Here is a 197,464-nt window from a genome sequence, read left to right on the forward strand (position 1 = left end):
GCTATTTGGGGAGCGCGCGCGCCATGGCGCTCAGCACCCCGACACTGGCCTGGTTTTGCGCCGCCACGTGGCCGGTTATTACTCCGCCGTTGACATCCGTCCGTTAGAAATCAATAGTTGTTTCGTGACGACGTTATTCTGGCTACCTTTTCAACACTTAACGATCCGCTTGGGCAGGGCGATTCGTGATTTACGGGGACAGGGAACCCCGTGATTGCATCCTCCCAAGCTATAAAACGGGAGGAAATCTATGGATCGTCGTTCTTTTCTGAGAAAGTCCGCTATCGGCGGCTCTGCCGCTGCGGCTTCAACGCTCGCGGCGCCGCTCTATGCACAGGGCAATCGCACGCTGACGATGGTGACCTCGGTCCCCGACGGCTTCGCGATCTTCGATGACGCGGCCAATTACGCGGCAAATGCCATCACCGAGATGACCGACGGTCAGATCACCATCAACAAGCAGCCCGCCGGCTCGCTCGTTGGTGCGTTCGAAGTGTTCGACGCCGTATCTTCCGGCCAGGCTGACCTTTACCACTCGGCCGAGTATTACTTCCTGAACCAGCACCCGGGCTTTGCCTATTTCACCGCCGTGCCTTTTGGCATGACGGGCGTCGAGATGCTGGCCTGGTACTATCACCAGGGCGGTGCGGAGCTGCACCAAAACCTCGCGAGCCTCTTCAATCTGCGTCCGTTCCTTGCGGGGAATACCGGGATGCAGCCGGGCGGCTGGTTCAATTCCGAGATCTCGTCGGCAGATGACCTGCAGGGTCTGCGCTTCCGGATGCCGGGCCAGGGCGGCCAGGTGCTTGGCCGGCTCGGCGCATCGGTGCAGAACATTCCCGGCGGCGAGATCTACCAGGCCCTTTCCTCGGGCCAGATCGACGGCGCGGAATGGATCGGGCCGTTCGCGGACGAGCGTCTTGGCTTCCAGGAAGTCACCAGCCTCTACTACACCGCCGGCTTCCACGAGCCGGGCTCGGCGCTGTCCCTGTCGATGAACCTCGACGTCTGGGAAAGCCTCACGCCGGCGCAGCAGCGCATCGTCGAGATCGCCTGCGAAGCGACCCACGCCAACAACCTGGGGATGTCCTGGGCAGAGAACGGCGCGGCGCTCAAGCGTCTTCAGTCCGAAGGCGTCCAGGTGCGTGAATTCCCCGACGATGTCTGGCAGGCCTTCGGCACGGCTGCGGCGGAAGTCCGGCAAGAGAGCATGAGCGACGACCTCTTCGCGGAAATTTCCAACAGCTACTTCGAGGCGATGGAATCGACTTCCGCCTGGTGGGAGATCGGCGATGGCGAGTATATCCGCCAGCGCAACCGCGTGAACGCGGGCTGATCGACACTCCACGACAGATCCGCCCGGTCCCTGCCGGGCGGATTATCTTCGCGATACGAAAGACGAGGCGGCGCGCGTGGCCCGGCAACCCGGCCGTGATGTCTGCCCGGAGGGAAGCCACTTGATCGAGTTCGTTCTTTGGTTTGTGACGAACATAGTGCTCGCGCCATATAACCTGCTTCTGGCGATCGCCAATCCAGCCGCCTGGCTGAACTGGTCGAACCCCGAGGCGGTGATGCGCTTCATCTATTACGGGGCGTCGGTCGAGCTGTTCTTCGTCGTGTTCACGGCCTTCGTGGTCGTCACTCTGATGGGCATGTTCTGGCGGCGCAGCATCCTGTGGGCCGGCGTGCGTATCCTCGAAGGGATCGCGAACGCTGTCGGCCGCACTGCAGCCTGGGCCGGCCTTCTGATGGTTCTCGTCCAGGTGATGATTGTTTTCCTGCAGCGTATCTTCCGCGTGGCGGAGATCCAGCTCGGCCCGCTCGGCACGACGCTCGCGATGGACTTGAGCTGGTGGGCCGAGGGCCTGAAATTCTACAATGCGCTGGTCGTGACGCTTTGCGTGTCCTGGACCTTTGTTCAAGGCGGGCATGTGCGCGTCGATCTTTTCTATTCGAAGGTCAAGTTCCGAACCAAGCGCGTCATCGATATGTTCGGCGCGATCTTCTTCATGATGCCGGCGATCGGCCTGACCTATCTCTACGCCTGGTTCTTCATGTGGCGGCACCTGATGACGCCCGCAGTGACCTCAACGAGCGATCTTGACCGGATGCTCATGCAATCGCGGATCTTCCGATGGAACGTGGAGACGATCGGCTTCAGCCCGAATGGGTTCAACGCGTATTTCCTCTTCAAGGTGCTGATCGTGGTGTTCTGCGTGATGGTGCTGATGCAGGCGGTCGCGGTGTTCTGGCGGGCGTATTGCGAATTCGTGGAAGGGCCCGAGAGCGAGGACAAGTATCTCGATCGGGACGTCACCGGCAGCGCGGCGCAGGACATCGAACACGCGGCGCATTCGGGATATTCCTGAGCGGCCGCTTAAAGGGAACAAAGACGCCCGCTGCAGGGCGCAGCTGAGGGACGGACAGACATGCTTTTCGGGTTGGATGGGGTCGAGATCGGCCTGATCATCGTATTCCTGACGCTCTTCGCGGGAATCATGACCGGCTTCCCGGTGGCCTTCGCCATCGGCGGCGCGGGCGTTATTTCCTTTGCCATCATCGCAGCGCTCGACGGGGCGGGTCTTCTGATCCACCAGGCGATCGATGTCGGATCGGCGGAATATTCCGCGCTTCTGGCCGAGGGCGTGGCGCGGGACGCGATATCGACCTTCACTTTCCCGGAATTGCCCCGAATAGAAGAGCCGCTCTTCCCGGGCGGCTGGGAGCAGGCGCTTGAGCGCAACATCTCCTTCATCGTCAACCGCATGAACGAGCGCGTCATCGCGGGTCAGTCGATCGAGACGCTGCTTGCGGTCCTCATGTTCGTCATGATGGGCATTACGCTTGAGCGTTCGCGTATCGCCGAGGATCTGCTGACCACGATGGCGAAGGTCTTCGGCCCGTTGCCGGGCGGCCTTGCCGTGTCCATCGTCATCGTCGGTGCCTTCCTGGCGGCCTCCACCGGTATCGTCGGGGCGACGGTCGTGACCATGGGTCTTCTGGCCCTCCCGACCATGCTGCGGAACAATTACTCGCCCGAACTGGCAACGGGTGTCATCGCGGCAAGCGGCACGCTCGGTCAGATCATCCCGCCGTCGATCGTCATCGTTCTTCTCGGCACGCTTGTCGGAGACCTCTACGCGACGGGACAGGAAACGCGGGCGCAACTCGCCGGATGTACGGACGCTCTGACATATCTCGGTGAGCCGGCCGTTCTGTCGGTCGGCACGCTTTTCCAGGCGGCGCTGCTGCCCGGCCTTTTCCTCGCTTTCCTCTACGCGGGATATGCCTTCTGCTTTGCGCTGTTCCGTCCGAACTCGGCGCCGCCGGTGATCTCGACCGATGCGAGCGGCGGAGAATACGTGACGCCGAATGAAGCGCTGACCTGGTATCTTCTTGCTCCGGTCGGTCTGATGGTCGCTGTCGTCATCGGCTTCTCCACCGGCATCATCGGCAGCCAGTCGATCACGGTGTCGGATTATGCGGACACCGGAGGCAGCAGCGCGGCGCTCCGGACGAACGTCTCGCCGCAATGTCAGGAGGCGATGATCGAACTGCACGGCCAGGCCGCCTGGGACCGGGCGGTGGAGACGCGGGCGGCCGAAGGGGGGAGCGCGACCAACGAAGTCGTAGAGCTCACCGAAGAGGAACGTGCCGCGGCGCTCGAGGCTGCACGCACCAACGCACCGCCGATCGGCACCGGCATCGCGGTCATGTTCACGATTCTCGCTCTCACGCTCATCGTCGCGCGCGGCGTCGCACCGAGCGCATCACCGGTTCCGCTGATCGTCGGTGCCGCGGGCGTTGTGCTCGCCTTTCTGCTCGACATCCTCTTCGTCTTCCCCGGCACGGGGCCCGCGGCCACGTTCCTCATCATGACGATCCCGATGGCGCTGACACTCTTCGGAACCACCTACGCGATGAAGCGGCTCTCGCAGAATGATCTTCTGCGCGTGGTCTTCCCGCCGCTCGTTCTGATCGTGGCCGTGCTGGGCTCGATTCTGGGAGGGATCACCAACCCGACGCCGGCTGCGGCGCTCGGCGCGGCCGGGGCGATCATGCTCGCGGCCTATCGCAAGCTGAAGGAAGAGGGCAATCCGCTCGCCAAGATCGTCATCTGGGCGTCCTTCGCGATCGTCATCATGATCTTGTTCGGCGTGAATTTCGATCTCAGGATCACGCGTGAGAACGTGCCCACCGCGGATTGGGTCGCCTATATCATCGCGCAAATCGCCTACCATTTCGCGTTTTTCGGGCTGCTCTACAGCTGCTGGGTGCTGTTCCGGATGACGATCCTGGGGCCGGTCGTGCGAGAGACGGCGAAGGTGACCTCGATGGTCTTCACCATCCTGATCGGCTCACAGCTTCTGAACCTCGTGCTGATCTCCTTCGGGGGCGAGCATTACATCCAGCAATTCCTGCGCTCGTTCGAGAACGAGCTTGCGGTCTTCCTGCTGGTGATGCTGATCCTCTTCATCCTGGGCTTCGTGCTCGACTTCCTCGAGATCATCTACATCGTCGTTCCCATCGTGGGTCCGGTGATCTATGGCGGAACGCTCGATCCCAAATGGGTGACGATCATGATCGCGGTGAACCTGCAGACCTCGTTCCTGACGCCGCCTTTCGGCTTCGCGTTGTTCTACCTGCGCGGGGTTGCTCCGAAGGAAGTGACAACAGGCCACATCTATCGCGGCGTGTTGCCCTTCGTCGGAATCCAGGTTCTGGGGCTCGGGCTTCTGTGGCTCTTCCCGGGGATCGTGACCATCGTTCCGGATCTCATTCCGAACTGAGGCAGGCCGTCGAAACAAAGAAAAACGCCGCGAGGAAATCCTCGCGGCGTTTTGCATTGGTGGAGGCGAGACGCTTGGCGAACGTAATCAGCGCACGGTATCGGGGAGCGAGATATTCGCGACTTGCTCTGCGATGGGGTTGGTCCCGCCGGGATTCAGATCGTCCGAGAAATCCTCGTCGCCGTGAAGCCGGGTCCACTCGCCACCACGGAAGACCTCTAGACCGGTGAAGTTGCGCTTGTAGCCCATCTTGGCGCTGCCGGGCACCCAATAGCCGAGATAGACGTAGGGCAGCCCCGCATCCCGCGCGATCTCGATGTGATCGAGGATCATGTAACCGCCCAAGGATTGCCGCGGCAGGTCGGGTTCGTAGAAGGAATAGACCATCGACAGCCCGTCATCGAGCACGTCCGTCAGGCAGACGGCGGTCAGGTGATCGCTCTCGCGGTCGACATATTCGATCACTCGGCTGCGGATCGGTGTCTCCTCGATCATCGCGGCGAACTCGAAGATGTCCATATCGGCCATTCCGCCATCGGCGTGACGATGGTCGAGATAGCGCCGGAAGAGACCGTATTGCTCCTCGGTGGCCCAGGGGCTCGTCGCGCGGCGCACGAGGTGCGCGTTTCGCTTCGCGGTGCGCTTCTGGCTCTTGGACGGGGCGAAGCGCGCGACGTCGATCCGCGCCGACAAACAGGCCGCGCAGTCGGAGCAGGACGGACGGTAGAGCACGTTCTGCGAACGCCGGAACCCCTGTTTCGACAGCGAGTCGTTCAGTTTTTCGGCCTGCGGTCCCTGAAGCGCTGTGAACAGCTTCCGCTCTATCCGTCCCTCGAGATAGGGGCACGGCTGCGGGGCTGTCACGTAGAACTGGGGGGCAAGCGGAAGGGTGTGGCGCATGGTGGGCGTCGGTCCGGGATACTCGTCAGATGAACCCGAACGGTAGCAATGAAACTTGGGCGCGCCAAGATGTGACGCGCACCTATCTTTCAGGCCCGCCGGTTCAGCATGACGGTGCCGAGAACGAGGTCCGAAAGACCCTGGCGGCGCTCGGTCGTGAGCATCAGAACGATGGAGCCGACCTGCACGATCGCGGTCGAGATGGACAGCGCGTAACCAAGCGTATGGAGGAAGGCGAGCCCGGTATCTAGGCGCTGCCCGTAGGCGTCGCGCAGCTCGATCGCCATGGCGCGCATGCCCCAGGTGGCCGAACCGTTCGCGAGCGTGATCCAGCGGTAGACGAAGCTGATCGCAAGCCAGACGACCGGCAGGAAGAACAGCGCGATGCCGAGCGTGAAGACCACCACGGGCACGACCAGAATGCCGACGAGGATCGTGTCGATCACCCAGGCCAGGAAGCGCTTGGAGGTCACGCTGTCGTAGAATTCCGGCTGCGCGACGGGATCGGGAAGATGGTCAGTAACAGCGTGCATGTGCGTCTCTCGTTATCCTTGTGACGGTCATGGCTCCGGGACCCATATGGGCCCCGGATCCGGGTTTGTCAGGAGGCGTCCGCATCGCGCTCGTCCTTTGCGCGGCTTTCGCGCTCGGACATGAACTCGTCGAACTCGGCCTTGTCGCGGGCTTCGCGCAGGCGATGCAGGAAGCTCTCGAACTCGGCCTGCTCTTCCTCGAGCCGGCGCAGCGTCTCGGTCTTGTAGGCGTCGAAGGCGGTGTTGCCCGACCCTTTCATCGCTGAGAAGGCGTGACGGGTGGAATGACTGCGGCGGGACGTGCAGGAAAACATGCGTTTGCTCCAGATCATGTAGGCAAGAAGGGCGAGGCCCACGGGCCAGAAGAACACGAAGCCGAGGATCATCGCGACGATCCAGGCGGCCTTGCCTTTCCGGTCGAGCCACGCTTCGGCGCGGCTGAGCCATCCCGCAGTCGCGGGAAGCGTGGACATCTGTGCGGTACTTGTCATTTCGGTCTCCTTCGAATGCGGATCAGATCGCGGTTTCGTTATGTAAATGTGCTTCACATCACATGAGATCGGTATCTGCCATGTCGCTTTCAAGGGTCGATGTGAAATGTTTTTACATTTTTGGTGGAAAGATTGATTTCCTTGCAGTTTCTCGGTGGACATGGCCAAGTCCAGACATGGATTTCGCCTCCCGTATCACCCGCTCACCCCGACCTTTCGATGCCGAACAGGGCGAGGAGGCACGCGCCGCTGTTCCCTGGGCGTCGCCTGACGTCGCGGAGGTTGTCTCGGGCGCAGGCGGCTCTGCACCGTATCTCAAGACGCTGATCGAAAAAGAGAGCGATTGGCTCGAAGGCGCGGTCGACGATGCCGAAGGCGCGATCGCGGCGCTCTTTGCGTCGCTGAAGTCGGGGGCCACAGGGGATCGCGCGGCAGATTTGCGGCGAGCCAAGCGCCGGGTCGCGCTTTTGACGGCCCTGGCCGATCTCGGCGGTGTCTGGGACCTCGAGACGGTGACAGGCATGCTTACCGACTTCGCGGACCTGTCGGTGCAACTTGCGCTCGAGGCTGCGGTGGGTGCCGAGATCTCGCGCGGCAAGCTGCCCGGCGCGACGGAGGATGACATACCGCAGGCCGGCGGCATGGTGGCGCTCGCGATGGGCAAGATGGGCGCGGGCGAGCTCAATTATTCCTCCGATATCGACCTCATCTGCCTGTTCGACGAGACGCGGTTCGATCCCGACGATTTTCACGACGCGCGATCGAGCTTCGTGCGCGCAACGCGCAAGGTCTGTCAGATGCTCTCGGATCACACGGCTGAGGGGTATGTCTTCCGTACCGACCTGCGCCTGCGCCCCGATCCGGCAGTCACGCCCGTCTGCATGGCGATGGAGGCGGCGGAGCGCTATTACGAAAGCCTTGGACGCACTTGGGAACGCGCGGCCTATATCAAGGCGCGCGCGGCCGCAGGCGATGTCGATGCGGGCGAGCGGTTCCTGACGGCACTGACGCCGTTCGTCTGGCGGCGCCATCTCGACTTCGCCGCGATCCGCGACGCCCATGACATGCGCCTGAAGATCCGCAAGCATAAGGGGCACGGGCAGCGCATCGTGCTCGAAGGGCACGATATGAAACTCGGTCGTGGCGGCATCCGCGAGATCGAGTTCTTCACGCAGACCCAGCAGATCATAGCGGGCGGCCGCGATACGGATTTGCGCGAACGTGGCACGGTGACTGGACTGACGCAGCTCGCAAAGAAAGGCTGGATCCCGGGCGATACGGCCGAGACCCTGTCGCGCCATTACCGGGCGCATCGGGAAGTCGAGCATCGCGTGCAGATGATGAACGACGCGCAGACGCACCTGTTGCCGAACAACGAGGAAGGGTTCGAGCGGCTCGCGGCGCTCATGGGTCGCGATATCAAGGACTTGAAGGGGGATGTTCGAGCGCGACTTGAAGAGACGCACGCGACGACAGAGGGCTTCTTCACGCCGGACAATGGCAGCGCCGCGCCCGAAGCCGATGCGGATTTCGGTGCCGAGATTATCGGGCGCTGGCCAGCCTATCCCGCCTTGCGTTCATCGCGCGCGGTCGAGATCTTCGAGCGGCTGAAGCCAGAGATCCTCGCGCGCCTGCAAAAGGCAGCGCGTCCTGAGGAAGCGCTGGTCGCCTTCGACGGCTTTCTCGAAGGGTTGCCGGCAGGCGTCCAGCTCTTCTCGCTGTTCGAGGCGAATCCGCAGCTTATCGATCTTCTGATTGATATTGTCGCGACATCACCGGATCTTGCACGGTATCTTTCACGCAATGCCAGCGTCTTCGACGCGGTGATCGGTGGCGATTTCTTCGAGGAATGGCCGGGTCTCGAGGCATTGACCGCGTCGCTCTCGGCGACGCTCGAGCGGGAAGGCGATTACGAAAGCCGACTCGATGCGGCGCGGCGCTGGGGCAAGGAATGGCACTTCCGGGCGGGCGTGCATCTGTTGCGCGGGCTGACGACACCCGACGAGGCCGCGCGGCAATATTCCGACGTGGCGGAAGCTTCGCTCGCCGCGCTCTGGCCGGTCGTCTGCGAATATTTCTCTCGTCGTCACGGTACGCCTCCGGGCCGCGGGGCCGTCGTCCTCGGTATGGGTTCGCTTGGTGCGCGGCGTCTCCATGCGCGCTCGGATCTCGATGTTATCGTGATATATGACGCGGCGGGCATCGAGGCTTCTGACGGGAAAAAGTCCCTGTCTTCAAGAGCCTATTATGCGCGGCTCACGCAGGCGCTGGTTGCCGCGATCACCGCGCCGATGGCAGAGGGCCGTCTTTACGAGATGGATATGCGCCTGCGCCCCTCGGGCAATCAGGGGCCGGTCGCCACCGCGCTCCAGGCGTTCAAAGACTACCAGGAAAACGAAGCCTGGCTTTGGGAGCATCTCGCGCTTACGCGGGCGCGCCCGGTCGCGGGGCAAGCCGAGCTTGCGCGGGAGGTGGACGAATTTCGCGACACTCTCCTTGCGGCGCGACGGGGGCGTCGGGAGGTGCTCGGCGAGGTTGCGAGCATGCGGGCCCGGATCGCGTCGGCCAAGGGGCCGGGTGGAGGCTGGGATCCCAAGATCGGACGCGGCCGGATGCAGGAGATCGAGCTTCTCTCGCAAGCCTGCGCGCTCCTTGCGCCAGCGACGCCGCGCGCTCTGCCCGAGGCTCTGGACAGCGGCGTCGAAATCGGTCTTCTCGAGCCTCGAGATGCGGAGACGCTGAAATCTGCCTATGCGCTTCTCTGGTCAGTGCAGGTCTGCGTGCGCCTGATCTCAGATGGCGCGTTCGATCCAGCGGACGCCGGCGCCGGTGCGGACGCATTTTTGCTGCGCCTAACGGAGGCAGGCGATATCGCGGGGCTCGAAGCGGACATGGAGGCACGGGCCGAGGCGGCGGGCCGTGTCATCGACCAAGTGCTGGAGAAAGGCACGGAATGAAAGAGACACACCAGATGGACCCCAAGGGTCTCATTCGTGAGGCCTACCGGATCGACGGGATCACGGCCGAGGATTGTCGCACGATCTTTCTCGACTGGGCATTGACGCTGCCGGTCGAGGTCGACAACGGGCACGCGATCGAGACCATGCTCGAACTCCACGGCATCGAGGGGCATCCGATGACGAAAGTTCTTCGCGAGGGGCTGAATACGCTGCAACAGCCGCGCCGCCGGGGCGGTGCAAGCGGGCGCGGACGCTCCTCTCATTGAGGGCTCAGCGGGGTAGTCCGGCCGCTTCCTTTGCAAGGCGCGTGATGCCCTCCCAATCGCCGGATTGCATCATCTCTTTCGGGGCGACCCAAGAGCCGCCGACACAAAGCGTATTGGACAAACCGAGGTAGTCGGGCGCGTTCGCAAGCGATACCCCGCCCGTCGGGCAGAAACGAACCTGCGGCAGCGGCGCCCCGATGGCTTTCAGCGCCTTGGCGCCGCCATTGGCCTCGGCCGGGAAGAACTTCTGTACAGTGTAGCCGCGTTCAAGAAGCCGCATGACTTCGGTCGACGTGGCCGCGCCGGGCAGGAGCGGCAGGTCGTGCGCCTCGCAGGCATCGAGAATCGCATCGGTCGCGCCGGGCGAGACGCCGAAGCGCGCGCCAGCTTGAACCGCAGCCTCGACATCGCGTGGCGATAGGAGCGTGCCCGCGCCCACGACGCCGCCCTCGACCTCTGCCATCTCGGTGATCGCCTCCAGCGCCACCGGCGTGCGGAGCGTCACTTCCAGAACCGGCAGCCCGCCCGCGACCAGCGCCTCGGCAAGAGGGCGGGCATGCGCGACATCGTCGATGACAAGAACGGGAATGACCGGGGCGAGCCGGCAGAGCGCTTCGGATTTCTGGCTGGCTTCGGTTGCGGTAATCATCGGTCGGGCCTCGGGCGTCTTGAGTTGATCGGATTGGCGGTGAAGGGCAGGGCGGTCAGACGACCACCGCCGCCCCGTTCGAGGCAAGGCCGACATTCTGGCGGAACGCTTCGAAGAGCTCGCGCCCGACCCCGTGGCCGTTGTCGGTGAGGTCTGGCGTGGCTGCCTCACGGCTGTCGAAATCCTCGGCAAGGCAAGTGATCTCGCCCTTGACGGCATCGACGCGGATCATGTCGCCGTCACGCACGCGGGCGAGCGGGCCGCCCTTGGCCGCCTCTGGCGAGAGGTGGATACAGGACGGCACCTTGCCGGATGCGCCGGACATACGTCCATCGGTCACGAGCGCCACCTTCAGCCCCCGATCCTGAAGAACGGCGAGGGTTGGGGTCAGCGAATGCAGCTCGGGCATCCCGTTCGCGGTCGGGCCCTGGAAACGCACGACAACGACGGTGTCCTCGGTGAACTCGCCGGCCTTGAAGGCCGTTTTCACCGCTTCCTGATCCTGGAAGACGCGCGCCTTCGCCTCGATGACATGGCGCGAAGCTTCGACCGCCGAGGTCTTCATCATGCCGCGCCCGAGATTGCCGTCGAGTTGCTGCAGCCCGCCTGTCGGCTGGAACGGATCGGAAGCGGGACGCAGGATCTTGTCGTTCTGCGTCTGGCCCGCCCCGGGCGCGTAGACGACGCGTTCGCCTTCGAGCTTGGGCTCCTGGGTGTAAAGCGACAGCCCGTCGCCCGCGACGGTGCGGACGTCGTCATGCAACAGCCCTGCGGAGAGAAGCTCGCCGATCATGTAGGACAGGCCGCCCGCGGCGTGGAAATGGTTCACGTCGGCAAGCCCGTTCGGATAAACCTTCGCCATCAGCGGAACGGCGTTGGAGATCTCGTCGAAATCCTCAAGCTCGAGCTCGATCCCTGCGGCGCGCGCCATCGCGGGCAAGTGCAGGACGAGGTTCGTTGATCCGCCCGTCGCCATCAGCCCGACGATCCCGTTCACGAAAGCCTTCGCATCGAGGATGTCGCAGACAGGGCGGTAATCGTTGCCGAGGGCGGAGATCCCGGCGGCGCGTTCCGTTCCCGCGCGGGTGAGCGCGTCGCGGAGCGGTGTGTTCGGGTTGACGAAGGATGCGCCCGGCAGGTGCAGGCCCATGAACTCCATCAACATCTGGTTGGAATTGGCGGTGCCGTAGAAGGTGCAGGTGCCCGGCCCGTGATAAGAGGCCATCTCGGCTTCCATCAGCTTGTCCCGGCCCACTTCTCCGGCGGCGAATTGCTGGCGGACCTTGGCCTTCTCGTCATTGGGCAGGCCGCTTGTCATCGGCCCCGCGGGCAGGAAGATGCCGGGGATGTAGCCGAAGGTCGCCGCGGCGATCACGAGGCCCGGCACGATCTTGTCGCAGACCCCGAGATAGAGCGCGGAGTCGAACGTGTTGTGCGAGAGCGCAACGCCCGCCGCGAGCGCGATCACGTCACGCGAGAAAAGCGACAGCTCCATCCCGACCTGGCCTTGGGTGACGCCGTCGCACATCGCCGGAACGCCGCCTGCGACCTGCGCGGTGGCGCCGGCATCGCGCGCCGCGGCGCGGATGAGATCAGGGAAGCGCTCGAACGGCTGATGCGCCGAGAGCATGTCGTTATATGCAGTGACAATTCCGATATTCGGGCTGCGCTCACCAGCGAGGGCGGCCTTGTCGTCGCCCATCGCGGCGTAGGCATGGGCCTGGTTGCCACAGGACAGGTGCGCCCGGCGGGGGCCTTCATCCGCCGCGCGCCGCATCCGGTCGAGATAGGTGCTCCGGCGCGCTTCGGAGCGCTCCTCGATCCGTTCGGTGACTTTGGCGATGGTGGAATTGAGGGTCATCGAGGCGATCTCCCGTCTGGCATTACGGCTCTCATCTAGCTTGGTTAGCGCTAACGGTAAAGCGGAAACCCGTAACTCAAGAAGGGTATGCGCGTTCTCGAGCGGGCCGGACGGTCCCATATCGCGACGCCGCCCTTGCGCGAAAATGACCCCGGACACGCCCCAATCGCGCCTCAAAGGACGGTCATCAGAGGAGAGTGCAAGAAAAAGCGCTCTGCGTGAATGGAGTGTCAGAATGATTACGACGAAACATGTCCTCGGCCTTGTTGCCCTTCTTGGTCTGTCGGCCTGCGCCAGTGTCGATACCGCATCCCGGAACGATACCGGCATCACCAGCGCACCGGCCGCGATTGCCGCGCCCGCAGGTGCTACCGAAGCGGCCCCGCGCCTCGCGCAGATTGCGCTGACCGGCTACGAGGTCGAGGTTCCGGGCTATCTGAAAGTGTCCGAAGCCAACGCGTATATCCCGCGTGCCGACATCGTCTGGCGCGGCGATGCGCCGGGTGACCGCTACCGCCAGGTCGAAGCGATCTTCGAGGCCGGGCTCGCCCAGGCCGCGCCGACCCTCCAAGGCGGCGTTCCGGCCCATGCCAAGATCACCGTGCGGCGCTTCCACGGCCTGACGGAAAAGGCGCGCTACACGACTGGCGGCGTTCATAACATCATCTTCGACCTTGCGCTCTACGACCCCGCGACGGGTGCGCTGCTTCGGCCGGTGGAGACGGTGCATGCGGACATGCGAGCGCTCGGCGGCAACCGCGCCATCGAGGCCGATGCGGCAGGACAGACGCAGAAAGTGCGCGTGACCGAACACCTGCGCCGGACCCTCCTTGAAGAGTTGACCCAGCCAGGCGGTCACGAGAATGCGCGGCTCGGCGTGATCCAGGCGCTGAATTACGCGCGCTGATCTTCCCCCGGCTCTAGCGAGTGGATAAGAGGGCGCCATGACAGCGCCCTCTTTTTCGTATCCCGTCCTCCGCATGAAGCCCAAGGCCAATGCCCGTGCCATCCGGCGTGGCTTTCCTTGGGTCTTTTCCAACGAGCTCGTGCTCGACCGCCGCGCCAAGGCGTTGGCGCCGGGCAGTATCGCGATCCTCGAAGATGCCGAGCATACCCCGCTCGCGCTTGTGGGCGTGAACCCTGCCTCCAAGATCGCAGCGCGCGTTCTTGATCGCGACACCAACGCCACGATCGACCGCGACTGGCTCGAGGCGCGGCTCGCCAAAGCGCTGTCCCTGCGCCAACGGCTTTATGACGCGCCGTTCTATCGTCTCGTTCACGCCGAGGCAGACGGTCTGCCGGGGCTGATCCTCGACCGTTTCGGCGATACCGTTGTCGTGCAGCCCAACGCCTTCTGGGCCGATACCTTGATCGAAGAGATCGCCGATGCGCTGATGGCCGTCACGGGCGTCGCCAACGTTCTGAAGAACGCAGGTGGGCGGGGACGGCACCTCGAAGGGCTCGATGATCTGGACGTGACGCTTCGCGGTGAGGCCCCGGATGCGCCAATGACAGTCGAGATGAACGGCGCGCGATACATGGCGGATCTGACTGGCGGGCAGAAGACGGGCCTTTTCTTCGACCAGCGGCCCAACCAGGCCTTCGCGCAGCGCCTGGCACAAGGCGCGCGCGTTCTCGACGTCTTTTCCCATGTCGGCGGCTTTGCACTGGCTGCGTTGGCGGGCGGGGCACGCTCGGCGCTCGCCGTCGACGGCTCGGCCCCGGCGCTCGCGCTCGCGCGGAACGGCGCCGAGGCGATGGGCGCAGCGGAGCGGTTCGACACCCGCGAAGGGGATGCGTTCGAGACGCTGCAGGCCCTCGGACAGGAGGCCGGGCGCTTCGACCTCGTGATCTGCGATCCGCCCGCATTCGCGCCCGCCAAGCCGGCGCTTGATGCGGGGTTGCGCGCCTATGAGCGCGTGGCGCGTCTCTCGGCGCCGCTCGTCGAGGAGGGCGGCTACCTCGTCCTCTGCTCCTGCTCGCACGCGGCGGACCTGTCATCGTTCCAAGGGGCGTGCCTGCGAGGCATCGGCCGGGCCGGCCGCCGGGCGCAGCTCATCCACACGGGCGGTGCCGGGCCCGACCATCCGCTCCTGCCGCAACTGGCCGAGAGCGGATATCTCAAGGCATTGTTCTTCCGGCTGTGAAGGTTCTGATCGACACCTGTGTGCTTTACCCGACGGTCCTGCGGGCTGTCACGCTGGGTGTGGCGCGCACGGGGGCGTTCACGCCGCTATGGTCGGCTCGAATCCTCGAGGAATGGGCGCGCGCGGCCCGCAAGCTTGGCCCGGGCGGCGAAGCGCAGGCGCGCGCCGAGATTGCGGAGCTGCGCCAAGACTGGCCCTGCGCCGAAGTGGCCTGGCCGTCTTCGCTCGAGGCGCGGCTCTGGCTGCCCGACCCGAACGACGTGCACGTGCTGGCGGCGGCGATCGCGGGCTCGGCGGATGTCATCCTGACGCACAATGCTCAGGATTTTCCGCGTGGTCCGCTCGCCGACGAGGGGCTGTCCCGCGCGGATCCGGATGGGTTTCTCCTCGGCATCTTCAAGGCCGATCCCGAAGGTGTCGCAGCCGCGGCGGATGCGGTTCTCACCGAGGCACGCCGCCTCTCGGACGCGGATTGGCAGATCCGCCCGCTTCTCAAGAAGGCCGGTCTGCCGCGTCTTGGCAAAGCCCTTGCGTCTCAAGGCGACGATGCCGCGTCTTGAACCCGGCACGGGCGGCTGCTAGCTGCCTGCGGAACCCGACGCTTTCCATCGGCTTTCATGGTAAGGAGGCCCGCGCGGTGCCCCAGAACGCGCCCCGGCTCGAGATCAGGAATCTGACCCGTACTTTCGAGGGAAAGACGGTGGTCGACGACGTGTCGCTGTCGATCCTGCCCGGCCATGTGACCTGTCTTCTCGGCCCATCGGGCTGCGGCAAGTCGACGACCCTCAGGATGATCGCGGGCGTCGACATGCAAAGCACGGGCGAGATCTATGTCGATGGCAAGCTTGTCTGCGACACGATCTTCCGCGTGCCGCCGGAGCGGCGCTCCATCGGTCTGATGTTCCAGGATTTCGCACTTTTCCCGCATCTGTCCGTGGCGCAGAACGTGGCCTTCGGTCTAAAAGGCGACAAGTCCGAGAACCGCGAGCGGGTCGAACAGCTACTCGACCGCGTGGGTCTTCTGCATTACATCGATGCTTTCCCGCACGAATTGTCGGGCGGTGAACAGCAGCGCGTGGCGCTCGCCCGAGCCCTTGCGCCGCGTCCGCGCGTGATGCTGATGGACGAGCCGTTCTCGGGTCTCGACAACCGGCTCCGCGACGGCATCCGGGACGAAACGCTCAGCCTTCTAAAGGAAGAGGGGACCAGCGTTCTTCTTGTCACCCATGAGCCAGAAGAAGCGATGCGCATGGCTGACGAGATCGCGCTCATGCGCGACGGGCGGATCGTGCAGCGGGGCGCGCCCTACAACATCTACAACGCGCCCGCGGACAAAGCGGCGGTGGCCTTCTTTTCGGACATCAACGTGCTGAGCGGCACGGTGCAGGGCGCGCTGACCGAGACCCCCTTCGGCCAGTTCCTCGCGCCGGGCGTGCCCGATGGCGGGCGCGTCGACATCGTCTTCCGCCCGCAGCACGTCTCCATCGATTTCGACCGCCAGGGACGCGGGCCGAACCCAACCTCGCTTCAGGGCACACCCGCACGCGGTGTCGTCGAGAGAGCGCGCTTCATGGGGTCCGAAAGCCTCGTCGAGTTTCGCATGGATCATGACATGCAGGTTCTGCGCGCGACGGTGCCCAACGTTTTCCTGCCGAAGGTCGGCACGCCGATGTGGCTGTCGATCCGGCGCGATCGGTGTTTCGTCTTTCCCTCGGACGAGTAGGTGACGTTGCGGCATCCAGCCGAGGCCCCCGAAACTTAAAGATCTCACTTCCGTGAATCTTTTCCGGAACGCTCGGTGCCTCTTATTAACGAGTCGTGACAAGTTTTCTTTTTTGGTTGGTTTGTATGTGCCGGGCGTTCCACGCATCAGCTTCGGTGTTCAGAGCTCGTATCCCGGTAATCGGAGAGCCGCTTGCCCGGCTCGTCAACGAACAATCCCGGCAACGGCTGCAGTGAGAGAACGCGGTCGATGCGAAACGTGTCGAAGGCGTTTGAGGTCTCGTCCCACACGATAGCTGTCCAGATCCGGCCCCAGTAATCGAGTTGCAGCGGCCTCACATCGCGGGTTTTCGGGTCGCCCCTGAGCGTCACGCGCAGTTTCTGGCGGGCGCGCACCGCCTTGCGGAAGGCTGGCATGTGCCGGAACCCTGCCGCGGCTTCCGCGAAAGGGTAGGTGGCAAAGCCAAAGCGCTTTGCGGCGTCGCTCGTGTCTTCCGGCAAAGCCGCGTCGAGCTTTTGCGATAATGTCAGGGCCGCTTCCGACAGGCTGTCGAGTTCAGCCGCGCCGACCGTGGCAAGACCCAGATGCAGCGCCTCCATTTCCTCGTCTGAGAGGTTGAGCGGCGGCAAGGTCGTCATGGGCCGCGCCGCGTAGCCGCGTCCGCGCGCGCCTTCGATCGGCACGCCCGAAGCGGACAGGGTGTCCATATCCCGGTAAATCGTGCGGAGCGAGACGCCAAGCGCGCGGGCCATATCCTCGGCGCGGTGCACCCGTCCGTCCTTCAGCCTCAGCATCAACTCGTAGAGGCGGTCGGCACGATTCATTCTCGCGATTCTCCGGGATAACGCGGCACTTTTTGCCATGAAGCTGACAACTGACAGGATAGTGACAAAATATTCGACATTTCCACCCTCGAAGTGTCAGGAAATCCGGCCTTTGGTGCTTTCACCGCTTCGGCTGAACCGTTATTTCACGTTGTGAATTTCGCGAGGTGCGCTCAGGGAAAGGCGGCCTTCGGATTTTGGGAGAACGGACATGCTCAACAATATCGGCCTTCCGGGCCTTCTTCTCATCGCCGTCGTCGTGCTGGTCCTTTTCGGACGCGGCAAGATCTCCAGCCTGATGGGCGAGGTCGGCAAAGGCATCACCGCCTTCAAGAAAGGCGTCAAGGACGGCTCCGAAGAGCTCGAAGACGACAAATCCGCCGAGGGCGCGCGCGACGTGACGCCCGAGGAAGAAAAAGACAAGGTCTGAGGCAAGCTTAGATGTTCGACCTCGGCTGGACCGAGCTGCTGGTCATCGGGATCGTCGCGCTTATCGTCGTCGGCCCGAAAGACCTGCCGGTGCTCTTTCGCAATATCGGCCGCTTCGTGGGCAAGGCGAAGGGCATGGCGCGCGAGTTTTCCCGCGCCATGAACGATGCCGCCGACGAGTCGGGCATGCGCGATGTGCAGAAAACCTTCAAATCGGCTGCGAACCCGATGAGTTCGGCGATGGACGGGGTCAAGGACGCCGCGCGCGACCTGTCCTCTTTCAGCGATCCGAACACGCCCGAGAAAAAGCCCGTCCGCGACGCCGAGAAAGACGCCGCGCGCAAGAAGATCGAGGCTGCCTCGGCACGCAAGGCCGCCGAACGCAAGCAGCGTGAGGCCGAGGAGGCCATGAAGAAGGCCAACGAGCTCGAAGAGCGCCTCGGCGGCGATGAGGAGAGCAAGACGTGAGCGCCCCTGACGAGATCGAGGACAGCTCCGCCCCGCTGATCGAGCATCTGGCGGAATTGCGGAACCGGCTGATCCATTCGGTCGTGGCCTTCCTCATCGGCATGATCATCTGCTTCACGGTGGCGACGCCGATCTTCAACTTCCTGACCGAGCCGCTTTGTCAGGTGCTGTCCGAACGTGGGCAGAATTGCGACCTGATCTTCATCTCGCCGCAGGAAGGTTTCTTCGTGGCGATCAAGGTCTCGCTCCTGGGCGGGTTTATCCTCGCCTTTCCGTATATCGCCAACCAGATGTGGCGCTTCGTGGCGCCGGGCCTCTACAAGTCCGAGAAAGGCGCGTTCCTGCCGTTCCTCGTGGCCTCGCCCTTCATGTTCTTCCTTGGCGCGTCGTTTGCCTTCTACGTGGTCACGCCGCTCGCCTATGACTTCTTCCTCGGCTTCCAGCAATTCGGCTCTGGCGGAGAGGCGGTCGTGGGTGAAGAGGTTCGCCAGGGTCTCTCGGTCGTCTTCCAGGGGTCCGCGCAGGAATACCTGAACCTCACGATCAAATTCATCGTGGCCTTCGGTCTCTGTTTCCAGCTTCCGGTTCTCCTGACGCTCATGGGCAAGGCCGGGCTCGTCTCGGCCAAGGGGCTCGGCGAGGTCCGCAAATACGCGGTCGTCGCCATTCTCGTGCTCGCCGCGCTCGTCACCCCGCCCGATGTCATCACGCAGGTGATCCTCTTCGTGGTGGTCTACGGCCTTTACGAAGTGTCGATCCTCCTCGTCGCCCGAGTGGAGCGCAAGCGTATCGCCGAGCTGAAAGAGCAGGGGCTCTGGTTCGAGGATGACGAAGAAGACGAAGACTTCGACGCGGCCAATGACGAGGATACGCGCCGATGAGCGCTGAGGAGTTGGCGCGGATTGCCGGGGCGCTTGAACGGATGGCCCCGGCGCCGCTCGCCGCACCGGATTTCTCAGCCGCCGACGCCTTCGTCTGGCATGTGAGCCCGGACCGGCTTCATCCCGTGACGGCAGTCAATCGCGTCGATCTCTCGCTGCTGCTCGGCATCGACCGGACCCGCGACACCCTTCTGCAGAATACCCGCCAGTTCGCGCGGGGCCTGCCTGCGAACAACGCGCTGCTTTGGGGCGCGCGGGGTATGGGCAAGTCATCGGTCGTGAAAGCCGTCCATGCGACGATCCTCGAGGAAGGTCTCGATCTCAAGATCGTGGAACTCCAGCGCGAGGATCTGCCTTCGGTCTCGCGGCTCCTGAACCACCTGCGCGGCGCGCCGCACCGGTTCCTGCTTTTCTGCGATGATCTGTCCTTCGGACATGACGACGAACACTACAAATCACTCAAGGCGGTGCTCGACGGGGGAATCGAAGGCCGGCCCGAGAACGTCTTGTTCTACGCCACCTCGAACCGCCGGCACCTGATGCCGCGCGACATGATCGAGAACGAGCGCTCGACCGCGATAAACCCCTCTGAAGCGGTAGAAGAAAAGGTCTCGCTCTCGGATCGGTTCGGGCTTTGGCTGGGCTTCCATCCCTGCAGCCAGGATGAATATCTCGACATGATCCGCGGCTATTGCCGCGCCTATGGCGTCGATATCGGGGAAGACCGGCTCTACGCCGAAGCGATCGAATGGCAGGCGACCCGAGGCGCGCGGTCGGGCCGCGTCGCCTGGCAGTTCTTCACCGATCTTGCAGGCCGCGAGGGCGTCCGCGTCGTCTGATCGCTGACGCCTGCCTCAGTTCAGGTAGAGGTTCGGGTCGACCGCGTCGAAGCCGTCGCGCACTTCGAAATGCATCCGTGCCGGATCGCCCGCGCGCACCTTCGCGATGCTCTGACCCCGGCTCACCGCGTCGCCCTTGGACACCGAGATCCCGTCGATATGCGTGTAGACGGTGAGGATATTGTCAGGGTGTTTGATGACGAGGATCGGAATGCCATCCGTGTTCGTCGTGATCGCGGCGACCGTCCCGCTGGCGGCGGCCTTGACCGAGGTTCCCGCAGGGGCCGCGATGTCGATCCCGTCATTGGTGCCGGGCGCGTATTCGCGGATCACCGAGCCGCTGACCGGCATCATGAAGGCGCCGCCCGAGCTTTGCGGCTCGCTCACCTGACCCACATCCGGGGTCGGAGCAGCTGCCGCGATCTCCTCCTCCTCGTCTTCCTCGGTCTGCTCCGTCGGTGCCGGAGGCAAAGGCTGCGCGGCGGACGGGGGCGTTGGCGTTGGTGAGCCTTGCCCGGGCTCGGCGACAGGCTCTTCAGCGACGCTGGTGGTTGTCTGCGCTTGCGAGGCGGCGGTGCTGGTCGGGATCAGCAGGTACTGGCCTTCGCGCACGGTATAGTTCTGATCGAGCCCGTTCCATTCGGCCAGCGCGCGGGGCGTCACGTTGTAGAGCCTCGCTATCGTGTAGGCGGTCTCGCCGCGCTCGACCTGGTGGCGCACGGGCTCTGCGCCGCCCGGGGCCGGGGCAAGCGTGCCGCTCGTGATCGGTGTGGGCGCCGCGGAGTTGATGGCGTTGTTCGCCAGAGACGCGATGTCGGTGCCGCCATTGGTGCCGGAGGGTTCCGAGACGCGGTTCGGCAGCGCGACGACTTCGCCTGCGCGGAGCGGGTCGTTCTCCTCGATACCATTATAACGGGCGAGCGACGCAGGCGTGACACCGACGCGCTGGGCCAGCGTGGCGAGCGTATCGCCGCGACGTGCCACGGCAACCTGGTAGGTCGGGTAGGAGATCACCCCCCGGCTGTCGGGGGCGGGCCGATCCGCCGTGGCGTTTACGGCGGCGTTCGTCGTATTCGCGTCGCCCGGCCGCATGTCGATGTCGAGCGGCCCCTCGCAGGCCGCCAGCACGAACGCCGTGAGCACGAGCCCGCCGGTGCGGATACTCGTCTGGAAGTGGCGGGTGCGATCTGCCATCTCGATGTCCCTCAATTTGCGCCGCTCCTTGTCCCCGGAGCGTCCGTTCCCTGTCTGGCGCGTCTGCGCCCTCAACTGTCCCGTCCGAGCCCCTCGACCAGCGGCACGAAGCGCACCGGGCGAAGCTCGTCATAATCAAATCCGGTCTCGCTGCGCGTCACCCGTATGAGGCGTTGCACCGCGTCCGACTGCCCGACCGGCAGGACCATGATACCGCCGATCTTGAGCTGCGCCAAGAGTGGCCCCGGCGGGTCTTCGGCGGCGGCGGTCACGATTATGCGGTCGAACGGGGCCTGATCGGGCAGACCGTGACTGCCATCGGCGGTAAAGGCGGTGATATTCACGAGCCCCATGCCGTCGAAGACCTCGCGCGCTTCGCGGACGAGGCGCATATGCCGGTCGACTGTATAGACCCGCCGCGCGAGCTGGCTCAGCACCGCGGCCTGGTAGCCCGACCCGGTCCCGACCTCGAGAACCTTGTCGCGCGAGCTGACATTGAGCGCCTGTGTCATCAGGCCAACGACCGAGGGCTGCGAGATGGTCTGACCGCAGGCGATTGGCAGCGGCATGTCCTCATAGGCGCGGTCGGTGAAATAGTGGCGAATGAAGGCGGCGCGATCGACGGTTTCCATCGCTTGCAGAACGCGGTTGTCAGTCACTCCGCGCGAGCGAAGCGCAAAGAGAAACTGCATCTTGCGTTCCGCCTCGGGCGTCATGAAAGCGCGTCTCCAAGATCGCTCAGCGCATCATGGGCCGTCAAATCCGCGCGCATCGGCGTGACCGAGATATAGCCATCGAGGTTCACCGCGGCATCGGCCTCGGGCAGGGTGCGCGCGCGCTGGTCGCCGCCCTTGATCCAGAGGAACCGGCGTCCCGCAGGCGAGAGCTGCGGCTCGACCGAGAAACCTGTGCCGGGCCGTTTGCCCTGGATCGCGGGCTTCATGCCCCTGACCGCGCTGGCTGGCACGGGCGGGAAGTTGACGTTGTAGAATAGCCGGTAGCCCGCCTCGGGCGTGTCCATAAGCGGCAGGAGCCGCCGGATCGTGTCGGCCCCGTGCGCCCGCGCGGCTTCGAACATATCAGGCGCGTTCCAGTTCTCGGGGCCAAGGAACTGCGACAGCGCTATTGCGGGCAGGTCTTGCAGCGCCGCTTCCATCGCTGCGCCGATCGTGCCGGAATAAAGGACGTTCTCGGCGGAATTGTTGCCGCGATTGACACCCGACAGAACGAGGTCGGGGGGCGTGTCCCGCATCAAGTCATGAATGGCGGCCAGCACGCAATCGGCGGGGCTGCCTTCGGCGGCATAGGTGCGCTCTGCTAGCTCGGAGACCATGAAGGGCCGCGAATAGGAGATCGTATGCCCGACGCCCGATTGCTCGAACGCGGGCGCCACAGTCCAGACCTCGCCGCCGGGACCGGCAATATCTTCGGCGATTTCGCGCATGGCTTTGAGCCCGGGGGCATTGATGCCGTCGTCATTGGTGATGAGGATACGCATGAAACCGCCTATTCGCCTGCTCTCGACGTGCATACGGAAAGGGGCCCAAAGGGGCAAGGTGCGCCAGCCCGCGAGTGCGGACTCAGCGACCTAGAGGATCTCGGGAAGGAGCGTTGCGGCCGCGTCTTGCGGGCTCGGCAGGCTGTCCGTGTCCTCACCCGGAAAGAACCGGCCGCGCGTGGCGCTGCGAAAGGGCTCGGGCGTCAGGATGCGGATATCGGGACCGGTGGTCGCGGTCTCCGCCGCCCAAGAGCGCACAAGCGCCATCTGTCCGGCTTTCGTCGAACCATAGAGACCGAAGAATTTCTGCCCGCCGCGCGGATCATCGAAGAAGACCGCGCGTCCCTCGGGACCGATCAACGCCGAGATGAACGGAATGAGATGCCCCATCGCGGTCATGTTGGTTTCGACCGACTTCGACCAATCCTTTTCGGTGACATGGTCCGCCGGCGTCAGCGGCCCCGCATGAACCGCGGTATGGATCCAAAGCGCGGCACCGCCCCACCGATCATGGATCGAGCGACAGAGATGTGCCATCGCATCGCGCTGTGTAATGTCCATCGGCGCGAGCGTCGCCTCGCCGCCGCGGGCCTTGATGCGGTCGTCGAGGTCTTCCAGCCCGCCCACGGTGCGCGCCACGGCGATCACGTGATATGTGTCCGAAAGCGCCTCGGCGAGGGCGAATCCGAGGCCGCGGGAGGCACCAGTGATGAGCGCTGCAGGTTTGGTCATGGCGAGGGCATGTGGATCAGCCCGAAGGCGGTGTCAACTCCCACGCCGGGTCTCGGGCATCTGTATCCAGGTCGTGCGCCCGGTATGGTCCGCGAGCGCCAGCCCGCGGTCGTCGATCGCCGCGACGACCTGCCGTCCGACCTGCGTGCCCGGCTCGACCTTGGCGGTCTCGCCCGACGGCAGACGCAGAAGCGCGGAGGGGTTTTCCTCGGTGCCCATCACGCCGAGAAGCGACAGGCGGCGAAGGTCGATTTCGGCACGGATCGTCGCCGTATCGGCGACGTTTTTCGGGGTTTGGGACTCGGCCATTTCTGCCTCACTGCGTTAACGTGCGCGGCGAGATATGGGGCCTGCCGCAGTGCAGCAAGGGGGCGCTCACCCCTTCGGCAAAAGGGCGCGCAGAGGCCGGCAAGGATTGGCTCAGGCCTGTCCCGTCAGGTGCGGGCGCAGGTCTTCACCAAGGCCCGCATAAAGATCGAGAAGCGCGTCGAAGGACAGACCGCCCGATGCGGCCTCGGCGAGCACGCTGCCGGGGTCTGGGGCAAACCGCGGGCGGGTATCGGGCGCGCCGAGGATCAAATTGCCGGTGAAGAGACCGGGGACCGGGGCGGGCAGAATGTTGGCGAGCGTCGCCGGAATGGACCTCTCGGCGCTTTCTCCCGCCTCGATCCGGTCGAGCGCCTCGTAGAAATCCTCGGGCGCGACCTCAGCCCAGGGCGCAAGGTGGACGGCGTCTTCAGCGCCGCGCACCGGGAAGGCGAGATGCGCGCGCAGGAAACGGCGCGCGCCAAGACGGCACAGCTCGGAAGAAAGTTTGTCCTCGCCTTCCGCGACAACATCCCCCGCCTCCGGCTCCGCGAAAGGCCAGTCGTCCGGCGCACCGAAACCGATATCGATCAGCCCGCCAAAACTCCGCCCGCAGCAGGGGCAGACATAGTCGGGATCATTCAGCCGCCGCCAGCGTGCGTCGAGGTCGAGGAGGTTCACTCCGCCGCCGTCTTGAGCTGGAAGCCCTTCTCGATCTGGTCGGAGGGCGCCACGGGGTATTCGCCGGAGAAACACGCATCGCAATATTGCGGCGCGGCGTCGTCGCGGCCCTTGGCTTCACCCACGGCGCGATAAAGCCCGTCGAGCGAGATGAAGCGCAGCGAGTCGATCCCGAGGTGATCGCGCATTTCGTCCTCCGACATGCTGGCGGCGAGCAGTTTCTCCCGCTGCGGCGTGTCGACGCCGTAGAAGCAGGGCCAGGCCGTGGGCGGGCTAGCGATGCGGAAATGCACCTCAGCCGCGCCGGCATCGAGGATCATCTCCTTGATCTTGCGGCTCGTGGTGCCGCGCACGACCGAGTCGTCGACGAGGATCACGCGCTTGCCCTCGATGAGGGCGCGGTTGACGTTGAGCTTGAGACGCACGCCCATGTTGCGGATCTGCTCGGTCGGCTCGATGAAGGTGCGGCCCATATACTGGTTCCGCACGATGCCCATGCCGTAGGGGATGCCCGATTCCGCAGCATAGCCGATGGCGGCAGGCGTGCCGCTGTCGGGCACCGGGCAGACGAGATCCGCCTCGACCGGCGCCTCTCGCGCCAGCTCCACGCCGATCTGGTGGCGGGTCTCGTAGACGGAGCGCCCGCCGATCAGCGAGTCGGGGCGAGAGAAATAGACATGCTCGAAGATGCAGAAGCGCGGACGCTGCGGGCGAAACGGACGATGGCTTTCGACACCTTTATCTTCGGTGATGACGACCATCTCGCCAGGTTCGATCTCGCGCACGAAGTCGGCGCCGATGATATCGAGCGCGCAGGTCTCGGAGGCAAGGCACCACGCATCGCCCACGCGTCCGAGGACAAGCGGGCGCACGCCCAGAGGATCGCGCACGCCGATGAGCTTGGTGCGCGTCATCGCTATGACCGAGAAGGCCCCTTCAACCCGGCGGAGCGCGTCTTCCATCCGGGCGGGGATGTCGCGCTGAAGCGAGCGGGCCATGAGGTGGATGATGCACTCGCTGTCCGAGGAGGACTGGAAGATCGAGCCGCGTTCGATGAGTTCGCGGCGCAGCGCGTCGGCATTGGTGATATTGCCGTTATGCGCGATGGCGACACCGCCCACCGAGAACTCGCCGAAGAAGGGCTGCACGTCGCGGATCTGCGTCGGACCCTTCGAGCCGGACGTCGAATACCGCACATGCCCGATCGCGAGGCTGCCCGGCAGGGTCTGCATCAGCGATTGCGATGTGAAATTGTCGCGCACATAGCCGAAGCGCCGCGCCGAGTTGAAACCCTGGCTCGCCTCGTAGGAGACGATGCCGCCGGCTTCCTGCCCGCGATGCTGAAGCGCGTGAAGGCCGAGGGCCACGAAATTCGCCGCGTCGCTTCCGCCGACAAGTCCGAAGATACCGCATTCCTCGCGGAGCTTGTCGTCGTCGAAGGGATGGGCGAGGGGCATTTGGGGGTCGGACAAAGGGCCGCTCCGAATCCATGTCTGCTTGCAGCCCGTACTTAGTCGCTCAAGCGCGCGCTGTCACGGAACTATCACAGAAGAATTGCCCGCTGCGACACGACGCGCCGCGATGCGCTGCCCTGAGGTCAATCAGGCGTCGTTTGCACCGGGAAGATCGCACACGCCGACCAGCTCTTCGTATTGGCGGGTCACCCAGCCGAGCGCCTCGTCGGGGTTCTGCTCTTCGATCCGGTCGGTGAAGCGCGAGAAGACCGCCGAGGCGCGGCTGTCATTGACCATCGCGATATCCTGCGAGGTGATGACGGTCTCGTAGACGAAGAAGCCGACCGCCACGAGCAGGATGCCGCGTGCCACACCGAAGAGAAAGCCGAGACCCTGGTCGAGCCCGCCAAGCGCCGAGCGCTGCACGATGCTCGAGAAGAGCGGCGTGAAGAACGACACGATGATGAGTGCGAGAGCGAAGACGGCGGCGAAGGCCGCGATGATCGACAATTCGCAGCTATCGGCAAGGAAGTCACCGATCACGGGCAATTCCTTGACCAGCGGCTGAGCTTGCGGTGCGAAGATGAATGCGAGAAACGCGGCCGCGACCCATCCGGCAATTGCCATCGCCTCGCGAACGAGCCCGCGGGAATAGGCGAGCAGCGCGGACAAGACGATGACGACCGCCACCACGGCGTCGATGATGGTGAAGCCTTCCATAAGCCTGCTCTTCCTCACTCTCGGGCGCTAGCCTGCGCCGAATATCTCGCCCACGAAGGCCGCCAGATCGCCCATGCGCGACAGCCGCAATCCCGATGCATCGACCGCCTTGCCGCCTTCAGGCGCGATCGCGGCGGAGAAACCAAGTTTCTGCGCCTCTTTCAACCTGTTTTCGGTCTGAGACACGGGGCGCAACGCTCCTGATAGGCTGATTTCGCCGAAAACGACAGTTTCCGGAGGCAGCGCCGCGTCCTCCCGAGCGGAAAGTAGCGCAGCCGCCACAGCCAGGTCCGCAGCGGGCTCGGAGATTTTCATGCCGCCCGCGACGTTGAGATAGACGTCGAGCCCGGTGAAGGGGATACCGCAGCGCGCCTCGAGAACCGCGAGGATCATCGCCAGCCGGCCGCCGTCCCACCCGACCGTGGTGCGGCGCGGCTGGGCCAGCGAGGTCGGCGCGACGAGCGCCTGGAATTCGCAGAGAACGGGCCGCGTGCCCTCGATCCCGGCGAAGACCACCGAGCCCGGCGCGGGTTCTCCGCGCTCGGACAGGAAAAGGGCCGAAGGGTTCGTGACCTCGGAAAGCCCGCCGCCGGTCATCTCGAAGACGCCGATCTCGTCGGCCGGGCCGAAGCGGTTCTTGACCGCCCGCAGAATGCGGAACTGGTGCCCGCGCTCGCCCTCGAAATAGACCACCGTATCGACCATGTGCTCGACGACGCGCGGGCCGGCGATCTGGCCTTCCTTGGTGACGTGACCGACCATGATGACGGCGGTATTGCGCCGCTTGGCGAAACTCGTCAGCTCATGCGCCGCGGCGCGCACCTGCGCGACGGAGCCCGGCGCGCTTTCCACGTGGTCGGCCCACATGGTCTGCACCGAGTCGATGATCGCAAGGTCGGGCCGTTCCGCCTCGAGCGTCGTGAGGATGTCGCGCAGGTTGGTCTCGGCGCCGAGCATCACCGGCGCCTTGCCGAGACCGAGGCGCTGGGCCCGCATCCGGATCTGCGCCGAAGCTTCCTCGCCGGAGATATACACGACCTTGAGGCCCGCTCCGGCGAAGGAGGCCGCCGCCTGCAGAAGCAGCGTTGATTTGCCGATACCCGGATCGCCGCCGACGAGAATGGCCGAGGCCGGCACCAAACCGCCGCCGAGAACGCGGTCGAGTTCGGCGAGGCCCGACGCGGTGCGGGGAGGTGGCGCTTCCTCTGCCGCAAGGCCCGTCAGCGGAACCTGTCGCCCTCGCGAGGCGCCCAGTGTCTTCGCGGCGGGGCCGGACGACAGCGGCGCTTCTTCATGGATGGAGTTCCACTCGCCGCATGCCTCGCACCGGCCCGACCACTTGGTCGTGACGTTGCCGCATTTGGAGCAGACGAAATTCGCTTTGGACGCTTTGGCCATGGCGCGCTTGTGGCCGATCGGCCCGGGGCAGGCAAGCGCCCCCGGCGCTACTGCGCGGCCTTGCGCGAAATCAGCTCGATGATCTCGGGTCCGGGCGCGGTGTCGTCGTCATATTCCTCGCCCGTATCCTCGGCATAGAGCCAGTCGCGCTCGCCGGTCGCGATGGGGTCCGCAGCGCTCTCGGTTTCGCTGACCTGCGCCACTTCGGGTGCAAACGCTTCGGGCAAGATATCCATGAGATCTTCGCGAAGGCGCGTCAGCTGGCTCTTTGCGACCGACTCGTCGAGTTCCACCGCGTCGACCCATTGGCGCAGCTCCGTCGCCGTCGCCTTTGCGCCGCTCAGGCGCTGATTGAAATCTTCCAGCTCATTCTGGCGCTGGATCAGGAAGTCGCGCGCCCGCGCCACGGCATCGTCGGAATAGACGGAGGCAAGGTCGCGGCTGATATGGCTCATCTGGGCGGCGACCTCGATCACCGGCGCTTCGAGTTCGGCGAGGTCGGGATGATCCCGCAGATAGGCGATGCGTTCGCGGACGGAGTCGAATTCCGACTTCAGGTTGAAATTACCGCCGCGATCGGCTGCATGCGCGATCCTGTAGGCGCGGGTCACATCCTCCATCGTCATGTTGAAGCGGCGATGCGACGTCTCGAGCGCCATGACCCGGGCATTGCCGGGAAGATAGGCCAGCAAGCCGACGATGAGCGTGGTGACGGCGATCTGAACGATCATTCCCGCTTCGGGATAGGCCCGATCCCCGAATGTCAGACCGAGATCCAGCCACGCCGTATGGCCGAGTGCCGCTGACATCGTCCATGCTATGGCAGCAAGTCCGAGAAGAATGAGAAGTGCGGCAGTTATGAACTGGAACGTGACGCGGACGATCCATGCGAGCGACGCGGCGGTTTTCATCAAAGAGCCCCCAGACCCGGAAGAGAATCATGTTTTTTACCGCTCGACATCGGCGATATTACGCCGACAACGCGCAAAAGCATTAAAAAGGTTCAAAAATTTTTTGCGTGCGGCGCGAAGTGTGACAATCGCGCTTGCCCAGCGCAGATTGTTCGCGCCTCGACGCTATCCGAGCGTTGCCGCCCAGAGACCGAGAAACCCCGCGAGAAGCGCGATATGCGCGACGTCGATCCAGCGCCGCGCACGCGATGGCAGGATGGCAGAGACGAAGAACAGCGCGGACAAGGCCAGCGGCACCCTCAGACCTTGTCCCGCGGCAAGAAGGCGCGCGAGGGGCGGGTAATATTCGTTTGTTTGCAATCCCAACGCCGGGGCGAAAGTTACAAGGATGAAGAGTGCGCACAGGGCCGCGACGAGACCTGCGACCAGCCGGCTTCGCCCCTTGGCAAGCACCAGCCGTAGCAGCGCCAGGCCGAATAGCACTTCGAGATAGATAAATCGCTTGGCAAAGATCAGCGCCATCAGCAGCGGATCGGGCTGAAACGCGCTTTCCATCTCAGCCTCCGGTATAGCGCCGGGCATAACGGGCGCCGAGCGCGGTCAGGATCTCGTAGCCGATCGTGCCGGCCGCATCGGCCAGCGTGTCGATGCTCTGGTGGCGGCCGAGAAGCTCGACGTGATCCGGCACGGGCTCTATGCCGGTGACATCGACGCCGATCAGGTCCATCGAGATACGTCCGAGCACCTTGCAACGCGTCTCGCCCGCATAGACGTAGGCTTTGGGCCCCATGCCGCGCAGGACGCCATCCGCATAGCCCGCCGCGATGGTCGCAACCCGGGTCGGACGGCGCGCGATCCAGGTGTTCCCATACCCCACGCTCTCTCCGGGCGCGACCTCGCGGACCTGGATTACCGGGATGTCGAGATAGGCGACGGGCTGGGCGTCAATGAAGGGCAGGCCGCCGTAGAGGCCGATGCCGGGGCGCGAAAGATCGAAGTGATAGTCGGGGCCCATCAGAATCCCGCCCGTCGCCGACAAGGACAGCGGCACGTCGAGCCCGTGCGTCAGCTCCGCGAAGGTTCGCAGTTGGAAATCGTTCATCCCGTGCTGCGGCTCGTCGGAACAGGCGAGGTGGCTCATCACCAGGACAGGGTTCTGTGCCAGCGCGATATCCCGCAACGCGCCCCATTCGGCGGGCTCCATGCCGAGCCGGTTCATGCCCGAATCCAGCTGCACGCCGAAGGGATGACCCGGCAACGCCTCGACATGTCGGAGCATCTGGTCGATCGAATTGATCATCGGGACGAGATCGGCGCTGGCGATCAGCTCCGCATCGCCGGGCATATGCCCGGAAAACACGCTGATCGTCGGACCGGGGCCGAGGATGCGGCGCAGAGCCGCGCCTTCCTCGGCGATGGCGACGAAGAAGTGCCGCGCGCCTTCCTCTGCCAAGGCCGGGGCCACGCGATCGGCCCCGAGACCATAGGCATTCGCCTTCACGACCGCCGCGGTCTCGCCGCCATTCTGCCGGGCGAGGTTGCGCCAGTTACCGCGGATCGCGTCGAGATCGATGGTCAAGGTCGGTTGCATGGCGCACGTCTTGTCATGGCGGCGCGCGACGTCAAGCGGAGAATGCGTCGAGACGGTGCCCGACGCCAGCCTCCTCAGAACGTGCCGCTTTCCTGCTGCCAGGGTTTGACGAGGTTGCCGAAGCGCGTGAAGCGGCCCTCGAAGCTGAGCTCGACGGTGCCGATGGGGCCATGACGCTGCTTGCCGATGATGACCTCGGCCTTGCCATGCAGGCGCTCCATCTCCTCCTGCCAGGCGGCCATCTTGTCGAGATCATGGTCGCCGGGCTTCTCACGCTCTTTGTAGTATTCCTCCCGGAAGACGAACATCACAACGTCGGCGTCCTGCTCGATCGAGCCCGATTCCCGCAGGTCCGACAGCTGCGGACGTTTGTCGTCGCGGCTCTCCACCGTCCGGCTGAGCTGCGAGAGCGCGACGACGGGGATGTCGAGCTCCTTGGCGATGGCCTTGAGGCCCATCGAGATCTCCGCGATCTCCTGCACGCGGTTGTCGCCGCGCCCCGAGCCGCGCACGAGCTGAAGGTAGTCGACCATCAGCACGTCGAGCCCGTGGGTGCGCTTGAGGCGCCGCGCGCGTGCGGCGAGCTGCGCGATGGGCAGGGCCGGGGTGTCATCGATATAGAGCGGGCAGGCCTCGAGGCTTTTGGCGGCCTCGACGAAACGGCGGAATTCCTCCTCGGTCATGTCACCCCGGCGGATCTGTTCCGATGGAACCTCCGCCGCCTCGGAGAGGATCCGGGCAGCCAGCTGCTCGGCCGACATCTCTAGCGAGTAGAAGCCCACGACGCCGCCTTCGATCGCGCCCTCGGTCCCGTCGGGCCTGATGCCGCGCTTGTAGGCCTTGGCGATATTGAAGGCGACGTTCGTCGCAAGCGAGGTCTTGCCCATCGAGGGGCGGCCCGCGAGGATCAGTAGGTCGGACTTGTGAAGCCCGCCAAGCTTCTTGTCGAGATCGACGAGGCCCGTGGAAACACCCGCGAGCCCGCCCTCGCGCTGATAGGCGGCGTTGGCCACGTTCACCGCATCGGTCACCGCGCGCAGGAAGGAGACGAAGCCCTGTTCGGCCTGGCCTTGCTCGGCCATCCGGTAGAGCGCCTGTTCCGCCTCTACGATCTGCTCGCGCGGCTCCGAGGCGACATCGACCTTGGCGGCCTTGTCGGAAATCTCGCGCCCAAGCCCGATCAGATCGCGGCGCACCGCGAGATCGTAGATCATCTGGGCGTAGTCCTTGACCGCGAAGGACGAGATCGCGGCGCCTGCCAGGCGGACGAGGTATTCGGGTCCGCCCAGCTCTTTCAGGCCTTCGTCATCGGCCATGAAGGCCTTGAGCGTCACCGGTGAGGCAAGGTTGTTCTTGGCGATCCGCGCGGCGGCCACCTCGAAGATGCGCGCATGCACGGGATCGTAGAAATGTTTGGCCGAGATGATTGCCGCAACCCGGTCATAGACATCGTTGTTGGTCAGGATCGCGCCCAGGAGCTGCTGTTCGGCCTCGATGGAATGGGGCATCGTATCGGGCGATTGCACCTCGGCGCCGGTCGCGTTGAAGCTCGTGATCTCGTTCATGCCTGCCCTCGATTCTGCCTCTGCTGCCCCGAGATGCCTTCATTAGGATATCGCTGTGGGGCCGGGCAAATTGTATCTTTCTGGGGATAAGTCAGGCAGCGTTCGAAGCCGCCCGGCGCGCCTGTCATTGGGCTGATGTTGCGGCGCGTGGGGCGCGTCTGTCAACATCTGGGAGGCATCCCGCGTGGCTGCTGCGGGAGCGAGGGGCCAGCCCCTCGCGCTCCCCGCGGGTATTTGGGCCAATCCAAAGAGGGGGCGTGCGCTCAGCCAGGCGAGCGGCGCGCCTCCTGCCAGGCGCGGGGATCTCGGAGGAAGGTCTCGACCTCTGTCAGGGTCTCGGCGTCGAAGGCGGTGCGGCGGCGGGCCTCGGCCAGAACGTCCCACCAAGTGCAGAGGTGGTGCAGTTCCACGCCATGATCGCCAAGCGTTGTCCGCGTCTCGGGAAAGATGTCGTAGTAGAAGATCACCGCCGTATGGGCGCAGCTCGCACCGGTCTCGCGGATCGCATCCACGAAGGAAAGTTTCGAGCCGCCATCGGTGGTCAGGTCTTCCACCAGGAGCACCCGCTGGCCTTCGCGCATCGCGCCCTCGATACGGGCATTGCGGCCGTAGCCTTTGGGCTTTTTACGCACGTAGCTCATCGGCAGCGCCATCCGCTCTGCCACGAGCGCTGCGAAGGGAATCCCCGCCGTTTCGCCGCCCGCGATATTGTCGAAGGCCTCGAGCCCGGCATTCCGCATCACCGTGACCGTCAGGAAATCCATCAGCGTTGCGCGGATGCGCGGAAATGAAATCAGCTTGCGGCAATCGATATAGGAGGGCGAGGGCAGGCCGGAGGCGAGGATATAGGGCTCGCGCGTATTGAAGTTCACCGCCTCGATATCGAGCAGCATCTGCGCGGTCAGACGCGCGATCTCTTCGGTAGGAGGATAGCTGGAGGGGATCATGGGCAAACCTTCTTGTCTCAGTCCGTCACGCGCCAGTGCAGCGGGAAGCCGGGATCGAACACCGTCACCGGCCCGTCGCCGGTCTCGATCCGCTCAGGGTAGTCGACCGGTGCGCCGCGGCTCAGGGTGATGGTCTCGTCATTGGGCGACAGGCCGTAAAAGGCCGGCCCGTTCAGCGATGCAAACGCTTCGAGCGTGCCCAGTGCCTCGTCCTGTTCGAACACCTCTGCAAGGATCGACAGGGTGTTGGTCGCCGTGAAGCACCCCGCGCAACCGCAGGCGGTCTCTTTCGCCGCGTCGACATGCGGAGCGCTGTCGGTGCCGAGAAAGAAGCTATCCTCGCCGCTCGTCGCCGCCGCACGCAGCGCCAGCCGGTGAATCTCTCGCTTGGCGACCGGCAGGCAGTAGTAATGCGGCCGGATGCCGCCCGCGAGGATGTGGTTGCGGTTGATCACGAGGTGATGGGTGGTGATCGTCGCCCCGATATCGGGCCCGCCCGCGCGCACGTATTCAACGCCGTCGCGGGTGGTGATGTGCTCCATCACGACGCGCAGACCCGGCGTCCTCTCGCGCAGAGGCTCAAGCACGCGATCGATGAACACCTTCTCCCGATCGAAGATATCGACCTCGGCATCGGTGACCTCGCCGTGCACGCAGAGCGGCAGGCCGATCTCGGCCATGCGCTCGAGGACAGGGCGGATCCGGTCGAAATCGCGCACGCCCGAGGCGGAATTGGTCGTCGCGCCGGCCGGGTAGAGCTTGACCGCGCGGATGAGGCCGCCTGCGTGAGCGCGCGCGACATCCTCGGGATCGGTCTTTTCCGTCAGGTAGAGCGTCATCAACGGCTCGAAGGCCGCGCCTTCCGGCAGCGCCTCCAGGATACGGCCCCGATAGGCGGCGGCGTCATCTCCGGTCACCACGGGCGGCACCAGGTTCGGCATGATGATCGCGCGGGCGAAATGGCGCGCGGTCTCTGGAAGGACGGCCTTCAGCATCGCGCCGTCGCGCAGATGCAGGTGCCAGTCGTCGGGGCGGCGGATCGTGAGCGTCGTCATGGCGCGAGCCGTTAGCAGCTTGCCGCGCGCCGCGCCAGCGCGATTGAGCATGCACGCGGTTTGAGGCAGGAATATCCTGCGACGGGACAGGAGACAGGGGACATGCTGATCACGTTTCTGGCGGGACTGGGCGCAGGGGTGCTCGTCGAGCACCTGCAACCAAGGGTGACGGAGCTTTTATGGCGGCGTCTTTCCGAGGCTGACATGCCCGGTCCGGACGACCGCCGCCTCATCACCTTCGGCGCGGCGCTGATCGGGGCGGCGCTGCTGCTCTGGCTATTGGGAACGGATGCAAAAGCCGCGCCTCTGGTTGCGGGAGCCTTGGTCGGTCATTTCCAAGGTCAGATCCGGGCGCTTCTGACCGCGCGGCGGCGCTAGCGCGCAGTCTCCGCCTCGTCGCCGTCCATAGCTTCGGCGTCGGTATCATCGCTCATGCCGTCCTCTATCTTTCGCAGCGCGCGCAGGCGGCGCCGGAAGCGGGGCGCGGTTTTGCGGTCGGTCACGAACGTGCAGAGGATGCGAACAAGCTCGAGCCTCTCTTCATGTTCGAGCCGTGCGAGCAGCTTCCGCAGATAAGGTCCGTATTCGCGCCGCGCGCGCATCGCCTTTGCGAAAGACTGCGTGGTCAGGCGTCCCTCTGCGGCCTCGGTCACGATCTGGGTCAGGATACCCATCTCGAGAAGGGCGGCCTGCAGCGCGGTGCCGAGAAAGGGCACGCGAAAGCGGGTCACGTTGCGGCGATGGAAGAGGGCGGCATGCATCGCATCGAGCGGCTCGCGCGAATCGTAGATGATGTAGCCTTGCTCGGCGCCGTCGATCATGTCGGGCGCATATCCGTATCGGTCGGTGAACTGCATCCGCCGCTGTTCCGTGAAACGATCGTCCCATTCGGTGATGCGGGGATCGAGCGTGGCCTGGGGCTGAAGCGCGACCACGATCGCGCCCGGTGCGGACACGGAATAGGCGGCGGCGGCATAACCGCAGGGACCCGCGCCGTAGAAGACGACGCGTTCGAAATCGTCGAAGAAGCCGTCATCGGTAAGTTGGTCGAAGAAGCCGAACACTTCGCCGTCGCGGAACCAGGTGTCGTTGCGCGATACAAGGGACAGAAGCGACCAGCCGTTCGCCTCGGCGATCTCGAGGCCGAGGGGGCGGGCGTCGTCGGAGAGCGCGCCGATGCCGGGAAAGCTCTCGAAGCTGACGAGCAACGTGTCGCCGTCTTCGTGAAAGAGTGCATGATGCTTGGAGCCGAGCGGTTCGAAGAAGCCCACGCTCTCGCCGATGGTCTCGAGATTACGCCGCCATTCGGCGTAGTCGAGCCCGGTCAGCTCGATGTTCCAGCTGCTGTCCTGTGCCATGCGCCACTCGTCCTCAGGGATGCGTCGGTTCTGAGCGACGCTTTCCTGCGGAACATCGCCCTGCATCGTGACGAAAATGCGCCTCAACGGCGGAAATTCCAAGGGGTCAGGTGATCCCGCGTCGCCGAGCCTCGAGGCCGAACCCTTTCAGCGTCGCCGCGCTTTGCGCGCTGACGGGCCGGGAGGGAGGCGTCATCAAGAGGCGGCCCATGAGCGCGCGATAGGGCTCGTCGAGCATCAGCGCGCGGAAACGGTCCTGCCGCCAGGCGACAGCGCTCGCGTGCAGATCGGCGAGGCGTGGATCGCTGAGCAGCCGGTCGCGAACGGGCCGTGCGCGTTCGCTCAGCCGGGCGACGGAGCGGTCCTCATCCGTGTTGAAGTTCCGCTCGACCCAGTAATCGAGCCCTAGCATGTCGCTCGAATGGACCGCGCGGCCACGCGCCGCTTTCAGAACGTATTCTTCCATCGAGCCGAGCGGATAGTGGTTGAGCTGCACAAGGTCGTGGTTGGGCTGGCCAAAATTCGAAAAGATCCGCCGGGTGCGGAATTGCGCGTCGAGCGCGCGGCCCGACCCGTCGAACCAGCGTGCGCTCTCTACGCGGTCGGGATCGGGATCGCGCGGGCGGTGCACACCCGGTTTCCGGTAGATGCCGTCATTGCGGTAGAGCGTCTTGAACATCGCCGCGCGCCAAGGCCAATGGATGACCTCCGGCGCGGCGCGGATGAACCGCTCGGGCACAGGGCGATCCTCGTAATTGACCTCGCCCGCGTTCCCGAAAAGCCGCCAAGTGAGCGTGATCGCCTGCGCGTCGGGCAGCGCCGCGATGAGATCGGGCAGGGTGCCGCTTCCGACATGCACATTGACGAATTCGTCGATATCGAGCGGCAGGATCCAGTCCGCGTCCTGCGTCTCGGCGCGCTGGGCGGCGTCTTTCAGCGCGGTGAACTGGATGCCACCCTTGTCGTATGGGCCTGGATTGGGGATGTGGGTCAGCCCGCCAAGCTCGGAGAGCCGGTCGAGCATGGTATCGGTGCCGTCCTGGCAATCGTTGGAATAGGCCAGAACGTGTGTCACGCCTGCCGCGCGGATATGGGCGAGCCAGTCGATCAGGTAGGCCGCTTCATTCCGGACGCAGAGGATCGCAAGGATATTCAAAGCCCTAGACGCTCCGCTTGGGGATGTCGCGCGCGTCGATCATCAGCTTTCGAGGTCCAGCGCAAGCGCATAGGCGACGCGCTCAAGCTCGGTCAGGCGCAAGGTGAGCGCCTTCTGGTACAGCTCTTCGAATTCTGGGATGCCGTGCAGCTCCGTGGCCTTTGCGCGGTGCCAGTCCAGGCCGGCCTCGTGCAAGGCGCGCAACTGAGGGTCGGCAAGGAGGGCGTCGTATTCGGCGCGCAATCGCGGCACGTTGCGCTTGATCGTAATGTCGCGCGCGCCCGACCAATCCATGCGGATCCAGTAATTCAGGCCGATGGAGCGGTCGACATGCAGCGCCCGCCCGCGCTGGCGCTTGATGAGGAAACTCTCCGCCGAACGCAGCGCGTAATGATTGAGCTGCAAGAGGTCGTAGCCGATGGATTTCTTCGACGACCGCCAGCCGTTCTTGATCGCCTCGCTCGTCATGTCCTGGCCCGAACCATTGACCCAGCGAACCTGGGTTTCCGCCCCCTCGACGAGCTTGTTGGGCCGGTGGCAGGACAGCTTCTTGTACGCGCCGATATTGCGGAACATCGTCTTGTAGCCCCAGACCGTATGGGGCTTCGGGCAGTAGCGCGGCGCGCATTCGTCGAATTGCTCGATCACGAAGCGATCCTCGAGCCGGGTGACGCCGGAATGACCGAAAAGCCGCCAGGTCATCGCGATATTGGTGGCATCGGGCACCCGCTCGAAAAACGCATCGAGCGTGCCGTTGCCGCAGCGCACGTTGATGAACTCGTCCACGTCGATATGGATGATCCAATCGGATTGCGTGACGACCGGCTCTGTCATCGCCTTGTTGAGCGCGTGCTGTTGGGGCGAATTGCCCTTCCAATTGTCATTGTTGCGGTGCTGGACGATGCCCAGCTCATCGAGCCGCGCGAGGATCTCCCCGGTGCCGTCCTCGCAGCCATTGGTGTAGATCAGGAAATTGTCGACCCCGATGGCGCGGTGATAAGCGACCCATTCGAGGATGTAGGGCGCCTCGTTCTTCATGCAGCCGACAATGACACGGCCGGACGACCCTTCGGGCAAACTGCGCCGCGGCGCGGGCTCGAACGCGGCGGCGAGCTCTTCCTCGTTGACCGCACCGAGCCGATTGTGCGGCGCGAAGGGCGATCCCTTGAGCTGTGCGAACTTCTGCTTTGCGAGGGGTGGCAGGATCTCCGCGGCCTTGCGGCTGAGACCGGCCTCGCTCGGCGAGGGGGCAGCTGGCGGCGCAGTGGGCAGACCCGCATTGAGCGCAGCGATCTCCGGTGCCTTCGCCTCGCGCTCTTCTTTCGCGGCTTTCTCGATGCGCCAGCGCGCGGCCATCAGGTATTGTGTCGCGCGGAAGCCGTATCCCGGATCGGCTTCCTGCCATGCCTCTGTAGGGCGTGGCGGGTCCAGCGCTGGGCCCCTGATGAGCGGATGCGCCTCCGCAAGTCGCGCCATGTCATCGGCAAAGCGGGCGCTCACAGCATCGAGGCTGCCCGGATCGAACGGCGCGCCGGCAACCTTCAACTCCATGACGAGCTTGCGCCAGAGCGGCCGCGCCAGGATCGTGTCGGGCTTTTGCAGAAGGCGCAGGACGACGTCGTTGAACCGCCGCGCGCGGGTGAGCCAGGCTTCGGGGGGCGGTTCTGGCATGGAGGCCGGCTCGGCTTTGCCGAATGTCGGCTCCATCCCGAAAGCGTCGCGCAAGCCGTCCGGCGCATCATCTTCCCAGAGCGCCGGGTCGAGCCCCCAGAGACGTGTCGCCCCGGCGCCGAAAACCGCATCCCATTCGGAGACGAGGCGCGCCAGATCAAGCCAGAAGGGCGCGCCCTGAACGTCGGCAAAGACGCCCGCTTCTGGCTGCGGCGAGGGACGCGCGGAAAGAGCGGCATCCCACCAACTGTCGCTGCCAAGAAGCGCCAGATCGTCCGACAAGGGCCGCGCACGTCCCTCGATCACCTGCGCCGCGTAGGCGCGGGACAGCATCCGGGCGGGTGCATCCACCTGCGCGAGAATATTCATGTCGGAAGACAAAGGCGCCAGCATCGCCTGCAGCCGTGCGATCTCGGAAGGCCGCGCCAGCGTGGAGCCGAGCTGATGGCAGGAAAGGATCAGAAGCTCCGGCTGCACACGCGTCACTTCGGCGGCAAGCGCCGCGAACACCTCCTCGCGCAACGCTGCCTGCTTCTCTGGCAAGGTAAAGCCGCGGTTGAACCGCAGCGTGTCGACCTGTTCGGGATCGCTCACCGCCATGAAGAGCCGCGTATGGTTTCGAGCCCCCGGCGAGCGGGCATAGAGCACGCCTTTCCCGGCCAACTGCTCGCGCTTCTGATCGAGGATGCGCTGCACCCGGTCTGCGCTCTGCGCTTCGGGGCCGATATGAACGACGATCCTCATTCGGTCTCTTCTTTCGCGCGCTCATTCGCGCGGCCCCACCAGGGCAGATCGCGGCCGATGAATGCGCCGATCCGCTCGGGTGCGTCGGGATCGTCGATCCGGTACTCGAGAAAATCGTCGCGACCAGCGAACGCGGCGCGCAGATACGCGTAATGCCCCGCGACCCAGCGCGTCAGCTGATCCGGGCTCTCGCCATAGCCTGCGGGCAGGCCTGGCACATCGTGTTTCGGCAGCCGTCCGGTGCCAAGATTGCGCCAGGCGAGAATACTCTCGACGATATCGGACGGCTCGCGCCAGGAGAGCAGGAAGCGTGTGCCGGAATGGTGCTCTGCGATTGCAGCGAGAAGGCCGTAATCGAATTGCGGCCAGTAATTCGCGCCGCCGCCGATTGCGCTGATCTCGGAGAAGGCGTCGAACTCGTTCATGGCCGACAATGGGTCGCCAGTCGCGAAATATCCTTCATAAAGACATTTGCCCACCAGCTCGTCTTTCAGCGCGTCGTTCTCGCTCTGACCGTCCCGGATCTTCCAATCGGCGACGTTCAGCCCCGCGCGGCGCAGCGCCTTGCCGAGTGTCGTCGTGCCCGATTTCGGCAAACCCAGATTGACCACGCGCAGACGGCTCATGATGCCAGCCCCAGCTCGGTCATGAGTTCCCTCTCGCCGGGTGGGAGCGGGGGCAGGGCACGCAGCGTCTCTGCGAGGACGCGGTACTCGGCGCGTTCCAGCAGCTCATCGCGCCTCGCGACATGCGCTGCGACCGAGGCGTCATGCAGACGCGCGATCTCCGGGTCGGATTTCAGATCTTCGAGCGCAGCTTCGAGCTCCGGCAGATAGCGCTGGATCGACAGATCCTCCCAGGCGGGATCGTTCCGTTCCTGCCAATAGGCGGTATCGAAGGCGCGATGTTCGCGGTTCACGTCGCCCCGGTCGTTCTTCACCAGGTAGCTGTCGAGGGATCGAAGGGCGTAGTGGTTGAGCGTTGCGAATTCGCGGGCTCCAGCGGCCGGAAATCGCCGGATTCGCCGCGGGTTCTCGGCGACGAGGAACTTGTGCGGCACCCGCCGCCCCGAGCCATCGGTCCAGAGCGGGCGTTTCTCTTTTGGCAGGCCCTTGCGGAAGAACGGCCGGTGCGCGCCGTAATATTGCAGCGGGAAATCGCGGCGGGTCAGCGTCTTCACCTCGATCGCGGTCTCCGCGCACCAGAGATCCGGATTGTGGCTGCGCGTGAACTGACCGATCACGGGGCGGTCCTCGAATGCCCCGATCCCGTCATTGGCGAAAAACTGGAACGTGACCGAGATCGCCTGCGGATTGCCCGACGCGGCGATCAGGGCGGGGATCGTGTGATCGCCCACGTGGACGTTCAGGAACTCATCGACATCGGCGATCCAGACCCAATCGGCGGCCTTGACGACATCCCGGTGCGCGCAATCTTTGAGCGCCTCCATCTGGTAATTGCGCCCCTCGGCCGGGTTCGGCAAATGCGTCACGCCGCCCTTCGCCGCCAGCGCATCCAGAAGCGCGTCCGTCCCGTCCGTGCAATCGTTCGAGTAGAACAGGAAATCGGTGACACCGATCAGACGATTGAACGCGATCCATTCCAGAAGGAACGGCCCTTCATTCTTCACGCAGGTGATCGCGGTTATCCGCATCCCCACGCCTTTCCGCAGATAAACATCCGCCTGTCGCCCTCGTGACCTCTTCCGGCCCTCTTGCCTGAGGCCCGTTTATTTTGCGCAAACTCTTGCATGACGGTCCCTCTGCGTCAATTCCGGGACGGCGGGCCTTGCGACCTATGCGCTATTGATCTTTCCGCCCAAGGTCTGCCCTCTGGCCTGCAACACCGCATCAAGGGAGGCGACATGCGAGAAGCCAATTCCATCGACGAGGTGCAGAGCCTGCTGGCAGATACCGGCTATGTCTGCGGCCGGTCACTCGCCACGGTCGTGTTCCTGGCGCTGAAGCTCGGTCGGCCGCTCTTTCTCGAGGGCGAAGCGGGCGTCGGTAAGACCGAGATCGCCAAGGCCCTGTCGGCGGCGCTGGGCCGGCGGCTCATCCGGCTGCAATGCTACGAGGGTCTCGATGCCTCGTCGGCGGTCTACGAGTGGAACTTCCCCGCGCAGATGATCGCGATCCGCACCGCGGAGGCCGAGGGGAAAGCCGACCGCGACGCGCTGCAGCGCGAGCTTTTCGGGCCGGACTTCCTGATCGAGCGTCCGCTGCTGGAGGCGATGCGGCCCGATGAGAACGGCGCGCCGATCCTTCTGATCGACGAGCTCGACCGCACCGACGAGCCGTTCGAGGCGTTCCTGCTCGAGGCGCTCTCGGATTTTCAGGTGACCATTCCCGAGCTCGGCACCATTGCCGCGCCCGAGCCGCCCATCGTGATCCTGACGTCGAACCGGACGCGCGAAGTGCATGACGCGCTCAAGCGGCGGTGCCTATACCACTGGGTCGATTACCCCAATTTCGAGCGCGAGATCGAGATTCTGTCGGCCCGTGCGCCCGAAGCCTCCGAAACATTGAGCCGCGAAGTTGTTGCCTTCGTCCAGCGTCTCCGGACCGAGGATATTTTCAAGAAGCCCGGCGTTGCCGAGACGATCGACTGGGCCAAGTGCCTTCTGGCGCTCGACGTGGTGGACCTCTCGCCCGAGGTGATCGCCGACACTCTGGGCGCGATCCTGAAATACCAGGACGACATCCAGCGGATCGAGGGCTCCGAGGCTAAGCGCCTTCTCGACGAGGCGCGGGCGCAGCTGGCCTGATGCCTGAATACGCCCCGATAGAGATCCCCGAGAACCCCAAGCTCGCGCAGAACGTGGTGCATTTCGCGCGGGCGCTCAGGAAAGCCGGGTTGCCGGTGGGGCCGGGCCGGGTGATTGACGCGATCCGGGCGGTGGAGGCGGCAGGCTTTACCGAGCGAAGCGACTTCTACTGGACGCTGCATGCCTGTTTCGTCTCGCGGCCCGAGCATCGCGCGGTCTTCCACCAGATTTTCCGGCTGTATTGGCGTGATCCGCGATACCTCGAGCACATGATGTCGATGATGCTGCCGGCCGTGCGCGGCGTGCAGGAAGAAAAGGCCGCGCAGGCCGCCGAAAAGCGCGCCGCCGAAGCGCTCCTTGACGGAACCGCGCCCGATCTGCCCGACCAGCCGGAGCCCGAAGAGGAAGAGCTGCCCATAGAGATCGATGCCTCGCAGACCATGAGCGAGGAGGAGCGCCTGCGAAGCCTCGACTTCGAACAGATGTCCACCGCCGAGATCGCCGAAGCCAAGCGCATGCTTGCCCGCTTGCGCCTTCCGGTAAAGCCGATCCTGTCGCGCCGCCGGATGGCCGCGCGGAGCGGACGGCAGCCCGACTGGGCCAGGACCATGCGCAATGCGATGCGGCAGGGCGGCGAAATTCGCGGTTTTGCCCGAACCAAAGCCCGGCCGCGCTGGCCGAACCTGGTCGTCCTTTGCGATATTTCGGGCTCGATGAGCCAGTACAGCCGGATGGTCCTGCATTTCCTCCACGCCGTCGCGAACGAAAAAGGCGATGGCTGGGCGAAGGTTCATGCTTTCACCTTCGGCACGCGCCTGACAAACATCACGCGGCATCTTGCGACCCGTGATGTCGATCAGGCGCTCAAGGCTGCGGGCGCGGAGGCGCAGGATTGGGAAGGCGGCACCCGGATCGGGCAATGCCTGCACTGCTTCAATCGCGACTGGTCTCGGCGGGTCATGGGGCAGGGGGCGGTGGTGCTTCTGATCACAGACGGGCTCGACCGTGATCCCGAAGAAGGGCTCGCCCGCGAGATGGAGCGGTTGCACCTTTCGGCGCGGCGTCTCATTTGGCTGAATCCGCTTCTGCGTTGGGACGGGTTCGCGCCCAAGGCCAAGGGCATCCGCGCGATGCTGCCGCATGTAGACAGCTTTCGCGCGGGCCATTCGATCCAGACGCTCGAACAGCTGGCCCTCGCGATTTCGCAGCCCGACGATCCGGGAGAGAAGACGCGCCTCATGCAAGTGATCCAGGGCTGATCGGACCTGATCTGCACTAGCGGGTTTCCGCCGAACCATGCACGACACGCAACCCGGATGCAGTGCCGGGCGTTCTCATTCCAATCGTCCGTCCACCCAAGACGGACTAGGGAAAGGAGACACTTACGTGACACATCGTTTTCTGAAGACCACCACGGCGCTGGTGCTGAGTGCGAGCCTCGCCATGCCGGCAGCGGTGACGGCGCAGAGCCTCGATCTTGGCATCGACGGGCTGCCGCCGGAACAGGCGATCGCGGAGCTGGAAGCAGCGCTCGATACGCCCGAGGTTCAGGCGGAGCCGGCCGTCGTTGCCCAGATCGAGCAGGAACTGCAGCGTCTCCGCGCCGAGGTCGAGTCCAATGCCGAAGCCGAAGCCGAAGCCGAAGCGGGGGCGGACGCGAATGCCGAGGCAGAAGCTGAGGCTGCGCCGGAAGACAGCGCAGTCGATGCGTCTGAACCTGCAGAGCCTGCCCAGCCTGCGGAGCCCGAAACGGCTTCCGAGCCCGCGGCAGCCGGAGAGCCCGCGGATGCGGCAGACGCGGCGCCCACCGAAGAGATGGAGCCAACGGACGACGCCGAGCCTACCGATCAGGCCGCGGAAAGTGGGCCTGTGGAAGAGCCCGCCGATGCGGAACCGATGGATGAAGCCCCCGATGCAGAGCCCGTAGAGGAGACCGCCGATACGGAGCCTGCGGACGAGCCCGCCGACGCAGAGCCGATGGACAGCGCTGCAGATGCCGCATCGACGGATGAGCCTACTGACGCACAGCCGACAGACAATTCGGCGGATGCCGAGCCGACGGATGATGGGGCTGCCGCCGAGCCGACGGAAGATGCGGCTGACGCGGAACCTATGGATACAGAGACGATGGACAACGCGGCAGACGCGGAGCCCACGGACGAAGCAACGGAGACCGAGCCCACGGACAGCGCCGTGTCAGAGCCGACGGACGGAGCGTCGGACGACGAACCGGCTCAGACCACGGATGCCGAGCCGACCGACGAGGCAGAAGAGGCCGAATCTGCGGAAGTGACGGCCGATACCGACGGTGAGGCCGCCGATCCGCAGGCCAGCGCCGACGCTGTCTCCGAGGACGATGCCGAAGCCGCGGCTGCAGCGGCCGCATCGGGCGACACCGAAGGCGCCGAAGTCGTCGAAGAGACCGTGACGGACGAGACGGCGCGTTCCTCGAATGAGGAATTCGACACTTCGATCCAGCAAGGCGCGGAAAACGCTGCGCGCTCCGAGGATGATGACGACGACGAGGACGAGCGCAACGACGATGCTCTGCGCGGTGCCGCTGCGGGCCTTCTCGGTCTCGGCGCGCTTGCAGTGGGCGATCTTCTGCGCCCGAACGAGCAGGTCGTCTCCAACACCGGAGACCGCGTGGTCGTCGAGCGGGATGGTCAGTATCGTGTCCTGCGTAACGACGACGCGCTGCTGCGCCAGCCGGGCAATGACGTGACCACGTATCGCTTCGACGACGGCTCGACGCGAACGGTTGTGACACGTGGCGACGGCTCCACGATCGAGACGATCCGCTCGCGCGATGGCCGCGTTCTGCGTCGCGTGCGAACGACGCCCAATGGTGACAGCGTGGTGCTCTTCGATGACACGCGTGAGGTCCAGCAGGTCAACCTGCAGGAGCTGCCGCAAACAACGGATCGCCGCGTCACGAACTTCCGTGATGTCGATCAGGATCAGCTGGCCAGCGCGCTTGCCGCGGTCGAGGCCCAGAACGTCGACCGGAGCTTCTCGCTCAACCAGATCCGCAACATCGATCCCGTCCGAAAGCTTGTGCCCGAGGTCAATGTCGACACGATCAACTTCGCGACCGGCTCTGCCGTGATCCAGGAAGCGGAGGCGCAGGAACTCTCGGCGCTGGGCAACGCGATCAGCCAGCTTATCGCGGAAAACCCGGGCGAGGTGTTCCTCATCGAAGGACATACGGATGCCGTCGGCTCCGCAAGCTACAACCTCGCGCTGTCCGACCGCCGTGCGGAATCGGTGGCGCTCGCGCTGACCGAGTATTTCGACGTGCCGCCGGAGAACCTGGTCATCCAGGGCTATGGTGAGAGCGATCTTCTGGTTCAAACCGAAGAAAGCGAGATCCAGAACCGCCGCGCTGCAGTGCGCCGGATCACACCGTTGCTGAGCGCGAGCCGGTAATTCGGTTCAGAAGCGGTCTTGAGATGCCCCGCCGTCGCGCGGGGCATTTCTTTTTTGGGCAGGGGCTTTGCCCCTCTTGGCGGCAGGGCCGCCAATTCACCCCCGGTATTTTCGCCAACCCAAAGAGGTGGGGTCGGCGCCTTGTCCAGCCGCCCCGCTCGGGAGATCGAAAAATGCGGAGCGGGCCTTTCCAACCGGGGCGTTGCATGCAATAGGGAAGCGCCAAACGAGGCTCCCACCGGAAAGGTCCGCTCATGGAGATTCGCGAGGCTCTCACCTTCGACGACGTCCTTCTGCTGCCCGGCGCAAGCGAGGTTCTGCCTTCGACCGCAGATACCCGCACCTGGGTCACGCGGTCTATCGCGCTGAACATTCCGCTTCTGAGTTCGGCCATGGATACCGTGACCGAAAGCGCGATGGCGATCACCATGGCTCAGGCCGGCGGGATCGGCGTCGTGCACAAGAATCTCAGCGTGGAAGAGCAATCCCGCGAAGTGCGGCGGGTGAAGCGCTTCGAATCCGGCATCGTTTACAACCCGGTGACGCTGCGCCCGCACCAGACGCTCGGCGACGCCAAGGCGCTGCGCGACCGCTACGGTTTCACCGGTTTCCCGGTCGTCGACGACGCACACCGCGTCGTCGGCATCGTCACCAACCGCGACATGCGTTTCGCCGAGCGTGACGACACGCCGGTTCACGCGATGATGACCTCCGAGCGGCTCGCCATCCTGCGCGAGCCTGCCGACCGGCAGGAAGCGATCGACCTGATGAAGGCGCGCCGGATCGAGAAGCTTCTGGTGACCGACGCCTCGGGCAAGCTGACCGGGCTGCTGACTCTGAAGGATACCGAGCAATCGGTGGTGAACCCGACAGCCTGCAAGGACTCGCTGGGCCGGCTACGGGTCGCGGCGGCCACATCCGTCGGCGATAGCGGGTTCGAGCGCACCGAAGCGCTGGTCGATGCCGAGGTCGATATCGTCGTGATCGATACCGCCCATGGTCACAGCAAGGGCGTGATCGACGCGGTGCGGCGCGCGAAGATGTTGTCGAACGAGGTCCAGGTCATCGCGGGGAACGTCGCGACGGGCGAGGCGACGCGCGCGCTCATAGATGCGGGCGCGGACGCGGTGAAAGTCGGTATCGGGCCAGGCTCGATCTGTACGACGCGTATGGTTGCGGGTGTGGGTGTGCCGCAGCTGACCGCGGTCATGGAATGCGCCGAAGCGGCGGGCGATGTGCCGGTCATCGCCGATGGCGGCATCAAGTTCTCGGGCGATTTCGCCAAGGCCATCGCGGCGGGTGCCTCTTGTGCGATGGTCGGCTCGATGCTGGCGGGCACCGACGAGAGCCCCGGCGAAGTCATTCTCTACCAGGGCCGCAGCTTCAAGGCCTATCGCGGCATGGGCTCGATGGGCGCGATGGCGCGGGGTTCGGCGGATCGGTATTTCCAGAAGGATGCCGCGACCGACAAGCTCGTGCCGGAAGGGATCGAAGGGCAGGTGCCCTATAAGGGCGGCGCCGGCACGGTCCTGCACCAGCTCGTGGGCGGCCTCCGCGCGGCGATGGGCTATACCGGCAACGCGACGGTCGCTGACATGCGAAAGGGCTGCAGGTTCGTGCGGATCACCAATGCCGGTCTGCGCGAGAGTCACGTCCACGACGTGGCGATTACCCGCGAAAGTCCGAATTACCGGATCGGCTGAGCAGGGCGCGCGTGACTCCGGGAGCCCGAGTTCAGGCCGCGATCGAGGTGATCGACAAGGTGCGCGCCGGAATGGCGACGGAGCAGGCGCTGACCCGCTGGGCGCGCGGCGCGCGCTATGCCGGGTCGAAAGACCGGGCCGCCGTGCGCGATCACGTTTTCGACGCGCTGCGGATGTGGCGCTCCGCGGCAGAGCGCGGCGGCGGCGAGTCCGGCCGACACCGAATGCTCGGTGTGCTGTTGCTTCAGGGCAAGGACCCGGCAGAGCTGTTCACTGGCGAGGGGCACGCGCCCGCGTGTCTGGCTGAGGATGAGGGGGGCTCTGCCGAGCTTTCGGAGGAGGCGGTTCGGGATGTACCGGACTGGATCTGGGGTGCCTTTTTGGACGATCACGGTCCGGCAAAAGCAGCGGAGATCGCCCAGACCTTGAGGTGCCGCGCGCCAATAACCCTGCGGATCAACGGCTTGATGGGTGATCCTAACGTAGCGCGTGAAGTTCTTGCTGAAGACGGTATTGAGACCCGCGCAAATCCGCGGGCGGATCTGGCGCTGACGGTCACCGAGGGCGCGCGGCGTGTCGCGCAGTCACGCGCCTATCGCGATGGACTTGTCGAATTGCAGGACGCCGCCAGCCAAGCGGCGATCGAGGCGTTGCCGCTAAGTGTGGGCATGCGCGTTCTGGATTACTGCGCCGGAGGCGGCGGCAAGAGCCTGGCTTTGGCGGCGAGACTTGGCGGCGGACCTGTCTGGGCACACGATTCTGACAAAAAGCGGATGCGTGATTTGCCGGGCCGTGCAGAGCGGGCTGCGGCGGACATCCGGATCGTCGCGCGGCCAAAGGGGCCGTTCGATCTCATCCTTTGCGACGTGCCCTGTTCGGGCAGCGGCACTTGGCGGCGCGCACCGGAAGCAAAATGGCGTTTCGACAAGGAAGACTTGGCCGATTTGAGGAATGTGCAGCGTGAGATTTTGTCGGACGTTGCACCGATGCTGAGCGGCGAAGGTATCCTGGTATATGCGACATGCTCGGTCATGAGTGCCGAGAACGACCAGATCGTTTCCTGGTTTCTGTCCGAAAATCAGGACTTTGGCTTGCTGTCCTCACAGCAGGTTCTGCCGGATGAGGACGGCGATGGCTTCTATTACGCTATCCTGCGCCGCGCCGCGTAAACTGCGAAGATCCACCGGCCTGTTTAGTATTTGTTAACGCATTTCTGCGAGTCTGATCGGGACGTTACTCGTTTTGGAAGGGTCTCATGGTCGGCAGCGGGCGGGCCCTCTCGCATCGGGACACCTGGTTGCTCCTTGCGGCGGCGTCTCTGATCGTCGCGGGCTCGGCGCTTGCGCTGACGACTGCTGCGATGCCCGCGCCTTTCTGGCTATGGGCACCCGCGATCCCCGCGCTTCTCCTGTGGATCTACCGGCATCGAGGTGCATTGTCGCCCGAGGCCCGCCTTGTCGCGTTCATAGCCGAGGATCCGGTTGCCTGCCTGCTGACCGATAAGCGCGGGCGGATCGTGTTGGCCAACCGGGTGGCCCGAGAAACGATGGCGGCCATTCCCGAAATTCCGCTGCGCGACGTCATCGCCGTGGCGGCTGGCCCTTTCGACGTCGATACCATGATCGCCGCGGCGGATGCCAAAGGCCGCGATGTCGCGCGGCTCGATGCCCAGGATATGAGCTACATCGTGTCCGCGCGTGTCATCGGACCTCGCCTTCTTTGGCGGTTCGATCCGCTTCCCATGTCGAATACAAGCGTGCCAATCCTGTCTGTCGGCCGGCGCGGCGCGATCCTGTCGATGAACCGTGCAGCGCGGGACCTGATCGGACAGCGGCCTCGCAATACCGGTCAGCTCGTGGCGGATCCGCCGATCGACGTGGACCGGATCTATCGCATCAAGACGCGGGACGGGCCGCGCGATATGCAGGTCTCGATTCTCAACGAGGCGCCGGGCCGCCGCGAGATCGCGCTCCTCGAGATCGAGGAGGCGTCAAGCATCTCCGCGGATCGCTCGGAGAACGTGCCCGTTGCGATGCTGAAACTGCGGCAGGACGGCACGATCATCTCCGCGACCGAAGCCGCGCGCGCGCTGCTCGGACATGACGACGTCGACGACACGCCGCTCGCCCGCTACATGGAGGGGCTTGGCCGTGCCATCCCGGATTGGCTGGCGGAAGCCGCGAAAAACGCCGGCGTGCCCAAGGCAGAGTTTCTGAGGCTGACGCGCGAGGATCGTGAAGCCTTCGTGCAAGTCACGCTCAGCCGCGTCGTGGAAGATCGTCGCACCATACTGATCGCCGTCATGCACGATGCGACGGAGTTCAAGTCGCTCGAGGCGCAGTTCAACCAAAGCCAGAAAATGCAGGCCATCGGGGAACTCGCCGGTGGTATCGCACATGATTTCAACAATGTTCTCACCGCGATTTCAGGGCATTGCGAGTTGATGCTGATGCGTCATGATCCGGGCGATCCGGATTACGCGGACCTCGTGCAAATCGACGAGAACACCAATCGCGCGGCGGGCCTTGTAGGGCAGCTTCTGGCGTTCTCGCGCAAGCAGACCCTACGCCCGACGATGCTGGATCTGCGTGAGCTTCTGGCCGATCTCGCGCATCTGCTCAACCGGCTGGTTGGCGAGAACCTGCAGCTCATCCTTTTACACGATCCTCTTCTGCCGCCCGTCCGGGGCGACCGGCGCAAGCTCGAACAGGTCATCATGAACCTCGTCGTCAATGCGCGTGACGCAATGGAAGCTGGCGGCGATATCGTCGTCTCAACCGAGGAGCTTTACCTGGAGGCACCGCTGCGACGCGATGGCGCAACAGTGCCCGAGGGTCGCTACGCCGTGATCCGGGTCAGCGATCGCGGCTGCGGTATCGCGGAGGACAAGCTCGGCAAGATCTTCGAGCCGTTCTATACGACCAAAAGCCTCGGGAAAGGCACGGGTCTTGGCCTCTCGACCGCCTACGGCATCGTCAAGCAGACGGGCGGGTTCATCTTCGCAGATTCGGAAGAGGGGATCGGGACGACCTTCACGCTCTACTTGCCTGCCTTCGAGGGCGAGCACGCCGAGATTGTCGAGCCGGATCCGCTGCAAACATCCAAATTCGCGCAGCCGACGGGCGGCGTCATACTTCTTGTCGAGGATGAAGCGCCGGTCAGGGCCTTCGCCAGCCGCGCGCTGACGCTTAGCGGCTATACAGTGATCGAGGCGGAACATGCGGCCGCCGCGCTCGAATTGCTTCAGGATCCCTCGTTTATGGTCGATCTCGTCGTCTCGGACGTTCTCATGCCGGGTCTCGATGGTCCGACCTGGATCGAGAAGGCGCGCGAGACACGGCCTACACTCCCGGTCGTCTTCGTGTCGGGCTATGCCGAGGATGCGCTGCACCGCGCGTCGGGTGCGCTCGAGAATTCTGCCTTCCTGCAAAAGCCGTTTTCGCTGAAAGCGCTTGCTGAGTCCGTGGCCGTGATGCTTGCCGACCGACGTGCGGATTAGCGATGGCTGCAGCCAAGCGCGCTTAACACCGGGTCAGCCGATGTGCAGCACGTCAACCTCGGAACCCGCGTTGCGCGCAGGATCATGTGGCGGTCGAATGACCAGGGCATCGGCCTGGCTCAGCACCGAAAGAAGGCTGGAATCCTGCCGCTCAAGGACGCGTACCCCATCCGCGCTGATTTTCGCGCGCATGTAATGCTCGCGCGGGCCGTTGGCTTCAATCGCCTCTGAGATCGGCAGCGTGATCCGGGGCGCGGGCGCGGCAGGCAGTCCCTGCATGGCGCGAAGAACCGGCGCGACGAAGACATGGCCACACACCATCGCGGAGACCGGATTACCCGGAAGCCCGATCATCATCGCCGCGCCAAGCCGCCCAGCCATCAGTGGTTTTCCCGGGCGCATAGCGACCTTGTAGAATGCGCGCTCGAGACCGGCTTCGCCCGACACCGCCGCAACGAGGTCATGATCGCCGACCGAAGCGCCGCCAACGGTGATCACAAGGTCCGCATCACCCACAAGGTCCAGCACGGCGCCAAGCGCCGCGCGCGTATCCCGAGCGATGGGCAGGAGCCGAACCTCTGCACCTTCTGCCTCGAACAGCGCAGCCAAGCCGTAAGTGTTCGACGCGATGATCTGGTCGGTGCCAGGCATCTCTCCGGGGCTAACAAGCTCGTCGCCTGTCGCGATGATGGCCACGCGGGGTTTCCGGGCGACCACCGGAGCGGCGACGTTCATCGAGGCCAGAAGCGCGATATCGCTCGGGGAGAGCCGGCGCGGTGCGGTGAGCCGCGCGCCAGCCAGGAAATCCGTGCCGGACGGCCGGATATGAGATCCGGGCGGGGAGGTCTCGGTGATGCGGATCTCGTCGCCGTCGCGCTCGACGTCCTCCTGGATCACGACGCGATCCGCGCCATCAGGCACGGGCGCGCCGGTAAAGATCCGCACCGCTTCGCCGGCGAAAAGCGCGCGCGCGAAACGATGGCCGGCCGCTGCCTCTCCGACAACACGCAATACCGTGCCGCTCTCGCCCTCGGCTGTTGCGTATCCATCCATTGCCGACGCGGGAAAGGGCGGCTGATCCCGCGTCGCCACGACATCCTGCGCCAGCACGCGGCCCGCCGCCTCCCGCAAGGATACGGTCTCTGCGGCCGAGCGCGGGGTCAGCTCGAACAGCGCTTCAAGCGCCGCCGCGACGGAGATCACGGTGCCTCGTAGCGGCCCGATTTGCCGCCATCCTTGAGGGCGACATGCACGCCGCCGATCTCCATGCCTTTGTCGACCGCCTTGACCATGTCGTAGATCGTCAGCGCGGCGGTCGACACGGCGGTCAGCGCCTCCATTTCCACGCCGGTCTGGCCAGTGGTCTTGACCGTAGCCTCGATCCTGAGGCCGGGCAGATCCGCGTCCGGCGAGATCTCGACCGACACCTTGGTGATCGGCAAGGGATGGCAGAGCGGGATCAGCTCGGGCGTCTTCTTCGCGCCCATGATCCCGGCAAGCCGTGCAACCCCGATCACGTCGCCCTTCTTGGCGCGCCCTTCGGTGATCATCTCAAAGGTTTCGGGGGCCATGCGGACCCAGCCGCGCGCTACCGCGATGCGCGCCGTCGTCGCCTTGTCCGAGACATCGACCATATGCGCGTCGCCCTTGGCGTCAAAATGCGTGAGCCCGCCTGACATCGCTCAGGCCACCGGATCCGCAAGAAGGCGCGCGGTGGCTGCCTCCACATTGTCTTCGCGCATCAGGCTCTCGCCCACGAGGAAGGAGCGCACGCCCGCCTCTGCCATTTCGGCGAGGTGAGCGGGCGTGGACAGCCCCGATTCCGAGACGACCAGCGCATCCTCAGGCATCGCCTTGGCGAGCCGGCGCGTCGTCTCGAGCGATGTCTCGAACGTGTGCAGATCGCGGTTGTTCACGCCGATGAGCCGTGACTTGAGGCGCAGCGCGCGGTCCAGCTCGTCCTCGTTATGCACTTCGATCAGGACGTCCATGCCCCAATCCAGCGCGACGGCCTCGAGCTCGGCGGCCTGGCCATCCTCAAGCGAGGCCATGATCAGAAGAATGCAATCGGCGTGCAGCGAGCGCGCTTCGACCACCTGGTACGGATCGTAGATGAAGTCCTTGCGCAGAGCGGGCAGGCGGGTCGCGTTCCGCGCCTGGCTGAGATAGGGCTTTGCGCCTTTGAAGCTCGGCATGTCGGTCAGGACCGAGAGGCACGTCGCGCCGCCGCGTTCATAGGCTTCGGCCAGCGCGGCTGGATCGAAATCGTCGCGGATGAGACCCTTGGACGGCGAGGCCTTCTTCACCTCCGCAATGAGCCCGTAGCCAGCGCCCTGCGCGGTCCTGAGGCTTTCTGCGAAGGGGCGCAGCTCGGAGGCGTTCTTCGCCGCTTCCTCGACGAGGTCGAGCGGCATGGTCGCCTTGTCGGCGGCGATCTCCTGAAGCTTGTAGGCCTTGATCTTGTCCAGAATGGTCTCTGTCATGTCCTCGTCCAGTTGATTTCGGGTTCGCCTCGTGACGTAAGCCAAGCGTTGATCCGCGAAAAGGGCCGCGAGCCGAAAAAGCCCCGACGCGCCGAAAGTGGCGAGGGATGCGGCGCGGTCAGGATAAGGTGGTCCGAGCCGCGAATGAAGGGCTGGAATGCCTGTGCTTGCGCGCCCCAGAGCACGAAGGCGCGGGGCCGATCCGAGAGCCGCGTGAGGATCTCTTCAGTCAGCCGCTGCCAGCCGAGCCTCCGGTGCCCGCCCGCGTCGCCTGCAGGGACCGACAGCGCGGTGTTGAGAAGGAGGACGCCTTCTTCAGCCCACCCTGAAAGGTCTCCCTCGTCTCGCCGCACACCAAGGTCGCCCTCCAACTCTTTGAAAATGTTGCGAAGTGAGCGGGGCAGGGGGCGCGTGCCAGCCGTCACCGAAAATGCCAGCCCGTTGGCGTGGCCCGGGGTCGGATAGGGATCTTGCCCGAGGATCACGGCGCGGATGCTCTCTGGCGGGCTCTCCTCCAGCGCTGCGAAGCGCAACTCAGCCGGTGGCAGGATCAGCCGATCCTCCGCCTCGAGTTGTGCCGCGATCCGGGGCCAGTCCTTTGCAAAGAAATCCAGATGCGCCCAGTCGCGCGGGATGGCAGGCGCGCTCACGCTTGGCTCAGCCGCGCCAGCGCCTCAACCCGCGCCTTCGCTGCGCCGCTATCGAGCGCTTCAGCCGCCATCGCCGCGCCTTCGCGAAGGTCGCCCGCGCGCTCCGCGACGAGAAGCGCGGCTGCGGAGTTCAGAAGAACCGCATCTCGATACGCGCCGGGCGCACCGTCGAGAAGCGCGCGGAAGGCCTTGCCGTTCTCTTCCGGCGTACCGCCCAGAATGGCCTCGAACGGATGCTCGGACAGGCCCGCATCTTCGGGATGGATGTCGAACTCGGTGATCGCGCCGTCTTTCAGCTCGGCGACATAGCTCTCGCCGGCGATGGAAAGCTCGTCCGTCCCGTCGCCGCCGTGGACAAGCCAGGCCGCTTCAGAGCCAAGGCCCATCAGCGTCTCCGCCATCGGCCGGATCATCGCGCGCGAGAATGCACCTGTGAGTTGCCGTTTCACCCCCGCCGGGTTGGTGAGCGGGCCGAGGATATTGAAGATGGTGCGGGTGCCGAGCTCCATCCGCGTCGGACCGACATGGGCCATCGCCGGGTGGTGCATCGGCGCCATCATGAAGCAGATGCCGGCGTCCTTCAGGATCGCGCCGACGCGGTCGGCCTCGACCATCACGTTGACGCCCATCTGCGTCAGGGCATCGGCGGACCCGGATCTGGACGAGAGGTTCCGGTTGCCGTGCTTTGCCACGGTCACCCCCGCGCCAGCGACAACGAAGGCCGTCGCGGTGGAGATGTTGAGCGTGCCTTTGCCATCGCCACCAGTGCCGACGATGTCCATCGCGCCTTCGGGCGCGGTCACCTTGTGGCACTTGGCGCGCATGACGCGGGCGGCGGCGGTGTATTCGGCGACGCTCTCTCCTCGCGTACGCAAGGCCATGAGGAACCCGCCGATCTGCGACGGTGTCGCCTCGCCCTCGAAGAGAAGCGTGAAGGCGCGGTCGGCTTCTTCGGGCGTCAGCGGACGCTCGGCGGCGGCGCCGATCAGCGCTTTCATCCCGTCGCTCATGCGGGCACCGGAAGAAGATCGGTGAAATTCTTCAGCAGCTTGTGACCATGCTGGGAGGCGATGCTTTCGGGGTGGAACTGCACCCCGTGGATCGGCAGCGTCTTGTGCGAGAGCCCCATGATCGTTCCATCCTCGAGCGATGCCGTCACCTCGAGGCAGTCGGGCAGTCCGTCGCGCGAGACGACGAGGCTGTGATAGCGCGTCGCCTCGAAGGGCGACGGCAGGCCAGCAAAGACCCCGCCCCCTTCATGCGTGATCCGTCCCATCTTGCCGTGCACGATCTCCGAATGCCGCTGCACGGTTCCGCCGAAGGCCTGGCCGATGGTCTGATGACCAAGACACACGCCCATGAGCGGCGTTCCGGTTTCTGCGGCGGCGTGGGTCAGCGCAAGACAGATCCCGGCCTGATCCGGATCGCAGGGGCCGGGCGACAGAAGGATGCCCGCGGGGTTCATCGCCATCGCCTCCTGCACGTTGAGTGCATCGTTGCGGCGCACGACGACCTCGCTGCCCAGTTCCCCGAGATAATGCACGAGGTTGTAGGTGAAGCTGTCGTAATTATCGATCAGGAGGAGCATTTTCTGGCCTGTTTCCGGCGGTTTCACTGTGCCAAGGGGCTGGTCCGGGCGGGTCTCTATCGCGTATAGATGGGCCGAGTGGCCCGAGGAGGTCAAGGGCGCGCGGCCAGCTGCCGTATGCCGTTCCTCGTAGAAGGCCACAGCGATCAGACGGCCCGAGCGGGCCTGGAACGAAGGGGCAGGCAATGGCACGCGGATTTCTGGCAGGCGCAGCGACGGGCCTGATCGTTTCGGTCGGGGCGGCTGCGGGGATTTCTCTCAATATGGGATATCCAGAGCTTCCGGCGGGGCTGATGCCCGAGCCTCAGGTCGATGATGCTGGGAGCGGCGATGTCGCTGCGCCCGAGGCGGGCACATCGGAGACCGCGGCCCCCGGCGAAGACGCCGCGCCGGAACTAACGGGCGACACTGCTGGCCTCGCCGCGCCGACCGAGGGCGATACGGTTCCCGAGAGCCTCGAGACCGAAAGCGGCTCGGCGCCGGAAGTTGCAGAAGCGGAAGCCGGTCTTGACGCACCTGCGCCCGATGCCGCGCCCGAGGGCTTCGAGGCGTCGGAGGATCAGCCAGTCGATGCCGCGCCCGACACCTCCAGCCCCGAAGCGCCGGGGGTCGAAAGCGAGCCGTCGATTTCAACCGATCCTGCCCAGCCGCCCGCGCCCGACGTGACCGAGGAGACGCCCGGTCTCGATCAGCCCGCAGCCGCAGACGCAGACGAGGCCGACACGGCGGAAACGGAGGAGGCTCCGGCGGAAGATGCCGCACCCGCGCCCGAGGCCGAAGACGACATCGCCGCGCCGACCCCGCCAGAGCCCGACAGCGAACGGCCCAGCATCGGCACGCCCGCAACCTCGCTCACCGATCGCGAGGACGGGGCACGCAGCACGCGCCTGCCCTCCATCGGTGCCGACGAGGAGAGCGACACGAGCGAAGCTGCAAGCGAAGCGCCGCCCGTGCGCCGGTTCGCCGCCGACGCTCAAGTGGAAGAGGGCACGCCGCGCCTTGCCATCGTGCTCATCGACGACGGTTCCGGACCTCTTGGACCCGCAGCGCTCGAAGCGTTCCCCTTCGCCGTCACCTTCGCGGTTGACCCGACCGCCGAGGATGCCGCCGAGCGGATGCGCGGCTATCGCGAGCGCGGGTTCGAGGTCATGGCCTTGGCCGATGTGCCGGATGGCGCTGCCGCAAGCGACGTTGAAGTGACGCTCGAAGCCTCTCTCCGAGCGGTGCCCGAAGCGGTCGGTATTCTCGAAGCGCCGGGCGGCGGGCTGCAGGGATCTCGTGATGTGACCGAACAGGTGGCCGACTACCTCGCCGCGTCAGGTCACGGGCTCGTCATGCAAGGGCAGGGGCTCAACACCGCCGCCTCGCTCGCGCGGCGTGAAGGCGTGCCCTCCGGCTCGGTCTTCCGGGATTTCGACGGCGACGGTCAGGACCCGGCCATGCAACGGCGGCTCCTCGATCGCGCGGCGATGCGGGCGAGCCAGGACGGCGCGGTGATCGCGCTCGGACGGCTCAGGGCCGATACGGTCTCCGCGCTGCTGCTCTGGGGTCTGCAGGACCGCGCGAACGAACTGGCGCTCGTGCCGGTCTCCGCGGTGATCTCGGTCGAGGAGTAAGGCTCAGGCGCGGGCCCAGCTCTTGAGCGTCGCGCCCAGATCGCCATATCCCGTGGCGCGCCGCTCGAAGGCAAGGCCAAGCCGGTCCGCGCAGGCCCGCGCCGTTTCGGTCAAGTCGGGATCGTCCGTCTGCGCGAGATAGACAAGTTTCTCGTAATGGCCGAAATACATCTCGAGCAGCTCCGGATGCCGGTCGAGGCCGAGCGGCTTCCAGACGAAGGCATCGAATTGCCGTCCAAGAAAATCGGTGAGGTAGAAGGCGGTGATCTCGTCCCGCGCCGCGAATTCCGCGTTGCCCTCGAAGAAACTGTAGCAATGCGGGCCGGGCACCATCTCGACGCCCATCTCGGCGCAAGCGGTCTCAAGCTGCCCGCCGGTGCCGCAATCGCCGTAGACCACGAAGATGCGCGCATAGTCGGACTCCGCTTTCGCGACGGCTTCGCGGACGGCTGGAGTTATCTTTTCGGGGTGATTGTGAAGGATCGCCGGAAGGCAGCGCAGATCCATGTGGTCCCAGCCGTTCCGGGCCTTGAGATCGAGTATTTCCCGCGCAAGCGCCCCGCAGGCGATAAGAAGGATACGGCCTCCCGAGGCCGTGTCGAACCCTTCATCGCGCAGTTGCGTGTCGTCAGGTGTGGCTGTCGTCAAAGGGCACATGGCCCAGCCCCCAACGCAGGGCCAAGACGAGGACGATCAGGACCGGCATCACGGCGAGCAGTCCGAAGGCGCTCATCGCCCAAACGGTCAGCGCCGCGGCGGCAATGACCAGCAGGATGGTGAGTGCGAAGGATGTCACAGGCATGATTGCTCCTTTCCCTGCCATCAATATGGGCCGCATATGCGGAAAGGAAAAGCCCCCACCTTGATGGCAGGGGCCTTATGCGACTGAAGGTCACTTTAAGGTCAGCCAACCGCGCGCTGGTTGTGGCGGCGCTGGATGAACTCCTTCGCCATGTCCACCGCGACGGCCGCATCGCGGCAATATCCGTCGGCGCCGATGGCCTGCCCGAATTCCTCGTTGAGCGGCGCGCCGCCGACGAGAACGATGTAGTCGTCGCGGATGCCCTGTTCCTTCATCGTGTCGATCACGACCTTCATGTAAGGCATCGTGGTGGTCAGCAGTGCCGACATGCCGAGGATGTCCGGCTGTTCCCGCTCGAGCGCCTCGAGATATTCCTCGACGGGGTTGTTGATGCCGAGATCGACCACTTCAAAGCCCGCGCCTTCCATCATCATGGAAACGAGGTTCTTGCCGATATCGTGGATGTCGCCCTTCACGGTGCCGATGACCATCTTGCCCATCTTGGGCGCGCCGGTTTCGGCGAGGAGCGGCTTCAGGATCGCCATCCCGGCCTTCATCGCGTTCGCCGCGAGCAGCACTTCGGGCACGAAGAGGATGCCGTCCCGGAAGTCCCGGCCGACAATGGTCATGCCTGCGACAAGCGCCTCGGTGAGAATTCGGTAGGGCTCCCAGCCGCGCTCCAGCAGGATGTTGACGCCCTCCTCGATCTCTTCCTTGAGCCCGTCGTAAAGGTCGTCGTGCATCTGCGGCACAAGCTCTTCGTCGGGCAGTTCGGAGAGGATCAGATCGTCTTCTTCATCAGACATGGAGGTATCCTTTGCCTTCGGGCGCCGCGAACGCGGCACCGCATTGATGGCGAGCTATGTGGCTTTTCGCCACGTAACAATCGCCAGATTGCGACATGGTTCGATCCACGACCGACGCGGCTTTCATGCCTGTGTCGCTCGAATCCGTGTCGAGGTTGAAAGTGTTCCCGTTCCGTTCTAATTTTTCGTTATGGGACGTTTCGAAACCGATATCGAGGCCGATGCGCGACGAGGCCGCGGAGCCGCCAGCCGGGATACCGGCCGGTTCGAGCGGCTGTCGCGCGCAGATTCGCATGATGGCTGGGACATCGCCGAGGAGGTGCGCCAGATCCGCACCGAGGTTTCGGAAGAAAGCCCTCGCAGCCTCGTCAACTACGTCCGCTCGCCCGACATTCCGTTCGACCGGAGCATCAATCCCTACCGCGGCTGCGAGCATGGCTGCATCTACTGTTTTGCGCGCCCAAGCCACGCTTATCTCGGGCTGTCGCCCGGTCTCGACTTCGAAACCCGGCTCGTCGCCCGACCGGGTGCGCCAGAGGTTCTCGACCGAGAGTTGCGCGCCAAGTCCTACGAGGTCGCGCCCATCGCCATCGGCACGAATACCGATCCCTATCAGCCGATCGAGAAAGAGCGCGGGATCATGCGCGCCTGCCTCGAGGTGCTGCGCGCCCACCGCCATCCGGTCGCCATCGTCACCAAGGGCACGCTGATCGAGCGAGACATCGACATCCTGTCGGACATGGCGTCGGAAGGTCTGGCGCGGGTCGGCATCTCGGTGACGACGCTCGACCGCGATCTCGCGCGCCGGATGGAGCCGCGCGTGCCGGCTCCAGCGCGTCGCCTGCACGCGATCCGCCGACTGACGCAGGCGGGCATTCCCGTGCGCCTCATGGTTTCTCCGGTCGTGCCCGCGCTGACCGATCCCGAGATCGAACGCATTCTCGAAGCAGGGGCGGAGGCCGGTGCGGATGCGGCGAGCTGGATCATGCTGCGCCTGCCGCACGAAGTGGCGCCGCTCTGGCAGGACTGGCTCGAGGTGCATTACCCGGACAGCGCCGCCCGCGTGATGGCGCGCCTGCGCGAGATGCATGGCGGAAAGGTCTATTCGTCCACATGGCACAAGCGCATGCGCGGCGAGGGGCATTACGCCGAAATCATCGCGCGCCGCTTCAAGCTCGCGGCACGTCGCCACGGGCTCGACCGGCCGACCCAGCCGCTGCGGACCGATCTTTTCGCTCCGCCGCCGCGCGCGGGGGATCAATTGTCGTTGTTCTAGCTTCATCAGCCCCGGCGGCGGCGACGTCCGGTGCTCCGGCGCGGCTCGCCGTCTCCCTCTCCAGTGCCGTCGCTATCCGAGGAAAAGCCGCCGATCTTCTCGGCAATCTCTTCAAGGCTCGGGCGCTCGCCGCGTGGACGCGTCTCCAGCGCCTCGCGCATGTGGCGCAGATGGTCGGGCATGGTGCCGCAGCACCCGCCGATGATCGTGGCGCCCGCATCGCGTGCCATGACCGCGTAATCGGCCATCAACTCGGGTGTGCCGTCGTAGTGGATATGGCCGTCGACGAAACGCGGGATTCCTGCATTGCCCTTGGCGATGACCGGCCGCTCGGGTCCTGCGGCGGAGAAGCCGAGCACGGTCCGCAAAAGATCCGATGCGCCGACACCGCAATTGGCGCCGAAGGCGAGGGGCGGGTTTGGCAGACCCTCGACGAGCGTGACCATGTCCTGCGAGGTCAGTCCCATCATCGTGCGCCCCGCCGTGTCGAAGCTCATCGTGCCGCACCAGGGCATGCCTGCGAGCGCGAAGGCCTCGGCGGCGGCCTTGAACTCCTCGGGCGCGCTGATCGTTTCCACCCAGAGCACGTCGGCGCCGCCCTCCTTCAGACCTTCGGCCTGTTCGTGGAACATCTCGACCGCGCTTTCGTGCGAAAGACTGCCGACCGGCTGCATGATCTCGCCCGTCGGTCCGACCGAGCCCGCGACGACGACCGGACGCCCGGCCTTGTCCGCGACCTCTCGGGCCAGCTCCGCCGCGATGCGCGAGAATTCCCGCGCGCGATCCTGTGCGTCGTGCAGCTTCAGACGTGATGCGTTCGCGCCGAAGGAGTTGGTGAGAAACAGGTCCGATCCCGCATCGACCGCGCCCTGGTAAAGCGCGCGGATCTTCTCCGGCTCGTCGATGTTCCAGAATTCCGGCGCATCCCCGGAAGAGAGCCCCATGTTGAACAGGTTCGTGCCGGTCGCCCCGTCGGCGAGAAGCCAGTCGCGGTCCTGCAGAAGGGCGGAGAGTGCGTCGGACATGAATGCGGATCCTTTGGTCGCGCGAAATCTATGGCGCGCTGATGCCCGATCCGCCGAGGTGACGCAAATTCATAATGTTCAAGACGATTATGAGGCCGGGCCTGGGCGGCCTGGCCCCTATTAACCGTGACCCGGTTCAGTTCTCTTCGACGAGTTGCGCTTTGGCCTGAGCCAGACATTCGGCCATCTTCGCGCGAATCTCGTCGGGGTTCGATTTGTCGCCAAGATCGCCCGCGACCTTCCGAACGACATCCTCGTGACCTGCTTCCTCGAAATCTGCCTTCACGACTTCGCGGGCATAGGCGTCCGCTTCGTCGCCCGACAGGCCCAGCTTTTCCGCCGCCCAGAGGCCGAGCAGCTTGTTGCGTCGTGCCTCGGCGCGAAACTTCATCTCCTCGTCATGGGCGAACTTGTTTTCAAACGCGTTCTCGCGATCGTTGAACGTGGTCATTTCGTGTCCCTTCGCAGTGCCAGATCTCGCGCAGACGGTAGGCAAGCGCGCCCGCCGCCGCAAGCGCCGGCTGCGCTGCTGCTTGCGGGATTACGGCCCTTGGACTAAAGGTCGCGCATCACGCGCGGGGCGCTTGCCCGGCGCGATTCCTGTTTTTGGGAAAGGGGCCAGATGGCACGCCGCAAGAAGATCTACGAGGGCAAGGCGAAGGTTCTGTACGAAGGGCCGCGTCCGGGCACGATCGTGCAGTATTTCAAGGACGACGCCACCGCCTTCAACGCCGAGAAGAAGGACGTGATCGATGGCAAGGGCGTTCTGAACAACCGGCTGTCGGAATTCTTCATGACCGGCCTCAACCAGATCGGCGTGCCCACCCACTTCATCGAGCGGATCAACATGCGCGAGCAACTCGTGCGCTCCTGCGAGATCATCCCGCTCGAGGTGGTGGTGCGGAACGTCGCGGCCGGCTCCATGTCGAAGCGGCTCGGCATCGAGGAAGGCACCCAGCTTTCGCGCCCGATCGTAGAATATTACTACAAGGACGACGCGCTCGGTGATCCGCTCGTCACCGAAGAGCATATCGCGGCGTTCGGCTGGGCCAGCCAGCAGGACATGGACGACATCCTGAGCCTCGCGCTCCGCGTCAACGACTTCATGTCGGGTGTCATGCTCGCCGTCGGCATCAAGCTTGTCGACTTCAAGATCGAGATCGGCCGCGTATTCGAGGGCGACTTCCAGCGTCTCGTCGTCGCCGACGAGATCTCGCCCGACAGCTGCCGGCTTTGGGACATGGAAACGGGTCAGAAGCTCGACAAGGACGTGTTCCGCCGCGATCTCGGCAACTTGGCCGACGCCTATACCGAAGTGGCGCGCCGGCTTGGCGTGATGCCGAAGAACCAGGGCGTGACCAAGCCGACGCTCATCAACTAGCGAAGGGCCTGGTCGGCCTTTCAGAACGCACGACGCAACGCCGCGCAGGGCGCGGCCGAAGGAGACAGGCGATGAAGGCACGGGTGCACGTGATGTTGAAAGAGGGCGTTCTCGACCCTCAGGGCGAGGCGGTGCGCCACGCGCTTGACTCGCTCGGATTCGACGGGGTCGAGGGCGTGCGCCAGGGCAAGGTCATCGAGCTCGATCTCGCGGACGGCACCTCCGAGGCGCGGATCGGCGAGATGTGCGAGAAGCTCCTCGCAAACACCGTGATCGAAAGCTACCGGATCGAGGTGCTGTGATGCGCGCCGCGGTCCTCGTCTTTCCCGGCTCCAACTGTGATCGCGATCTCGCCACGGCCTTTCGCGCGGCGGGGTTCGAGACCGACATGGTCTGGCACAAGGACACGAGCCTGCCGGACGGCGTGGACATTGTCGGCGTGCCGGGCGGGTTCTCTTACGGGGACTACCTCCGCTGCGGAGCCATCGCCGCCAATTCCCCGATCTGCCGGGCGCTCGCGGCCCATGCCGAGCGGGGCGGTTTCGTCTTCGGCCCCTGCAACGGCTTCCAGATCCTGACCGAGACCGGCCTTCTGCCGGGGGCGCTTCTGCGGAATGCCGGGCTGAAATACATCTGCCGGACCGTGCCGTTGATCGTGGCAGAGCAGGACAGCGTCTTTACCCGTGGTTATGCGCCCGGCGAGGAGATCCGCATCCCGATCGCACATCACGACGGCAATTACTTTGCCGATACCGATACGCTCGACCGCCTAGAGGGCGAGGGGCTGGTGGCGTTCCGCTATGCCGAGAACCCCAACGGCTCGCAACGTGACATCGCGGGCATTCTCTCGCCCAATCGCCGGGTGCTCGGCATGATGCCGCATCCCGAACGCGCGGCCGATGCCGGGCACGGCGGCACCGACGGTCAGCGTCTTTTCGCGCATCTGACAGAGGCTCTGGCCGCTGCCTGACTTGTGGCGCGCTGGTGCGAGCCGTAAGTTGGACCAATGACGGAGACGTCCCAGGATACCGAAGGCCGGGCAGGCCCGCTGTCGTGGCGCGTGCGCGTCGCGCTTCTGGGGCTGTTCGCCGCGGCGGTGGCGACGATCTGGGTGACGAATTCGCTCCTGACCGACCGGTTCACCGAAACCACCCGCAACCGCGCCGAGCTGCGCCTCGCGCTCTACAGCGGCAACCTTCTCAGCGAGCTTCGGCGCAACTCGATCGTGCCTCAGCTCCTGGCTCGTGACCCCGCGCTTATCAATGCGCTCAATACAGGCGATTTCAGCCAGTCGACGCAGCGCCTTATCTCCTTCGTCGAGGAGATCGGCGCGGCCTCGCTGATGCTGCTCGACAGTCAGGGGCGCACGGTCGCGGCCACGGATCGCAACAGGCTTGGCGAGACCCATCGCAACGCCGCCTATTTCGTCGAGGCGCAGCGCTCGTCATCGACCGTCTTCAACGCGATCCGCAACGAGGTCTCAAGCTACACCTTCACCTATTCCCGCCGGATCGAGAGCCAGGGTGCGGTGATCGGGGTAATTGTCGTCGAGGCTGATCTGGCGAAGTTCGAGCGGTCCTGGGCAGGGATTTCGGACGCGGTGCTGGTGACGGACAGCGAAGGCAATATCATCCTGGCCACGGAACCGAAGTGGAGGGGCCTCAGCATCAGCGAGGCGCTGGCACGCCAGCCTGCCGACAGCGCCATCGAACGCGCGATCCAGGCCACGACCGATTGGACCGCCCTTCCGGCGGACGCATACGTGGGCGGGCAGGCGGTGATGCGGATCGACGGGCGCATCCCGTTTCGCGGCTGGTCCATCACCTCCTTCACCACCTACCAGAGCGTGCGCGAACGGGTGAACGCGGTCCTCGCGCTCGAGATCATGGGTTTCGCGATTCTTGCCGCGCTCGCCTTCTACGCGCTCTCACGCAAGACCGCGCTCAGGATGGCGCTCTTCCAGCGCGAGAGCCGCGAGCTGCGGCAGCTCAACGTGCGTCTCCAGCGCGAGATCGCCGAGCGGGAGCGTGTGCAGGAGAACCTCGCCGTGGCCGAGCAGACGCTCGCCCAGAGCTCCAAGCTCGCCGCGCTTGGCGAGATGTCGGCCGCCGTGAGCCATGAGCTCAACCAGCCGCTCGCGGCGATGCGGACCTATCTTGCCGGTGCGCGGCTTCTGCTGCGCCGCAACCGGCCGGACGAGGCGCTGACGGCCTTCCACCGGATTGACGACCTGATCGAGCGGATGGGTGCGATCACGCGCCAGCTCAAATCCTATGCGCGCAAAGGGCAGGCGGAATTCTCGCCTGTCGACATGGGGGAGGCGGTCAATTCCGCCCTCTCCATGATGGAGCCGCAGCTCAAGGCGCGGCAGGTCCGCATCAGCCGCATCCTGCCCGAAGGCGAGGTCCGCGTTATGGGCGACCGGATGCGGATCGAGCAGGTCCTCATCAATCTCATCCGCAACGCTCTCGATGCGACCAAGACCGTTCGCAACCCGGAGATCGAGATCCTCCTGGCGCGTGGCGAGACGGCGACCCTCACCGTGCGCGACAACGGTCACGGGATCGAGGATCTCGATGCCCTGTTCGAACCATTCTACACGACCAAACAGCCAGGCGACGGCACCGGGCTCGGACTTGCGATCTCCTCGGGGATCGTCAGCGACCTCGGTGGACGCCTGACAGCACGGAACGCCGAGGGCGGCGGGGCCGTTTTCGAAATGCAACTGCCGATCATGGCGGAAGATACTCAAGCCGCGGAATAGAACAACAATGGCACAGGCTATGAAAATCGCGATCGTCGACGACGAAAAGGACATGCGGCAGTCGATCAGCCAATGGCTGGCACTGTCGGGCTACGATACCGAAAGCTTCGGCAGTGCCGAAGACGCGCTGAAGACGCTCGGCGCGAATTATCCCGGTATCGTCATCACGGACATCAAGATGCCGGGGATGGACGGAATCCAGCTTCTCAAAAAGCTCATGGGCCTCGACAGTGCGTTGCCGGTCATCATGATCACCGGCCACGGCGATGTTCCGATGGCGGTCGAGGCGATGCGGATCGGTGCGTTCGACTTTCTCGAAAAGCCGTTCAATCCCGACCGCATGTCCGAGCTTGCCAAGAAGGCGACCGCGGCGCGGCGGCTGACGCTCGACAACCGGCAACTCCGCAAGGAGCTGTCCGATGGCGGGCAGATCATGCAGAAGCTCATCGGCCAGTCGCCTGCGATGGAGCGGCTGCGTGAAGACATCCTCGATCTCGGCCAGGCCGATGGGCACGTGCTGATCGAAGGCGGGACGGGCACCGGCAAGACGCTGGTCGCCCATGCGTTGCACGCCGTGGGGAGCCGGGCGGGCAAGCGTTTCGTTCTTCTGCCTTGCGCGGCGATGGACGAGGCGGCGCTGATGAAGCGGCTCTTCGGGCCGATGGATCCCGATGACAGCCGCCTTCCGGCCATCGAAGAAGCGCGGGGCGGCACGCTTGTTCTCGAGGATATCGAAAGCCTGACGGACGGCGCGCAGGCGCGGCTTCTGTCGGTCATCAATGATCAGGGCAATCCGCCGGAGACTCGGATCGTGGCGATCTGCAACCTTCAGGACGAGGGCAAGACCTGCGAGACGGCGCTGCGCTCGGATCTCTTTTATCGATTGGCGGCGCTGCGGATCACCGTGCCGCCGCTCCGCCAGCGGGGCGAGGACATCCTTACGCTTTTCACGCGGCTGTCCGAGCAATATGCGGATGAGTATGGCTGCGATGCCCCCCAGGTCTCCGCCCAGGAAGCCGCGCAGCTCTTGCAGGCGCCGTGGCCGGGAAACGTGCGTCAGCTCATCAACCTCGCCGAGCGCGCGGTCCTGCAATCGCGGCGCGGGACGGGCACCATCGCCTCGCTCCTGATGAACGATCACGAGGACATGCAGCCGGTCATGACCACCGAGGGCAAGCCGCTGAAGGAATACGTGGAAGCCTTCGAGCGGATGCTCATCGATAACACGATGCGGCGTCACAAAGGGTCGATCTCGAGCGTTATGGACGAGCTCTGTCTGCCGCGCCGGACGCTGAACGAGAAGATGGCGAAGTACGGCCTTCAGCGGTCGGATTATCTGGACTGAGGCATCGACGCCTCGCTCGAGCGCCTGCCCTCCCAACCGGGCAGGCGCTCCTTTCGTCACTCACTCAGGCAGCCACCTCCGGTGCCGCGCGCATCAGCATCCCGTAAAGATCCCTCGGATCATCCGGATCCGCCAGAAGATCGAGCGGCGTGAAAAAGCGCGTCCCCTCGATCGCGTTCCGCACGAAGCGCAGCGCCGAGAAATCCTCGATCGCGAAGCCGACGCTGTCAAAGAGCGTGACCTGCGCCTCTGACGTTCGCCCTTCGGCATTGCCAGCCATGACCTGCCAAAGCTCCGTCACCGGATGATCGGGATCGAGCTGCTGGATTTCGCCTTCGATCCGGGTCTGCTCAGGATATTCCACGAAGATCGACGCGCGTTGCAGGATACCCGGCGCAAGCTCCGTCTTGCCGGGGCAATCGCCGCCGATCGCGTTCACATGCACGCCGCTGCCCACCATGTTGTCCGACAGGATCGTGGCATATTGCTTGTCCGCGGTGCAGGTCGTCAGGATGTCCGCGCCTTCGATGGCCGCTTCCGCACTCTCGCACGGCACAACGCGCAGACCGCTGCCCGCGAGGTTCCGCGCGCATTTCGCCGTCGCGGCGGGGTCGATATCGTAAAGCCTAACTTCCTCGAGCCCGACCATCGCCTTCATCGCAAGGCTCTGGAACTCGGCCTGAGCGCCGTTACCGATCATCGCCATCACCCTTGCATCCTTTGGTGCGAGGTACTTGGCAGCCACGCCCGACATCGCCGCCGTGCGGAGCGCGGTGAGGAGCGTCATCTCGGTCAGAAGCTTCGGATACCCGGTATAGACATCCGCCAGAAGACCGAAGGCCGTCACGGTTTGCAGCCCTTCGCTGGTGTTCTTGGGATGCCCGTTCACGTATTTGAACCCATACATCTCGCCATCCGAGGTCGGCATCAGCTCGATCACGCCCACATCGCTGTGGTAGGCGACACGCGGGGTCTTGTCGAAGCTTTCCCAGCGCAGGAAATCCTCTTCGATATGCGCGGCGAGCCCGCGCAGCGTGGCCTCGATGCCCAGGTGATGGACGAGCCCCATCATGTGATCGACGGAGACGAATGGCACGAGGGCCTTGTCGGAGGGTTGGGTCATGAGGGGCCTCACAGCATGCGTTGAGTGGGACGGTCGAAGACGCGGCGGCCGAGCGCGGAGGCGGCAAGATCGACCATGAGCTGCGCGGTGCGCCCGCGCTCATCGAGCATCGGGTTAAGCTCGACCAGGTCGAGCGACGTCATCAGGCCGCTGTCATGGATCATCTCCATCGCCAGATGCCCCTCGCGCACGGTCGCGCCGCCGGGCACGGTCGTACCCACGGCCGGGGCGACCGCCGGATCGAGAAAATCGACGTCGAGCGAGACATGTAGCGCCCCGCCGGCTTCCGCGACGCGGTTCAGGAAAGCCGCAAGCGGCTTGCGGATGCCGTCTTCATCGATGTCGCGCATATCGGCCCGGGCCACTCCGGCCGCGTCGATGGCGTCACGCTCCGGCCCGTCGACGGAGCGCAGCCCGATGATGCAGACATTCTCGGGCGCGACCGGAGCCGCCACTTCGGGAAAGCCCTCGAACCCATCGCGCCCCGTCGCATAGGCGAGGGGGGTGCCATGCAGGTTGCCGCTTTCGGTTGTCTTGAGCGTATGAAAATCTGCATGGGCGTCGAGCCAGAGCACGAATTGCGGCCGTCCCTCGCGCGCCGCATGTGCGGCGACGCCCGGCACCGTCCCGAGCGAGAGCGCATGGTCGCCGCCCATGAAGATCGGCAGTCCGCGCGTCATGGCCGCCTCGGCTTCGCGGATCAGCGCCTGCGTCCAGCCGACCGTTTCGGGCAGGGAATAGAGATGCGGATGCGCAGGCAGGTCCACAGCCTCGGGCGTGAGGTTGCCGAGATCGACAACGTCGTGACCAAGATCCCGCAGCGCGCCGGGCAGCCGCGCGGAGCGGTAGGCGTCCGGTCCCATCAGGCAGCCCGCGCCGCGTTTGCCGGAATCGACCGGTGCACCCACAAGAAGGATCGTCTTCGCGCTCATGAAAGCCTCGCCTTGTTGGAACTCCTCTTGAAGTATGCGGCGATTTGCGAAGGATGAAAGCGATCAAAGTGAACGATCTGAGAGATAAGTCTCCGAAACGGATCTGAAAGCCGCCGAAATGGATGCGACCGACCGCGATATTCTCGCCGCCTTGCGCCGCGATGCGCGTATTTCCTTTTCAGACCTTGCCGCCGCGCTCGGGCTCTCGCGCACGACCGTGCGCGCGCGCGTCGAGCGGATGCGTGAAGACGGCCGTATCCTCGGCTTTACCGTGGTCTTGAAAGAGGACGCCGCGCGCGATCCCGTGCGCGCGCTCATGATGATCGGGATCGAGGGGCGTGGGACCGACCGTGTGCTCCGTCAGCTCGGCGGCCTGCCCGAAGTGCGCGGGCTGCATTCCACCAATGGCCGGTGGGACGTGATTGCCGAGCTTGGCACGCCGGATCTCGAGACGCTCGACGCCGTGCTCAACAATATCCGCGCGATGGACGGTGTTGCGACCTCGGAGACGTCGCTGCTCCTGTCGACCAAGCGCGGCTCGGGTGCTCAGCTGCGGCGGTAGGCGGCGATCCAGAGACCGGCGAGAACCAGCGAGGCAATCATGTTCCAGCTCGCCATCGAGAGCGTCAGGAATTCCCACGCGATCTCGTCGCAGCGCGTCACCGGCGCGTTCATGATCTGATCCATGAGCGCATCGGTCGAAAGACCGTCGATGGAGCTCGAGGTGCAGGTCGTCGGGCCTTCCCACCACCCGCGCTCGACGCCGGTATGGTAAAGACCGAGCCCCGCCGTGGTCAGCGCCGCGATCGCACCCACCAGCGCCACGGCACGACTCTTGATGCCGATGGCGATGAGCCCGAGCACGATGGCCGCCACATGCGGGTAGCGCTGCCAATAGCAGAGTTTGCAGGGCGGCAGACCGCCCAGATACTGAAACCCGAGCGCCGCGATCAGAAGCGCGGCAGAACCTCCGGCGGCGAGGGCGATGAGCATGTTCCGTGTCATACGAACCGCAGAACCATGAAGCCGCCGATGAGCGCAACGCAGAAAAGCGTGAAGACGAGACCAAGCCGCCGCTCGATGAAATCGCGGATCGGATCGCCGAAGGCGTAGAGCAGCCCCGCCACGATGAAGAACCGCGCCGCCCGGGCAATGATCGCGGAAAGGATGAAGGGCACGATCGGCATCGCGGTCCATCCCGACATGATCGTGATGACCTTGAACGGGAAGGGCGTCAGACCCGCGAACAGCACCGCCCAGACGCCGTATTCGTTGAACTTGGCGTTGAACGCCGCCATCGAGTCGCCCTTGCCGAGCGCTTCGAGCACCGGCGCGCCGATACTGTCGTAGAAGAACGCGCCGATCACATAGCCCAGCCCCGCACCCGCGACCGAAGACACCGTGGCGATGAGCGCGATCAACCAGGCCCGGCGCGGCGCGGCGAGAATCATGGGGATCATCATTACGTCCGGCGGGATCGGAAAGACCGAGCTTTCGATGAAGGCGACAAAGGCCAGCAGCCACAGCGCGTGGGGATGCTCGGCCAGCGCCAATGTCTTGTCATAGGTCTTTCGGAGCATTCGGGGTCCCTCGGCTTCGCCGCCTCTGAGCATGGGCAAGCGCCGGGGTCAAGAACAGGCAAGATCGCATCTGGACGCGCGCGATGCCGGAAGGTAGAGCAGGACCGGGCCCAAGTGGCGGAATGGTAGACGCAGGGGATTCAAAATCCCCCGGTCGAAAGATCGTGTCGGTTCGAGTCCGACCTTGGGCACCAATCATTTCGTCGAGCTTTATCGCTGCAGCAAACGTAGGTCGCTCCGGTGACGGGCGCGTCATGGTCAATCGCGGCGATGCCCAGTTTCGGCCGAGGATATCAGCGTGACCAGCCGCACGGAGCTCAAATTGACCTTGGTCCTGCGCCCCGGTACGTCCATTCAGCGGGCGTTCATCCGAAATTGGCAGCCTCGCCACAAGCACAGTGCAAGGAGCCCGATTTGGACGGATTGGCGACAGGACAATGCCTGTGCGGCGCGGTGACCTTCCGCGTAACGGGCGAATTCGAGAGCTTCTTCCTCTGTCACTGCTCGCGCTGCCGAAAGGATAGCGGCTCGGCCCATGCGGCAAATCTGTTTTCATCCACGGCGCAGCTCGCGTGGCTGTCGGGAGAAGACGCGATCAGCGAGTTCAGGCTGCCGGGGTCCCGGCACGTGAAGTGTTTCTGCTCCAATTGCGGATCGGCGCTGCCGGTCCCTCCCGCGGATGATGGACTGCTCCTCGTTCCTGCGGGCTCGTTGGACAGCCCGATCCCGATACGGCCGGACGCGCATATTTTTGTCTCTGACCGCGCGGATTGGGACGACGACCTTGCCTCGCTTGCGAAGTTTGAAGGTCTTCCCGGTGCGGATGCCCGTTCCGGCGAGTGACCGGGCGAGCTGAGGCCGCTGCCCCGTCTACGGAAGAGTTTCGCCTTCGGTTATGACCGCGAAGCCTCGTCAATCACCGGGATTTCGAAGCGAAACGTCGTCGTTCCGTTCCCGCTCATCACCGACAGGCTGCCATTATGCGCCCGCGCGATCGAGGATGCGATATGGAGGCCGAGACCGAGCCCCGTGCTTCCGAGCTCGGAGCCGCGACGGAAAGGTTGGAACAGGACGTCCTGAACGCTTGGCGGGATCGCGTCGCCCTCGTTGACGACATCGATGGCGAGTCCCGATTGCCGATACTCGGCAGCGATCTTCACAGGTGCATCGGTCCGGCCATAGCTGATCGCGTTCGATACGAGATTGGAGATGGCTTGCGCGACGCGGGCCGGATCGCAGCTGACCGGGCGCGACAGGTCGAGATCGACGATGATCTCTTTCTCCGGGGCCGCAGCGCGCACTTCGGCGACGACATGCTCCACGGCATCTTGCAGCGCCGCGTCGGGTGTCGCCACGACGGTGATACCGCCCCCGAGACGAGACTTTGCATGGAGCATCAGGTTGTCGATCATCTCGTTCATCCGGTAGAGCGAGGCGCGCATCAGAACGAGGTAGTCGCGGCCGCGCTCTGTCAGTGGCTCCTTTGCCACCTGCCGAAGTCCGGACAGCAGGGCCGCAATGGGGTTACGCAGATCGTGACCGAGGATCGCCACGAACTCTTCCTGTGCCTGCTGCATGCGGCGTTCGTGTTCGACCAGCATCTCTTGCGCCTCGAGCCGTTCCTCGGTCTCGAGACTCCGCCCGATCAGGTCTGCGAACATCTGGAGCATCGCGACCGAACGGGGATTGTCGACGTCCTTCGGGTCGGTATCGATCGCACAGAGCGTCCCGAAAAAGCTGCCGTCGCTGCGGAAGATCGGAGCCGATGCGTAGCTGACGATGCCGAAGGCCGCGGCGATCGGATGCCCTTTGTAGACTGCATCGGTCGTGGCGTTGCCGAAGACGACCATCTCGGAGGTGTCGCGGACCGTCTGGCAGAAGGTCGATTCGATGGGGATTTCGTCTCCGGCTGCGATACCGAACTTGACCTCGTCGACGGTCCGGCAGGCCACCCACCTGTCGGCGGTCACGCGTGCAACCCCGGCGAACCGCATATTCGTGGCCAGCATCACCGTATCGAGGATCGTTCCGATCATATTGCTGCTTGCAAGCAACTCGATATCGGCTTGGAAGTCGTGCGCCCCCGCGAGAAATGTCGCGTGGTCCTGCATCTTGGTCGTCGAGGTCTGCGCGCTCATCAACTACGCCTACAAAAACTCAAAAAAGACAGCCGTGCGTCGGGCGGAAAGACACGAACGCGTTATACACGAAAACGCGCGTGGAACAGAGAGCCTTTAATGTCTGATCACGCGTCGAATGGAAAGGTGCCAATCTGCGTAAGGGATGAAGCCTGGCTCGTGGCTAGGCGGCGTTTCGGCGCGGTTCTGCTGCCATTCCTCCAAAGTGTCGGGGCGCTTGGACCTGGCTCAAATGATGGCTCGCCGCACCTTGGCGGAGACCCATTCGCTGACGACGACCGTGCCGAGGATCAACAAGAGGATCACCGTGACCTGCGGCCAGGCGAGGACGTTGAGCGAGGCTTGCAGCTTCAGCCCGATACCGCCCGCTCCGACGAGACCGAGGATCGTGCTTTCGCGGATGTTGATGTCCCATCGGAAGACGGAGATCCCCCAGAAGGCCGGCATGATCTGCGGCACGATCCCGTAGCTCAGCACCTGCGTGGCACTGGCGCCGGTGGCTTCGACGGCTTCGATCTGTCGCGCATCGGTCTCTTCGATCGCCTCGTAGAGCAGCTTGCCCACGAAACCGATGGAGCGGAGCGCGATGGCGACGATCCCCGCCAGGATCCCAGGTCCGATGATCGCGACGAGCAAGAGCGCCCAGATCAGCGAGTTGATGGAGCGCGAGGCCACGATGATGAAAAGCGCGATGGGCCGTAGGATCCGGGCCGAGGGCGTCGTGTTGCGAGCCGCAAGGAAGGCCACCGGCACGGCCATGATGACGCCGGCAATGGTGCCGAGCGTCGCGATGTTGAGCGTGTCCCAAAGCGGAACCAGCAATTCTGGCAGGTAGGACAGACGCGGCGGCATCATGCGGCTGCCGATATCGGCGGCCTGCCGCGGCGCGTCCCAGACGAACGCCCAGATCGTGTTCGCGGTCATGAGCTGCCAGCACCAGACGAAAAGCGCGACAAGCGCGGCCCAGCCAGCCCAGAGAAACAGTCGTGCCTTCGGCGTGCGATGGGCCCATGTTTGACTGTAATGCGTGATCTCGGTCATTGCAGGAACTTCCGCAGGTAGCTGGAGCCGTATTCGGCCACCATCACGATGCCGATGATGATCAGGAGGATCGCGCCGGCGCTATCATATTCATAGCGGTCGATGGCGGTGTTGAGCGTCGCGCCGATCCCGCCTGCGCCGACGATCCCGATCACCGCGCTCTCGCGGAAGTTGATGTCGAGCCTGTAGAGCGAAAGGCCGATGAGGCGCGGCATGACCTGAGGCTGCACCGCGTAATTGACGAGCTGCCACCAGGACGCACCGGTCGCTCGGACGGCCTCTGCCTGTGCCTCGTCGATCTCCTCTATGTCGTCGGCCAGGAGTTTGGCGAGGAAGCCGATGGTGGCGAAGCTGAGGGTCAGGAAGCCCGCGAATGGCCCGAAACCGAACATCGCCACGAGGAAGATCGCGATGATGATCTCTTGCAACGCGCGGCTGACCGCGATGATCGACCGGCAGATATAGTAAATCCAGGCGGGCGCGAGGTTGCTCGCCGCGCCGATGCCGATGGGCACCGAGATCAGCACGCCGACCACCGTCGAGGTCAGCGTCATGGTCAGGCTCTCGATGAGGCCGCGATAGATATCGCCCCAACGGCTCGTGAAATCAGGCTGCAGGAAGCCCATGACAAAGCGCTGCCCGCGTTCGAGCCCGATGGACACCCGTTCCCAATCGACCTCGATCGAGCCCACGGCGAGGACGAGGTAGACGAGGATGCCGATCTGCAGCGCAAGGCGCCAGCGCCGGTTCGTGACGATCTGGGGCGGTCGTCGCCAGGTGGTGGGGTAGCTCTGATCGCTCATTTGGCCAGCGCCGCCATCCGGTCGCGAGCATCAGCCTCGGCGGCCGATTGTTCCTCGTCGCCCTTGCGCATCGCGTTCCAGTCTTCCTCGCCGTAGATCGTCGTCAGAACTGTCTCGGAGAGCTCCGAGGGCGGTCCGTCGAAGACCACTCGGCCCGCGCGCAGGCCGACGATGCGCTCCATGAATTGCTGCGCGAGCGGCACATCGTGGATATTGACGATGGCGGGCAGGTTCCGCTCGGCGCAGATCTCGGTCAGCAGGCGCATGATCTGGCGCGAGGTCTTCGGATCGAGGCTCGCCGTCGGTTCGTCGACCAAGAGAAGCTCGGGCTCCTGCGCGAGTGCGCGGGCGATGCCGACCCTTTGCCGCTGACCGCCCGAAAGTGCGTCGGCGCGTTTGTCCGCCTGATGCATGAGACCCACGCGGTCGAGCAGGCGAAACGCCTCCTGCACGTCGCGCGGCGGATAGCGGCGCAGGAAGCTGCGCCAGAACGAGACATAGCCGAGCCGTCCCGACAGCACGTTCTCCATCACCGTCAGCCGCTCGACGAGCGCGTATTCCTGGAAGATCATGCCGATGCGGCGGCGCTGGCGGCGCAGCTCGGCCTTGCCGAGGCGAGCAAGGTCTACATCGCCCAAAAGGACTTTGCCGCCCGTGGGTTCCACCAGCCGGTTGATGCAGCGGATGAGCGTCGATTTGCCGGCGCCGGACGGGCCGATGAGGCCCACGATCTGACCTTTGGGGATTTCCAGCGTGACATCGCTCAGCGCGGCGTCGCCGGTCTTGTAGGTCTTGGACAGACCTTCGAGCTTCAGCATGAATTGACCTCGGTCGTGAAACGAATGCGGGCGGCGCGTGGCCACCCGCATCCATTGTTTGTAGTCGGGATCAGTTGCACTCGTACGAGACGCCGTTGGCCTCGTCGATCTGGCGGATCACGGCCCAGTCTTCCTGGAACGAGATCTCGATGAACTGGTCCTCACCGTTGCGGCCGAATTCCTCGGCGAGCGCGGTGCCTTCCCAATCGTAGCTGAAGAAGGCCTCGCGGATCGACTCCTGCAGCTCGGGCGTCAGGTTGTAGACCGTGCCGTAGCCCGTCGTCGGGAAGGTCTGCGACTGGTAGACCACCTCGAGCTGGTCCTCGGTCACCACTTCGCGATCAAGCATGCGGCCCTTGACCGAGTTGGCGATCGACGCGGCGATGTAGTCCTGGTTCGCGACACCGAGGATCGAGCTGTCATGCGCGCCCGAGAAGGTCGCCTCGAAATCCTCTCCCGCGACCATGTCGAACTCGGACATCAGGATCGCCGAAGGCGCCTTGAAGCCGGAGTTGGAGGTCTCGGAGGTGAAGGCGATGGTCTGACCGCGCAGATCCTCGACTTCCGAGATGCCGGAGCCCGGATAGGTGATGATTTCCATCTCGTAGCCGAAGGAGCCATCCTCGGCCGCCATCATCGCGAAGGGTCTGAAGCCCGCGCAAGCCACGGCCAGCGGGTTCGAGCCGGTGTTGAAACCCGCGACGTGAAGACGACCCGCGCGCATTGCCTCGATCTGTGCGGCGTTAGATTGCACCGGGAAGAACTGAACCTCCTTGCCGGTCACTTCGGACATGTGATCGAGAAAGCCCTGCCAGACCTCGGCATAGACGGCCGGGTCCTCGACGGGGGTGTAAGCGAAGATCAGCGTATCGGGATCGATCAGCTCGGATTCGTCGGTCGGGATATCCGCGATCAGGTCGCCGTCATTGTCGACATAGCGATCGCTGAGCGTGAATTCCGCGGAAGCCTGCGTGCCAGCGACGGCAGCCGCGGCTGCGGTGAGTGTGATGAGCGTCTTCATGTCATTCCCTGTTTTCTTGGCAGATGCGAGGCGGGTATGCGTCCCCTGATTCATCATCATGACGCTTTTGTAACGGTTTGACGACAACTGAAGTGCGTCCCGGCGGACGATGATGGGGCACGAGCCCGCGCGCTCGGCCTGCATCGAAAAATCCAGTGCTTTTCCGAAAGCTGGGTTTCAGCGGAACTCGATCACGATCGAAAACTGGCGCTGCGCGCCCGGTGGCGGCGGCGGGAAGGGCGCGGCGCGGCGGATGATCTGAGCCGCGGCATTGTCGAGCGAGCCGGACCCCGAGCTTGCCGCGATGCCAAGCCCGGCAAGGCCGCCCGAAGCCGCCACGGTAAAGCTGACGCGCGTGCTTCCGCGCCGGTTCATCCGGGGCCGGCCGACGCGATTGATGCGCGCCATCACCTGGCCAGGATAGTTGCTCGCCGAGGCATTCCCCGATTGCTGCGCCGTGCCTTGGCGCGTGCCCTGCTGCCGGGCCTCTGCCTCGTTTTGACCGGCCGCGGCACCCTGACGGCTGTTCTGCGCGGCATTGCCTTGCGGGGGCTGGCGGTCCGGCGCTGGCTGCCGTTCCGCGCGTTGCGGTTCAGGCTCAGGCTCTGGCGGCTTGTGTTCCTCTTCGAATTCGGCGCTGCGCGGGGCAGGGCGGCGGGAGCGGATCGGGGCGGCGCTGTCAGGCTCGCCTGCCTGAAGCGTTTCGGTGACCTGCTCCGGCGCCTCGGGCGGGGCTGCGGCGTCCGGCGCGACGGGCGATACCGCTTCGGCATCGGGTTCGGCAGCGTCGAGCGGTTCGGGGTCCGCGCGTTCTGCGCGGTCCCGTGGCAGAGCTACGGAGCCGTCCGGACGTTCGGGCAGCATCGCGGCCAATGCTTCCGGCGCGTCCGGGGGCGGTGCCGGTTCAGCGTGCTGGGGTTGTGTGGCTTCGGGCTGCTCGGCGGGGTCCGCCTCGACTTGCTCCGCCCGCTCAGGAGCGCTCGCGCCTGGGGTCGCGGGCGGTTGTGCGGGCGCGGCGCTGTCCTCTGCCTCCTCGGCTTCCATGACGCCCTGAGACATATCGGCGAAGCTGCCGGTGCGGGCCGTCTGCGACCCTTGGGCGCTCTCGATCTCGGCTCGCTCGTCGGTATGAAGCGCCAAGGCGAGACCGGCATGGATTGCGCCCGCCGCAATCAGCGCGGCCAGTTTCGCGGTCTTCGAGGAGAGAACCTTGCTCGTCATTCGAGCCCCCGTTCAGTCACGACCAGCACCCGCGCCGCGCCGGCGGAGCGCAATTCGCCCGCGATACGCACCAGTGCCGAGGCGTCGAGGTTGCGGTCCGGCACGATCCGGATCGTCGGGCCATCCTCTCCGGGGCGCGTCTCTGCCTCCGACAGCTCGAGATACGCGCCCGCCGAAACCACGTCGCGCCCGCGATAGCTCAGTCGTCCGTCGGCATGGACCACCAGCGCGTCGGGTGGCGCGCGCCCTTCGAGATCCTGCGTTTCGACCAGCGTCACGTCGCCGTCGAGCGGCGCCGCGAGTGTTCCGGCCACCATGAAAAAGACGAGCATCAGGAACACGATGTTGATGAGCGCGATGGTCGGCTCGCGGGCCGCGCGCTTGGGCCTCGTTCTCATGACCCCTCCATCACCGTCGGTGTGATGTTCGCCACGCCGCGGATCGCCACCAGCAGGTCGGTCAGACGCTGGGCTGTCACATCGTCGCGCAACGCCACGAGCAGAACGCGGGCCGTCTCCTCCGTCTCGGCGGTGAGTGCGTCGCTCAAGGTCTGGAGGGCGAGCACCTCGCCATTGAGACGGATATCCTCGGCTCCGAGTTGCAGAAAGAGCGGCGGGCTGTCGCTCGGCGCATCGGCGGCCTGCGCCGCTGCGGTCAGCTCGACCTCGGAGAATTTCGAGAAGGTCGAGGTCAGCATGAAAAACAGCAGCAAAAGGAAGATGACATCGATGAGCGACGTCATCGACAGCCGCCGCCTTGCCTTTGTCTTACGCATGAGACGGGGCGAGCTCCGGCTCGGATGCGGACCGTCCAGATCCCCGCGGCGCAAGAACGGTGTAGAGCGCACGGCTCGCGGTCACGCGCTCGTCGTCCATGCGCGCCTCGAACCAGCTTAGCGCCAACGCTGTCGGCATGGCGACGACGAGCCCGACGGCGGTGGTCAGAAGCGCCACCCAGATCCCGCCCGCGAGGATAGAGGGATCGACCTGTGCGCCGGCGTCCTGGAGTGCCTGGAATGCTTCGATCATGCCGAGCACGGTCCCGAAAAGGCCAAGAAGCGGGGCCAGCTGCGCGACGGAATCAAGGAACCGGAAGCCGCGCTCGAGGCGGGCGAAGCGGGTCTCGGCCTCGGCTTCCAGACGCTGGGCGGCGCCGGGCCCTGCGGAGAGCGCCATGTCGACGACTGGCGCAAGGTAGCTCGTCGACCGGTCCAGGGCGGCCCGCGCGCCTGCGCGGTCGCCGCGATCCCAAGAAGCGATGGCCTCCGACAATGCCTTGTGCCGTCCAACCCCCGCGCTGTTGAACTGCCAGAGCTTGTAGAGAACGACCGCCAGGGTCACCACGGACACCGCGATCAGGAGGAGCACGACCGGACCGCCAAGATCGGCGATGCGGCGGATGGCTTCGGCGATATTGGTCATCCGATCACCTCGATCCCTGCGCGGGTCTCGAGACGCAGATCGCTCTCGCAAGCGGCGGGCCCCAGGGCTTCGGCCTCACAGGTCTCCGCGCCGTTGAAAAGCACCCGGCCGAGACCGTCGCAGGCGGTGCCCGAAATCACGAACTGCCGCACGCGCGGTCGTCCTGCGGGCAGCGTTCCGAAATCGAAAAGCGTGAGCCGGTCGACCTGACCTTCGGCATCGAAGAGCACGGTCTCGTAGACCGCCTGCGCGATATCGCTGCCATGTCCGTTGAGAACGACGAAGGACATCCTGCAACTCTCGCCGTCCGTCTCCGCTGCGTTGAGCTCGATCGACACGCGAGGTCCGAGCTCTTCTTGCGCGACAGCTGGCAGGGCAAGGAGAGAAGCGCAAAGCGCTGATACAAGTGACGTGGGTTTGCTCATGTCCGGTCCCCATGGATTCGTGGCGAGGGTTACAGACATGCGTGGCTATCGAGCGTTGGCTGGCGCATGCGGATTGCTGCGGACTCCGATCATGTTTCCGCGTCGAGTGCAATAGTTGATAAAAACTATCGGAAAGAGGGCGCAGGTCGATATGCGCCCGGTGTTTGCCGTTGAGTCCGGGCAGGATCTCTGAAAGAGGTAAGGCTGACTTAAATTATCAGGAATTCTTCTTTCGATGAGTTTCCGCCCCGCTGTGACATCGTTCCTGTCCGGGATCCGTCCCGCCGCGCCGCTTGTCTATGCTGCGTGGGATGCGGGCGTTGCAGATCTGTGGCGGGTGGAGATCGGTCGTGACGGGCAGGGCTCTTACACGGCGCGCGATCCGCGCTTCGTCGTCGTTCTTGACAGGGGCGACAGCCCGTTGCGCCTGTCAGGGGCGGGGCTCGACGCCGCGATGCCAGTGCGCGTGGCCTATGTTCCAGCGGGGGTTGCCGTGCAGTCCCGCTTCGCACGGCCGGGCGCGCTCACCCATCTCGACCTGCATTTCAGCCGCGCGTGTCTCGAGCGCCGCCTCGGCGATGCCGGGCTCGATGCCGACGTGCTGACCTCGCGCGCACTCGCACTTCCAGAGGCCCCGGAGGTCGAGGCAATTGCCGGGCTGATCGCGGAAGAAGTAAAGGGCGGCGACGCCTCGACACTGGTCTGTGATGCGCTGGCGACTGCGCTCGCCGGAAAGGTGTTCGCCGAGGCCGCGCCCCTGCTCGGCTCCGCAAGGCGGGGAGGGCTGACAGCCCGGCAACTCGCGGTCGTCGATCGGCTCATGCAGGACAACATGCACCGCCGGTTGATGGTCGCCGAGATGGCCGACGCGATCGGCCTGTCTGAAAGCCGGTTCGCTCATGCCTATCGCGAAAGCCGGGGCCAGACCCCTCATCGGGCCTTGCAGAAACTGCGCGTGCATCATGCGGAACAACTGCTCGAGGATCCCGCGCGCAGCATTGCCGATATCGCGATCGAGACCGGGTTCTCAGACCAGGCGCACCTGACGCGCGCCTTCTCCGCGATGACGGGCCGCACGCCCGGTGCGTGGCGCAGAGCGCGTCTGATCGGAAATTGACAGCAGGATTCCACAATTTCCGACAGTTTTAGTCAAGACGCTGGTGATCTGCCTCGCTAGGTGGCGGGTTCAATCCGCCACGGCCCGCTCCGAGACGGCCGACACCAATGTTCAAGGGGACAGCCATGAGACCTCGCACCGACTCCGTGCGCCGTGCGCTTATTACGACGACCATTCTGACCGGGTGTGTCGTGCAACCGGCCTTCGCACAGCAGGGAGAGGTCGATCTCGGGCAGATCACCTTCGAGGTGCAAGGTGCGGAGCCGGTGGGCAACGACGCCAACCCGAACACGCTCTCGGGTGTGAAGACCGCGACCGAGATCACCGCGGTGCCGCAATCGGTCAGCGTGGTCGGTCGCGAGGCCTTCGGGCGCGAGAACCCCAGCAAGGTCGACCAGGTCCTCCGCGACGTGTCCGGGGTCCAGTCTCAGCTCTACGGCTATGACAGCGACACCAACTGGTTCTACCTGCGCGGGTTCAACTCCTCGGATACCGGCGCGTTCATGGATGGGCTGTCGCTCTTTTCCTACGGCTTCGGCACATTCTACATCGATCCGTTTCTCCTCGACCGCGTGGAGGTGCTGAAGGGGCCGTCCTCGATGCTGTATGGCGCATCGAGCCCCGGCGGCGTGGTCAACTACGTCTCGAAACTGCCGGACGGCGACGAGGGCCGGTCCCTGACATTCGGCGCCGACAGCGAAGGCCGTGCCTGGCTGCAGGGCGAAGTCGCGGGCCTTGCGGGGCCCGACCTGTCCTATCGCTTCGGCGGAAAGCTGCAGCGGCAGGACGGGCACGGCATGTTCGAACCGGGCCTTGAGGGTGTCATCTATGGTGGCGGCACGAAGGCCTTCGCCGATGGCAGCAAGCTCACATTGCACCTGAGCTATACCGACATGGACGAGGACCATGTCGGCGGTCAGTTCCTTCCCTATTTCGGAACCGAGAAGAAGGGCCCGTTCGGCCATTTCGACGAGTATTACAACGGCGGCGATCCGGATGAGGACGCATATGACCGCGAGCAGCTGATCGCCACGGGCATCTATCGCCGTGACGTGGCCGGCTGGCAGATGACCGACACGTTCCGTCTCGGCTATGCCGATCTCGAGGAGCTCTACGTCTATCCAAACGGCTTCACGAGCGGCCAGGTGCCGAGTGCGACGGCCGACGTGAACCGCTTCGTCTTCGCCCACGACAGCTACGCGACCATCGCCCAGAACGATCTGCGCTTCACACGGCAGATCGAGACGGGCGGCGCGACACACGATCTGCTCGTCGGTCTCGACATGCGCCGCTACCGGCTCGACGAAGAGCAGGCGTTCGCATTAGGCACGCCGCTCGATCCGGACGATCCGAGCTACGATGCCGATCAGCCCGAGGTCGGTGCGCCCTATATCGATGGCGTGCGGGTGCAGGATCAGGTCGGCCTTTACGCGCAGGATCAGATCCGGTGGGGCAGCGGCTGGATCGGTACGGTCAATGCGCGTTACGATAAGGTCTGGTCTTCCTTCGAGGACGAACTCGGCCCCGATCTCGACCGCGAAGACGAGGCGTTCACCTGGCGGCTGGCTTTGGCGCGGGAGTTCGGCACCGTCACGCCCTATGCCACGGTCGGTACGTATTTCAATCCGCAGGCTCTGAGCGCGGACTCGCGGGATGCGGAGCCCGAAGAGGGGCGCCAGATCGAGGTCGGCGTGAAGTGGCAGCCGAACCCCTCGTCGCTGGTGACGTTCTCGGCCTTCGACATCACCCGCGAGAACGTCTCGCAGTCCCTCGTCAACGGTGGCACCTTCGACAGCCGCACGCTTGGCGAGGTGCGCTCCCGCGGGATAGAGCTGGAAGCCGATTGGCAGGCCACCGAAGCGGTGCGGCTCAGCGCGGCCTACACCAATCTCGATGTCGAGATCGTGGATTTCGAAGCGGACCCTTCGATCGAGGGCAAGACCCCGCAATCGGTGATCGAGGAATTCGGCTCCGTGCAACTGGCCTACACGCCCTTGTCCTTCCCCGACCTGGAGCTGCGCGCCGGCGCGCGTTATCGCGGCGACAGCTGGGCGGACAACGCGAACACGCTCGACGTGGACGGCGCATGGCTTTTCGATGCGGGTGCGACCTGGGATTTCGCGGAGGATTGGACCGCGGATCTGAACGTCACCAATATCGGCGATGAGCGGTACACGGCGAGCTGCCAGACCTCGTTCGGCACGTCGTCGTGCTGGCAGGGCGAAGGCCGGGTCGTCAGCCTCGGCGTCACCAGGTCGTTCTGAGGTCCACCGAAGAAGGGAACAGCCGAAGGAAGGGGCGCGCCGGGTCGGTGCGCCCTTTTCAATATGCGGGCTGGGTCACGTTCCGCATTGTCTGGGCCTTTCTCAGCGGACAATTCGTGCAAAGATCGCCTGCAACGGCGAGATAGCGGCAGCACCCGCCCCGGCGCGGGATCGCTCCGTCCTCGAGCTGCAGCTGGCGGTTGGAAAACGGCGCACCGTAGCTCTTGAGCACATCCTCAGCCCGCAAACGTTCGCCCTGAAGGATCCAGCCGAACGCCAGCCCGTCGCCCGCGATACGCCAGAGCGCCCGCGGCGCGATCGGTCCGGCGAAGGCCAGCGCATTGACCGAGGGCGCAAAGAGGCGGGCAGCGGCAAAGCTCGCCGCCGGCGCGCTCGAACGGGGCCGGTTCGCAGGGGCCTCGCAGATCGGCGCGAAGGTCAGGCCATCCCTGGCGTCCGTTCCCGTGGTCAGGTGGAACGTCTCCGCGGGCACGTCGCCCAGTGACAGCCCTTGCGCGTCCCATCGCGTCAGCACCGGCGCAACGGCATGCGCCAGAACGTTCATGATCCACGCGGCGTGATCGCGCCCGGTCATCTCGGGTAGCGCCTGCGCGTTGAGAGCGATCAGATCGTCGACCACGTGGCCGGTCGTCGCGAGGGTGAAGGCGATCGTCATTCGGTCCGCACCGGTCCTTCGCCGGCCATCGCCGCTTCCAAAGCCGGCACCAGCATGTCCAGCGCATAGGGCAGGCTCAGGAGAGAGGCATGGGAGAGCGCTCCGCTCAGAAGCGGCCCGGCGAAGACTTCCCTGCCACCCCGCGTCGCGTTGAGAAATTCGCGAGTGACAAGAGCCTTGACCGGCGAGAAGTCACCGTCGGTCGAAATCCAGAGGATCACATCCGCGTCGATCACCGAGAGGGCCTCCTCGCTCAGCGTTACGGCGAAAGGATTGCCCGCGCCTGCCGCTTGGTCGATGGCTTTGGGCGTCTCGAAGCCGAGCTCTGCGAGAAGACGCGGGCGAATGTCGGCCGAGGTGTAGGCGCCCGGCGTGCCCGTCAGCGCATAGGCGACGCTCGCGGACTTGCCGTCCCAGCCGGGATGCGCCGCGGCGATCTCCGACACGTATTGCTCGATCTCCGCGATCTGCGCTTCGGCCCTGTCCGTCTTCCCGACCACTCGGCCCGCGATGCGGGCGCGCTCATCCCATGGCAGATCGTAGTCGCCGACGCCTTCCGGCACCGCGACGACCGGGGCGATACGCGAGAGCTGTTCGTAATCGGCCTCGGTGATCCCGGACCAAAGCGCGAGGATCACGTCGGGATTGGAGGCGGCGACCGCTTCATAGTCGATCTCGCCGCGCAGGACGGTCGGCTCGGAGGTCAGTTCGGGCGCGGCCCAGGGCCAGAGCGGCCCCTCGAACGCGCCATACCAGTAGCGCAGGGCGACAGGCTGGATGCCGAGTGCAAGAAGATCATCGGCCCCGGAGAAATCGAGGCTCGCGACGCGGTCGGGCTCTGTCTCTATGACGGCCTGACCGAACTTGTGCTCGATCGTGAGTGGGAAGTCCTGCGCGACGGCCGGGAGCGCGGCGAGCATCGGGATGGCAATAAGGGCAGGGCGGATCATGAACTCTCCTTGCGGTGTTTTCGGAGCATGAGGAGCGCGAAGCAAGGCGCGCCGACCAGCGCCGTCACAAGCCCCGCGGGAACCTGGATCGCCCCGAACGCGGCGCGTCCCGCGAGGTCGGCGGCGAGGGTCAGGCAGGCCCCGACGGCCCAGGACAAAGCGAGATGAAGTCCGGGGCCGGTCGGCGCGAGTCTCCGGGCAGCGTGCGGAGCGAGCAACCCGACGAAGGTGATTGGCCCGACAACCGACACCGACGCTGCGGCCAGCCCGACCGAGCCGAAGAGAAGGAGCACGCGTGCCCGGCTCACGATGTGGCCGAGGCTCGCGGCAAGATCGTCGCCAAGCCGGAGCGCCGAAAGCGGGCGCGCGGCGAGAAGCATGATGGCAAGGGCGGCGACCGAGACCCAACCCATTTGGCGCACCTCGTCCCAACCGGCCGACCGAACGGATCCCGCGAGCCAGCCGAGCGCCTCGTGGGCTCCGGAGATGCGGCCATAGGTCAGGATGGCCGTCGTCAGCGCGGTCAGGAATGCCGCGATGCCGATTCCGATGAGCAGAAAGCGCGTCGATGCACCGCTCCGCGCACCGGTCATGGCAAGAATGAAGACCGCGACGATGAGGCCGCCACCGAACGCCGCCGGCGCGCTCCAGGCATCGGGCGCGTTCGGCAGCAGAACCGCGAGCGCTACCACGGCAAGGCCGGCCCCCTGGCTGACGCCGATAAGCGCAGGATCGGCGAGCGGGTTCAGCGTCGTTCCCTGAAGCAGCGCACCGGAGAGCGCGAGAAGGCCTCCCGCCATCAGCGCGGTCAGCGCCCGTGGCAGCCGGAATTCAATGGCGACGAGGTCCGCGCGTTCGGAGGCCGATCCGAGCAGCGCGGCCAATGCGTCATTGAAACCGACCCCGGCACTCCCGAGTGACAGGCTTGCGAGAAGCAGCGCGCAGATCACCAAAGTCGAGGCGGCAAGCAGGGCCGCGCCGCGCAGGGGCATTTCGAGCGCGATACGGTGCCCGAAAGCGGAGGTGCGGATCGTTGTCATCCGCGCACCTTCAGAAGCGCCACGAAGACCGGCGCGCCGACAAGGGCGGTAAGAATGCCGGTCGAGATCTCCGCCGGCGCGATTAGCGTGCGGCCGACCGTGTCGGCGGCGAGCAGGTATATGGCCCCGAGCGCGATGCTCGCGGGCAGAAGGCGGGTGTAATCCGATCCGAAGGTCAGCCGCGCCGCGTGCGGCACCGTCAGCCCGACAAAGGCGAGCGGTCCGGCCAGAGCCACGGCACTGGCCGTGAGCACGACCACGGCAACAAGCGTCAGGACACGAATGCGCGCGACCGGCACGCCGAGCCCCTGCGCGCTCTCGTCGCCAAGGGACAGCACGGTCAGTTTCGGCGCGAGAAGAAGCGCTGCTGCAAGGCCCGCAAGCGCCCAAGGCGCGACCATGCCAACGACCGGCATCCTGAGCCCGGCCAACGAGCCCGAGAGCCACACCCGTAAATCCTCGAAATTCCTCTCGTCGACAAGGTTGAGCAGCGTAGTCAACGCGGCGAGAAACGCGCTCACCGCAGCCCCGGCGAGGACCGGCGTGAGCATACCCGCACCGCCGCCCGCCGCCGTGGTCAGCCCCCAGACCATCAGCGCGCCCACAAGTGCGCCGAACGCGGCGAGGAGCGGAACCAGAGAGGGCGCGCCGAGCCCGAAGACGCCTTGCGCTGCGACAACGGCGAGTGCGGCACCGGCCAGAAGGCCAAAGAGGCCGGGCTCGGCAAGCGGATTGCGCGTCGCCCCTTGCATGAGCGCGCCAGCCGCCGACAAGGACGCGCCCGCCAGCATAGCGCCGAGCGCGCGGGGCAGGCGTATCCCGGCGATCACCGCCGCGTCGTAGCTTTCGCCGCCGGACAAGAGCGCGGAGATGACCGCGCGCGGTGGCACGGCATGGGCGCCCGCTCCAAGATGCCAGGCGAGCGCGCCGATCAGAAGGACACTCAGCACCGCAACGGGAAGCAAGGCTCGAATGCTCATGCCGCCGTCCGTGGCAGGCAGACCGGCCGTCCAGTGTCAGGGTCCGCGATGATGCGCGCATCAAGGCCGAACACGCGCTGAAGCAAGGGCGCCGTCAGGACCTCGCTCGGGGGGCCTTCCGCGTCGATTTGGCCATCCCGCATCATTACGATCCGATCGGCGAAGGCGGCGGCGAGGTTCAACTCGTGCAGAACGACGAGAATAGTGCGGCCCTTCCGGGCCAGCCTGGCGAGAAGCCCCATGATCTCCAGCTGCACCGACAGATCGAGATAGGTCGTCGGCTCGTCCAGCAACAGGATCGGCGTGTCCTGCGCGAGGGTCATCGCGATCCAGCAGCGCTGACGCTGCCCGCCCGACAAGGCTTCGAGACGGCGGTCGGCGAATTGGACGGTATCCGTGGCGGCCATCGCCGCGTCGATGGCGGCATCGTCTTCGGGTGACCAGTGCCGCACGAGGCCGCGATGGGGGTGGCGGCCTTGGGCGACAAGGTCGCGAACGCGCATGCCCTCGGGCAGGATCGGCGATTGTGGCAGCAGCGCCATCCGCTGTGCCGCCGCTCTTGGCGAGAGCCGGGCCAGAGTGGTGCCGTCGACCTCAATCTCGCCGGTCTCCGGGCGCAGGATGCGCGCGATGGTCTTGAGAAGCGTGGACTTGCCGCAGCCGTTGCGGCCGACAAGCGCCGTCATCGCTCCCGGAACGATGTCGAGATCGACGCCGCGCAGCGCCTGCGTCTCACCGCGGCGAACGCCGAGGCCTCGCACCGTTATCCGGCCCGGCTTGTCCGGGGCGATCTCGACCATTCCGCCTAATCCCGATCAGTTAACTCAGGATTGGTGTTCCAGACATTGACCCGGTTCGCAAGGCCCTCGGGCGCGTCAGGCGGCGGCAAGCCGGGCTCGGGTCACCTTTTGCGGCTCGGACGGTTCCGAGGGCTGGTCGCTCGCGCTCGGATAGTCGCCACTTTAACTTGACTGAATGGGTCGGGAATGGCACCTGTTCTTATATCGAGTCTTTTACTCGGAATTTTTGACATTGTGCGCGCATCGATATGGCGCGCGTCCTAGCCACCGCCTCAGGCAGCCCGGACGTGAGAGAACAAGAGTGGAGCACGCTGTGAGCGAACGCGATCTCGAGACGGGCCGGACACGGCGGATGGAGCGGAGCCTCTGCTGGCGCGAAACCGCGCTGACGCGGATGGAGAGCAGCATGACCGAAAGCGGCGAGTTCGAGCGGCTTGTCGATTTTCAGCGGTCCTTGGCGGCAGGAGCGGAGCAGAGATGAGCATGCATCGTCCCGTGCCGGCCCCGCTGCAATCCCAGACCTCCGGCAGCTCGGCTGTCTATGACGCGCACGACCTGATCCCCGACGGGATCAAGGCCGAAATCGTGCTCGACGGTCAGACCTATACGCTTCGGATCACCCGCACGGGAAAGCTGATCCTGACGAAATGAGACCCCGAAATCCAGCCAGATCGAGCGCATGCTCACATCAAGCAAGGTTCACAAATGTCCAAGACCCCAAGCCCCTGCATCGACGTCTGCAAGTTCAAGCGCGAGGGACATTGCATCGGCTGCTCCATGACGAAGGAGCAGAAGTCGATGTTCAAGAAGCTGAAGAAGGACTCCCATCGCGAGGCCTTCGTGGAGATGCTCGTGGCGCAGCAGGCCGTGATGGGCCGCTACACCCACTGGGAGCGGGCCTACGCCAAGAAATGCCGCAAGAAGAAAGTGAAGCTCGACGTGCTGTCGGGCGGCAAGGCCGCCTGAGCGCGACTGCCATCACGTTCAGATCCTGGAGACGACCCGGATGCCAATGACGCAGATTGCAGCCCTTCCAGCGCCCCGGCCAGAGGCCGCGCCGCGATATCCTCAGGAGCCGCTTCTGGAATATCTGAGGACCGCGCAACGGAGCGTGAGGAGCCGCGCGCGGGCCGATCTTTTCCATGCCTGCGCCGCGCTGTCCGACGATCCCGAAATCTCGGCCCGCGCCTCGGCAGAGGTGTTGATGCGGTGCCTTGGGCAAGCGCTCAACAAGCGCCCGCACCTGCATCGTCCCGGCGAAAGCGCGCGCTCCTTCGACGAGGCGTGGCTTCTGCAGCTCAGCAATTCATTGCACAGCGGCGATACTTCGAGCGCGGTTTTCCTGCTCAACTCGCGCGTCCCGCCGCATGCGCGGCAGGCGATCATCTTTCTCCTCCGCGCCGTAGCCGACGGAATTCGTCAGTTTTAGAATAATTCTAAAAGCTCTTGTCTTGCCTGCGAATGCGGTTAGATTTCCTCAAGCAAGCCAGCCTGAGGTCAGCCAGCCGACGTTCACAATTCAGGAGTCCGCCATGACGGAAACCGCTCAATCTCTTTCGACGGATGCGAACACGCAGATCGCCGAGGCCCTCAACCAATGTGTCGCGGAGACCGTTGTCGCGACGATGCTGGCGCAGAACTTTCATTGGAACGTGACCGGCATGGCTTTCGGCCCGCTGCACGCTCTGTTCCAGGAAATCTACGAAGATCATTTCACCGGTCAGGACGACCTTGCGGAGCGTATTCGCGCGCTGGACATGCATGCGGAAGGTACGCTTGCGGGCATGCTCAAGCGCTCCAAGGTCAACGAGGCGGAGGGCGCCCCGGACGACAAGGCGATGATCAAGCAGCTGAAGGACGCGCAGGAGACGCTGGCCGAAACGCTTGCGGGGGCAGGCGAGATCGCCGCGAAGCACGGCGACACGCTGACAGAGGATCTCTGCATCGAGCGCGGCCGCACGCACGAGAAGTTCGCCTGGATGCTGCGCGCGCATTTGCAGTAGAGCGTCCTGCACTCATGCCGCTTCGCACGGGGCCGGCCGCGATCTCGTCGGCCCCGTGCGCTGTGCGTGCCGTTCTCAGAACGTCTTGGTGAGGGTCGCCTTGAGCGTCCGTCCCGGCGATTTGCGGCTAGGCGAGGCGAGGTGGCCCACGTAATCCACGTCGAACGCATTCTCGAGCCCGAAGCGGATCTCCGATCCTGCGAGGATGCCGGACGCGTCCGGCGTCCATGTCGCACGCAGGTTGTTCACGGTGGTGTTTGGCAAATCGTCCCCGAGCGCATCTCGGCGGTCTGCGGTGTGCACCACCTCCCAGCTCAGATCGAGCGTATCGTCGAACGTGCGGCCGACCGTCACCTGTAGCCGGTCCGACAGCGTGTTCCGCCAATCGGCCTCGCCGCCGCCGGGATTGTACTCGGTGCCTTCGACAAGATGCCCGGCGAGGTCGACATAAGTGCCATTCGCGAACCCGTAGGAGGCTTCGAGCTCGGCGCCGCGTGTCTTGACGCTTTCGAGCGGCGTGCCGGTGGAGCCGGCGACGGTGTAGCTGGTGATATCCCAGAGCGTCGTCTCGTAGATATTGCCCCGGATGCTCAGCGTGTCGCCCGCCGCGAACCATCCACCGCCGGTATATTCGGCGCCGAGTTCGAAGGTTTGCGACTTCTCGGTCGTCGACATGCGCTCGCGGGCGTCGGGTGTCGCACCGAGATCATCGATGATCGGAAGCCCTTCGGTATAGGCCGCCGAGCCGAAGACGGAGACACCGTTCCCGAACTCGTATCCAAGCGCGAGACCGCCCATCCATGCGTCGTTGTCGAAGGTGCCGAAATCCCCCGCACTGTCGACCTCCGAGGATTCGTAGCGCAGGGCAGGGGTCACAGTGACCGCACCGATCTGCATCTCGTCGATGAGGAACGCGGCGAACCGCCGATCCGTGCCACCCGGCGCGGAGGCCTCTTCGTTATCCGCGCGAACGCGTTTCTGCAGCTCGATCCCCGTCAGAAGATCATGCCCGACCGCGCCGGTGTCGAAGATGGCGCGGTTCGAGACGGTCAGCTTGGTCGTCTCGTAGCGCTGATCGGCTTCGACGGTTCTCAGCAGGAACGGAAAACTCGGCGTGCCCTCGGCCGACGACGAGCCGGGCACGTAATCGTATTCGATCTTCTGATCGGCATAAGAAAGGTTGGCCCGCAGGTCTATGAGATCGTTCGCAGGATTGTATCGATAGTCGAGCGCTGTCTGCGAGGTGTCCGTCACCCGGTCGACGTTGCCGAAGATGTCGGCGGTCGTGATGAACTGGTCGTAGGGCACGTCCTTGTCATCCGCGACCGTGCGGGAATGACTGAAGCTGAGCTGATGCTCATCCGCGTCGCCGAAGGTGAAGGTCGCCTTGGCGAGACCCGAAGGTGTCTGAAAGCTCGAATTCCCGATCTCGTCGCCGTCGCCATCGGTCAGGTCGTCCTGGTCGCGGAACGTGTAGTTCAGCAGGAACTCGGCATTGTCGCTCGGCACCCAGGCAAGGTTAGTCGAGCTGACGAAGCCGGGCCCGTTGCTGCTAGCCTCGACTGTCTGCGAGCCGCCGAAACCGAGGTCACCGCCGGTGAAATCGGATGCGTCCTTGGTCTCGAGCCGCACCACGCCGCCGACGATCCCGGAGCCAAAGGCGAAACTGCCGATCGTGCCCCGCAGAACCTCGACTTCGCGGTAGAGAAGCGGATCGGTGAAAAGCTGCGTGCCGATCCGGTAGAGCTCTTCCGAGCCAACGCTCGCGCCGTCGATCTGAACCGCGATCTTCTGATCCGAGCCGTAGGTCGTGTTCGCACCGAAGCCGCGGATATTGATGCCGGAGCCCTGCGGCGTCGTGCCGTTGACGAGCGCTACCCCCGGCACGGAGTCGACAAGCTGTCCGATGGTGCTGGCCTGCCGGTCCTGGATCTCTTCCGCCCCGACGACCGTGCGCGACAGCGCCGTGCCGAAGCTGAGGTCTCGCTTGCCCTGGGTCAGAACCAGCGTGCCTAGGAAACCAGGATCGTCCTGCGCCGCTGCGGGCCATGCAAGGGTGATGCAAACCAGCGCGGTTGTGCCGCGCAATGCGTGAAGTGCCATGTCGCCATCCTTCGAAGTGTCAGTTGTGCCCGTGGCTTGCTGAGGCTGGCGCGGCATTTTTCAGGGTCGCCCGCGTTTCGGCGCGGCGACGGGTTGCACTCCTAGTTTATCCTTATTAAAACAGTCAACAAATAAATGACAGCCACGCACCGCATGCCGGGCGCAGCCATCGACTCCTTCCTGACATGAGGTACCGCATGGCTTTCGAGGCTGAACTTTTTCCTGATGACATTCTCTCGCGCGCCGAAGCACATCCAAAGCTCCGCGCTCGCGATCTTGCGCACGAGATCGGCATTTCCGAGGCCGCGTTTGTGGCCGCGCGGGTCGGGCAGGCTGTCACGCGGATCGACGCTGATCCCGACCGTTTGCTGCCTGCCGTGGAAGCCTTGGGCGATGTGATGGCGCTGACCCGTGTCGAGGCCTGCGTGCATGAGAAGGTCGGGCGTTACGCCAATTACCATCCCGGCGCGCATGCGGCGATGGTGCTCAACGAAGAGATCGATTTGCGGATCTTCCCGTCGCATTGGGCGCATGCCTTCGCGGTCGAGACCGTGGGTGAAGATGGAGGGGTTCGGCGCTCCTTGCAGGTTTTCGACAGGGCGGGCGACGCGGTCCACAAGATCCATTTGCGGGACGGCTCGGATCTTTCAGGCTGGGAAAGCCTCGTGCCCGCGCTCGCGCGGGAGGATCAGAGGCGGGTGCAGCCCGTGGAGCCGCGCGCACCGGTGGAAGGGCCGAAGATTCGCGCCGACAAGGCCGACATCCTGCGCGACGAATGGGCCAAGCTTACCGATACGCACCAGTTCCTGCGTCTCTGCTCGAAGCTCAAGATGAATCGCCTCGGGGCCTATCACACGGCTGGGCAGCCCTTCGCGCGCCGCCTCGATCCGGCATCGGCGAACAAGGTGCTGCAGGATGTTCGGGAGGCGGGGATCGAGGTGATGATCTTCGTTGGCAATCGCGGCTGCATCCAGATCCATAGCGGCCCGATCGGCACGCTCCGGCCGATGGGGCCGTGGCAGAACGTCATGGATCCCGGGTTCAACCTGCACTTGCGTCTCGACAAGATCGCCGAGCTCTGGGCGGTTGAGAAGCCGACGCAACGCGGCCCGGCGGTCTCGCTCGAGGCGTTCGACGATGCAGGCGGGCTGATCTTCCAGATCTTCGGGCTCGGCAAGGAGGGCCGTGACAGCCGGCCGCAATGGGGCCGGATCATCGAGGCGCAAAGCGGCCTTCAGGAGGCAGCGGAATGATCGGCGCGGCCTGTAAACATACGCGTCGCGGAAGCTGGACGATTGCCGCGATCACCCTCGCGACCGCGCTCTTCGGAGCCCATACGGCTTGGACGGTCAGCGCCGCATCTTCGGCGCATGCTGAAGGCTCGGGCGACGTGCTGTCGCTCGGCGGATCCGTGACCGAGATCGTTGCGGCGCTCGGACAGGAGCATCGCCTCAAGGCGCGGGATACGACGTCGAGCTACCCGCCGAGCGTGACCGACCTGCCGGATGTGGGATATGTGCGCGCGCTCTCGCCCGAGGGCGTACTCGCGGTCAACCCCTCGCTCATCGTGGCCGAGGAAGGCGCCGGTCCTCCCGAGGCGCTGGAAGTGATCCGCGCGGCGCGTATCGAATACGTAGAGGTGCCGGAGGCCTACAGCCGCGACGGCATCCTGCGGAAGATCGAGGTTGTCGGCGATGCGCTCGGCGTATCGGACCGCGCCGAGGATCTGGCGCGAAAGGTCGGCGCGGACCTTTCCACTGCAATGACGAAGGCCGAGCGGGCGGAGGCCGACAAGCGCCGCGTGCTCTTCATCATCTCGGCCAATGGCGGAAAGATCACGGCTTCGGGGTCCGGCACGGCGGCGGATGCGATCATCCGCATGGCGGGCGGCGTCAACGCGGTCACGTCCTTCGACGGCTACAAGCAGATGAGTGACGAGGCGCTGGCCGCAGCAGCGCCCGATGCGATCCTGATGATGGATCGCTCCGGCGATCACGCGGTGGACGACGAGGAACTGCTGTCTCTTCCGGCAATGCGCCTCACGCCCGCTGCCGAAACGCGCGATGTGATCCGTATCGACGGCATGCTCCTTCTGGGCTTCGGTCCGCGCACCGCGCAGGCCGTGACCGAGCTCAGCGGCGCGCTCTATGGCGGTGAGGGCTAGGCGATGGTGGCGGAGACGCAGAGCTTCACCGCGCCAAGGGATCGCCACCTTTTCGCGCGCCAGCTTCACCTCTGGCTGGCCGCCTTCCTGATTTTCTGCGCGGCGCTCAGCCTGCAATTCGGCGCCGCCGATGTGCGGCTGAGCGCGCTTCTGGGCAAGCTCGTCACCGGCGAGCCGCTCTCGCAGATGGAGCGGATCGTGCTCTTTGATATCCGTCTGCCGCGCCTTGCGATGGGCGGACTTGTCGGGGCGGCGCTGGCGGTCTCCGGCGCGACGATGCAGGGACTGTTCCGCAACCCGCTGGCCGATCCGGGCATCGTGGGCGTCGGAGCGGGGGCCGGGCTCGGCGCGATCCTGGCCATCGTTCTGGGCTCGATGCTGCCCTTGGGACTGACGCAACTGATCGGCGCGCAGCTGGTGCCGGTGGCGGCGTTCCTCGGCGGCTGGGGCTCGACGCTTCTTCTCTACCATGTTTCGACGCGCGGTGGGCGCACCTCGGTCGCAACGATGCTGCTGGCGGGGATCGCGCTTGGCGCGCTGGCGGGGGCCGTGTCGGGCATCCTCGTTTACATCGCCGACGATCAGCAATTGCGCGACCTGACCTTCTGGGGACTCGGCTCGCTGGCCGGGGCGAGCTGGGGCAAGATCCTGACCGCCGGCCCGCTCATCGTGATCTCGATCGCGGCAGCGCTGTGCCTCGGTCGCGGGTTGAACGGGCTCGCACTGGGTGAGGCGACCGCCGCGCATATGGGGATCGCCGTCCAGCGCATGAAATCCGTTGCGATCCTGTCCGTGGCCGGCGCGACCGGCGCCGCGGTGGCGATCTCGGGCGGGATCGGCTTCGTCGGGATCGTTGTGCCGCACCTGCTGCGCCTTGCCTGCGGTCCCGATCACCGAACGCTCTTGGTGAATGCGGGGCTGCTCGGCGCGAGCCTTCTGATCCTCGCCGACGTGATTGCGCGCATGGTGATCTCACCGGCCGAACTGCCCATCGGGATCGTCACCGCCGTTCTCGGCGCGCCGGTCTTCCTGTGGATCCTGCTCAGACGCCGGGGAGTCGTCGATCTATGACGCTTGAAGCTCGGAGTATCTCTGTCGACTACGGCAAGCGGCGCGTGCTGCATGGCGTGACGTTCATGGCGCGTCCTGGTGCGGTCACCGCGATCGTCGGTCCGAACGGGTCGGGCAAGTCGACCCTGCTGGGTGCCGTATCCGGGGACCTGCCGCATGAGGGGACCGTCAGCCTCGGTGGCCGGGACGTCGCGCGGATGCCCATATGGCAGGTGGCGGCGCAAAGGGCGGTGCTACCGCAAGCCTCGCGCCTTGCCTTCGATTTCACCGTTCTCGAGGTGGTCCGGCTCGGCTTGCAATCGGGACGTTCCGGTGACCGCGCGGACATCCCGATGCGCGCGCTCGCGCGGGTCGGCCTTGCCCATTACGCGGCTCGCACCTTTCAGGAGCTGTCGGGCGGCGAGGCGCAGCGCGTGATGCTCGCCCGTGTCCTCGCCCAGGTCTGGGAGCCAGTCGATCAGGGCGAGGCGCGGTGGCTTTTGCTCGATGAGCCGGTCTCCTCGCTCGACATCGCGCACCAATTGCAGGTGATGCAGATCGCGCGGGACTTCGCGTCGGCCGGCGGCGGAGTTGTCGCGGTGATGCACGATCTCAACCTGACCGCGCTTTTCGCCGACGAGGTCACGGTACTGTCCGAGGGCGAGATCATCGCCGCAGGCACGCCGGGCGCGGTGATGACCGATGCCATCCTGTCGCGCGCCTATGGTTGCGCGCTCAAGGTGTCGACACCGCCCGCGCGGAATATTCCCTACATCCTGCCACACGCCGCGGCATCCTGAAATCGAGGCAGGCGGCAACGCGGCACGAGCCAGGCGATGGCCCTGAGGTTGAATCGAGTTGCTCCGCGACAGGGTTCGATTGCGATTCGGGCCACGATTCAATGGCTTTGGCCGCGATCTTGAGGCCAATGAGAGCGTTCATGCGGTATTGGTTATCCTGCGAGAACAACAGCTCGTGAGACTGGGGCGGGATTGTGGCCTGCCTCGTTTGCACTGAATTCAGATGCGCGTATGTTGCCGATCAGGAAACAAATACGCGGTATTTTACAAAAACCAGCGTAAAATATGCTCTTTAAGCGTGATTTAAGAAACAATCACGCGAGTATGTCCCCGCTCAACAGCCATGATTGCGGCGGCTTCGCGGCGCAATTTGCCGTTAAGAGCCACTTTTCGGACAATTTTTCCTTCCCGCACCGTGAGGCTTCACGTAGTTTCATCCTCAAGCCCACTGGGGGGTGAAACTGCTGGTCACGGGGGCGGCCACCAAAAACCGACATCCGTCCGGATGCATCGACTTGTGGCTCGGCTTTGCCGGGATGCCGCCTGAGCTCCTGCGTTCTGCCGAAAGGCCCCGCAGCCAAGATGCACCTGAACGATGTCCAATGGATTGGGCCGTATCCGGGACGGATCGGTAACCGCTGGCGCGGATGGGGTGAGAGCCTCGGAAAGGTGAGAGGGTAAAGACATGGCTGATCTCGTTCTCGATTGGACGGACCTTGCGGCAACCACGCCGCGGGTAAGCGGAAACCTCGGAGAGGATGGCTCCGCGACCTACGATGCCGGAGGAGTGGCCGTCGATATCGTGTTCGACTCGCAATCCGACGCATCGACCGCCTACTTCGCAGACTTCGAGGGCTACGTCGCGCCGGGCGAAGATTTCGATCCGAACTCGCATCTGAAGCTCTTCGCGGCGGGCAACAGCACGGGCACACCCTCTGCGGCACCGACCTCGACCACGTCCTTCACGTTCCGCTCCACGGATGAAGCGCTCTACACCGACAGCGTGCAGAATGTCAGCTTCCGCCTGAACGACGTCGACACCGGCCCGAACCAGGATCTCGGCGGCAGCGAAGGCGACGGCTTCGGCGACATCATCACGATCACCGCCTACGACGCCGAGGGCAACCCGGCGACCCTCTCCATCGACAGCTCCGGCGCCGCCACGGTGTCCGGCAACAGTGCGATCGGTGAAGTCACCACGAATTTCGACAATATCGATGGCTCGCTCCGTGTCGATATCGCCGGACCGATCACCCGCATGGACATCGTGCAGGACAATACCGGCACCGCCCAGCAGGCCGTTCTCGTCTCCGACATCAATTTTTCGACGGTCGACGTGGTCGCCAACGAAGATCCCGATGCGGTCGACGATACCGAGACCACCGACTTCGAGACGCCCGTCACCATCGACGTGCTGACGAATGACAGCGACCCCGATGGCGATCCGCTCACGATCACCGAAGTCACCGATGGTGCCAACGGTACCGCCGTGATCGACGGTGGAACCGTGATCTATACGCCGAATGCAGGGTTCGAGGGCACGGATACGTTCACCTACACGATCACGGACGGCAATGGAAACTTCGACACGGCTTCGGTCGACGTCACTGTTAATGAGAACGTTCCGCCGCCGCCGCCGTCGGGCAACGAAGATCCCGATGCGGTCGACGATACCGCTGAGACCGACATCAACACGCCCGTCGTGATCCCTGTTCTCGACAACGACACCGATCCGGACGGCGATCCGCTGACGGTGACCGAAGCGACGTCGCCGGACGGCACGGTCGACATCAATACCGATGGCACGGTGACCTTCACGCCGACCACTGACTTCACCGGCCCGGCCGAGATCAGCTACACGGTCGATGACGGCAACGGCGGCACCGATACCGCGACGGTCACCGTCACGGTCTCCGATCCCGACGACCAGGGCCGCATTGACGCCGATGTCTTCCCGGTTGCCGATGCCGACCAGCCGCTCGATCCGCTCAACGGCGCGGACCAGGATCCCGATCCGTTCGACGATCTCGACGACGTGCAGGGCACCGGCGCAGCCGAGACCATCTCGACCGGCGATGACGCCGACACGATCCGCGGCGACGGCGGTGACGACCTGATCCGTCCGGGCATCGACGACGACGATGTGCGCGGCGGCGGCGGCAACGACACGATCATCGACGTTCAGGGCAGCGACACGATCCGCGGCGGCGACGGCGACGACTCGATCATCGCGGGCGTCGACACCTTCTCGGACTACGAGGGCGACGATCCGAACCTGCCGCTGACCATCGGCTCCACGACCTTCACCTCTGACCCGAACCCCGAGGACGGACGCGATTTCGTCGAGGGCAATGCCGGCAACGACACGATCTTCACCGGCGATGACCGCGACACGATCGATGGCGGCGGCGACGATGACTACATCGATGCGGGCATCGACGATGACATCGTCATGGGTGGCCAGGGCGACGACGAGATCTATGGCCGTCACGGCTCTGACACACTCGATGGCGGGCAGGGCAACGATACGCTCGATGGCTCGGCGCCCGCGGCGCTCGAGATCACCGACGACACCGATCCGCAGCCGGAGAACGACCGTGACCTGCTGCAGGGCTTCCAGGGCGACGACCTGCTGATCGGCGGCGACGACGATGACACGCTCGAGGGCGGGTCCGGGAACGATACGCTGGATGGCGGCATCGACGACGACCTTCTCGGCGGTGGCGGCGACGATGACAGCCTGATGGGCGGTCAGGGCGATGACACGCTGAACGGCGATGCCGGTACCGATACGCTCGAGGGCGGTGAGGGCAACGACATCCTGAACGGTGGCGCGGGCCTCGACAGCATCGACGGCGGCGCGGATCGCGACACGATCGTGGTCGACAGCGCCTCGGACGCATCCCAGCCGGACGGCATGGGCGGCTTCCTTGGCGACACGGTCCAGGGCGGCAACGCGGGCGACGACTTCGACACGCTCGATCTGTCCGGAGTGGGCCGGCAGGGGGTCGACTGGCGCATCGTCAACGACCGTCCCGACGATGACGGGGCGCGCGAGTCGAACGGCATCGACGGCACGGTCGAGTTCCTCTCGGGCGACACCGTCACTGGCAGCTTCGACTTCTTCAACATCGAGGAAATCGTGCCCTGCTTCACGCCCGGCACCAAGGTCGCCACGCCTCGCGGCGAGCGGCTGGTCGAGGATCTGCGCGAAGGTGACAAGATCATCACCCGCGACAACGGTATCCAGGAGATCCGTTGGGTCGGCCGCAAGGATCTGACCGGGTTCGAACTGGCGCGCAAGCCGCACATGAAGCCGGTCCTGATCAGTGCCGGCAGCCTTGGTGCGAACCTGCCCGAGCATGACATGCTCGTCAGCCCGAACCACCGGATGCTCGTCGCCAACGACAAGACCGCGCTCTACTTCGAGGAGAACGAGGTTCTGGCAGCGGCAAAGCACCTGACCGGTCTGGCCGGCGTCGATGAGGTCACCTCGCTCGGCGTGAGCTACATCCACTTCATGTTCGACCGGCACGAGGTCGTTCTGGCGAACGGTGCCTGGACCGAAAGCTTCCAGCCCGGCGACTACAGCCTGAACGGCATCGGCAACGCGCAGCGCAACGAGATCCTGGAGCTCTTCCCGGAACTCGCGGAGGCGCAGGGCCTCAAGAGCTACGCCTCCGCGCGCCGCTCGCTGAAAAAGCACGAAGCGCAGCTTCTGGCGAAATAACCGGTCAATGCAGCGGCCCGAAGCGCCGCGCAGGGACGGGGCTTCGGGAACGGACGGGGCGGGATGTGTGGGGCATCCCGCCCCGCTTCCTTTCCGGCAGGTGGCGTCACTCGGACGAGTTTTAGGCATTACCTCAGGTCATTTCGGCCTGCCGTCACCTCGGCCCAAACAATCCTCACGCTCTCGACGCATTGTTGCCCCGATCTGCTGCCAAATCGGATGGGCAGGTCGAAAACCGAACCCTTTTGGTCCGGTGAGCCCCGACCTTCAGGAGACGTGTCTTGGTGAAACATCACGAGTTGAATGCAGTAAAGCGTGCGACGCCCGGCACCGCTCCGCGCAAGACATCGCGCTACGCCGCCTGTACGCCGTGTTTCACCTCAGGCACGCTGATCAAGACGGTCGAGGGCGAGCGGCGCGTGGAGACCCTTGCCGTTGGCGATCGTGTTCTGACCCGTGACAACGGCTTTCAGGAAATCCGCTGGATCGGCCAGCGCCACTTTTCCCACGAGGCCCTGCTCGAGACGCGCTCCCTTGCGCCGATCCTGATCCCGGCAGGCAGTCTCGGAATAGGGCTTCCCGCGCGCGATCTGGTCTTGTCGCCGGAACATCGGGTTCTTGTTGGCAATGCGTGGACCCAACTCATGTTCGCCGAGGACGAGGTTCTGATCCCGGCCAAGACGCTGCGGAGCTTTCCGAACGTGCAGCGGATCATCCCGGAGGAGGGCATCTCCTACGTCAACTTCCTTTTCCGGTCGCACGAGCTGGTACAGAGCGACGGGCTCTGGACCGAAAGTTTTCAGCCCGGCGAGGAAATCCTCGATGACGAGGATCGCGCAGCCCGCCTCGAAGTCTTTCGCATCTTCCCTGAACTCGAAGATCATCTCGAGGAAATGCGATTCAACTCGGCCCGGCTGACTCTGAAATCTCATCAGTGCAAGGCGCTGCTCGCGGCCTGATCCGCGCGCCAGGCCGCCCATTCTTCGGGCGTGTCGAGATCAACGAGCGCATGCCGGGCGGGCAGGGGCACATCCCGAACGTTCTCCGCATGAGCCTTCAGAACGGCGCGCGCTCCGGTATCCCCTGTCAGTCCCTCAAGCTCGGCGCGGCAACTCGCTGGAAAGATCACCGGATGTCCCGGTGTCCCATCCGCCGCCGCCGCGCGGATGATGTACGAGCCGCCGTGTGCGGCGAAAGCTCCTGCCAATGCCGCGATATCCTCGGCTGTGATCTCTGGCATGTCGGCGGGCAGGATCATCACTCCCGCGGCCGAAGGGGGAACGGCACTCAATGCGCGAACGAGCGACCTTGCCATGCCCCGATCGGCATCCGGCACTGGTATCGCCGTCACAGCAAGACCCTCGAGCGCCGCGGCGCGTGCTCCCTCAAGGTCGGGAACGGCGACCGAAACCAACGGCACGGTTTGCAAAGCAAAGCGGCTCAGCCGGCGCAAAAGCGGCTCGCCATCGACCTCTTCCAGCAACTTGTCGCCACCGCGCATCCGCTTGGCTTGTCCAGCGGCGGGCAAGATGACAGCTAGAGCCTCAACCATCGGCTTGCGCGAATTCATGTCATTGCTGCCGTTGTCCATTTGTATATTTCTGTAAATTGACAGTTTTGACTGTATCTTTTAACTGACATCATGCCCGTTAGTGTCACCGGATATGGCTCGCGGCTCTCCAGCGGTGCTTTCCCGGATCGGTTCAGACCTACAGGCCGACCGGTAGCTCCGCATAACACGCTCCGGCGAGAAAGGCGAAGCTGATGCGCGCATCCGCTCCGGAAAATCAGGAAGAACGGCTTGCGGAGCTAAGGGAATTCTCGGTTCTCGAAACCGGTCCGGAAGACAGTTTCGAGGATATAGCCCAGCTCATCCGCGATATTTGCGACGTCCCCACCGCGCTTGTCTCCCTGGTCGAAGAAGACCGTCAGTGGTTCAAGGCACGGATCGGGTTCGAATACCCTGAAACCCCGATCGATCGGGCCATCTGCGCGCACACGATCCTGTCGACCGAGATCCTCGAGATCCCCGACACGCAAGCCGATCCGCGCACGGCTGACAACCCTCTGTGTCGCGATGGCGAGACACCGGTTCGGTTTTACGCGGGCGCGCCGCTGGTGTCCGACCGGGGACATGCACTCGGCACGCTATGCGTTCTTGATACACGGCCACGCACGCTCGAGCCGCACCAGCGGCGAGCGCTGAAAGCGCTGGCATCGCAGGTGATGCGCCTTCTGGAACTGCGCCGGACGCTGCAGGCCGAAGAGATGCTCCGCAGCGAAATGGACCACCGGGTGAAGAATTCGCTTCAGACGGTGTCGAGCTTCATCCGCATCTATTCCTCGCGCGCCCAGCACGAAGAGACGAAAGACGCCCTCGATGCCATCGCGCGGCGTGTCAACGCCATCGCGCAGCTGCATGCCGAACTCTACCAGACGAACCAGTTCAATGACATCCAGCTCGATCAGTACCTGACGCGCGTCACCGAGCTCTTGTCGGCGCAGGTTGCCGAGAATGTCCGGATCGAGACGGATTTCGCACCGGTCTCGACCGAGAGCCGCACGGCCGCCCAGATCGCGATGATCGTCAGCGAATTCGCGGCCAACGCCTCCAAGCATGCCTTCCCGGATGATCGCCGCGGGATCGTGTCTCTGCGCGTCACGCGCCTCGACGGCGGAGGGCTGGAGCTGGTCTGCGAGGATAACGGCATTGGTAACGCGGCGACGCCCATCCGGTCCGAGCAAAGCGAGATCGCCTCGATCGGCATGCGTTTGATGGAGAGCGCCGCCGAGCAGATCGGCGGGCGCGTGGAGATGGGCGCAGGGGCCGACGGTTACCGGCTATCGCTCGTCATTGAGCCTCAAGGCGCGGAAGAGCCGCATCAAGCGGCCGCACTTTCAGCCGAGTGATCCGGTTGTTCTCGCGAGAGACGACCTCGAAGCGGAATCCGTGAAAGCTGAACGCCTGGCCGACGGTCGGGATCATCTGCGCCTCGTGAATCACGAGGCCGGCCACCGTGTTCGCCTCGTCATCGGGGAGCTGGTAGTCGGTCGCACGGTTGAAGTCGCGGATCGTCATTAGGCCATCGATCCAGTAATAGCCGTCCTCGGCCACGGTGATGACGTGATCGGCATCGGGGTCGAACTCGTCGGTGATCTCGCCCACGATCTCCTCGAGAATGTCCTCGAGGGTGATGAGCCCCTGCAGTGCGCCGTATTCATCGACAACAAGCGCGAAATGTGTGCGGCGGCGCAGGAACTGGCGCATCTGGTCGTCGAGCGACGTGGTGTCGGGGATGAAGTAGGGCTTCATCGCCACATCCGCGATCTTGAAATCCTGCAGCGCCGCCATCGATGCCTCGGCGCCTTCCATCAACTTGTACATGGCGCGCAGCAGATCCTTGGCATGGATCAGGCCGATGATGTTCTCGGGATCGCCGCGATAGATCGGCAAGCGCGTATGCGGACTTTCGAGGCATTGTTGCAGGATGACGGACGGATCCGAATCCGCGTCGATCATCTCGATCGAGGAGCGATGAAGCATGATTTCCTCGACGGTGCGTTCGCCAAGGTCGAGCGCGCCCAGAATGCGGTCCCGGTCCTCCTTCTCGACGATCCCCTCGGAGTGGCCGAGATTGAGCGCGCCCGCGATTTCCTCTCGCACGGCAAGAACCTGGCTGTCGGGGTCGGTCTTGACGCCGAAGAGCCCCAGGATGACCCGCACCAGCGCACGCACGGCGCTCACGACCGGCGCGAAAACGAGGATCACGACCTGGATGACCGGCGAGACCCGGCTCGCGGCGGCTTCGGGATTGGTGATCGCGTAGGTCTTGGGCAACACCTCCGCAAAGATCAGCACCAGCAATGTCATGATGAGCGTCGCAAGCGCGACGCCCGACTCGCCGAAGAGCCGCGTGAAAAGTGCAGTCGCGAGCGAGGTTGCGAGGATGTTGACAAGGTTGTTGCCAAGCAGGACCGAGCCGATAAGCCGCTCGTTGTCCTCGGTGATCTTGAGCGCCCGCTCGGCCCCCTTGTTGCCCTTGTCGGTGGCCGCACGCAGCTTTCCGCGTGACGCGGCCGTCAGCGCCGTCTCGGAGCCCGAGAAAAAGCCCGAGCAAACGAGCAAGGCCAGAATGGCAAAGGCGGTGATCCAGAATGCGGCGTCCAAGAAGCTGTCCCCGTTATTTTAATCTGTCACTGGTTATGTGGTGAGGTGGCCGGTCTTTCAAGTCGGCTCGGCCCTGCGACCGGTCGGGTGCAGTCGGATCGCGCTGTCAGTCCCGCGCAAGGGGATGATGATCGAGCACCAGCGCCCTCAACCGCTCTTCGAGGACATGGGTATAGATTTCGGTCGTCGCGACATCCGCGTGCCCGAGAAAGGTCTGGATCGCGCGCAGATCCGCGCCGTTCTCCAGAAGGTGCGTCGCGAAGGCGTGCCGCAGGATATGCGGCGTGACCTTCGCCGGGGACACACCAGCCTCGACCGCGATCTCCTTGATGAGCGCGTAGAAGCCGTGACGTGTGAGATGGCCTGACTTCGCACGCGAGGCGAAAAGGTAGGGCGAGGGTTTGAGACGCTTGTCGCGCAGCGCGGCATCCTCCTCCTCGCGCAGGGCCAGCCAATCGGCCAGCGCGGCGCGCGCATCCGGGGAAAGCGGGACCATCCTTTCCTTTCCGCCCTTGCCGCGGATCAGCAACATGCGAGGATCGCCCCGTGCCGCCGAGATCGGCAGGCTCACCAATTCGCTGACGCGCATGCCGGTCGCGTAGAGAAGCTGCATAAGACAGCGGTTCCGGCTCCGGTCGGAGGCGGTGCGTCCGTGCCGGTCCGCGGCATCGAGCAGACGATCCACCTCCGCAATGCTCAAGGTCTTTGGCAAGCGCTTGTCGCGTCCCGGACCGGCGATGCGGATCGCGGGGTTGTCCTCGCGCAGACCCTCCTCGAAGGCGAAGCGATAGACCTGCTTGATCGCCGACAGCCGACGTGCCCGCGTTGCGGTCGCGAACCCTTGTGCGGCGCAATGCAAGAGGTAGCCTTCGATGTCGGACGGGTCGGCGCTCAGCAAGCTGCGTCCTTTGCCCGAAAGCCACTCCGAAACGTCGCTTAGATCGCGCGCATAGGCTTGAAGGCTGTTCTCCGCGGCGCCGCGCTCTGCCGCCTGTGCCTCAAGGAAGGCGCCGATTAGCGCTGCGTCCGTCACCGTCCGGCCCGCATCCGGTCGAGGAGCGCAAGCTGCAGCGCAGCCCGGCGCGCGGTGTCCTCGAGGCCGACGGCGCGGAAGCTCGCAAGAGCCTCGGAGAGTTGCGGGCTGTTGCCTTCGGCCCCGGTGCTGAAAAGATCGATGGCGCGCAGGATCGCCTCGCCAAGCTGGTCATTTGCGAGACGCCGCGAGATTGCCGCGGGCGGTTCGGCATCGCCGAAGGCCGCGGCGATCGCGTCCGCATGGGGTAGGGCGCTCGTGGCCTCCGGCGCTTCGCCGCGCGCGATCGCCGCAAGGAACCCATGATCGCCGGTCGCCTCGCCGACCTGGCGCGCAGCTCTCTCATAATGCTCCGACAGAAAGCCGGCCTCGATGGCAAGATCACGCGCGCGCCCAGATAGCGGCAAGGCCAGCAGTTGATCGGCATAGAGCGCGGCGAATGGAACGAGCAGCTCGGCCTCCTCCATCTGCGGCCAGACGCGGGTCAGGGCAGAGGCGATGGACGTCGGATTGCGCGAGGTCATCGCGATGTCGAACCGCTGCATCGCCTCCACGCGGTCCCAGATGCCGCCCGACGCCGCCGGGCTCCGCAGCGTGTAGATGCCGAGAAGACGGTTCTCCGGGAGTGCGCCGCTTCGGGCCAGCCGCTCGGCGGCGGCAATCTGTGCGCGCCAGCCAGTATCGCCCGAAAGATCTGTATAGGCGAAGGCGCGCGGCAAAGGCCCGGTCGGAAGCGCCTCGCCGATGGCCTCGAACAGCGCGAATTGCAGCGGTGTCGGGCGCGAAGGCGGAGGCAGCGGCGGCAATCCTTCTGAAATCTCGGGATCGAGAAACCGCTCGAGAAGGTCGCGGTCGCGTGGAGGCAGCGTGCCGAGCGCCGCGGCGGTGCCGAAAGTCAGGCTTGCTTTCGACCAGTCGCCCTCGCGTGCCGCGCAGAAGATATCGGACGCGATGTCTTCGGTCAGCCAAGGGTCGGCGTTCAAAGCCTCGCAAGGGGCTTCGAGCCTGCCTTCGAGGAGCGATGCTTCGAGCCAGGGCGTGAAAAGGTCCGGGTGATCCGGCCCCGCGCGCTCGAGCAGGGCGAGCGCGGGATCGATCGCGCCCATCTCCATCAGGCGCGCCACACGGGCCGCGACGAAAGCGGCCCCGTCACCGTCGCCGCGGGGTGGTTCCGCCTCGGCCAGAAGAAGCGTGGTCAGCAAGGACGCGACCGCCGGAACGGCGGCTTCGCTGTCCTCGATGGCGCGGATCAGCGTGGCGGATTGACTGTTTTGCCAAAGATTTGTCGGAAGTCCCGTCACGGATGGCGGCAAGAGTCCGACCGCCGCGATGGATTGCGTACCGAGCGGTTCCTGCGCGACATCCGGCACATCCACGGCATCGGCAACCGGCGGCTCGTTCGTGGCGGGCGACGGGCTGGAGGGTTGCGAGACGGGATCGTTCAGCCAGTCGATCGCGGACAGCGGATCCTGCGCCAGTGCCGGCGCGGCAAGCCAGAACGCGCAGAAAACCGCCGCGCTATTCCGCATCAAGATCGACCGGCTGGCGAATCTCCGATTGTGGCGGGGCGAAGTCGGCACCGAAGAACTCACCGACATAGGCATAGCCGATAAGCGCGATCGCTCCGAGAATCGCGAGATAAAACAACCATTTGATCAGCCGCCCCATCGTCTCGCTCGCCTTCTGCCCCGTTATTTTTTTCCACTTATAACTGGCATTTCACCCAAGTTCACGTCATTCACGCCGAAATTGTCGTGATTGGGCGGACGATGGCCGAGGCGGCTTCGAAAAACAGATCACTTTTGACAAAGAGCGTGGTGCTTGTCGGCATGATGGGTGCAGGCAAGACGGCGGTTGGCCGGGCGCTGGCGCATATGCTGCGCGTGCCGTTCCGCGATTCCGATGCGGAGATCGTCGCCGCCGCGCAGATGTCCATTGCCGAGATTTTCGAGCGTGATGGCGAGCCTTTCTTCCGCCGCCGCGAGACAGAGGTGCTGACGCGTCTTCTCGACGGGCCGCCCGCGCTGCTGTCCACCGGGGGAGGGGCGTTTCTGCAGGATCGCAACCGCGCCCTGATTTCGGAAAAGGGGGTGTCGGTCTGGCTCGATGCCGATCTCGACCTGCTCTGGAGCCGGGTGAGACACAAGGATACGCGGCCGCTCCTGAAGACGCCCGATCCCTACCGCACCTTGTCAGAGCTCTTCGAGGCGCGTGTGCCGATCTACCGAAAGGCGGATATCGCCGTACGCACCGATCCCAGCTTTTCCATCGAGGACACCGCCCGCGCGGTGCGCGCGGCGCTGGCAAGCCGCCCGGACGTATTGAGAGAGCCAGGATGACAGAAACCGTTTCCGTCGCATTGGGCGCGCGGTCGTATGACGTGCGGATCGGGCCGGGTCTGATTGGCCGGGCCGGAGCGGAGATCGCGCCGATCCTTGCGCGTCCGCGCGTCGCCATCGTCACGGACAGGCATGTCGGCGAGTCGCACCTCGCCGCGCTCCAAGCCGCGCTTCAGGCCGAGGGGATTACCTCCGAAGCGCTGACCCTGCCTGCGGGAGAGGCCACCAAAAGCTGGGCGCATCTGCAAGAGGTGACCGAATGGCTCCTCGCTCTGCGGATCGAACGGCGCGACGTGGTGGTCGCGCTCGGTGGCGGCGTGATCGGCGATCTGGTCGGGTTCGCGGCGTCCATCCTGAGGCGCGGTGTCCGCTTCGTGCAAATCCCGACCTCGCTTCTGGCGCAGGTGGATTCCTCGGTCGGCGGCAAGACCGGGATCAACTCGCCGCATGGCAAGAACCTCGTTGGCGCATTCCATCAGCCATCGCTCGTGCTGGCCGATATCGATGCGCTCTCGACCCTGGCTCCGCGCGACTTTCTGGCGGGATATGGCGAGGTCGTGAAATACGGGCTCCTGGGCGACGCGGCCTTCTTTGACTGGCTGGAGGCGCATGGTCCCGACATGGCTGCGGGCGATCTCGAGGCGCGGGCCTACGCGGTGCGTCGTTCGGTCGAGATGAAGGCCGAGATCGTGGCCCGCGACGAGACCGAGCAGGGCGACCGCGCGCTTCTCAACCTCGGGCATACGTTCTGCCACGCACTGGAAGCTGCGACCGGCTATTCGGATCGTCTTCTGCATGGTGAAGGCGTCGCTATTGGCTGCGGCCTGGCCTTCGAGCTGTCTTCTCGGCTGGGGCTCTGTTCCCAGGAGGAGCCGAGCCGCGTGCGCGCCCACATCTCCGCGATGGGCATGAAGACGGATCTTGCGGATATTCCCGGCGATTTGCCGGACGGGCAGGCGCTGCTGAAGCTCATGGGGCAGGACAAGAAGGTGGTCGACGGCAGATTGCGTTTCATTCTTGCGCGGCGGATCGGCGAGGCTTTCGTGACCTCCGACGTGCCGGGCGAGGCGGTGCTGGCGGTGCTGGAGGACGCACTCAGCGCGAGGCGCGCCTCCTGAGGAGCCGTGCCGCACTCCCTTGCGTGACGTAACCCACGAGGCGGCCCGACGGGCCGGTCACGCCGATTGCGTGCCGCTCTCCGAGGACATCCAAGAGGTGCCCCGCCGGGCGGCTCATCGGCAGGCTCATAACGTCGGCCTCCATGACGTCCGCGATACGCCCTCCGCCGTCGGCTTCGAGGATCGCATCGGCCTCCACGAACCCGGCGAGCTTGCCGTCACGGCCCACCACCGGGAAGATCGACTGGTCGGAGCTGCGAACCAGTTCTGCCGCCGCGCTGACGGGCGCATCGGGCGAGAGGTGCGTGAAGTCGCGCAGCATCGCGTCGCCGACGCTGAGATCGGACAGGGCCGCCCGGCTCTTCATCTGGCCAAGCTCGGCATTGCCTGCAAGGAACACGAACAGCGCGACGAGACCCAGAAGGAAGTTTCCGCTCCAGAGCGCGTAGGCCGCGAAGGCCAGCGCGAAGGCTTGCCCGATCCTGACCGCGAAAAGCGTTGCCCGCAGACGCGGCAGGAAGATCGCGAGCACGCCGCGAAGCACCCGGCCGCCATCCATCGGGAAGGCCGGGATCATGTTGAAGAGAACCAGCAGGATATTGACGCTCAGAAGCGCGCTCGCGAACGCACCGGCTGAGGTTTCGAGCGCGAGCGAGGTCGAGGGGCCGAAGCCCGCAAGCCAGAGCGCGGCGGCGATCACCACATTGACGAGCGGGCCCGCCAGCGCGACCGCGATCTCCTGGAACGGGCGATCGGGCATCCGTTCAAGACGCGCAAGCCCGCCGATGGGCAGAAGCGTGATGTCGGGCGTGCGGATGCCGAAGCGGCGTGCCATCAGCGCATGGCCGAATTCATGGGCAACGACGCATGCGAACAGCGCCATGACGAAGAGAATGTTGGACAGTGCCGCGCCCGCTCCGCCGATGCCCCAGGCCGAGGCCCCGACCCACAACAGGAGCAGGAAGAATGTCGCGTGAATACGCACTTCCGATCCCAGAAGTCGTCCGATGGGAAATGACCAGCTCATGCGTCCTGCCTCGTACGTCCTGTCTTGTTGCACCTCACATGGGGCTCGCACGGCCAAAGACCAAGGCACGGGCGACGGCTGGTCGCGATGACGAAAAACGCCGCGTCCTGTCGGGCGCGGCGTTGAAGCTGTTCGATGAAGGAATGGATCAGAACGGGATCTCGTCGTCGATATCCCGCGACGGGGCGCGCGAGCCGCCACCACCGCCGGAGCCGCCACCGTAGCCGCCGCCCTGGTCGCCGCCGCCATAACCACCGCCCTGATCGCCTCCACCGTAGCCGCCGCCGTAATCGTCGGAATAGCCGCCACCGCCGCCGCCATAGCCGCCGTCGCCACCGCCGCCCCGGCTGTCGAGCAGCGTCAGCTCACCGCGATAGGGGCGCAGCACAACCTCCGTGGAATACCGGTCCTGGCCGGACTGGTCCTGCCATTTGCGCGTCTCGAGCTGGCCTTCGATGTAAACCTTGGAGCCCTTCTTGAGATATTGCTCCGCGATCCGCGCGAGCGGTTCGGAGAAGATCGCGACGGAATGCCACTCGGTGCGCTCGCGACGCTCGCCGGTGTTGCGATCCTTCCAGTTCTCCGAGGTGGCGATACGCAGGTTGCACACCTTGCCGCCATTCTGGAACGTCCGCGTCTCGGGGTCGCGCCCGAGATTTCCGACGATGATCACCTTGTTCACGGATCCGGCCATGACGATCCCCTCTTTCTCATCCGATTCCGGGCCACGCGGCCCGATCCTTCAGGCGACGTTACACCACCAAAACCGAGAATGGTAAACGCCGTCTTGAGATCAGACGCTCAGGACTCGCAAATTCCTCAGATCCGCGTATAGTCCCGCCGGACAGTGACGACAGGGACCGGGGGACAAATGCGCAAGGTCATCTGCGCTGCAGCCGCTTTTGCGGTGACGGCGAGCCTCGCTCATGCCGACGTTCTATCGACGCAAGGACGCGGCAAACTCTTCACCAACCAGACCAGCGTGCTCGATAAACGCGCCTCCGAGCAATACCGCAGCTCGGTGCGCCTTCAGCCGACGCGGGTAAAGACGCCCACCAAGTGGGACACCGAGGAAACGCCGCGCTACTCGGGCAAATACAAGGGCATCTACCTGCAATCGGCGCGCCTTGCCGCGCAGCGTCACGGCATTCCCGAAGACCTGTTCCTGCGCCTTGTGCAGCAGGAATCGGGCTGGAACCCAAAGGCTTTGTCGCACAAGGGCGCGATCGGCCTCGCCCAGCTCATGCCGGGCACCGCGAGCCGACTGGGCGTGGACCCGCATGATCCCGAGCAGAACCTCGACGGCGGCGCGCGGTATCTGCGCGTGCAGTACAACCGGTTCAAGTCTTGGCGGCTGGCGCTCGCGGCCTACAATGCCGGCCCCGGCGCGGTCGAGAAGTACGGCGGCATTCCGCCTTACAAGGAAACCAAGAACTACGTCGCGATCATTCTCGGGAGCTGATGCTCACTCCTCGTCTCGCGCCCCTTCGGCCCATCCGAGCGCGTAGAGGTGGATTTCGAAGGATGGGTGCATCTCTGCCCCGAGGATACCGGGCCGGAAATGCCGGAACAGCGCGCGCCAATAAGGCTGCACGATCACCGCATCCTCGACCAGCATCCGCTCCAGCTCGGCCATGACCTCGCGCCGCTCCTCGGCGCTCGCGATCGCGCGGGCACGGGCCAGCGCTGCATCGAACTCCGAATTGGCGTAAGCGCTTTCGTTCCACACCGCGCCCGAACGATAGGCGAGCGACAGTGTCTGCACGCCGAGAGGGCGGTGGTTCCACTCGGTGATCGAGAGCGGAAAGTCCTTCCAGGCCGACCAGAAGCGCGATCCGGGAAGGACGGTCTGGCGCGCGGGAATGTCGGCATCGAGAAGCAGGGCGACCACCGCTTCGCCGGTCCTCCGGGCCACGCCGTCATCGAGCGTGACAACGTCATGCGTCACATCGATCTTGCCCGCCTGCACGATTAATGCGCGGCCCTCTGCGGGCGCGAACCGCGGCGGGCCTATATCGGCGTAATCGGGCTGGATCGGGGCGACGTGGTGATTGGCGGCGACCTCGCCACGGTCGCCATAGCCGAGCTCGAGGCAGATCGCGTTGTCTATGGCGAGGCTGAGGCCGCGACGGATACGCGGATCGGCATAAAGCTTCTCGCCATTCACATCCGCATTCTGATTGCCGCGCAAAACCACCGTGGAGGCCGTGTCCGTGCGCGAGCTTTCCCAGCCAAGCTCCGTCGCAGCGTCTATGAAACGGCCCACATTCTCGTAGAGCATATCGACCCGGTCGTCCTCGATCGCTGCCACCCAGGAGGCCGGATCGGTGCCGAGGTCGATGAACTCGATCCGCTCGAGCGTTGCCGGCCCGAACCCTTCGACCTTGGTCCCCCACCAGTCGTAGCCCTCGCGCCTCACGAGGATTGCCCGCTCTCCTGTCGAGATGAGCTCTGGCCGGTAGGGGCCTGTTCCGACGGGATTTTCTAGCATCGTCTCGGGCGTGAAGCCGGGCGGGATGACCGCGGCGGGATAGTCGGCGAGCGCCACGATCAGCGTCACATCGGGGCTGCCCGGTCGCAGTCGAACGCGCATCGGATCGACGATCTCGACCGCGCCTTCGCGAAGGCCGCCCATCTCGGGATCACTCAGCGACGACAGGCTCGCCGCCATGACGTTTCCAGGCACCTCCGGCTCGCACCAATAGGCGAACATGCGCGCCACGTCCTGCGCGGTGAATTCCGTGCCGTCTGACCAACGCACGCCGGGACGAATCTTGAGCAGGTATTCGGTCGCGTCCGCGTTGACCTCCCAATCCTCAAGGAGCATGCCCCGGACCGATCCGTCGCGTTGATACTCGACAAGGTATTCGAGCCATCCGCGCGTGACATTGGCGATCTCGGGCCAGTCCATCGTGCGTGGATCCTTGAGCGCGCGCACATCCTGCTGGATGCGAAGCGTGCCGCCGGATGCCCGTCGCGGCGCATCCTGAGCGGCAAGCGGACGCGGCAAGCCAAGCGCGCCGAGCGCGGCTGCCGATGCGCCGAGTGCCGTCGCGCGCGTCAGGAACTCGCGCCGCGAAAGCTGACCTGAGCGATATTCCATCCCGAGCGCCGGGATCGACGGGTGAAGCCGCATCATGCCCGTCCCGTGGTCAGGGCGCGCTTTCGCAGCGACGATGGCGTCTGGCCGGTATGGCTCTGGACGAAGCGGGTGAAATACGCGGCCGAATGAAAGCCGAGCGCCTCCGCCACGCCCGAGATCGGCGGCTCCGCTTGCCCCAGCATCACGCGAGCTTCGTAAAGCTTGCGCTCGGTGATGATCTCGGCGGCGGTCTTGCCCGAGGCGGCGCGGCAGACGCGCGTGAGATGCGTCGGCGTCACGCCGAGCGCCCCTGCATAATCCGCCATCACCCGGTCTGATCGGAACTCGCGCACAACGAGATCCGAGAAGCGCCGCGCCAGCCTTTGCGTCGCGGTGTCTTTCGGTCGATCCGCGGCACCTTCGGCGATCTGCCGGCGCAGCCAGACGGTCGCAAGCCTCAGATGCGCCTCGAGCGAATCCGTAAGGTAGAGCCGGTCGCGGCCGATCTCGCGGCTCATCGCCTCAATCTCCGCGGTCAACTCCGCCTGGGCGAGGCTGTCGCGGCAGCGCACGTGTTCGGGCTGGCGCTTCGGCAGCTCCATCATGCCGGCAGGTGCCTCGATCACGCTCGCTAGCGATTGCGGCGTCAGCTCCAGGCCAAAGAGTGTGCCAGCCGGCAGGAAAATCGCGTTGTGGCTGCCATAGCCGCGCAGCACGCCGCCGATATTCACCCGGCCCTGACCCTTGGTGATCCAGATCAGAAGATCGGTGTCGCGGTCATGCAGATCCGAGATCCGCCACGGCGCGCCGCGCGTGAACTTGCCGATATTCTCGCAGCGGATGCGGCGCGGCACGGCGGCGGTGTCGTGGATCTTGCCTGGTTTTCGCAGGAAGCTCGGGCCGGATGCCATCTCAGACCTCCGCACGCGCAGGATCGATCCAACGCCATGCGCCCATGTTGGAGCGGAACCAGGTTCGCTGGCGCTTTGCGAATTGCCGTGTCTGGATCACGGCGCTGCTGATCGCGTCATCGAGACTCATAACTCCTTCAACATGCGATATGAGCTCGCGCGCGCCAATGGCTTTCGCGGAGGGACGCGCCATCGTGAACCCGGCTGCGTTTTCTTTCGCCTCTTGCAGCGCACCTTCGGCGATCATCTGCCGAAATCGCGTCTCGATCCGCGCATTCAACCAGTCCTTGTCTGGGCCGATGACGATGGTTTCGGCCTCGTCGGGCGCCAGCAGTGGCGGCGGCGTCTCGGCTTGCCAGGCGGCAAGTCCCTTTCCGGTCGCGCGATAGACCTCCCAGGCGCGCTGCACGCGCATGGGGTTCGCGGTGTCGATCCGGCCGCGGGTTTCCGCGTCCATCTCGGGCAGGAGCGCATCCGGCCCGCCTTCAGCCAGACGCGCCATCGCCTCTTGGCGAAGCGCGTCCGGCACAGGTGGGATCTGTGCAAGACCTCGAGTCAACGCGTTGAAATAGAGCCCCGTACCGCCGACGATGATGGGGCGCTCGGGGCCATCGAGCCAGGGCGCGATCTCGCGCAGCCATTCGCCGACAGAATAGGGGTGATCGCCCGGCACGTGGCCGTATAGCGCGTGAGGCGCACGGGCCTCTTCCATAGGAGAGGGCCGCGCCGTCAGAACGCGCCAATCGGAGAAGACCTGGATCGCGTCGGCATTCAGGATGACCCCGCCCTGCGCTTCGGCGATGGCGAGCGCGAGCCCCGATTTACCCGACGCGGTCGGCCCCGCGATCAGCACGGGTCGGTCGGGGTGAATGCTGGACAGGTCGATCATCGGCGGCTGGGTCTCATCCTCATCCCGCGCCATTGTCATCGGGCACGATTTCCGACATCTATGGCCGCAATCCTAGACCGCCACAGTCACGGAGCGCAACATGGCCCAAGGCGACGAGCATACCACCACCTTCAAACGGGTTTTGTTGAAGATTTCGGGCGAGGCGCTGATGGGCGACCAGGGTTACGGCCTGCATCCCCCGACGGTGGAGCGGATTGCCCGCGAAGTGCAGTCGGTCCAGGAGATGGGTGTCGAGATCTGCATGGTCATCGGCGGCGGCAATATCTTCCGCGGTCTGGCCGGATCGGCGCAGGGGATGGAGCGGACGACCGCCGATTACATGGGTATGCTCGCCACGGTCATGAACGCGCTCGCGATGCAATCGGCGCTCGAAGGGCTCGGCGTCTATACTCGGGTGATCTCGGCCATCCGGATGGACGAGGTGGCTGAACCTTACATCCGCCGCCGCGCCGTGCGCCACCTTGAGAAAAAGCGCGTCTGCATCTTCGCCGCCGGTACGGGCAATCCGTATTTCACTACCGATACGGCCGCGACGCTCCGCGCAAACGAGATGGCCTGCGAGGCGATCTTCAAGGGAACGAAGGTCGACGGCGTGTACGACAAGGATCCGATGCAGCATCCCGACGCGGTGCGGTACGACGAGGTCAGTTACGACGATTGCCTGGCCAAGCACCTCAAGGTCATGGATGCCTCCGCGATCGCGCTTGCGCGCGACAACAACCTGCCGATCATCGTCTTCTCGCTCGACGAGCCGGGCGGCTTCCGGGGTATTCTTGCAGGTAAAGGCACCTATACGAAGGTTCACGGCTAGGGGCTGACGGATGGGGCGTCTATACAAGACCTGCCGCGTCCCTTAGAACGCCCAGCGACGCATAAAAAACATCACGACGACCGAGACAGGATCATGGCTGACGATTTCGAACTGGATACCGACGATCTGAAGCGGCGCATGGATGGCGCCATGTCCAACCTCAGAACCGAATTCGCCTCGCTGCGGACGGGCCGGGCCTCGGCCTCGATGCTGGAGCCGGTGCAGGTCGAGGCTTACGGGCAGATGACGCCGATCAACCAGGTCGGCACAGTGAACGTGCCCGAGCCGCGCATGGTCACCATCAACGTTTGGGACAAGAGCCTCGTCAACAAGGTGGACAAGGCGATCCGCGAGTCGGGACTAGGGATCAATCCGCAGATGAACGGCACGATCATCATGCTGCCGATCCCCGAACTCAACGAGGAACGCCGCCGCGAGCTGACCAAGGTCGCAGGTCAATACGCCGAGAATGCGCGCGTCTCCGTGCGGAACGTCCGCCGCGACGGCATGGACCAGATCAAGAAGGCCAAGAACGACGGCATGTCCGAGGACGATCAGAAGTTCTGGGAGACCGAGGTTCAGGATCTGACCGACGATTACATCAAGCGCGTGGACGAGGCGCTCGAGACCAAACAGCAGGAAATCATGCAGGTCTGAGACCCCGCACCCGCCCGCGCAGCACGAAGACCGGTCAGGAGGCCGTTTCGATGTCGAAACAGGACAAGCCCGCAGGCGCGCCGCGCCATGTCGCCGTCATCATGGACGGCAATGGCCGGTGGGCGCAAAGCCGGGGGCGGCCGCGCCTTTTCGGGCACCAGGCGGGCGCGCGGCGCGTGCGAGAGATCGTCGAGGCCTGCCCCGATTGCGGTGTCGAATACCTGACGATCTTCGCCTTCTCGACAGAGAACTGGAAGCGCACCCAGGACGAAGTTGCGGGTCTCATGTCCCTCTTCCGGATCTACATCACACGCGAGGCGCGGGCGCTGCGCGACAACGACGTTCGTGTGCGCTTCATCGGCGATCGGGTGCGTCTCGACCACAAGTTGCAGAAGCTGATGGACCAGCTCGAGGCGATGACGGCCCATTGCGAAGGCACGAACCTGACGATCGCGCTCAATTACGGCGGCCGTGACGAGGTCGCCCGCGCAACCAAGCGCCTTGCCGAGGACGTCGCCGCGGGCCGGCTCGATCCGGCCGATGTCGGCGAGGAGACGCTGCCGCGCTATCTCGACACCTGCCTTCTGCCCGATCCCGATCTCGTCATTCGCACGAGCGGCGAGGCGCGGATCTCGAACTTCCTACTGTGGCAATCCGCCTATTCCGAATACGAATTCGTCGACACGCTCTGGCCCGATTTCACCGCAGCCGAATTCGCCCGGCTGACCGAAACCTTCGGAAGGCGGGAACGCCGCTACGGAGCCGTGCCTGCATGAGTGCCAGGTCACGCTGGAACGACCTCTCCGAACGGATGATTTCGGGCATCGTGCTGGTGGCGGTCGGCATGACCGTCGTCTGGATCGGTGGATTCACCTTCCATATCGCGATCGCGCTCATTGTTGGTCTTATGGTCTGGGAATTGGTCTCGATGCTGGACCACGACCGCGCGAAGACCCCGCTTGTTCTGGGTGTGGCCTCGGGGATCGCGGTGCTGACGGCAGGCGAGGTCTCGCCCGCGGTTGCGATGCCGCTGCTGCTGGCGCCCTCGATGCTCGGTATCGGGCAGATGAGCCGGGGCGGCGTGACCTTTGCCAGCTTCACTGCCCTTATCATGCTCGCGGGCTACGGCATGATGGCTCACCGCGACGATTACGGGCTCTTCTGGATGCTCTGGCTCGTGCTGGTCGTCGTGGCAACGGATGTGGCGGGCTACTTTGCGGGCCGCCTGATCGGCGGGCCGAAATTCTGGCCGCGGGTCAGCCCCAAGAAGACCTGGTCGGGCACTGTGGCGGGTTGGATCGCTGCAGGCGCGCTCGGCGCGGCCTTCGCGGCATTGTCGAACGCCAATTACGGGCTGGTGCCATTGTCGATCGCGATCTCGATGGCGAGCCAGCTCGGCGATATCGCCGAAAGCGCGATCAAGCGCCGGGCAGGGGTCAAGGACAGCTCGAACCTCATTCCCGGCCATGGCGGTCTGTTCGACCGGTTCGACGGTATGCTGGGCGCGGCGCTCTTCATCCTGATCGCGGGGCAGATCGTCGGCTTCCCGCCGGGTTTGCCGCCGAGCATGTGACCGGATGACCGACAGACGGCGCATCTCCATCTTCGGGGCGACAGGCTCCATCGGACAGAACACGCTCGACCTTGTCGCGCGCGAGCCGGATCGGTTCGAGGTTGTCGCTCTGACCGGCGGCCGTAACGTGGCGCAGCTGGCGGCGGATGCGCGGCGCTTCGGCGCGAGCCTTGCCGTCACCGCTTTCGAGGATGCCTTGCCCGACCTGCGCGCGGCGCTTGATGGCTCCGGCATCGAGGCGGCGGCGGGCGAGGCTGCCCTTGTAGAGGCTGCGCGCCGGCCGGCGGATCTGGTCATGTCCGCCATCGTCGGGGCGGCGGGGCTCGCACCGGGGCTCGCGGCGCTTGAGACGGGCGCGTCGCTCGCGCTTGCCAACAAGGAAAGCATGGTTTGCGCGGGCCCCTTGGTCATGGCGACGGCAGAGGCGCATGGCGGCCGTGTCATTCCCGTCGACAGCGAGCATTCAGCCGTGTTCCAGGCGCTCCTCGGCGAAGATATCGCTTGCGTCGAGCGTGTCATCATCACCGCATCGGGCGGTGCGTTCCGCGACTGGCCGCTGGAGAAGCTGGCCGAGGCGACGCCCGCAGAGGCCGCGACGCACCCCAATTGGGACATGGGCCAGCGTATCACCATCGATAGCGCCTCGATGTTCAACAAGGCGCTGGAACTGATCGAGACGAAGGAATTCTTCGGCTTCGCACCGAGCCAGATCGAGGCCGTGGTCCACCCCGAATCCATGATCCACGCGCTTGTCGGCTTCTGCGATGGCGGCCTCATGGCGCATGTCGGTCCGCCGGATATGCGCCATGCCATCGGTTTCGCGCTGAACTATCCCGCGCGCCGTCCCGTGCCGGTGGAGCGGATCGACCTTGCCAAGCTCGCGACGCTGACTTTCCGGCCCGCCGACGAAACGCGCTGGCCCGCCCTCCGCGTCGCGCGCGAGGTGATGGAAACGGGCGGTCTTTCGGGCGCGGTCTTCAATGCCGCCAAGGAGCGCGCGCTCGATGCGTTTATCGATGGCCGGATCGGATTCCTCGACATGCCGCGCATTGTGGAGCGCGTTCTCGACAGGGTTTCGGCCAAGGGCGGTCTCAATATCGACGTGATCACGCTTGATAAGGTGCTCGAAGCAGACCATCTCGCACGAAGGCTTGCGGACGAAGAAATAGGCTGAAGAAGGGCAGGGGTTTTGGATCTGGTGACGCTCATTCCGCAGTTCGGAGGTCTCCTCTGGACGCTTCTGGCCTTTATTGTCGCCCTGTCGGTGATCGTCGCCATCCACGAATACGGCCATTACATCGTCGGACGCTGGTCGGGTATCGACGCCGACGTCTTCAGCCTCGGCTTCGGCCCGGTGATCTATTCGCGAGACGACAAGCGCGGCACGCGCTGGCAGATCGCGCTCTTCCCGCTCGGCGGATACGTCAAATTCCGCGGCGATGCGAACCCCTCGGGCGGCAAGGACGAAGCGGCGATGAGCGCGCTGCCGGAGAGTGAGCGCCGCCGCACGATGAACGGCGCGCCGCTTTGGGCGCGGGCCGCGACGGTTGCCGCCGGGCCGATCTTCAACTTCATCCTGTCCATTCTCGTCTTCACGGGCGTCTTCATGGCGCGCGGCGTGGTGTCCGAGCCGATCACAGTGGGCGATCTGCGCCCGCTGCCCTCGGTGCAGGAGCTGGAGCCCGGCGACGAGATCGTCGAAATCGCCGGTGTCGCCCCGCCGAGTTTCGAGGCTGCGGCAGATTTCGAAAGCTTCCTCGACGGCCTGCCGACCGAGCCCGTGCTCGACTACACCGTGCGCCGCGGCGAGGACGAGATCGTCTTTGAAGGCCCTTACGTCTATCCGCCTATCGCGACTTCGGTGGTGCCGCGCTCTGCCGCGGACGATGCGGGCTTCCGGAAGGGCGACGTGATCCTCACCATCGATGGCGCGGATGTCTTCGCCTTCGACCAGCTGCGCGAAAAGGTGGAGGGGTCCGAAGGCGCGCCGCTCGATCTTGAGATCTGGCGCGATGGCGAGGTGATCGAAACGACGCTGACGCCGCGGCGGACCGACGAGCCGCAGCCTGACAATTCCTTCCGCACGGTCTACCGGATCGGTATCGTGGGCGGTCTCTTTTTCGAGCCAGCCACGGAAACCCCCGGACCCTGGGATGCCGTCTCCTCGGGTGTGGCGCAGACCGGCATGATCATTGAAGGGTCGATCTCCGGTCTCTGGCACATGATCACCGGCGCGATCTCCACCTGCAATCTCTCGGGCCCCATCGGCATCGCCGAGACGAGCGGCTCGATGGCAAGCCAGGGGACGACCAATTTCATCTGGTTCATCGCCGTCCTGTCGACCGCGGTCGGGCTTCTGAATCTGTTTCCGGTTCCCGTTCTCGACGGGGGACATCTGTGCTTTTACGCCTATGAGGCTGTCTCGGGGCGTCCGCCTTCCGACCGCGCGCTCAAAGTGCTGATGTCGATCGGCCTGACGCTCGTGCTGTCCCTCATGGTTTTCGGCATCACCAACGATCTGTTCTGTCCCTGATCCGACAGGGGCAGCGGCCATTCTGGCGCCGCGCCCTTGCCGCAAAACTGCCGCAATCAGGTGGCAGCTATCATCCGTGAAACGGCAGCTTTACGGATAAGGACATGCAACAGGCCATTCATGACGGCTATCGCAGCCTCGGGTTGATCGTGAACCTGAACTGGGACCGCATCCTCTACGGTCTGACCATCGTTGTGGCCCTGTGCCTCGGCACGTTCGTGGGCTCTTTCTGAGCGCTATTTTCCCCCTTCTGGCTTTTGACAAGGTTCGCCAATCCCGATACTGACTTCTTTGAGGGATGTCTGAAGGATAGGCGGGATGTCGAGCACGACCAACGCGCGGCCGCGTCTGGCGGCGCTAAACGCGATGACCAAACGCGCAAGTTTGGCGATTTTTGCACTCACGGCGACGACGGCTCTGGTGTCTGTTCCACAATCGGTGGTGGCGCAGACCTTCGTCTTCAACAACGTGCAGATCGAAGGCACCCAGCGGATCGAGCCGTCCACGATTCTGAGCTATGCCGGGATCGCGCGTGGTGAACCGGTCTCGGCCGGGCAACTGAACGATGCCTTCCAGAACATCCAGAATTCGGGCCTTTTTGAGAGCGTCGAGATCGTCCCGCAGGGCAACACGCTCCTGATCCGGGTCGTCGAGTATCCGACGATCAACCGCATTGCGATCGAGGGCAACCGGCGCATCGACGACGAGGACCTCGCGCCGCTTCTGCAATCGCAATCGCGCCGGGTCTATTCGCCCTCTACCGCCGAGGCCGACGCGAACGAGATCGCCGAAGCCTATCTTCAGCAGGGCCGGATCGCCGCACGCGTTCAGCCGCGCGTCATTCGCCGCTCCGATAACCGCATCGACCTTGTCTTCGAGGTGTTCGAGGGCGGTGTCGCCGAGGTCGAGCGCATCGGCTTTGTCGGCAACCAGCAATATTCCGATCGTCGCCTGCGCCGCGTTGTCGAGACCAAGCAGGCCGGCCTTCTGCGCGCGATCATTCAGAGCGACACGTTCATCGAGGATCGCATCCAGTTCGACCAGCAGCTTCTCGAGGATTTCTACGCCTCGCGCGGCTACGTCGACTTCCGTATCACCGGCGTGAACGCGGAACTCGCGCGGGAACGTGACGGCTATTTCGTGACCTTCAACGTCGAGGAAGGCCAGCAATTCCGCTTCGGACAGGTTAGCGTGACCTCCGATCTGCCGGAAGTGGACATTCCCGCCTTCCAAAGCGCGACCACTGTTCGCACGGGCAACATCTACGCACCGCAGCTCGTCGACCGCGACATCGAGCGCCTCGAGCGTCGGGCGGTCGAGGAAGGGCTCGATTTCGTCCGCGTCGAACCGCGCGTGATCCGCAACGATCGCGACCTGACGCTCGATGTCGAGTTCGTGCTGACGCGCGGGCCGCGCATCTTCGTCGAGCGGATCGACATCGAAGGCAACACCACCACGCTCGACCGTGTCGTGCGCCGCCAGTTCGAAACCGTCGAAGGCGATCCCTTCAACCCGCGCGAGATCCGCAACGCCGCTGAACGCATCCGGGCGCTCGGCTATTTCGCGGACGCGCAGGTGGAAGCCCGCGAAGGCTCCTCGCCGCAGCAGGTGATCGTCGATGTCGATGTCGAAGAGCAGCCCACCGGCTCCATCAGTATCGGCGGCTCCTTCTCAAGCTCGACCGGTTTCGGTCTGAACTTGTCCTTCGCGGAGCAGAACTTCCTAGGCCGCGGTCAACAGCTTAGCCTTTCGGCAACTACAACTGCGGACACAGAACGATATTCTTTCGACTTTGTCGAGCCGGCACTCCTGGGCCGGGATCTCGCCTTCGGTTTGGGGCTGTCCTATGCGCGGACGGAACAGGATAACTCTGACTACAACACGGAAGTAGCACGATTTTCGCCCTCTCTAGCATTTCCAATCTCAGAAAATGGTCGTCTGAGACTTAGCTATACACTTGAGAGCACAGACTTGACCGTGCCCGATGCATCGGATGTCGGCGGGATTGTACGTGCCGAGGCGGCGCAGGGTCAGGTTATCAAAAGCTCGCTCGGCTACCGCTTCAGCTACGACACGCGCCGGACCGGGCTCGACCCGAACGCGGGCGTGCTTCTGGAGTTCGGACAGGAATTCGGGGGCGTCGGCGGCGATGTGTCCTTCGTCGAGACCCGCGCGCGCGCCGTGGCGCAGCGCTTGGCCTTCAGCGAGGAAGTGACGCTCCGCGCGACCCTCGAAGCTGGCGCGCTCAATTATCTCGACGGCGATTCAAGCCGCGTGACCGACCGCTTCTTCCTTGGCTCGAGCCTCATGCGCGGCTTCGAGCCCGGCGGGATCGGCCCGCGCGAAGTTGGCCCAGGCGTTGATGACGCGCTTGGCGGCGATTACTTCGCGGTCGCTCGCTTCGAGGCCGAATTCCCGTTGGGCCTGCCGGACGAATACGGCGTCTCGGGCGGCGTGTTCTACGATGTCGGCACGCTCTGGGGCGTCGAGAACAAGGACAACGCGACGGGATCGGTGCTCTACGATGATGCCTCGATCCGGCAGGTCGCGGGTGTGTCGCTGTTCTGGGACACGCCGCTCGGCCCGTTGCGGTTCAACTTCTCCGAGGCCCTTCAGAAGGAAAAAGAGGATCGTGAACAGAACTTTGAGCTGACGATCTCGACCGACTTCTGATGATACGTCTCTGGGCGATCTGGCTCGGCAGCGCGATCCTCGCGCTGGTATTGGCCTTGCCCGTTCTGGCGCAAGACCAAGGCTCTGGCGAGCGCGCGGTCGTCCGCTCGCCGATCCTGACCATTGAGTCCGAGCGGTTCTTTGGCGAAAGCGCGTTCGGTCAGCGGCTTCTGTCGCAGATCGAGGAGGACGGACAGGCACTCGCCGCGGAAAACCGGCGTCTCGAGGCCGAACTCACCGCAGAGGAACGCCGGCTGACCGAGCTGCGCGGAACCGTTGAGCCGGAAGCGTTCCGCGAGATGGCCGACGATTTCGACACCCGCGTTCAGGACCTGCGCCAGCAACAGGACGCGAAGGCGCGCGCGCTCGCCAATCGTGACGAGACCGCCCGGCGGCAATTCTTCAGCGCGGCCCAGCCCGTGCTCGGTGAAATCCTGCGCGATGCTGGTGCGGCGCTGATCCTCGAACGCGGAAACGTCCTGCTGAGCGCGAATTCCATCGACATCACCGACGTCGCGATCGCGCGCGTCGACGCCACGATCGGCGATGGCTCCGACCTGGGTTCGGGCGCACCGGAAGGCACGCCGACAGAGCAGGCGCCGCAGCCGCAGGCGGACGACGGATCGCTCTTCGATATGGGCGAGGGCGCGCCGAACGCCACGGAGTGACGCGCTTGCCAGTTCGGGCCGAGGTTGCTACCGAACGGGAAAGCACAAATTCCGGGGAGCGGGCATGTCCGACGATCTCAAACGCGCCGATATCCAACTGATCCAGCGCATTCTGCCGCACCGGTATCCCTTCCTTCTGGTGGACCGGCTCGAAGAGATCGACGGCTATTCCTCGGCCGTAGGCATCAAGAACGTCACGATGAACGAGCCCCATTTCCAGGGCCATTTCCCCGGCACTCCGATCATGCCGGGTGTCACCATCGTCGAGGCGATGGCCCAGACTGCTGGGGTGATGGTCGGGACTGCGCTCGATCTCGCCGACAAGAACATGCTCATTTACTTCATGGGCATCGACGGCTGCAAATTCCGCCGCAAGGTCGTGCCGGGCGATCAGCTCCGCATGCGTCTCGAGACGGTGCGCGGCAAGCCGGGCGGCAAGGTCTGGAAGTTCAAGGGCCAAGCGACCGTCGAAGGCGAGATGGCCGCCGAGGCGGAGTTCACCGCGATGATGGACCTCACCTCTTGACCGGAAGCCGCATTCATCCCAGTGCCGTGATCGAGGACGGGGCCGAGATCGGTCCCGGCTGCGAGATCGGCCCGTTCTGCCATATCGGCCCGGATGTCCGGATCGGGCCCGGCAACGTTTTTAAATCGCATGTCGTGGTCACGGGAGAGACCGAAATCGGCGCGGAGAACGCGATCTATTCCTTTGCGGTGATCGGGGAGATCCCACAGGACAAGAAATTCAAAGGCGAGAAGACCCGTCTCGTCATCGGCGATCGAAATCGCATCCGCGAACACGTGACGATGAATGCCGGCACCGATGGCGGTGGCGGCGTCACGAGTGTCGGCAATGACGGTCTGTTCATGGCGGGATGCCACGTCGCGCATGATGTGCGGATCGGGAACAACGTGATCCTTGTGAACAATTCCGCGCTCGCGGGCCATTGCGTGATCGAGGACGATGTCATCGTCGGCGGCCTCTCGGGCGTGCATCAGTTCGTGCGGATCGGACGCGGTGCGATCATCGGCGCGGTGACGATGGTGACGAACGACGTCATTCCCTACGGGCTGGTGCAGGCCCCGCGCGGCGTGCTCGACGGGCTGAACCTCGTCGGGCTGAAGAGGCGGGGCGTCGCGCGCTCGGACATCACGGCGCTGAGGGCCGCGTTCCAGATGCTCGCGCAAGGCGAAGGCGCGTTCCAGGACCGTGCGCGCCGTCTCGGCGAAGACACGGAAAGCCCCTACGTCCGCGAGATCGTCGATTTCGTCCTCGCCGCCACTGACCGTCACTTCCTGACGCCGGGCTGACGCGGCGATGCTGGGTCTCATCGCAGGGCGCGGAGCGTTGCCGGGCGCGGTCTCCGCGGCGCGGGTGGAAAAGCCTCTCGTCGCCGCGCTCGAAGGCAATGCCCCGGATAGCGTGACGCCGGATCTGACATTCCGGCTCGAGACGCTCGGCACGCTGATCGAAACCTTCAGCGCGCGCGGCGTGCGGGAGGTCTGCCTCTGCGGCAGTATCGACCGGCCCCAGATCGACCCGGCCCGCATCGATGCGCCGACAGAGCCGCTGGTGCCGCGTCTCAAGGAGGCGCTGGCCCTTGGCGATGATGGGGCGCTGCGCGTGGTGATGGCGCTTTTCGAGGAAGCGGGGATGACGATCCTCGCCGCGCACGAAGCCGCGCCCGCGCTCCTGCTGCCTCCTGGCGTTCCGACCACGACGCATCCGCCCGCCATCGCGGATACCGAAGCCGATGTCGGAGAACGCGTGCTCTCGGAGATGGCCGCTGCGGATCTCGGGCAGGCCTGCGCGATCCGCGGCACCGAGGTTCTGGCCCGCGAAGGCGAGGATGGCACCGATGCGATGCTCGCGCGTCTGGCGCAAGGCGATGCCGGGGGCGATCCGGTGTCGTTCATGATGGACACCGCCTACGACGTGCTGGGCGGCGCGGCGGACTGGCTCTCGGCCAAACCGCAGGGCGGGCAGGGGTGTCTCTTCAAAGCGCCGAAGCCTGGGCAGGACCGGCGCGCGGATCTGCCCGCGATCGGGCCCGAGACGGTGCGCGGTGTGGCGGCGGCCGGGCTCGCCGGGATCGTGATCGAGGCGGGTGGCGTGCTCGTTCTCGACCAGCGGACGACGCTCGCAAGGGCGGAGGAGGCGGGCCTCTATCTCTGGTCCCGTCCGGCGAAAGGCTGATGCGGGTCTTCGTCATTGCAGGAGAGGCATCGGGCGACCGGCTTGGCGCGGCGCTGATGCGGGGGCTACGCGGCATCGCGGGCGAGAAGGTCGATTTCTCGGGTGTCGGCGGGGAGCGCATGCTCTCCGAAGGGCTGACCAGCCTCTTTCCGATGGACGAGATCTCGATCATGGGCATTGGCGAGATCCTGAAGGAATATCGGTCGCTCAAGCGACGTATCCGCGAGACGGCCGATGCGATCCTCGACGCCAAGCCCGATGTCGTCGTCACGATCGACCTGCCCGAATTCAACCTGCGCCTCGCAAAGCTGGTGAAGGCGCGTTCCGACATTCGCATCGTGCATTACGTCGCGCCGACCGTCTGGGCGTGGCGGCCCGGCCGGGCGGAGAAGATGGCGCGCCACGTTGACCAGGTGCTCGCACTCTTGCCGTTCGAGCCGCCTTACATGGAAGCCGCCGGGATGCGCTGCGATTTCGTGGGCCACCCGGTCGTAACGGATCCCAAAGCGAGCGCGGCGGAGGAGGCGTCCTTTCGGCTGACCTACGGGATCGGTGATGCGCCTCTCTGCGCCGTTTTGCCGGGATCGCGCCGCTCCGAGATCCAGCGCCTTGCGCCCGTCTTCGGGGAGGTCGTCGCACGGCTCGCCAAGGCCCGGCCCGATCTTCGCTTCGTGCTGCCCGCCGCGCACAGCGTCGCGGGGGCGGTCCAGGAGGCCGTCTCCGAATGGCCTCATCAGCCGCTGGTCCTTGATCCGCGCGAGGGACCGCGCGTCGAGGAGGCCAAGCGCGCCGCGCTCGCCGCCGCCGATGTGGCGCTCGCGGCCTCGGGCACCGTCTCGCTCGAGCTGGCGCATGCGCGTACGCCGATGGTTGTCGCCTATGACATGAACTGGCTGTCGCGGCAGATCATCGGACGGATGCTTCTGACCGACACGGTCACGTTGGTGAACCTCGTCTCGGAGACCCGCGCGGTGCCGGAATTCGTTGGGCGCGACTGCCGGCCAGACCGCATTGCGCCGGCGCTTCAAAGGGTTCTGGAAGAGCCGCAGGCGCAGCTGCGCGCGATGGACCTGACGATGGAGCGTCTGGGCGAGGGGGGCGCGCCACCCGGTGAGCGGGCTGCCCGCGCGGTGCTCGACGGTCTCGGCCGAGCCTCCGAATGAAAACGCCGCCGGGATCATCCCCGGCGGCGTCTCGATCTCGCTTGCCGATCGGCGCTTACTGCGCCGCTTCGACGGAATCGTAGCTGTCGGTGAAGCCCGACAGGGACATGCCGACCGTGACTTCCTGTTCCGGTGCCGCGGCGGGCACGATCGTCACGTTGGCAACGGCTCCGCGCTTGAACTGGTTGATGTCGGCTTCGGTGAAGCCGACGCGCGCCACGCATCCAAGCTGCGCGCAGAACGCGAAGTCATAGCGCTTGGCCTGGCCGCCATCGACCGCAATCGTGAGCTTCTGGGTGAGCAGCGTTTCGAGCGGCACGATGAAATTCGCGCCCGCGACTGCCTGGCCTTGTCCCTGGACCTTGAAGAGGCTCACTTCGGCGACTGAATTCCCGTCCTCATCCTCGAGCAGCTGATAAAGCTGGCAGGGGTCTTCGCCTTCCTGGGCGCGCAGGCACTGGATATCCCAGTCGCCATTGGTCTCGCGCACATAGCTTGCGCTGTCCTCTTGCGTCTCTCCGCCCACGGGCTCGCCTGTATCGAAGAGCTCGCTCGTAGCGCTGCTGCCTTCAGCGGGTGCTTCAGAGGTGCTCTCGTCGCTGGCCGATGCGTCATTCTCTGCCGGTGCCGCGTCTTCGGCTTGCGCGGCCTCGGCCGGCGTGTCCTCGGTCGTGGTGTCCTGGGCGATCGCCGGGCTCGCCGCGATCAGCGCGAGAAGGGAAAGTTGCGTCAGCGTGGTCTTCATGTCCTGGGCTCCATCGTATTGGCCGAGATGCGTCGCCGATGCGCTTAGCACGGGTGCGCGGGAGTGTCAGGGGGGAACAGCACATCGCTTCGGGCCGGTTCCGGCAGGTTTCGGCGGCGTTGCGCGCACAAAAGAAAAGAGAGCCCGATGGGCCCTCTTTTCCGTCTCTCCCCGTCGGACTGACCGACCTTGTCATTGCCCCGGACGCTACGGTTAGATCGCGCACCCGTCAACAGGCAAAACGCCGCTTATTCGGCGTTTCATCTATTTGTAATTTACGAAGAAAAATGCCGCGCCCTGAGGCGCGGCCAGTCTGACAGGGAGGAAGTCTGTCCGAGGCCAAAGAGGACATGCGGCCCGGACAATTTTCACACTGACAGCAAAAGGTTAAGCAAGTATGGTCGCGCCGTACCGGGGACAGGACGAGGCGGCGGGGCATGGAGAACGGGATATTCGTCGGCGGTGGCGGCGAAAGCTATGGTGACAAGCAGTGGTTGAAGCTTGATTACGCCAACAGGCATGGGTTGATCGCTGGTGCAACCGGCACAGGCAAGACCGTGACCTTGCAGATCCTGGCCGAAGGATTTTCCGCCGCGGGCGTGCCGGTTTTCCTGTCCGACGTGAAAGGCGATTTGTCCGGCCTGGCCGAGGCCGGAAGCGCCGAGGCCAAACTGCACGGCGCCTTTACCGAGCGCGCGGGCAAGATCGGATTCGACGATTTCGACTACGACGCGTTCCCGGTCACGTTCTGGGATCTCTTCGGCGATCAAGGCCACCCGATCCGCACGACGGTGGCCGAGATGGGCCCGCTTCTCATCTCGCGGCTTCTGGAGCTGACCGAAGCGCAGGAAGGCATCCTCAACATCGCCTTCCGCGTGGCTGACGAGCAGGGTCTGCCGCTTCTTGACCTCAAGGATCTCCAGGCGCTGCTCGTCTGGGTTGGAGAGAGCCGAGAGGAGCTGTCCCTGCGTTATGGCAATATCGCGGTGCAATCGGTGGGCGCGATCCAGAGGCGGCTTCTGGTGCTCGACAACCAGGGCGGCACGCGACTTTTCGGTGAACCGGCGCTCCAGTTGTCGGACATTATACGCTTGCGCGAAGCCGGGCGGGGTCAGATCAACATCCTCGCTGCAGACAAGCTCATGGCCGCGCCACGCCTCTACGCGACCTTCCTGTTGTGGCTCCTGTCCGAGCTGTTTGAGGAACTGCCCGAAGTGGGCGATCCGGATAAACCCAAGCTCGTCTTCTTCTTCGACGAGGCGCATCTGCTTTTCGAGGACGCGCCGAAAGCGCTGGTGGAAAAGGTCGAGCAGGTCGCGCGGCTCATCCGCTCCAAGGGGGTCGGCGTCTATTTCATCACCCAGAACCCCGATGATGTGCCCGAGGACATCCTCGGCCAGCTTGGAAATCGCGTCCAACACGCGCTTCGGGCCTTCACCGCGCGGGACCGCAAGGCGCTGCGTATGGCTGCCGAGACCTACCGCGAAAATCCGCGCTTCGAGATCGAGGATGCGATCCGCGAGGTCGGCGTTGGTGAGGCCGTGATCTCGATGCTAGAGAAGAAGGGCGTGCCCGGCGTGGCCGAGCGCACGCTTATCCGCCCGCCATCCTCGCGTCTGGGGCCGATCTCCGACGCGGCGCGGCGCGCGATCCTGAACGCGAGCGATCTTGGTCTGAAATACGACAAGACGCTGGACCGTGCCTCGGCCTACGAGATGCTGCGGGATCGCGCGACGGAGGCCGCTGAAGCCGCCGAAGACGAGGAGCGCCGCGCCGAGGAAGCCGAAGCGGCGGAGCGTGAATACAAGGCCGCCCGCCGCTATTCGGGCAGCCGGGTCGAGCGGTCGACCTCGCGCCCGACGCGCCGCTCCCGGCACAGCGACACCATCGGCGAGGCCCTTACCAAGGCCGTGGTGAAGGAACTCAAAGGCACGACCGGCCGCCGCATTGTCCGCGGTATCCTTGGCGGTCTGTTCAAAGGCCGGTGAAAATGCAGCTCGATCATATCGCGGTGCTTGGTGTGACGCTGGAAGACGCGGCGCGGCATTGTGAGACGGCGCTTGAGACGCCGATGGGTCCGGGCGGCCAGCATGCGACGTTTGCCACGCATAATCGCCTGTTGGGCCTCGAAGACGCACTGTATCTCGAGGCTATCGCAATCGATCCCGAAGCGGGCGATCCGGGGCGGCCCCGCTGGTTCGGGCTCGACCGCTTCGCCGGTGCCGCGCGGCTCGACAAATGGGTGGTTCGGGTTGACGACATGGATGAGGCGCTTGCGGCGCTTCCCGAGGCCGGGCGGCCCGTGGCCCTCGAACGGGGCGATCTGGCCTGGATCATGGCGGTGCCCGACGACGGGATGCTGCCTTGGGACGGGCTCTTTCCCGCGCTCATCGAATGGAAAAGCGAGCCCCCAGCCGGGGCGCGGCTGACGTCCTCGGGCTGGGCGCTGAGCGAGCTCGTCGTGGCGCATCCCGACGCGGAGCGCCTCGAGGCGCGCCTTGCGCCGCATCTTGATTCGCCATTGGTTCGGTTCGAGACTGACGCGCCGGGTCTTGCCGCGCGTTTTGAGAAAGCAGGGCAGGTCCGGTGGCTACGGTGAAGATCCGCCCGGCAGAGCGGGACGATGCCGGTGCGATCCGGGTGATCTGGAACCATTACATCCGCGAGACGACCGTCACCTTCACCAGCGACGAGAAGAGGGATGCAGAGGTTGCTGACCTGATCGCTCTGCGCGCCGAGGCTTTCCTGGTGGTCGAGAATGGCTCCGGTCTCGCCGGTTTCGCAAGTTTCGGCCAGTTCCGCGCCGGTCCGGGTTATCGTGGCACGGCCGAGCACACAGTGCTTCTGGCACCCGATGCACGCGGGCAGGGTTTGGGCCGGTCTCTCATGCAGGCGCTCGAGACGCAGGCACGTGCGACAGGCTACCGCACGCTGATCGGCGGTCTGAGCGCCGAGAATGATGCCGCATTGGTGTTTCATCGCGCGATAGGTTTCGAAGAGGCAGGCCGCATCCGGCATGCCGGCCTCAAGTTCGGGCGGCGCATTGACCTGATCTTCATGCAGAAAATGCTCGATACGCCGCCTGACAGCGGGAGCCCTTTGCTCTAGGTTGAATACGCATGTCGATCTGGTCCCGCATATCCGAAGCTCTGGCCGCGCTCAGGAAAGGCGAAAGCCTTGCCTCCGTCTTCGAGCGCCTGCGCACGCCGCCCGAACGCTCTGTCGCGTTCACCATCGCGGTCATCGCGCTGTCGGCGAAGATGGCCAAGGCGGACGGGCAGGTGACACGCTCCGAAGTCGCGGCGTTCCGCGAGGTCTTCCATATCGCGCCCGAGGATGAGCCGGGCGCAGCGCGGGTCTTCAACCTCGCGCGCACGGACGTGGCAGGCTATCGCGACTATGCCAGCCGCATCGCCGACATGTTCGGAGAGGACAAGACGGTGCTCTGCGATCTCATGGAGGGGCTGTTTCATATCGCCATCGCGGACGGCGATTATCATCCGAAGGAAGACGCGTTTCTCTCGGAAGTGGCACGGATTTTCGATCTGCCCGACCACCGCTTCCGGGCGATCCGCTCGCGCTACGTGCCCGGAGAGGAGCCCGACCCCTATTCCATTCTCGGCGTCGATCCCGAAACGCCGATGGACGAGATCCGGCGCGCATGGCGCGGCCTTGTCCGCGACAGCCATCCCGACCGCATGGTCGCGCGCGGGCTGCCCGAGGAAGCCGTGAAGATGAGCGAGAAGCGCCTCGTCGCCATCAACCGCGCCTGGGAGGAAATCTCGGGCAAGCACGCGGCCTGACCCCGTGCTTCGTCTCGCCACCTACAATGTGGAGTGGTTCGACGGGCTTTTCGATGATCACGGGCAACTTCTGAACGACGAGGAGTGGTCGGGCCGGCGCGATGTGACGCGCAAGGATCAGATCGCCGCGCTGACGCAGGTGTTCCAAGCGCTTGATGCGGACGGACTCATGGTCATCGAGGCACCCGACATGAACCGTCGACGCAACAGCGTCGCGGCTTTGCAGAATTTCGCGGACCATGCCGGGCTTCGCGCGGGGCGGGCGATGATCGGCTTTGCGAACGACACGCAGCAGGAGATCGCGTTTCTCTACGATCCGGCCCGCATCACCGCGCAGCATAGCCCCGCCGAAGCGGACGATGCGCCGCGCTTCGACCGGACCTTTCACATTGACCTCGATATCGATGCGACCTCGGACGATGTGACCTTCTCCAAGCCTCCGCTGGAAATCGCGCTCACCGTGGATGGCGCGTTCGAGATGCGGCTGATCGGCGCGCATCTGAAATCGAAAGCGCCGCATGGTGCGCGGAGCCGGGATGACGTCATGCGGCTCTCCATCGCCAATCGGCGCAAGCAGCTCGCGCAGGCGATCTGGCTGAGGCGGCGGGTGGCGGCCCATCTCTCCGCGGGGACGCCGATCGCCGTGATGGGCGATCTCAACGACGGGCCGGGGCTCGATGAGTTCGAGGCACTGTTCGGGCGCTCCTCGGTCGAGATTGTCATGGGGACGGGCGCGGATGCGCTCTTCGACCCCCATGCGGATGAGGCTCTGTCTCAGAAGGTCGGCGCGCAGCCTTCGACCGCACGGTTCTACATCGCCGAGGAGCATCGCTACCTCCAGGCGCTTCTGGACTACATTCTCGTCTCGCCCGCCTTGCGCGGCAGGGCGAAGCGATGGCGGATCTGGCACCCGTTCGACGATCCGGATTGCTATGCCGATCTGACGATGCGCGAGGCGCTTCTGACTGCGTCGGATCATTTCCCCGTAACGCTCGATCTCGATCTCTGATCTTGGGAATACGCCGCGTCGCAGGTATATTCCGCCACATGAAACAGTTCATCGCCGCCATCACCGCCCTGTGCCTTACCTCCGCGCCGCTTGCCGCACAGGAGGCTGAAGAGGGCGAAGGCTTCTCGCTCATGGAGCGGGGTATGCAGCTATTCTTCGACGGGCTTATGCAGGAGGCGGAGCCCGCCTTCGACGAGCTGCGCCGGATCATGGAAGGGATCGAGCCTGCCCTGTCCGATTTCGTCGCTGAAATGGGGCCGGCGCTGCGCGAGGTTCTGGAAGAGGTCGAGGATTGGTCGAACTACCACCCGCCCGAGATCCTCGAGAACGGCGACATCATCATTCGCCGCAAGACGCCCGAGGAACTGGACGCCATGCCCGAGGCCGACCCAGGCGAGTCGATCGAGCTTTAGCCCGTCCGGACTTCCGAAGTCGCACCGAGCGATTTCACGAGGCTGTCGAATCGCGCAACCGCCACCTCGCCGAAGAGGGGCGCGGCTTTCTCGGTCAGGTGCAGCGTCAGATGGCGCTTGCGGGGTTGCCAAGTCAGCCGCGCGCCGGTCTCATCCTCGGACATCCAGAGCATCGCACCGAAGCGCATCGCCTTGCCGAGAACTTCGGCTTCCCTGATCCCGGCCTCGTCGAGGATGGGCGCGAGGATCTCGAACCGCGTGCCTTCGCGCTTGTTGCGGTAACGGTGCAGCAGCGACAGGCCGAGGAACACCCGCTCCTCGTGCTTTAGCCCGCCGAGATTGGCGCGGGTCGCATTGTCGAAAACGGTCTCGGCGCGGTAATCGGGATGCGCGCGCCAGCTGACGTCATGCAGCAGGCAGGCCGCTTTGACGATGCGGATACGGGCCGGTTTGGCACCCTGGAACAATGGCTCGACGAAGGTGTAAAGCCGCTTGCCATATCCCGGCAGCCGCGCGTCTTTCGCCTCGGCATAGCGGCAGCTTTCGATCAACGGATCGCGGTCGCGCAGCTTCTGCGGCATCTGCTCGTAAAGCATGCCCTCGCGAATCCCGTAGCTCGAAACCGCGATGTCCTTCGGCGCGAAAGTCTGGACGAGACGCTTAAGAACTTCGGCGGCATATGGCACCAGCGACATCCGCGCCGAGGAGATGCTACATTTTCCACGAAGCTCCTCAAGGTCCGCCTTCTGGATGTACTTCACCGTCTCGCGGACGGCCTTGGCGTCCATTCGGTATTCGTGAAGCACGTGCAGCGGGTAGTTCCGCCGCTCCATGTCGATCCGTGCGATGGCCCGCCACGAGCCGCCGACAAGGAATAGACGGTCCTTCTGGGTGCCCATCACGTCCTTCATCTCGGTGAGGGTCTTCTTGATGACCGCGTCTCGGCCCTTCTTGCCGCCCTTGATGTCCGTCAATTTGAGCGGCCCGAGGTCGGAGGTGACGCGTTTGCCGACACGGCCCCCGGAAATTTCCGCAAGCTCCATCGAGGAGCCGCCGATATCGCAGACAAGGCCGTAGGAGCCCGGCCAGCCCAGAAGAACGCCCTGCGCCGAGAGGCGGGCCTCTTCATCGCCGTCGATCACGTAGATCTCGAGCCCGGTCTCGCGTTTGACCTCCTCGCAGAAATCGGGGCCATCGGTGGCCGAGCGCACGGCGGCGGTCGCGACGGCCGTCAGCTCGGTGCCCATGCCCCGCGCCAGAAGCTGGAACCGCCTCAGGGCCGACAGCGCGCGTTTGCGGCCCTCGGGGTTGAGCCGCCCGCTTTCGGACAGACCGGCACCGAGCGCACACATGATCTTCTCGTTGTAGAAATACGCCGGGCTGCGCGCCGCGCCGTCAAAGACAACGAGCCGGACCGAGTTCGAACCGATATCGACCACGCCGACGCGACTGAGAGCGCGCACATCCGGATCGGCGAAAAGCGGTCTCCCGAACGGGCCCCAATCGGGATGATCGGGGTCGTGCAGTGCATTCATGGCGCGCCCTGTCCAAGCCGTCTGAAGTGCCGGAAACCTGACCGAGCCGGGCTCCGAGGTCAAACGTTAACGGTGCGTCAACTGTGGAACATCCGACGCGCCTGCGGTCCCGCGGCCCGAAAGCGAGGGGTTCTCCATGAAGAATCGATGGCAGGAGAAGCGGAAAGTCTCGTCATCCTCGACCGCGGCACGCACGAAATGCCCGTCGGGCTGCATCACCCAGCTTTGCGCCACATCCGCAAGGTTCGCCGCCAGGATCTGGCTGACGATCTGCGCCTTCACCGTCGGATTGTGCGTCTCGACCAGCGTTTCGACCCGGCGGTTGAGATTGCGGCCCATCCAGTCGGCCGAGGACATGAAGACGCGGCATTTCTCGTGCGGCAGGCCGTGCCCGTTGCCAAAACAGGCGATGCGGCTGTGTTCGAGGAAACGGCCCACGATGGATTTCACGCGGATATTCTCGGATAGGCCCGCAACGCCGGGCCGCAGCCCGCAGATGCCGCGAATGACGAGATCGATCTTCACGCCCGCCTGGCTTGCCTCGTACAGCGCGTCGATCATGTCGGCTTCGATGAGCGAGTTCATCTTGGCCCAGATCTGCGCCGGACGGCCCCGGCGCGCGTGCTCGGCTTCGGCGGCGATCATCTCGAGGAGCTTGGGTTTCAGCGTGTGAGGCGAGATCGAGAGATTCTCAAGCCCTTCGGGGTTGGCGTAGCCCGAGAGGTAATTGAACACCTTCGCCGCATCGCGCCCGAGCGCGGGATCGCAGGTGAAGAAGCTCAGATCCGTGTAGATCTTTGCGGTGATCGGATGGTAATTGCCTGTGCCCCAATGGGAATAGGTGACGAGCTTGTCGCCCTCTCGGCGCACCACAGTCGCGATCTTGGCGTGGGTTTTCCAGTCGAGAAAGCCGTAGACAACGTGAGCGCCCGCGCGCTCCAGCCGGCGCGACTGGCGGATATTGGCCGCCTCGTCGAAGCGGGCCTTCAGCTCCACCAATGCGGTGACGGACTTGCCGTCTTCGGCGGCCTCGCAAAGCGCCTCGACGATGGGCGAGTTCTTGGAGGTGCGGTAGAGCGTGTTCTTGATCGCCACCACATCGGGGTCGCGCGCCGCCTGGTTGAGAAAGCGCACCACCATGTCGAAGGTCTCGTAGGGGTGGTGCAGCAGCATGTCCTTCTGGCGGATCGCCGCGAACATGTCGCCGTCATGGTCCTGCACCCGCTCAGGCACGCGCGGAGTGAATTGCGGCCAGAGCAGATCGGGCCGCTGGTCGAGGACCAGCTCCTTGGTGTCGCCGACACCGATCATGCCCTCGAGCTCGATCACCTCGTCTTCCTTGACGTGCAGCTCGCGCATGACGATGTCGCGCAGGCCCTTGGGCGGGGAGGCGCTGACCGTGAGGCGCACGACTTCGCCGCGGCGCCGGCGCTTCAGCGCGACCTCGAATTCCCGCACGAGATCCTCGGCCTCTTCCTCGACCTCGAGATCGCTGTCGCGCAGCACGCGGAAGCCGAAATGGTCTTTCAGCACATAGCCCGGGAACAGGCTGTCGATATGCAGAAGCAGAACGTCCTCGACGAAGGCGAAGCGATGGTCGCGCTCGCCCGCCGGAAGCCGCACGAAACGGTCGATCTGGGACGGGATCGGCAGAAGCGCCTTCAGAATATTGCCGTCCTTGCGCCGCTCGAGCTCGACCGCAAGGCAGTAGCCCATATTGGCGATGAATGGGAACGGGTGTGCGGGATCGATTGCCAGCGGTGACAGGATCGGGAAGATCTGGTCGAGAAACGTCTTCGACAGAGCCTCCTTGTCGGCCTTGCTGAGATCCTTTCGTGACAGGATGCCAATTCCTTCCGCTTCCATCATGTCGCGCAGGCTCGAGAGCACTTCCTGCTGGCGCGCCATGAGTTTGCGGGCATCTTCGTTGATCTTCACGAGTTGCTCGGCCGGGGTCAGCCCGTCGGCTGCGGGCGTCGTGTTGCCCGCCTGTGCCAGCTCACGCAGACCCGCGACACGCACCGTGTAGAATTCATCAAGGTTCGAGGCAGAGATCGACAAGAAGCGCACCCGCTCCAAAAGCGGCACCGCTTCGTTCTCGGCTTCTTCAAGGACGCGCCAGTTGAAGCCGAGCCAGGAAAGCTCGCGGTTGAAATAGCGGTCGGGGCCCTCGGGATCGAAGCCCTCGATCACGGTCGGCTCAGGCCGTTCGGCCTTCAGGAAATCTGCATTGCTCATGAGCTCTCGCATATGTGGGCTGTGTATCAGTCCTGTGACGAGGGTAGGTCGCGGGACCGCTCATCCCCAGACATTTCTTCGAGGACCGCCCGCGCGAGTGGCCGCGTGATCGCGCGCTTCTCGCCCAAGGCCCTTGCATCGAGCGCATCCACGATCTCGCCTGCGGCCGCGAAGGCACGCGGCATATGTGTGATGAGATAGGGAATGACGTCCGGCCCCGGCGTGATCTGCCGGTCGGAAAAGAGTTTGGCGAGCACGCCAGCCAGGAGAAGCTCGTCCGGCGGGTTCAGCTTGGCGATCTCCGCGCCCTGCATCCGCGAGGCGAGGTCGGGCAGGATGAGCCCCCAGCGGGCCGGTGGGCTTGCCGCCGTCACGAGAAGCGGCTGCCGCTCCGCCGCGGCGAGGTTGTGCAGATGGAAGAGGGCTTCCTCCGCCTCCGCATCGCCCGCGACACGGTCGGCATTCTCGATGCAAAGGGGGCTTTGGGCGAGCGCGGGCAGATCTTCGCGCGGCAAAGCGCGGGCCTGCAGAAGGCGCGCGCCGCTCTCGGCCGACCAGACATGGGCGAGGTGTGTCTTCCCCGATCCCGGCGGTCCCGACAGGACAAGCTTGTGCGACGGCCAATTGCGCCAATTATCGATCTGCGCGACGGCGAGCGCGTTCGCCTCGGTGACGAAGAAATCGCCGCGCCCGAGCGCCGTGCGCGCGGGCAGGTGGAGGGGCAATTGGCGGGCCATCTTCAGTCCTCGGAGGGTCCGGCGGAGCCGAGGTAGAGCCGCGAGGATTTGTAGCGCGACACGAGGAACCGGGCGACGACACCGATGGCCGCGGCGACCGGCACGGCGACCAGAAGGCCGACAAAGCCGAAGAGCGTGCCGAAGACCGACATCGCCAACAAAAGCCAGACCGGGTGCAAGCCGACGCTGTCACCGACGAGCTTGGGCGTCAGGAAATTGCCCTCGATGAACTGGCCGGACTGGAAGATCGCCCAGACCGCGATGATCCAGATCCAGTCGCCCCAGAACTGGAACAGCGCCAGCCCGATGGCGAGGACGCCGCCGACGATAGCGCCTACATAGGGAATGAAGGTCAGAACGCCCGCGATCACTCCGACGACCAGCCCGAATTGCAGCCCCACCAGCATCAGCGCGATGGCGTAATAGACGCCGAGGATGAGCGATACCGTGCCCATGCCGCGCACGAAGGAAGACAGGACATGATCGATATCCCGCGCGAGATGCCGGATCACCGGCGCATGTTCGCGCGGCAGAAGCTCGTCCACGCGAGCGACCATCCGGTCCCAGTCGAGCAGAAGGTAGACCGCGACCACGGGCACGATGACGAACAAGAGCACGACGTTCAGGAGCGACGCAGCCGATGTCAGCGCCGTTTGCAGAAGCTGACCGCCCTTGTCGCGCACCGTCTGGCCGACCTGCATGAGCGTATCGCGCACCACGCTGTCTTCCGAGAGAAGTTCGGGGAAACGGTTCGCCAGCGCGGTCTGCAGGTTTCGCGTCAGCTCCGGCGCGACCTCGATGAGCTGGCCGGTCTGGCGCACCAGCGTCGGGATCACCAGCAGCGCCATCAATACGAAGATCAGAACCGCGCAGATCGTGATGATCGCCGTCGCCAAGGCGCGCGAGCAACCCAAGGCTTCCAGCCGGTCAGCGATCGGATCGAGGAAATAGGCGATCGCGGCACCCAGAACGAAGGGCAGCAGCACGTCGCCGAGGAACCACAGGATCACCGCGAGGACCACGAAGGCGATCCCCCAGTACTTCAACTGTTCCCGAACCGGCAGAACCATCTGTGCCTCGCTAAACCCGTTTGCTCTTCATCGCCCGCGCGCCCATCAGGTTCAAGAGGGCGGCACGCCTCTGGGCGCTATGCCTCATCCCTTGTGCCTCGTCCGGGGCGCGCTTACACCTCGGGCAAGACCGAAACGCCGTCCGGAGAGCCTTACATGCGCCTGTCCCGCTACTTCCTGCCCGTCCTCAAAGAGACGCCTTCCGAGGCGCAGATCGTCTCGCACCGTTTGATGCTGCGCGCAGGCATGATCAAGCAGGCCTCCGCGGGGATCTATTCCTGGCTGCCGCTCGGCTACAAGATCCTGAGGAAGATCGAGGCGATCGTGCACGAAGAGCAGGGGCGGGCGGGCCATATCCCGATGCTGATGCCGACGCTGCAATCGGCCGACCTTTGGCGTGAAAGCGGTCGCTATGATGCCTACGGGCCTGAAATGCTGCGTATCCGCGACCGTCACGAGCGGGACATGCTCTTTGGGCCGACCAACGAGGAGATGATCACCGACATCTTCCGCTGCCACGTCTCGAGCTATCGCGATCTGCCGATGACGCTCTATCACATCCAGTGGAAATTCCGCGACGAGCGCAGGCCGCGCTTCGGCGTGATGCGGGGCCGCGAATTCCTCATGAAGGACGGCTACAATTTCGACCTCACACGCGAGGATGCGCTGCACGCCTATAACCGCCACCTCGTGAGCTACCTGCGGACCTATGAGCGGATGGGCCTGCAGGCGATCCCCATGCGCGCGGATTCGGGGCCCATCGGCGGCGACGACACGCATGAATTCCTGGTCCTGGCCGAGACGGGCGAGTCGGAGGTCTTCTACGACAGCGAGATCACCGATCTGAAATTCGGCGACCGCAAGATCGACTATGACAGCCATGACGAATGCCGCGCGGTGCTCGAGGAATTCACGTCGCGCTATGCCCGCACCGACGAGACCCACGATCCCGAGCTTTTCGCGAAGGTGCCTGAAGATCGTCAGCGCCAGGCGCGCGGCATCGAGGTCGGCCAGATCTTCTATTTCGGCACCAAGTATTCCGAAGCGATGGGCGCCAATGTGGTGGACCCGGACGGCAACCGCGTACCCGTGCACATGGGCAGCCACGGCATCGGCGTCAGCCGCCTCGTCGGGGCGATCATCGAAGCCAGCCACGACGACAAGGGTATCATCTGGCCCGAAGGCGTCACGCCTTTCCATGCCGGGATCGTGAACCTCAAGCAGGGCGACGAAGAGGCCGACGCGGCCTGTCAGGCGCTCTATGACAGTCTGGTGACGATGGGGCTCGAGCCGCTCTATGATGACCGCGACGAACGGGCAGGGGCCAAGTTCGCCACGATGGACCTGATCGGTCTGCCCTGGCGGATCACGGTCGGTCCGCGCGGTCTCAAGAACGGCGTGGTGGAGCTGACCTGCCGCCGCACCGGCGAGAGCGAGGAGATGCCACCCGAACAGGCCGTCACACGGATCGGTCAGATCTACGCGCGCAAGGTCTGATGGCAGGCGGCGCGCCGTGATCCTGCGAGCCCTCGCCATCTCTGCCGGGCTTCTCGGCGCGGCCGGGGCGTCGCAATTTCCGGAGTTTTCTCAGCAATACCGCCAGCGCCTTGGCGGCGCGGTGGACGAGCTTGCCCTGATCGTCGTGCAATTCGACATCGACGCCGCCGTGGTCGGCCTCGACCGGGAGACCGCGCTGGCGCAGCTTGCGACCGGCGGCGTGTTCGGCGCGCGGCGGGCGGAAACCCTTCGCAGCACCTTCGCGCGCTATAATCGGTTAAGGGAGGATCTCGCGGCGCTCGAAGGGGCCGGTCCGTTCGAACGCGCGCGCATGGCGCCAGCCGTGATGGATCGCGAGATCGCGCGGCGGACGCTGTCCGACTATGTGCCGGCGATGCCGCTCAGCCTCGAAGGGCTGAGCTTCGCTGCGATCGGTTTTGGCATGCTGACCGCGCTGGTCGGCCTATCGGGTCGCGCGTTGCGTCGCTTGTTGCTCGGACGCTGGCGGCGGCGAGCCGCCTAGGCCGCGCTTTCGATCTCGGCGACGACCCCGTCGACCACCTGGCTCAGAAGGCCTTCGTCCTCGCACTCGGCCATGACCCGGATCAGCGGCTCGGTGCCCGACTTGCGGATCAACAGGCGGCCCTTCTGCCCGAGCGACGCCTCAGCCATCTCGATCGCGCTCTGCACCTGCGGCAGGTCGAGCGGCGTCGCGCCGGGAGCGAAGCGCACGTTCTTGAGAAGCTGCGGCACCTTGTCGAAGGTCTCGACCAGTCGATGCGCGGGCTGACCCGAGCGCACCATTTCCGCGAGAAATTGCAGGCCGGCCATGAGGCCGTCGCCGGTGGTGGCGTAATCGGTCATGACGATATGGCCCGATTGCTCACCGCCGAGGTTCCAGCCGCCCTGGCGCATCGCTTCCACGACGTAGCGGTCGCCGACACCGGTACGCATGAGCTTCAGGCCCTTCGCGGTCAGGTAGCGTTCGAGCCCGAGGTTCGACATCACCGTCGCCACCAGCGTGCCGTCACGCAGGCGATCCTCCTCGGCCCAGCGGGCGGCCATCAGCGCCATGATCTGGTCGCCATCGGCCACGCGGCCCTTGTCGTCGATCAGGATCACGCGGTCCGCATCGCCGTCGAGGCAGATGCCCACGTCGGCGCCTTCCTCGAGAACGCGGCGCGCGGCGGCCTCCGGCTTGGTCGAGCCGCAGCCGTCGTTGATGTTGTAGCCATTTGGCGAGACCCCCATCGGGATCACGTCCGCTCCAAGCTCCCAAAGGACTTCCGGTGCGGCCCGGTGCGCGGCTCCGTTGGCGCAGTCGATCACCACCTTCATTCCGTCAAGGCGCATGCCCGGAGGGAAGCTCGATTTAACACGTTCCTGGTACCGGAAGCGGCCGTCGTCGATACGCTGCGCGCGGCCGATGTTATGCGCCTGGGCGGGTTTCGCACCGGCCTCGACCAGCGCCTCGATCTCGAGCTCTGCCTCGTCCGACAGCTTGAAGCCGTCCGGACCGAAGAACTTGATACCGTTGTCCTCGGCGGGATTGTGGCTCGCGGAGATCATGATGCCGAGGTCGGCGCGCATCGAAGGGGTCAGTAGACCGACCGCCGGGGTCGGCACCGGCCCCAGGAGAAGCACGTTCATACCGGTCGAGGTCAGACCAGCGGTCAGCGCGTTCTCGAACATGTAGCCGGAGCGGCGCGTATCCTTCCCGATCACGACGCGGTGGACGCCGCTATGCTCGTTACGAAAATACCGGCCCGCCGCTGCGCCGATCATCAGCGCCAGCTCGGCAGTCATCGGGTACGTGTTCGCCGTGCCTCGAACGCCATCCGTTCCGAAGAGTTTGCGTGTCATCAATCCTGTCCCGTCATTGCCCGCCAGAGCGAAAAGGCCTGCGCGGTCTCTGCCACGTCATGCACCCGAAAAATCTGAACCCCTTGCGATGCGGCGGCCAGCGCCACCGCGATCGAGCCCGGAGCCCGGGCATCTGCCGCGGCTTCCCCTGAAATCTTTCCGATAAAGCCCTTTCGGGACACGCCTAGCAAGATCGGACAGCCCAAAGAGTGAAAAACGGCAATATTCCGCAACAGTTCGAGATTGTGCGGAAGCGTTTTTCCAAAGCCGATACCGGGGTCGATGACGATCTTCTCGCGCGGCAATCCTGCCGCTTCGAGCCGTGCGACCCGCTCGGCCAGAAAGCCCAGAACGTCGAGCGTTGCGTCTTCGTAGTGCGGCGCGTCCTGCATCGTCTCCGGGCGTCCCTGGCTATGCATGACGCAGATCGGCGCGCCCGTCGATGCGGCGAGCGTCGCCATGCCCGCATCGAATTCGAGCCCCGAGACATCGTTGAGCATCACCGCGCCTGCCTCGAGCGCGGCCGCGCCGACATCGGCCTTTCTCGTGTCGATGGAGATCGGTGCGCCGAGATCGCCCACGAGCGTTTCGATGACAGGCTGGACGCGCGCGATTTCCTCGGGCGCGGGCACTTCCGTTGCGCCGGGCCGCGTGGATTCGCCTCCGATATCAACGATATCCGCTCCCGTCGCGACCATTGCGCGGGCATGCGCCACGGCACGCTCGCGCGCATCGAAACGGCCGCCATCTGAGAAACTGTCGGGCGTTGCGTTGAGAATGCCCATGATCCGCGGCATCGCGAGGCTGAGGCCCGCGATAGGGGCGCGCGGCCGGGTGAATCCGTCCGCCCACTCCTCGGGCAGTGTGCGCGCCTCGCGCAAAATCGGCTCTGCGCCGCGCCGCCGCTCTTCCACATGCGTGAACCAGAGCGACGTGCCGGCAAGCTGCATCGCGCCTGTCGGTCTCGCCGGGTCCGTCGATAGAAGGGGGCGGTAGCAGAGGTCCATGCGACGCGAAGTGCCAGAGCCAGACAGGTCTGACAAGTGACCTTGGCGACGCTCAGAAAACCCGATCAGCCAAGGGCTTGCAGATCACCGGGACTTCGCCTTCGGCCGCTGTCTCTGCTCCGACGAGGACCAGTTCTCGGGCGGAGAGCTGGTCTGCGAACCAGACCGCGAGGCCGACCGAGTCGCGCGTCTTGCCCGTGGGGCCCTCGGTCGCGTCGAGAACGATTTTAGAGGGGGCCCAGATACTGACCTGGCCGTTCTTCATCGCCCAGTCGAGCTCCGTGCGGGTGGCGACAACTTTGGCGCGTGGATCGCGCGCGGCGAGGCACCATCCGTTCTGCTCGATCGCGAGAAGGTCGATGCGGCGCTGCACGAGCGGATGATCGACACGCGGCAGGTCCATCCCGTGCGGGCCGACGCAGAGAATGAGCGGGGCGCCGCCCTCGAGCGCCTGGTCGATCCAGTGGGTCAGGCGCGGATCGGTGATGGCGGCATTCGAGAAGAAGACGACGCGCGGATGCGGCTGCTCGCTCGCGCGTTCGTCGAGACGCGAGCCAAGCTCCTTGCGGGAGCGAACGATTTCGACGCCAAGTGCGCCCGGCCCACGATCGAGTTTCTCGATCCGGATGAAGACGCGCAATGCCTGGGGTTCCAAGAGGATCCGCTCGGCAATGCGTTCGGCCAGCGTCTCCAGTAGATTGAGCCGCTCGGCGTCGAGCTCGTAGGCGATGGCCTCGGTCACGCGGTCATAGGACAGGATGCGGTCGACATCGTCGTCGATGGGCTGCGCGAGCGGACGGACCTCGACGACGACGTTGAAACAGATCCGCTGCGTCGTGCCGCGCTCTGCCTGGAAAGCGCCGATCTCGACCCCGCGCACATGATCGCGCAGGGAAATGCGATCGCGCGGGTCTTCTCCGGCGGTCGCGATTGCGCGCTCGGCGGGATGCGAGAAGGCAAGGCGGATTTCAGAGGCCATGGGCGGTTCCTGCTGGCAGCGTGGTTGCGGCCGTCAATAGAGAAGCGCCGCGCATGTCGCCACCGTAACCCGGCAATTCCGGGCCTCGATGCGACATGCGGCCAATTTCAGTTCCGCGACAGCTGCAATGGCTGCTTGTAGAAGCGATGCACGCCAATCTCTGCGGTCATCGGGAACTTGCGCGACCAGGACGGGGAGACCGCTGTGGTGTGATAATGCGTGGCGCCCCCGGTCAGGCGACGCGGCGCGCCTTCCAGCATGAGCTTCGCGACCTTTCCGACGCGGTGATACGCGCCCGTCTCGTGGATCGTCTCGGCCGCGCCGTCGCATTTGAACGAGAACTGGCAGGCATATTTCACGCCCGAAGACGCGCCCTGACCGACGACACCGCAGATCGAGTCCGGGTAACGCGGGGAATCGACGCGGTTCATGATGACTTCGGCCACCGCGAACTGACCTTTCACGGTCTCGCCGCGTGCCTCGAAATAAAGCGCTTCGGACAGGCAGGTCCATTCGGAGCCACCGGTCCGGAAATTCTGGCTGTCGAGCCAGTTGCGGCTGTATTGCACGTCTTTCAGCCCGCTTTGCGGTGCGGGCGTGACCAGACGTTGCAGATGCGCCGATGCGGCCGCGTTCAGACCGCGGCTCTCCTGGCGCATGACCTTTTCCATGTTGGTCTCTTCGAGCTCAGCATAAGCGGGCGCTCCGGCGATCATCATCGCCAGCGCCAATTTCATGATGCGACCCATCGCAGACACCTCTTGCAGCAGCGTAGTGGCGGTTTCCGCCGTTTTCGTTCCGCGGGTCTCTAGGAAAAATCGGTCAAGGCGTCCAGTTTTGGACTTGCGGTATGGGCCGTTTTTCGCCCATTCGCTTCAAAACTGCGGGTAAGTTCCCGCCCAAATGCCTACGATTACTCAATTTTGTCGCGAATCGCGGCCTGTGCGGCGGCCAGTCGCGCCACCGGAACCCGGAAGGGAGAGCAGCTTGCGTAGTTCATCCCGAGGCTCCGACAGAAGCTGATCGATTCGGGATTGCCGCCATGTTCGCCGCAGATCGAGACGATGATCTCGGGCTTCGCGGCGCGGGCGCGCTCGATGCCGATCCGCAGAAGCTCGCCGACGCCTGCGGTGTCGAGGCGGTGGAACGGATCCTCGTCGAAGACCTGCTGCTGCACGTAATCCGACATGAACCGGCCCGCATCGTCGCGGCTGAGCCCGTAGGTCATCTGTGTGAGGTCGTTCGTGCCGAAACTCAGGAAATCGACATGCGGAGCGATATCCCCGGCCAGAAGGCAGGCGCGGGGAGTCTCGACCATCACGCCGAGGCGGTAGGTGAAGTCGCGCCCACGCTCGGTGCGGACGGCGGCGGCCACCGCATCGACGCGCTTTCGCACCAGTTCCACCTCGCGCCGCGCGGAGACGAGGGGAATCATGATCTCCGGCACCACGGGCTCGTCCTTGCGCGAAGCTTCGAGCGTCGCCTCGAAGATCGCGCGGGCCTGCATGTCGTAGATCTCGGGCACCGTGATGCCGAGGCGCACACCGCGCAGGCCAAGCATCGGATTGTATTCTCCCATCGACTCGACGCGCCGCGTGACATCCGAGACAGGCAGGTTCAGCGCTTCGGCAAGATCGCGCAGGCCGGCCCGGTCGCTCGGCAGAAATTCGTGAAGCGGCGGGTCGAAGAGCCGGATGCAGACGGGCTTGCCCGACATGATTGCGAAGAGTTCCTTGAAATCCGCGCGTTGGATCGGGAGGAGCTGCGCCAGCGCCGCGCGCCGATCCTCGGGCGTCGCGGCGAAGATCATCTCCTGCATGACGGTGAGTCGACCCGGCTCGAAGAACATGTGCTCCGTGCGGCAGAGCCCGATTCCGCCCGCATCGAAGAGCCGTGCCTTCTCGGCATCCTCGGGCGTGTCGGCATTCACCCGGATCCGCAGGTCGCGATCCTCGTCCGCCCAGCCCAGCAGCGTGCGGAAGGCATCGTCGAGCATGGCGCCCAGCATCGCGGGCGCCCCGGCCAACACCTCGCCATTGGTGCCGTCCACGGTGACGATCTCGCCTTCGCGGAAGATTCGCCCATCGTCCGCGGTGATCTGACGCCGCTTGAGGTTGATCCGCAGGTTCCGCGCGCCGACGACGCAGGGTCGGCCCATGCCGCGCCCGATCACGGCCGCATGAGAGGACATGCCGCCCTTTTCCGTCAGGATCGCGACAGCCGCGTGCATGCCGCGCACGTCTTCGGGTGCGGTCTCGCGCCGGATCAGGATGCAGGGCTCCTCGCGCGCGGCCATCGCCTGGGCATCGGCGGCGGTAAAGGCGATGCGGCCTGTCGCGGCGCCTGGGCTCGCGGCGATGCCGGTGCCGATCACGTCGCGGTCTGCGCGGGGGTCGACCTGCGGATGCAGGAGCGAGGACAGCGCGCGGGGCTGAACCCGCATCACCGCCTCGCGCGGGGTAATGATCTCGTCCTCGGCGAGCCGCACGGCGATGCGGATGGCGGCGGCGTCCGATGCTGGCACCACGACGCCGTCGAGAATGAACAGCGTGCCGTTCTCGATCGTGAACTCGACCTGCATTTCCGCCCGCAGCCGCTGGCGCATGAGCGCGGCATGCTCCTTGAGCTGCGCGAACGCCTCGGGCGCGCGTTCCTCGAGCGAGGGGCCACGCGGATCGGCCTCGAGATAGAGCGCGCGGGCGCCGGCTCTGAGCGCATCACGCCCCTGGCTCTGGCTGAGATAGCGGCCCGTGACCTGTTTCAGCCCGGTATCGGGATCGACAAGCTGCAAGACGCCCGAGCCGGACTCGCCCGGTCCGAAGCCGAGCGCCATTTCCTGCACGACAAGGCCCAGCCCGGCATCGACAGGCGCGCCCTTGGCCTCGCGCAGAAGCCGCGCCGAGACGCTCTCCCATGCGCGCGCCATGGAGCGCAGAACCTCTGCGAGCTGCGTGGCAGGATCTTGCGGGAACGGCTCCTCGGCCTCGTCCTCATAGGCGCGCAAAGCGCGGGCCAGCGCATCGGGCGCTTCCGCGTCGATCTCTTCGAACGCATCGGGATCGAGCCGGGCGACATGCACTGCGTAACTTTGCACCCAGCGGCGATAGAGCGCTTCGGCCGCCTCGGGCCCAAGCTCCGCCGACAGCCGCGCGCAGGCCGCATCGTTCATGCCGATGTTCAGAATGGTCGTCGGCCCGCCCCAGTCGGGATCCTGCGACGAGGGCCGCACGCACAGAAGTGCATCGGGATCGAAGACCGACAGGAGCTGCCCGGTGTCGGGAATGCGGCCCAGCGAGATCGCCTTCACCGTGTCGAAGGACAGCGCCACCGTACGCGGGACCGGAAGGTTGAGCCGCACTAGCCGCTGCAGGCATTTCGCGCGCCCGCCATGAGTCTCGGGAGCAATGGGCGCGGTCTGCGTGACGAGCGTGACGTGCCGGTCGAGCGTGAACGACACTTCGGTGAGGTATTTCTGCACTGCGGCAATCCTTTTGTCGCTCGCAGGATACGCCCCAATCGCGGCCTGACAAGGGCCGGGATGGGGCGAATTGGCCTAGCCGTCGAGCCGCGTCAGATCGGCGACCTGCAGGCAGACATTGCGAATGCGGGACAGAAGATTGAGCCGGTTGCGGCGCAGGATCTCGTTGTCGGTGTTGACCTGCACCGCCTCGAAGAAGGCGTCGACCTCGGGCCGGATGCCGGCCATCGCGGCCATAGCGGTCGGAAAATCCTCGTCCTTCATCGCGGGCACGATCTTGGCGTCCGCCGCATCCAGCGCTGCGAAAAGCGCGCGCTCGGCGTCCGTCTCGGCGAATTTGGGGTCCGCGCCGAAGCTGTACTCGACGCCGTCCTTCTCCTCGGCCTGCGTGAGGATGTTGTTGGCGCGTTTGAAGCCCTGCACGAGATTCTCGCCATCCTCGGTCTCCAGCACGGCTTGGAGGGCGCGGGCGCGTTTGACCAGAAGGGTGAGGTCGTCCGCCTGCGGCATGGCGAGGCACGCGTCGATCACGTCGTGACGGACGCCCTCAGAGCGCAGGTGGACCTTGAGACGGTCGTGGAAGAAGGCGAGGAGGTCGCCGATTTCGTGATTTAGATGCCTCTGATAGGAGTTCACTTGGAAGACTACGCCTGCTTCAACGAACTCTTTGAGCTTTTTGCTTTCTGTCTCCTCATTGAAGTCAGCATTACGCAGCAGCGCTTTATACAGATTGGACGTCAGAGAGTTCCGTTTTGTTTGCGCTATCGCCTCACGAATTGTGCGATATGAGTCGAAAGAGTCAGCGAGTTCCCTGCTAACCGTCTCCCGAACCTCTGCTGCGTAGGCGTTCGAATATGTGGATACAGAAGCGAGAAGAAACGTCTCTAAAAGTTCGACCCGTATCCCATTCTCAAGCACCAACCGAATAACCCCGAGCGCCGCACGCCGAAGCGCAAAAGGATCTTTCGACCCGGTCGGCTTCTCGTCGATCGCCCAGAATCCGGTCAGCGTATCGAGCTTGTCCGCCAGCGCCACGGCGACCGAAACCGGCGCGGCGGGCACCGCGTCGGACGGCCCGAGCGGCGAGTAATGCTCTTCGCAGGCGGCCGCGAGCTCAGGCGGCAGACCTGCGGCATCGCTGTAATAGCGGCCCATAAGCCCCTGAAGTTCGGGAAATTCCCCGACCATTTCCGAGGACAGGTCCGCCTTCACCGTCCGCGCGGCGGTCTCGGCCAGATTGGGGTCCGCCCCGACGACCGGCGCGATCTCGCGGGCGAGCGCGGCGATGCGATCGATCCGCGCTTTCTGGCTCCCGAGCTTGTTGTGGAAGGTGACGTTCTCGAGCTGATCGAGCCAGGGCTGCATCTTCTCGTCAACAGCGACCCGCAAGTCGTTCTCCCAGAAGAATTTCGCATCCGAGAGCCGCGCCGTCAGAACCTTCTGGTTGCCCGCGAGGATGGTCTTGCCGTTATCGGCGGTCTCGCGGTTGGCGACAGTGATAAAGCGCTCGATCCGGCCCGTCTTGGGATTGCGGACGGAGAAGAACTTCTGGTGCTCTTTCATCGACGTCATGAGCACTTCGGGCGGCAGGTCGAGGAAATCCGCGCCGATCTCGCCCATCAGTACCACGGGCCATTCAACGAGTCCCGCGACTTCTGCCAGAAGCCCCTTGTCCTCGACGACCTCCATCCCGCTCGCGAAGGCGGCATTGGTCGCATCGTTCCAGATCGTCTCCGCGCGCTCCTCGGGGTCGAGCACCACGTTCGCGCGCTTGAGCTTTGCCGCGTAATCCTCGAAAGACGTGACGGAAAACGGGGCAGGGGCCATGAAGCGGTGGCCTTCGGTCATGTCCCCGGCGCGGATGCCGTCGACTTCCATCGGCACCACGTCGGCCTCGCCCGCATCATTCGTCAGGATGCAGAGGATGCGGTGCAGCGGGCGCACCCAGCGCAAACTTCCCGCGCCCCAGCGCATGGATTTCGGCCAGGGGAAGGTGCGGATCGTGTCTTCCAGCACCTCTGCGATGATCTCTGCCGCGGGGCGGCCCGGCTTTTCGATGATGGCGTAGAAGACGCGGCCCTTTTTCTCGTCGCGCTCCTCGAGATCCTCGCGGGCGACGCCCGCGCCGCGCAGGAAGCCTTCGATGGCTTTCTCGGGCGCATCGACCTTGGGGCCCTTGCGGTCTTCGCGGGTGGTCGGGGAATGGTCGAGCACGCCCTCGAGCGCGAGCGTCAGGCGCCGGGGCGTCGCGAAGGCGGCGGCATGGGCGTAGGTGAGACCCGCCTCGACAAGGCCGTTCGTCACCTTCGTTTTCAGGTCTTCCGCGGCGCGGGCTTGCATCCGCGCGGGAATTTCCTCGGAGAAGAGTTCGATCAGAAGGTCGGGCATCGGGCCCCTCCGCTATCGGCCGTGGCGTCTCTTCGGCGCGGGATAGCGGGCGGGGCCCGGAACGTCCAGCGGGTAGGCGGTCAGCTGGCCTTCGCTGCCTCCTTTTTGGCCTTCGCCTTGGCGCGCATGGCCAGCGTTTCCACGTCCGATCCGGCGCGGGCGGGCACGATCCGGTAGATCGCCTCGACAAGGTTCTCTAGCGCGAAGCCGATGAGGCCAAGCGCCACGACGCCCAGCAGCACGCGGCCATACGGGGCCGAGCGGAGCTGGTCCAGCGCCTTGCCGATGCCGCCGGCATTCTCGGGCGAGGTCGTCATCGCGGCGCTGATGATGAGCGCACCGATGATCGCGATGAGCGCACCTTGCGCCAGAAAGCCCGCCTGTAACGCCGGATCGAGTTTCTGCGTCGTCGGCGTCACGCGGATGTGGCGCTTGTATTTCTTCGACCAGCCCTTGTGCATGTAGTAGATACCCGAGCCCACGACGATTGCGCCGAGCGCCGCCGCGATCCATTTTCCGTTCTGCATCTGCAGGATCCGTGCGGTCCAGTCCTGCGCCGCGGAACCGCCGCCCGAGTCGCCCATCGCAAGCCCCGCGACCGAGACGCCGAGACCGGCATGGATGATGCCCGTGACGATCAGGCCGCCGCGCTGGAACAGACCCGAGCCGTCATCGCCGCGCCGCTCGAGATCGTATCCCGCCGCGATGAAGCGCCAGAGCGCGTAGGCGAACAGACCAATGGCGATGAGCCAGAGCGCCCAAAGGCCGAAGGGCTGCGATTTGAGATCGGCGAGCGCGTTCGTCGTTCCCTCGGCCCGGCCCCCGTGAATGGCAGCGGTGAGGGCCAGACCGCCGACGATCGCGTAGACCGCGGCACGAGAGGAATAGCCCGCACGCATGACCGGGACGACCCAGGCGGGGGCGGTTTTCTGTGACATGAAGATGCACTCCGGTGTAAGGTTTCACCGGATCAGCGCATCACGCCCGCTTGAGGTTCCCGTTACCGGTCGCGCGGAGGGCAATCGTCGCCGAGCGGGGTGCCGTCATAGGCCCGATCGCCGCAATCGTTGACCTCCTGCCAGACATAGCCGCGCCCGTCTTCCGTCAGCGCGACGACCCGGTCGATTCCGAATTCGATGTTTCGGGCAACGGTGAAGACCTCGGCAGCGCCCGCATCGATCTGATCCGCGATGGCCTCGGCGTCGAAGCACGAGAACCAGAACGGCGCGTTGCGCGGGACGGCGGCGGGGTAGGGCTCGGCCTGCAGGTCCGACGGGCCCGCGAGCACGTCGAAACAGGCGCGGTAGCGGATCGGGGAGCTGTCCGCGTCGATCCCCTCGAAATTCGAGACGGGCAGAGTGGTGGTCCCGCCGTCGGTCGTCGCGATGGTGATTTCGGAGACCTCCGGCAGACGCTCGTAATAGGCGAAGACCTGAAGGTAGTACATCGCCGCGCCGCCGATCGCCGCGGCAACGAGAATGACCAGAGACAGGATCTTGCCGCTCATGCCGCGGAGCCCGTCGCGGCGGGCGTCGTCACGAAGGCGTCAGCGCACATCTTCGCCAGCGCGCGCACGCGGCCGATATAGGCCTGCCGCTCGGTCACCGAGATCACACCGCGCGCGTCGAGCAGATTGAAGAGGTGGCTGGCCTTGATGCACTGGTCATAGGCGGGATGCGCCATGACGATGCGCCGGTCCATCTTGGCGTCGGTTTCCGGCGCTTCTAGAAGCCGCTGGCACTCGGCCTCGGCGTCTTCGAAATGGCGCAGCAGCATCTCGGTCGACGCGAGGTCGAAATTGTGCCGGCTGTATTCTTCCTCGGTCTGGCGGAAGATGTCGCCGTAGCTGAGCGAGATGGGCGTCTGCGGATCGTTGAAGGGCATCTCCATCACGTGGTCGATCCCGAGCACATACATGGCGAGCCGTTCGAGCCCGTAGGTCAGCTCCCCAGAGACGGGCGCGCAATCATGTCCGCCAACCTGCTGGAAATAGGTGAACTGGGAGACTTCCATCCCGTCGCACCAGACCTCCCAGCCAAGGCCCCACGCCCCAAGCGTCGGGCTTTCCCAATCGTCCTCCACGAAACGCACGTCGTGCAGCTCCATGTCGATCCCGATCGCCTCGAGCGAGCCCAGGTAGAGCGCCTGCAGATCGGGCGGCGAGGGTTTGATGATGACCTGGTACTGGTAATAATGCTGCAGCCGGTTGGGGTTCTCGCCGTAGCGTCCATCCGTCGGACGGCGTGAGGGCTGAACATAGGCGGCGGCCCAAGGGTTCGGACCGAGCGCGCGCAGCGTCGTTGCCGGGTGAAACGTGCCCGCGCCGACTTCCATGTCGTAGGGTTGCAGAACGGCGCAGCCCTTCGAGGCCCAGTAGGTCTGAAGCCGCAGGATGATCTCCTGAAAACTGCGCGGTTTCTGGGTCTTGTCCATGGCGGGATCCGTCCTTGTCGCTTCAGGCTTGATTAGGACGCCACAACCGGGGGGTCAATTGCGCCCCTGACCAATAATTGAGGTGCGCCGGGCTTGCATTTTGCTACCAATGGTCGCGACACGAAACTGACATATCACGGGGCGGAATGAACGGAATGAAGAAGACGGGACTGATGGCGGGGTGCGCGCTCTGGGTGATCGCTGGGGCGGCCAACGCGCAGGATGCCTATTTCGTTCAGATCGAGGCCCATCCGGCGCTCACCGTGGCAGAGGATCGCGCGCGGGCCTTTGCGGCGGGGCTGCCCGACGTCAATGGCTTTTCCATCGGCGGCGGCTGGTATGGCATCGCGCTCGGCCCTTATACCGAGGAAGAAGCCAATCAGCGCCGTCTCGAGCTCCGGCGGCAAGGGCAGATCCCCTCGGACAGTTTCGTCGAGGAAGCCGATCAATACGCGCAGCGCTTCTGGCCGATCGGTGCCGGTGCGATCCAGTCGCCCGAGCCGCAAGAGCCGCAGGATAGCGGCGCCCAGGCGCAAAACGAGCCCGATCCCGAGCCGGAGCTGCGCCAGGCCGAAGAGACCCCGGCAGAGGCGCGCCGCGCCGAACAGCTTCTCACGCGCGGTGAACGCGAGGATCTGCAGGTCGCCCTGCAATGGGCCGGTTTTTACAATGGCCGCATCGATGCCGCCTTCGGACGCGGGACGCGCGGCGCGATGGCCGGCTGGCAAGAGGCCAACAATTACGAGGCGACGGGCGTTCTGACGACCGCGCAGCGCGCCGAGCTTTTCCGTCAGTACAACGCCGTGCTCGACGGGATGGGCCTGCGCCGCGTGACAGACCGCCGCGCCGGCATCGAGATGGAGCTTCCCACCGGCGTCGTCGCATTCGATCGCGCGGAATCGCCGTTCGTGCGCTATGAGCCGACCGGAGAGGTGCCCGAGGCGCGGGTTCTCCTTATCTCCGAGCCCGGCGACCGCCGCACGCTCTATGGTCTTTACGAGATCATGCAGACGCTCGAGATCGTGCCCACGGACGGGCCGCGCGAGCGGCAGGGCGACAGCTTCCGTCTCGTCGGCGAGAACAGCCGCATCGTCAGCCACACCGAGGCGTTTCTTTCGGACGGAGCGATAAAGGGTTTCACGCTCATCTGGCCCGCCGGTGACGAAGAGCGCCGCACGCGCATCCTCGCGCGGATGCAGGAGACGTTTTCACGCCTCGACGGTGTCGTGCTCGACCCCGCGACGCTCAGCGACGAAGGGCAGGCGATCGACCTTGTCGCGGGGCTCCAGGTCCGGCAGCCCAAGGTCACCGCGTCGGGCTTCTTCGCGGATTCGAGCGGACGGGTGCTGACGTCGGATGCGTCCGTGGCCGAATGCGGCCGGATCACGCTTGACGAGCTGACCGAGGCCGAAATCGTGGCGCGCGCCGGTGGTCTGGCTCTCTTGGAGCCGCAATCCCCCCTCGCGCCCCGCAACGTGCCGATCTTCCGCACAGACGCGCCGCGCCTGCAATCGGAGATCGCGGTCGCGGGCTTTTCCTATGGCGGCGTACTCGGCGCGCCGACCGTGACCTTCGGCACGCTTGCAGACGTGCGCGGCCTCAACGGCGAGGAAGGCGTCAAACGTCTCTCGGTCTCGGCCCGGCCCGGCGATGCGGGTGGGCCCGTCTTCGACGGTGGCGGCGCGGTCGTGGGCATGCTGACGCCTGTTTCTTCGACCGGCCAGCAATTGCCTGAGAACGTGAGCTTCGCCACCGCCTCCGAACGACTCGTCGATTTTTTCCGCGAGGCCGGTGTCTCTGTCGAGACGGGTCGCGGCGAAATGTCGATGGCGCCCGAAGATCTCACGCAGGTCGCGCGCGGTATCACCGTTTTGGTGGAGTGCTGGGAATAATCAGCTCGCGCGGCCGAAAAGCCGCATGAGCGCGCCCCACTGACTGACGAAGACCCCCGACAGGATAAGTGCGAGCGCAACGAACAGCGAGGGGTGGTACGGCTCACCCAGGATCACGATCCCGAGGATGACCGACCAGACGGGCACCTGGTAGTTCGTCAGCGTCATGAAGACCGGCCCGGCGCTGCGAATGACGAGAACCCTCAAGAGGTTCGCACCTGCGGTCGGCACAAGACCCAGAAGCGCCAGCCAGAACAAGGTCTCGCCGCCCGGCAAGGGCGGCGGGCCTTCCAGCGCCCACGCCACCGGTATGATCGCGGCGGAACCGGCGAGCAGCGGCACTGCCGCCAGCCCGATCGGGTCTATCGCCGGCAAGCGACGCATCATCACCGAGGCGGTCGAATAGCAGGCCGCGGCACCAAGGCAGGCCAGCCGTCCGAAAGGTTCGAGCGGATCCCCCGTGGAGGCGAAGGCCGCCGGGCCGATCAGCACCAGGACACCGCAGAACCCGACCACGAAGCCGATCACCCGGCGCGGCGTCATCCGCTCCCCGGGCACGAAGAGATGTGCGAGTGGTAGAACCATGAGCGCGATGGCGGCCATAGAGACGCCCGCGAAGCCGGACGTGACGCGAAGCTGACCCCAGCTCAGCAGAAGGAACGGCAGCGCCGTATTGAAGACGCCGATCACGAGGATCTGCGGCCATGCGGACTTTGGTCCGTGGAAGAGCCGCCCGCCCATAATCTGCCAGACCAGCGTCGTCAGCAGCGCGGCAAACCCGATCCGGTATCCCGCGAGCCAGGCCGGCGTGATTCCCGGCAAAGCAAGCTCGATGATGAGGAACGTCGCCCCCCAGACGAGGCCAAGCAAGGCCACCATCGCCCAGGAAGAGGGCGTGATATCCGGTGCGGCGGGGGCGGCTGACTGCATCTTTCCTCATCACTTTTCGTAGGTTGCGCCCCGTATCGGTCCGCATGACTTTTCGGCGAGGTAGCATCGCGCTAGTCTTCCGTCCATCGACCACGAGAGGAGAGAGACATGGACCTGTTCTTCATTCTGCCGGTTTTCATCCTGCTGCTATTGCTGGGATGGTGCGTGGTTCAGCTGAAAGACTGAGCCGCCTGACGGAACGCAGTCTGTTTCCGGGCGTTCGGGATAAGATGTATCCTAAAGTCAGGAGAGCAAAATGGACGTCGGTTTTATCGTTCCGATCCTCGCATTGTTCACGCTCCTTGCCGTGACCATCCTCGGCATCAAGGGCAAGTTCGAAGTCGAACGCGCGAAAGCGGATCCCAAGGATCCCGATTCCACGCTTGCCGCAGACGGCCCGAACAAGCGCTGAACACCGCGATCATTTGAATTCAGGAAAGGCCCTCTGGCGCGCGCCAAGGGGCCTTTTCTAGTGACCGATGAGCGGCAAGGCCGCTATCCAGTCGTTTTGCGCAACAGATACGTATCCATGATCCAGCCATGCGCCGCGCGGGCCTCGGCGCGCGCCGCCTTGATGCGCGGGCCCGCTTCGGCAAGAGGGCCCGCCTCGAGGAGTTCGTTCTCCATGCCGAGATATGCGCCCCACCAAATCGTCAGATCCTCGGGCGGCAGGCGCTCGAAGCTGCATTCGCCATCGAGCATCACGACCAGCGTCTCCGCGCCGTCGGGCCACCCGTGGTCTCGCAATCTGCGCCCCGTCGTGACCGTGACGGGACCGTTGACGGTATTGAACGGGATCGCATGCGCGGCGGTCAGCGCCTGTAGCGCGGTGATGCCGGGGATCACGCGGAGGCGCGGCGCAGGGGAAAGCCGCTCGGCAATCCGGAGCGTGCTGTCATAAAGACCGGGATCGCCCCAGACCAGAAGCGCAACCGGCCCGTCGGTGCCATCCATCGCTGCCTGCCAGCGCAGTGCGATCTCGTCGTGCCAGCGGGCGACACGGGTGTCGTAGGGCAGGCTTTCATCGCGCACGGGCATCTCGAACGGGATAACCTGCGCGCTCGCTTCGGCTTCTTCTATGATCGCATAGCGCAGACCTGCGAGATCGTCCTTTCCGGCGCCTTTCTCGGGGACGAGTATGGCGCCCGCCTCACGGATCGCCTGCCAGCCTTCGCGCGTGACATGGGCCGGATTTCCCGTGCCGATGCCGATGAGCCAGAGTTCGGTCACAGCCCGGCCTCGTCGGCGAGCGGGCCGTAGAGGATGAGCGCTGGCAGCGGACTTGCCGCCATGTCGAGCCGTGCGGCCAGCTCGGCCACGGTCGACCGGGTCAGCCGTTGCTCGGGCGTCGAGACCGCCTCGGCCAGAAGCGCGGGCGTCGTGCCGGGCAAGCCGCGCTCCATCAGTGTCGCCGCAAGCGCGGGGAAGGTGCGCTTGCCCATGTAGATCACCGTGCAGGCCTTGGGATCGGCAAGCGCGGTCAGGTCGAGATCGCGCGGCAATTCGCCCGATACGTCGTGCCCGGTGATGAACTGCACGCGCCGCGCGGTGAGCCTGCGGGTGAGCGGAATGCCAGCCGCCGCCGCCGCGGCGAAGGCCGAAGGCACCCCTGGCACGATCTCGTAGGGGATGCCCGCAGCCTGCAGCGCGACAAGCTCTTCCTCGAGCCGCCCGAACAAGCCGCCATCGCCGGATTTCAGCCGCACGATCCGCCCGCCCCCCGTCGCGTAATCGACGAGAAGTTGCGAGACGTGGTTCTGCTTGGGCGAGGGGCGCCCAGCGCGTTTACCGACGCCGACAAGATCGGCCTCCGGCCGGGCATGGCTCAGGATCGGACCCGAGGACAGATCGTCGAAAAGGATCGCATCGGCGCGCTTCAGTCGGTCGACCGCTTTCAGCGTCAGAAGTTCGGGATCGCCGGGGCCGCTTCCGACGAAACTCACGAAACCGCTCATGCCGCGTCCTCCGCCGAGATGAGGTGGAAGAAGGTGCCGGTTACGTGGCCCTTCCGCGATCCGGTCTCGGGCACCGGGTTACCGTCCGCATCGGTGACCTTGGCGAGCGGCGCATCGGGCTCGTCGAGGATCGTCGAGTAGTGAAACTCATGCCCGCGCAGCGCCGCACCGGGACTCGCGCCGGGCATGGCCTCGAGAAGGGTCGCGCGGCGATAGCCGAGGTGGAACTTGCGCTTTTCGTAGGAGGTCACGAGGCCCAGAAGCCCGGCCATCTCGTGTCGCACCCCGTCCTTGTCGATGAGCGACTGACCGAGCGCCATGTAGCCGCCGCACTCGCCGTGAACGGGTTTTGTCTCCGCGTGGCGGCGCAGGCCGCCGAGGAAGCTGCTCGCGGCGGCGAGGCGGCCGGCATGCAGCTCGGGATAGCCGCCGGGAAGCCAGATGAGATCGGCAGACGGGTCCGGGGCGTCGTCGGCAAGCGGCGAGAAGGGCAGGATTTCTGCCCCCGCCGCGCGCCACCCGGCCAGAAGATGCGGATAGGTGAAGGAGAAAGCCGCATCGCGCGCGAGAGCGATCCGCTGGGCGGGCGGGGGCGGCAGCTGTCCTGCTTGGGGCGCCGGCCCGCCGCGCGCCGCGGCGCGGATCGCCGCAAGGTCCACGTGCTCACGCAGAAATGCTGCGTATCCCGCGATGGCAGCCTCGAGATCGGGATGCTCCACGGCTTGGATGAGACCGAGATGCCGTTCGGGCAAAGCAAGATCGCCGCGCCGGGGCAGAACCCCCAGGACAGGAAGCCCCGCGCGCTCCATCCCGAGGCGGATCAGCCGTTCATGCCGGGGCGAGGCGACGCGGTTGAGGATCACGCCTGCGAAGGGCAGATCGGGCGCGTAGGCGGCAAAGCCCATCGCCGTCGCCGCTGCCGATTGCGCCTGTCCGCCCGCATCGATGACAAGCACCACCGGCCAGCCCATGCGCTGCGCCGTCTCCGCGCTCGATCCCATGCCGGTCTGACCGCGCGTGGCGACCCCGTCGTAGAGGCCCATCGATCCTTCGGCGATCGAGATTTCCGCGCCGCGCGCATGTTCCGCGATGCCGGACAGGAGCGCATCGTCCATCGCCCATGTGTCGAGGTTGAAGCTCTCGCGCCCCGCGGCGGCGAAATGGAAGGCCGGATCGATGTAATCGGGCCCGGATTTGAACGGCTGCACGGCCAGCCCGTCTTCGGCGAGCGCGCGCAAGAGACCGAGCATCACGGTTGTCTTGCCCGTGCCGGAGGCCGGCGCGGAGACCAGAAGGCCGGGGGGCCAGCCCCCCGGACCCCCCGCGGTATTTTCGCCAATCCAAAGAGGGGACGTGCGCTCAGTCATCGCCAGCCTGCCAGTCTGCCCAAGGGCTTTCCGCCGATTGCGGGCGATAGCGGCGGTCATATTCGGAAGCGTAAAGGCGGCTGTCGTCAAAACCCGCCTGCGCGAGCGCCGGTCCGACGAGGATGAGCGCGGTGCGGGTAATGCCGCCGTCGATGCGCGTCTCGATATCGCCGAGCGTGCCGCGCAAGATCCGCTGATCGGGCCAGCTCGCGCGCCACACCACCGCGACCGGGCAGTCGGCACCGTAATGCGGGCTGAGATCGGCTACCACCTGGCTTAGGTTCGTGATGGAGAGGTGGATCGCCAGCGTCGCGCCGGTCTGGGCGAAATTCGTCAGCGTTTCGTGCTCCGGCATCGCGCTGGCGCGGCCGGGCGTACGGGTGAGGACTACCGATTGTGCAAGACCCGGCAGCGTCAGTTCCGCGCCGAGCGCGGCACTCGCGGCGGCAAAGGACGGAACGCCCGGGGTCACGTCGTAGGGGATGTCTTTCTCGCGCAGGCGGCGGAGCTGCTCGCCCATCGCCGACCAGACCGACAGATCGCCCGAATGCAGCCGCGCGACATCGTGGCCGGCGGCATGGGCCGTCTCGATCTCGGCCATGATCGCGTCGAGATCGAGCGGCGCGGTATTCACGATCCGCGCGCCGGGCGGACAATGATCCAGAATGGCCTCCGGCACGAGCGAGCCAGCATAGAGGCAGACCGGCGAGGCCGCGATCAGGTCGCGCCCGCGCAGCGTCAGAAGATCGGGCGCGCCGGGGCCTGCGCCGATGAAATGCACTGTCATTGCGATCCTCCCCTTGCGAGCGCGCAGGTGGCCATGCGGTCGGCCGAGATCGACCGGGGGCCGAGCAAGCTTGCGCCCGGACCTGCCGCGGCCAAAGCCGCCGCCTCGGCAACGCTGCCGGTGCCCCGCGCGGATTTTGACGCCTGCGAATGCGTGGCGGTCTGTTGGCGCTCGAGCGTGTCGCTGTCAATGGCGCTCGCGGGAAGGCTGAGGGTCTCGGCCAGGCCACGGAACGCCGGTCCATTCGCCTTGTCCGCGGCGGTCGCGATCATCGCCACGCCCCGCGCGCCGCCCGCTTGCTCGAGCGCGTCCAGGAGGCTGGCGGTCGTCGCCGCGCCGCGAAATCCGAAACCGGCGACGATCACAGCGCGCCTCGCCATTGCACAACCGGATAATGCGAGCGCCAGCCGCGCTTCGTGCCGAGCGGCGCGGCTTCGGATAGCTCGATCCGCAACAGCTCGCCGCCGCGCTTCGCCTGCCAATCTGCCAGAAGCGCCTCGGATTCGAGCGTCACGGCATTGGCGACGAGCCGCGTTCCGGGGGTGAGCCGCTCTGCCAGCGTATCGAGAAGTGCGCGGCTGAGGCCTCCGCCGATGAACACCGCGTGGGGCGCATCCAGATCATCGAGAACGTCGGGTGCGCGGCCTTCGATGACATCGAGCCTGCCCATGCCGAGCGCCGCCGCGTTCTCGCGGATGCGAGCCGCGCGATCGGCGCGGGGCTCGATGGAGATGGCCCGCATCGACGGATCCGACAGGAGCCATTCGATCGCGATGGACCCCGAGCCGCCCCCGATATCCCAGAGGCGTTCACCGGGCCGGGGGGCGAGGGCGGAGAGGGTGAGCGCGCGGACCGGGCGCTTGGTGATCTGACCGTCATTGGAGAAGAGCGCATCTTCGCGGCCTGCGGCGCGCGTGACCACCGGGCCGTCGCCAGCAACCTCGATTGCGGCCGCGACCGGATGGGCGATGTCCGCCGCCCCGGCATCGGCGATCACCGGTGAGACGCGCTCGCGCGGGCCGCCGAGCGCTTCGAGAAGCGTCACGCGGCTCTCCCCGAACCCCGTGGCGGAAAGGTAGGCGCAAAGATCGCCGGCCGCAGCGCCATCCCTGAGAAGCACGAGAAGCCTCGCACCCGGAGCCAGATGCGGACGCAACGACGAGAGCGGCGCTGCGTGCAGGCCAAGGCAGGTCGTTCGCTCGATCCCCCAGCCCATCCGGGCCGCGGCCAAAGAAAACGTCGACGGACCGGGCAGGGCGCGCCACTCACCGGGGGTCAGCGCCTCCGCGATCACGCGGCCCGCGCCGAACCAGAAGGGATCGCCAGAGGCCAGTGCCACGACGCGCTGACCTTTAAGCCGCTGGAGGATAGGCAGACCGTCGGCGAATGGCACCGGCCACGCGATCCGCTCGGCCGCGAGATCCGGCAGCAGGTCAAGATGACGCGGCGCGCCCATGACGATCTCGGCCTCTTGCAGCGCGAGGCGGCTTGCAGGCGGCAGGCCCTCCGGTCCATCTTCGCCGAGCCCGACGATCGTCAGCCACGGAGTTTCAGCCATGCACCCGAACCTTCTGATCCTGGCCGGAACGACCGAGGCCACGGCTTTTGCCCGCCATGCGGCGGAGCTGGGACTCGAGGGCACGGTCTCTTTCGCCGGGCGCGTGGCGCGGCCCTTGCGACAGCCGCTGCCGCAGCGTGTGGGCGGGTTCGGCGGCGCGGAGGGTCTGGCGGCCTACCTCAAGGAGCACCAGATCACACATCTCATCGACGCGACCCATCCTTTCGCCGAACAGATGAGTCGCAACGCGGTCGTCGCGGCTGAGAGAGCTGGCGTGCCGCTCGTGGCGTTGACGCGGCCGCCCTGGACGCCGGAGGCCGGGGACGATTGGGTGCGCGTGCCGGACATTGCCGGTGCGGTGGCCGCGCTTGATCGTCCGGCGGCGCGCGTCATGCTGGCGGTTGGGCGCATGCACCTCGCCGAGTTCGCGCCCAACCCGCAGCATTTCTACCTGCTGCGGCTCGTCGATCCCCCGGAGGTGCCGCCGCCATTCCCGGATCACCATGTCGTCGTCGATCGAGGCCCGTTCGAGGCCGAGGCCGACCGCGCCCTCATGGAGGCGCAGGGGATCGAGCTTGTCGTGTCCAAGAATGCGGGCGGCACGGGCGCTTATGCCAAGATCGCCGCGGCACGCTCGCTTGGTTTGCCGGTCGTGATGATCGATCGCCCGGCGCTGCCCGCGCGGCGCGAGGTGCACGACATCGAGGAAGCGCTGGCTTGGGTTCATGCGGGGACCGATCTCGGTGTGTAGATAAGCGGCGGACCATTCCGCGCGATCTGCCGCGTCGCCGAAGAGCCGACGATGACCACTGTCCGCATATCCGCCATCTCGGGCGTCGCGTCCGCGAGTGGGACAACGGAGAGCGCCTCCTCCGGGGTCGAAACGGCGCGCGCGAAAAGGATCAGCCGCTCGGGCTCGCAGCACTCGCGCAGGATCTCGAGGGTACGGGCGAACCCTTCGGGTCGCGAGGCCGAGCGAGGATTGTAGAAAGCCATCGCGAAATCGGCCTCGGCGGCAAGACGCAGGCGCTTTTCGATGAGTGCGAAGGGTTTGAGATTGTCCGACAGGTTGAGCGCGCAGAAATCATGGCCCAGCGGTGCGCCGGCGCGCGCGGCGGCGGCCAGCATCGCGGTGATGCCCGGAAGGACCGCGATATCGAGATCGCGCCATGTCTTCGGACCGGCCTCCAACGCCTCGAAGACCGCGGAAGCCATCGCGAACACGCCGGGATCGCCGGAGCTAACCACGACGACCCGATGACCTGCCTCTGCCATCTCGAGCGCATGTTTCGCCCGGTCGATCTCCACCCGGTTGTCGCTCTCGTGCAGCCTCAGCCCATCCCGCGGCGCGATGCGTCGGACATAGGGAATGTAGCCGACGATATCGGTCGCCTCCGCGATCGCGGCCTGCACATCGGGCGTCACCAGCGCGTCGTCGCCGGGGCCGAGCCCCGCGATGCGAACCCAGCCCGTCACGGCCGCCGACCTTGCCCGTGGACGAGCACGATGGAGAAATAGGGCAGCGTGCGCTCTCCCAGCTCGAGAAGCGGCGTCATCCGCTGCCCTTCCATGCTGGCATATTCGACGATCACCGCGCGATCCGCCTTGCCCGCCGCGTCAAGCGCTCGGGCGATCTTGGGCAGATTGCGGCCGACCTTCATGAAGACGAGCGCATCGGCATCGCGGGCCCGTGCGGTCAGCGTCTCTTCGTCGAGCGTTCCCATGAGCACGCTCAGCACATCGTCGCCCCAGGTGATCGGCGCGCCGCTCGCGGTCCAGGCTGCGGACATGCCGGTGATGGCAGGTACAATCCGAACGGGCACATCGTCCTTGAGCCGCGTATAAAGATGCATGAAGGAGCCGTAGAAAAACGGATCGCCTTCGCAAAGAACGACAACGTCCTCTCCGGCTCGCGCCAGGTCGCGAAGGCGACCGGCCACGTCTTCGTAGAACTCCGACAGGCAGGCATTGTAGCGCGGATCCTCGAGCGGGATCTCCGTCGTGACGGGATATTCCATCGGGATTTCATGCGCTTGTGGGTGCAGCATCCCGTCCACGATCTTGCGCGACTGGCCGGCGCGGCCGGCCTTGCGAAAGAAGGCCACGTGCCGCGCACCGCGAACGAGCCGGTCGGCGCGCACCGACATGAGGTCGGGATCGCCTGGTCCGAGCCCGACGCCCCAGATCGTGCCGGGCGCGCTCATTCCGCGCGGCTCGCGATCGCGTTGATCGCGGCGACGGTGATCGCGCTGCCGCCGAGGCGGCCTTCGACGATCACCGATGGAACGGGCTGCGCATCCCACAGCGCGTCTTTCGACTCTCGGGCACCGACAAAGCCCACCGGGCAGCCGATGATCGCGGCGGGGCGCGGGCAACCGGGATCTTCCAGCATCTCGAGAAGGTGGAAAAGCGCGGTCGGCGCGTTGCCGATGGCGACGAGCGCGCCCTCCAGCTTGTCCCGCCAAAGTTCGAGCGCGGCGGCGGAGCGGGTCGTGCCGAGCTTTGCGGCAAGATCAGGCACGGCGGGATCCTGAAGCGTGCAGATCACCTCGTTATCGCGCGGCAGCCGCTTGCGGGTCACGCCTTCGCTGACCATGCGCGCATCGCAGAAGATCGGTGCCCCGCGTTCGAGCGCGTCACGCGCGGCCTTGACCATGCCGTCCGAGATCCGGACATGCCGCTCGAGCCCGACCATCCCGGCGGCGTGGATCATGCGGACGACGACCTGTTCGGCATCCGCATCAAAGGCAGCGAGGTCGGCTTCGGCGCGGATCGTGGCGAAGCTCTCGGCATAGATCGCCGCGCCATCCTTTTCGTAGGTGTAAGGCATGTCAGCTGTCCCAAAGCCCGAGAAGATCCTGCGGGGCAAGCCCGCGGCGGTCCGGCTCATCCCATGCCGCCCCGCCTTGCACAAGATCAAAGCGGTCCCTGCGGCCGGTGAGGGTGATATCGGCCACGCCCGATCCAGCGCAGCCCTTGGCGCAGCCCGAGACATGCAGGCGCAGGCCCGGCGGCAGCGATGGCGCCAGCGCGCGGGCGATCGCTTCGGTTTCAACGCTCGCTTGCGCGCAACTGGGCGCGCCGGGGCAGGCTTCGATGCGGCCAAGAGGATCGCAGGGGTCGAGGATGAGATCTGGAATTTCCGCGAGATCCTCGACGTCGCAGCCAGGCAGGAACACGGCGCGCCAAGGCGTGACGACGATATCGGATGCGATGCGCGCCAGCGCGTCGAGCTGGTCCGCGCGGAGCTGACCGAATGCCGCACCCGCCAGCACGCCGTGGGCTGTGGCGCCGGGAATGGGTGGAGACACAGCCTCTGCGGGTCGCTTGTTTCCGGAGAGTTCGGCGGTCAGCGGAACACGGACCACGTGCCGCACCATCCGCCCGCGTCCATCCGCGCCGACCCCGCCCGAGGCGATAAACCAGCGTGCAAGCTCAAGCGCAGCCTGAACGGCCTCGCTTGTGCCCGAGACCGACCGCCCCGTTTCCAAGCCATCGGCTCGGACCAGCAAGCCGTCCGCTCTGCCTTCGATCCGCACGTCGCCGCTGATGCTAGCGAGCTGCCGTCGGGCAGCGGGGTCCACGACGAAACCGAACTTGGACGGCAGGCTCTCCAGATCATCCGCTTCTGCGAGCGCCGTTTCCAGTGCCGTGGCAAGCTCGCGGGCGGTATCGCCGCCGAACGGATCGACCACGATATTGCGCCTTGCCTCGCTCCGTTCGTCGCGGTCGAGCAGCCCGAGACCATCCAAAGTGCCCCAAAGCTCCGTAAGGGTGTCTTCCTTCACGCCGCGGATCTGCAAATTCGCACGGCGCGTCAAAGCGATCCGGCCGGATCCGTAGCGGCGTGCGCAGTCGGCAAGTCCGATCGCCTGGCTGCGGTTGAGCCGACCCGCATGGGGGCGAATACGAAGCACAAGACCGTCCTCCGCTTCCATCGGACGATGCGCGCCGGGACACCAGCCTTTCACGAGCGGAGTGTTCATTCCGCCGCCCTCAGATCCGTTGCCGACGAATTCCGTCGCGTCTGCCAGAGGCCGGCAGCCCTGAGCGCCTCGAACCGCTCGCGCATGGCGGCAAGCGCCTCGGGATTGGCCTCTTCCATGAACTCCGTCACCGCCGCATCGCCCAGCGTCGCGGAATGATAGGCGTCGAAGAGGTGGCCGGGCACCGCATCTGCGAGATGTGCGAAAGCGGCCATGTTCTCGAGCGTCGACGCGATTTCCGCCGCGCCCCGAAAGCCGTGGCGCTGCATCCCCGCGATCCAGCCGGGATGCGTGGCGCGCGCCCGCACGACGCGAGCGATCTCTTCGGTCAGATCACGGCTGCGGGGCCGATCCGGATCGGTCGCGTCCAGATGCCAGAGCCGCGCCGCCCCGCCGGTGACGCCTTGCGCCGCGGCGAAGCCGGCCTCGTGGCTTGCATAATCCTCGGCCAAGAGCACGTCGGTCTCGGGCAGATCTTGCAGATGCACGAAGGCGTCCGCCGCCGCGACCCGTTCGCGGATGGCTTTTGCGTCCTCGACCGCCGTCTCGCCATCGAGCGCCCAGGAGGATGCGGCGAGCCAGGCTTCACCCGCGCGAGCGCGGGCCTCGTCGGAATAATCGGTGAGCTCAGGGCCCATCGCGAGACCGAACTGACCCGGCTTCGGTCCGAAGACGCGCGCCTCTGCTTGGCCCACATACGGGTTCCAGTCTGCCGCTTCATCACGGGCGGCAAGCGCGCGGATCGCCTGGTTGTACAGCGCCGAAAGAGTTGGGAAGACATCGCGGAACAGGCCCGAGACGCGAAGCGTGACGTCGAGGCGCGGCCGGTCGAGTTCGGCGATGGGCAGAACCTCGATGCCCGAGACGCGCTCGGTGCCCGTATCCCAGACAGGACGCACGCCCAGAAGCGCCAGCGCCATGCCGAATTCCTCGCCGGCGGTCCGCATCGTCGCGGAGCCCCAAAGGTCAACAACGAGGCTGCGCGGCCAGTCGCCCTCGTCCTGCAGGTGCCGGCGTACGAATTCGGCCGCGAGCTTCTGCCCCTGCGCGTAAGCCGCACGGCTCGGCACCGCGCGCGGGTCGGTCGTGTAGAGGTTGCGCCCGGTGGGCAGGACATCCTGCCGCCCGCGCCAGGGCGAGCCCGAGGGGCCCGGCGCGATCCGCTTGCCGTCCAGTGCGTCGATGAGGGCCTGCCGCTCGGCAGAGGCGGCGGCACCCATCTCGGGCGGTGCGGCGGGATCCGCGCGGCCCCAGACGTGCAGCCCGTCGCCGTAGCGGCTTTCCTTCACATCGCAGACGAAACGGTCGATCCGGGTGATCGCCTCGGCCTCGCACATCGCCCCGTCGATCCCGAGATCTTCCTCCACGCCCTCGGCGCGCGCCTCCATGCGGATATCGTCCATCAATCGGTCGCGGCGGCGCGGGTCGAGCCCGTCGGCATTCGAGAATTCGTCCAGCAGCGCCTCGAGGCGCAGGAGCCGGTCGGGCGTGCGGCTTTCCGCAAGCGGCGGCGGCACATGACCGAGGGTCACCGCCCCGATACGCCGTTTCGCCTGCGCGGCCTCGCCCGGATCGTTGACGATGAAGGGGTAGATCACCGGCATCGCGCCGGTCAGCGCCTCGGGCCAGCAGGTCTCGGACAGGGCGACGGCCTTGCCCGGCAGCCATTCGAGCGTGCCATGCGCGCCGATATGAACAAGCGCGTCGGCCTGATCGGCGAGCCAAAGATAGAACGCCACGTAGGCGTGACGCGGCACCCGCGCGAGGTCGTGGTATTCATCGCCGCGCAGTTCAGGCGTGCCCCGTTCGGGCTGAAGTGCGACAAGCGCGTTGCCCCGCCGGAGTGCCGCAAAGCGGAAGACGCCCTCCGGCGCATCGCTCTCGGGTTGTCCCCAAGCCGCTTGCAGATCGTCGCGCAGAGGTTCTGGCAGGCGGGAGAGTGCCTCGCGATAGGCTGAGACTGGCCAGTCGATCGTCTCGTGCCCAAGCGCTGCGGCCAGGTCGCCGTCCTCTGTCGAGTAACCGGCCTCCGCTAGGTCGCCGAGCACCGCCTCGGCCGAGGCCAGCGCATCAAGACCCACCGCATGGGCCATGTTCCAGTCCCGCCCCGGATAGGTCGACAGGACGAGCGCCACGCGCCGGTCGGCTGGCGGCGTCGCGGACAGCCGATACCAGGCCGCCACGCGCGCGCAGACCGCATCGACACGCCCGTCATGCGCCTGGTGGCGCAGCCGCGTGAATTGCAGATCCGGGTCGCGCGGCTCGGGCTCCTTGAACGAGACAACGCCGCCGAACAGCCGGCCATCCACCTCCGGCAGAACGACATGCATCGCCAGATCGGCCGGCGAAAGACCGCGCTCGGCCTCTTCCCAAGCTGCGCGGTCCGAGGTGGCGAGCGCGACCTGGAAGACCGGAACACCGGCCGCATCGAGCGGAGAGGCCCCGCCATCGCCCTTGCCCGAAAAGGCCGTCGCGTTGACGATGGCGGCAGGCCCAAGATGTCTCACTTGCCGTGCCATCCATTCTGCCGCGCCGGGCGCCTTCAGCGATGGCGCGAAAAGCCCCATGACGCGGAAGCCGCGCGCACGCAGCCCGGCGAACATCGCCTCGACCGGCGCCAGATCGGCGGAGACCAGGAAGGACCGGTAGAAGACCACGAGCGCGAGCGGTGCATCCGCGGCGCTTGCCGCTTCCGGCCAAGGGGCGAGAACCGGGCAGGCGACGCCGTCTTCGGGCGTCCATCCGCCGACGCTCGGCAGGGCCTTCGACCCCTTCACCGGCCCCGCATAAAGGCCCGCTGCAAGTGCGAGTTGTTGCAAGGCCGCCTGCGCCGCGACCGCCCCGCCGGTATCGCAGAAATGCGACAGCCGTCGCAGCGTGGAGACCGGCATGGTCGAGACCGCGTCGAGCCGCGCATCGGGCCGCCTGTCCGCGGGCAGAACCGCGAGCGCGATGCCTTTCTCGCGCGCCAGCGCCTCGATCTGCTGCAGACCGTATGGCCAGTAGGATTGCCCGCCGATGAGACGGATCAGGATGCCTTTCGCGCCCTCCAGCGTCTGTTCGATATAGGTATCGACCGAGAGCGGATGCCGGAGTGCCGCGATATTGGCGAGGCGCAGAGACGGAATCCGTCCCTCGCGTCCGCCACCCCGCTGCCATCCCGCCGCGAAGGCCCCGAGATCCGAATCCGAGAAGGACAGCACGACCAGATCGGCCGGGCTTTGGGCCAGGTCCGTCGGCGTGTCGGTCTCTTCGAGCCCGTGGCTTTCGCGGAAGACGACATGCATGGCGCTTACGCGGTCTCCTCGGCGGCGGTCAGCACGCGGGTGATGGCGGCGGCGTCGATATCGTCATGCTCTGCGATGACCACGAGCCGTCCCGCGCGCGCCTCGTCCGGGCCCCAGGGCCGGTCGAACTGGTGGCGCACGCGCGCGCCCACGGCCTGCACGAGAAGCCGCATCGGCTTGCCGGCGACGCTGGCATAGCCCTTCACGCGCAGGATGTTCTGTTCGCGGGCGAGCCGCTCGATCCGCGCGGCAAGATCGGCGGGCGAGGCGAGCTCGGGGATGTCGATGACGACGCTCTCGAAATCCTCGTGATCGTGCTCGGGCACCCCGTCATGATGCGACGGGCGGGCGTCGATATCGTCTTCCGCGGCGGCGCCGATCCCGAGGATGATGCGCGGATCGACGCGGCCTTCAGCGACCTCGACCACCGGCAGCGGGCGCGGCGCTTCGGCGGCGATCACCGCGCGGGCCTTCTCGACGCCATCCTTGCCGGCAAGGTCCGGCTTGGTCAGCAGCACGATATCGGCGCAGGAGATCTGGTCCTCAAAGACTTCCGAGAGCGGAGTTTCGTGGTCGATGCTCTCATCGGCACGGCGCTGCGCGTCGACGGCCTCGACATCCGGCGCGAAACGGCCCGCTGCGACCGCTTCGGCATCGGCGAGCGCGACTACGCCGTCCACGGTGATCTTGGACCGGATATCGGGCCAGTCGAAGGCCTTCAGAAGCGGCTTCGGCAAGGCCAGGCCGGAGGTCTCGATCAGGATATGCTCGGGCCGCGGATCGAGCGCCAGAAGCGCCTCGATGGTCGGGATGAAATCATCCGCCACGGTACAGCAGATGCAGCCGTTCGCCAGCTCGACCACGTTCTCGGCTGGGCAATCGGGAATGGCGCAGCCCTTCAGGATCTCGCCGTCGACGCCCACATCGCCGAACTCGTTGACCACGACCGCGAGGCGCTTGCCGCCGGGGTTCTTCATCAGCTCGGAGATCAGCGTCGTCTTGCCCGATCCCAAGAAGCCGGTGACGATGGTGACGGGAAGTTTCTCGAGATCGGCCATGTCAGTCCTCCATCGGTGGCACGCGGGCCACGCAGTTCTTTTTGAAATGATCGGGCCGTTCCCGCCAAGGAATAAGCCCGTCTTGGGTCGCGTGATACTTCGCGGCGCCCTCGCGCAGAAGGTCCGGATGCGACGCTTCGTGCAGATTTCCGTAAATGTAGGTCCAGCGCCCGGGCCCGCGCAGAGCAACGGTGCAGCCGCCATCGCAGTTCTGCAGGCAGTCTACCGCGCGAAGCGTGACGCCCTCAGGCATCGTTCCGTCAAGCGCGGCGAAAAGCGCGGCGCCGGGACGTGTGCCGTCTTCGGCAACGTCGAGCCCGCGGCGGCAGGTCATGCAGACGAGAAGTTCGGCGGGTTGGGGAGAGGCGGGGTCGGACAAGCGGGTCCCTCGGGGTCGGAGGACGAGGGCAGGGGTGGCAGGGGCGTCGGTATCGCGCCCGAAGCCACCGGAACACCCCGTCCGGTTGCGTGGTCTCTGGCCCAAGGCAGGTCTCCCGGCTGCCGGATCCGAGGCTTTGCCTCGCGGCCGCCCTGCCTTCCCGGTCCCTGAGGGCCAGTGGCGTTCGGGCGACCTCTCCGGGTCACGGTCGCGGGGGCGGCTGCGGCATGACCCCTCGGGGCGCCCGCATTCCCTTTTCACCTCGGGGTCGACCCCAAGGCACCTTGTGCGCCCATCCTTGTTGCGCTGCACGCCCGGCCTGTCAAGCGATGCGATTGACTGCACGAGGGCAGGGTGCCAGTCATGCGCCATTCGCGACAGGAGCCGGACATGGACGAGATCACTGCCCGCCACAATGAGAAGATGAAGCGGATCAAGGCCGCCCGCGACGAGATGATGAAGACCAAAACCGAGCAGAAGGGTCTGGTCATCGTCCATACCGGCAAAGGCAAGGGCAAAAGCTCCTCCGCCTTCGGCATGATCATGCGCTGTATCGCCCACGGTATGCCAAGTGCCGTGGTGCAGTTCATCAAGGGCAATTGGGAAACCGGGGAGCGCACCTTTCTGCGCGAACGCTTCTCCGAGGAATGCCGCTTTTTCGTTTCGGGCGAAGGCTTCACATGGGAGACGCAGGATCGCGAGCGTGACGTCGCCGCCGCCCAGCATGGCTGGCGTATCGCAAAAGAGCAGATCCTCGATCCCGAAATCGAGTTCGTGCTTCTCGACGAGATCAACATCGCGCTGCGCTACGATTACCTCGATATCGACGAGGTGGTGGATTTCCTGCTGACCGAAAAGCCCCACATGACGCATGTCTGCCTCACCGGGCGTAACGCCAAGCCCGAACTCATCGCGGCGGCGGACCTCGTGACGGAATTCGAGCTTTTGAAACATCCCTTCCGCGAGGGCGTGAAAGCGCAGAAAGGCGTCGAGTTTTGAGCGTGCCCGCGCCTCCGTCCGCTCGAAGCGCTGAGGCGGATCGCGCCGGGGGGCCAGCCCCCCGGACCCCCCGCGGTATTTTTACCAATCCAAAGACACGAAGCCTTAACGCTTTTGCCGGCACTCTTCGCTGGCGGTACAGGGAGCGGTCCCGATGACCGCCCAAGCCAAAGACGCCGCGCTCTGTCCGTCTGACGTGGGGCCGGGCGCGGCGTTGCGGTTTGGTGCGCGGCGCTTTTGTTTTTGGGTTGGCCCAAATACCGACTTTGAACCCGTGGGGTCGGGCGCGCGTACGGGCATGAGCGTCTGGAGGCGCATATGAGCCGGGCGCTGATGATCCAGGGCACGGGCTCCAACGTGGGCAAATCGGTTCTTGTCGCCGGGCTTTGCCGCGCCGCGGTGAAACGCGGGCTGTCGGTTGCGCCGTTCAAGCCGCAGAACATGTCCAATAATGCCGCCGTGACCGCGGATGGCGGGGAAATCGGCCGCGCGCAGGCATTGCAGGCCCGAGCGGCGGGTCTTGCGCTCCATACCGATATGAACCCCGTGCTCCTGAAACCCGAATCCGAGACGGGCGCGCAGGTTGTCGTGCAGGGCCGCCGGATCGCGACGGTGAAGGCGCGCGATTACGCGCGGCTGAAAGCGGAGCTGATCTCCCCCGTGCGCGAAAGCTTCGAACGGCTGCGCGCCAGGCACGACCTCGTTCTCGTCGAAGGCGCGGGCAGTCCGGCGGAAGTGAACCTGCGCGCGAACGACATCGCCAATATGGGCTTTGCCGTCGCGGCGGACGTGCCCGTGATCCTGGCGGGCGATATCGACCGTGGCGGCGTGATCGCGCAGATCGTCGGCACGCAGGCCGTGCTGCCAGCCGAGGACGCGGCCCAGATCGCAGGCTTTCTCGTCAACAAGTTTCGCGGCGATCCGAGCCTCTTCGACGATGGCTACCGCCTGATCGAGCAACATACGGGCTGGCGCGGCTTCGGCGTTCTGCCATGGTTCGGCGAGGCGTGGCGGCTGCCGGCGGAGGATGCGCTCGATCTTAGGGGACAGGCCCGCGAGGGCACGCTGCACATCGTGTGCCTGCGGCTTGGCCGGATCGCGAATTTCGACGATCTCGATCCGCTCGCGCAGGAGCCGGGCGTGCGACTGACGATGCTCGGGCCCGGAGAGGCTCTGCCCGGTGATACGGACCTGGTGATCCTGCCGGGGAGCAAGTCGACGCGGGGCGATCTTGCCTATCTGCGCGAGCAGGGCTGGGATCTCGATCTCGTCGCACATCTGCGGCGCGGCGGGCACGTTCTCGGCATCTGCGGCGGCTACCAGATGCTCGGAACGGTCATTCACGATCCCGATGGGCTGGAAGGTCCGCCGGGACACGAGGCGGGGCTCGGGCTTCTCGATGTCGAGACGCGCATGTCTCCGGACAAGCGTCTGAGCGAGGTCGACGCGGTCCACGTCGCGACGGGCGTCGCGTTTCGCGGCTACGAGATACATATCGGCCAGACCGACGGGCCGGACCGGGCGCGGCCTTTCGCGCGTGTGGAGGCTGCGCCCGAGGGCGCGGTCAGTGCCGATGGCAGGATCGCGGGCAGCTACGTGCACGGCATGTTCTCGGACGATGCGTTCCGCGCGGCCTATCTTGCAGGCTTCGGCGTGGCGTCCGAGGCGGGATATGATGCGCGCGTGGAAGGCACGCTCGACGCGCTTGCGGCGCATCTCGAGGCGCATCTCGATCTCGACGCGCTCTTGGCGGCGGCCCGCTAGCTCAGCGCGGCACGGAGGCGATCCCAGCCGGAGGCATCGCCGGGCAGTCCGAGGCGCAGCCAGCGCGTCGAATAGGGAAAAATGCGGCTCCAGATCCGCTGCGAGGCGAGACGGTCCTGTGCCTCCGTCGCATCCGGCGTCTCGTAGGTGCGAAAAAGTGTTGTGCCGCCGGCAAGCGTCCATCCTGCCTCGGCGGCCCAGGTGTCGAGCCGCGCGCTGTCTGCCTCGAGCCGGTCGCGCGTCGCGCGCTGCCAGTCGAGATCGCGCAGGGCGACACGCCCCGCCGCGATTGCAGGGCCGCTGACTGCCCAGGGTCCCGCCAGCTCGGCCAGATCCGCCCGGAGTCGCGCTCCGGTCAGCGCGAAGCCGAGGCGCAGTCCCGCAAGGCCATAGAACTTCCCGAAGGAGCGCAGCACAACGATACGGTCGGAGGTTGGACCGAGGCGCGGCGCGAGGCTTTGGGAGGGGTCGGCATCGGCGAAGCTCTCATCGACGATCAGCAGGCCGACCTCTTCGGACAAGGCCTCCAGCCGGTCCGCGGAGATCCGCCGCCCGTCCGGGTTGTTGGGCGAGACCACGATCGCAAGGTCGGCGCCCTCGAGCTGCTCGGATGCCGAAACCTCGCTCACGGCCCATCCGCCCGCACGCAACGCGGCGGCGTGTTCATTATAGGTCGGGCCGAGGATCGCCGCGCGGCCGCGCGCCTTGAGATGCGGCACAAGCTGGATCGCGGCCTGTGCGCCCGCAAGCGGCAGGGGGCGGACGCGCGTGTCATAGGCGATCCGTGCCGCCGCTTCGAGATCGGCGAGTGCCTCCGCGCCGGGCAGGGTTGTCAGACTCGCGGTCTCGAGCGCTGGCATCGGATAGGGCACCGGATTGATGCCCGTGGAAAGGTCGAGCCAGTCGCCTTTCCCCCAACGCGCCCGCGCCTTGCCAAGATCTCCGCCGTGATCGCGCACCCTATCCCCTTCAGATCAGCGCCATCAGCCCAAGCGCCGCGCCGAGACAGAGCATCGCGCGGACGTAAAGTGCAAGCCCCCGGTTCAGCGCGCCCGGCTCTGGATCTGGCGCGCCTTCGTTCAGCCAGGGCTCGTCCGAGACGCGGCTGCCGTAGCGGCGCGGACCTGAGAGCCGTACACCGAGGGCGCCCGCCATTGCCGCTTCGGGCCAGCCGGCATTGGGCGAGCGATGGCGGCGCGCGTCGTGGCGCATGACGTGGATCGCGGAGCCCGGGCGGCTCGACGTGAGAGCGAAAAGGAGGCCGGTCAGCCGTGCCGGCACGAGGTTGACGAGATCGTCGAGACGCGCCGCGGCCCGACCGAACTCCTCGTGACGGGGCGTGCGGTGCCCGATCATCGAATCCATCGTGTTGATCGCCTTGTAGGCCACGATACCGGGCAGACCGGCGAGAGCGCCCCAGAAGAGCGGTGCGACGATCCCGTCGGATGTGTTCTCGGCCAGGCTTTCGAGCGCGGCGCGGGCGATCCCGCCGCGGTCGAGCTGCGCGGGATCGCGGCCGACGATCATGGCGACCGCTCCACGCGCGGCCTCGATATCGCCTCTGACAAGCGGCTCCGCGACGGCGCGAACATGCGCGTGCATGGACCGCAGGGCAACGAACGGCCAGGCGAGAAGGCCGCCGACGAGAATGCCAAGGGCGCCGTCTGGGACGAGCGCCTGCAGGACGAATGCGGGGATCAGTGTCGCGGTGAGGACAACGGCGACGGTCAATGCGCCCTTGCGGCGCCGTTCGGCGCCGGGAGCGTCGTCACGGTTCCATGTCCGGTCGAGACGCGTGATGAGCGCACCGATCCAGGTGACGGGATGGCCGATCCGGCGATAGAGCGCGTCGGGCCAGCCGAGCGCCGCGTCGATCAGGCAGGCCACCAGCATCATCGCGGCGAAACTCATGGTGCGTCTCCGGTGCGGAAGCGAAAGACGCGGGTGAGCCCGGCAGCGCGCAGGATCGCGTCTGCATTCTCAGGCGTTTGTCCCGGTGCGAAGATGAGGCCGCGTGCAGAGCCTGTATGGGCCCGGACATGACCAAGCGCTCCGGTCTGTCGCACCAAATCGGGCATCGGATCGTCGGTCGGGCCGCGCATTTCGGTCGTGCGCTCCGCGGAGCGGGACGCGAGCGCGCTGCAGCTGGCAAGGTCCGGTCTTTCCCGCCAGGCGCGGACGAGATCGGCGATGTCGGGAAAGGTGTTATCCGATGGATCGGTGCGAAGAGGCGCGCCGAGGAAACCCCCGACGATCTCGGCCGCGGGTGGCGGCGCGATTGTTGCGATCACCCGGCCTTCGCGCGACGCCCAGAGGAGACGGTCCGGGTGAGGATACATCAAGGGGTCGCTCGCACCTTCCGTGCTCAGGCATGCCTTGGCGAGGATCGCCGCCGGACCCTCGAAGCCAGCGGCCCGAGCCAGAGCGACAAGCGTTGCCGTCGAAGCCCCGGCACCGCCGCCCGCCGGCATCTCCGCCGAGATATGGAACGTGCCCTGGGAGAGGTCGAGACCCGCCAGGAACATTGCAGCATCGGCAAGACCGACCGTGCCCGCATCGCCCGCAAGGTCCAGCGGGCCGTCTCCGAGCCGCTCCGCCGTCACGCATAGCTCCGCGCACGGGATCGTCACCAGCGTCACGGGTCCGCCGGGTCCGAGCCTGCCTTGCAGCCATTCGCCGAAATGTCCTGCGACACGGACCATGACTTACAGACCCGGTGCGTTCACGCAGATGATGGAGAGCCCGCCCGGATGGCATCTGAGCCGCGTCAAGGACAGCGGGGCGATCTCGAAGGCGAGGCCCGCCTCCTTGTGCCCGAGCGCGCGGGAGAGAGCCGCGCGAACGAGTCCCGCATGGGCGATCACGGCGATGGACCCACCTTCTCGGGCGCGGGCTTCGAGACGTTCGAGCGCGGGCGCGGCCCGCTCGCAGAGATCGGAAAAGCTCTCGCCCTCGGGCGGGCGGCGCTGCGCCAGTTCGGACAGGGTCAGCGGGCCGAGATCCGGCAATGCGTCGAATGGCAGGCCGTCCTCGGCGCCGAAATCCTGCTCCCACAGGCAGGCATCTTCGGGGATGTCGCGCCCGGGAAACACCGCGGCGGCCGTCTCGCGGCACCGTCGTGCGGGGCTCGACACCGTCTCGCAGCCGCTCAGCGCAGCGCGCAGCTTGGACAGAGCATCCTTTCCCGGCAAGATCGCGGACACATCCGTGCGCCCGACAAGCCGCCCGCCGTGATCTGCGGGCGCATGCCGGATCAGGATGAGCTCGGACGGACCGATGGGCGGCATGAGGGCTTTTCTCCGTTCGGAAAACCTGCTTTCTCACGAAGACATGGGAAAGTCGATCCTGATAACCGGCGGTGCGCGCTCGGGGAAAAGCCTGCTGGCCGAGCGTCTGACGCTCGAGCTGGGGCGTCCTGCTATCTACATCGCGACCGCCGAGGCCCACGATGCGGAGATGGAGGCGCGCATTGCCGCGCACGTATCCCGGCGCGGGCCGGAATGGCGCACTGTGACCGCACCGCTCGACCTCGTCGGCGCGCTTGAGGAAAGCGACGGGCAGGGCCCGCGACTCGTCGATTGCCTGACGCTTTGGCTGTCGAACCTGATGCATGCGGAGATCGACTGGCCCGATGCGGGAGATGCGCTCGCGACGACGCTGTCGGCCCAGACATCGCCGGTCGTGATCGTCACCAACGAAGTGGGCGGCGGCATCGTGCCCGAAAATGCGTTGGCGCGGCGGTTCCGCGATGCGGCAGGCGCGATCAACCAGCGTATCGCAGCCGCCGCGGACGAAGTGCATCTCTGCGTTGCGGGTTATCCGATGAGAGTGAAATGACAAACGAGCTGATCTTTGACGACCTGAACGCGATTCCCGGCTGGGCGAAGACGCTGCCCTCCTTTGACGAGGATGCGGCGGAGGCGGCCAGGGCGCGGCAGGCCGAGCTGACGAAACCGCCGGGATCGCTTGGCCGTCTCGAGGAGATCGCTCTGTTCGTCTCGGGCTGGCGTGGCGATCCGAAACCGCGTCTCGAGCGCGCGCAGGCGCTGGTTTTAGCCGGCAATCACGGCATCTGCGCTCAAGGTGTGAACCCGTTTCCGCAAGAGGTGACCGCGCAAATGGTCGCCAATTTCGAAGCGGGCGGGGCCGCGATCAATCAGCTGTGCCGCGTTGCGGGCGCCGATCTGTCGGTGATCGCGCTGGAGCTCGACACGCCGACCGGGGATTTCACCGAAGGCCCGGCGATGCGCTTTGACGAGACGCTCGAAGCTATGGCGCGAGGTGCGGAAGCGGTCGATCCAAGCGCGGACATCCTCATCCTGGGCGAGATGGGCATCGGCAATTCCACGATCGCGGCGGCGCTCGCCGCGTCCGCCTTCGGTGGGCCAGCGGCGGATTGGGTCGGGCGCGGCACCGGCTCGGACGAAGGCGGCATGTCGCTGAAGGCGCGGGTGATCGAGGCCGGGCTCTCCCGCCACGAGGCAGCGGGACCGATGGAGCGGCTTGCCGCGCTTGGCGGTCGCGAACAGGCGGCGATCTGCGGCGCGGTCCTAGCAGCGCGCGCCGCGCGTATCCCGGTCATCCTCGATGGCTATATTTGTACCGCGTCGGTCGCACCGCTTGCAGCGGCGGAGCCCCGGCTTCTGGACCATTGCCTGATCGCTCATGCCAGCGCCGAGCCCGGCCATGCGCGGCTCTGCGCTGCGCTCGGCAAGCGGCCGATACTCGATCTCGGCATGGCGCTTGGCGAAGGGTCCGGCGCGGCGCTCGCGCTTGGCATCGTCAAAGGGGCCGTCGCCTGCCACAGCGGCATGGCCACCTTCGCCGAGGCCGGCGTCGCAGGCGGATGAGCCTCGCGCGGCGACGGGACGAGGCGCGGCTCGCCGTCATGCTGCTGACGCGGCTACCTGTCGGGACGATCCGGGGCGACGCGCCCGATCTGTCTGCAAGCCGATGGGCATGGCCGCTCGTCGGGCTTTTGACCGGCAGCATCGGTTGGGCGGTGATGGCCATGGCTTTGGCGGCCGACTTAGGTGCCTCTCTGGCAGCGCTCCTCGCGGTGGCGGCAATGATCATCGCCACGGGTGCGATGCATCACGACGGGCTCGCCGACAGTGCGGACGGTCTCTGGGGCGGTCATGATACGGCCCGCCGCCTAGAGATCATGCGCGACAGCCGGATCGGCAGCTACGGCGTGCTCGCTCTCATTTTTGCGGTCGGTCTCGAATGGCAGGCGATCATGGCATCGAGCGCCGTCACGTGGACAGGGTTCGCGCTGATCGCGGTTGCCAGCCGGCTCGCGATGATGATCGTGTCCGACCTCGTTCCGAACGCTCGCAGCGACGGGCTGGGACACTCTGCACACGGAGGCGGGCGGCATGCCTGGCTGCCGGGGGGCGTGGCTGCGCTTTTGCTTTGCATGGCGTGCGGCGGCTGGTTGGCCCTTCTCGTCATCGCGGCGATTGGCGCCGGGGTCGCGACCGTCGCGCGGCGGAAGATCGGCGGTCAGACCGGCGACATTCTCGGCGCGGTGCAAGTTCTGAGCGCGATTGGCGGCTGGATCGCGCTCTGATCCGGTAGGGCGATCGTGAAACCGATTACAGGGCCATTCGCTCCCGGCGCACGACATTTCCCGACAAAAATACTTTGACACCACGGCCGGGCGTGATACCCGATCAAAAGTGTCAGAAAATGAGGATATCATGACCAGCAAGATTCTTCGTTCCACGCTCGTTTCGGTGGCCGCGCTCAGCGTTGCCGCACCGGCATTCGCGCAGGACAATGGCGAGGTGAACCTCTATTCCTCGCGCCATTACGATACGGACGAGCGGCTTTATTCCGAGTTCGAAGAGCAGACCGGCATCACCATCAACCGCATCGAGGGCGATGCCGACGAACTCATCGCGCGGATGGAAGCCGAGGGCGAGAATTCCCCCGCTGACGTCTTCCTGACGGTCGACACCTCGCGCCTCGAGCGCGCGAAGGATGCAGGCCTTCTGCAAGCGGTCGACAGCGACGTTCTCGAAGAGCGCATTCCGGACCAGTACCAGGACAGCGACAACCAGTGGTTCGGCTTCTCGCTGCGCGGGCGGATCATCTTCTACGACAACGAAAACGTGGAAAACCCGCCGCAGACCTACATGGATCTCGCCTCGGACGAGTACGAAGGAATGGTCTGCATCCGCTCCTCCACGAACACCTATAACCAGACGCTGCTCGCCTCGATCATCGAGAACCAGGGCGAGGAAGCTGCGCGCGAATGGGCACAGGGCATCGTCGACAACATGGCGCGCGATCCTCAAGGCGGTGACACCGACCAGCTGCGCGGCATCGTCTCCGGCGAGTGTGCCATTGCGGTCGCGAACACGTATTATTTCGCCCGCGCCATCGCCAGCGACGTGGATGGCGTCTCGGGGAGCATCGACCAGATCGGCTGGGTCTTCCCGAACCAGGACAGCAATGGCGCGCACGTGAACCTCTCGGGCGGCGGCGTCGCGGCGAATGCTCCCAACCGCGACAACGCGGTGGCTTTCCTGGAATACCTCGCCTCCGACAGCGCGCAGGAATACTTCGCAGCCGGCAATAACGAATACCCGGCGGTCGACGGCGTCGAGACCACGGAAGCAGTGGACGAGCTGGGCGAATTCACGGCTGACGACGTCGATCTCTCGGCGGTTGCGAAACAGCTCCCGACGGCACAGCAGATCTTCAACGAGGTCGGCTGGGAGTAATCCCTGACTTCGGATGAGACGGACAAGCCCCTCGCGAGACATCGCGAGGGGCTTTTCAGTCTGGATCTCTCGTGATCCGCTGCCGGAAAAAGACGACCCGCTCGGTCTCCTCGAAGCCCGATGCGATGTGGAAGGCATGGCTCTCGCGATTGTCGATATGCGCGTCTGACGCCAGTTCCGTGCAGCCACGCGCCAACGCCCAGTCCCGCACGCCCGCGATCAGCGCGCGTCCGATGCCTGCACCGCGAAACGCGGCGTCGACGAAGATCCCCTCGAGAAAGGCGACCGGTGAGGTGTCGCATCCGTTGACGTGATCGCCGCGCAGCGTTGCCTCCGCGAACCCTCGAAGTTGCGCGGTTTCGCTCTCCTGGAGAAGCACCAGGCACGTCTCGGGTTGCCGGGTGAGCATCGCCTCTGCTTCGGCGCGGTGGATGTGGGGCGGCGTGTCGGTCCAGAGCCTCTGGCGCAGTGCGATCCACCCGCCGAGGTCTAAGGTAGTGGCCCGCCGGATCACCTAGCCATTCCGCCCCAGACGACGGATCAGCAGCACCACGGGCAGAAGCCCGATCGCCGCGATCACGAGGCTCGGCACCGCCGCTCCGTCGAGCCGTTCATCCGCCGCGAGCCGGTGCGCCTGCACGGCCAGTGTGTCGTAGTTGAAGGGCCGCAGGATCAGCGTCGCGGGCAGCTCCTTCATCACGTCCACGAACACGATCAGAAGCGCGGTCAGAAGGCTCGGCGACATGATCGGCAGGTGCACCCGCATCAAGGTTAGATACGGGCCTTTGCCCAAGGCGCGCGAGGCAGCGTCGTAATTGGGGTTCATCGCGGCTTGTCCGCCTTCATAGGCTCCGATTGCGGCAGCGAGGAACCGGATCATGTAGGCCGCGATCATCAGCCAGATCGAGCCGGTCACCAGAAGCCCGGTGGAAATGTCGAACCGGGCTTCCATGAAGGCATCGAGCGCGTTGTCGAAGGCCGCGAACGGCACGAGGAGGCCGACCGCGATCACGCCGCCCGGCACAGCATAGCCGATCCGCCCGATCTGCAGGACCGAGCGCGACACGCGCCCCGGTCGCAGGCGGGCAAAATATCCAAGTGCGATGGCTGCCAGCACGGTCAGTCCCGCCGCGATGGCAGCAAGCGTGATCGAGTTGGAAACGAAGCCGAGATACCGCTCCGACAACAGGGACTGGCCCGAGCCATGCGCCATCAGCGCCAGCGTCACGGCGGGGACCACGGCGCCGAGCAGCGTCGGAACAAGGCAGGCAAGGCTCGCGCCAAGAGCGCGCCAGCCGGTCAGCTCGATCCGGGGCAGGGCGCCGGGGCCGGATTTGCTGTAGAACCGCGCCGCGCCGCGGGTCTTGCGTTCGAGAAGCGCCAAAAGAAGCGCGGCGGTCAGAAGCCCGAGCGCAAGCTGCGCCGCGCCGGCGCGGTCGGCCATCGAGAACCAGCTCTGGTAGATACCGGTCGCGAAGGTCTGAACGCCGAAATAGGAGGCCGTGCCGTAATCGGCGAGCGTCTCCATGCAAGCCAGAAGCACGCCCGCCGCGATGGACGGCCGCGCCAGCGGGAGCGCCGCACGGAGGAAGGCCCGCACAGGACCGAGCCCCAGCGTTCGGGCTATGTTGAAAGGTCGCGCGCCCTGGCTGAGAAATGCGGCCCGCGCCAGAAGATAGACATACGGGTAGAGGACCAGCGTCAGCATCGCGGCTGCGCCGCCCGTAGACCGGATCTCGGGGAACCAATAGTCGCGCGGTCCCCAGCCCATCACCGCCCGCAGCGCCGTCTGCACCGCGCCGGGATGGTCGAGCAGGTCAGTGTAGGCATAGGCGAGAACGTAGGCCGGAAAGGCGAGGGGCAGGACGAGCGCTACTTCCAGGAGCCGTCTGCCTGGAAAGGCGCAGGCCGTCACCAGCCAGGCTGTGCCCGCGCCGATGAGGCAGGTGCCGGTCGCGACCGTGACCAAGAGGATCATCGTCGTCGTGATGTAGCGCGGCAGGACCGTCGCCCAGAGATGCGACAGCGTGTCGAGATTGCCGCCAAGCGCCGCGAGCACCACCGCAAGCATCGGCAGCAGAACGAGCGCGGCAATGGCATACCCGACCGCCGTGAAGGGAAGGGCGGAGCTGTCGCGTCTCGGGCGCGGAAAGGTCCAGTGGCGGGTCATGTCTCATCCGGGGGTAGCAAGGCGCGCGGAACCTCGCGCGAACCGGCCCGCAACGCAAGAGCTCAGAGCATGATCCAGCTCTGGAACAGGAGACCCGCCGCCAGCGCGCCCGAAAGCGACAGCGCGATATAAAGGGCGAACACGCGCGGTTTCACGAGCGCCCAGACCGCGATGGCCGCGGGCAGGGAGGTGACGCCGCCCGCGACGAGGAAGGCGAGCCCCGCACCCGAGGTCATGCCCTGCTCGATCAGCCCTCCGACGAGCGGCAGCGCTGCGTAGCCGTTGAGATAGGCCGGAACCCCGACGAGGCTTGCCAGCGCGATGGGCGCGATGCCGGTGCCGCCAAGGACGGAGGTGATCGTTTCGGCCGGGATATAAGTCAGCATCAGGCTTTCGAGGAGGAACGCCAGCGTCAGCCACTTGCCGAGGAAGAGCGTCGTCTTCACAGCCTCGCGGCCGAACTTCTCGCGCCGCTCGGTCTCCTGCCAGAAGCGCCAGACAACTGGTTTCGGCGCGCGGATCTTGGACCCGCCGCAGCCTCCGTTGCCGATATCGGGGCGGAGCGGATCGGCGAGACCGCCACTTGTCGTCAGCGCAAGAACGACGAGGCCGCCGAAAAGTCCAAGTCCGATCGCCGCGAAGGTCTTGGCCAGCGCGAACTCGAAACCGAGTACCCCGGTCGTCAGCACGAACATCGACGGATCCATCACCGGCGAAGCCAGCCAGAATGCCATCACCGCCGACAGGGGCACACCCATCGCCAGAAGTGCCGCGATGAGCGGGATCACTCCGCAGGAACAGAACGGCGAGAGCCCGCCCGCGAGCGCGCCGAGCAGGATCATCAGGACCGGCGCACCGGTGAAAGCCTTTGCGATGAGGTTGTCCGCGCCCGTCGCGACCGCCCAGGCGGCGATCCCGATGGAGAGCAAGAGGTACGGTGCGGTCTTCGCCAGCGAGGCCAGCGTGAATTCCGCAGACGCGAGCGCCTGCGGCGGTGAGACAATCGCGACCACCAGCAGCAGCAGGCCGGAGACAAGCCAGACGCTGTGCTTCTTCCAGAGAAGCGCGGCAGGGTTTTGCTTGGGTGTGGTGCTCAGATCGGTCATGTCGGTCCTCGAAATCAGCCGCTGGCTTTGGAGGGAAGCGGGGTGTTGGCGGGCAAGCCGCTGCAACATTCCTCGGTCAGGAAGGTCACAAGGCCAGTCACGGCGTCGAAATTCACCCGGTTGAGGATCTCGCGACCCTGCCGGTCCTGGGTCACGAGGCCGGCCTCGACGAGGCTCCGCAGGTGATGCGCCTGTGTGGACGGCGCAAGGCCGAGATGCGCGCCGATCTGCCCGACGCTGAGGCCGTCCGGGCCTGCGCGCACGAGCAGGCGAAAGATCGACAGGCGAGCGTCATGGCCGAGCGCGGCAAGTGCGAGAGCTTCTGGAGATGCGGTTGTCATGGATTCGTTATACCTAGTTTTCTAGTTTTGTCGATCCGTATTCGCCGCGCCCCGAATAAAATGCGTCTCGCCCCTTGAGCTTCCAGTGACTGGAAGCCTTATGTGACGACAACACGCCAGAGAACAGACCCGGACATGACTCGCACCGAACCGATCAGACTTGCCGTTGAGGGCATGAATTGCGCGTCTTGCGTGGGCCGCGTGGAGCGCGCGCTTGAGGAGCAGACAGGCATAAGCGACGTGTCTGTCAATCTTGCCGCGCAGAATGTCCAGTTCACGCCGGAGGAGCCCGCGCGCATCGCCGATGCGGCAGACGCGCTCAAGGCAGCGGGCTATCCGGCGCGCACCGCCTCGGTCAGCTTCGCGGTCGAGAAGATGTCCTGCGCCTCTTGTGTCGGCCGCGTTGATCGCGCGCTTGCCGCCGTGCCGGGTGTGACGTCTGTTTCGGTGAACCTCGCCACGGAAACGGCGCAGATCGACTACCTCGAAGGAGCGACGGACCCCGCGGCGCTGGCGCGCGCGGCCCGTGACGCGGGCTACCCCGCGACGGTGAAGAAAACGGCCGAGGGCGGCTCTGATCCCTCTGCCCGCCTGACCGAGGAAGCAGAGGCACAAAAGCGCCGCGCCGCCCTCGCCGCGGCGCTCGCGCTGCCGGTCTTCGTGCTCGAGATGGGATCGCACATGATCCCGGGCATGCATGGGCTGATCGCGAATACGATCGGTATGAAGGCATCTTGGATCGTCCAGTTTCTGCTGACGACCGTTATTCTCGCAGGCCCCGGACGGCAGTTCTTCGCGCGTGGCGTGCCGGCCTTGGCGAAGGGTGCGCCCGATATGAACAGCCTCGTCGCGCTCGGTGCAGGGGCGGCATGGGCCTATTCCACCGTCGCGACCTTCCTGCCGGGGCTTTTGCCCGATGCGGTCCGCGCGGTCTATTTTGAGGCGGCGGCGGTCATCGTTGTGCTGATCCTTGCGGGCCGCTGGCTCGAAGCGCGCGCAAAGGGACGGACGGGCGCGGCGATCCGCGCGCTGGTGGGGCTGAGACCGCAGACCGCGCGTATCCGGTCGGAGGGCACCGAGCGCGAGGTCGAGATCGATGCGCTTTCGGAGGGCGATCTGGTCGTCGTCCGTCCGGGCGAACGCATCGCCGTCGATGGGGACGTCGTCGAGGGCAGCTCCTTCGTCGATGAGAGCATGCTGACCGGCGAGCCCGCTCCCGTGGCCAAGACGGCCGGGGCAGGCGTCACGGGCGGCACGGTGAACGGCGCGGGACATCTGGTGTTCCGCGCGGCCCGCGTCGGCGCCGATACCACGCTGTCGCAGATCATCCGCATGGTCGAGGAGGCGCAAGGTGCCAAGCTTCCGATCCAGGGACTCGTCGACCGCGTGACGATGTGGTTCGTGCCCGCGGTCATGGCAGCGGCTGCTCTGACGTTTCTCGTCTGGCTGGTCCTCGGGCCCGAGCCCACGCTGACCCATGCGCTCGTCGCGGGCGTGTCGGTGCTCATCATCGCCTGCCCCTGCGCGATGGGCCTCGCGACGCCGACCTCGATCATGGTCGGCACTGGGCGCGCGGCCGAGATGGGTGTTCTCTTTCGCAAGGGTGACGCGCTGCAGGCGCTGTCCGAAGTGTCGGTGATCGCCTTCGACAAGACCGGCACGGTGACCGAAGGCAAGCCGCGCCTGACGGAGTTCGAAGTGACGGATGGGTTCGAGCGGGGCGAGGTGATGCACCTCGCGGCCTCTCTCGAGGCCTATTCGGAGCATCCCGTCGCTGCCGCTCTCGTCGAGGGCGCGCGGGCCGAGGGAGCCGAACCCGACGCTGTCGAGGAATTCGAGTCGATCACTGGCCACGGCGTAGCGGGTCTGGTCGGGGAACGCCGAGTGCTCATCGGCTCTGCGCGGCTCATGGTGCGCGAGGGTATCGGCACAGAGGTGCTTGCCGCGCGCGCCGAAGCGCTTTCGGAACGCGGGCGCACTGCGCTGTTCGTTGCGGTGGATGGCCGACTCGCTGCGCTGGTGGGCGTGGCCGATCCGATCAAGCCGACCAGCGCAGCGGCAATCGCGGCGTTGAAGGCAGAAGGCTTCGAGGTCGCGCTCGTGACCGGCGACGGCCGCTCCACGGCGGAGGCCATTGCTCAAGAGACCGGCATCGACCGGGTGGTCGCGGAGGTTCTGCCGGACGGCAAGGTCGCGGCGCTTGAAGAGCTGGGCGCCGGGCGCAAGATCGCCTTCGTCGGCGACGGGATCAACGACGCGCCTGCGCTCGCCCATGCGGATGTGGGCATCGCCATAGGCACCGGCACCGATGTTGCCATCGAGAGCGCGGACGTGGTGCTGATGTCCGGCGATCTGTCTGGCGTCGTCAACGCGACGCGCCTGTCGCGGATGACGATGCGGAATATCCGCCAGAATCTAGGCTGGGCCTTCGGCTATAATGCAGCGCTGATCCCGGTAGCGGCGGGCGTGCTTTATCCTGCCTTCGGGGTACTGCTGTCGCCCATCCTCGCGGCGGGTGCGATGGCGCTCTCCTCGGTCTCGGTGCTGACGAATGCGTTGAGGCTCCGGCGCATCGCTCCGGCGTTTCGTGACCGCGCGGCAGAGACCGGATCGCAGGCAGCCGCCGCGCCTTTGCCTGCGGAGTAGGGAGAGACGCTATGAATATCGGAGATGTCGCCAAACGGTCGGGCGTGCCCGCCAAGACCATCCGCTATTACGAGGAGATCGGCCTCATCCGCCCGAGGCGCAGCGAAAACGGCTATCGCGCCTTCGCTGACAGCGACCTGCACAAGCTGGCCTTCCTGGGCAGGGCGCGGGCGCTTGGCTTTTCGATCGAGGAATGCCGCACGCTTCTCGCGCTCTACGAAGATGACGGGCGCGAAAGCGCGCAGGTCAAGGCGGTCGCGGAGAGTCATCTGGCCGAGATCGACGCCAAGATCGCGCAGTTGCAGGCCATGCGAGAGACGCTGGCGCGGCTCGTGCGCGCCTGCCATGGCGATGATCGTCCCGATTGCCCGATCCTCGCGGATCTTGCACATTTGGACTAGCGTCGGGCGAGCGCCGGGCTGAGAAGGCTCGTAAGCGCAAAGACGATGGCGGCAACGCAGACGATCGACGGCCCTGCGGGCGTATCCAGCATGTAGGCGCCCGAAAGCCCCGCCACCGCCGAGACCGATCCGATAAGCGCAGCGATCAGGGCCATCGCTTCTGGGGTGCGCGACAGGGGACGCGCCGCCGCCGCGGGAACGATCAGCATCGCCGCGATCAGAAGCACGCCGACGACCTTGATGGCGACCGCGACTGTCACCGCGAGCGCGAGTGTGAGCACCATCTGTTCACGCTTCGGATCGATTCCGCTCGCATGGGCCAGATCGTCGTTCAGCGTCGTTGTCAGCAGAGCCGACCAGCGCCACGCGATCAGCCCGGCCACCAGCGACGCACCGCCCCAGATGACGGCGAGATCGGCCTTGGAGACGGAAAGGATATCACCGAAGAGATAGGCCATGAGGTCGATGCGGATGCCCGACAGGAAGGACACGGCGACGAGCCCGAAGGCCAGCGCGCTATGGGCCAGCACCCCCAGGAGCGTGTCCATCGCGTATCCGCGCCCGGAGAGCCGGGTCACCGTGACCGCCATGAGCAGCGCGACAGCGGTCGCACCGGCGAAGATCGAGATTTGCAGCGACAGCGCCAGCGCAACGCCGAGGATCGCCGCATGCGCGGTCGCATCGCCGAAATAGGCCATGCGCCGCCAAACGACGAAACTGCCAAGCGGGGCGGCCGCCAGCGCGACGCCAATCCCGGCCAGCGTGGCACGAACCATGAAATCGTCCAGCATTACTCCGCCGCCTCCGAGTGATCATGCGCATGGTCGTGGTCATGATCGTGGTCGTGCCGGTGTGTGTGCTCGTGACGGTAAAGCGCCAGCGCGCCGCCTGTGCCCGTGCCGAAGAGCGCGCGGTATTCTGGCGCGGAAGACACAACGTCCGGCGTGCCTTCGCAGCAGACATGGCCGTTGAGGCAGATCACCCGGTCCGAGGCTGCCATGACGACGTGCAGCTCGTGGCTGATCATCAGCACCGCGCAGCCCGTCTCGCGGCGCAACTCCTCGATCCGGCGGTAGAAGGCTGCGGAGCCCGGCTGATCGAGCCCGCGCGTCGCCTCGTCGAGAAGGAGAACCTGCGGCCGGTTCGCCAGGGCGCGCGCCAGAAGCACGCGCTGGAATTGCCCTCCCGAGAGAGCGGACATCTGCTGGTCCTCGAGACCCTGGACACCGGCCCGCTCGAGCGCGGCACGCGCTTCGGCGCGGCTGATCCCGCCCGGCAGGCGGAGGAATCGTCCGACCGGCATCGGCAATGTGGGGTCGATATGCAGCGATTGCGGAACGTATCCGACGCGCAGCCCGGGCTGGTGACGCACACGGCCCTTCGAGGGCGCCGTCGCCCCGATCAAAGCGCGCAGCAGCGACGTCTTGCCAGACCCGTTCGGCCCGACGATGGTGACGATCTCTCCGGGTGCGATGGCAAGGCTGACATTGCTGAGAACCGTTTTCGCGCCGTAGCGGATGCTGACGCCTTCGGCCGATATGAGGCTCATGCCTTGTCTCCGTCCGCGCAGATCGGGCAAAGCCCTTCGGCTTCGACGACCGTCCGTTCGATGGTGAAGCCGGCGGCCTCCGCAACCGCGTCGAGCGCGCCGCGATCCGGCGTGGCGCGGGCCTCGGCGACGGTGTCGCAGACGCGGCAGATCATGAAGGCGGGGACGTGGCCGTCGTCGGGATGGGCGCAGGCGACAAAGGCGTTGAGCCGCTCGATCCTGTGCGCGAGCCCGTTGCTGACGAGAAAGTCGAGAGCCCGATAGGCCACGGGCGGCTGCGAGCCGAAGCCCGCCTCGCGCAAACGGTCGAGGATCTCGTAGGCGCCGAGCGCGCGATGCTCCTGCGCGAGGATCTCGAGCACCTTCCGCCGCACCGGTGTGAAGCGCAGCCCTTTTTCGTCCGCGCGCGCCTCTGCCGACGCCATCGCGCTGGCGATGCATTTGCGGTGATCGTGGGATGCGAACCCGACAGGATCGAGATCGCTGGATTTCTCTGAGCTTCTGCTTGGCATGTTATCTTATAACGTATATCGGAGTGTCTGTTACAACATCACAGGAGCTGTCCAATGTCCATGACCCGCGCCGCACTTCTCGCCGCAACCTGCCTGTCCGCCGGTGCCGTCCGGGCCGATGTGCCGAATGTCGCCGTCGATATCGCGCCGGTTCATTCGCTCGTCGCGCAGGTGATGGCGGGTGTGGGCGAGCCGGACCTGATCGTGGCGCCCGGCGCGTCGCCGCACGAGTATAACCTTCGGCCCTCGGAAGCCTCGGCACTGCAGGACGCGGATCTCGTTATCTGGATCGGGACCTCGCTGACGCCTTGGCTTGCGGATTCCATCGACACGCTCAGCCCCGAGGCGCGCAAGCTGGAATTGCTCGACCTTCCGGAGACGGAGACGCTGCCGATTCGCGAAGGCGCGCTTTTCGATGCACATGATCACGGGCATGGGGACGCGGAGGAGCATGAGCACGGCGACGAGCATGCCGGGCATGACCACGATGACCATGACCACGATCACGCCGACGAACACGACCACGATCATGCGGAAGAGCACGAGCATGACGACGAGCATGCCGGGCACGATCATTCCCATGATCACGGTGGCGTCGACCCCCATGCCTGGCTGTCGCCCGAGAATGCGAACGCCTGGCTTACGGTGATCGCGGATACGCTGAGCGAGGCGGACCCGGAGAACGAAAGCACCTACCGGGACAATGCGACGGCCGCGCAGGATCGGCTGGAGACCCTGACCGAGGATGCAGGCTCGGTCCTTGACCCCGTCCGGGATCAGGAATTCATCGCGTTTCACGATGCCTACCAGTATTTCGAAACGGCCTTCGATGTCACGGCGGCCGGCGCGATCTCGGTCAGTGACGCCTCTGATCCGAGCCCGGCCCGCGTCGAGGAGATCCGCTCTCGCGTCGCCGATGCCGGCGTCGCCTGCGTTCTCGCAGAGCCCCAGTTCAACCCCGGTCTCGTCGCTGCCGTTGCGGAAGGAAGCGAGGTGCGGCAAGGCGTGGTCGATCCGATGGGGTCGTCCTTCGAGCCTGGCCCGGATCTCTACGGTCAGATGATGACCGCAATGGTGGACGCATTGGCCGAATGCCTCGGCAACTGATCCGGCTTTCGGGGCCCGGCGAGATTGCCGTTTCGTCGCCGGGCCCCATCCGCTAACCTTCTGTGAAAAGGCGAGGATAGGCCGAATGAGCGCCGTCCTGCCTGAAGATGGCATTCGGCTTTCGCATCTCTTGCCGGGTCGCTTGCCAGAGGGAGGACGAGGATGCCGGATCGCTACCAGACAGGCATGAGAACGCGGCGTGAGGTCTTGGGCGATGCCCATGTCGATCGCGCCGAAGCGGCGAAGACAGAGTTCGACGCCGAGTTTCAGGAGCTCATCACGGAAAGTGCCTGGGGGCGCGTCTGGGCATCGGACGCGATCTCGCGCCGCGAGCGGTCGATGCTGACGCTGGCGCTTTTGGCGGCGACGGGCAATTTCGACGAGATCCCGATGCATATCCGCGCGACCGCGCATACCGGCGCAAGCAAAGAGGACGTGATCGAAGCCTTCCAGCATGTCGCGATCTATGCGGGCGTGCCGCGCGCCAATCATGCGATCAAGCTTGCCAAGGCAACCTATGCAGAAATGGAGGCCGGCGATGAGCGATAACGGCGTGCTGATGCCCCGCCGCCGGGAGGCGCATCCCGACGCCTATTATCCTGACTACAAGACCTCCGTGACGCGCGCGCCGTCACTGCCGCTCTTGTCGATGGAAGCGACCCCGTCCGAAGAGACCGGTCCACGCTTCGGGCACGGCCTCATCGGCGCGCTCGACAACGATCTCATCCGCAACTACGCGACAGGCGAAGGGCTTGCGATTGGCGAGCGGATCCGCGTGCATGGCCGGGTTCTCGACGAGACGGGACGGCCGGTGCCCGAGACGCTTGTCGAGATCTGGCAGGCCAATGCGGGTGGGCGCTATCGTCATGTGAAAGATAGCTACTTCGCGCCGCTCGATCCCAATTTCGGCGGGTGCGGGCGGACGCTCACCGATGCGGAGGGGCGCTACGAGTTCATGACGATCCGTCCCGGCGCGTATCCCTGGCCGAACCGGGCGAACGATTGGCGGCCCATGCACATTCATTTTTCGATCTTCGGTCATGCGTTCGGGCAGCGGCTGATCTCGCAGATGTATTTCGAGGGCGATCCGCTCATCGAGCGCTGTCCGATCGCGGCGACGATCCGGGATCGCAGCCAGCTCGATCGTCTCGTCGCCCCGCTCGATATGCAGAACTCGCGGGGGATGGACTACCTGGCCTACCGGTTCGACATCGTCCTGCGCGGGCGGCGGCAGACCATGTTCGAAAACAAGCCCGAGGGGATGTAAGCGATGGCGCAGACACTCGACGTTCTGACCGAGACACCCAGCCAGACAGCCGGTCCGTACGTCCATATCGGCTGCATCCCGAGTTTCGCGGGGCTCGAGGGCGTCTACCCCGAGGATCTGGGGACAAGTCCGATCTCAGATGGCGCGAAGGGGGAGATCGTCACCATCACGGGCTCGGTCTATGACGGCACCGGCTGGGCGCTGCGCGATGCGATGATCGAGAGCTGGCAGGCGGATGCGGCGGGGCGCTTTCCGGGGCAGGAGGACGCGGATCCGAACGTTTCCGGCTTCTGCCGGTTCGCCGCCGACAAGGAGAGCGGTGAATTCACGCTTCGGACCGTGAAGCCGGGTCCGACGAAAGGTCGAAACGGTTTGGTCTTCGCACCGCATATCGCGCTCTGGATCGTCGCCCGGGGGATCAACACCGGCCTGCAAACGCGGATCTATTTTGAGGACGAGGACAATTCCGCCGATCCTCTCTTGGCTCGGATCGAGCAGCGTCCGCGGGTCGAGACGCTGATCGCCAAGAAGACGAGCGCGGGAGCTTATCGCTACGATATCCGGCTTCAGGGGACCGGCGAGACTGTCTTCCTTGATCTGTGAGGCACGCGGGACAATCGTTGACCGGTCGGTCGGTTTATGCTAATTCATTGACCGGTCGGTCGGGGAATGGCGGAGAGCCGCAACCTGACCTGCAAGGCGAGACGGCTTGGCAAATGGACGCTGGCGCGCCCACAGCCCTTTGATTGGAAGCGGAGCCAATTCATGTACGCGCAGATGGTGAAATCGGACGGCCCTTCGGACGCGGAGCTGAGTCCGGAAGAGCGCGCGTTCCAGGCGCGGATCGACGCGGGCGAGAAGATCGAACCGAAGGAATGGATGCCCGAAGGCTATCGGAAGACGCTGATCCGGCAGATCGGTCAGCACGCCCATTCGGAAATCGTGGGACAGCTGCCCGAGGGCAACTGGATCACTCGTGCGCCCACGCTGGAGCGCAAGGCGATCCTGCTTGCCAAGGTGCAGGATGAAGCCGGGCACGGGCTCTACCTCTATTCCGCCGCCGAGACGCTTGGCGTGAGCCGGGACGAGCTCTTCGAGAAGCTCCATTCGGGGAAGATGAAATATTCCTCCATCTTCAATTACCCGACGCTGAGCTGGGCGGATATGGGCGCGATCGGCTGGCTCGTCGATGGTGCCGCGATCATGAACCAGGTGCCGCTACAGCGCACGTCCTACGGGCCCTATGCCCGTGCGATGGTACGGATCTGCAAGGAGGAGAGCTTCCACCAGCGGCAGGGCTATTCGATCATGATGAAGATGGCGCGCGGCACCGAGGCCCAGCGCGAGATGGCGCAGGATGCGCTCAACCGCTTCTGGTATCCCTCGCTGATGATGTTCGGCCCCTCCGACAAGGACAGCGTGCATTCGGCGCAGTCGATGGCGTGGAAGATCAAGATGAACACCAATGACGAGCTGCGTCAGAAGTTCGTCGACGAGACCGTGCCGCAGGCTGAATATCTCGGGCTCACCGTGCCGGATCCGGATCTGTCCTGGAACGAGGATCGCGGGCATTACGATTTCACGCAGCCTGACTGGGACGAGTTCTTCGAAGTGCTGCGCGGCAACGGTCCATGCAACGAGGAACGCCTCGGCGCGCGCGTGAAGGCCTGGGACGACGGCGCCTGGTTCCGCGACGGGCTGAACGCCTATGCCGACAAGGCCGCGGCCCGTCGCTTGGCGGCCAAAACCGCGGCGGAATAGAGCGATGAACCTCGCGCGAGCGGCGCGATGGCACGTTCCGGCTCTGACGGGAAAGGAAGGCGAGGCATGAAGAAAGAATGGCCCCTCTGGGAAGTCTTCATCCGCGGTCAGCACGGGCTGAACCACCGCCATGTCGGCAGCCTGCACGCGCCCGATGCGGAGATGGCGATCAACAATGCCCGCGACGTCTATACCCGCCGCAAGGAAGGCGTTTCGATCTGGGTGGTGCCGTCGTCCGAAATCACCGCGTCGAAACCGTCCGACAAGGGCCCGCTCTTCGATCCGGCGGAGGACAAGGTTTATCGTCATCCGACCTTTTTCGACATCCCCGACGATGTGGGTCATATGTGATGCCATCCTTGCCCGACATGACGACGCCGAAGGTCGAGACGCTGGGCGGCGGGACGGGCGTCGAGCAGGATCCGCATGTGTCGGACGCTGCGCTGCGCGCGCCATTCTTCGACTGGCTCTGCCGGATGGGGGACAACACACTCATCCTGTCCCATCGCCTTTCGGAATGGTGCGGCCACGGACCCGCGCTGGAAGAGGATATCGCGCTCGCCAATACCGCGCTCGATCTCATCGGGCATACGCAGATGTGGCTGGCGCTGGCCGGTGAGGTCGAAGGGCAGGGGCGCTCGGCAGATGATCTGGCTTACCTGCGCGATGTGATGACGTTCCGAAACGTGCAGCTTCTGGAACTGCCGAACGGCGACATGGCCCGTACCACGATGCGGCAATTCCTGTTCGATGCCTTCCACGCCGCGCTCCTGGAAAAGCTTTCGGGATCGACAAGCCTGCGCGTGGCCGGGATCGCCGCGAAGGCGCTGAAGGAGGTGACCTATCACCTTGAGCGGTCCTCCGATCTCGTGGTCCGTCTGGGCGACGGGACGGAAGACAGCCACGCGCGCATGCAAACCACGCTGGACGCGTTCTGGCCCTACACGGGCGAGATGTTCCTCGGCGACGACGTAGACGCGGCGATGGCCGAGGCCGGGATCGCACCCCCACCCCAAGATCTGCGCCCCGAATGGGACCGCGTGATCCGCGAGGTTCTGGACGAGGCGACGCTCGCCATCCCCGAGCGCCGGGCGGACGTGCACAAGGGCGGCAAAACGGGCCGGCATACCGAACATCTGGGCTACATTCTTGCCGAGATGCAATTCCTGCAGCGCGCCTATCCGGGCGCGAGCTGGTAGGCGCATGAAAATGACGTCGCCCACAACCGAGGAAGTCTGGGACTGGTTGTCCGAAGTGCCGGATCCGGAAATTCCCGTCATCTCCGTAACCGAGCTCGGTATCGTGCGCGAGGTGCGCCGCGAGGGCGATACCTTGGTGGTCGCCGTGACGCCGACCTATTCGGGCTGTCCTGCGACAGCGGTGATCGACCTCGAGATCGAGGCGAAGCTGCGCGAGAAAGGGGTGACGGATCTGCGTCTCGAACGGCGGTTGTCGCCGCCCTGGACGACCGACTGGATCGCCTCCGAAGCGCGCGACAAGCTGCGGCGCTACGGCATTGCACCTCCTGTGGAGGGCACGGCCTCTGGCGGTCTGATGGCGGCACGGGCTGCCCGCCTCGCGGGCAGCTCCAACCTCTCGGTCGCATGCCCACGATGCGGCTCGGCGCGCACGGAGAAGGTCAGCCAGTATGGCTCCACACCGTGCAAGGCAGCCTATCGCTGCACCGACTGCCTCGAACCCTTCGATTATTTCAAGTGCATCTGAGGAGGGGTGCGTCATGGCCCGGTTCCATCCGCTCGACGTCACCGAGGTCCGCAAGGAGACCCGCGACGCGGTCGTCGTCACCCTGAAACCGCGTGACAGCGATGCTGACGCCTTCGCATTCATCCAGGGCCAGTATCTGACGTTTCGCCGCGAGATCGGTGGCGCGGAGCTGCGCCGATCCTATTCGATCTGCGCGGGCCTCGATGAGGGATGCCTGCGCGTCGGGATCAAGCGCGTCGAGGGCGGTGCGTTCTCGACATGGGCGAACGAGGAGCTGCGGCCAGGCGACACGCTCGAGGCGATGCCGCCGATGGGGCGCTTCCACGCGGCGCTCGATCCAAGCAGGGATCGCAGCTACCTCGGCTTTGCGGGCGGCTCGGGCATCACGCCGCTGCTGTCGATCATCAAGACGACGCTCGCGCGCGAGCCCGGCGCGCGCTTCACGCTTGTCTACGCCAACCGGCAGGTCTCCAGCATCATGTTTCGCGAGGAACTCGAGGATCTGAAAAACACCTATCTCGGGCGCTTCTCGGTGATCCATATCCTCGAAACCGACGGGCAGGAGATCGACCTCTTCATCGGCCGGATCGACGCGGAGAAGATGGAGACACTGTTCCGGCTCTGGATCGATGTGGAGAGCGTCGACATGGCGTTCATCTGCGGGCCCGAGCCGATGATGCTGACGATCGCCGACAGCCTGCGCGCCCACGGCCTGAGCGACGAACAGATCAAGTTCGAGCTTTTCGCCGCAGCGCAACCCGGCCGCGCCAGGACGCGTGCGGTGTCTCGCGACGCCGCACGGGCGAAGACCGGCTGCGAGGTGAAGGTCACGCTGGACGGCGCGACGCGCAGTTTCGTGATGCCGAAGGACGGCACGCGAATCCTCGATGCGGCAATCGCGGCTGACATGGATGCGCCTTTCTCATGCAAGGCCGGCGTCTGTTCGACCTGCCGGGCGCGGGTGCTGGAAGGCGAGGTCGAGATGGCGGTGAACCATGCGCTCGAGGATTACGAAATTCGCGCGGGATACGTGCTGTCGTGCCAATGCGTGCCGCTCTCGGACAAGGTGGTGCTAAGCTATGACGAGTGACGCGCCACGCCGGCTTGAAAGCTTTCTCGAAGGCGCGTGGCGGAGCGGCGCCGGGGAGGGCAAACCGCTCGCCCATGCTGCAACGGGCGATATTCATGCCCGGATCGGGGCAGAGGGGCTCGACCTTGCCGCGGCGCTCCAATGGGGGCGCGAGGTCGGCGGCGAGCGGCTCCGCGCGCTGACCATACATGAACGCGCGCTAATGCTGAAGGCCGTGGGCCTTAAGCTGATGGAGATGAAGGAGGAATTCTACGAGGAGAACTTCGCCACGGGCGCCACTCGCAAGGACGGCTGGATCGATATCGATGGCGGCATCGGCACCATGCTCAGCTTCGCGTCGAAAGCGCGCCGCGAATTGCCGAACGCACGCGTTCTGCCGGAAGGCGATGTCGAGCCACTGTCGCGCGACAGCACTTTTTCCGCGCAGCATATCCTGACCCCGCTGACCGGCATCGCGGTCCATATCAACGCGTTCAACTTTCCCGTTTGGGGGATGCTTGAGAAGATCGCGCCGGCCCTCATCGCAGGAATGCCGTGCCTTGTGAAACCGGCCTCGCAGACGGCGTATCTGACCGAACGCGTCACGCGCAGGATCCTCGAGATGGACATTTTGCCCGAAGGCGCTTTGCAACTTCTCTCCGGCTCTGCCGGTGACATGCTGGATCATGTCACGGGGCAGGACGTCGTGACCTTCACGGGTTCCGCCGCCACCGGGCAACGCCTTCGCGCGCATCCTGCGATTATCGCCAATGCGACGCGGTTCACGATGGAAGCGGACAGCCTGAACGCAACGATCCTCGGGGAAGATGCCGTGCCGGGCAGCCCGGAGTTCGAACTGTTCGTGAAAGAGGTCGTCCGCGAGATGACCGTCAAGGCCGGCCAGAAATGCACCGCGATCCGGCGCATCCTCGTCCCGAAAGCGCTTGAGGACGCGGTTGCCGCGGCGATCTCCGACCGACTGGCGCAGACGCCCATCGGCCTGCCAGATGACGAGCGCGCGCGCATGTCGGCTCTGGTCGCCCTCGATGAGCGGGACGCCGTGCGCGCCAAGGTGGCAGAGATCTGCTCGGAGGCGGAGATCCTCTGGGGCGATCCTGACAAGGTCACGCTTGTCTCGGGCGATGCCGACCGGGGCGCATTCATCTCGCCGGTACTGATGCGCGCGGGCGATCCGATGGGCGCGCGTGCCCCGCACGAGGTCGAGGCATTCGGCCCGGTCGCAACGCTGATGGCCTATGAGAGCGCGGAGGACGCGGTGGCGCTGGCGCGGAAAGGCAAGGGCTCGCTTGTCTCCTCGCTGTTCACGAACGACACGCGCCTTGCGGGCGAGATCGTCACGGGCCTCGCGCCGTTTCATGGCCGCGTCCTGATCGGCAATCGGACCTCGGCCAAGACGTCGACGGGCCACGGTTCCCCGCTCGCGCCGCTCGTCCATGGCGGACCAGGCCGCGCAGGCGGCGGCGAGGAGATGGGCGGTATGCGCGGCGTGACCCACTTCATGCAGCGCACGGCGATCCAGGGCGCGCCCGACTTCCTGTCAGCGGTCACAGGGGTGTGGTCAGAGGGCGCAAGGGTACGCGAGGACACGCATCCATTCAGAAAGTCGCTGTCAGAGCTTCGGCTCGGCGACCGGGTCGTGACAGATACGCGAGAGATCACCGAGGCGGATGTCGAGCATTTCGCCACGTTCACCGGCGACACCTTCTACGCGCATATGGACAGCGCGGCTGCGCGCGTGAACCCGTTCTTCGAGGATCGCGTCGCGCATGGCTACCTGATCGTCTCGTTCGCGGCGGGGCTTTTCGTCTCGCCAGAACCCGGGCCGGTCCTTGCCAATTACGGTATCGATAACCTGAGGTTCCTGACGCCGGTCTATTTCGGTGACAGTCTCGGCGTCGTGCTGACCTGCAAGGCGATCAATCCGCGCGAAGGCTCGGAACATGGCGAGGTGCGCTGGGACTGCGTTGTGCGAAATCAGAAGGGCGAAGCCGTGGCGATGTACGATGTGCTGACAATGGTGGCGAAGAACTGGCCCGAGGCGGCCTCACTCTAACCCGTCGACGCCGCCCAAAATCAGCGAGGTGGCGAGACGTCCGTAGTCCTCGCGGCTGATCGCCCTGTCCTCGCGGAACCACATGTAGACCCAGTTCAGCATCCCGAAGAGCGACAGCGCCACCGGCATGGTGCGCGGCGCGTCCGGGCGGTCGAGATCGGGACGGATCTCGCGGAGCGTTTCCGTGAAATGGCGCACGACACGGCGCTCGACGTTCTTGATGCGGTCCATCTGTTCGTCCGAAAGCGCGGGGCCCGCGTTGAGCTGCACCTTGTGCTGATCGTCCGCGCCCCGATAGGCATCGAGAACCACGAGGATGAGCCGCTCGAGACGGGCGCGCGGCGCGATGCCATCGCGCGGGACTTGCGACAGCCGCAAGTCGATCGCTTCCATATGCGTGTGAATGATCGCGAAGATCAGCGCATCCTTGGATGGATAATAGTGATAGAGCAACGACTTGGAGACCCCCGCCTCGCTCGCGATCTGGGACATGGACGCCTTGTCCATGCCTTGCGTTGCGAAGACATTCGCGGCGACGAGCAGAAGGCCGTGCCGTTTCTCGTCGAAATCCTGTGCGCGGGTGCGGGCCATGGCGTGGTCTCTGTCAGTCGCGGGGGCGCTTGTCGACCACGCGTTTCGCCTTGCCTTCCGAGCGTGGGACCGCACCCGGATCACGGATCTCGATCCGGGCGGTGATGCCGATCACCGACTTGACGTGATGGGCGAGTTCCTCGGCAGAGGCCGCACGGGCCTCGGGCGCGGCGGCGTCGCCGGTGGCCTCCACGTTTACGATCATCTCGTCCATACGGCCCTCGCGGATAAGCTCGATCTGGAAGTGCGGGGCAAGGCCACGACATTTCATGAGCTGCTCTTCGATTTGTGTGGGGAAGACGTTGACGCCGCGCAGGATGATCATGTCGTCGGATCGTCCGGTGATCTTCTCGATCCGCCGCATCGAGCGCGCGGTGCCCGGCAGGATGCGCGAGAGATCGCGAGTGCGATACCGGATCATCGGCAGCGCCTCTTTCGTCAGCGTGGTGAAGACAAGCTCGCCGATCTCGCCGTCAGGCAGAACCGCGCCGGTCTCCGGGTCGATGATCTCGGGATAGAAATGATCTTCCCAGACATGCAGACCGTCTTTCGTCTCAACGCATTCATTGGCAACGCCCGGCCCCATGATTTCCGACAACCCGTAGATGTCGACCGCATGCATGTCGAAGGCGCGTTCTATCTCTTCTCGCATGGAATTGGTCCAGGGCTCCGCGCCGAAGATACCGACCTTGAGCGAGCTGTCCCGAGGATCGAGACCCGTGCGGCGAAACTCGTCGAGGATCGAGAGCATGTAGGACGGCGTGACCATGATGATGTCGGGCGCGAAATCTGAAATCAGGGTGACTTGCCGCTCGGTCATGCCACCCGAGACCGGCACCACCGTGCAGCCAAGCCGCTCGGCCCCGTAATGCGCGCCGAGGCCGCCGGTGAAAAGGCCGTAGCCATAGGCGACGTGACAGATATCACCGGGCCGTCCGCCGCTCGCGCGGATCGAGCGGGCCATGCAATCGGCCCAGATGTCGACATCCTTCCTTGTGTAGCCGACGACCGTGGGCTTGCCCGTCGTGCCGGAAGATGCGTGGACCCGAGCGAGCCGCTCACGGGGCACGGCGAACATGCCGAAAGGGTAGGTGGCGCGAAGATCTTCCTTCACCGTGAAGGGAAAGGCCGCAAGATCCGAAATCGTCTTGAAATCATCGGGATGTGCGCCGGCAGCATCGAAACTCTGCTTGAAGAACGGCGAGTTCTCGTAGGCGTGGCGCAACGACCATGCGAGCCGTTCTTCCTGTAGCGCGGTGATCTCGTCCCGGCTCGCGATCTCGATCGGATCGAGACTGTCCTTCGGTGGTGTCAGATCCTTCATGCGCTCCTCCCTTGCCGGGCACGCGGGCCGCGGCACTCCCAAGGATGACGTTTTCATAAACCGTCCGGTCGGTCAATAAACTGACATCGCCGGAATCTTGGTGATGTTTTGTGGCTTTCGGGCGGGATGCCGGATGCGGGCCTCGCCTCCAGGGATATGTGACGGCTCAAGATCGAAGAGGCCCCGCGAACGGCTTGGATTGGCGAACGCGCCAAGCGACTTGGCATCCCGTGCGACATCGGCTTAGCAAGTTGACACAAACCGCGCGCGCCGACACTATATACTTGTCGCGCGTAAATAAATTGGAGGCGCCTGATGCGGCCAGAAAAGGTGAGAACGATGGAGGAGCTGGCGTCCGTCAGCGGCATCTCACGCCCCACGCTCTCCAAGTTCTTCAACGATCCGCAATCGGTCAGGAAAACAACCCGTGCGCGGATCGAAGAGGCCCTTGAACGCTACGATTACACGCCCAATGTCTACGCTATCAATCAGAACCGCCAACTGACACGCAATATCGGCATCGTCGTGCCGTTTCTCGCCGACCCGTTCTTTGCCGAAGTTGCGCGCAACCTTGAACTCCTGTGCAGCGATGCAGGGTTCAATCCGATCCTTCTCAGCTCGCATGGCGATCCCGACCGGGAAGTTGCGAACCTCGAAAGCCTGAGAGGCATCCGGCCCGCCGGTGTGCTCCTCGCGCCGATCGGGCGGCGCTCTCATCGCGACGCGCTGTCGGAGCTGTGCGACGAGCTGGCCACCGTCCTGTTCGACTGCGATGTCGAAGATGTCGGCGATGCGATGTTTGGCTCCAAATACTCGCAAAGCACTGATATAATGGTTGAATATCTGTGTCGAACCGGAGAGCCGCCAGCGCTTTTCGAGATGGCGCGAGCGCCGAACCCCTGGAGTGCCCCCACTGAAGTGGTCCACGAACTGGGATAGTTTTATCCCGATGTCAGGAGGACCAGAGAGATGGCTGGAAAGCGAGACAAGCCCG

General features: G+C 65.3%; 198 protein-coding genes, 1 tRNA gene and 1 riboswitch. Of the genes, 91 read left to right on the plus strand and 108 right to left on the minus strand.

Annotated elements, in window-relative coordinates; genetic code table 11:
- The 4 genes from BM171_RS19110 to BM171_RS11815 form a co-directional block, all read left to right on the plus strand.
- On the plus strand, positions 1-214 hold a 214-nt coding region (locus tag BM171_RS19110; protein ID WP_217646704.1), incomplete at its 5' end, for a hypothetical protein.
- A gap of 36 nt (positions 215-250) precedes the next feature.
- The gene (locus tag BM171_RS11805) at positions 251-1,336 is read left to right on the plus strand and encodes a TRAP transporter substrate-binding protein (protein WP_093012389.1); all 1,086 of its coding nucleotides are present in this window, start codon (positions 251-253) and stop codon (positions 1,334-1,336) included.
- Positions 1,337-1,457: 121 nt separating this feature from the next.
- Positions 1,458-2,369 carry a TRAP transporter small permease subunit gene (locus BM171_RS11810; RefSeq protein ID WP_175497542.1) on the plus strand — a complete coding sequence of 304 codons (912 nt, stop codon included), beginning with the start codon at positions 1,458-1,460 and terminating at the stop codon, positions 2,367-2,369.
- Between the two features lie 60 nt (positions 2,370-2,429).
- Positions 2,430-4,790 (plus strand): TRAP transporter large permease, encoded by a 2,361-nt coding sequence (locus tag BM171_RS11815; RefSeq protein WP_093012395.1) that lies wholly within the window; start codon positions 2,430-2,432, stop codon positions 4,788-4,790.
- An 87-nt stretch (positions 4,791-4,877) separates the two neighbouring features.
- Here BM171_RS11815 and BM171_RS11820 read toward each other — a convergent pair whose 3' ends face one another.
- From BM171_RS11820 to BM171_RS11830, 3 genes are all read right to left on the minus strand, one after another.
- Complete coding sequence (locus tag BM171_RS11820; RefSeq protein WP_093012398.1) at positions 4,878-5,690, minus strand: arginyltransferase; 813 nt, start codon at positions 5,688-5,690, stop codon at positions 4,878-4,880.
- 89 nt (positions 5,691-5,779) lie between these two features.
- Positions 5,780-6,223: an RDD family protein gene (locus BM171_RS11825; RefSeq protein WP_093012401.1), complete on the minus strand. Its 444-nt coding sequence runs from the start codon at positions 6,221-6,223 to the stop codon at positions 5,780-5,782.
- Positions 6,224-6,291: 68 nt separating this feature from the next.
- Positions 6,292-6,714: a DUF2852 domain-containing protein gene (locus tag BM171_RS11830; RefSeq protein WP_093012404.1), complete on the minus strand. Its 423-nt coding sequence runs from the start codon at positions 6,712-6,714 to the stop codon at positions 6,292-6,294.
- Between the two features lie 176 nt (positions 6,715-6,890).
- Between BM171_RS11830 and BM171_RS11835 the strand changes: the two genes are divergently transcribed.
- Together BM171_RS11835 and BM171_RS11840 are read left to right on the plus strand one after the other, a co-directional pair.
- Entirely contained in the window at positions 6,891-9,671 is a 2,781-nt protein-coding gene (locus tag BM171_RS11835; protein ID WP_093012407.1) for a [protein-PII] uridylyltransferase family protein, read from the plus strand.
- Positions 9,668-9,940: a hypothetical protein gene (locus BM171_RS11840; protein WP_093012410.1), complete on the plus strand. Its 273-nt coding sequence runs from the start codon at positions 9,668-9,670 to the stop codon at positions 9,938-9,940. The genes BM171_RS11835 and BM171_RS11840 overlap by 4 nt, the downstream gene beginning before the upstream one ends.
- 4 nt (positions 9,941-9,944) lie before the next feature.
- Here the strand turns inward: BM171_RS11840 and BM171_RS11845 are convergent, their stop codons facing one another.
- Both BM171_RS11845 and edd read right to left on the minus strand, forming a co-directional pair.
- Positions 9,945-10,589 carry a bifunctional 4-hydroxy-2-oxoglutarate aldolase/2-dehydro-3-deoxy-phosphogluconate aldolase gene (locus BM171_RS11845; RefSeq protein WP_175497543.1) on the minus strand — a complete coding sequence of 215 codons (645 nt, stop codon included), beginning with the start codon at positions 10,587-10,589 and terminating at the stop codon, positions 9,945-9,947.
- Between the two features lie 55 nt (positions 10,590-10,644).
- On the minus strand, positions 10,645-12,450 hold the full coding sequence (gene edd / locus BM171_RS11850) for a phosphogluconate dehydratase (RefSeq protein WP_093012413.1): 1,806 nt from the start codon (positions 12,448-12,450) through the stop codon (positions 10,645-10,647).
- Positions 12,451-12,685: 235 nt separating this feature from the next.
- Between edd and BM171_RS11855 the strand changes: the two genes are divergently transcribed.
- The 4 genes from BM171_RS11855 to BM171_RS11870 all read left to right on the plus strand — a co-directional run bounded on the left by BM171_RS11855 (position 12,686) and on the right by BM171_RS11870 (position 16,320).
- Positions 12,686-13,357 (plus strand): DUF6778 family protein, encoded by a 672-nt coding sequence (locus BM171_RS11855; protein WP_245760248.1) that lies wholly within the window; start codon positions 12,686-12,688, stop codon positions 13,355-13,357.
- A 37-nt stretch (positions 13,358-13,394) separates the two neighbouring features.
- Positions 13,395-14,597 (plus strand): RSP_2647 family RNA methyltransferase, encoded by a 1,203-nt coding sequence (locus tag BM171_RS11860; RefSeq protein ID WP_093012416.1) that lies wholly within the window; start codon positions 13,395-13,397, stop codon positions 14,595-14,597.
- Entirely contained in the window at positions 14,594-15,157 is a 564-nt protein-coding gene (locus BM171_RS11865) for an RSP_2648 family PIN domain-containing protein (RefSeq protein WP_093012419.1), read from the plus strand. The genes BM171_RS11860 and BM171_RS11865 overlap by 4 nt, the downstream gene beginning before the upstream one ends.
- A gap of 77 nt (positions 15,158-15,234) precedes the next feature.
- Positions 15,235-16,320 carry an ABC transporter ATP-binding protein gene (locus tag BM171_RS11870; protein ID WP_245760249.1) on the plus strand — a complete coding sequence of 362 codons (1,086 nt, stop codon included), beginning with the start codon at positions 15,235-15,237 and terminating at the stop codon, positions 16,318-16,320.
- A gap of 146 nt (positions 16,321-16,466) precedes the next feature.
- Here BM171_RS11870 and BM171_RS11875 read toward each other — a convergent pair whose 3' ends face one another.
- Positions 16,467-17,144, minus strand: coding sequence for a helix-turn-helix transcriptional regulator (locus tag BM171_RS11875; protein WP_093012422.1), 678 nt, complete (start codon positions 17,142-17,144; stop codon positions 16,467-16,469).
- Positions 17,145-17,355: 211 nt separating this feature from the next.
- On the opposite strand from BM171_RS11875, the gene BM171_RS11880 reads away from it, so the two are divergent.
- From BM171_RS11880 to BM171_RS11895, 4 genes are read left to right on the plus strand one after another with little or no spacing between them, the layout of a single operon-like run.
- Complete coding sequence (locus tag BM171_RS11880) at positions 17,356-17,574, plus strand: twin-arginine translocase TatA/TatE family subunit (protein WP_093012425.1); 219 nt, start codon at positions 17,356-17,358, stop codon at positions 17,572-17,574.
- An 11-nt stretch (positions 17,575-17,585) separates the two neighbouring features.
- The gene (tatB, locus tag BM171_RS11885) at positions 17,586-18,041 is read left to right on the plus strand and encodes a Sec-independent protein translocase protein TatB (protein ID WP_093012428.1); all 456 of its coding nucleotides are present in this window, start codon (positions 17,586-17,588) and stop codon (positions 18,039-18,041) included.
- Positions 18,038-18,922, plus strand: a complete 885-nt coding sequence (gene tatC, locus BM171_RS11890) for a twin-arginine translocase subunit TatC (protein WP_093012431.1) — start codon at positions 18,038-18,040, stop codon at positions 18,920-18,922. The genes tatB and tatC overlap by 4 nt, the downstream gene beginning before the upstream one ends.
- Positions 18,919-19,761: an ATP-binding protein gene (locus tag BM171_RS11895; RefSeq protein ID WP_093012434.1), complete on the plus strand. Its 843-nt coding sequence runs from the start codon at positions 18,919-18,921 to the stop codon at positions 19,759-19,761. Before tatC ends, BM171_RS11895 begins: the two co-directional genes overlap by 4 nt.
- A 15-nt stretch (positions 19,762-19,776) precedes the next feature.
- Here the strand turns inward: BM171_RS11895 and BM171_RS11900 are convergent, their stop codons facing one another.
- The 15 genes from BM171_RS11900 to pyrC all read right to left on the minus strand — a co-directional run bounded on the left by BM171_RS11900 (position 19,777) and on the right by pyrC (position 33,813).
- Positions 19,777-20,955 carry a LysM peptidoglycan-binding domain-containing M23 family metallopeptidase gene (locus BM171_RS11900; protein WP_093012437.1) on the minus strand — a complete coding sequence of 393 codons (1,179 nt, stop codon included), beginning with the start codon at positions 20,953-20,955 and terminating at the stop codon, positions 19,777-19,779.
- A 71-nt stretch (positions 20,956-21,026) separates the two neighbouring features.
- Positions 21,027-21,671, minus strand: a complete 645-nt coding sequence (locus BM171_RS11905; RefSeq protein ID WP_093012440.1) for a protein-L-isoaspartate(D-aspartate) O-methyltransferase — start codon at positions 21,669-21,671, stop codon at positions 21,027-21,029.
- Positions 21,668-22,453: a 5'/3'-nucleotidase SurE gene (gene surE / locus BM171_RS11910; protein ID WP_093012442.1), complete on the minus strand. Its 786-nt coding sequence runs from the start codon at positions 22,451-22,453 to the stop codon at positions 21,668-21,670. Before surE ends, BM171_RS11905 begins: the two co-directional genes overlap by 4 nt.
- A gap of 90 nt (positions 22,454-22,543) precedes the next feature.
- Positions 22,544-23,185, minus strand: coding sequence for an SDR family NAD(P)-dependent oxidoreductase (locus BM171_RS11915; protein ID WP_093012445.1), 642 nt, complete (start codon positions 23,183-23,185; stop codon positions 22,544-22,546).
- A gap of 33 nt (positions 23,186-23,218) precedes the next feature.
- The gene (locus tag BM171_RS11920) at positions 23,219-23,494 is read right to left on the minus strand and encodes a hypothetical protein (RefSeq protein WP_093012448.1); all 276 of its coding nucleotides are present in this window, start codon (positions 23,492-23,494) and stop codon (positions 23,219-23,221) included.
- Between the two features lie 111 nt (positions 23,495-23,605).
- Positions 23,606-24,172, minus strand: coding sequence for a DUF2199 domain-containing protein (locus BM171_RS11925; protein WP_175497544.1), 567 nt, complete (start codon positions 24,170-24,172; stop codon positions 23,606-23,608).
- Positions 24,169-25,629, minus strand: coding sequence for an amidophosphoribosyltransferase (purF, locus tag BM171_RS11930; RefSeq protein ID WP_093012454.1), 1,461 nt, complete (start codon positions 25,627-25,629; stop codon positions 24,169-24,171). The genes BM171_RS11925 and purF overlap by 4 nt, the downstream gene beginning before the upstream one ends.
- A 144-nt stretch (positions 25,630-25,773) precedes the next feature.
- On the minus strand, positions 25,774-26,346 hold the full coding sequence (locus BM171_RS11935) for a CvpA family protein (RefSeq protein WP_093012457.1): 573 nt from the start codon (positions 26,344-26,346) through the stop codon (positions 25,774-25,776).
- A 27-nt stretch (positions 26,347-26,373) separates the two neighbouring features.
- A complete protein-coding gene (gene radA / locus BM171_RS11940) occupies positions 26,374-27,744 on the minus strand; it encodes a DNA repair protein RadA (RefSeq protein WP_093012460.1) in 1,371 nt (456 codons plus the stop codon).
- 47 nt (positions 27,745-27,791) lie between these two features.
- Positions 27,792-28,655 carry a hypothetical protein gene (locus tag BM171_RS11945; RefSeq protein ID WP_093012463.1) on the minus strand — a complete coding sequence of 288 codons (864 nt, stop codon included), beginning with the start codon at positions 28,653-28,655 and terminating at the stop codon, positions 27,792-27,794.
- A gap of 165 nt (positions 28,656-28,820) precedes the next feature.
- The gene (locus BM171_RS11950) at positions 28,821-29,210 is read right to left on the minus strand and encodes a hypothetical protein (protein ID WP_093012465.1); all 390 of its coding nucleotides are present in this window, start codon (positions 29,208-29,210) and stop codon (positions 28,821-28,823) included.
- A 1-nt stretch (position 29,211) separates the two neighbouring features.
- Positions 29,212-30,246 (minus strand): alanine racemase, encoded by a 1,035-nt coding sequence (gene alr / locus BM171_RS11955; RefSeq protein WP_093012468.1) that lies wholly within the window; start codon positions 30,244-30,246, stop codon positions 29,212-29,214.
- Positions 30,247-30,320: 74 nt separating this feature from the next.
- Positions 30,321-31,811 (minus strand): replicative DNA helicase, encoded by a 1,491-nt coding sequence (locus tag BM171_RS11960; protein ID WP_093012471.1) that lies wholly within the window; start codon positions 31,809-31,811, stop codon positions 30,321-30,323.
- A 263-nt stretch (positions 31,812-32,074) separates the two neighbouring features.
- A complete protein-coding gene (locus tag BM171_RS11965; RefSeq protein WP_093012473.1) occupies positions 32,075-32,758 on the minus strand; it encodes an orotate phosphoribosyltransferase in 684 nt (227 codons plus the stop codon).
- 17 nt (positions 32,759-32,775) lie between these two features.
- Positions 32,776-33,813 (minus strand): dihydroorotase, encoded by a 1,038-nt coding sequence (gene pyrC / locus BM171_RS11970; protein WP_093012914.1) that lies wholly within the window; start codon positions 33,811-33,813, stop codon positions 32,776-32,778.
- A 102-nt stretch (positions 33,814-33,915) separates the two neighbouring features.
- On the opposite strand from pyrC, the gene BM171_RS11975 reads away from it, so the two are divergent.
- Positions 33,916-34,191, plus strand: coding sequence for a hypothetical protein (locus BM171_RS11975; RefSeq protein ID WP_093012476.1), 276 nt, complete (start codon positions 33,916-33,918; stop codon positions 34,189-34,191).
- Here BM171_RS11975 and BM171_RS11980 read toward each other — a convergent pair.
- The 5 genes from BM171_RS11980 to BM171_RS12000 all read right to left on the minus strand — a co-directional run bounded on the left by BM171_RS11980 (position 34,188) and on the right by BM171_RS12000 (position 40,396).
- Positions 34,188-35,171 (minus strand): phosphoadenosine phosphosulfate reductase, encoded by a 984-nt coding sequence (locus BM171_RS11980; RefSeq protein ID WP_093012917.1) that lies wholly within the window; start codon positions 35,169-35,171, stop codon positions 34,188-34,190. The genes BM171_RS11975 and BM171_RS11980 overlap by 4 nt on opposite strands.
- A gap of 106 nt (positions 35,172-35,277) precedes the next feature.
- Positions 35,278-36,327 (minus strand): glycosyltransferase family 2 protein, encoded by a 1,050-nt coding sequence (locus BM171_RS11985; RefSeq protein ID WP_093012479.1) that lies wholly within the window; start codon positions 36,325-36,327, stop codon positions 35,278-35,280.
- A 42-nt stretch (positions 36,328-36,369) separates the two neighbouring features.
- A complete protein-coding gene (locus tag BM171_RS11990) occupies positions 36,370-38,742 on the minus strand; it encodes a glycosyltransferase family 2 protein (protein ID WP_093012482.1) in 2,373 nt (790 codons plus the stop codon).
- A complete protein-coding gene (locus BM171_RS11995; RefSeq protein WP_093012485.1) occupies positions 38,739-39,368 on the minus strand; it encodes a sulfotransferase family protein in 630 nt (209 codons plus the stop codon). Before BM171_RS11995 ends, BM171_RS11990 begins: the two co-directional genes overlap by 4 nt.
- A complete protein-coding gene (locus BM171_RS12000; RefSeq protein ID WP_093012488.1) occupies positions 39,365-40,396 on the minus strand; it encodes a glycosyltransferase family 2 protein in 1,032 nt (343 codons plus the stop codon). The genes BM171_RS11995 and BM171_RS12000 overlap by 4 nt, the downstream gene beginning before the upstream one ends.
- 210 nt (positions 40,397-40,606) lie before the next feature.
- Here BM171_RS12000 and BM171_RS12005 point away from each other — a divergent pair, with 210 nt between their 5' ends.
- The 6 genes from BM171_RS12005 to BM171_RS12030 all read left to right on the plus strand — a co-directional run bounded on the left by BM171_RS12005 (position 40,607) and on the right by BM171_RS12030 (position 50,140).
- Positions 40,607-41,509: an AAA family ATPase gene (locus BM171_RS12005; RefSeq protein WP_093012491.1), complete on the plus strand. Its 903-nt coding sequence runs from the start codon at positions 40,607-40,609 to the stop codon at positions 41,507-41,509.
- Positions 41,509-42,768, plus strand: coding sequence for a vWA domain-containing protein (locus BM171_RS12010; protein WP_093012494.1), 1,260 nt, complete (start codon positions 41,509-41,511; stop codon positions 42,766-42,768). The genes BM171_RS12005 and BM171_RS12010 overlap by 1 nt, the downstream gene beginning before the upstream one ends.
- Before the next feature lie 127 nt (positions 42,769-42,895).
- Entirely contained in the window at positions 42,896-44,938 is a 2,043-nt protein-coding gene (locus BM171_RS12015) for an OmpA family protein (protein WP_245760250.1), read from the plus strand.
- A gap of 254 nt (positions 44,939-45,192) precedes the next feature.
- A complete protein-coding gene (guaB, locus tag BM171_RS12020) occupies positions 45,193-46,641 on the plus strand; it encodes an IMP dehydrogenase (RefSeq protein ID WP_093012497.1) in 1,449 nt (482 codons plus the stop codon).
- Positions 46,642-46,865: 224 nt separating this feature from the next.
- On the plus strand, positions 46,866-47,810 hold the full coding sequence (locus BM171_RS12025) for an RsmB/NOP family class I SAM-dependent RNA methyltransferase (RefSeq protein WP_342741993.1): 945 nt from the start codon (positions 46,866-46,868) through the stop codon (positions 47,808-47,810).
- Positions 47,811-47,938: 128 nt separating this feature from the next.
- Entirely contained in the window at positions 47,939-50,140 is a 2,202-nt protein-coding gene (locus BM171_RS12030) for a PAS domain-containing hybrid sensor histidine kinase/response regulator (protein ID WP_245760251.1), read from the plus strand.
- 33 nt (positions 50,141-50,173) lie between these two features.
- Here BM171_RS12030 and BM171_RS12035 read toward each other — a convergent pair whose 3' ends face one another.
- Genes BM171_RS12035 through BM171_RS12060 form a run of 6 tightly spaced genes read right to left on the minus strand, consistent with a single transcriptional unit; the run spans position 50,174 to position 54,861 of the window.
- Complete coding sequence (locus tag BM171_RS12035; RefSeq protein WP_093012506.1) at positions 50,174-51,343, minus strand: molybdopterin molybdotransferase MoeA; 1,170 nt, start codon at positions 51,341-51,343, stop codon at positions 50,174-50,176.
- The gene (gene moaC / locus BM171_RS12040) at positions 51,340-51,819 is read right to left on the minus strand and encodes a cyclic pyranopterin monophosphate synthase MoaC (RefSeq protein ID WP_093012509.1); all 480 of its coding nucleotides are present in this window, start codon (positions 51,817-51,819) and stop codon (positions 51,340-51,342) included. The genes BM171_RS12035 and moaC overlap by 4 nt, the downstream gene beginning before the upstream one ends.
- 3 nt (positions 51,820-51,822) lie before the next feature.
- Complete coding sequence (gene trpC, locus BM171_RS12045; RefSeq protein ID WP_093012512.1) at positions 51,823-52,623, minus strand: indole-3-glycerol phosphate synthase TrpC; 801 nt, start codon at positions 52,621-52,623, stop codon at positions 51,823-51,825.
- Positions 52,620-53,273 (minus strand): uracil-DNA glycosylase, encoded by a 654-nt coding sequence (locus BM171_RS12050; protein ID WP_093012515.1) that lies wholly within the window; start codon positions 53,271-53,273, stop codon positions 52,620-52,622. The genes trpC and BM171_RS12050 overlap by 4 nt, the downstream gene beginning before the upstream one ends.
- On the minus strand, positions 53,270-54,283 hold the full coding sequence (gene trpD, locus BM171_RS12055) for an anthranilate phosphoribosyltransferase (RefSeq protein ID WP_093012517.1): 1,014 nt from the start codon (positions 54,281-54,283) through the stop codon (positions 53,270-53,272). Before trpD ends, BM171_RS12050 begins: the two co-directional genes overlap by 4 nt.
- Positions 54,280-54,861, minus strand: coding sequence for an anthranilate synthase component II (locus BM171_RS12060; RefSeq protein ID WP_093012520.1), 582 nt, complete (start codon positions 54,859-54,861; stop codon positions 54,280-54,282). Before BM171_RS12060 ends, trpD begins: the two co-directional genes overlap by 4 nt.
- Before the next feature lie 185 nt (positions 54,862-55,046).
- Here BM171_RS12060 and BM171_RS12065 point away from each other — a divergent pair, with 185 nt between their 5' ends.
- Positions 55,047-56,477, plus strand: a complete 1,431-nt coding sequence (locus tag BM171_RS12065; protein WP_093012523.1) for a divergent polysaccharide deacteylase family protein — start codon at positions 55,047-55,049, stop codon at positions 56,475-56,477.
- Positions 56,478-56,480: 3 nt separating this feature from the next.
- Here BM171_RS12065 and BM171_RS12070 read toward each other — a convergent pair whose 3' ends face one another.
- From BM171_RS12070 to BM171_RS12075, 3 genes are all read right to left on the minus strand, one after another.
- A complete protein-coding gene (locus tag BM171_RS12070; protein WP_093012526.1) occupies positions 56,481-57,134 on the minus strand; it encodes a DUF1638 domain-containing protein in 654 nt (217 codons plus the stop codon).
- Entirely contained in the window at positions 57,106-57,279 is a 174-nt protein-coding gene (locus BM171_RS18935) for a hypothetical protein (RefSeq protein ID WP_172974967.1), read from the minus strand. The genes BM171_RS12070 and BM171_RS18935 overlap by 29 nt, the downstream gene beginning before the upstream one ends.
- 101 nt (positions 57,280-57,380) lie before the next feature.
- A complete protein-coding gene (locus BM171_RS12075) occupies positions 57,381-58,085 on the minus strand; it encodes a corrinoid protein (RefSeq protein WP_093012529.1) in 705 nt (234 codons plus the stop codon).
- A 190-nt stretch (positions 58,086-58,275) separates the two neighbouring features.
- On the opposite strand from BM171_RS12075, the gene BM171_RS12080 reads away from it, so the two are divergent.
- Complete coding sequence (locus BM171_RS12080) at positions 58,276-59,361, plus strand: PA0069 family radical SAM protein (RefSeq protein ID WP_093012532.1); 1,086 nt, start codon at positions 58,276-58,278, stop codon at positions 59,359-59,361.
- A 5-nt stretch (positions 59,362-59,366) separates the two neighbouring features.
- Here the strand turns inward: BM171_RS12080 and bmt are convergent, their stop codons facing one another.
- Positions 59,367-60,386, minus strand: coding sequence for a betaine--homocysteine S-methyltransferase (bmt, locus tag BM171_RS12085; protein ID WP_093012535.1), 1,020 nt, complete (start codon positions 60,384-60,386; stop codon positions 59,367-59,369).
- 136 nt (positions 60,387-60,522) lie between these two features.
- Positions 60,523-60,837, minus strand: coding sequence for a DUF1476 domain-containing protein (locus tag BM171_RS12090; protein ID WP_093012538.1), 315 nt, complete (start codon positions 60,835-60,837; stop codon positions 60,523-60,525).
- 171 nt (positions 60,838-61,008) lie between these two features.
- On the opposite strand from BM171_RS12090, the gene purC reads away from it, so the two are divergent.
- The 5 genes from purC (at position 61,009) to BM171_RS12115 (ending at position 65,876) form a co-directional block, all read left to right on the plus strand.
- On the plus strand, positions 61,009-61,767 hold the full coding sequence (gene purC / locus BM171_RS12095; RefSeq protein ID WP_093012541.1) for a phosphoribosylaminoimidazolesuccinocarboxamide synthase: 759 nt from the start codon (positions 61,009-61,011) through the stop codon (positions 61,765-61,767).
- Between the two features lie 71 nt (positions 61,768-61,838).
- The gene (gene purS, locus BM171_RS12100; protein WP_093012544.1) at positions 61,839-62,069 is read left to right on the plus strand and encodes a phosphoribosylformylglycinamidine synthase subunit PurS; all 231 of its coding nucleotides are present in this window, start codon (positions 61,839-61,841) and stop codon (positions 62,067-62,069) included.
- Positions 62,069-62,737, plus strand: a complete 669-nt coding sequence (purQ, locus tag BM171_RS12105) for a phosphoribosylformylglycinamidine synthase subunit PurQ (RefSeq protein WP_093012547.1) — start codon at positions 62,069-62,071, stop codon at positions 62,735-62,737. The genes purS and purQ overlap by 1 nt, the downstream gene beginning before the upstream one ends.
- 36 nt (positions 62,738-62,773) lie before the next feature.
- Positions 62,774-64,531, plus strand: a complete 1,758-nt coding sequence (locus BM171_RS12110) for a sensor histidine kinase (protein WP_093012550.1) — start codon at positions 62,774-62,776, stop codon at positions 64,529-64,531.
- A gap of 7 nt (positions 64,532-64,538) precedes the next feature.
- Positions 64,539-65,876 (plus strand): sigma-54-dependent transcriptional regulator, encoded by a 1,338-nt coding sequence (locus BM171_RS12115; protein ID WP_093012553.1) that lies wholly within the window; start codon positions 64,539-64,541, stop codon positions 65,874-65,876.
- A gap of 64 nt (positions 65,877-65,940) precedes the next feature.
- Here the strand turns inward: BM171_RS12115 and BM171_RS12120 are convergent, their stop codons facing one another.
- The gene (locus tag BM171_RS12120) at positions 65,941-66,999 is read right to left on the minus strand and encodes an ornithine cyclodeaminase (RefSeq protein ID WP_093012557.1); all 1,059 of its coding nucleotides are present in this window, start codon (positions 66,997-66,999) and stop codon (positions 65,941-65,943) included.
- Positions 67,000-67,007: 8 nt separating this feature from the next.
- Positions 67,008-67,931, minus strand: coding sequence for an arginase (gene rocF / locus BM171_RS12125; protein ID WP_093012560.1), 924 nt, complete (start codon positions 67,929-67,931; stop codon positions 67,008-67,010).
- A gap of 118 nt (positions 67,932-68,049) precedes the next feature.
- Here rocF and BM171_RS12130 point away from each other — a divergent pair, with 118 nt between their 5' ends.
- On the plus strand, positions 68,050-68,493 hold the full coding sequence (locus BM171_RS12130; RefSeq protein ID WP_093012562.1) for an Lrp/AsnC family transcriptional regulator: 444 nt from the start codon (positions 68,050-68,052) through the stop codon (positions 68,491-68,493).
- On the opposite strand, the gene BM171_RS12135 is transcribed toward BM171_RS12130, so the two are convergent.
- A complete protein-coding gene (locus tag BM171_RS12135; protein WP_245760252.1) occupies positions 68,478-68,924 on the minus strand; it encodes a disulfide bond formation protein B in 447 nt (148 codons plus the stop codon). The two genes, BM171_RS12130 and BM171_RS12135, sit on opposite strands and share 16 nt — an antisense overlap.
- A gap of 8 nt (positions 68,925-68,932) precedes the next feature.
- Positions 68,933-69,511: a YqaA family protein gene (locus BM171_RS12140; protein ID WP_093012568.1), complete on the minus strand. Its 579-nt coding sequence runs from the start codon at positions 69,509-69,511 to the stop codon at positions 68,933-68,935.
- 108 nt (positions 69,512-69,619) lie between these two features.
- Here BM171_RS12140 and BM171_RS12145 point away from each other — a divergent pair.
- A tRNA-Leu gene (locus BM171_RS12145) sits at positions 69,620-69,705 on the plus strand.
- A gap of 220 nt (positions 69,706-69,925) precedes the next feature.
- Positions 69,926-70,354, plus strand: a complete 429-nt coding sequence (locus BM171_RS12150) for a GFA family protein (RefSeq protein ID WP_217646705.1) — start codon at positions 69,926-69,928, stop codon at positions 70,352-70,354.
- 50 nt (positions 70,355-70,404) lie between these two features.
- Here the strand turns inward: BM171_RS12150 and BM171_RS12155 are convergent, their stop codons facing one another.
- The 10 genes from BM171_RS12155 to BM171_RS12200 form a co-directional block, all read right to left on the minus strand.
- Positions 70,405-71,649, minus strand: a complete 1,245-nt coding sequence (locus BM171_RS12155; RefSeq protein ID WP_093012574.1) for a sensor histidine kinase — start codon at positions 71,647-71,649, stop codon at positions 70,405-70,407.
- Between the two features lie 228 nt (positions 71,650-71,877).
- Positions 71,878-72,690: a phosphonate ABC transporter, permease protein PhnE gene (gene phnE, locus BM171_RS12160; RefSeq protein WP_093012577.1), complete on the minus strand. Its 813-nt coding sequence runs from the start codon at positions 72,688-72,690 to the stop codon at positions 71,878-71,880.
- On the minus strand, positions 72,687-73,493 hold the full coding sequence (gene phnE, locus BM171_RS12165) for a phosphonate ABC transporter, permease protein PhnE (RefSeq protein ID WP_093012580.1): 807 nt from the start codon (positions 73,491-73,493) through the stop codon (positions 72,687-72,689). Before phnE (BM171_RS12165) ends, phnE (BM171_RS12160) begins: the two co-directional genes overlap by 4 nt.
- Complete coding sequence (phnC, locus tag BM171_RS12170; protein ID WP_093012583.1) at positions 73,490-74,311, minus strand: phosphonate ABC transporter ATP-binding protein; 822 nt, start codon at positions 74,309-74,311, stop codon at positions 73,490-73,492. The genes phnE (BM171_RS12165) and phnC overlap by 4 nt, the downstream gene beginning before the upstream one ends.
- A 70-nt stretch (positions 74,312-74,381) precedes the next feature.
- Positions 74,382-75,332 (minus strand): phosphate/phosphite/phosphonate ABC transporter substrate-binding protein, encoded by a 951-nt coding sequence (gene phnD, locus BM171_RS12175; protein ID WP_093012922.1) that lies wholly within the window; start codon positions 75,330-75,332, stop codon positions 74,382-74,384.
- A 177-nt stretch (positions 75,333-75,509) separates the two neighbouring features.
- A complete protein-coding gene (locus BM171_RS12180) occupies positions 75,510-76,553 on the minus strand; it encodes a TonB family protein (RefSeq protein ID WP_093012586.1) in 1,044 nt (347 codons plus the stop codon).
- A complete protein-coding gene (locus BM171_RS12185) occupies positions 76,550-76,951 on the minus strand; it encodes an ExbD/TolR family protein (protein ID WP_093012589.1) in 402 nt (133 codons plus the stop codon). The genes BM171_RS12180 and BM171_RS12185 overlap by 4 nt, the downstream gene beginning before the upstream one ends.
- A complete protein-coding gene (locus tag BM171_RS12190) occupies positions 76,948-77,328 on the minus strand; it encodes a biopolymer transporter ExbD (RefSeq protein ID WP_245760253.1) in 381 nt (126 codons plus the stop codon). The genes BM171_RS12185 and BM171_RS12190 overlap by 4 nt, the downstream gene beginning before the upstream one ends.
- Positions 77,321-77,974 carry a MotA/TolQ/ExbB proton channel family protein gene (locus BM171_RS12195; RefSeq protein ID WP_093012595.1) on the minus strand — a complete coding sequence of 218 codons (654 nt, stop codon included), beginning with the start codon at positions 77,972-77,974 and terminating at the stop codon, positions 77,321-77,323. Before BM171_RS12195 ends, BM171_RS12190 begins: the two co-directional genes overlap by 8 nt.
- Positions 77,971-78,312, minus strand: a complete 342-nt coding sequence (locus tag BM171_RS12200) for a hypothetical protein (protein ID WP_342741994.1) — start codon at positions 78,310-78,312, stop codon at positions 77,971-77,973. The genes BM171_RS12195 and BM171_RS12200 overlap by 4 nt, the downstream gene beginning before the upstream one ends.
- 322 nt (positions 78,313-78,634) lie before the next feature.
- Between BM171_RS12200 and BM171_RS12205 the strand changes: the two genes are divergently transcribed.
- Together BM171_RS12205 and BM171_RS12210 are read left to right on the plus strand one after the other, a co-directional pair.
- A complete protein-coding gene (locus tag BM171_RS12205) occupies positions 78,635-79,516 on the plus strand; it encodes a helix-turn-helix domain-containing protein (RefSeq protein ID WP_093012601.1) in 882 nt (293 codons plus the stop codon).
- Positions 79,517-79,641: 125 nt separating this feature from the next.
- Positions 79,642-81,780: a TonB-dependent siderophore receptor gene (locus BM171_RS12210; protein WP_175497545.1), complete on the plus strand. Its 2,139-nt coding sequence runs from the start codon at positions 79,642-79,644 to the stop codon at positions 81,778-81,780.
- A gap of 58 nt (positions 81,781-81,838) precedes the next feature.
- On the opposite strand, the gene BM171_RS12215 is transcribed toward BM171_RS12210, so the two are convergent.
- The 5 genes from BM171_RS12215 to BM171_RS12235 are packed head-to-tail and all read right to left on the minus strand — an operon-like array spanning position 81,839 to position 86,226.
- On the minus strand, positions 81,839-82,456 hold the full coding sequence (locus BM171_RS12215) for a (2Fe-2S)-binding protein (RefSeq protein WP_093012607.1): 618 nt from the start codon (positions 82,454-82,456) through the stop codon (positions 81,839-81,841).
- The gene (locus tag BM171_RS12220; protein WP_093012610.1) at positions 82,453-83,406 is read right to left on the minus strand and encodes an ABC transporter substrate-binding protein; all 954 of its coding nucleotides are present in this window, start codon (positions 83,404-83,406) and stop codon (positions 82,453-82,455) included. The genes BM171_RS12215 and BM171_RS12220 overlap by 4 nt, the downstream gene beginning before the upstream one ends.
- Positions 83,403-84,446 carry a FecCD family ABC transporter permease gene (locus BM171_RS12225; RefSeq protein ID WP_093012613.1) on the minus strand — a complete coding sequence of 348 codons (1,044 nt, stop codon included), beginning with the start codon at positions 84,444-84,446 and terminating at the stop codon, positions 83,403-83,405. The genes BM171_RS12220 and BM171_RS12225 overlap by 4 nt, the downstream gene beginning before the upstream one ends.
- Positions 84,443-85,426 carry a FecCD family ABC transporter permease gene (locus BM171_RS12230; protein ID WP_093012616.1) on the minus strand — a complete coding sequence of 328 codons (984 nt, stop codon included), beginning with the start codon at positions 85,424-85,426 and terminating at the stop codon, positions 84,443-84,445. Before BM171_RS12230 ends, BM171_RS12225 begins: the two co-directional genes overlap by 4 nt.
- On the minus strand, positions 85,423-86,226 hold the full coding sequence (locus BM171_RS12235; RefSeq protein ID WP_093012619.1) for an ABC transporter ATP-binding protein: 804 nt from the start codon (positions 86,224-86,226) through the stop codon (positions 85,423-85,425). Before BM171_RS12235 ends, BM171_RS12230 begins: the two co-directional genes overlap by 4 nt.
- Before the next feature lie 313 nt (positions 86,227-86,539).
- On the opposite strand from BM171_RS12235, the gene BM171_RS18940 reads away from it, so the two are divergent.
- From BM171_RS18940 to BM171_RS12255, 5 genes are all read left to right on the plus strand, one after another.
- Positions 86,540-86,707: a hypothetical protein gene (locus BM171_RS18940; protein ID WP_175497546.1), complete on the plus strand. Its 168-nt coding sequence runs from the start codon at positions 86,540-86,542 to the stop codon at positions 86,705-86,707.
- Positions 86,704-86,877, plus strand: a complete 174-nt coding sequence (hemP, locus tag BM171_RS12240) for a hemin uptake protein HemP (protein WP_093012622.1) — start codon at positions 86,704-86,706, stop codon at positions 86,875-86,877. The genes BM171_RS18940 and hemP overlap by 4 nt, the downstream gene beginning before the upstream one ends.
- Before the next feature lie 54 nt (positions 86,878-86,931).
- On the plus strand, positions 86,932-87,192 hold the full coding sequence (locus BM171_RS12245) for a DUF1289 domain-containing protein (RefSeq protein WP_093012625.1): 261 nt from the start codon (positions 86,932-86,934) through the stop codon (positions 87,190-87,192).
- Between the two features lie 46 nt (positions 87,193-87,238).
- Positions 87,239-87,655: a hypothetical protein gene (locus BM171_RS12250; protein WP_093012628.1), complete on the plus strand. Its 417-nt coding sequence runs from the start codon at positions 87,239-87,241 to the stop codon at positions 87,653-87,655.
- A gap of 103 nt (positions 87,656-87,758) precedes the next feature.
- A complete protein-coding gene (locus BM171_RS12255) occupies positions 87,759-88,229 on the plus strand; it encodes a Dps family protein (protein ID WP_093012631.1) in 471 nt (156 codons plus the stop codon).
- 75 nt (positions 88,230-88,304) lie between these two features.
- Here the strand turns inward: BM171_RS12255 and BM171_RS12260 are convergent, their stop codons facing one another.
- Positions 88,305-90,332: a TonB-dependent receptor domain-containing protein gene (locus BM171_RS12260; protein WP_093012634.1), complete on the minus strand. Its 2,028-nt coding sequence runs from the start codon at positions 90,330-90,332 to the stop codon at positions 88,305-88,307.
- A gap of 197 nt (positions 90,333-90,529) precedes the next feature.
- On the opposite strand from BM171_RS12260, the gene BM171_RS12265 reads away from it, so the two are divergent.
- The 6 genes from BM171_RS12265 to BM171_RS12290 all read left to right on the plus strand — a co-directional run bounded on the left by BM171_RS12265 (position 90,530) and on the right by BM171_RS12290 (position 99,035).
- Entirely contained in the window at positions 90,530-91,585 is a 1,056-nt protein-coding gene (locus tag BM171_RS12265) for a hemin-degrading factor (RefSeq protein WP_093012637.1), read from the plus strand.
- Positions 91,582-92,496 carry a heme/hemin ABC transporter substrate-binding protein gene (locus BM171_RS12270; protein ID WP_093012640.1) on the plus strand — a complete coding sequence of 305 codons (915 nt, stop codon included), beginning with the start codon at positions 91,582-91,584 and terminating at the stop codon, positions 92,494-92,496. Before BM171_RS12265 ends, BM171_RS12270 begins: the two co-directional genes overlap by 4 nt.
- Positions 92,497-92,499: 3 nt before the next feature.
- Entirely contained in the window at positions 92,500-93,567 is a 1,068-nt protein-coding gene (locus BM171_RS12275) for a FecCD family ABC transporter permease (RefSeq protein WP_093012643.1), read from the plus strand.
- A complete protein-coding gene (locus BM171_RS12280; RefSeq protein ID WP_093012646.1) occupies positions 93,564-94,346 on the plus strand; it encodes a heme ABC transporter ATP-binding protein in 783 nt (260 codons plus the stop codon). The genes BM171_RS12275 and BM171_RS12280 overlap by 4 nt, the downstream gene beginning before the upstream one ends.
- A 685-nt stretch (positions 94,347-95,031) precedes the next feature.
- On the plus strand, positions 95,032-98,076 hold the full coding sequence (locus BM171_RS12285) for a Hint domain-containing protein (protein ID WP_093012649.1): 3,045 nt from the start codon (positions 95,032-95,034) through the stop codon (positions 98,074-98,076).
- A 284-nt stretch (positions 98,077-98,360) separates the two neighbouring features.
- Positions 98,361-99,035 carry a Hint domain-containing protein gene (locus BM171_RS12290; RefSeq protein WP_245760259.1) on the plus strand — a complete coding sequence of 225 codons (675 nt, stop codon included), beginning with the start codon at positions 98,361-98,363 and terminating at the stop codon, positions 99,033-99,035.
- Here the strand turns inward: BM171_RS12290 and BM171_RS12295 are convergent.
- The gene (locus BM171_RS12295) at positions 99,008-99,667 is read right to left on the minus strand and encodes a nucleotidyltransferase family protein (RefSeq protein WP_245760254.1); all 660 of its coding nucleotides are present in this window, start codon (positions 99,665-99,667) and stop codon (positions 99,008-99,010) included. The two genes, BM171_RS12290 and BM171_RS12295, sit on opposite strands and share 28 nt — an antisense overlap.
- A 173-nt stretch (positions 99,668-99,840) precedes the next feature.
- Here BM171_RS12295 and BM171_RS12300 point away from each other — a divergent pair, with 173 nt between their 5' ends.
- Complete coding sequence (locus tag BM171_RS12300; protein ID WP_093012654.1) at positions 99,841-100,986, plus strand: sensor histidine kinase; 1,146 nt, start codon at positions 99,841-99,843, stop codon at positions 100,984-100,986.
- Here the strand turns inward: BM171_RS12300 and BM171_RS12305 are convergent.
- The 4 genes from BM171_RS12305 to BM171_RS18945 form a co-directional block, all read right to left on the minus strand.
- Complete coding sequence (locus BM171_RS12305; RefSeq protein WP_093012657.1) at positions 100,928-102,244, minus strand: HlyC/CorC family transporter; 1,317 nt, start codon at positions 102,242-102,244, stop codon at positions 100,928-100,930. The two genes, BM171_RS12300 and BM171_RS12305, sit on opposite strands and share 59 nt — an antisense overlap.
- 106 nt (positions 102,245-102,350) lie before the next feature.
- Positions 102,351-103,277 (minus strand): site-specific tyrosine recombinase XerD, encoded by a 927-nt coding sequence (locus tag BM171_RS12310; RefSeq protein ID WP_093012660.1) that lies wholly within the window; start codon positions 103,275-103,277, stop codon positions 102,351-102,353.
- Positions 103,274-104,806: a hypothetical protein gene (locus tag BM171_RS12315; protein WP_093012663.1), complete on the minus strand. Its 1,533-nt coding sequence runs from the start codon at positions 104,804-104,806 to the stop codon at positions 103,274-103,276. The genes BM171_RS12310 and BM171_RS12315 overlap by 4 nt, the downstream gene beginning before the upstream one ends.
- Complete coding sequence (locus BM171_RS18945) at positions 104,796-104,945, minus strand: hypothetical protein (protein ID WP_172974970.1); 150 nt, start codon at positions 104,943-104,945, stop codon at positions 104,796-104,798. Before BM171_RS18945 ends, BM171_RS12315 begins: the two co-directional genes overlap by 11 nt.
- A 101-nt stretch (positions 104,946-105,046) precedes the next feature.
- Between BM171_RS18945 and BM171_RS12320 the strand changes: the two genes are divergently transcribed.
- Together BM171_RS12320 and aroB are read left to right on the plus strand one after the other, a co-directional pair.
- The gene (locus BM171_RS12320; protein ID WP_093012666.1) at positions 105,047-105,616 is read left to right on the plus strand and encodes a shikimate kinase; all 570 of its coding nucleotides are present in this window, start codon (positions 105,047-105,049) and stop codon (positions 105,614-105,616) included.
- The gene (gene aroB, locus BM171_RS12325) at positions 105,613-106,734 is read left to right on the plus strand and encodes a 3-dehydroquinate synthase (protein WP_093012669.1); all 1,122 of its coding nucleotides are present in this window, start codon (positions 105,613-105,615) and stop codon (positions 106,732-106,734) included. Before BM171_RS12320 ends, aroB begins: the two co-directional genes overlap by 4 nt.
- Here the strand turns inward: aroB and BM171_RS12330 are convergent.
- Both BM171_RS12330 and ssb read right to left on the minus strand, forming a co-directional pair.
- Positions 106,712-107,761, minus strand: coding sequence for a M50 family metallopeptidase (locus BM171_RS12330; protein ID WP_093012672.1), 1,050 nt, complete (start codon positions 107,759-107,761; stop codon positions 106,712-106,714). The genes aroB and BM171_RS12330 overlap by 23 nt on opposite strands.
- Before the next feature lie 148 nt (positions 107,762-107,909).
- Positions 107,910-108,455, minus strand: a complete 546-nt coding sequence (ssb, locus tag BM171_RS12335) for a single-stranded DNA-binding protein (protein ID WP_093012675.1) — start codon at positions 108,453-108,455, stop codon at positions 107,910-107,912.
- Positions 108,456-108,632: 177 nt separating this feature from the next.
- Between ssb and BM171_RS12340 the strand changes: the two genes are divergently transcribed.
- Positions 108,633-109,223 carry a lytic transglycosylase domain-containing protein gene (locus BM171_RS12340; protein ID WP_093012678.1) on the plus strand — a complete coding sequence of 197 codons (591 nt, stop codon included), beginning with the start codon at positions 108,633-108,635 and terminating at the stop codon, positions 109,221-109,223.
- Positions 109,224-109,226: 3 nt separating this feature from the next.
- Here the strand turns inward: BM171_RS12340 and BM171_RS12345 are convergent, their stop codons facing one another.
- From BM171_RS12345 to miaA, 3 genes are read right to left on the minus strand one after another with little or no spacing between them, the layout of a single operon-like run.
- A complete protein-coding gene (locus BM171_RS12345) occupies positions 109,227-110,900 on the minus strand; it encodes an ABC transporter substrate-binding protein (RefSeq protein ID WP_093012681.1) in 1,674 nt (557 codons plus the stop codon).
- Positions 110,897-111,754 (minus strand): helix-turn-helix transcriptional regulator, encoded by an 858-nt coding sequence (locus tag BM171_RS12350; protein ID WP_093012684.1) that lies wholly within the window; start codon positions 111,752-111,754, stop codon positions 110,897-110,899. Before BM171_RS12350 ends, BM171_RS12345 begins: the two co-directional genes overlap by 4 nt.
- Position 111,755: 1 nt before the next feature.
- A complete protein-coding gene (gene miaA / locus BM171_RS12355; protein WP_245760260.1) occupies positions 111,756-112,676 on the minus strand; it encodes a tRNA (adenosine(37)-N6)-dimethylallyltransferase MiaA in 921 nt (306 codons plus the stop codon).
- A gap of 67 nt (positions 112,677-112,743) precedes the next feature.
- On the opposite strand from miaA, the gene pyrH reads away from it, so the two are divergent.
- The 13 genes from pyrH (at position 112,744) to lpxB (ending at position 124,939) form a co-directional block, all read left to right on the plus strand.
- A complete protein-coding gene (pyrH, locus tag BM171_RS12360; RefSeq protein ID WP_093012686.1) occupies positions 112,744-113,475 on the plus strand; it encodes a UMP kinase in 732 nt (243 codons plus the stop codon).
- Between the two features lie 93 nt (positions 113,476-113,568).
- The gene (gene frr, locus BM171_RS12365; protein ID WP_093012688.1) at positions 113,569-114,132 is read left to right on the plus strand and encodes a ribosome recycling factor; all 564 of its coding nucleotides are present in this window, start codon (positions 113,569-113,571) and stop codon (positions 114,130-114,132) included.
- Between the two features lie 50 nt (positions 114,133-114,182).
- Positions 114,183-114,908: a polyprenyl diphosphate synthase gene (gene uppS, locus BM171_RS12370; RefSeq protein ID WP_093012691.1), complete on the plus strand. Its 726-nt coding sequence runs from the start codon at positions 114,183-114,185 to the stop codon at positions 114,906-114,908.
- Entirely contained in the window at positions 114,905-115,705 is an 801-nt protein-coding gene (locus tag BM171_RS12375) for a phosphatidate cytidylyltransferase (RefSeq protein ID WP_093012694.1), read from the plus strand. Before uppS ends, BM171_RS12375 begins: the two co-directional genes overlap by 4 nt.
- A 4-nt stretch (positions 115,706-115,709) precedes the next feature.
- Positions 115,710-116,879 carry a 1-deoxy-D-xylulose-5-phosphate reductoisomerase gene (gene dxr / locus BM171_RS12380; protein ID WP_093012697.1) on the plus strand — a complete coding sequence of 390 codons (1,170 nt, stop codon included), beginning with the start codon at positions 115,710-115,712 and terminating at the stop codon, positions 116,877-116,879.
- 15 nt (positions 116,880-116,894) lie between these two features.
- Positions 116,895-118,238 carry an RIP metalloprotease RseP gene (gene rseP / locus BM171_RS12385; protein ID WP_093012700.1) on the plus strand — a complete coding sequence of 448 codons (1,344 nt, stop codon included), beginning with the start codon at positions 116,895-116,897 and terminating at the stop codon, positions 118,236-118,238.
- A gap of 104 nt (positions 118,239-118,342) precedes the next feature.
- The gene (locus BM171_RS19350) at positions 118,343-118,471 is read left to right on the plus strand and encodes a hypothetical protein (protein WP_256371897.1); all 129 of its coding nucleotides are present in this window, start codon (positions 118,343-118,345) and stop codon (positions 118,469-118,471) included.
- Between the two features lie 85 nt (positions 118,472-118,556).
- Positions 118,557-120,911: an outer membrane protein assembly factor BamA gene (gene bamA / locus BM171_RS12390; RefSeq protein ID WP_093012703.1), complete on the plus strand. Its 2,355-nt coding sequence runs from the start codon at positions 118,557-118,559 to the stop codon at positions 120,909-120,911.
- The gene (locus BM171_RS12395) at positions 120,911-121,579 is read left to right on the plus strand and encodes an OmpH/Skp family outer membrane protein (protein ID WP_093012707.1); all 669 of its coding nucleotides are present in this window, start codon (positions 120,911-120,913) and stop codon (positions 121,577-121,579) included. The genes bamA and BM171_RS12395 overlap by 1 nt, the downstream gene beginning before the upstream one ends.
- Positions 121,580-121,643: 64 nt before the next feature.
- Positions 121,644-122,105, plus strand: a complete 462-nt coding sequence (gene fabZ / locus BM171_RS12400) for a 3-hydroxyacyl-ACP dehydratase FabZ (RefSeq protein WP_093012710.1) — start codon at positions 121,644-121,646, stop codon at positions 122,103-122,105.
- Positions 122,102-122,890, plus strand: coding sequence for an acyl-ACP--UDP-N-acetylglucosamine O-acyltransferase (gene lpxA / locus BM171_RS12405; protein ID WP_093012713.1), 789 nt, complete (start codon positions 122,102-122,104; stop codon positions 122,888-122,890). Before fabZ ends, lpxA begins: the two co-directional genes overlap by 4 nt.
- Before the next feature lie 7 nt (positions 122,891-122,897).
- Complete coding sequence (locus BM171_RS12410) at positions 122,898-123,776, plus strand: LpxI family protein (RefSeq protein ID WP_093012716.1); 879 nt, start codon at positions 122,898-122,900, stop codon at positions 123,774-123,776.
- Entirely contained in the window at positions 123,776-124,939 is a 1,164-nt protein-coding gene (gene lpxB / locus BM171_RS12415) for a lipid-A-disaccharide synthase (protein ID WP_093012719.1), read from the plus strand. The genes BM171_RS12410 and lpxB overlap by 1 nt, the downstream gene beginning before the upstream one ends.
- A 55-nt stretch (positions 124,940-124,994) precedes the next feature.
- On the opposite strand, the gene BM171_RS12420 is transcribed toward lpxB, so the two are convergent.
- Complete coding sequence (locus tag BM171_RS12420) at positions 124,995-125,684, minus strand: invasion associated locus B family protein (RefSeq protein ID WP_093012721.1); 690 nt, start codon at positions 125,682-125,684, stop codon at positions 124,995-124,997.
- A 437-nt stretch (positions 125,685-126,121) separates the two neighbouring features.
- On the opposite strand from BM171_RS12420, the gene BM171_RS12425 reads away from it, so the two are divergent.
- From BM171_RS12425 to BM171_RS12450, 6 genes are read left to right on the plus strand one after another with little or no spacing between them, the layout of a single operon-like run.
- Entirely contained in the window at positions 126,122-127,672 is a 1,551-nt protein-coding gene (locus BM171_RS12425; RefSeq protein WP_093012724.1) for a helicase HerA-like domain-containing protein, read from the plus strand.
- A 2-nt stretch (positions 127,673-127,674) separates the two neighbouring features.
- A complete protein-coding gene (locus BM171_RS12430; RefSeq protein WP_093012727.1) occupies positions 127,675-128,283 on the plus strand; it encodes a VOC family protein in 609 nt (202 codons plus the stop codon).
- Positions 128,271-128,792 carry a GNAT family N-acetyltransferase gene (locus BM171_RS12435; RefSeq protein ID WP_342741995.1) on the plus strand — a complete coding sequence of 174 codons (522 nt, stop codon included), beginning with the start codon at positions 128,271-128,273 and terminating at the stop codon, positions 128,790-128,792. The genes BM171_RS12430 and BM171_RS12435 overlap by 13 nt, the downstream gene beginning before the upstream one ends.
- A gap of 11 nt (positions 128,793-128,803) precedes the next feature.
- The gene (locus BM171_RS12440) at positions 128,804-129,487 is read left to right on the plus strand and encodes a molecular chaperone DjiA (RefSeq protein WP_093012732.1); all 684 of its coding nucleotides are present in this window, start codon (positions 128,804-128,806) and stop codon (positions 129,485-129,487) included.
- A gap of 4 nt (positions 129,488-129,491) precedes the next feature.
- Positions 129,492-130,496, plus strand: a complete 1,005-nt coding sequence (locus BM171_RS12445; protein WP_093012735.1) for an endonuclease/exonuclease/phosphatase family protein — start codon at positions 129,492-129,494, stop codon at positions 130,494-130,496.
- Positions 130,497-130,534: 38 nt separating this feature from the next.
- Positions 130,535-130,909, plus strand: coding sequence for a hypothetical protein (locus BM171_RS12450; protein ID WP_093012738.1), 375 nt, complete (start codon positions 130,535-130,537; stop codon positions 130,907-130,909).
- Here the strand turns inward: BM171_RS12450 and BM171_RS12455 are convergent.
- The 4 genes from BM171_RS12455 to BM171_RS12470 all read right to left on the minus strand — a co-directional run bounded on the left by BM171_RS12455 (position 130,906) and on the right by BM171_RS12470 (position 136,489).
- Positions 130,906-132,444: a Ppx/GppA family phosphatase gene (locus BM171_RS12455; RefSeq protein WP_093012741.1), complete on the minus strand. Its 1,539-nt coding sequence runs from the start codon at positions 132,442-132,444 to the stop codon at positions 130,906-130,908. The two genes, BM171_RS12450 and BM171_RS12455, sit on opposite strands and share 4 nt — an antisense overlap.
- 66 nt (positions 132,445-132,510) lie before the next feature.
- Positions 132,511-134,682: an RNA degradosome polyphosphate kinase gene (locus tag BM171_RS12460; RefSeq protein ID WP_093012930.1), complete on the minus strand. Its 2,172-nt coding sequence runs from the start codon at positions 134,680-134,682 to the stop codon at positions 132,511-132,513.
- Positions 134,683-134,708: 26 nt separating this feature from the next.
- Entirely contained in the window at positions 134,709-135,419 is a 711-nt protein-coding gene (locus BM171_RS12465; protein ID WP_093012744.1) for an HdaA/DnaA family protein, read from the minus strand.
- 2 nt (positions 135,420-135,421) lie between these two features.
- Positions 135,422-136,489, minus strand: coding sequence for an AI-2E family transporter (locus BM171_RS12470; RefSeq protein ID WP_093012747.1), 1,068 nt, complete (start codon positions 136,487-136,489; stop codon positions 135,422-135,424).
- A 156-nt stretch (positions 136,490-136,645) separates the two neighbouring features.
- Between BM171_RS12470 and proS the strand changes: the two genes are divergently transcribed.
- Together proS and BM171_RS12480 are read left to right on the plus strand one after the other, a co-directional pair.
- A complete protein-coding gene (gene proS / locus BM171_RS12475; protein ID WP_093012750.1) occupies positions 136,646-137,986 on the plus strand; it encodes a proline--tRNA ligase in 1,341 nt (446 codons plus the stop codon).
- A 16-nt stretch (positions 137,987-138,002) separates the two neighbouring features.
- Entirely contained in the window at positions 138,003-138,509 is a 507-nt protein-coding gene (locus BM171_RS12480) for a DUF2937 family protein (protein WP_093012753.1), read from the plus strand.
- Here the strand turns inward: BM171_RS12480 and glmM are convergent.
- The 9 genes from glmM to BM171_RS12525 form a co-directional block, all read right to left on the minus strand.
- Complete coding sequence (glmM, locus tag BM171_RS12485) at positions 138,506-139,849, minus strand: phosphoglucosamine mutase (protein WP_093012756.1); 1,344 nt, start codon at positions 139,847-139,849, stop codon at positions 138,506-138,508. The genes BM171_RS12480 and glmM overlap by 4 nt on opposite strands.
- Positions 139,849-140,799, minus strand: a complete 951-nt coding sequence (folP, locus tag BM171_RS12490; protein WP_245760255.1) for a dihydropteroate synthase — start codon at positions 140,797-140,799, stop codon at positions 139,849-139,851. The genes glmM and folP overlap by 1 nt, the downstream gene beginning before the upstream one ends.
- A 109-nt stretch (positions 140,800-140,908) precedes the next feature.
- Entirely contained in the window at positions 140,909-141,835 is a 927-nt protein-coding gene (locus tag BM171_RS12495; RefSeq protein ID WP_093012762.1) for a dihydroneopterin aldolase, read from the minus strand.
- A gap of 107 nt (positions 141,836-141,942) precedes the next feature.
- Positions 141,943-142,572 carry a cell wall hydrolase gene (locus BM171_RS12500; protein ID WP_245760256.1) on the minus strand — a complete coding sequence of 210 codons (630 nt, stop codon included), beginning with the start codon at positions 142,570-142,572 and terminating at the stop codon, positions 141,943-141,945.
- Positions 142,573-142,748: 176 nt separating this feature from the next.
- Positions 142,749-145,313 carry a putative PEP-binding protein gene (locus BM171_RS12505; protein WP_175497547.1) on the minus strand — a complete coding sequence of 855 codons (2,565 nt, stop codon included), beginning with the start codon at positions 145,311-145,313 and terminating at the stop codon, positions 142,749-142,751.
- A 75-nt stretch (positions 145,314-145,388) separates the two neighbouring features.
- Positions 145,389-147,701 (minus strand): glycine--tRNA ligase subunit beta, encoded by a 2,313-nt coding sequence (gene glyS, locus BM171_RS12510; RefSeq protein ID WP_093012770.1) that lies wholly within the window; start codon positions 147,699-147,701, stop codon positions 145,389-145,391.
- Between the two features lie 80 nt (positions 147,702-147,781).
- On the minus strand, positions 147,782-148,639 hold the full coding sequence (locus tag BM171_RS12515) for a DUF1206 domain-containing protein (RefSeq protein ID WP_093012773.1): 858 nt from the start codon (positions 148,637-148,639) through the stop codon (positions 147,782-147,784).
- A 62-nt stretch (positions 148,640-148,701) separates the two neighbouring features.
- Positions 148,702-149,208 carry a DUF6446 family protein gene (locus tag BM171_RS12520; RefSeq protein WP_093012775.1) on the minus strand — a complete coding sequence of 169 codons (507 nt, stop codon included), beginning with the start codon at positions 149,206-149,208 and terminating at the stop codon, positions 148,702-148,704.
- Complete coding sequence (locus BM171_RS12525; protein ID WP_093012777.1) at positions 149,205-150,134, minus strand: glycine--tRNA ligase subunit alpha; 930 nt, start codon at positions 150,132-150,134, stop codon at positions 149,205-149,207. The genes BM171_RS12520 and BM171_RS12525 overlap by 4 nt, the downstream gene beginning before the upstream one ends.
- Positions 150,135-150,289: 155 nt before the next feature.
- Between BM171_RS12525 and BM171_RS12530 the strand changes: the two genes are divergently transcribed.
- On the plus strand, positions 150,290-152,026 hold the full coding sequence (locus BM171_RS12530; protein WP_093012780.1) for a trypsin-like peptidase domain-containing protein: 1,737 nt from the start codon (positions 150,290-150,292) through the stop codon (positions 152,024-152,026).
- Here BM171_RS12530 and BM171_RS12535 read toward each other — a convergent pair whose 3' ends face one another.
- Positions 152,027-152,956 carry a DMT family transporter gene (locus tag BM171_RS12535; protein ID WP_245760257.1) on the minus strand — a complete coding sequence of 310 codons (930 nt, stop codon included), beginning with the start codon at positions 152,954-152,956 and terminating at the stop codon, positions 152,027-152,029.
- Between the two features lie 256 nt (positions 152,957-153,212).
- Here BM171_RS12535 and BM171_RS18950 point away from each other — a divergent pair, with 256 nt between their 5' ends.
- Positions 153,213-153,368, plus strand: coding sequence for a hypothetical protein (locus BM171_RS18950; RefSeq protein WP_175497548.1), 156 nt, complete (start codon positions 153,213-153,215; stop codon positions 153,366-153,368).
- 83 nt (positions 153,369-153,451) lie between these two features.
- Here BM171_RS18950 and cobF read toward each other — a convergent pair whose 3' ends face one another.
- From cobF to cbiE, 6 genes are read right to left on the minus strand one after another with little or no spacing between them, the layout of a single operon-like run.
- Positions 153,452-154,186: a precorrin-6A synthase (deacetylating) gene (gene cobF, locus BM171_RS12540; RefSeq protein WP_093012783.1), complete on the minus strand. Its 735-nt coding sequence runs from the start codon at positions 154,184-154,186 to the stop codon at positions 153,452-153,454.
- The gene (gene cobA, locus BM171_RS12545; RefSeq protein WP_093012786.1) at positions 154,183-154,911 is read right to left on the minus strand and encodes a uroporphyrinogen-III C-methyltransferase; all 729 of its coding nucleotides are present in this window, start codon (positions 154,909-154,911) and stop codon (positions 154,183-154,185) included. The genes cobF and cobA overlap by 4 nt, the downstream gene beginning before the upstream one ends.
- Positions 154,908-156,278: a cobyrinic acid a,c-diamide synthase CobB gene (locus BM171_RS12550; RefSeq protein ID WP_093012789.1), complete on the minus strand. Its 1,371-nt coding sequence runs from the start codon at positions 156,276-156,278 to the stop codon at positions 154,908-154,910. The genes cobA and BM171_RS12550 overlap by 4 nt, the downstream gene beginning before the upstream one ends.
- A complete protein-coding gene (cobM, locus tag BM171_RS12555) occupies positions 156,271-157,065 on the minus strand; it encodes a precorrin-4 C(11)-methyltransferase (protein WP_093012791.1) in 795 nt (264 codons plus the stop codon). The genes BM171_RS12550 and cobM overlap by 8 nt, the downstream gene beginning before the upstream one ends.
- Positions 157,062-157,430: a cobalamin biosynthesis protein gene (locus tag BM171_RS12560; RefSeq protein WP_093012936.1), complete on the minus strand. Its 369-nt coding sequence runs from the start codon at positions 157,428-157,430 to the stop codon at positions 157,062-157,064. Before BM171_RS12560 ends, cobM begins: the two co-directional genes overlap by 4 nt.
- A complete protein-coding gene (gene cbiE / locus BM171_RS12565; protein ID WP_093012794.1) occupies positions 157,427-158,623 on the minus strand; it encodes a precorrin-6y C5,15-methyltransferase (decarboxylating) subunit CbiE in 1,197 nt (398 codons plus the stop codon). The genes BM171_RS12560 and cbiE overlap by 4 nt, the downstream gene beginning before the upstream one ends.
- Between cbiE and BM171_RS12570 the strand changes: the two genes are divergently transcribed.
- Positions 158,622-159,374: a cobalt-precorrin-6A reductase gene (locus tag BM171_RS12570; RefSeq protein ID WP_093012797.1), complete on the plus strand. Its 753-nt coding sequence runs from the start codon at positions 158,622-158,624 to the stop codon at positions 159,372-159,374. The two genes, cbiE and BM171_RS12570, sit on opposite strands and share 2 nt — an antisense overlap.
- Here the strand turns inward: BM171_RS12570 and cobJ are convergent.
- The 7 genes from cobJ to BM171_RS12605 are packed head-to-tail and all read right to left on the minus strand — an operon-like array spanning position 159,347 to position 167,288.
- On the minus strand, positions 159,347-160,099 hold the full coding sequence (gene cobJ / locus BM171_RS12575) for a precorrin-3B C(17)-methyltransferase (RefSeq protein WP_093012800.1): 753 nt from the start codon (positions 160,097-160,099) through the stop codon (positions 159,347-159,349). The two genes, BM171_RS12570 and cobJ, sit on opposite strands and share 28 nt — an antisense overlap.
- A complete protein-coding gene (locus BM171_RS12580; RefSeq protein WP_093012803.1) occupies positions 160,096-160,827 on the minus strand; it encodes a precorrin-2 C(20)-methyltransferase in 732 nt (243 codons plus the stop codon). The genes cobJ and BM171_RS12580 overlap by 4 nt, the downstream gene beginning before the upstream one ends.
- Positions 160,824-161,453 carry a precorrin-8X methylmutase gene (locus BM171_RS12585; protein WP_093012806.1) on the minus strand — a complete coding sequence of 210 codons (630 nt, stop codon included), beginning with the start codon at positions 161,451-161,453 and terminating at the stop codon, positions 160,824-160,826. Before BM171_RS12585 ends, BM171_RS12580 begins: the two co-directional genes overlap by 4 nt.
- Before the next feature lies 1 nt (position 161,454).
- Positions 161,455-162,609, minus strand: a complete 1,155-nt coding sequence (cobG, locus tag BM171_RS12590) for a precorrin-3B synthase (protein WP_093012809.1) — start codon at positions 162,607-162,609, stop codon at positions 161,455-161,457.
- The gene (gene cobN / locus BM171_RS12595) at positions 162,606-165,896 is read right to left on the minus strand and encodes a cobaltochelatase subunit CobN (protein ID WP_093012812.1); all 3,291 of its coding nucleotides are present in this window, start codon (positions 165,894-165,896) and stop codon (positions 162,606-162,608) included. Before cobN ends, cobG begins: the two co-directional genes overlap by 4 nt.
- A gap of 5 nt (positions 165,897-165,901) precedes the next feature.
- Complete coding sequence (cobW, locus tag BM171_RS12600) at positions 165,902-166,954, minus strand: cobalamin biosynthesis protein CobW (RefSeq protein WP_093012815.1); 1,053 nt, start codon at positions 166,952-166,954, stop codon at positions 165,902-165,904.
- Between the two features lies 1 nt (position 166,955).
- Complete coding sequence (locus BM171_RS12605) at positions 166,956-167,288, minus strand: DUF1636 family protein (protein WP_093012939.1); 333 nt, start codon at positions 167,286-167,288, stop codon at positions 166,956-166,958.
- Between the two features lie 133 nt (positions 167,289-167,421).
- Positions 167,422-167,635: riboswitch (cobalamin riboswitch) on the minus strand.
- A gap of 88 nt (positions 167,636-167,723) precedes the next feature.
- Between BM171_RS12605 and cobO the strand changes: the two genes are divergently transcribed.
- Together cobO and BM171_RS12615 are read left to right on the plus strand one after the other, a co-directional pair.
- Positions 167,724-168,332, plus strand: a complete 609-nt coding sequence (gene cobO, locus BM171_RS12610; protein ID WP_093012818.1) for a cob(I)yrinic acid a,c-diamide adenosyltransferase — start codon at positions 167,724-167,726, stop codon at positions 168,330-168,332.
- Between the two features lie 318 nt (positions 168,333-168,650).
- Entirely contained in the window at positions 168,651-170,096 is a 1,446-nt protein-coding gene (locus BM171_RS12615; protein WP_093012821.1) for a cobyric acid synthase, read from the plus strand.
- Here BM171_RS12615 and cobD read toward each other — a convergent pair.
- Genes cobD through BM171_RS12635 form a run of 4 tightly spaced genes read right to left on the minus strand, consistent with a single transcriptional unit; the run spans position 170,093 to position 173,383 of the window.
- Positions 170,093-171,055, minus strand: coding sequence for a threonine-phosphate decarboxylase CobD (gene cobD, locus BM171_RS12620; protein WP_093012823.1), 963 nt, complete (start codon positions 171,053-171,055; stop codon positions 170,093-170,095). The genes BM171_RS12615 and cobD overlap by 4 nt on opposite strands.
- 10 nt (positions 171,056-171,065) lie before the next feature.
- A complete protein-coding gene (cbiB, locus tag BM171_RS12625; protein ID WP_093012826.1) occupies positions 171,066-172,007 on the minus strand; it encodes an adenosylcobinamide-phosphate synthase CbiB in 942 nt (313 codons plus the stop codon).
- The gene (locus BM171_RS12630; protein WP_093012829.1) at positions 172,004-172,798 is read right to left on the minus strand and encodes a hypothetical protein; all 795 of its coding nucleotides are present in this window, start codon (positions 172,796-172,798) and stop codon (positions 172,004-172,006) included. Before BM171_RS12630 ends, cbiB begins: the two co-directional genes overlap by 4 nt.
- A gap of 3 nt (positions 172,799-172,801) precedes the next feature.
- Positions 172,802-173,383, minus strand: coding sequence for a histidine phosphatase family protein (locus BM171_RS12635; RefSeq protein ID WP_093012832.1), 582 nt, complete (start codon positions 173,381-173,383; stop codon positions 172,802-172,804).
- Positions 173,384-173,426: 43 nt separating this feature from the next.
- Between BM171_RS12635 and cobU the strand changes: the two genes are divergently transcribed.
- From cobU to BM171_RS12655, 4 genes are all read left to right on the plus strand, one after another.
- A complete protein-coding gene (cobU, locus tag BM171_RS12640; RefSeq protein WP_093012942.1) occupies positions 173,427-173,933 on the plus strand; it encodes a bifunctional adenosylcobinamide kinase/adenosylcobinamide-phosphate guanylyltransferase in 507 nt (168 codons plus the stop codon).
- Positions 173,930-174,946 carry a nicotinate-nucleotide--dimethylbenzimidazole phosphoribosyltransferase gene (gene cobT / locus BM171_RS12645; RefSeq protein ID WP_093012835.1) on the plus strand — a complete coding sequence of 339 codons (1,017 nt, stop codon included), beginning with the start codon at positions 173,930-173,932 and terminating at the stop codon, positions 174,944-174,946. Before cobU ends, cobT begins: the two co-directional genes overlap by 4 nt.
- The gene (gene cobS, locus BM171_RS12650) at positions 174,943-175,668 is read left to right on the plus strand and encodes an adenosylcobinamide-GDP ribazoletransferase (RefSeq protein WP_093012838.1); all 726 of its coding nucleotides are present in this window, start codon (positions 174,943-174,945) and stop codon (positions 175,666-175,668) included. The genes cobT and cobS overlap by 4 nt, the downstream gene beginning before the upstream one ends.
- A gap of 130 nt (positions 175,669-175,798) precedes the next feature.
- Entirely contained in the window at positions 175,799-176,827 is a 1,029-nt protein-coding gene (locus BM171_RS12655) for an extracellular solute-binding protein (RefSeq protein ID WP_093012841.1), read from the plus strand.
- Between the two features lie 55 nt (positions 176,828-176,882).
- On the opposite strand, the gene aac(6') is transcribed toward BM171_RS12655, so the two are convergent.
- The 4 genes from aac(6') to BM171_RS12675 form a co-directional block, all read right to left on the minus strand.
- On the minus strand, positions 176,883-177,341 hold the full coding sequence (aac(6'), locus tag BM171_RS12660) for an aminoglycoside 6'-N-acetyltransferase (RefSeq protein ID WP_093012844.1): 459 nt from the start codon (positions 177,339-177,341) through the stop codon (positions 176,883-176,885).
- Entirely contained in the window at positions 177,342-178,997 is a 1,656-nt protein-coding gene (locus BM171_RS12665) for an ABC transporter permease (RefSeq protein ID WP_093012846.1), read from the minus strand.
- A gap of 62 nt (positions 178,998-179,059) precedes the next feature.
- Complete coding sequence (locus BM171_RS12670; protein WP_093012848.1) at positions 179,060-180,103, minus strand: permease; 1,044 nt, start codon at positions 180,101-180,103, stop codon at positions 179,060-179,062.
- 14 nt (positions 180,104-180,117) lie between these two features.
- Positions 180,118-180,444, minus strand: a complete 327-nt coding sequence (locus BM171_RS12675) for an ArsR/SmtB family transcription factor (protein ID WP_093012851.1) — start codon at positions 180,442-180,444, stop codon at positions 180,118-180,120.
- Between the two features lie 135 nt (positions 180,445-180,579).
- On the opposite strand from BM171_RS12675, the gene BM171_RS12680 reads away from it, so the two are divergent.
- Together BM171_RS12680 and cueR are read left to right on the plus strand one after the other, a co-directional pair.
- Positions 180,580-183,090, plus strand: a complete 2,511-nt coding sequence (locus BM171_RS12680; RefSeq protein ID WP_093012854.1) for a heavy metal translocating P-type ATPase — start codon at positions 180,580-180,582, stop codon at positions 183,088-183,090.
- Positions 183,091-183,101: 11 nt separating this feature from the next.
- Positions 183,102-183,491 (plus strand): Cu(I)-responsive transcriptional regulator, encoded by a 390-nt coding sequence (cueR, locus tag BM171_RS12685; protein WP_093012857.1) that lies wholly within the window; start codon positions 183,102-183,104, stop codon positions 183,489-183,491.
- On the opposite strand, the gene BM171_RS12690 is transcribed toward cueR, so the two are convergent.
- Genes BM171_RS12690 through BM171_RS12700 form a run of 3 tightly spaced genes read right to left on the minus strand, consistent with a single transcriptional unit; the run spans position 183,488 to position 185,552 of the window.
- Positions 183,488-184,282, minus strand: coding sequence for an iron chelate uptake ABC transporter family permease subunit (locus BM171_RS12690; protein ID WP_093012860.1), 795 nt, complete (start codon positions 184,280-184,282; stop codon positions 183,488-183,490). The genes cueR and BM171_RS12690 overlap by 4 nt on opposite strands.
- Positions 184,282-185,040, minus strand: coding sequence for an ATP-binding cassette domain-containing protein (locus BM171_RS12695; RefSeq protein ID WP_093012863.1), 759 nt, complete (start codon positions 185,038-185,040; stop codon positions 184,282-184,284). The genes BM171_RS12690 and BM171_RS12695 overlap by 1 nt, the downstream gene beginning before the upstream one ends.
- On the minus strand, positions 185,037-185,552 hold the full coding sequence (locus BM171_RS12700) for a Fur family transcriptional regulator (RefSeq protein WP_093012866.1): 516 nt from the start codon (positions 185,550-185,552) through the stop codon (positions 185,037-185,039). Before BM171_RS12700 ends, BM171_RS12695 begins: the two co-directional genes overlap by 4 nt.
- Positions 185,553-185,606: 54 nt before the next feature.
- On the opposite strand from BM171_RS12700, the gene BM171_RS12705 reads away from it, so the two are divergent.
- From BM171_RS12705 to paaZ, 10 genes are all read left to right on the plus strand, one after another.
- Positions 185,607-186,659, plus strand: a complete 1,053-nt coding sequence (locus BM171_RS12705) for a zinc ABC transporter substrate-binding protein (protein ID WP_093012869.1) — start codon at positions 185,607-185,609, stop codon at positions 186,657-186,659.
- A 162-nt stretch (positions 186,660-186,821) separates the two neighbouring features.
- On the plus strand, positions 186,822-187,208 hold the full coding sequence (pcaC, locus tag BM171_RS12710) for a 4-carboxymuconolactone decarboxylase (RefSeq protein ID WP_093012872.1): 387 nt from the start codon (positions 186,822-186,824) through the stop codon (positions 187,206-187,208).
- Positions 187,198-187,926, plus strand: a complete 729-nt coding sequence (gene pcaH / locus BM171_RS12715; RefSeq protein ID WP_093012875.1) for a protocatechuate 3,4-dioxygenase subunit beta — start codon at positions 187,198-187,200, stop codon at positions 187,924-187,926. Before pcaC ends, pcaH begins: the two co-directional genes overlap by 11 nt.
- A gap of 3 nt (positions 187,927-187,929) precedes the next feature.
- Positions 187,930-188,529, plus strand: a complete 600-nt coding sequence (gene pcaG, locus BM171_RS12720; RefSeq protein ID WP_093012878.1) for a protocatechuate 3,4-dioxygenase subunit alpha — start codon at positions 187,930-187,932, stop codon at positions 188,527-188,529.
- A 162-nt stretch (positions 188,530-188,691) separates the two neighbouring features.
- Positions 188,692-189,687: a 1,2-phenylacetyl-CoA epoxidase subunit PaaA gene (paaA, locus tag BM171_RS12725; protein WP_093012945.1), complete on the plus strand. Its 996-nt coding sequence runs from the start codon at positions 188,692-188,694 to the stop codon at positions 189,685-189,687.
- A gap of 66 nt (positions 189,688-189,753) precedes the next feature.
- Entirely contained in the window at positions 189,754-190,038 is a 285-nt protein-coding gene (gene paaB / locus BM171_RS12730) for a 1,2-phenylacetyl-CoA epoxidase subunit PaaB (protein ID WP_093012881.1), read from the plus strand.
- A complete protein-coding gene (gene paaC / locus BM171_RS12735; RefSeq protein WP_093012884.1) occupies positions 190,038-190,886 on the plus strand; it encodes a 1,2-phenylacetyl-CoA epoxidase subunit PaaC in 849 nt (282 codons plus the stop codon). Before paaB ends, paaC begins: the two co-directional genes overlap by 1 nt.
- 10 nt (positions 190,887-190,896) lie before the next feature.
- Entirely contained in the window at positions 190,897-191,412 is a 516-nt protein-coding gene (paaD, locus tag BM171_RS12740; RefSeq protein WP_217646706.1) for a 1,2-phenylacetyl-CoA epoxidase subunit PaaD, read from the plus strand.
- A 13-nt stretch (positions 191,413-191,425) separates the two neighbouring features.
- Positions 191,426-192,502 (plus strand): 1,2-phenylacetyl-CoA epoxidase subunit PaaE, encoded by a 1,077-nt coding sequence (paaE, locus tag BM171_RS12745; RefSeq protein ID WP_093012890.1) that lies wholly within the window; start codon positions 191,426-191,428, stop codon positions 192,500-192,502.
- A complete protein-coding gene (paaZ, locus tag BM171_RS12750) occupies positions 192,492-194,555 on the plus strand; it encodes a phenylacetic acid degradation bifunctional protein PaaZ (protein ID WP_093012893.1) in 2,064 nt (687 codons plus the stop codon). Before paaE ends, paaZ begins: the two co-directional genes overlap by 11 nt.
- Here paaZ and BM171_RS12755 read toward each other — a convergent pair.
- Complete coding sequence (locus BM171_RS12755) at positions 194,547-195,146, minus strand: TetR/AcrR family transcriptional regulator (protein ID WP_093012896.1); 600 nt, start codon at positions 195,144-195,146, stop codon at positions 194,547-194,549. The genes paaZ and BM171_RS12755 overlap by 9 nt on opposite strands.
- A 13-nt stretch (positions 195,147-195,159) precedes the next feature.
- Positions 195,160-196,470, minus strand: coding sequence for a phenylacetate--CoA ligase PaaK (paaK, locus tag BM171_RS12760; protein WP_093012899.1), 1,311 nt, complete (start codon positions 196,468-196,470; stop codon positions 195,160-195,162).
- A 339-nt stretch (positions 196,471-196,809) separates the two neighbouring features.
- Here paaK and BM171_RS12765 point away from each other — a divergent pair, with 339 nt between their 5' ends.
- Positions 196,810-197,409, plus strand: coding sequence for a LacI family DNA-binding transcriptional regulator (locus tag BM171_RS12765; protein WP_342741996.1), 600 nt, complete (start codon positions 196,810-196,812; stop codon positions 197,407-197,409).
- Positions 197,410-197,464: the final 55 nt, after the last annotated feature.

It is taken from the genome of Roseivivax halotolerans, assembly GCF_900115815.1.
Lineage (GTDB): Bacteria > Pseudomonadota > Alphaproteobacteria > Rhodobacterales > Rhodobacteraceae > Roseivivax > Roseivivax halotolerans.

Excerpts from the sequence above, each read along its gene's own strand:
- purC (WP_093012541.1), top strand. The coding sequence starts at position 61,009 with ATGGCACGCCGCAAGAAGATCTACGAGGGCAAGGCGAAGGTTCTGTAC.
- folP (WP_245760255.1), bottom strand. The coding sequence starts at position 140,799 with ATGCAGCTTGCCGGCACGTCGCTCTGGTTCACGCATGTGGAAGAGCGG.
- purQ (WP_093012547.1), top strand. The coding sequence starts at position 62,069 with ATGCGCGCCGCGGTCCTCGTCTTTCCCGGCTCCAACTGTGATCGCGAT.
- glyS (WP_093012770.1), bottom strand. The coding sequence starts at position 147,701 with ATGCCCGACCTTCTGATCGAACTCTTCTCCGAGGAAATTCCCGCGCGG.
- pyrC (WP_093012914.1), bottom strand. The coding sequence starts at position 33,813 with ATGACGACGCTCACGATCCGCCGCCCCGACGACTGGCACCTGCATCTG.
- BM171_RS12635 (WP_093012832.1), bottom strand. The coding sequence starts at position 173,383 with ATGCCGCCCATCGGTCCGTCCGAGCTCATCCTGATCCGGCATGCGCCC.
- bmt (WP_093012535.1), bottom strand. The coding sequence starts at position 60,386 with ATGTCCGACGCACTCTCCGCCCTTCTGCAGGACCGCGACTGGCTTCTC.
- uppS (WP_093012691.1), top strand. The coding sequence starts at position 114,183 with ATGTCGAAACAGGACAAGCCCGCAGGCGCGCCGCGCCATGTCGCCGTC.
- BM171_RS18935 (WP_172974967.1), bottom strand. The coding sequence starts at position 57,279 with ATGCCTGTGACATCCTTCGCACTCACCATCCTGCTGGTCATTGCCGCC.
- BM171_RS11895 (WP_093012434.1), top strand. The coding sequence starts at position 18,919 with ATGAGCGCTGAGGAGTTGGCGCGGATTGCCGGGGCGCTTGAACGGATG.
- BM171_RS12605 (WP_093012939.1), bottom strand. The coding sequence starts at position 167,288 with ATGACCTGCCGCCGCGGGCTCGACGTTGCCGAAGACGGCACACGTCCC.
- BM171_RS12350 (WP_093012684.1), bottom strand. The coding sequence starts at position 111,754 with ATGGCATCCGGCCCGAGCTTCCTGCGAAAACCAGGCAAGATCCACGAC.
- BM171_RS12420 (WP_093012721.1), bottom strand. The coding sequence starts at position 125,684 with ATGAAGACCACGCTGACGCAACTTTCCCTTCTCGCGCTGATCGCGGCG.
- BM171_RS18945 (WP_172974970.1), bottom strand. The coding sequence starts at position 104,945 with ATGGGGCGGCTGATCAAATGGTTGTTTTATCTCGCGATTCTCGGAGCG.
- BM171_RS12615 (WP_093012821.1), top strand. The coding sequence starts at position 168,651 with ATGAGCCGGGCGCTGATGATCCAGGGCACGGGCTCCAACGTGGGCAAA.
- BM171_RS12280 (WP_093012646.1), top strand. The coding sequence starts at position 93,564 with ATGACGCTTGAAGCTCGGAGTATCTCTGTCGACTACGGCAAGCGGCGC.
- BM171_RS11915 (WP_093012445.1), bottom strand. The coding sequence starts at position 23,185 with ATGACCAAACCTGCAGCGCTCATCACTGGTGCCTCCCGCGGCCTCGGA.
- alr (WP_093012468.1), bottom strand. The coding sequence starts at position 30,246 with ATGCAACCGACCTTGACCATCGATCTCGACGCGATCCGCGGTAACTGG.
- BM171_RS12425 (WP_093012724.1), top strand. The coding sequence starts at position 126,122 with ATGGAGAACGGGATATTCGTCGGCGGTGGCGGCGAAAGCTATGGTGAC.
- BM171_RS11920 (WP_093012448.1), bottom strand. The coding sequence starts at position 23,494 with ATGGCCGAGTCCCAAACCCCGAAAAACGTCGCCGATACGGCGACGATC.
- BM171_RS12000 (WP_093012488.1), bottom strand. The coding sequence starts at position 40,396 with ATGCGGATAACCGCGATCACCTGCGTGAAGAATGAAGGGCCGTTCCTT.
- proS (WP_093012750.1), top strand. The coding sequence starts at position 136,646 with ATGCGCCTGTCCCGCTACTTCCTGCCCGTCCTCAAAGAGACGCCTTCC.
- BM171_RS12205 (WP_093012601.1), top strand. The coding sequence starts at position 78,635 with ATGAGTTTCCGCCCCGCTGTGACATCGTTCCTGTCCGGGATCCGTCCC.
- BM171_RS12155 (WP_093012574.1), bottom strand. The coding sequence starts at position 71,649 with ATGAGCGCGCAGACCTCGACGACCAAGATGCAGGACCACGCGACATTT.
- BM171_RS11815 (WP_093012395.1), top strand. The coding sequence starts at position 2,430 with ATGCTTTTCGGGTTGGATGGGGTCGAGATCGGCCTGATCATCGTATTC.
- BM171_RS12460 (WP_093012930.1), bottom strand. The coding sequence starts at position 134,682 with ATGAGCAATGCAGATTTCCTGAAGGCCGAACGGCCTGAGCCGACCGTG.
- paaA (WP_093012945.1), top strand. The coding sequence starts at position 188,692 with ATGTACGCGCAGATGGTGAAATCGGACGGCCCTTCGGACGCGGAGCTG.
- cbiE (WP_093012794.1), bottom strand. The coding sequence starts at position 158,623 with ATGGCTGAAACTCCGTGGCTGACGATCGTCGGGCTCGGCGAAGATGGA.
- cobG (WP_093012809.1), bottom strand. The coding sequence starts at position 162,609 with ATGAACACTCCGCTCGTGAAAGGCTGGTGTCCCGGCGCGCATCGTCCG.
- BM171_RS12060 (WP_093012520.1), bottom strand. The coding sequence starts at position 54,861 with ATGCTCCTCCTGATCGATAATTACGACAGCTTCACCTACAACCTCGTG.
- BM171_RS12340 (WP_093012678.1), top strand. The coding sequence starts at position 108,633 with ATGCGCAAGGTCATCTGCGCTGCAGCCGCTTTTGCGGTGACGGCGAGC.
- BM171_RS12550 (WP_093012789.1), bottom strand. The coding sequence starts at position 156,278 with ATGACTGAGCGCACGTCCCCTCTTTGGATTGGCGAAAATACCGCGGGG.
- BM171_RS11845 (WP_175497543.1), bottom strand. The coding sequence starts at position 10,589 with ATGATTACCGCAACCGAAGCCAGCCAGAAATCCGAAGCGCTCTGCCGG.
- BM171_RS12115 (WP_093012553.1), top strand. The coding sequence starts at position 64,539 with ATGGCACAGGCTATGAAAATCGCGATCGTCGACGACGAAAAGGACATG.
- paaC (WP_093012884.1), top strand. The coding sequence starts at position 190,038 with ATGCCATCCTTGCCCGACATGACGACGCCGAAGGTCGAGACGCTGGGC.
- BM171_RS18950 (WP_175497548.1), top strand. The coding sequence starts at position 153,213 with ATGGACGTCGGTTTTATCGTTCCGATCCTCGCATTGTTCACGCTCCTT.
- edd (WP_093012413.1), bottom strand. The coding sequence starts at position 12,450 with ATGACCCTCAATTCCACCATCGCCAAAGTCACCGAACGGATCGAGGAG.
- radA (WP_093012460.1), bottom strand. The coding sequence starts at position 27,744 with ATGGCCAAAGCGTCCAAAGCGAATTTCGTCTGCTCCAAATGCGGCAAC.
- cobS (WP_093012838.1), top strand. The coding sequence starts at position 174,943 with ATGAGCCTCGCGCGGCGACGGGACGAGGCGCGGCTCGCCGTCATGCTG.
- BM171_RS12705 (WP_093012869.1), top strand. The coding sequence starts at position 185,607 with ATGTCCATGACCCGCGCCGCACTTCTCGCCGCAACCTGCCTGTCCGCC.
- BM171_RS12265 (WP_093012637.1), top strand. The coding sequence starts at position 90,530 with ATGGCTTTCGAGGCTGAACTTTTTCCTGATGACATTCTCTCGCGCGCC.
- paaB (WP_093012881.1), top strand. The coding sequence starts at position 189,754 with ATGAAGAAAGAATGGCCCCTCTGGGAAGTCTTCATCCGCGGTCAGCAC.
- BM171_RS12230 (WP_093012616.1), bottom strand. The coding sequence starts at position 85,426 with ATGAGCATTCGAGCCTTGCTTCCCGTTGCGGTGCTGAGTGTCCTTCTG.
- BM171_RS12765 (WP_342741996.1), top strand. The coding sequence starts at position 196,810 with ATGGAGGAGCTGGCGTCCGTCAGCGGCATCTCACGCCCCACGCTCTCC.
- surE (WP_093012442.1), bottom strand. The coding sequence starts at position 22,453 with ATGCGTATCCTCATCACCAATGACGACGGCATCAATGCCCCCGGGCTC.
- BM171_RS12465 (WP_093012744.1), bottom strand. The coding sequence starts at position 135,419 with ATGGCCCGCCAATTGCCCCTCCACCTGCCCGCGCGCACGGCGCTCGGG.
- BM171_RS12655 (WP_093012841.1), top strand. The coding sequence starts at position 175,799 with ATGACCAGCAAGATTCTTCGTTCCACGCTCGTTTCGGTGGCCGCGCTC.
- cobU (WP_093012942.1), top strand. The coding sequence starts at position 173,427 with ATGGGAAAGTCGATCCTGATAACCGGCGGTGCGCGCTCGGGGAAAAGC.
- cobA (WP_093012786.1), bottom strand. The coding sequence starts at position 154,911 with ATGAGCGGTTTCGTGAGTTTCGTCGGAAGCGGCCCCGGCGATCCCGAA.
- BM171_RS12300 (WP_093012654.1), top strand. The coding sequence starts at position 99,841 with ATGCGCGCATCCGCTCCGGAAAATCAGGAAGAACGGCTTGCGGAGCTA.
- purS (WP_093012544.1), top strand. The coding sequence starts at position 61,839 with ATGAAGGCACGGGTGCACGTGATGTTGAAAGAGGGCGTTCTCGACCCT.
- BM171_RS12755 (WP_093012896.1), bottom strand. The coding sequence starts at position 195,146 with ATGGCCCGCACCCGCGCACAGGATTTCGACGAGAAACGGCACGGCCTT.
- BM171_RS11935 (WP_093012457.1), bottom strand. The coding sequence starts at position 26,346 with ATGGAAGGCTTCACCATCATCGACGCCGTGGTGGCGGTCGTCATCGTC.
- BM171_RS12120 (WP_093012557.1), bottom strand. The coding sequence starts at position 66,999 with ATGACCCAACCCTCCGACAAGGCCCTCGTGCCATTCGTCTCCGTCGAT.
- paaZ (WP_093012893.1), top strand. The coding sequence starts at position 192,492 with ATGACGAGTGACGCGCCACGCCGGCTTGAAAGCTTTCTCGAAGGCGCG.
- BM171_RS12500 (WP_245760256.1), bottom strand. The coding sequence starts at position 142,572 with ATGAAATTGGCGCTGGCGATGATGATCGCCGGAGCGCCCGCTTATGCT.
- pcaH (WP_093012875.1), top strand. The coding sequence starts at position 187,198 with ATGAGCGATAACGGCGTGCTGATGCCCCGCCGCCGGGAGGCGCATCCC.
- BM171_RS12180 (WP_093012586.1), bottom strand. The coding sequence starts at position 76,553 with ATGACGAGCAAGGTTCTCTCCTCGAAGACCGCGAAACTGGCCGCGCTG.
- BM171_RS12090 (WP_093012538.1), bottom strand. The coding sequence starts at position 60,837 with ATGACCACGTTCAACGATCGCGAGAACGCGTTTGAAAACAAGTTCGCC.
- BM171_RS12295 (WP_245760254.1), bottom strand. The coding sequence starts at position 99,667 with ATGGACAACGGCAGCAATGACATGAATTCGCGCAAGCCGATGGTTGAG.
- trpC (WP_093012512.1), bottom strand. The coding sequence starts at position 52,623 with ATGACAGAGACCATTCTGGACAAGATCAAGGCCTACAAGCTTCAGGAG.
- guaB (WP_093012497.1), top strand. The coding sequence starts at position 45,193 with ATGGAGATTCGCGAGGCTCTCACCTTCGACGACGTCCTTCTGCTGCCC.
- dxr (WP_093012697.1), top strand. The coding sequence starts at position 115,710 with ATGACCGACAGACGGCGCATCTCCATCTTCGGGGCGACAGGCTCCATC.
- BM171_RS11805 (WP_093012389.1), top strand. The coding sequence starts at position 251 with ATGGATCGTCGTTCTTTTCTGAGAAAGTCCGCTATCGGCGGCTCTGCC.
- BM171_RS11835 (WP_093012407.1), top strand. The coding sequence starts at position 6,891 with ATGGATTTCGCCTCCCGTATCACCCGCTCACCCCGACCTTTCGATGCC.
- BM171_RS12065 (WP_093012523.1), top strand. The coding sequence starts at position 55,047 with ATGGCACGCGGATTTCTGGCAGGCGCAGCGACGGGCCTGATCGTTTCG.
- BM171_RS12270 (WP_093012640.1), top strand. The coding sequence starts at position 91,582 with ATGATCGGCGCGGCCTGTAAACATACGCGTCGCGGAAGCTGGACGATT.
- BM171_RS12450 (WP_093012738.1), top strand. The coding sequence starts at position 130,535 with ATGAAACAGTTCATCGCCGCCATCACCGCCCTGTGCCTTACCTCCGCG.
- cobT (WP_093012835.1), top strand. The coding sequence starts at position 173,930 with ATGACAAACGAGCTGATCTTTGACGACCTGAACGCGATTCCCGGCTGG.
- ssb (WP_093012675.1), bottom strand. The coding sequence starts at position 108,455 with ATGGCCGGATCCGTGAACAAGGTGATCATCGTCGGAAATCTCGGGCGC.
- BM171_RS11975 (WP_093012476.1), top strand. The coding sequence starts at position 33,916 with ATGCTGATCACGTTTCTGGCGGGACTGGGCGCAGGGGTGCTCGTCGAG.
- BM171_RS12025 (WP_342741993.1), top strand. The coding sequence starts at position 46,866 with ATGCTCGGTGTGCTGTTGCTTCAGGGCAAGGACCCGGCAGAGCTGTTC.
- pcaC (WP_093012872.1), top strand. The coding sequence starts at position 186,822 with ATGCCGGATCGCTACCAGACAGGCATGAGAACGCGGCGTGAGGTCTTG.
- BM171_RS12700 (WP_093012866.1), bottom strand. The coding sequence starts at position 185,552 with ATGCCAAGCAGAAGCTCAGAGAAATCCAGCGATCTCGATCCTGTCGGG.
- BM171_RS11995 (WP_093012485.1), bottom strand. The coding sequence starts at position 39,368 with ATGAGCCGTCTGCGCGTGGTCAATCTGGGTTTGCCGAAATCGGGCACG.
- BM171_RS12410 (WP_093012716.1), top strand. The coding sequence starts at position 122,898 with ATGCTGGGTCTCATCGCAGGGCGCGGAGCGTTGCCGGGCGCGGTCTCC.
- trpD (WP_093012517.1), bottom strand. The coding sequence starts at position 54,283 with ATGAGCGACGGGATGAAAGCGCTGATCGGCGCCGCCGCCGAGCGTCCG.
- BM171_RS11820 (WP_093012398.1), bottom strand. The coding sequence starts at position 5,690 with ATGCGCCACACCCTTCCGCTTGCCCCCCAGTTCTACGTGACAGCCCCG.
- BM171_RS12375 (WP_093012694.1), top strand. The coding sequence starts at position 114,905 with ATGAGTGCCAGGTCACGCTGGAACGACCTCTCCGAACGGATGATTTCG.
- bamA (WP_093012703.1), top strand. The coding sequence starts at position 118,557 with ATGTCGAGCACGACCAACGCGCGGCCGCGTCTGGCGGCGCTAAACGCG.
- BM171_RS12690 (WP_093012860.1), bottom strand. The coding sequence starts at position 184,282 with ATGCTGGACGATTTCATGGTTCGTGCCACGCTGGCCGGGATTGGCGTC.
- pyrH (WP_093012686.1), top strand. The coding sequence starts at position 112,744 with ATGGCCCAAGGCGACGAGCATACCACCACCTTCAAACGGGTTTTGTTG.
- BM171_RS12440 (WP_093012732.1), top strand. The coding sequence starts at position 128,804 with ATGTCGATCTGGTCCCGCATATCCGAAGCTCTGGCCGCGCTCAGGAAA.
- BM171_RS11965 (WP_093012473.1), bottom strand. The coding sequence starts at position 32,758 with ATGATCCCCTCCAGCTATCCTCCTACCGAAGAGATCGCGCGTCTGACC.
- BM171_RS12455 (WP_093012741.1), bottom strand. The coding sequence starts at position 132,444 with ATGAATGCACTGCACGACCCCGATCATCCCGATTGGGGCCCGTTCGGG.
- frr (WP_093012688.1), top strand. The coding sequence starts at position 113,569 with ATGGCTGACGATTTCGAACTGGATACCGACGATCTGAAGCGGCGCATG.
- phnD (WP_093012922.1), bottom strand. The coding sequence starts at position 75,332 with ATGAAGACGCTCATCACACTCACCGCAGCCGCGGCTGCCGTCGCTGGC.
- phnE (WP_093012577.1), bottom strand. The coding sequence starts at position 72,690 with ATGACCGAGATCACGCATTACAGTCAAACATGGGCCCATCGCACGCCG.
- cobN (WP_093012812.1), bottom strand. The coding sequence starts at position 165,896 with ATGCATGTCGTCTTCCGCGAAAGCCACGGGCTCGAAGAGACCGACACG.
- BM171_RS12245 (WP_093012625.1), top strand. The coding sequence starts at position 86,932 with ATGTCCAAGACCCCAAGCCCCTGCATCGACGTCTGCAAGTTCAAGCGC.
- BM171_RS12185 (WP_093012589.1), bottom strand. The coding sequence starts at position 76,951 with ATGAGAACGAGGCCCAAGCGCGCGGCCCGCGAGCCGACCATCGCGCTC.
- BM171_RS11825 (WP_093012401.1), bottom strand. The coding sequence starts at position 6,223 with ATGCACGCTGTTACTGACCATCTTCCCGATCCCGTCGCGCAGCCGGAA.
- miaA (WP_245760260.1), bottom strand. The coding sequence starts at position 112,676 with ATGGCGCGGGATGAGGATGAGACCCAGCCGCCGATGATCGACCTGTCC.
- BM171_RS12525 (WP_093012777.1), bottom strand. The coding sequence starts at position 150,134 with ATGGACAAGACCCAGAAACCGCGCAGTTTTCAGGAGATCATCCTGCGG.
- BM171_RS12470 (WP_093012747.1), bottom strand. The coding sequence starts at position 136,489 with ATGGTTCTGCCGGTTCGGGAACAGTTGAAGTACTGGGGGATCGCCTTC.
- BM171_RS11875 (WP_093012422.1), bottom strand. The coding sequence starts at position 17,144 with ATGAATCGTGCCGACCGCCTCTACGAGTTGATGCTGAGGCTGAAGGAC.
- BM171_RS12255 (WP_093012631.1), top strand. The coding sequence starts at position 87,759 with ATGACGGAAACCGCTCAATCTCTTTCGACGGATGCGAACACGCAGATC.
- BM171_RS12070 (WP_093012526.1), bottom strand. The coding sequence starts at position 57,134 with ATGTGCCCTTTGACGACAGCCACACCTGACGACACGCAACTGCGCGAT.
- BM171_RS12320 (WP_093012666.1), top strand. The coding sequence starts at position 105,047 with ATGGCCGAGGCGGCTTCGAAAAACAGATCACTTTTGACAAAGAGCGTG.
- BM171_RS12530 (WP_093012780.1), top strand. The coding sequence starts at position 150,290 with ATGAAGAAGACGGGACTGATGGCGGGGTGCGCGCTCTGGGTGATCGCT.
- hemP (WP_093012622.1), top strand. The coding sequence starts at position 86,704 with ATGAGCATGCATCGTCCCGTGCCGGCCCCGCTGCAATCCCAGACCTCC.
- BM171_RS12005 (WP_093012491.1), top strand. The coding sequence starts at position 40,607 with ATGCGAGAAGCCAATTCCATCGACGAGGTGCAGAGCCTGCTGGCAGAT.
- BM171_RS11980 (WP_093012917.1), bottom strand. The coding sequence starts at position 35,171 with ATGGCACAGGACAGCAGCTGGAACATCGAGCTGACCGGGCTCGACTAC.
- BM171_RS12010 (WP_093012494.1), top strand. The coding sequence starts at position 41,509 with ATGCCTGAATACGCCCCGATAGAGATCCCCGAGAACCCCAAGCTCGCG.
- BM171_RS12580 (WP_093012803.1), bottom strand. The coding sequence starts at position 160,827 with ATGAGCGCGCCCGGCACGATCTGGGGCGTCGGGCTCGGACCAGGCGAT.
- BM171_RS11855 (WP_245760248.1), top strand. The coding sequence starts at position 12,686 with ATGATTACGACGAAACATGTCCTCGGCCTTGTTGCCCTTCTTGGTCTG.
- BM171_RS11905 (WP_093012440.1), bottom strand. The coding sequence starts at position 21,671 with ATGACGCCCGAGGCGGAACGCAAGATGCAGTTTCTCTTTGCGCTTCGC.
- BM171_RS11840 (WP_093012410.1), top strand. The coding sequence starts at position 9,668 with ATGAAAGAGACACACCAGATGGACCCCAAGGGTCTCATTCGTGAGGCC.
- BM171_RS12695 (WP_093012863.1), bottom strand. The coding sequence starts at position 185,040 with ATGAGCCTCATATCGGCCGAAGGCGTCAGCATCCGCTACGGCGCGAAA.
- cueR (WP_093012857.1), top strand. The coding sequence starts at position 183,102 with ATGAATATCGGAGATGTCGCCAAACGGTCGGGCGTGCCCGCCAAGACC.
- aroB (WP_093012669.1), top strand. The coding sequence starts at position 105,613 with ATGACAGAAACCGTTTCCGTCGCATTGGGCGCGCGGTCGTATGACGTG.
- BM171_RS12675 (WP_093012851.1), bottom strand. The coding sequence starts at position 180,444 with ATGACAACCGCATCTCCAGAAGCTCTCGCACTTGCCGCGCTCGGCCAT.
- BM171_RS12395 (WP_093012707.1), top strand. The coding sequence starts at position 120,911 with ATGATACGTCTCTGGGCGATCTGGCTCGGCAGCGCGATCCTCGCGCTG.
- BM171_RS12140 (WP_093012568.1), bottom strand. The coding sequence starts at position 69,511 with ATGCTCCGAAAGACCTATGACAAGACATTGGCGCTGGCCGAGCATCCC.
- BM171_RS12315 (WP_093012663.1), bottom strand. The coding sequence starts at position 104,806 with ATGCGGAATAGCGCGGCGGTTTTCTGCGCGTTCTGGCTTGCCGCGCCG.
- fabZ (WP_093012710.1), top strand. The coding sequence starts at position 121,644 with ATGTCCGACGATCTCAAACGCGCCGATATCCAACTGATCCAGCGCATT.
- phnE (WP_093012580.1), bottom strand. The coding sequence starts at position 73,493 with ATGAGCGATCAGAGCTACCCCACCACCTGGCGACGACCGCCCCAGATC.
- BM171_RS12680 (WP_093012854.1), top strand. The coding sequence starts at position 180,580 with ATGACTCGCACCGAACCGATCAGACTTGCCGTTGAGGGCATGAATTGC.
- BM171_RS12665 (WP_093012846.1), bottom strand. The coding sequence starts at position 178,997 with ATGACCCGCCACTGGACCTTTCCGCGCCCGAGACGCGACAGCTCCGCC.
- BM171_RS12515 (WP_093012773.1), bottom strand. The coding sequence starts at position 148,639 with ATGTCACAGAAAACCGCCCCCGCCTGGGTCGTCCCGGTCATGCGTGCG.
- cobM (WP_093012791.1), bottom strand. The coding sequence starts at position 157,065 with ATGACAGTGCATTTCATCGGCGCAGGCCCCGGCGCGCCCGATCTTCTG.
- BM171_RS12570 (WP_093012797.1), top strand. The coding sequence starts at position 158,622 with ATGCACCCGAACCTTCTGATCCTGGCCGGAACGACCGAGGCCACGGCT.
- BM171_RS19350 (WP_256371897.1), top strand. The coding sequence starts at position 118,343 with ATGCAACAGGCCATTCATGACGGCTATCGCAGCCTCGGGTTGATCGTG.
- BM171_RS12220 (WP_093012610.1), bottom strand. The coding sequence starts at position 83,406 with ATGATCCGCCCTGCCCTTATTGCCATCCCGATGCTCGCCGCGCTCCCG.
- BM171_RS12225 (WP_093012613.1), bottom strand. The coding sequence starts at position 84,446 with ATGACAACGATCCGCACCTCCGCTTTCGGGCACCGTATCGCGCTCGAA.
- paaE (WP_093012890.1), top strand. The coding sequence starts at position 191,426 with ATGGCCCGGTTCCATCCGCTCGACGTCACCGAGGTCCGCAAGGAGACC.
- BM171_RS12080 (WP_093012532.1), top strand. The coding sequence starts at position 58,276 with ATGGGACGTTTCGAAACCGATATCGAGGCCGATGCGCGACGAGGCCGC.
- BM171_RS12135 (WP_245760252.1), bottom strand. The coding sequence starts at position 68,924 with ATGCTCATCGCCCTCGCCGCCGGAGGTTCTGCCGCGCTTCTGATCGCG.
- moaC (WP_093012509.1), bottom strand. The coding sequence starts at position 51,819 with ATGTCAGGCGGGCTCACGCATTTTGACGCCAAGGGCGACGCGCATATG.
- lpxB (WP_093012719.1), top strand. The coding sequence starts at position 123,776 with ATGCGGGTCTTCGTCATTGCAGGAGAGGCATCGGGCGACCGGCTTGGC.
- BM171_RS12535 (WP_245760257.1), bottom strand. The coding sequence starts at position 152,956 with ATGCAGTCAGCCGCCCCCGCCGCACCGGATATCACGCCCTCTTCCTGG.
- BM171_RS11830 (WP_093012404.1), bottom strand. The coding sequence starts at position 6,714 with ATGACAAGTACCGCACAGATGTCCACGCTTCCCGCGACTGCGGGATGG.
- glmM (WP_093012756.1), bottom strand. The coding sequence starts at position 139,849 with ATGACACGCAAACTCTTCGGAACGGATGGCGTTCGAGGCACGGCGAAC.
- BM171_RS12585 (WP_093012806.1), bottom strand. The coding sequence starts at position 161,453 with ATGCCTTACACCTACGAAAAGGATGGCGCGGCGATCTATGCCGAGAGC.
- BM171_RS12210 (WP_175497545.1), top strand. The coding sequence starts at position 79,642 with ATGAGACCTCGCACCGACTCCGTGCGCCGTGCGCTTATTACGACGACC.
- BM171_RS12260 (WP_093012634.1), bottom strand. The coding sequence starts at position 90,332 with ATGGCACTTCACGCATTGCGCGGCACAACCGCGCTGGTTTGCATCACC.
- BM171_RS12215 (WP_093012607.1), bottom strand. The coding sequence starts at position 82,456 with ATGACGATCGCCTTCACCCTCGCGACGACCGGCCACGTGGTCGACGAT.
- BM171_RS12345 (WP_093012681.1), bottom strand. The coding sequence starts at position 110,900 with ATGATGCGGCTTCACCCGTCGATCCCGGCGCTCGGGATGGAATATCGC.
- BM171_RS11945 (WP_093012463.1), bottom strand. The coding sequence starts at position 28,655 with ATGAAAACCGCCGCGTCGCTCGCATGGATCGTCCGCGTCACGTTCCAG.
- BM171_RS12330 (WP_093012672.1), bottom strand. The coding sequence starts at position 107,761 with ATGAGCTGGTCATTTCCCATCGGACGACTTCTGGGATCGGAAGTGCGT.
- cobO (WP_093012818.1), top strand. The coding sequence starts at position 167,724 with ATGGACGAGATCACTGCCCGCCACAATGAGAAGATGAAGCGGATCAAG.
- BM171_RS12195 (WP_093012595.1), bottom strand. The coding sequence starts at position 77,974 with ATGACCAATATCGCCGAAGCCATCCGCCGCATCGCCGATCTTGGCGGT.
- cbiB (WP_093012826.1), bottom strand. The coding sequence starts at position 172,007 with ATGAGTTTCGCCGCGATGATGCTGGTGGCCTGCCTGATCGACGCGGCG.
- purF (WP_093012454.1), bottom strand. The coding sequence starts at position 25,629 with ATGCCCCTCGCCCATCCCTTCGACGACGACAAGCTCCGCGAGGAATGC.
- rocF (WP_093012560.1), bottom strand. The coding sequence starts at position 67,931 with ATGAGCGCGAAGACGATCCTTCTTGTGGGTGCACCGGTCGATTCCGGC.
- BM171_RS11960 (WP_093012471.1), bottom strand. The coding sequence starts at position 31,811 with ATGAACGAGATCACGAGCTTCAACGCGACCGGCGCCGAGGTGCAATCG.
- BM171_RS11990 (WP_093012482.1), bottom strand. The coding sequence starts at position 38,742 with ATGAGGATCGTCGTTCATATCGGCCCCGAAGCGCAGAGCGCAGACCGG.
- cobW (WP_093012815.1), bottom strand. The coding sequence starts at position 166,954 with ATGGCCGATCTCGAGAAACTTCCCGTCACCATCGTCACCGGCTTCTTG.
- paaK (WP_093012899.1), bottom strand. The coding sequence starts at position 196,470 with ATGAAGGATCTGACACCACCGAAGGACAGTCTCGATCCGATCGAGATC.
- paaD (WP_217646706.1), top strand. The coding sequence starts at position 190,897 with ATGACGTCGCCCACAACCGAGGAAGTCTGGGACTGGTTGTCCGAAGTG.
- BM171_RS12670 (WP_093012848.1), bottom strand. The coding sequence starts at position 180,103 with ATGACCGATCTGAGCACCACACCCAAGCAAAACCCTGCCGCGCTTCTC.
- BM171_RS12250 (WP_093012628.1), top strand. The coding sequence starts at position 87,239 with ATGACGCAGATTGCAGCCCTTCCAGCGCCCCGGCCAGAGGCCGCGCCG.
- BM171_RS12630 (WP_093012829.1), bottom strand. The coding sequence starts at position 172,798 with ATGGTCCGTGTCGCAGGACATTTCGGCGAATGGCTGCAAGGCAGGCTC.
- BM171_RS12520 (WP_093012775.1), bottom strand. The coding sequence starts at position 149,208 with ATGAGCGGCAAGATCCTGTCTCTGGTCATTCTCGTTGCCGCGGCGATC.
- BM171_RS12495 (WP_093012762.1), bottom strand. The coding sequence starts at position 141,835 with ATGGCCTCTGAAATCCGCCTTGCCTTCTCGCATCCCGCCGAGCGCGCA.
- BM171_RS11860 (WP_093012416.1), top strand. The coding sequence starts at position 13,395 with ATGACAGCGCCCTCTTTTTCGTATCCCGTCCTCCGCATGAAGCCCAAG.
- phnC (WP_093012583.1), bottom strand. The coding sequence starts at position 74,311 with ATGCTGAAGCTCGAAGGTCTGTCCAAGACCTACAAGACCGGCGACGCC.
- pcaG (WP_093012878.1), top strand. The coding sequence starts at position 187,930 with ATGGCGCAGACACTCGACGTTCTGACCGAGACACCCAGCCAGACAGCC.
- BM171_RS12110 (WP_093012550.1), top strand. The coding sequence starts at position 62,774 with ATGACGGAGACGTCCCAGGATACCGAAGGCCGGGCAGGCCCGCTGTCG.
- BM171_RS11950 (WP_093012465.1), bottom strand. The coding sequence starts at position 29,210 with ATGGAAAGCGCGTTTCAGCCCGATCCGCTGCTGATGGCGCTGATCTTT.
- BM171_RS12285 (WP_093012649.1), top strand. The coding sequence starts at position 95,032 with ATGGCTGATCTCGTTCTCGATTGGACGGACCTTGCGGCAACCACGCCG.
- BM171_RS11880 (WP_093012425.1), top strand. The coding sequence starts at position 17,356 with ATGCTCAACAATATCGGCCTTCCGGGCCTTCTTCTCATCGCCGTCGTC.
- BM171_RS12075 (WP_093012529.1), bottom strand. The coding sequence starts at position 58,085 with ATGTCTGATGAAGAAGACGATCTGATCCTCTCCGAACTGCCCGACGAA.
- tatB (WP_093012428.1), top strand. The coding sequence starts at position 17,586 with ATGTTCGACCTCGGCTGGACCGAGCTGCTGGTCATCGGGATCGTCGCG.
- BM171_RS12130 (WP_093012562.1), top strand. The coding sequence starts at position 68,050 with ATGGATGCGACCGACCGCGATATTCTCGCCGCCTTGCGCCGCGATGCG.
- BM171_RS12275 (WP_093012643.1), top strand. The coding sequence starts at position 92,500 with ATGGTGGCGGAGACGCAGAGCTTCACCGCGCCAAGGGATCGCCACCTT.
- BM171_RS12235 (WP_093012619.1), bottom strand. The coding sequence starts at position 86,226 with ATGGTCGAGATCGCCCCGGACAAGCCGGGCCGGATAACGGTGCGAGGC.
- BM171_RS11900 (WP_093012437.1), bottom strand. The coding sequence starts at position 20,955 with ATGGCAGATCGCACCCGCCACTTCCAGACGAGTATCCGCACCGGCGGG.
- BM171_RS12190 (WP_245760253.1), bottom strand. The coding sequence starts at position 77,328 with ATGCGTAAGACAAAGGCAAGGCGGCGGCTGTCGATGACGTCGCTCATC.
- BM171_RS12430 (WP_093012727.1), top strand. The coding sequence starts at position 127,675 with ATGCAGCTCGATCATATCGCGGTGCTTGGTGTGACGCTGGAAGACGCG.